Consider the following 229,299-nt stretch of genomic DNA (forward strand, 5'->3'; position numbering starts at 1 on the left):
CCCCCAGCGCGCCCCGCCCCCGCCCCCGTACGCCCCGGGCTTCCGGCGTCCGCTCCCACCGCGACGCCGTCCGCGGCCTCCGGAAGCGCGCCCGGTGAAGCGGCGGCCGGGACGGACGAGCCGGTCGGGGCCGTGCGGCCGGCCAGGCCGGTGGCGCGGCGGCCCGTCGTGCGGCCGGTGGCCGAGGACGAGACGCCGGACGGTCCGCCCTGCCCCGCATGCGGTACGCCGAACCTCGCCGGGCGGCGGTTCTGCCGCCGGTGCGCCGCTCCGCTCCAGGTCCGGGAGCAGGCCGCGGCCCTGCCGTGGTGGCGCACGGTGTGGCCGTTCCGCCGCCGGGTGCGCGGCAGCTCGGGCCGGATGCTGCGCCGGACGCTGTTGGTGCTGGCCGTGGCCGGGCTGGTGCTCGCGGGCTTCCTGTTCTTCCCGCTGGGGCGGTACGCCTACGAGGACGTCCGGGACAAGCTCGGCAAGACGTCCGAGATCAGCCCCACCGGAGCGGCCGCGAGCGGCGAGGCTCCCGGGCATCCGGCGGGGGCGGCGATCGACGGCGTGACCAACGAGTACTGGGGGGCGCCCGCGCTCGGCGCGTCGCTGACCTGCTCGTTCGGCACTCCGTTCCGGCTGGTCGGCGTGGTGGTGCACACCGGTGTGTCGACCGAGCCGCAGGAGTTCCGGCGGGGTGCGCGCCCGACCCGGGCGGATCTGCTCGTCACCACCGAGGACGGCAAGGTCCACAGGAAGTCCCTGTCCTTCAACGACAAGCCGGGCAAGCAGGAGTCGCGGATGGGCATCAGCGATGTCGTCTCCGTGGAGCTGGTGCTGCGGGAGGCGGCCGGCCAGGGGAAGGGACGGCCGATCGCGGTCGGGGAGATCGAGTTCTTCCGACGAGCCTGAGGACGCTCGACCACCCGGGGCTGGAGCACGGTCCGCCGTCCCGAGGCCCGGAGTGCGGTCCGCCGCCCCGAGGCCCGGGATGCGGTCCGCCGTCCCGAGGCAGGAGCTCGCCGGAGCACGGTCCGTCAACCCAAGGCCCCAGCTCGCCGAAGTAGCCGCTTTCAGCGATCGGGAACACGCCGGGACGACACCCCGGAAGACACAGACGACCCAGTACCGATCAGGAAAATATTGACGATCAAACATTTTCGGTCACACATGCTTCCCTCCGCACCCCCACTCGGGGTTGACTGGGCATCACCCATGGTGACGCGCTCGCCCACCGGCTCGCCTGCCGCGCCCGCCGTCCCGGGCTTCCGGCGGAGGAAGGAGGAGGACTGCGATGGCCCTCCCACCTCGCACGGTCGCCCCGTCGGCCGGTGTCCGGGCTCGCGGCCGCCGACTCCGGACGGGCCCGTCCCCTGCTCGGTCACCCGGAATGCGTCGTACATATCGTCCGCCCGTATTCATCAGATGAGGGGCAGCAATGAGCCATATCACGTTACCCGCGTTTCACATGCCGTTCGAGAGCGCCGGCTGTCATCCGGGTTTGGCCGCCACGCGTGAAGCCGCCTGGGAATGGGCCGAGTCCGAGGGTCTGGACCTTTCCGTCCCGGCCCGCCGGAAAATGATCCGGACCCGCCCGGAACTGTGGATCTCCCTCATCTTCCCGAACGCCACCCAGGAACATCTCGACCTGTTCTGTCAATGGCTGTTCTGGGCCTTCCTCGTGGACGACGAGTTCGACGACGGCCCGGCGGGACGCGATCCCCGGGTGTGCGAGGCGGCCATCGCCCGCCTGGTGGACGTCCTCGACGGGGCCGCGCCGAACGGGCCGATGGAACGGGCCCTGGCCGGACTGCGGGAGCGGACCTGTGCGGGCAGGTCACCGCAGTGGAACCGGCAGTTCCGGCGGGACACCGCCGCCTGGCTGTGGACGTACTACGCCGAGGCCGTCGAGCGGGTCTCCGGACAGGTGCCGAGCCGGGCCGAGTTCGTCAAGCACCGCCGTGATTCGGTCGCCATGCAGCCGTTTCTCTGCCTGCACGAGATCACCGCGGGAATCGATCTCACGGATTCCGCCCGGAGTCTGCCCGCCTATATCGCCCTGCGGAACGCGGTCACCGATCATTCGGGGCTCTGCAACGACATCTGCTCCTTCGAGAAGGAAGCGGCCCTCGGTTACGAGCACAACGCCGTCCGGCTGATTCAGCGCGACCGGGGGTGCACGCTCCAGGAAGCCGTCGACGAGGCCGGAATTCAACTGGCACGGGTGGCCGAACGCGTACTCCGGGCGGAAAGGGAGCTGATCGAGGAAATCGAGGCGGCGGGTATCGAGGGCCCGACCCGGGAGGCCCTGGAGCGCTGCGTCCAGGACTACCGGGGGCTCGTCCGGGGCGACTTCGACTACCATGCGCGTGCCGAGCGCTACACGCGTCCGGACCTGGTGGAGCGGGATCAACGGGACTCCCTGTCCCGCCACTTCGCCGCCTGAGCGAACGGGCCGGCCGGGTCCGCCGGGTGCGCGAAGCACTCCGGCGGACCCGGCCGGCCCCACCGCCGGTATCCGGACCGCCCGCCCCCGCACCACCCGCACGCACCGCCACCGGCACGCCTCCGCACCACCCGCACCACCTGCCCCGGCCCGGGGCCGCCGCACCGCGCCCCGGGCCCCATGGAAGACTGAGGGCCGCAGCATGTCCCGGGTCGCCCCCACCGGCCGGGCCGACGAGCGCGTCGTGCCCCCGGTCAGCGCCTGACCGGTCGGAATGCCCTGCCCTTCAGTCAGCGACGTCCCCGGGATGACACATATGAGAGTGCAGCGAAGAGTCTGGACCACGGCCGCCGTCACGACGGCGGCCGTGGCAGGTGTCCTGGTGTTCCAGGGCGTGACGGGCGCCTCGGACGCCGACCGCGACGGGCGGGCGGCGGACGCCAAGTCCGCCCCGGCCAAGTCCGATGTGCACCGGACCGCGCTCAAGACCTCCGCCGACGGCGACTCCGCCTCGCTCGCTCGCCGCGACACCGAGCCCTTCAGCCTGCTCGGCGTCACCTGGACCGACCCCGCCGCGAAGGTGGACGGCCGCGTCGAGGCCCGTACCCGCTCCGCCGCCACCGGCGAGTGGACCGGCTGGCTGCCGCTGGACACCGAGATCGACGGGCGCACCGAGGCCGGCCGGTCCGGCGTCCGCGGCACCACCGAACCCCGCTGGGTCGGCCCCTCCAACGGCGTCGAGGTCCGTGTCACCAGCGCCGACGGGGCCCGGTCCGGGCTGCCCGACGGGCTGCGCCTCGACACCGTGGACCCGGGCGGCGCCCCCGCCCCGCTCGCCGCCGAACCCGTCGCGTTCGCCGCCGACGGGTCGCCCGGCGAGGACGGCGCGCCCGGCGAGGACCCGTCGCCCACGCTGCCCGCCGAGGAGCCGGACGCGACCCCCACGGACGAGCCGGCGCCCACGCCGACCACCGAGTCCCCCGCGCCGCCGAGCCCCACCCCCACGCCCTCCGCGAGCACCGCGTCCCCCACGCCGTCCACGTCGCCGACGACGCCCAGCGCCTCCCCGACGCCGACGCCCGGACCGCCGTCCACCGTTCCGCAGCCGCCGATCGTCTCCCGGGCGGCCTGGAAGGCGGACGAGTCGCTGAACAGCGAGGCGCCCGACTACCTCGACCAGGTCAAGGCCGTCTTCGTCCACCACACGGCGCAGACGAACGCCTACTCCTGCGCCGACTCGGCGGCCATCGTGCGCGGCCTGCACACGTACCACGTGAGGTCGAACGGCTGGAAGGACCTCGGCTACAACTTCATCGTCGACAAGTGCGGCACGGTCTTCGAGGGCCGCAAGGGCGGCGTGGACCGGCCCGTGATGGGCGCGCACACCTACGGCTTCAACCGGGACACCGCCGGGATCGCCGTGATCGGCATGTACACCGACACCAAGGCCGCGACCGCCGCGACCACCGCGGTCGCCCGCGTCGCCGCGTGGAAGCTCGGCCAGTACAAGGCCGACCCGGCCGGCACGGTCCAGCTCACCGCCGGGGCCAACGGCAACAACATGGACCACAAGAAGTTCGTCGCCGGGAACCAGTACGCCTTCCAGCGGATCTCCGGACACCGCGACGGGTTCGCCACCGAGTGCCCCGGCCTCTCGCTCTACCAGCAGCTCCCTGCCATCCGCACGCTGGCCGCCGGGCCCGTCTCCGGGCTCACCATCTCCTCGGTGACCGGGGCGAACGCGTCGGGATCCACGTACTACACCCAGTCGAAGGTCACCGTCGGCTGGAAGGCGACCACGCCCGCCGCCTTCGTGAAGAGCTACGAACTCCTCGTCGGCGGGAAGCCCGTGGCGACCGTCAAGGGCGACGCGTCCTCGGCCTCCGCCACGCTCGCCGTGGGCAAGCACACCGTGCAGGTCCGGGCCACGCACCAGTCGGGGAAGACCTCCCTCTCCCCGGCGGCGACCGTGGTCGCCGACCGGACCGCGCCGGCCTTCTCCACCAAGCCGTCCCTCACCCTGCGCACCGGCACGGTGAACGCCACCGCCGTCCCGCTCACCCTGAAGTGGAAGGCCACCGACAGCGCCGCGCTCAAGGAGGTCCGCCTCACCGCGCCCGTCGCCAGGACGTACGGCCCGACCACGGGCAGCGCCTCGCACACCGCGAAGCCCGCCGCGGCCACCACGTGGAAAATGACGGCGTACGACCGGGCCGGGAACACGGCCGCCGCCTCGGTCTCCGGCACCCCGGTGATCCTCCAGGAGTCCGCCGCCAAGAAGAGCGGCACGTGGACCACCAAGTCCTCCAGCAGCTACCTGGGCGGCAAGTCGTACTCCAGCAGCACCAAGAACGCCAGTCTGACCTGGACGTTCACCGGCCGGTCGGCCGCGTGGGTGGTGTCGCGGGCCGCCACATCGGGGCAGGCACACGTCTACGTCGACGGCAAGAAGACCGCCACCGTGGACCTGAAGTCCTCCGCCACCAAGTACCGGGACGCGATCTGGGCGACCTCCTGGTCCTCCAGCGCCAAGCACACGGTCAAGATCGTCGTCGTCGGGACGAAGGGCCGCCCGGCCCTGACCACGGACGGGCTGGTCTACCTGAAGTAGCCGCGCGCCACCGCACCGCGAGAGGGGTTGGCACACACCATGTCCGACGTCGAGACGGGGAGCGCCCCGGAGGTGAGGACCGCGTACGGCACGGTGCGCGGTGCGGTGGAGCGGGGTGTCGCGGTCTTCCGCGGCATCCCGTACGCGGCGGCCCCGGTGGGCGCGCTGAGGTTCCGGGCGCCCGCTCCGCCGGAGCCGTGGACCGGGGTGCGGGAGGCCGTGGCGTACGGGCCGACCGCCCCGAAGCGGCCCTACGCCCCGCCGCTGGACCGGCTGCTGCCGGATCCGGCGGTGCCGGGGGACGGCTGGCTCAACCTCAATGTGTGGACGCCCTCCCCCGGGGCCGCCGCCCTGCCCGTCCTCGTGTGGATCCACGGCGGCTCGCTGGTGCACGGCTCCTCCGCGGTGCCGGTGTACGACGGGACCGCGTTCGCCCGGGACGGGGTGGTCCTCGTCTCCGTCAACTACCGGCTGGGTGTCGAGGGTTTCGGCGTCTTCCCGGACGCGCCCGCCAACCGGGGGCTGCTCGACCAGCTCGCCGCGCTGGAGTGGGTGCGCGACAACATCGCGGCGTTCGGCGGCGATCCGGACCGGGTGACGGTGGCCGGGGAGTCCGCGGGCGCGATCTCGATCGCCGCGCTGCTGGCCTCGCCCCGTTCGGCGGGGCTCCTGCGGCGGGCGGTGCTCCAGAGCGGGGCCCCGGCCGCGCTCCCCCCGGCCGCCGGGCGGCGGACGACCGAGCTGATCGCTCGCCGGCTCAGAGCGCCCGCCACGGCGGAAGCGCTGGCCGCCGTGGACCCGGAGGCGCTGCTGACCGCCCAGACGGAGGTGACCAGCGGCGGAAACCCGCTGACCGGCCGCACCTCCTTCCAGATCGTGGTGGACGGGGAACTGCTGCCGCACGATCCGGTGGCGGCGCTGCACGCGGGCGCGTCCGCCGGCATCGACCTGCTGACGGGGACGAACAGCGAGGAGTACCGGCTCTGGTTCGTGCCCGGCGGGCTGACCGAGCGGATCAGCCCGCTCCAACTGCGCCTGGCCCTGCTGAAGTTCCGGGTGCCGAACGCCACCGCGCGCACGTACCGGGCCAACCGTCCGGGCGCCACGCCCGGGGAGATCCTCGGCGCGCTCGCGACCGACCTGCTGCTGCGCGTCCCGCTGAACCGGCTGGCCGACGCCCGGACCACCGCGCCGGGTTCGACGTACGTCTACGAGTTCGGCTGGCCCACCCCCGTGCAGCGGCTCGGGGCCTGTCACGCGCTGGAGCTGGGCTTCGTCTTCGACACCCTCGACCACCCCGACACCCGGGCCCTGACCGGCCCGGACGCTCCCGGGGAGCTGGCGTCCGCGATGCACCGGGCGTGGGTGGACTTCGCGGCGCACGGGGACCCGGGGTGGCCGTCCTGGGACGCGCGGCGCCCGGTGACGGTCTTCGGGCCCACGGCGCCGTCGCTGGTCCTGGCCCCGCGCGACGACGAACTGCGCTGCTGGAAGCCGCGGCGGCGCTGAACGGCGCCGCCCAACGGGGAGCACGTGGGCGGTCGATAATGGCGAGCCGATGAACGCCACGAAACGCACCGGCAACGCCGGGATGGCCGATGGCTCCGGATCGGTGCGTGTCATCGTCAAGGGAAGCGGGCTGAAGGCGGACAGCGCCCACGTTTCCAAGAAGTCGAAAAACCGCACCTGGACGAATCACGCTCGCATCGAATTCTCCGAAGATTCGGGTAGCTATGTGTGTGGGTGGACCGTGAGCGCGGCCCGGACCGTCACGAAGGCGGCGGGCACCAACGGGAGCCTATATACCGCCGCCAAAATCAAAGTCTGCGATTGAAGAGAATGGCACTTTCCGGGGCCTTGGTCCTGGCTTTCGTAGGGTGGGTCACAGCCATCACCGCGGGAATCTCGAACGAACCGGATTCACCCGGCGGCGCACCGAGCCGGGGCGGGCTGGCCTCCTATGTCCAGTCTGCTCTTCACGACCAGGACGGCAAAGCGCTCGGAGAATGCTTTTCACCCGCTGCGGGCGATGACTATGGAAAGTCACTGGTCGACCGGTTCTGACCAGTAGGAACGCACCACTCGGGTAGACGCTCACTCTGATCCGCCACGCCGGATCCCAAGATTCCCGACAGCGTCGGCAATGAGCTTGCCCCCTCACTGGGGCAAGTTCTGCGCGCCGACCAGTACCAGCCGGAACTGCTGGTTCGGCGCACCGTGCCGGGCGTACTGTACAAGCGGCGTATGGTCACCGGTCCGGGACTCCAGAATGTCCAGCCTCTTCCCGGCAAACGTGCCGATCTCGAACAGCCCTTGGCCTACCGGGTGGAGAGAGAACCGCTGGTGCGGACCGCCATTGCGGGCGTGTTGAATGATATGGGCGAAGTCGTCGGAGCTGGCCCACTGCACGTCCAGGCACTTGCCCGCGAACGTTCTGATCTCGTACGTCCCGTCTCCGGCCGGATGAAAGGTGAACTGCTGGTTCGCCCCGCCGTGACAGCTGTACTGAACGATCCGCGTGTGGTCGTCCCGGCTGACACCCCATACATCCAGGCACCTACTGGCGAACGTCCAGATATGGAAAGGTCCCAGCGGCCCGCTCTCCAGACGTCGCAGCTCCCGCGCGAGGGCGGCGGCATCCGGGAAGCGCTGTGCGGGATCTTTGTGGAGCAGGGTCAGCACGAGGTCGTCCCACTCGGGCGGAACCCGCTCAGCTACCGAACTGGGAGCGGATGGCTCCTCGGTAGCGTGCGCCGTGATGTAACCCATGGCGTCGGGGGCGGAGAACGGCGTTTGACCGGTGAGGAGTTCGAAGAGCACACAGCCCAGCGCGTACAGGTCGCTGCTGGGTTCCGGGTAGCCGCGCGCCTGTTCCGGGGCCATGTACGCGGGAGTGCCCACGATGAAGCCGGTCCTGGTGACCCGGGTCGCGAGTGGATCGGCTGCCTTGGCGATGCCGAAGTCGAGGATCTTGGCAATGCCGGACGGCGTGACGAAGAGGTTCGACGGTTTGATGTCCCGGTGCATGATCCCGGCCCTGTGCGCGTCGTCGAGCGCGTCGCACATCTGGGCTCCCCACCGGGCCACGTCCGCCGGCGCGACCGCGCCCCGGCTCAACACCACGTCCAGGCCCTCACCACGAATCATCTCCATGACCAGGAACGGCACGCGGTCGGCCCCGAGCCCGGTCTCGCCAACGTCGTGGACGGTCACCAGGTTGGGGTGCTGCAATCCGGCGGTGATGCGGGCCTCACGCAGAAACCTGGAGCGCTCCTGGTCGCCGCGGTTCCCGCCTCCGGCGAACTGAAACACCAGCTTGACGGCGACGGTCCGCCCCAGCGTCTCGTCGGACGCCTCCCACACCTCGCCCATTCCTCCCTCGGCGAGCTTCCGTACCATCCGGTAGCGCCCCGCCAGCAACTCGTCCTGCACCGCTACGCCTCCCTGGTCCCGGCCCCGGCTGACTCCCCCGTGCGAGATGCTCAGTCTCGCGTACACACATTGCCCCGTCAGCCGCTTGGGGCCAAGGCGTCGCGCCGGTCAGCGACGCGCCGGGCCTACGACCATCCTCGAACCCGTCCCGGAGTGTTGGTGCCGGCGGACGGGGGGCCAGTGACGGCACGTCAGAACTGAGTGTTCCCGATAGTCGGGCGTTCAGGACAGTCAGGGGCGCTGCCGTGGGACTGTTTCGGCAGTTGGCGCGACTGTCGTGAGGCGGTACTCCCCGCTCCGTTCGGCAGTCTTGAGAACAGCACTTTGATCCTTCCGGGGGCCGCGACAGCACGGTAGTTCGTGCCGGTCCGCGCGGGCGGAAGGGGACGAGGAAGCCGGGTGCGTGGGGCGGGGTCACGGCGGGGTCGAGGGCGGCCAGACCGGTGATCACTGCGCGACCCGCCTCAGCAGCGGCGTCAGGGGGTGGTTGCCCTACCCTGTACGGGCTGGTGTTCCACTGATCCGCTGCTGGTCGGCAGGAAGTCGGTGCCTCCTTATCGCCGGGCCTGCTCCTCGATACGAAGCCCGTCGGCCGCCTCCGCCCGTCTTCCGGCGCGAGGCAAGGTCCTGGCGATCAGCAGCGCACACCGGGCAGGACCACGTTTCTTTCACGTCCAAGTCCGAACCATTAGCAGCATGCCCTGACGGCCGACAGTTGTCTTCCAGCCCTTGGATACTGAAGAGCTTCATGGTCGGCCGGACAGGTCCCAGTTGGTCGCCCCGCTGCCGTTCGCTGCTCGTCCGCAGGGCGGTGGAACCGCTCCGTGGGATCAGCTGAGCGACGCCGTTCTCAGCGGCCATGACAGCCCGTCCGATGACAGGCCGGGTTCCGGCCCGCCGGTACGCGCTCGGCTCCGGCCGGGCGGGCTGCGGGCCGTTCCTGACCCGGTACCGGTGGCCGCGCCGGGCGTTGTCAGTGCGCCGGGGCACACTGATGGCATGAGCGCCCCTCCGTCGCCCGAAGCCCCTGCCTCCCACACCTCCCCTGTCTGGGTGGAGTCGATGGGCGGGCCGCTGATCGTCGTCCCCGTCTCCTCGTCGGCCGCGTGGCGCGGGTGTACGGAGACCGGGGTCATGGCGGGGGACGCCACCGCTCCGGACGACTACGACCGGGCCTGCGCGGTGGACGGTCCGGCCGGCGTGATCACCGTCGGCGAGGACGGCGCACAGGCACTGGTGTTGGCGGACGAGCCGGCCACCACCTGCTTCCTGCCTGAGCACCGAACCTTCCTGCGGTGGCTGGCGGCCGACTCGGAGACGGGGCTGAAGACGGCGGCCGGGGCTGTTCTCTCCGACCCCGCCACCGCGTGGGAGGAGTGCGGCACGTGGTCGTCGGACGGACCGGCCGTCCTCATGGACTCAGCCGAAGCGGGTTCCGCGCCGGACACCGACCCTTCCGGAGACGCGATGCCCTCCCGGGCTCCGGTCGCGCTGCCCGCCGGTCGCTGGAGGGTGCGGGCCGCCCACACCGAAGCGGACGAGGAGACCGGGGTCGGACTGGTCCAGTTGCTGCCCGTCGCGTCCTGAACGTACAGCCGTGCTCCGGGCGGGCCCTCAGCCTCCCGGCGAGATCCGGTGCGGGTCGGGGACGGCGGTGAGGATCGCCGAGACCACCACGACCAGTCCCAACACCGCCTGTTCATGACGGGCCAGCCGGTGCGCGACAGATGGGTCGTGGTCCTGGAGCATGCGCCGCCGGGCCGCCAGCGCCAGCGCGCTGACCACGGCCATGAGCACCAGCTTGGCCAGCAGGGTGCGTCCGTAGGCGGAGGTGAACACCACGTCCAGCGGCAGCCGGCGCAGTGTCGAGACGGTGCCGGTGGCGGCGAGGGCCGCGTACAGCCAGGCCGCCAGGCGGGCGTAGCGGCCGAGCAGCGTGCGGGCCGCGACGGGCGAGCCGCGCCAGTGCCACATCGTGCGCAGGACGCACAGCAGCCCGCCGCACCAGAGCGAGGCCGCGGTCAGATGGACGACGGTGAGGGCGGCGCCGACCGCGGGGCTGTACGCCTCCGGGTGGGCGCGCAGGGCCTCCGCGCCGATGACCACCGCGAGCGGGATGAGCGCGAGGTCCGGGCGTTCGGTCGCGGCGCAGATCGCGGCGAGGACCAGGCCGTTGGCGACGACGAGGAGCAGTCCGCCCTCGCGGGTGCCGTACGTCTCGATGAGGCCGAGTCCGCCGACGACGGCGAGGCGGACGATCTGCCCGGCCGCCGCTGCGGCCCCGGCGAGCGAGGCGAGCACGGCCCAGCTCCGGACGGGGGTGCGGGGGCGGCCCCGGACGGGCCGGATCAGCTGCGGGGCGAGGAGTTCGCCCAGGTGGAGGGCGAGGGCGGTGAACAGGACGGTACGGAGCGCCGCGGTCAGCCCCGCACCGGGCATCTGAAGCTCTCCGGTGCCGCGCGCCGCGACGCCGGGGCCGAGCAGGGCGATGAGGAGCGCGAGGCCGCCCGCCGCGCAGACCAGCAGCGGGCCGGTCCGGGAGCGTGCGGCCGGCGGCCCGGGTATCGCACCCGTGCGGGGCGCGTGGCCGACGGGTCTCGGCGCGGCGGTCGTCAAGAACAGGCCGAGCCGGTTCTGAGCAGCCGGGTCGGCGGGAGGTCCGGAGAACGTCACGGCCCGATCCTCACCCGCGGCCGAAAAGGCGGCAAGCCGCGCATAACGGACGGTTAAGGCAGGCTCGGCGGACGGTTAAGGCGTGCTGGGAGATGGCTGAGGCGCGTCCGGCGGACGGTTTACGGCGGGTCCGGTGAACGGCCGAAGCGCACCCGGCGGACGGTTGACGGCGGGTCCGGTGAAGGCGGGCCGGCGGGTCAGGTCGTGCCGGGCGCCGCAGGCCGGGCGGGCTCCGGCCGGCCGCGCGGGGCGTGCCCCGGCGGGCCGGCCGGTCCCCGTCCGGGGTCAGCCCTTGTTCTGCGCGGCCCAGAACTCGTCGAAGGTGAGCAGGCCGTCACCGTTGGCGTCGTGGGAGTTGATGATCGCCTGCGCCACCGTCTCGGTGACGAAGGGGTCGCCCAGCTGGGCCATCGCGCTCTTGTACTCGCCGGCCGTGATGAGCCCGTCGCCGTTCGCGTCGAACTTCTCGAATACCGTCCGCGCCGACTCGATGTCCGCCACAGTTCCACCCCTTCGTGATGCCGAATGTTCAGGGGTCAGATTATCCGGCCGTCCGGGCGGCCCCGGTGGCTGGTCGGGCCATCAGCTCCGTGGCCGTCACCGCGTGCAGCCCGCGCCGGCCGATCTCGGCGAGGAGCAGCGGCAGCGCGGCCACGGTGACGGGGCGTCCGAGGCTCAGCTCCACCACCGACCCGTTGCGCAGTTCCCCGGCGACCTTGCGGGTGACGGTGGCGACGCGGGTGGCCGCGTGATCGAGCGACTCCACGTCGCAGGCGAGGACGTGGGGGTAGCCGGCCCGCCGCGCGAGCCGCTCCACCAGCGGGGAGGCGTACGCGGTGGGCGAGGGCCGGAACCAGGCGCCGGCGGACCCGGTGAGCCGGCGCAGCCGCCGGGCGCAGGCGGCGATCTCCTCGTACGCCGCACTCTCGTCGAGGGCCGCCAGGTCGAGGTGGTGCTCGGTGTGGTTGCCCAGCTCGTGGCCCCCGTCGAGAATCCGCCGGGCCAGCTCGGGGTGCCGGGCGAGCCAGGTGCCGACGGCGAGCACGGTGACGCGCGCACCGGCCCGTTCGCACCGGGCGAGGGCGGCGACGGCGAGGTCCGGGTCGCCGCGCCCGTCGAAGGTGAGGGCGACCCGGGGCCGGTCGCGCGGCCCGTGCGCGATCCGCACGGGCAGCCCGGGAAACCGGCGCGGGGCGGGGGCGGGAGCGGGAGCGGGTGCGCGAGCGGGGCCGGAAGCACCGGGCGCGGGCGGGGCGGATGCCCCGGACGTGGGCGCGGCCCGACCCGAGGCCCCGGACGTGGGCGCCGCCCGACCGGGGAGCCCTGCGGTCGGCTCCCGTCGGCCGGAGGGCTCCGCGCACCCGGCGAGGAGGGCGGCGGCCAGCGCTCCGGCCCCGGCGCCGAGCGCGCGGCGGCGGCCCGGCGGGTTCCCGTAACCGTGCATCCCCGACCACCTCACGCTCCACCGCCGCCACCGGTACCCCCGGATTCCGGGGACAGAGTAGAGGCGGTACGGGCGAAATGCGGCGATTGAGTAGTTCATCAAATGATCTATGAATCATTCAAGAGATGCCATAATGATGCATGGAATGCCAGGTTAGTGATGGAGCACACCTGCGATTCACGCGCCAAGCGCCCGATTGCACCTGGAATATCCCGACAAGTCGCTTTGGCACCGAGGTCGCCCGTCTGCCATAGTCGGAGCCACGACCTCCATTGACCCGGGCAAGGTCGCCAGAAGCGGCCGTGAACACACCCCCCATTTCACGGCCCCCGTCAGAAGCCCCCGCAGCGCCCCACCACGGCGAACCGGGGGCTTCTGCGTATCCGGCCGGAAGACCCGAGGGGGCGAGCCCCGGTCAGCGGTCGGCGATACGCATCTCGAACCAGGTGACCTTGCCGCGCGGCAGCAGGTCCACGCCCCACCGGTCGGACAGCTTGTCGACCAGGAAGAGGCCCCGGCCGCTGACGTCCATCTCGCGCACCGGCATGAGGCACGGCAGACCCCGCGAGGGGTCGCGCACCTCGATGCGGATCCAGCCCCGGCGGCGCACCATCCGCAGACCGAAGACCCGGGCCCCGGTGTGCCGTACGGCGTTGCCGACCAGCTCCGAGACGAGGAGCACCGCGAACTCGGCGGTCTGCGGCGAGAGGGACCACTGGCGGAGCACGACGCAGGAGGTGAGCCTGCGGGCCGTCGCCGCCGACTCCGGACGCGACGGCAGCCGGACCTCCCCCTCGGTCGGATCGCCGAACAACTTCAGCGCCTTGAACGCCTGTTCGTCATCCATGGTCGACGTCCACCGTGCCGCGGTCGCACTGCTGCGCGGTCGCGGCTCATTCACACCCTCCAGGCCCGCCATGCCCACCATCATGGCCGCAGACATCGCCCCCCGGGGTCGTTCCGGGGGAATCCGCGCCCGGCCAACAGGCCGCCCGAGGAAGGCTTTTGACATATGCCCCGGGCATGACAGCATCCTGAACGCCCGCACTGAGCTGCGGTGTTGCTCCGGTGTCCGCAGCCCGTCCGGGCGGAGAGCGCTCCGGGCCTTAAGGTTCTCTTAAGGCCCGGATAATCCGCCCTGACGGATGAACACCTCGCGCGGGACCGTCCGACCCGACTACCGGGGCACCCGTTCCGACTACGGGTCAGCCGAACGTGGCCTTGCCCGGGCCCTCCTCGACGAAGCTGCGCATGCCCCGCTCGCGGTCCTCCGTGGCGAACAGACCGGAGAACCAGTTCCGCTCGATCGTCAGCCCGGTGTCGATGTCCGTCTCCAGTCCGGCGTCGATCGACTCCTTGGCGGCGCGCAGCGCCAGCGCGGGGCCCTTGGCCAGCTTCGCGGCCCAGGCGTACGCCTGCTCGTAGACCTCGGCCGCCGGGACCACCCGGTCGACCAGGCCGAGCGCCAGGGCCTCCTCCGCCTTGACCATGCGGCCGGTGAAGATGAGGTCCTTGGCCCGGGAGGGGCCGATCAGCCGGGCCAGCCGCTGGGTGCCGCCCGCGCCCGGGATCAGCCCGAGGAGAATCTCCGGCTGGCCGAGCTTGGCGTTGTCGGCGGCGATGCGGAAGTCGGCGCAGAGGGCCAGTTCGCAGCCGCCGCCGAGCGCGTAGCCGGTGACGGCGGCGACGACCGGCTTCGGGATGCGGGCGACGGCGGTGAAGGCGTCCTGGAGCCCCTTGGACCGGAGCACCATCGCGGTGTGGTCCATCGCCTGCATCTCCTTGATGTCCGCGCCGGCCGCGAACACCTTCTCGCCGCCGTAGAGGATCACGGAGCGCACGTCCTCGCGCCGGGTCGCCTCCTCGGCCAGCTCGCGCAGCCGGTCCTGGATGGCGACGTCCAGGGCGTTCATGGGCGGCCGGTCGAGCCGGATGGTGCCGACGCCGTCGCGTACTTCGAAGGTCACAGTCATGGCTAGAGGTTAACCACCGCTAACGACGGCGGGCCCGGTGCCGTTGGTCACAGCACCGGGCCCGCCCGGGTCGTTCAGGAGCGGAGGCGGTCTACTTCTTCCACTCCGCCCAGTCCATGTTCCAGCCGTTGAGGCCGTTGTCCGGCTGGATCACCTTGTCGTGGGAGTTCTTCACGATGACCACGTCGCCGATCAGCGACTTGTTGTAGAACCAGGCCGCCGGCGTCTGGTTGTCGTAGCCGCCGCGCACATCGCGCAGACCGACGCAGCCGTGGCTGGTGTTGGTGTTGCCGAAGATCGAGGACGCGCCCCAGTAGTTGCCGTGCAGGAAGGTGCCCGACGTGGAGAGCCGCATGGCGTGCGGGACGTCCTTGATGTCGTACTCGCCGCCGAAGCCGACGGTGTCACCGTTCATACGGGTCACCTTGAGCTTCTCGCTGATGACCATCTGACCGTTGTACGTGGTCGTCGCCGGGGCACCCGCCGAGATCGGGATGTCCTTGATCTGCTTGCCGTCGCGGACCACCTTCATCCGCTTCGCGCTCGCGTCCACGGTGGAGACCTGGCTGCGGCCGATGGTGAACTTCACCGTCTTGGTCTGCTTGCCGTAGACGCCCGGCCGGCCTTCGACGCCGTCGAGGTTGAGCTCGACGGTCACCTTGGTGCCCGACGCCCAGTACTTCTCCGGGCGGAAGTCGAGGCGGTCGTTGCCGAACCAGTGGCCCTCGATCTCGACGGCCGGTTCGGCCGTCACCTTGATGGCGCGCTCGACCGCGTCCGGGTCGGTGATGCCCCGGGTGAAGTTGATGGAGACCGGCATGCCGACCCCGACGGTGGAGCCGTCCTCGGGCGTGTACTGCCCGATGAAGGTGTTCGCGGGGACGAGCGTGGTGAAGGTGGTGTCCTTCGCCGACTCACGGCCCTCGGAGTCCTTCGCGACCGCGTGCACCGTGTACTTGGTGGCCGCGGCGAGGTGCCGCTCCGGCGTCCAGCTCGCGCCGTCCGCCGCGATCTCGCCCTCGACCTCGTTGCCCTTGGGGTCCGCGACCTTGACCGTGGTCAGCTTGCCCTGCTCGGCGCCGATCTTCAGGGCGCCGCTGGTCGCCACCGCGTCCGCCCCGTCCTTCGGCGCGATGGTCACGACGGCCTGCGAGGCGGTCGTGTCGCCCTTCTTCGTCCCGCCCGCGGGGTCCTTCTTGTCCCCCGCGTCGGCGCTGCCGCCGCACGCCGTCACCAGCATCAGCAGTGCGCCCAGCATCAGGGCGGAAAGCCCCGTTCCCCCGCGCCGCTTCCCGCTCGCCCCGGCCGATGCCCCCGATATCGGCTGCCCGTTCACTGTGGTCTTCTCCCCTCGCACGGCCCCGGCTCCCGCCGTGGCCCGCACCCCCGCGCGCTACACCTGCACGCCCATCGAAAGATAATCACACCAACGTCGGGTGAACTCCCCCCGGGATGTCACCGTTCCGTCCCAACTGGTCCGGAGGGCTCCCCGGGAAGCCGCGCAGGTGGCGCGGGGTACAGGGACGAGCACGGGGAGCGCCGGCCCCCGGCGCGGGGCGCGCGGGGGCGGGGGCCGACGCGGGGCGGCCAACGGGGGCCGGGGTCAGGGCGTGGGGCCCGGAGCCGGGTTCAGGACGTGGGGCCAGAATCGGGGCCCGAGGCCGGGGGCCGGAGTCCGGGGCTCGGGGCCGGGGCCGGGGTCAGGGCCGAAGGGCCGAGCCCGCCTTCCACTTCTTCCAGCCCATGTTCCAGCCGCTGAGCCCGTTGTCCGGGGAGACCTTCTTGTCCTTCGAGTTGACCACCTCGACCACGTCGCCGATCAGGGTCCGGTCGAAGAACCAGCCGCCGGGCGCGGCGGCGTCGCCGCCCTTGGCGTCGCGCAGCCCGATGCAGCCGTGGCTGACGTTCTCCTCGCCGAAGACGGACGCGTCGGCCCAGTAGTTACCGTGCAGGAAGGTGCCGGACTCGGTGAGCCGGATCGCGTGCGGCACGTCCTTGATGTCGTACTCGCCCTTGCCCTCCTTGTCGGTGAAGCCGACGGTCGCCCCGTTCATCCGGGTCACCTCGTGCATCTCGGAGACCACCATGCGGCCGTTGTACGTGGTGGTCTTCGGGGCGCCCGCCGTGATCGGGACCGTTTCGAGGAGTTCACCGTCCCGGCGCACCTCCATCGTCTTGGCCTCCGCGTCGACCCGGGAGACCTGGGAGCGGCCGACCGTGAACACGACGGTCTTGTCCTGGCTGCCGTAGACCCCCTTCGCCCCCTCGACGTCCCGCAGCCCGATGTCCACGGTGACCTCGGTGCCGGGCTCCCAGTACGTCTCGGGGCGGAAGTCGAGCCGGTCCTTTCCGAACCAGTGGCCGGCGACCTCGACCACCGGATCGGACGTCACCCGGATGGCCTTCTCCACCGCCGCCCGGTCCTCGATCGGCCGGTTGAAGGAGAAGGAGACGATCATGCCGGTACCCACGGTGGACCGGTTCTCCGGCTTGAAGTAGCCGATGAAGCGGTGCTCGGGGACGAGCGTGGTGAAGGTGGAGTGCCGGGCGGAGCGGCGGCCCCGGTCGTCCACGGCGACCGCGTCGACGCTGTACTTCGCGGCGAGGGCGAGCCGGCCAGCCGTCGGCTCCGGGGCCCAGGAGCGTCCGTCGTCGGAGAACCGCCCGGCCACCGTCTGCTGCTGCGCGTCCTCGATCCGCGTGACCTTGACGCTCTCCAGCCGCCCGTCGGGGACCTTCACCGCGATGCGGGCCTCCTCGTCGACGCCCGTCGCGCCGTTCTCCGGGTAGACGCTGATCGCGTCGCCGGGGGCCCGCGCCTTGCCGTTGAGCAGGGCCTCCCGGGTCTCGGTGCAGCCGGTCAGGAGGGCCAGCACGGTCAGTAGTCCTGCCCATGTCAGCACGGCGGCCGAGCGGGGCCGTGCGCTCTTCGCTGAGTGGTTCACGCTCCCCCAACGACCAGGGCCGGTCGGGGGAAACGTGAGTGCGGGGCCGCCGATGGGCAGAACTGGGGGGAGGACTCCTACGACGAGGGGCCGCGGCCGGGACGCCGCGCCCCCTCCTCCGGTGCCCGTCCTACGAGCCGCGGGAGGCTACACGGTGTCGAGCGCAGCCGAGCAGGAGGCAGTACAGGACCCCGAGCGGGAGGCGGCGACGGCTTCGGACGCGGTGACCGGCCGGGGGCGGGCGGCTTCGGACCCGATGGCCGACCCGGGGCGGGTGACGGCTACGGACCCGATGGCCGGCCCGGGGCAGGCGGCGGCTACGGACCCGGTGGCCGCCCCGGGGCCGGTGACGGTGGATCCGGAGGCGGTGGCCGCCGTCCGGGCGGAGGTCGCGGAGGCCCACCGTACGGAGATGGCCGAGGCCCGGCGGGCGGCGGGCGGGGCGCCCGCCGTGTGGCCGGGGGCACCGATGCCGCTGGGGGCCCGCTTCCGGGTCGGCCCGGACGGGGTGGCGGGGACCAACTTCGCGCTCTGGGCGGGCGGGGCCGAGGCGGTCGAGGTGTGCCTGTTCGACGAGCGGGGCGTCGAGACGCGGTGCCCGCTGACCGAGCTGACCCACGAGATCTGGCACGGCTTCCTCCCCGGGGTGCGGCCCGGCCAGCGCTACGGCTACCGGGTGCACGGCCGCTGGGACCCGTGGACGGGGGCCCGCTGGAACGCGGCGAAGCTGCTGCTGGACCCGTACGCCCGTGCGGTCGACGGCGACTTCACGCTGCCGCCGGAGGTCTACGGTCACGTCCGGGACTGGCCGGACCAGCATGTCGCGGACACCGTGCGCGACGACCGGGACTCGGCGCCCCACGTCCCCAAGGGCGTCGTCGTCCACGATGACGACGACTGGGTGGAGGACCGCCGCCCGAAGACCCCGTGGGCCGACTCCGTCATCTACGAGCTGCACGTACGCGGCTTCACCCGGCTGCACCCGGACATCCCGCCCGAGCTGCGCGGCACCTACGCGGGACTGGCGCACCCGGCCGCGATCGGCCATCTGACCCGGCTCGGGGTGACGGCGGTGGAGCTGCTGCCGGTGCACCAGTTCGCCCACGAGGACCACCTGCTGCGGCGCGGGCTGCACAACTACTGGGGCTACAACTCCATCGGCTACTTCGCCCCGCACGCCGGCTACTCCGCCTCCGGCACCGCGGGAGGGCAGGTCGGGGAGTTCAAGCGGATGGTGCGCGCGCTGCACGACGCCGGGATCGAGGTCATCCTCGACGTCGTCTACAACCACACCGCCGAGGCGGGCGAGCGGGGCCCGACGCTCTCGCTGCGCGGTATCGACAACCGGGGCTACTACCGGCTCCAGCACGACACGCGCCGCTACGCCGACTACACCGGCTGCGGCAACACCCTCCACGTCGTGCAGCCCCAGGTGCTGCGGCTCATCACCGACTCGCTGCGCTACTGGGTCACCGAGATGGGCGTCGACGGCTTCCGCTTCGACCTGGCGGCGGCGCTGGCCCGCTCGATGCACGACGTGGACATGCTCTCCCCGTTCCTCGCGGTGATCGCCCAGGACCCGGTGCTGCGCCGGGTCAAGCTCATCGCCGAGCCCTGGGACGTCGGCAACGGCGGCTACCAGGTCGGGGCCTTCCCGCCGCTGTGGACGGAGTGGAACGACCACTACCGGGACGCCGTACGGGACTTCTGGCGCGGCGCCCTCCCCGACGTACGGGACCTCGGCTACCGGCTTACCGGCTCCAGCGACCTGTACGCCTGGGGCGGCCGACGCCCGTACGCCTCGGTCAACTTCGTCACCGCGCACGACGGGTTCACCCTGCGCGACCTGGTCAGCTACGAGCACAAGCACAACGAGGCCAACGGCGAGGACAACCGCGACGGGACGCACGACAACCGGTCCTGGAACTGCGGGGCCGAGGGCGAGAGCGACGATCCGGACGTCAACGCGCTGCGCCGCCGCCAGCTCCGCAACCTGCTGACCACCCTGCTGCTCTCCACCGGGGTGCCGATGCTGGTGGCGGGCGACGAGATGGGCCGTACGCAGGGCGGCAACAACAACGCCTACTGCCAGGACAACGCGACCGGCTGGCTCGACTGGTCACTGCTGGAGCAGCCCCGGTGGCGGGAGCTGACCGCGCTGACGGCCCGGGTGCTGACCCTGCGCCGGACCCATCCGGTGCTGCGCCGCCGCGCGTTCTTCTCCGGGCGGGCGCAGGCCCCGGACGGGCTGCGGGACCTGGCGTGGTTCACCCGGGACGGCCGGGAGATGGCGGAGGCCGACTGGTACGCCCCCGCCGCCACGCTCGGCCTCTACCTCTCGGGCCGGGACATCCCGGGGCGGGACGCGCGGGGCGAGCCGGTGACCGACGACAGCTTCCTCGCGGTGCTGCACGCGGGCGCGGAGCCGACGGTCTTCGCGCTGCCGGGGACGCCGTGGGCGGCCGCGTACGAACTGGTCCTGGACACCTCGCGGGAGGACCAGGCCGAGCCGCCCGGCACCGTCCTGGACGGCGGTACGGAGCTGGCGGTGCCGGCCCGCTCGGTGCTGCTGCTGCGGGTGCGCGAGTAGGGCGTCAGGCGTCAGGCGTCAGGCGTCAGGCGTCAGGCGTCAGGCGTCAGGCGTCAGGCGTCAGGCGTCAGGCGTCAGGCGTCAGGCGTCAGGCGTCAGCCCAGGATGCCGCGGTCGTAGCCGACGGCGACGGCGGCGGCCCGGTCCTTGGCGCCCAGCTTGGCGAAGACGTGGGTGAGGTGGGTCTTCACGGTGGCCTCGCTGATGAACAGCTCGGCGGCGATCTCCCGGTTGGTGGTGCCCCGCGCGACCAGGACCAGCACCTCGCGCTCACGGGCCGACAGCGCGGTGCCCGCGGGGTCGGCGGCCGGGGTGCGGACCCGCGTCATCAGCCGGGAGGCGACGGCGGGCGACAGGACGCTGCGCCCGTCGGCGGCGGCGCGGACGGCCGCGAACAGCTCGTCGCGCGGGGCGTCCTTGAGCAGATAGCCCGTCGCGCCCGCCTCGATCGCGGGGAGGGTGTCGGAGTCGGTGTCGTACGTGGTCAGCACCAGGACCCTGGAGCGCGCGCCGCGCCGGGTCAGCTCCGCGATGGCCGCCACTCCCCCGCCGCCGGGCATGCGCAGGTCCATCAGGACGACGTCGGGGTCGCACCGTTCGACGACGGCGAGGGCGTCCACCCCGTTCGCCGCCTCGCCGAGGACCTCGAAGCCGGGGGCGGCGGTGAACATGCCGCGCAGACCGTCCCGGACGACCGGGTGGTCGTCGACGACGACGAGGCTGACGGTGCGGGCGGCGGTCTCGCTCATGACGGCACCGTACGGGGGCCCGGGGGTGTCTGGCCAGGGGCCGTCCCCGTACGGTGCGCGGAAGCCGGGCGGGGCCCTCACCCCTGCCTGACCAGGGGGACCCGTGCGGAGACGGCCGTGCCGCCGCCCGGTTCCGACTCCACCTCGACCGCTCCCGCGACGCGTTCGGCGCGGGCCCGCATCCCGCCGAGCCCGAAGCCTCCGGCGCGGCTCGCCGGGGCGGTGGCCGCCGGGTCGAAGCCGCGCCCGTCGTCCCGTACGTCCAGGGCCAGTTCACCGTCCATGAAGGACAGCGTCACGCCGACCCGGGAGGCCCCGGCGTGCCGCCCGGTGTTGGCCAGCGCCTCGCCCGCGATGCGGAGCAGGGCGGCGGCGATCTCGTCGTGGACCGGTTCGGCGGAGCCGGTGACGGTGAAGTCGGCCCGGACGCGGTGCTGTTCGGCCCAGTCGGCGACGGTCTTCTCCAGCGCGCCGGTCAGCTCGTCGTGCTCCAGGGCGGCGGGGGCCAGGTTGTGCACGGAGCGGCGGGCCTCGCCGAGGCTGTGGCGGGCGAGCGCGGCGGCCCGCTCCAGATGGACGCGGGCGGTATCCGGGTCGCGGTCCGCGAGGGAGGTGACCACCTGGAGCTGGGCGATGATCCCGGTGAGTCCCTGGGCGAGGGTGTCGTGGATCTCGGCGGCGAGCCGGCGGCGCTCGTCGTCGATCCCGGCCTCGCGGGCCTGGACGAGGAGTTGGTCGTGCAGGGCCGCGTTCTCCGCCATGGCCTCCTCCAGCCGGAGGTTGGTGCGCTCCAGCTCGGCGATGGTCTCGGTCTGGACGCGGGCCTTCTCCTCCTCCCGCATGCCGACCTGCCAGAAGAAGAGGGCGAGGGTGACGTTGAGGACATACAGCGCGCCGAAGGCGACCCAGTTCATCAGGGAGGCGGGCGGCAGCCCCCCGCTCTGCGAACCGGCCAGGGTGAGGGCCGTGGCGAGGAGCCCGGCGCGGACGAAACGCTTCGGGAGCAGGGGTTCGACGTCGAAGTAGCCGAGGGCCGCGTAGATGGCGAAGAACGGGTTGAGCCAGGTCAGGACGGAGGCGAGGACGGTCCGGGTGACGTAGTAGGCCGCTCCGGCCGGGGCGCCCGCCGCCGTACGGGGACGGGTCCGGCCCCACCACGTCTGGAGCCCGTACGCCACCGCGACCAGGGGCCCGGCGAGGTACATCTCGGTGCGGGTCATGATCAGGTCGGCGGCGACGGCCGAGACGAGGGCGGCCAGGGTGAGGACGGCGTAGGGCCCGTACCGGTGGAACTGCTCCCAGCGGTGCTCGACCGTGCGGGAGTCCGCGGCGGTGGCCGGGCACGGGGAGTGGGACGGCTGCGTCATGCGCGCAGTCTGCCCCGGCCGCCGACGGGCCGTCACGTGCGGTGCGGCGGGACCGTTCGTCCCGCGCGGCCCGGCGGGAGCGGCCGCCGCGGCCGGGCCCGGCTGCGCGGACACCGTCACTGCCACCGGAAGAGGCGGCTCGCCGCGAGCCCCAGCAGCGCGGTCCACAGGGCGACGACGCCGAGGTACGCCCAGCTCGGCCAGGCCCCGGAGGCCGCCTGGTCCAGGGCCTGGGAGGCGGCGCCGAGCGGGGTGATCTGCACGATGCGGCGCAGGGTGTCGGGCATCGCCTGGACGGGCACCCAGACCCCGGCGGTGAACATCATCGCGAGGTAGGCGACCGAGCCGACGGCGGTGGCCGCCTTCGTCGTACGGGCCAGGGCGCAGATCGTGCCGCCCAGGGCGAGGACGGCGGAGACCGCGAGCAGCAGCGCCAGCGCGTATCCGGCGAACTGCCCCGGCAACGCGACCCCGTAGCCGATCCGGCCGACGGCGACGACCAGGGCCGCGGAGCCGAGGGCGGCGGCGCCGTGCAGCGCGATCTGGGCGGTGAGCAGGGCCGACGGGCGTACGGGGGTGGTGGACATCCGGCGCAGGATGCCGCGTTCGCGGTAGGCGGTGAGGACCGGGGGCATCGCCTGGAGCCCGGCCATGATCATGGCGAGCAGGACCGAGACGGGGACGTAGAGGTCGATGACGCGGCGGCCGCCGAGGTTGTCGTCGGCCTCCATGAAGGGCGGGACGAAGCCGAGGATCACCAGGAGGGCGGTCGGGAAGGCGAGGATCCAGAACAGGCTGCCCGGTTCGCGGAGGAAGAGCCGGGTCTCGGTGAGCAGGACGGCGGTCAGGGGGCCGCGCCGACGCGCGGGGGCGGCCGTCTCCGGCGTACGGGTCGAGGTCGGGGTCGGTGCGGAGGTCATGTCAGGCGTCCTGTCGGGTGAGGTCGTGCGCGGCGGTCGCGTGTCCGGTGGGGCCTTCGCCGGTGGGGCCGTGTCCGGTGGGGTCGTGGCCGGCGAGGTCCTCGCCGGTGGGTCCTTCGCCGGTGAGGTCGAGGAAGGCTTCGTCGAGGCTGGTCTCGGTGATCCGCAGCCGCTGGGCGGTGACGCCGACTTCGGCGAGCAGGGAGATCAGCGGGGTGACCGTGTCGTCGGTGGCGTGCAGGACGAGGACGCCGGCGGCGTCGGGCGGGGTCACCGTCGCGACGCCCGGGAGCGCGGCGAGCCGGTCCAGTTCGGGGGCGGTCGGGGGACGGGAGGGGACGAACGAGAGCACGGTGGAGCCGGTGGACCGCCGGATCAGTCCGGACGGGGTGTCCAGGGCGACGACCCTGCCCCGGTCGATGACGGCGATCCGGTCGCAGAGGCGCTGGGCCTCCTCCATGAAGTGGGTGACGAGCAGGACGGTCACCCCGCTGTCGCGGATCTCCTCGATGAGCTTCCAGGTGTCGCGGCGGGCGCGCGGGTCGAGGCCGGTGGTCAGCTCGTCGAGCACCACGATCTCGGGGTCGCCGATCAGCGCGAGGGCGATGAACAGCCGCTGCTTCTGGCCGCCGGAGAGCTTGGCGAAGCGGGTGGAGAGCCGGTCGGTGAGGCCGAGCCGGTCCGCGAGGGGCCGCCAGTCGACGGGGGCCGGATAGAGGGCGGCGTAGAGCTCCAGCGCCTCCCGTACGGTCAGTCTGGCCTGGAGCTCGCTCTCCTGGAGCTGCGCGCCGAGCAGCCGCGTCACCCGGTCGTGGTCGGCCACGGGGTCCAGCCCGGCGACCCGGACGGTGCCCGCGTCGGGGACCCGCAGGCCCTCGACGCACTCGACGGTGGTGGTCTTCCCGGCCCCGTTCGGGCCGAGGATGCCGAAGATCTCCCCCCGTTCGACCGAGAAGGAGACGCCGTCGACCACGTCGCGTCCCGCGTAGGTCTTGCGCACCCCGTTGACTTCGATGATTGCCATGGCCCCAGGGTTCCGGCGGGCGGCCGGGGCCGGTATCCGCCGTCACGCTCGACGCCGCGTCAGCCGATCGGTCGATGCCGGGGTACGACGTCGGGGGCGACGGGTACGACCGGGCGGGGCGGGACCGGGGGCTCTCGGGGCCGGGCGGTCCGGAGGGGCGGAAAGGACGGCCCGGCCGGTCCCGGCGGCGGAGGGAGCGGGTCCGCCGGCGGGGGCCGACGGCGGAGCGGCCGGTCCCGGCGGTGAGGTCCGGCCGAAATTGGCAGGACCGATGTCAGTGGTGAAACGTAAGGTCGGCCCTGATGCCCGAAAAGCCTGCAGAGCGCACGGACCGGTCCGCCGTGCGCTCCCTCCTGCGCCTGTGGCCCTATGTCCGACCCGTGCGGGTGCGCCTGTTCACGGCCGCCTTCGTGGCGATCCTGGCGTCCTGTCTGAGCCTGGTGATACCGCTGGTCCTGAAGTGGATGGTGGACGGCCCCGTGGCCGACCGCGACCCGGGCGGGGTCTGGCTCGGCGCGCTGTACCTGCTGCTCCTCGGCATCGCGGAGGCCCTGCTGTTCGGGTTCCGGCGGTGGCTGGTGGCCCGGCCGCTGGCCGGGGTCGAGGCGTCGATGCGGGCGGACCTCTACCGCCACCTCCAGCGGCTGCCCGTCGCGTTCCACGACCGGTGGGCCTCGGGCCAGTTGCTGTCGCGCGGGACGACGGACCTGATGCTGCTGCGGATGTTCCTGGCGTTCCCGCTGACGTTCCTGGTCGTCAACGCGACGACGATCCTCGTCGGGTTCGTCCTCCTGTTCGCCCAGGACTGGACGCTCGGCCTGGTCCTGCTGGCCCCCGCCGTGCCGCTGATGATCCTGTGCTCGCTGTTCGAGACGAAGTACTCGGTCGTCGCTCGGCGGGCCCAGGACCAGGTCGGCGATCTGACGACGGTCGTCGAGGAGAGCGTGCTCGGCATCCGTATCGTCAAGGGCTTCGGCCGCCACCGCAGCCAGGCGCGGGCGTTCCGGGCGCTCTCCGGCCGGCTGCGCACCACGGAGCTGGGCAAGGCGCGGCTGCTCGCCGGGATCTGGGGGCTGATCACCTCCATCCCGGAGCTGGCGATCGGCGCCGCTCTGGTCCTCGGCACGATCCAGGTCGCGGACGGCTCGCTGTCGGCGGGCACTCTGGTGGCGTTCCTCTCGACCGCGCTGGCGCTGCGCTGGCCGGTGGAGTCGATCGGCTTCCTGCTGGCGATGAGCCAGGAGTCCGCGACCGCCACCGACCGGTTCTTCGAGGTCATGGACGTGGCGGAGGAACCCGGCGCCGTGACGGGGCGCGAGGACGCGCCGGCCACCGCCGCCGGGATGGTGTTCGAGGGCGTCGAGTTCCGCTACCCGGACGCCGAGCCGGACACCCCGCCGGTCCTGGCCGGGATCGACCTGCACATCCGGCCCGGCGAGACGCTGGCCCTCGTCGGGGGCACGGGATCGGGCAAGACGACGCTGACCGCGCTGGTGCCCCGGCTGCACGAGGTGACCGGCGGGCGGATCACGCTGGACGGCGAGGACATCGCCACGATGGAGCGGTCCCGGCTGCGGGAGCTGGTGTCCGTGGCGTTCGAGGAGCCCACGCTGTTCTCCGCGACGGTCGGGGCCAACGTGACGATGGGCGCGGCCGACGCGGACGAGGGCCAGGTACGCCGGGCCCTGTCGGTGGCCCAGGCCGACTTCGTGCACGATCTGCCGCAGGGGCTGGAGACCGAGGTCGGCGAGCAGGGGCTGAGCCTGTCGGGCGGCCAGCGCCAGCGCCTGGCGCTGGCCCGCGCGGTGGTCGGCGAGCCGCGCTTCCTGGTGCTGGACGATCCGCTGTCCGCGCTGGACGTGCACACGGAGACGCTGGTGGAGGCCGCGCTGCGGCAGGTCCTGGCGAGGACGACGGCGGTGGTCGTGGCGCACCGCCCCTCCACGGTGATGCTGGCGGACCGGGTGGCGCTGCTGTCCGGCGGCCGGATCGCCGCGGTCGGCACCCATCAGGAACTGCTGCGGGACAGCGCCGAGTACGCCTGGCTGATGTCGGGCGCCGGGGGCGAGGACGGAGACGGCGGCCCGCGGCGTACGGAAGGGGCGCGGGCGGACGCGGGGGCCACCGGCCGGTCGCGTCACCGCGCCGACGAGGACGAGGGGCTCACCGCCCGGCGACCCGGCGAGGGCGACGACGAGGACGGGCGGAACGCCGTACGGCGGGTTCGCGCCGAGGACGTACCGCAGCAGGTTCCCGCCGAGGAAGGCAGCGCCCGATGACCACGACCACCGACGACGCCTCGCTCCCGGCCGCCGGCGACGGCCCGCTGCGCGAGAACCCGCCCGCGCCCGAACCGCGGGCCGCGGACGACCCGTTCGACCGGGACGAGCTGCCCGCCCCGCCCGGAGCCACCCTGGCGCTGCTGTTCTCGCTGCTGGCCCCGATGCGCGGCCGGGTCGCGGTGACGGCGCTGCTCCTGGTGGTGCAGCAGGCCGCGATGCAGGCGGGCCCGCTGCTGGTGGCGTACGCGATCGACCGCGGGGTCCCGGCGTTCCGGGACCACGACTACGGGCCGCTGATCGCGGTCGCGGTCGGTTACGCGCTCTGCTCCGTGGGCGCGGGAGCCCTCCAGTACGCGTTCATCCGGGCCGCCGCCCGGATCAACCAGGACGTGCTGCTCGACCTGCGCGGCCGGATCTTCCGGCATGCCCAGGCGCTCAGCGTCGACTTCCACGAGCGCTACACCTCGGGCCGGCTGATCTCGCGCTCCACGACGGACGTGGAGTCGCTGCGGGAGCTGCTGAACGAGGGGCTCCAGGAACTGATCGGCGTGGTCCTCTCGTTCGTGTCGATCGCCCTGGTGCTGCTCTGGCTGGACCTGGGGATCGGCGCGATCGCGACGCTCTCCTTCGTACCGCTGTACCTGATGGTGCGGCTGTACCGGCGGCGGGCCTCCATCGCGTTCGCGGCGCGGTCCACGGCGATCGCGGCGGTCATCGTGAAGTTCGCCGAGACGATGAACGGCATCCGCCCGGTCCAGGCGTTCCGCCGGGAACGGAGTAACGACGCGGCGTTCACCGTGCTGAACACCCGCCACGAGCGGGCCAACGGCGACGCCATCCTGGAGATGGCCCGCTACGTCATCGGCTCCCGCCTGATCGCGAACACGGCGGTGGCCGGCATGGTGCTGTGGGGCGCCTGGCGGGTGGCGGACGGCACGCTGGCGCTCGGTGTGCTGGCGGCGGCGGTGCTGTACATCAGGCGGCTGTACGACCCGATCGACCGGCTCGGGATGTTCCTCAACTCCTACGAGTCGGCGGCGGCCTCGCTGACGAAGATCGCCGGGCTGCTGGCCCAGACGCCGAACGTTCCGGAGACCGACCACCCGAAGGAGCTGCCGCCGCGCTCCGGCGACCTGCCGGGCCGGGAGGTCGTCTTCGACGGGGTGCGGTTCGCCTACCGCACGGGCGGCGAGGTGCTGCCCGCGTTCGACCTGCGCATCCCGGCGGGCCGTACGGTCGCGGTGGTCGGCTCGACGGGCGCGGGCAAGTCCACGCTGGCGAAGCTGCTGGCCCGGTTCTACGACCCGACCGAGGGCCGGGTCCTGCTGGACGGCACGGACCTGCGCGACCTGGACACGGCGGAGCTGCGCCGGGGCGTGGTGATGGTGACGCAGGAGGCGTTCCTGTTCTCCGGGACGGTCGCGGAGAACATCGCGATCGGCCGCCCGGACGCCACCCGTGAGGAGATCGAGCAGGCGGCGAAGGCGATCGGCGCGCACGACTTCATCGCGGCCCTGCCGGACGGCTACGACACCGACGTGCGCAAGCGCGGCGGCCGGATCTCGGCGGGCCAGCGCCAGTTGGTGGCGTTCGCCCGCGCGCTGCTGGCGGACCCGGCGGTGCTGATCCTGGACGAGGCGACCAGCTCCCTGGACATCCCGGGCGAGCGGGCGGTGCAGCGGGCGATGGACACGGTGCTGCACGGCCGCACGGCGGTGGTGATCGCCCACCGGCTCTCCACGGTGGAGATCGCGGACCGGGTGCTGGTGATGGAGCACGGCCGGATCGTGGAGGACGGCACGCCCGCCGAGCTGATCGCCGGGACGGGCCGGTTCGCCGGGCTGCACCGGACGTGGAGGGAGAGCCTGAGCTGAGGGGGCGCCACGTGGAGGTTCCGAGATTCCGTGAGCGTCCTCGCGTGATCATGAGCACCGATCGAGCATTCCCGCGTGCTCATGGGCAGCGGTCACGCTCGGTGGACGAACCGGCTTGACCTTCGACCCGGGTCGAAGGTCTACGTCGACGGTGTGAGCACGATGAGGATCTCCCGGCTCGCCGAGCGCTCCGGCGGGGCGGCCACCACCCTGCGCTCCTCCGAGGGCGCCGGACTCCTGCCCGCCGACCGGACCCCGGCCGGCTACAGGCTGTACGGCGAGGCCGCGGTCGAGCGGCTGGCGTTCATCGGCGCGGCCAAGCACCTCGGGCTGCCCCTGGAGGAGATCGGTGAGCTGCTCGGGGTGCGGGAATCGGGCGCCTGCCGGGACGTGAAGGCCGGCTTGCGGCCGCGGCTCGCTGCCCGCCTGGCCGAGGCCCGCGCCGCCGAGCCGGCCGCGTTCGCTGCTTCCCTGTATACGGCCTTGGAGCTGGATGCGCTGCCCGATCGCGCGAGCCCGTGCGATCCCGAGTGCGGCTTCCTCGCCGCGCTGTTCGAGATCGGGGGCGCCTGGCCGGTCTGGCAGGGCATCCGTGAGCACAAGGGCTGGATCTGGATCGGCGCCGGCGTCATCGCGCTCGGCCTGTACGGGGTCGTGGCCACCTTCCGGTCCGACGACGACGTCGGCCGGATCCTCGCCGCGTACGGCGGGATCTTCGTCGCCGGGTCGATCGCCTGGGGCGCGGTCGCCGACGGCTACCGGCCCGACCGCTTCGACGTCATCGGCGCGCTGGTCTGCCTCGCCGGGATGGCGGTCATCATGTGCGCACCGCGCGGCAACTGAGCCGGCCGCCGCGGGATCAGGCCAGCGCCTGCAGGGCGTACGCCGCGCCGAGGGCGGTGGCGAGGGCGCCGAGCAGGAGGCGGAGCGCGGTCTCGGGCAGATGGGGCTGAAGGCGTGCGCCAAGGTAGCCGCCGATCAGCCCGCCCGCACCGCAGGCCAGGCCCAGCGCCCAGTCGGGCGCGACCGGCCCCGGGCTCGCCAGGGCCAGCGCGGCGTACGCGGCGGCCCCGGCGACGGACGTGGTGAACGTCGCGGCGAGGGTGGCCGGGGCGATGCGGGCCATGGGCAGGCCGCGCGCGGCCAGAATGGGCCCGAGCAGGGAGCCGCCGCCGATCCCGTAGATCCCGCTGACCACCCCGACCATCAGGGCCGAGGCGGCGAGCACGCGCGCCGACGGCTCCGTCGCGTCCGGCGGGCGCCGGGCGGGGCGCAGGGTCCGCAGGCACAGCCAGATGCCGAGCGGCAGCAGGAAGGCCGCGACCAGAAGGCGGAAGACACCGGGGCCGGGGAGGGCGAAGACGCGGACGGCGGCACCGATCAGCACGCCGGGCAGCGTCCAGACGACGAGGCGCCGGGCCAGCGGGCCGCGCAGAGCGCCGTCGCGGCGGTAGCGCCACAGCGCCCCTGGCCCGGCCACCACATTGAACAGCAGGTTCGTCGGCGTGACCGCCGGACTCGGTACACCGAGGACGCTGAGCTGGACCGGCAGGAGGAAGACCGCCCCGGACACCCCGACCGGGGAGGTCACCGTCGAGATCAGCAGGCCGGCCGCGAAGCCGGCCCAGATCGTCCACTCCACCCTTGCCCCCCCGCCGTTCCTAGATCGCCCGGCCAGTATCGGCGAAGCAGGAGCCGGGCGGGCGCGGTGGCAAGCAGATGTTCACGAGCAGCAGGTGCGGCCCGGCTTCCAGCCGCACGCGTCCGCCCCGGCTGCGGCGGTCCCGGCGGGAGCCGCGGTGTGGGCCGCGGGGGCGCAGCAGCCCTTGCCCTGCCAGGCGTCGCGGCCTTCCTCGACCGCGATGGCGGCGATCGCCTCGATGACGTTGTAGACGATGGTCGCGGCGACCAGCGGCCGTATGCGGCGGGCGAGCGCGTCAGGGCGGGCCGGAGACGGCCCGGGGGATATCGCGGTCATCAGCAGCAGTCTTCGCGGCGGCGTCCGGGCAGGTCTGGTCCGACTCGACCGCGACCACGGCGGCCAGGAGGTGCTCCAGGGCGTGGCCCAGACGCTCGTCTGCGAACTCGTAGCGGGTGCGGTGCCCGTCGGGCACGCGGAACCACACCACCTTCCAGGTACGAGTGCTCACGGAATCGCGGAACCTACAGCCACGGTCGTCGGCGGTGGGCATACGGCCGGTGGCGTACGCCAGGCGGTCGGCGGCGGCATGTTGTCGGCGGTCGGCCGCCTCCGCCGTCCTCGTCGCCTGCGGCCGACGGCCGACCGACCGACCGACGGCCGGAGACGGCGGGGGCGAAGGATACGCCTGATCCGGCGGTGTGGGAACGATCACGATTCCGCCCGGCCGCATGATTTTGCTCGGAATTTGCGCTCGGTGCTGAGAGCGTGGGGGGCATGGCTACGACGAAACCCGGCCCCCTCACCAAAATAGGCACCACGGCGGTCCCCCTGCTCGCCCTGGTGGTCCTCGCCTTCACCTGGGGGCGGGAGGTACCCGGGGTGGTGGTGGCGCTCGTCGGGTTCTGCCTCGCGGGCGCCGTGCTCTCCGCCGTGCACCACGCGGAAGTGGTCGCGCACCGGGTCGGCGAGCCCTTCGGCTCCCTGGTGCTCGCCGTCGCCGTGACCGTCATCGAAGTCGCCCTGATCGTCACCTTGATGGCCGACGGCGGGGCCAAGACGTCCTCGCTCGCCCGCGACACCGTCTTCGCCGCCGTGATGATCACCTGCAACGGGATCGTGGGCCTCTCGCTGTTCGTCGGCGCCTGGAAGGGCGGTATCGCGCCCTTCAGTACAGAGGGGACCGTCGCCGCCGTGGCGACCGTGGCGACGCTCGCCACGCTCAGCCTGGTCCTGCCGACCTTCACCACCGGTGCCTCGGGCCCGGAGTTCACCGGCGCGCAACTCGCCTTCGCGGCCGTCGTCTCCCTGGCGGTGTATCTGCTGTTCGTCGCCATGCAGACGATCAGACACCGCGAGTACTTCCTGCCCGTCACCCGGGACGGCGAGGTGCTCGACGAGGAGGACCACGCCCACCCGCCGAGCAACCGCGAGACCTTCCTCAGCCTCGGCCTGCTGCTCGTCGCGCTCGTCGCGGTGGTCGGCAACACCAAGGGCCTCTCGCCCCTCATCGAGTCCGGCGTCGACGCCGCGGGCCTGCCGCAGGCTTTCGTCGGTGTGGTCATCGCCCTGCTGGTGCTGCTGCCCGAGACCCTGGCCGCGTCCCGGTCCGCCCGCCGCGACCGCACCCAGATCAGCCTCAACCTCGCGCACGGCTCCGCCATCGCGAGCATCGGTCTGACCATCCCCGCCATCGCGGTGGCGTCGATCTGGATGGACGGGCCGCTCCTGCTCGGCCTCGGCGCGACGCACATGGTGATGCTGGCCCTCACCGTGGTCGTCAGCGTCCTCACGGTCATCACCGGCCGCGCCACCCTGCTCCAGGGCGGTCTGCACCTGACCCTCTTCGCGTCCTTCGTCTTCCTCGCGATCAGCCCCTGACGCCCGCCCGCTTCCCGCCGTACGGCCCCGCCTCCTGAGGGGACGACCCCGCCACGGGGTCGTCCCCTCGACGCTTCCCGGGGCGGCCCGGCGCGCCGAACCGCGTACGGGCGCGGGCTCCCGGCCGCGCCGGGCCTCAGGCCGTCCGGCGCGGGCCGCTGCGGCGGTACCCCTCCCAGACGGGGCCGCCCGCCGCGTCCAGGACCTCGGTGGCCACGGCGACGAGGCTCTCCGGAGCGCCGGTCAGCGCGGCCCGCGCCGCCTCGTCCAGGCGGGCGGCCAGAGCGGGGGCGACGGGTTCGAGGCGCCGGGCCAGCCACTTGCCACCGCCGAGCCACGTGCCGTGGGTCAGCAGGGCCAGCTCGGCGGTCCGCCGGGCGATGTCGGTGACGACGAAGAGCCGCTCCCCCGCGTCCCCGCAGACGGCGACGTCGTCGAGCAGGTCCGTCAGCGCGTACCGGGCGTCTTCGAGCGCCGTCTCCGTGACCGGCGGCGGGCCCGCGGTCGCGAGGCGCTTCGCCGTCTCCGCGAGGCGCGCTCCGGTCCCGTCGGCGTCGAGCACCAGCGCCCCGTCGGCGCACATCCAGAGCAGGGCCGAGTTCCGCTGCGCGATCTCCGGGGTCACGAAGTCGTGCCAGGTGTCCTCGGTGTGCACGAACAGTTCCACGGGCCAGCCCCCGTACCGCAGGCTCTCGCGGTACGGGGCGGGCGGCCCGCCGAGCAGGACGACGACGTCCAGGTCGGACCGGGCGGTGCGCCGGTCCGTCAGGACACTGCCGCCGAGGAAGGCGGCGCGGGCGTCGGGGTGGCGCTCCAGGACAAGGGCACGGGTGATCTCGCGTACATCCATGCCCCTACTCTGCCGTGGCCGCGCGGGCGGTGGACCACGGGCCCCGTCCGAGGCCGGCCGTCGCGGGCCGTTGTCAGTGGCGGGTGGCAGCATCGGCCGTATGCCGCATGAAACGCCGTTCACCTGGGAGCCGTTCCTGCGCGACTGGAGCGGGGAGTGGGCGGATTCCCTGACCAACGACGCCACGCGCCCACCGGCGGACGAGTCCGCCCGGCGGGATCGGTTCGGGTGGTTCCCGAACTGACGGGCGCGGGCCGCCTCTTCGGCCCGTATGCCGACCGCGCGGACGGGACACGCGGACGGGACGACGGCCCGGGGCCGCCCGGTCCGGGGCGGCCCGGGGCCCCCGCCCCGACTCCGGTGAGCACCCCGCCCCCTGACGGACCGGCGCATTCCGGTGCGTGAATCTGGCCAGAACCCGTCGTCGTCTCAGCAGGCGGTCATCACGCCCCTTCCGGGTCGCGGCCCCGCGGTGGCCTTCGCGCACGAAACCTGTGACCACCCTGTGAATACCGGGCTCCACAACGCCCGGTAACACTGCGGCAATGATCGGCGAAACGTCCGCTTAACGAACATGACCTTTCCGGCAACGAACGAAAACCGGCCAACTTGTTGACGCGCTCCTGACAGGTGCGGTCATCTGCTGACACTCTTCACCCCGTTCTGCGCACCGCCTGCACCGTCCGGACAGCCCGTCCAGGCCGCCCGGTACCCCCCTCGCAGAAGGAGTCCGCGTGAGATCCACGCCCAGCCGTCGCGCCACCGCGACCGGCGCTCTGATCGCCGCAGCAGCCCTCATAGCCGTCGCCGTTCCCTCCGGCGCCGCGACCGCCACCTCCGCCCCCGCCTCGGCCCCGCTCGGCGGCATCACCGCCGGCACGAAGGCCGACCCGGGCGCCCTGCCCGCCAAGCTCTCCCCCGCCCAGCGCGCGGAGCTGCTCAGCGAGGCGAACGCCACCAAGGCGGCCACCGCCAAGGAGCTCGGCCTCGGCTCCACCGAGAAGCTCGTGGTCCGCGACGTGGTCCAGGATCGCGACGGCACCACGCACACCCGCTACGAGCGCACCCTGGGCGGCCTCCCCGTCCTCGGCGGCGACCTCGTGGTCAAGGAGTCCGCCGCCGGGAAGACCGAGGGCGTCAGCAAGGCGTCGAAGGCGACCAGCGCGCAGCTGAAGGCCGTCGGCCTCACCGCCGACGTGGCTCCGGCCGCCGCCGAGAAGCAGGCGCTCGGCGCGGCCAAGGCCGAGGGTTCGAAGGCGAAGAAGGCGGAGAACGCCCCGCGCAAGGTGGTCTGGCTGGGCAGCGGCTCCCCGCAGCTCGCGTACGAGACCGTGGTCGGCGGGCTCCAGCACGACGGCACCCCGAACGAGCTGCACGTGGTCACCGACGCCACCTCGGGCGAGAAGCTCTTCGAGTGGCAGGCCGTCCACAACGGCACGGGCAACACGCAGTACAACGGCCAGGTGACCCTGGGCACCGCGCCCTCGTACAGCCTGACCGACACCACGCGCGGCAACCACAAGACGTACAACCTGAACCGGGGCAGCTCCGGCACCGGCACCCTGTTCTCCGGCCCGGACGACATCTGGGGCGACGGCACGCCGCAGAACGCCGAGACGGCCGGCGCGGACGCCCACTACGGCGCGGCCGAGACCTGGGACTACTACAAGAACGTGCACGGCCGCACCGGCATCCGCGGTGACGGCGTCGGCGCGTACTCCCGCGTCCACTACGGCAACAACTACGTCAACGCGTTCTGGCAGGACAGCTGCTTCTGCATGACGTACGGCGACGGCAGCGGCAACGTCAAGCCGCTGACCTCCCTGGACGTGGCCGCCCACGAGATGACGCACGGTCTGACCTCGGTCACGGCCAAGCTCGTCTACAGCGGCGAGTCCGGCGGTCTCAACGAGGCCACCTCCGACATCTTCGCGGCGGGCGTGGAGTTCTACTCCAACACCAACCAGGACCCGGGCGACTACCTGGTCGGCGAGAAGATCGACATCAACGGCAACGGCACCCCGCTGCGCTACATGGACAAGCCCTCGAAGGACGGCTCGTCCAAGGACGCGTGGTACTCGGGCATCGGCAACGTCGACGTCCACTACTCCTCGGGCCCGGCGAACCACTGGTTCTACCTGCTCTCCGAGGGCAGCGGCGCCAAGACCGTCAACGGCGTGAACTACGACTCGCCGACCTCCGACGGGCTCCCGGTGACCGGCATCGGCCGGGACAAGGCGCTGCAGATCTGGTTCAAGGCGCTCACCACGAAGTTCACCTCGACGACCAACTACGCCGCCGCCCGCACCGGCACGCTCGCGGTCGCCAGTGAGCTGTACGGGGCGACCAGCCCCGAGTACGCGGCCGTGGCCCACGCCTGGGCCGGCATCAACGTGGGCGCCCGCCCCGGCGGCGGCAACCCGGACCCGGGCGGCAAGGTGTTCGAGAACAACACCGCCGTGAACATCCCGGACGCCGGTGCGGCCGTCACCAGCGCGGTCACCGTCTCCGGCGTCACCGGCAACGCGCCGAGCGCCCTCAAGGTGGACGTCAACATCAGCCACACCTGGCGCGGTGACCTGGTCGTCGACCTGGTGGCCCCGGACGGCACCGCCTACCGGCTGAAGAACTCCTCCTCCAGCGACTCCGCGGACAACGTGGTGGCGACCTACACGGTCAACGCCTCGTCCGAGGTGGCCAACGGGGTCTGGAAGCTGAAGGTCCAGGACGTCGCACGCCAGGACACCGGAAAGATCAACAGCTTCAAGCTCACCTTCTGATCCCGCCCCCGCCGGAGCCCCCGGGCTCCGGCGGGAAACCGCCCGCCCCTCGGGCCGGACGGGGAACGGCCCACCGGACCACGCGGCCCGGCGGGCATGGAGCGGAAGCACCGACGGAACGGCCCGGGAGGAGTCCACCCCCTCCCGGGCCGTTCGCCATGCCGCGCCCCGCGTACGCCGACCCGCATGGCGCACGCGGGGCGCGCGTTCAGCGCAGCAGTACGCCCGCACCCTCCCCCGCCGCCTCGGCCGGCAGGGCGACCAGGCCGAGTTCGGCGCTGGTGGCGAGGCGCGGATGGGCGGGCAGGACGCGCACGGTGTAGCCGTACGGCCCCGTACGGTCCAGCGCGAGCGGGCCCTCGAAGAGCCAGCGGTCCTCCAGGTCCTGGCCGCCCGCCGGCTTCAGCGGGAAGACCTGGGCGTCCGCGATGGCGTCGCCGGAGTCGACCCGGCCCGCGACCGCCTGAACCTCCACGTCGTCCGGGTCGAGCCCGCCGAGCGCGATCCGGGCCCGCAGCGCCAGGGTGGCCCCCAGCTCCGCCGAGCCGCACTCGGCGGTGTCGGACGCCGACTCCACGTGGTCGACCGAGACCCCCGGCCAGGCCGCGTGGACCTTGGCCTTCCAGGCGGCGAGGTCCCGTGCGGCGGCGGGCTCCAGGGCCCGGCGGGCCCGCGCGGCGGGGGCGTACAGCCGCTCCACGTACTCGCGCACCATCCGCCCCGCCAGCACCTTCGGCCCCAGGTTCACCAGGGTCGAGCGGACCATCGCGATCCAGCGGTCGGGCAGGCCCGCCGCGCCCCGGTCGTAGAAGTGCGGGGCGACCCGGTCCTCGATCAGGGCGTACAGCGCGTTCGACTCCAGCTCGTCCCGGCGGTCCTCGTCGACGGCCGATCCGTCGGCGGTGGGGATCTCCCAGCCGAAGTCCGGGTCGAACCACTCGTCCCACCAGCCGTCGCGCACCGACAGGTTGAGGCAGCCGTTGAGCGCCGCCTTCATCCCGCTCGTGCCGCACGCCTCCAGCGGGCGCAGCGGGTTGTTGAGCCAGACGTCGCAGCCCGGGTAGAGCTTCTGCGCCATGCCCATGCCGTAGTCCGGGAGGAAGACGATGCGGTGGCGCACGCGCGGGTCGTCCGCGAACCGCACCAGCTCCTGCACCAGCCGCTTCCCGCCGTCGTCGGCGGGGTGGGCCTTGCCCGCGACGACGATCTGGATCGGGTGCGTGGGGTGCAGCAGCAGCTCCCGCAGCCGGTCGCGGTCGCGCAGCATCAGCGTGAGCCGCTTGTAGGAGGGGACGCGCCGGGCGAAGCCGATGGTGAGGACGTCGGGGTCGAGGACGCCGTCGATCCAGCCCAGTTCGGCGGTGCCCGCGCCGCGCCTGCGCCAGGAGGCGTAGAGGCGGCGGCGGACCTCGGTGACCAGCTGGCCGCGCAGGTCGCGGCGCAGGTCCCAGATCTCCTGGTCGGCGATGCCGCTCACCGCGTCCCAGCGGCGGGGCGTGGCGCCGGGCTCGGCCTCCCCGCCGGTCACGGGCCCGCCGGCCAGCACCTGGTGGGCGCGGTCCTCGCCGATCCGGCCCGCGCCGAGCCGGAACACCTCGGGGGCGACCCAGGTCGGGGCGTGGACGCCGTTGGTGACGGAGGTGATCGGGACCTCCGCCGGGTCGAAGCCCGCCCAGAGCCCGGAGAACATCTCCCGGCTGACCGCCCCGTGGAGGGTGGAGACGCCGTTGGCGCGCTGGGCGAGCCTGAGGCCCATCACGGCCATGTTGAACAGCTCGGGCCGGCCGCCGGGGTAGGTCTCGGTGCCGAGCGCGAGGACCTTCTCGACGGGTACGCCGGGAAGTTCGCCGTCGTCGCCGAAGTGGCGGGCGACGAGCCCCCGGTCGAAACGGTCTATCCCGGCGGGCACCGGGGTGTGGGTGGTGAAGACGGCCCCGGCCCGGACGGTTTCGAGCGCGGGCTCGAAGCCGAGCCCTTCGGCGACCAGTTCGCGGATGCGCTCCAGGCCGAGGAAGCCGGCGTGGCCCTCGTTGGTGTGGAACACCTCCGGTTCGGGAGCGCCGGTGAGCCGGCACCAGGTGCGGACCGCCCGCACGCCGCCGATGCCGAGCAGCATCTCCTGGAGCAGGCGGTGGTCGCTGCCGCCTCCGTACAGCCGGTCGGTGACGTCGCGTTCGCCGGGGGCGTTCTCCTCGACGTCGGAGTCGAGGAGGAGGAGCGGCACCCGGCCGACCCGGGCCAGCCAGACGCAGGCGTGCAGCGAGCGCCCGCCCGGCAGGGCGAGGACGACGCGGGCCGGTGTCCCGTCGGCCTCGCGGACGAGGTCGAGCGGGAGTTCGTTGGGGTCGAGGACGGGATAGTGCTCCTGCTGCCAGCCGTCGCGCGAGAGGGTCTGGCGGAAGTAGCCGTGGCGGTAGAGGAGTCCGACGCCGATGAGCGGGACGCCGAGGTCGCTGGCGGCCTTGAGGTGGTCGCCGGCCAGGATGCCGAGCCCCCCGCTGTACTGGGGCAGTGCGGCGGTGACGCCGAACTCGGGCGAGAAGTAGGCGATTCCGGCGGGGAGTTCGGCGCCGGCGGCCTGCTGCTCCTGGTACCAGCGGGGGCCTTCCAGGTACTCCGCGAGGTCGGCGGAGGCCGCGGCGAGGCGGCCGAGGTACTCCGCGTCCCCGGCCAGTTCGGCGAGCCGTCCGGCGGACAGCGAGCCGAGCAGGCGTACGGGGTCGGCGTCGGCGGGCCGCCATGCCTCGGGGTCGGCGGACCGGAAGAGCTCGCGGGTCTCGGTGTGCCAGGACCAGCGCAGGTTGCGCGCGAGGTCGTGGAGGGGTCGGAGGGGTTCGGGGAGGACAGGACGCACGGTGAATCGACGAATGGCCTTCACGTACTCCACCTTTACAGGGGACTTGCGCATCCGAGGGGACGCACCACGGTGTGCGTCCCTTCCGTCACCCCTGACGGTAGCGGCCGTCCGCGGCGGCCCGCCACGGCGCGCGGACGGCTCACCGGGGCCGTCCCGGCCCGCCGCGCGCCGCCCCCGCGCACCCGCGACGACGGCGTAGGGGTCCCGCGCGGGCGCCCCGCGGCGCCTCTCCCTGCCGCCCCGTCCGCCTCGCCCGTTCACTCCCATCACTTCGCTCACCTGGAGGTTTGGCCGATTCACCCCCCATACGCAGCCTTGTGGACCACATCGGCACGGGGAAGGCTGCCGTGTGGCGCCGCAGAGCGGGTACCCGGAATCCGTGGGGGCGCTTCGGGCTCCCACCCCACCGGACGCGCGGTGGATCCCGAACTCGCATCTACTAACGAGTAGTTGACACGGTGCCGGATTTCCCGTCCGCGTACGCGGGGAAGGCTTCTCCGGTACGCGGCACGACCCGGCCCGCACGCGTTCTCCGCGCGTCCCGAAACATGCGCGAAACCCCCGCGACCCACCCATTCGACTGCCATTCGAGTGAATGCGGACAGGAGCGGCCATGCCCACAGCCCGTCAGCACCCGGCTGAACAGTTACAAAGGACAGATCCCCGTCTTCGCGGCACACGCGGTCGGTCCTCCGCCCGCGTGCCGTCCCCCGTGCACGCAGAGCTCCTCCAGCCCCCAGGTGATTCCATGATCGGTCGTATCCCCGTCCTGGACGTCCGTCCTCTCGTCGACTGCGGCAGACGGGCGGCGAAGGCCGTCGTCGGCGAGACCTTCCAGGTCAGCGCCACCGTCTTCCGCGAAGGGCATGACGCGGTGGCCGCCAACGTCGTGCTGCGCGATCCGGGCGGGCGGGTCGGCCCGTGGACCCCGATGCGCGAGCTGGCGCCGGGAACGGACCGGTGGGGTGCCGACATCACCCCGGACGCCGAGGGCCGCTGGACGTACACGGTGGAGGCGTGGAGCGATCCGGTCACCACCTGGCGCCACCACGCCGGCATCAAGATCCCGGCGGGCATCGACACGGAGCTGGTGCTGGCGGAGGGCGCGGCGCTGCTGGAGCGGGCCGCCGCGGGCGTGCCGAAGAAGCACGGCCGCGAGGCGGTGCTGGCGGCGGTGGACGCGCTGCGCGACACCGGCCACGGGGCCGAGGCCCGGCTGGCTGCGGCGCTGACGCCCGCCGCCGAGGCGGTCCTCGCCCGGTACCCGCTGCGCGAACTGGTCACCCGCGCCAAGCCGCTGGCTGTCCGGGTGGAGCGCGAGCGCGCGCTGTTCGGCTCCTGGTACGAGCTGTTCCCGCGCTCCGAGGGGGCGAAGCGGGTGCCGGTGGACCCGGCGGACACGTCGCCGGACGCGCCGGCCCGGCTGGTCAGCGGCACGTTCCGGACGGCCGCCGAGCGGCTGCCCGCGGTCGCCGCGATGGGGTTCGACGTGGTGTACCTGCCGCCGATCCATCCGATCGGGACGACCCACCGCAAGGGGCCGAACAACACCCTGACGCCCGGGGAGCACGATCCGGGGGTGCCGTGGGCGATCGGTTCGGCGGACGGCGGGCACGACGCGGTCCACCCGGAGCTGGGCACGCTGGAGGACTTCGACCACTTCGTGTCGGTGGCGCGCACCCTGCGCATGGAGGTCGCGCTGGACTTCGCGCTCCAGTGCTCGCCGGACCACCCGTGGGTCAAGGAGCACCCGGACTGGTTCCACCACCGCCTCGACGGGTCGATCGCCTACGCCGAGAACCCGCCGAAGAAGTACCAGGACATCTACCCGATCGCCTTCGACAAGGACATGCGCGGGCTGGTCGCGGAGACCGTACGGATCCTGCGCTTCTGGATGGACCGCGGGGTGCGCGTCTTCCGGGTCGACAACCCGCACACCAAGCCCGTGGTGTTCTGGGAGAAGGTCATCGAGGAGGTCAACGGCGCCGACCCCGACGTCATCTTCCTGGCGGAGGCGTTCACCCGCCCGGCGATGATGCGGGCCCTCGGCGCGGTCGGCTTCCAGCAGTCGTACACGTACTTCACCTGGCGCAACACCCGCCACGAGCTGACGGAGTACGTCACGGAGCTGGCCGGGGAGACCGCCTCCTTCATGCGGCCCAACTTCTTCGTGAACACCCCCGACATCCTTCCCGGCTACCTCCAGGAGGGCGGCCGCCCGGCCTTCGAGGCGCGGGCGGTGCTGGCCGCGACGCTGTCCCCCTCGTGGGGCGTGTACGCGGGGTTCGAGCTGTGCGAGAACACTCCGGCCAAGCCGGGGAGCGAGGAGTACCTGAACTCGGAGAAGTACGAACTGCGCCCGAGGGACTGGGAGTCGGCCGAGCGCGAGGGGCGCACGCTGACCCCCCTGATCACCTCGCTGAACCGGATCCGCCGGCGCAACCCCGCTCTGCGGCAGCTGCGCGACGTCCACTTCCACCACGCCGACAACGAAGCGCTGATCGTCTACAGCAAGCGCTCCGGACCGAACACCGTTCTGGTGGTCGTGAACCTCGACCCGCACCACACCCAGGAGGCCACGGTCTCGTTGGACATGGAGCGGCTCGGCCTTTCCCGGCACGAGCGCGTACCGGTGCGCGACGAGCTCACCGGCGACACCTACCACTGGGGCAGGTCCTTCTATGTGCGCCTCGAGCCGGGCGTCACGCCTGCGCACATCGCGGTCCTGCGACCGTCCCCGCCGACCGGAGGGTCACCCACATCATGATCGTCAATGAGCCCGTCCCCGACACGTTCGAGGACACACCCGCCAAGGACCGCGATCCCGACTGGTTCAAGCGCGCCGTCTTCTACGAGGTCCTCGTCCGGTCCTTCCAGGACTCCAACGGCGACGGAATCGGCGACCTCAAGGGCATCACCGCCAAACTGGACTACCTCCAGTGGCTCGGCGTCGACTGCCTCTGGCTGCCGCCGTTCTTCAAGTCGCCGCTGCGCGACGGGGGCTACGACGTCTCCGACTACACCGCCGTCCTGCCGGAGTTCGGCGATCTCGCCGACTTCGTGGAGTTCGTCGACGCCGCGCACCAGCGCGGCATGCGGGTCATCATCGACTTCGTCATGAACCACACGAGCGACCAGCACGAGTGGTTCCAGCAGTCCCGGACGGACCCCGACGGGCCGTACGGCGACTACTACGTCTGGGCCGACGACGACAAGCAGTTCCAGGACGCCCGGATCATCTTCGTGGACACGGAGACGTCCAACTGGACGTTCGACCCGGTGCGCAAGCAGTACTACTGGCATCGTTTCTTCTCCCACCAGCCGGACCTCAACTACGAGAACCCGGCGGTCCAGGAGGAGATCCTGGCGGCCCTGCGGTTCTGGCTGGACCTGGGCATCGACGGCTTCCGGGTCGACGCGGTGCCCTACCTCTACCAGCGCGAGGGCACCAACTGCGAGAACCTCCCCGAGACCCACAACTTCCTCAAGCGGGTCCGCAAGGAGATCGACGCCAACTACCCGGACACCGTGCTCCTCGCCGAGGCCAACCAGTGGCCCGAGGACGTCGTCGACTACTTCGGCGACTACGCATCCGGCGGCGACGAGTGCCACATGGCGTTCCACTTCCCCGTCATGCCGCGCATCTTCATGGCGGTGCGCCGGGAGAGCCGCTACCCGGTCTCCGAGATCCTGGCGAAGACCCCGGCGATCCCGAAGAACTGCCAGTGGGGCATCTTCCTGCGCAACCACGACGAGTTGACGCTCGAAATGGTCACGGACGAAGAGCGCGACTACATGTACGCGGAGTACGCCAAGGACCCGCGGATGCGGGCCAACATCGGCATCCGCCGCCGGCTCGCCCCGCTGCTGGACAACGACCGCAACCAGATCGAGCTGTTCACCGCGCTGCTGCTGTCGCTGCCCGGCTCCCCGATCCTCTACTACGGGGACGAGATCGGGATGGGCGACAACATCTGGCTGGGCGACCGCGACGCCGTGCGCACCCCGATGCAGTGGACGCCCGACCGCAACGCCGGGTTCTCCTCCAGCGATCCGGGGCGGCTCTACCTCCCCACGATCATGGACCCGGTCTACGGCTACCAGGTCACCAACGTCGAGGCGTCGATGGCGTCGCCGTCCTCGCTGCTGCACTGGACCCGCCGCATGATCGAGATCCGGAAGCAGAACCCGGCCTTCGGTCTCGGCGAGTACACCGAACTGCCCTCGTCCAACCCGGCGGTGCTGGCGTTCACCCGTGAGTACCAGGACGACCTCGTCCTGTGCGTGCACAACTTCTCGCGGTTCTCGCAGCCGACCGAGCTGGACCTGCGGTCGTTCGACGGACGCCACCCGGTGGAGCTGATCGGCGGGGTGCGCTTCCCGGCGATCGGGCAGCTGCCGTACCTGCTGACCCTTGCGGGACACGGCTTCTACTGGTTCCGGCTGCGCAAGGACGCGCCGCCGGCCTGATGTTCGCCCCGCCCCGTGCGGGACGGTTTCCTCCGTCCCGCACGGGGCACTCTGAGCGAAACGAAGAGCCTGCCGAAGGGCCTTCGAGTCGTCACGGTTCCGCCGTTCGAGTCCGTACGGACCATCCTCTCCCGACACGTCCCGCACAGCCGGACAGCCATTGCCGCAATCCGGGACACTCTTCGCATCCTGTGGTGTGCCCGGGGAAAGGACGCGATGCCATGTCGGAGGCTGCATCCAGTCACGTCGCCCTGGCGAAGAACACGAGGAACAGCGCAACGAACCGCGGGACGGTGGACGGGGAACTCCTCCCGTCCCTCGTCCCCCTGCTCCACTCCTGGCTGCCCCGGCAGCGGTGGTTCGCCGGAAAGGGACGGCCGGTCACCGGCTTCTCCCTGGTCTCGGCCACCGAGATGCTGCCGCTGGACGGCACGGCGGGCCCCGGCCTCCTGCACCTGCTGGTGCGGGCCGAGCAGCCCTCCGGGGACAGCGGCCCGGCCGAGGACTGCTACCAACTCCTCGTCGGCGTACGGGCGTCCATGCCGCCGACGCTCGCGAGCGCGCTGATCGGCCGGGTGGAGCGGGGCCCGCTCGCCGGCCGGACCGTCTACGACGCGCTGCACGATCCGCGGCTGGCCGATCTGCTGCTGGAACGTCTCCGCAGACCCGGCGCCCTCGGCTCGCTGCGGTTCGAGCGGACCGCCCCGGTTCCGGAGGGGCTCGCCCCCCGGGTGCTGGACGCCGAACAGTCCAACTCCTCGCTGGTCTACGGGGACGCGTACATCCTCAAGATCTTCCGACGCGTCTTCCCGGGCGCCAACCCGGACCTGGAACTGCCGCTCGCCCTGGCCCGCGAGGGGTGCGACCGGGTGCCGGCCCCCGTCGCCTGGTTCGAGGCGCCGGGCGCCGGACCGCTCACCCTGGGCGTGCTCCAGCCGTTCCTGCACGGGGCCCGCGACGGGTGGCGGCTCGCCCTGGCCGCGCTGGCGGCGGGGCGCGACTTCCTGCCCGAGGCGCTGGCGCTGGGCCGGGCCACCGCCGAGGTGCACACGGCGCTCGCCGCCGCGCTGCCCACCCCGGCGCTGCGCGGCACCCAGACCCGGCAGCTCGTCGCCGGGATGACCCGGCGGCTGGAGGAGGCGGCCCGCGCGGTCCCGGCCCTGGTGCCGTACGTCCCCGGACTGCGCGCCGCGTTCGACGCGGTGACCGATCTCGGCGTACGGGGCAGCGGCTGGGCCCAGCAGCGGGTGCACGGTGACCTCCACCTCGGACAGACGCTGCGCTCCCCCGACGGGTTCTGGTCGCTGATCGACTTCGAGGGCGAGCCGGCCCGCCCGCTGCCCGAGCGCCGCAGCCCCGCGCCCCCGGCGCGCGATGTGGCGGGCATGCTGCGGTCGTTCGACTACGCGGCCCGCTCGCACCGCCCCTGGAATCCGGAGTGGGCGGCCCGCTGCCGTGCCGCCTACTGCGAGGGCTACGCCCAGGCGTCGGGCTCCGATCCGCGCGGCGAACCGGAGCTGCTGCGCGCCCACGAGACGGACAAGGCCGTGTACGAGGTGCTGTACGAGGCCCGGCACCGGCCCGACTGGCTGCCGGTCCCGATGGCGGCCATCCAACGGCTGGCCCGGTCCGCCGCCGCCTGAGCGGCACCGCCCTCTTCCCCGATCCTCCCTCTCCACCCCCGCTCCCCCTCTCCACCCCCGCTTTCCCCTTCACCCTCCGAGGAGGCAGTCCCCGTGACCGCCCGCAAGCCGTCCCGCAAGGCATCCCGCAAGAGCGCCGAGATCCCGGTCGAGCTCCCCGTGGAGGCCCCGGCGGAGCCGTCCGCCGCGACGCCCGCCGCGCCCGCCGCCGCCCCGGCCGAGACCACGGCCGACGCGGCCGCCTCGGCGTCGGCGGCCCCGACGCCCTCGGCCACCACGACCGCCACCAAGCCCGCGCCCGCCAAGCGCGCCCGGACCACGCGGGCGGAGGCGGTGCCGCCGCGCCCCCGGCAGGCCGCCGAGGGGCAGGGGGCCCGCCCGGCGCCCGCCCTCGACACCGCCGACCGCGGCCGGCTGCTGGCCGGCGACCACCACGCCCCGCACGACGTGCTGGGCGCGCACCCGATCCCGGGCGGCGTGCTGGTGCGGGCGCTGCGCCCGTACGCCCGCTCCGTCACCGTGCTGGCGACCGGGTCGCGGACCGAGCTGCACGACGACGGCGACGGCTTCTTCTCCGGCGTGCTGCCCGTGCCGGAGGTCCCGGAGTACCGGCTGGAGGTGCGGTACGAGGACGACACCATCGAGATCGACGACCCGTACCGCTTCTGGCCCGCCATCGGCGAGCTGGACCTGCATCTGATCGGCGAGGGCCGACACGAGGAGCTGTGGCGGGCGCTCGGGGCGCAGCCGATGGTCCACCAGGGCGTGGCCGGGACCCGGTTCACCGTGTGGGCGCCGAACGCGCGCGGTGTGCGGGTCACCGGCGACTTCACGTACTGGGACGGCACGGGCACCCCGATGCGTTCGCTGGGCTCGACCGGGGTGTGGGAGCTGTTCCTGCCCGGGGTCGGCGAGGGCGCGCTGTACAAGTACGACATCTGCCGCCCGGACGGTTCGCACACGGTCCGCGCCGACCCGATGGCCCGCCGCACCGAGGTGCCGCCCTCGACCGCGTCGATCGTCACCGCCCCGCACCACGAGTGGCAGGACGCGGACTGGATGGCGCACCGGGGCGACCGCCCGGTCCACGAGGCCCCGTTCTCGGTGTACGAGATCCATCTCGCCTCGTGGCGCCCGGGGCTGACGTACCGTCAACTCGCTGAGCAGCTCCCGGCGTACGTCAAGGACCTGGGCTTCACGCACGTCGAGCTGATGCCGGTCGCCGAGCACCCCTTCGGTGGGTCGTGGGGCTACCAGGTCACCGGGTTCTACGCGCCGACCTCGCGGATGGGCACCCCGGACGACTTCCGCTTCCTGGTGGACGCGCTGCACCGGGCGGGGATCGGCGTCATCATGGACTGGGTTCCGGCCCATTTCCCGCGCGATGACTGGGCGTTGGCGGAGTTCGACGGACGCCCGCTGTACGAGCCGGCCGACCCCCGGCGGGCGGCGCACCCGGACTGGGGCACGCTGGAGTTCGACTACGGCCGCACCGAGGTCCGGAACTTCCTGGTCGCCAACGCCACCTACTGGTGCGAGGAGTTCCACATCGACGGGCTCCGGGTCGACGCGGTGGCCTCGATGCTCTACCTCGACTACTCGCGCGAGGACGGCCAATGGTCGCCCAACGAGTTCGGCGGGCGGGAGAACCTGGACGCGGTCGCCTTCCTCCAGGAGATGAACGCGACCGTCTACCGCCGCAATCCGGGCGTCGTCACCATCGCCGAGGAGTCCACCGCCTGGGACGGCGTCACCCGCCCCACCGACAGCGGGGGTCTCGGCTTCGGGCTGAAGTGGAACATGGGCTGGATGCACGACTCCCTCCAGTACATCGCGAAGGAGCCGGTCCACCGCAAGTACCACCACAACGAGATGACGTTCTCGATGGTGTACGCCTACAGCGAGAACTACGTGCTGCCGATCTCGCACGACGAGGTGGTGCACGGCAAGCAGGCGCTGGTGGCGAAGATGCCGGGCGACTGGTGGCAGCAGCGCGCCAACCACCGCGCCTACCTGGGCTTCATGTGGGCCCATCCCGGCAAGCAACTCCTCTTCATGGGACAGGAGTTCGCGCAGGGAGCGGAGTGGTCGGAGGGGCACGGCCCGGACTGGTGGCTGCTGGACCCGGCCTACGACGCCTCCGGCGACCACCGCGGGGTGCGGACCCTGGTGGGCGACCTGAACGCGGTGTACGGGGCGGTGCCCGCGCTGTGGCAGCGGGACACCTCGCCCGAGGGGTTCAGCTGGGTGGACGGCGGCGCGGCCGAGGACAACGTGTTCGCGTTCCTCCGCTACGACGCGGACGGCTCCCCGCTGCTCGCGGTCTCGCACTTCTCCCCGGCGGTCCGCACCGACTACCGCCTCGGCGTGCCGGAGACCGGCGCGGAGGGCTGGGTGGAGGTCCTGAACACCGACGCGGCCCGGTACGGCGGCGGTGACGTGCGCAACGAGGAGCCGGTGAAGGCGGAGGCGGCGCCCGCGCACGGCCGCCCGTCGAGCATCTCGCTGACCCTGCCGCCGCTGGCGACCGTGTGGCTGCGCCCGGCGTAGCACCCGTACGGAAGGGCCCGGGGCCCGTACCGCGTCGACGGCGACGTGGTGCGGGCCCCGGGCCGTCGTGGCGCGTCAGCGACCGGCGGCGATCACCTCGACGATGCTGGACCAGGACTCGGGGCCGTGGCCCCGGGCGATGGCCCGGTCGGTGACGGACTTGAGTCCCGCCAGCTGCGAGACGTCCAGGCCCCGGTCCTTCGCGGTGTGCAGGATGTGGTCGACGCTGGCCGCCATCATCGTGAGGTTCGCGCCCTCCCCCGTGTACGTACGGGAATCGATGTCGGTGGCGGTGTAGGCCGCGATCGGCGGCAGGATGTTCGCGATCGTGGTCAGGTACGGGGCGAGGGACGCGCCGTCGATGCCTTCGGCGCGGGCCAGGGCGAAGGCGTGGACCAGGCCGCCCATGGCCCCGTAGAAGAAGTCCAGCACCGCCATGTCGTAGGCGGCGGCGAGGCCGTGGTCCTCGCCGAGGTAGGTGGCCGGGGCGCCGAGCGCCTTGAGGACCGGCTCGTACGCCGCGAACGCGGCCCGGTCGCCGGCGTGGAAGACCAGGGCGTCCGCCGAGCCGACCACGTCGACCGGCACCATGATCGCACCGTCCAGGTAGGCGAGCGAGTGCTTCTCCGCCCAGGCGGCGGCCCGGCGCGCCCGCGCCGGGGTGTCGGAGGTGAGGTTGACCAGGACCCGCCCCTCCAGCGCTCCGGCCAGCGGTTCCAGGACCGCGTCGGACGCGTCGTAGTCGACGAGGCAGACCACCACGAGGCCGCTCGCCAGGACGGCCTCCTCGGCGGAGGCGGCCCGCACCCCGCCCAGCGCGACGACGTCCTCCCCCTTCTCGGGCGAGCGGTTCCAGACGGTGGTGGGGTGGCCGGCGGCCAGGAAGGCGCGGGCCAGGGAGCGGCCCATGTCACCGAGGCCGAGGACGGTGACGGGGGTGGGGGTGGCAGTGGCGGTGGATTCAGCGGTCGTGTTCACGTGCGTCATGGGCACCATGCTGTGCGGGCGAACCGGGCCTGACCAGAACCCACTTGACTGTCAGATACGCACTTTCGGGAAAGGATGCAGGTCGGCGGGGTGCACCGGCCGGAACGCGTCTGCGTGCCCCCGCCACCCCGGCCGGGACCGGGGCCGCCGCGGCCCGTCAGGTGCGGTCGAGGACGTCCGCGAGTTCCTGGAGCAGTTTGCGCTTCGGCCGTGCCCCGACGATCGACGCCACCGGCTCGCCCGCCCGGAAGACCATCAGGGTGGGCGTGGCCAGCACCCCGTACCGGACGGAGATCGGCGACTGGCGGTCCACGTCGACCTGGACGACCCTGAGCCGGCCGGCCTCCTCCTCGGCGATCTCCCGCAGGACAGGGGTGAGTTGGCGGCAGGGGGCGCACCAGTCGGCGGTGAACTTCACCAGGACGGGCAGCGCGGCTCCCAGGACCTCGGCGTCGAAGGTCTCCTCGGTGACATCGGTGACGGTCTCGGTCCGGATCATGTCGGTCCTCCCAGTTCGCAGCGGGGCGGCGGGCCACCGGGCAGGTCGGCCGACGCCTCCAGTTCGGCTCGGGCGAGCTGGGCGCCGACCTCGGCGCGTACGGACGCGAGCTGAGCGATCAGCGCGTCCAGCTCGTCGAGTTTGCGCCGGTAGACGGCGAGCGAGGCGGGGCAGGCGTCACCGGCCGGATGGCCCGCGCGCAGGCAGTCGACGAAGGGCCTGGTCTCCTCCAGGTCGAAGCCGAAGTCCTGCAGGGTCCGGATCTGCTGGAGGAGGCGCAGGTCGCCCTCGTCGTAGCTGCGGTAGCCGTTCTCCGCGCGCCGCGCGGGCAGCAGCCCGCGCGACTCGTAGTAGCGGAGCGTCCGCGTCGTCGTTCCGGCCCGGCGGGCCAGCTCCCCGATTCGCATGGGAGGAACGTATTCCTTGACGCCGACGTCAACGCAAGGGCGGCGACGCACGTGCGTTGACGCACGGGAGCTGACGTCGGCGTCAGGAGCGTGGTGTCAGCCCTGCCGGGTGGCGGAGCGGCGGCGGACCGCCCAGACGATGCCGCCGCCCGCGGCCACGGCGGCGGCCGCCATGCCCGCCAGGGGAAGGCCGGTGTCGGCGCCGGTCGCGGCGAGGCTCCCGCCGGTCCCCGTCTGCGGGGCCGCGCCGCCGGTGGACGAGGAGCCCGTGGTGCCGGAGGTGCCGGTGGTGCCGGAGCCGCCGGTGGTCGTGGAGCCGGTGGAGCCCGAGCCGCCGGTGGACGAGGAGCCGCCCGTACCGCCGGTCGAGCCGGTCGAGCCGGTCGAGCCGGAGGCGCTCTCGGCCTTGCCCGTCTCGATGACGATCTGCGCGGTGTCGTTGGCCGCGTTCCGGTCGAAGGGGCGTTCCTGGCCGGTGAAGGTGACCTCGCCGGTGGTGCGGCCGACCGCCTTGTCGACGCGCAGGACGAAGGGGTACGTCTCGCCGCCGTTCACGTCGACCCAGGACTGGGAGGTGCCGCAGCGGTAGTGGGTCTTGGTGACCTTGTCGCAGTAGCCGTGCGCCTTGACGACGGACGTGCCCTCGGGGATGCGGACGTCGACGGTGGTGACGCTCTCGTCGCGGTCGCCCTGTACCCGGGCGGGGCCCTTGTTGGCGAACGTGACCTCGGCGGTGACCTTGTCGCCCACCTTGCCCGTGGCCTCGGCGCCGGTCAGGGCGAAGTCGGCGGTGTTGGCGGCGTGCACCTCGGCCTCGGCGACCGGCTCCGGGTGGTTCTGGCGGTCCGCGTCGGTGGCCGGAGCCTTCTCGTCGAGGGTGAGCGGGTCGCCGGTCCCCGGCACGGGCTCGCCGGCGCCGCCGTCACCCGGGTCGGGCTCCTCGGTGCCGATCGTCACCCGCAGGTCGTCGCGGAACGCGGAGTCGAGCGCTTTGACGGAGACGGGCTTCGACGTGCCGTAGACGACGCCCGGCTTGAGGGGCTGTTCGATCTTGCAGGAGGCGACGTGCGACTCGGGCATCTCGTCGTGCGAGGGGACGGTGTAGTAGGCGCAGTTCTTGTGCGTCTCGTCCGCCTTGAGGCCGGGCGACACGGCGTACGTCACCCAGACCGCGGGCACCTCGGCCGTCCCCTTGTTGAGGAAGGTGAGCGGGGTCGAGAACGAACTGCCGGGCTGCACCCCCTCGACCGGGGCGATCTTTCCGACGCCGAGGTCCGGCTCCGTCTCGTCGGCGAGCGCCGGCACGGCGCCCAGCGCCACCAGCGCTGCGGCGGCCACGGCGGCGGTCCCACCGCGCACGGTACGGCTGCGGGAAGGGGGGATGCGCATGGAAGTCCTTCGGTCGTGGGGCTCGTGATCGGACTGCGGTCCTTCACCCCTCAAGACAGGAGCGGGTGAAGGAGGGTTGTGCGTTTCGATCCCGTCGTGACAGAACACGGACATGAACGACCGGAATCGGACACGACCGCCCGATGCCGGACACCACCGAACGCGGCGGCGTCTCCTCCGTACGCAAGGACACCCGTACCAGGAGGTACGGGTGTCCTTGGTGGGGGGTGCCGCGGCGGCCGGGGAGCCGCCGCGGCCGGGTCGGCGCCGTGGTCCGGGGAGACCGCGGCGGCCGGAGTTCGTCGCCCGGGAGCGGCCCGTGGCGCGATGGCGGTGCCGGTCAGACCTTGGCGGGCTGCCCGGCCGCGGCCTCCCGCTGCTCGGGGACCTCGTCGGCTTCGGCAGGGGACGGGCCGTGGCCGTCGTCCAGCAAAGTCTTCTCGTCGAACGGGATCCGGCCGGCCAGCACCTCGCCCACCCGCTCCTTGTCGATCTCCTTGGTCCAGTGGCCGACCAGGACCGTGGCGACCGCGTTGCCCGCGAAGTTGGTCAGGGCGCGGGCCTCGCTCATGAAGCGGTCGATGCCGACGATCAGGCCGACGCCGTCGACGAGTTCGGGGCGGTGCGACTGGAGGCCGCCGGCCAGCGTCGCCAGGCCCGCGCCGGTCACACCGGCCGCGCCCTTCGAGGCGATGACCATGAAGACCAGCAGCGAGATCTGCTCGCCCGCGCTCAGCGGGTCGCCCATCGCGTTGGCGATGAAGAGCGAGGACATCGTGAGGTAGATCGCGGTGCCGTCGAGGTTGAACGAGTAGCCGGTCGGCACGGTGATGCCGACGACGGGCTTGCTCACGCCCATGTGCTCCATCTTCGCGATGAGCCGGGGCAGCGCCGACTCGGACGAGGAGGTGGAGAGGATCAGCAGGAACTCGCGGCCCAGGTACTTCAGCAGCGCGAACAGGTTCACCCCGGCGACCAGGCGCAGGATCGCGCCGAGCACCACGAAGACGAACAGCGCGCAGGTGACGTAGAAGCCGATCATGATGATCGCCAGGGACTTCAGGGCGTCGAGGCCGGTCTCGCCCACCACCGCGGCGATCGCGCCGAACGCGCCGACCGGGGCGGCCCACATGATCATGGCGAGGATGCGGAACACCAGGCGCTGGATGTGGGTGATGCCCCGGAGGATCGGCTCGCCCGTCTTCCCCATCGCCTGGAGCGCGAAGCCCGCGAGGAGCGCCACGAGGAGGGTCTGGAGGACCTCGCCCTCGGTGAAGGCGGAGACGATCGTGGTCGGGATGATGCCCAGCAGGAAGTCCGCGGTGGACTCGCCGGCGTCTCCGGCCTGCTTCGCGCCCGCCTCGCGGGCGGCCTCGGTGATGTGGAGGGTGGAGCCGGGCTCCAGGAAGTTGCCGACGAGCAGGCCGATGGCGAGGGCAACGGTCGACATGACCAGGAAGTAGCCCAGCGCCAGACCGCCGACCGCGCCGACCTTGGCGGCCTTGCGGACCGAGCCGACGCCCAGCACGATCGTGCAGAAGATGATCGGCGAGATCATCATCTTGATCAGGTTCACGAAACCGGTGCCGATGGGCTTCAGCTCGACGGCCACCCCGGGGGCCACGAAGCCCACCAGGATGCCGAGCGCCACGGCGGCGATCACGGCGATGTACAGGTAGTGGGTGCGGTCCCGTCGTTTGGCTGTCACAGCCATGGTGGGGCTCCTCGGCTCGGTCACGGTCGCCCCCGTCCCTGGGGGCTTCGGTGACTATCCACCGCCCTGTGACCCCGGTCACCCTTGCGTTCATATCGTTCACGGTCGTTTTCCGGCCATTCGGAGAGGGTCCGGCCGGGCCAGGCAGACTGTGGGGTATGCGCCTCCCCCGTACCCGCCCCCGGAGCCTGGCGGGCCAGCTCTTCGCCATGCAGGTCGTGCTGATCGCCGCCGTGGTGGCCGGATGCGCCGTGTTCGCGTACGTCTCCGGCAGCGCGCAGGCCGAGGAGACGGCCGAGCGGCAGGTGCGGGTGGCCGCCCTGGCGGTGGCCGATTCCCCCTCCGTACGCGAGGCGATCCGTACCCCGGACCCGTCGGCCGTACTCCAGCCGTACGCGGAGCGGGTGCGCGAGGACACCGGGATCGCCTTCGTCACGATCATGGACCCGCGGCGGGTGCGCTGGACGCATCCGGACACCCGCCAGATCGGGGACACCTTCCTCGGCAACACCGCGAGGGCCCTGCGCGGGGAGACCTTCACCGAGACGTACACCGGCACGCTCGGCCCCTCGATACGGGTGGTGACCCCGATCCTCGACGAGGGGAGGATCGTCGGCCTGGTCAGCGCGGGCATCACGGTGGACCGGGTCTCCTCGCAGGTACGGGAGCAGCTCGGCGCCCTCGCCATGGCGGCGGGCGGGGCGCTGGCCCTCGGCGGGATCGGTACGTACGTGGTCAACGCCCGGCTGCGGCGGCACACCCACGGGATGAACGCGGCCGAGCTGAGCCGGCTGCACGACTACCACCAGGCGACGCTGCACGCGGTGCGCGAGGGGCTGCTGATGCTGGACGGGCGGCGGCGGATCGCGCTGATCAACGACGCCGGGCGGGAGCTGCTGGGGCTCGGGCCCGAGGCGGAGGCGGTCGGCCGCACGGTCGACGAGCTGGCGCTGCCCGCGCCGCTGACCGGGGCGCTGCTGGCGTCGGAGGCGCGGGTGGACGAGCTGCACCTGACGGCGGAGCGGGTGGTCGTGGTCAACACCCGTCCGGTGGTGGGCGGTGAGCGGCGGGGCACGGTGGTGACCCTGCGGGACCACACCGAGCTGCAGGCGCTCTCCGGCGAGCTGGACTCCGAGCGCGGGTTCACGCAGGCGCTGCGCTCGCAGGCGCACGAGGCGGCGAACCGGCTGCACACGGTGGTCTCGCTGATCGAGCTGGGCCGGGTGGAGGAGGCCGTGGAGTTCGCGACGGCGGAGCTTGAGCTGGCGCAGGTGCTGACCGACCGGGTGGTGGGGGCGGTGGAGGAGCCGGTGCTGGCGGCCCTGCTGCTCGGCAAGGCGGCCCAGGCCAACGAGCGGGGCGTGGAGCTGGTCCTGGCGGAGGACAGCCTGATCGACGACGGCGCGCTGCCGCCGTCGCTCGCCCACCGGGACCTGGTGACGATCCTGGGGAACCTGATCGACAACGCGGTGGACGCCGTGTCGGAGGGCTTCGAAGGGGACGAGGGGGCGGCGGTGCCCGCGCCCCGGGCGGCCGGGGGCGCGGCGGGCCGGGCGCGGGTGACGGTGACGGCGCTGGCGGACGAGCGGGAGCTGCTGCTGCGGGTGGCGGACAACGGCGCGGGCATCGGCCCGGAGGCGGCGGACGAGGTGTTCCGGCGCGGCTGGTCGACGCACGGGGCGGGGCGCGGCCTCGGCCTGGCGCTGGTGCGGCAGGCGGCGCACCGCAACGGGGGCACCGTGGAGCTGGACGCGGGTCCGGACGGCGGCGCGCGGTTCACCGTACGGCTGCCGCTCGGGGAGCGTACGGCGGGGATCCGGCCGGAGAGCGGGGCGGGGCCGGGAAGAGGGCCCGGGTCCGGGAGCGGGAAGACGTCCGAGGGGGTGACGGCATGATCCGGGTGCTGGTGGTGGAGGACGATCCGGTGGCGGCCGACGCCCACCAGATGTACGTGGAGCGGGTGGAGGGCTTCACGGTGACGGCGGTGGCGCACACCCGGGCGGCGGCGGTGCGGGCGCTGGAGCGGACCCCGGTCGACCTGCTGCTGCTCGACCTCTATCTGCCCGACGGGCACGGGCTCGGGCTGCTGCGCTCCCTGCGCGCCTCCGGCCACGGGGCCGACGTGATCGCGGTGACCTCGGCGCGGGATCTGACGGTGGTGCGCGAGGGGGTGTCGCTCGGCGTCGTGCAGTACGTGCTGAAGCCGTTCACGTACCCCACGCTGCGGGACCGGCTGGTGCGGTACGCGGAGTTCCGGGGGGTCGCCGGGGAGGCGAGCGGCCAGGAGGAGGTGGACCGGGCGCTGGGCGCGCTGCGGGTCGCGGAGCCGGCCGCGCTGCCCAAGGGGCTGAGCGCGCCGACGCTGGAGGCGGTGACCCGGGTGCTGAAGGAGGCCCCGGAAGGGGTGACGGCGGCGGCCGCCGGGGAGCTGCTGGGCATGTCGCGGATCACCGCCCGGCGGTATCTGGAGCATCTGGTGGCCGTCGGCAGCGCCGCGAGGCGTCCGCATTACGGACAGGTCGGCAGACCGGAACTGCATTACCGCTGGCTGGCCTCCGGGCGCTGACCGGAGGACGGCCGACGGGCCGACAAGCGCTTGCCGGTCGGTTTTCGCTGATCGGACACGCTCGTGAAGGTTCTGCGAAGGCGCGAAAGAAAGCGCTGGTGGGGCGGGGTTACCGTACCGGCCGCGCGGTTCGCGCTCAGAGGTTCCTACGAAGCGTGAACTGTGCGGAACGTACCGTAGCCAGGACGGAAATGGACTTCTACGGTGGGCGCGTGCACCCCACCCCGCCCTTCAACGCCCCCGCCGCGCGCCGTCTCCGCGAGGCACTGGGGATGGCTCCCGGCCATGTCGCCTACGGGCTCGCCGCCCAGTACGGACTCCGGATCAGCGCCGAGACGGTCATCGCCTGGGAGCGCGGCGCCGCGATCCCGGCCGAGCGCGAGCTGACGGCCCTGGCCGGTGTCCTGTGGTGCGCCCCGGGCGAACTGCTGGCCGCCGCCACCACGCTGCGCGAGCACCGGCTGGCCCGGGAGCTGACGGTGGACGACCTGGCCCGGCAGCTCGGGATGACCGGCGCCTCGTATCTGCGGATGGAGGAGTCGGGGCGCTGGCGGGGCAACGAGAAGCAGTCGGCGGCGCTGTGCCGGGCGCTGGGGCTGACGGCGGCGCAGTTCCTGACCGCGACCGGCCGGGACGCGGAGCTGGCGGACCTGCTGAACAGCGCGGTCACCACGCGCTGGCAGGCGTACGTCCGCCCGGTCGCCAAGGTCGTCCCGATGGACCGGGCCCGGGTCCAGGACGTGCTGGAGCAGTTGCACACCGACTACCAGGCCCTGATGGTCTCCACGCTGAGCTGGAGCAGCACGGGGCAGGAGCGCTCCGGATCGACGGGCGACGCGGGCCGGGCGTTCCTGTCCCGGGTGGTCGAGCAGTTCTGGCGGACCGCCGGGGTGTGACTCCGCACGGGCCGCCCGTGCGGCCCGTGCGGTCCCGGACCGGCCGCGCGTGCGAGTCCCGTCGTGCCCGGTCCTGTCCGCGCGGCCCCTAGCCGAGCCTGGCCGGTCGGCCGCCGGTCAGCCGACCGGTCAGCCGGTCAGCCGGTCGGTCAGCCGGCCGGTCAGTCGGCCCGGGGAACAGTCACTAGAAGACCGACTCGGCCTCGTACATCCGCTCGGCGGGCACCCGCTTCAGCTGGGTGACGGCCTCGGCGAGCGGGACCATGGCGATGTCGGTGCCGCGCAGGGCGGTCATCCGGCCGAAGTCGCCGCGGTGGACGGCCTCCACGGCGTGCCAGCCGAAGCGGGTGGCGAGCACCCGGTCGTACGCGGTCGGGGTGCCGCCGCGCTGAACGTGGCCGAGAATGACCGGTCGGGCCTCCTTGCCGAGCCGGGTCTCCAGCTCGATGGCGAGCCGGTTGCCGATGCCCTGGAAGCGCTCGTGGCCGTACTGGTCGATCTCGCCCTTGGCGTACGGCATGGAGCCCTCGGCCGGGTGCGCGCCCTCGGCGACGCAGATGACGGCGAACTTCTTGCCGCGCGAGAACCGCTCCTCGACCATCTTGACCAGGTCGTCGACCTGGAAGGGCCGCTCGGGAAGGCAGATTCCGTGGGCGCCGCCGGCCATCCCGGACTCCAGCGCGATCCATCCGGCGTGCCGGCCCATGACCTCGACGACCATCACGCGCTGGTGCGACTCGGCGGTGGTCTTCAGACGGTCTATGGCCTCGGTCGCGACGCCCACCGCCGTGTCGAATCCGAACGTGCGGTCGGTGGAGGAGATGTCGTTGTCGATGGTCTTCGGGACGCCGACGACCGGCATGCCCGCGTCGGAGAGCATTCGGGCCGCGGTCAGCGTGCCCTCGCCGCCGATCGGGATGAGCGCGTCGATGCCGTAGCGGCGGGACAGCTCCGCGCAGTTCTCCGCGGCCTCGCGCAGCCGGTCGCGCTCCAGCCGGGCCGAGCCGAGGATGGTGCCGCCGCGGGCGAGGATGCCGCTCACCGCGTTGAGGTCGAGGGGGCGGTAGTGGCCGTCGAGCAGCCCCTTGAAGCCGTCCTCGAAGCCGATGACCTCGTCGCCGTGACCCACGACGGCCCGGTGGACGACCGACCGGATCACTGCGTTCAGGCCGGGGCAGTCGCCGCCCGCGGTGAGAATTCCGATGCGCATCGAGGTGTGTCTCCTGCTCGCTAGTCGCGCTTTTCCGGGAGGCCGACCGTGGCGGCCCCCGTGCCCTGAACCAGGACGAGTGTCCCATGCCCGGCACGGGAGCCGCGCTTTCGGGCGGTCCGGGCCGTGACGGTGCAGGAGGGGTACGGGGCCGCTCAGCGGGTTTCCCGGGCGGGTGGGGGGCACCCTCTCCGGCGGGCGGTCTAGCGGCCCCCGCAGGTATCGTCAAGAGTCGATGCAGGCCAATGCCGTACCCGGCGGAGCACGGGCGGGCACGGGGGCTCCACCCCGTCCGGACGCCCGGCGTGCTGCGGGGTGCGGCGCCGAAACACGGACGGGAGAGCACGCGTGGCGCGGAGCGTGTACGTGACCGGGATCGAGCGGGGGGACGGCCGCCAGGTCGTCGAGCTGGGAGTCATGGAGCTTCTGACGCGTCAGGTGGACCGGGTCGGGGTCTTCCGCCCGCTGGTCCACGACGGGCCCGACCGGCTCTACGAACTGCTGCGGGCCCGCTACCGGCTCTCCCAGAGCCCCGCCTCCGTCTACGGCCTGGACTACCACGAGGCGTCCGCCGTACAGGCCGAGAAGGGCACCGACGAGCTGGTCTCGCAGCTCGTCGAACGCTTCCACCGGGTGGCCCGGGAGTACGAGGCGGTCCTCGTCCTCGGCAGCGACTTCGCCGCCACCCAGCTCCCCGACGAGCTTGCCCTGAACGCCCGGCTGGCCAACGAGCTCGGCGCCTCCGTGATCGGGGTGGTCGGCGGCAAGGGCCAGAACGCGGAGTCCGTCCGCGCCGAGACCCGCAACGCCTACCGCGCCTACGCCGGGCTCGGCTGCGACGTGCTCGCCATGGTGGTGAACCGGGTCGCCGCCGAGGACCGGGCGGCGATAGCGGAGCGGCTCGCGGCCCGGCTGCCGGTGCCCGTCTCCGTCCTGCCGGACGATCCGGCGCTCTCGGCCCCCACGGTCGCCCAGATCACCGCCGCGCTGGACGGCACGGTGCTGCTCGGCGACGACTCGGGGCTCGCGCGGGACGCGCTGGACTTCGTGTTCGGCGGGGCGATGCTGCCCAACCTGCTGAACGCGCTGACGCCCGGCTGTCTGGTGGTCACCCCCGGCGACCGGGCCGACCTGGTGGTGGGGTCGCTGGCCGCGCACAGCGCGGGCACCCCGCCCATCGCGGGCGTGCTGCTGACCCTGGACGAGCGGCCCGGCGAGGAGATACTCACCCTGGCCGCGCGGCTCGCACCGGGGACCCCGGTGGTGTCGGTGGCCGGCGGCTCCTTCCCCACGGCGGCCGAACTCTTCACCCTCGAAGGCAAGTTGAACGCGGCGACGCCCCGCAAGGCGGAGACCGCGCTCGGCCTGTTCGAACGCCATGTGGACACCGGGGCGCTGCTGGAGCGGATCTCGGTGGCCCGCAGCGCACGCGTGACGCCGATGATGTTCGAGCACGAGCTGCTGGAGCAGGCCCGGTCCGACCGCAAGCGCGTGGTGCTGCCGGAGGGCACGGAGGAGCGGGTGCTGCGCGCCGCCGACGTGCTGATGCGCCGGGACGTCTGCGACCTCACGCTCCTCGGCGACGTGGACGTGATCCGCAAGAAGGCCGCCGACCTCGGCGTGGACCTGACGCAGACCCAGCTGATCGACCCGCACACCTCGGAGCTGCGGCAGACGTTCGCTGAGCGGTACGCCGAGCTGCGCGCGCACCGCGGGGTGACGGTGGAGCTGGCGTACGACGTGGTGGCGGACGTGAACTACTTCGGCACGCTGATGGTGCAGGAGGGTCTCGCCGACGGGATGGTGTCCGGATCGGTGCACTCCACGGCCGCCACGATCCGCCCGGCCTTCGAGATCATCAAGACCAAGCCGGACGCGTCGATCGTCTCGTCGGTCTTCTTCATGTGCCTGGCCGACAAGGTCCTCGTGTACGGCGACTGCGCGGTCAACCCGGATCCGGACGCCGAGCAGCTCGCGGACATCGCGGTGCAGTCGGCGGCGACCGCGGCCCGCTTCGGCGTGGAGCCGCGGGTGGCGATGCTGTCGTACTCGACCGGCACCTCGGGCTCCGGCGCGGACGTCGACAAGGTGCGCGAGGCGACCGAGCGGGTGCGGGCCGAGCGGCCGGACCTGCGGGTGGAGGGGCCGATCCAGTACGACGCGGCGGTCGAGCCGACCGTCGCGGCGACGAAGCTGCCGGACTCGGAGGTCGCGGGCCGGGCGTCCGTGCTGATCTTCCCGGACCTGAACACCGGCAACAACACCTACAAGGCCGTGCAGCGCTCGGCCGGCGCGGTGGCGGTCGGCCCGGTCCTCCAGGGCCTGCGCAAGCCGGTCAACGACCTCTCGCGCGGCGCGCTCGTCCAGGACATCGTCAACACGGTGGCCATCACGGCGATCCAGGCCCAGGGCGAGGAGCGCCCCGCATGACGACGACCCCCTTCCCCGACCACGAAAGCACGGCTGCCCCTGTGGAACCGCACCGCGTCCTCGTCCTCAACTCCGGCTCCTCGTCGGTGAAGTACCAGCTCCTCGACATGCGGGACCGCTCCCGGCTGGCCTCGGGCCTGGTCGAGCGGATCGGCGAGGAGACCTCGCGGCTGGTGCACACGCCGCTGACCGGCGGTGGTGCGGAGCCCCGGGAGCGTACGGGGCGGATCGCCGACCACGAGGAGGCGCTGAGGGCCGCGGCCGAGGAGCTGGCGGCGGACGGGCTCGGCCTGGACTCCCCCGAACTCGCCGCGATCGGGCACCGGGTGGTCCACGGCGGGCTGCGGTTCAGCGAGCCAACCGTGATCACCGACGAGGTGCTGAAGGAGATCGAGCGGCTGGTCCCGGTCGCGCCGCTGCACAACCCGGCGAACATCACGGGCATCGTCACGGCGCGGGCGCTGCGGCCCGATCTGCCGCAGGTGGCGGTCTTCGACACGGCGTTCCACACGACGATGCCGGAGTCGGCCGCCCGGTACGCGATCGACGTGGAGACCGCCGACGCGCACCGCATCCGCCGCTACGGCTTCCACGGCACCTCGCACGCGTACGTCTCGCGGAAGACGGCCGAGCTGCTGGGCAAGGGCCCCGAGGAGGTGAACGTCATCGTGCTGCACCTGGGCAACGGGGCGTCGGCCTCGGCGGTCAGGGGCGGGCGGTGCGTGGACACCTCCATGGGGCTGACCCCCTTGGAGGGGCTCGTGATGGGTACGCGCTCCGGGGACGTCGATCCGGCGGTCACCTTCCACCTCAAGCGGGTGGCGGGCATGTCCGCCGACGAGATCGACGTCCTGCTGAACAAGAAGAGCGGGCTGGTCGGCCTCTGCGGCGACAACGACATGCGGGTGATCCGCCGCCGGATCGACGAGGGCGACGAGCGGGCGGCGCTGGCCTTCGACATCTACATCCACCGGCTGAAGAAGTACATCGGCGCCTACACGGCGGTGCTCGGCCGGGTGGACGCGGTGGCGTTCACGGCGGGGGTCGGCGAGAACGCGGCGCCGGTGCGGGAAGCTGCCATCGCGGGCCTGGAGGAGCTGGGCATGGCGGTGGACGCCGGGCTCAACGCCGTACGGTCCGGGGAGCCGCGGCTGATCTCGCCGGAGTACGCGCGGGTGGCGGTCGCCGTGGTGCCGACGGACGAGGAGCTGGAGATCGCCGACCAGACGTTCGCGCTCGTCGAGGGGGCGTGACGTACGCCTCGGACGGGTCGACAACTGAGCACCCCCGCGCCCTTTTGTATCTTCCACCAGACGGAATATTCCGCAGCGAAACAAACCGATAGGATCCGCCTCATGCGCCGTTCCAAAATCGTCTGCACCCTCGGTCCCGCCGTCGACTCCCACGAGCAGCTCGTCGCTCTGATCGAGGCGGGCATGAGCGTGGCCCGTTTCAACTTCAGCCACGGCTCCCACGAGGAACACCAGGGCCGTTACGACCGCGTCCGCGCGGCAGCCGCCGAGACCGGCCGGGCGGTGGGCGTGCTCGCCGACCTCCAGGGGCCGAAGATCCGGCTGGCCAAGTTCGCGGAGGGGCCGGTCGAGCTGGTCCGCGGCGACGAGTTCACCATCACCTCCGAGGACGTCGCCGGCGACAAGTCGATCTGCGGCACGACCTACAAGGGTCTGCCCGGCGACGTCGTCAAGGGCGACCCGATCCTCATCAACGACGGCAACGTCGAGCTGAAGGTCGTCGCGGTCGAGGGCCCGCGGGTGAAGACCATCGTCATCGAGGGCGGTGTCATCTCCGACCACAAGGGCATCAACCTGCCCGGCGCGGCGGTCAACGTCCCGGCCCTGTCCGAGAAGGACGTCGAGGACCTGCGCTTCGCGCTGCGGATGGGCTGCGACCTGGTCGCGCTCTCCTTCGTCCGCGACGCCGACGACGTCAAGGACGTGCACAAGGTGATGGACGAGGAGGGCCGCCGGGTCCCCGTCATCGCCAAGGTGGAGAAGCCGCAGGCGGTCGAGCACATGGAGGGCGTCGTCGCGGCGTTCGACGGTGTGATGGTGGCCCGCGGCGACCTGGCCGTGGAGTACCCGCTGGAGAAGGTCCCGATGGTGCAGAAGCGCCTGGTGGAGCTGTGCCGGCGCAACGCCAAGCCGGTGATCGTGGCGACCCAGATGATGGAGTCGATGATCACCAACTCGCGGCCCACCCGCGCCGAGGCGTCCGACGTCGCCAACGCGATCCTGGACGGCACGGACGCGGTCATGCTGTCGGCCGAGTCCTCGGTGGGCGCGTACCCGATCGAGACGGTCAAGACGATGGCGAAGATCGTCGCGGCCGCCGAGGAGGAGCTGCTCTCCAAGGGCCTCCAGCCGCTGGTCCCCGGCAAGAAGCCCCGTACGCAGGGCGGTTCGGTGGCCCGCGCGGCCTGCGAGATCGCGGACTTCCTGAACGGCAAGGCCCTGGTCGCCTTCACCCAGTCCGGTGACACGGCCCGCCGTCTCTCCCGCTACCGCACGGCCCAGCCGATCCTGGCGTTCACCACGGACGAGAACACTCGCAACCAGCTCGCGCTGAGCTGGGGCGTCGAGTCCTACGTAGTCCCGCACGTGGACAACACCGACGCGATGGTCGACCTGGTCGACGCGGAGTTGCTGAAGCTGAACCGCTACAACGACGGCGACACCATGGTCATCACCGCCGGTTCGCCCCCCGGCGTCCCCGGCACCACCAACATGGTCCGGGTCCACCACCTGGGCGGCGGCGAGCGGGACTGACCCGCCGGCCACGCACGAGGGGCGCCCCCGGACATCTCGTCCGGGGGCGCCCCTCGTCGGTGGGTGCGCCGGGTCAGCGGCCCGCGCCGCCCTCCAGGTAGTTCTTCAGCCCCGGCACGGTGAGCGTGCCGCCGAACTGGCCGGCCTGCTTCACCGTCACCTTGGTGAACACCGCGATGGGGACGTTCAGCGGCGGCGGGGTCTGCGGGCTGAACGTGACCGGGATGAGGCCGAAGAGGTTGCCCTTCAGCTCCTCCGTGTACATCGTGACCTCGCCGTTGCGGATCTCCGAGGTCGAGCCGGGGCGCGACGTGACGTGCCCGGTCGTGCCCGCCGGGCCCTCGGTGAGCTGGTGCAGGTCCTTGATGTCGATCGAGGAGGCGGTGAACTTCAGCACCTTCTTGATGCTGCCGTCCGCCTTCTTCACCTCGACGATGCCGTGGTAGTCCAGACCGCGCAGGGTGAGCCGCGTCGATTCCAGGATCCAGGGGTCGGTCGGCAGGAGCGGCATGCCGGGCTCCAGCTCGGCCGCGGCGAGCGCCTCCGGGTCCACCTCGGGGCACGGGAAGCGGGGCTTCGCGCCGTCCGGGATGTCCTCGTCCTTCTTGGCGTCGAGTCCCTTGGCGTCCTCGTCGAGCTCCTCGACCTTCTCGCCGGCCTTCTCGGCGGCCTCGCGGATGGCGTCGGCCGCCTTGTCGGACGTCTCCTTCGCCTTGTCGGCCGCGCCCTCCGCGGGGTCCTTCGCCGGGTCCTTCGGCTTCTCGGACTTCTCCGGGGCGTCGGCCGTGGGGCTCGGGGACGGGCTCGCCGGCTCGTCCGCCTTCCCCTCGCCCTTGTCCTTGTCGCCGTTCGGGCCGTCGAAGAGGTCCTTGAGCGCGTCGCCGATGCCGAGCGGGTCGAGCGGGTTCTTGGACTTGGTGGGCGTCGGGGTCGCGGAGGGCGTCTCGGCGGGCTTGTCGGCGGAGCGGGCGGCCTTGTCGTCGCCGGGCTTCTCGTCGGACTGCGCGCCGGGCTTCTCGTCGGCCGAGGGCTCTTTCTCCGTACCGGAAGCGGAACCGCTCGCCGAGGGCTTCGGGGTGGCGGCGTCGTCCTTGCCGGAGCCGTCGTCCTTGCCGTCCTTCTCCGTGGCCGACGGGGACGGGGTGGCCTCGGGCGACTCGGACGCGTCCGGCTCGTCGGACCGGGTGACGCAGGGGCCGGGCGCGAACGGGTTCTCGATGCGGTCCTCGGCCAGGGCCATCTTGGGCGTCAGCCCCATGCCCACGAAGACCGCCGTCGGCATGGCCGCGAGGGCCAGGGCCTTCTTGCCGCTCGGCAGGTGGAGCTTGGTGAGCAGCGACTTCCTGGGGGCCGCGTGGCGGGGCCCCTTGCGCTCGCGGATCTCGTCGCCGGGGTGGGCGTCCGTCCGCTGTCCGTCGTCACCCCGCACGATGCCCCCCCGCCTCGGAGCCGGCCACCGGGTCGAACCCGGGGCCCTGCTGCTGCGGGACGGCCGCGGGCTGGAGCTCGCCAGCGGGGCGCTCCTCGTACGGGAAGTCCTTGGCGAGCGGGTCCCGTTCGCCGGCCGGCGCCTCGCCGGTCTGCGGCTGCGCCTCGCCGTCCTGCTGCGGCACACCGGGCGCCCAGGAAACGGACAGGGCTCCGCCGATGAGGGAGAGCAGGAACCCGATCACGAAGCCGCCGATGTTGGCGACGGGTATGGAGATCAGCGCCAGCAGGATGGCCGCGACGCCCGCGAACACCCGGACGATGTGGTGGAACCACATGGTGAAGCCGAGCGTGATCAGCAGGATCCCGATGATCAGGGACCCGGCGCCGGCGGTCGTGGACATCGCCAGCGTCATGTTGCCGAGGTGCAGGTCGGCGTACGGGAAGTAGGCGATGGGAAGGCCACCGGCCATGGTGAACAGACCGGCCCAGAACGGGCGGTCGCCCCGCCAGGCGCGGAAGCGTCGCCGGTAGACGCTGATGTAGTGCTCGTTCTGCCCTGTGGACTCGGGGCTCATGGAAAACAGCTCCCTGGAACCGGTACTGCGGTGAGAAGGGAAGGAGGGGGGTGGCCGGAACGTCCCGGAAGGACGTTCCGGCCACCCGGGCCGAGTGCTAGTAGCACTCCTTGACGCCCGTGTGCAGCCTCAGCTTCAGGTCGCTGAGCTTGAAGGTGCCGGCGGTGGTCGCCCACGCCGTCTGCTTCACGCCGGTCAGCACGGCCTTGTCGGCCCGCTGCGCGAAGCCCGACTCGTTCGCCTGCGTACCGGGCTGGATACCGATGCTGCCCGGCTTGTTCTTCTTCGCCAGCGAACCGGCCGCGACACCGATGTCGATGTTCCGGAACTCGGCGTCGGCGTCCAGCTCGGAGACGTCCAGGTAGAGGTTGGTCGCCTCGACCGGCTTCTTCGGGTTGGTACCGGCGTTCAGCTCAAGGCTGATGCTCTTGTTGATGAACGGGACCTTCGGCGTGACCACCGACTGGCACATGTTGGTGATGGTCGCCTTGCTGAAGCCCGACACCGCGACCGCGTGCGCCGCTTCCTTGCCTTCGAGGTCCTTACCGACCGCGACGCTGCCGTACTGGACGAAGTCGTCGCCCTCGAGCCTGTCGGTGCTGACCTTGAAGCTCTGGCCGGAGACCGCGAAGGACGCGGCGAGCGCACCCTGCGCGAGGCCGACGCCCACCGCCGCCGTGGCGACGACGCTCGGCACCATGACCAGAGCGAAACGCTTCCATCTCGTCCCACCGCGAACCTGGGAACTCATACTTTTGCTCCTTCTTCTCGGACGTACATCTCCGGGCGGGCCTCTGGCCCGGCCTGGGATGGGAGAAGTGCTACGTCCTCGGGAAGGAGAGCGCCCGCGATCGGAGACCTTTCCCGTATCCGATCCACCGGCGTTCACCCCCGAGCGACAACCACGGGCCGCGCGCTCCGCACGGCCGGTCGGACAGGCCCCGCTGTCGGGCGGGAACCCCCCTGTCCACGGTCGGCGCCACTGCCGCCGACCCACTCGGTGGGGACCCAACAGGCCCTCGGGCACCGGCTGGAGACCGGGCGGAAGGTATTGGACCGAGCGTGGCCGATCGTGGTCCATTCACGCGCCCGACACAAGGGGGATCGTTACTCGCTAGTAACGCCCTGATAACCACAGGACGACAGCACGGCATCGCGCGGCGACGCAGGGTGGCACGAAAGGGACATCGGAATGGCGGGAAACTCCCTGGAAACCGGACAGAACCGCCAGCACGCTTTACTCCGAGTAACAGCTCGCATCTTTGTCAAGATTTGGTAAAGCGGGGGCTTCTCGGGCCGTTCTTTGGCGTCCGGACGGCAAAACGGCCGCATCGCCGGGCGGGCGATGCGGCCGTCTTGTCACATCGGGACAATCGGGTGCGTCCGGAGCGGACGGCGGACCGGTCTCAGAACAGGACGCGGGCGAGCGCGGTGCGCGCTGCGGTCACCCTGGGGTCCTCGGGGCCGATCACCTCGAACAGCTCCAGCAGCCGCAGCCGGGCGGTGTTCCGCTCGTCGCCCGCGGTACGGCGGACCGCCTCGACCAGCCGGCCGAAGGCGTCCTCGACGTGACCGCCGACCAGATCCAGGTCGGCGGCGGCGATCTGGGCGTCCACATCGGCCGGATTGTCCGCGGCCGCCGTGCGGACCGCCTGCGGGTCCATGCTCTGGACCCGTCCGAGCAGCTCCGCCTGGGCGAGGCCCAGCTTGGCCTCCGGGTTGGCCGGGTCGTCGGTGAGGACGTTCTTGTACGCCTGGATCGCGCCGCCGAAGTCGTTGGCGTCGAGCGCGGAGGCGGCGGCCTCCAGGAGGGCGTCGTACGGACCGGCCGGGACCTCGGCCGGTGCGGCGCCCGGCGCCCCGGCGTCCGGGTCGACCGTGATGCCGGTCAGCCCGAAGCGCTCCTCGCCGACCTGGATCAGCTGGTCCAGCGTCTCGCGGATCTGGGCCTCGGGGGCCGCGCCCTGGAAGAGCGGGAGGGCCTGCCCGGCGACGACGGCGAAAACGGCCGGAATGCTCTGGATGCCGAACTGCTGCATCAGCATCTGGTTGGCCTCGACGTCGATCTTAGCCAGCAGGAAGCGGCCGTTGTACTCGACGGCCAGACGCTCCAGCAGGGGGCCGAGCTGCTTGCACGGCTGGCACCATTCGGCCCAGAAGTCGAGGACGACGGGGACCTCGGTGGAGCGCTGGAGGACGTCGCGCTCGAAACCGGCTTCATCGACGTCGATCACCAGGGCGGCGGGCGCGACGGCGCCGGAGCCACCGGTGCGGGCGGCCTGTGCGCGGGCCTGCTCCGCCTTGGCCTTGGCCTCACCGGCCGCCTTGACGGCGGCGAGGTCGACAACGCCGCTCATGGACATGTTCCTAGGCTGCATACGTACATCCTCCCCCCTGGGTGCGCCGTTGCGGAAAGCGAGCGCGAGAACCGGCCCGGCCGAAGGCTCCCGCCGGCGTGCGGGAGCGGACGGGCCGGGACGGCCCCGGGCCCCCGAAGGGCCCGACGGGGCCCGCGAAAGCCCCGGTGGAACTGCCGGGGCATCCGGGAGGCTCCGGTCCTGACGGTGGGTCCGTGAAGACCCGGGTGGACCTTCCGGATCCCCGTCCGGCCGGTCCGTGCGGCTCCGGGTCCCCACCCGGCGCCTGGGGCCCGCTGGGGCCCCGGTGGCTGTCGTTCGTCGCGGCGTCCGGGGGCGGGCGGGCCGCCTTCCTTACGCTACGACCCGTAGCGTAACTGTCGATGTGCTCGTCGTACCAGGTGATCCCGGTGATCTGTCTCACGGTTACCGAGGAGTAGCGGTTTCCCTACCGGCCGGTATGGTCGCCGCATCATGAGCGACAGCGACCCCCGAACCAGCCGGACAGGGCGTCCTCGGAGCACCGAGGCCGACGCCGCGATCCTTGAGGCGACGCGGGCGTCCCTGGTCGACCTGGGCTGGTCGAAGCTGACGATGGGGGACGTGGCGACCCGGGCCGGGGTCGCCAAGACGACCCTCTACCGGCGCTGGGCCGGCAAGAACGAGCTGGTCGTGGACGCGGTCGCGGTCCTGTTCGACGAGCTGGAACTGCCGGACCGGGGCAGCCTGGCCGCCGATGTGCAGGGCGTGGTGCTCCAGTTCGCCGCCCTGCTGGAGCGCCCGGAGACCCGGACCGCGCTGATGGCGGTGGTCGCGGAGTCCACCCGGGACGAATCGCTGCGGATGCGGATCCGGGACTCGATCGTGGAGCGGCAGAAGCGGCTGGTGCTCGAAGGACGGCGGCGGGCACAGCAGCGGGGCGAACTGCCCGTCGAGACCGACGCGGTGGTGGCGAACCGGACCGCCGACCTGATCTTCGACGTGATCGCGGGCGCGGTGGTGCACCGCCTGCTGGTGAGCGCCGAGCCCGTCGACACCGACTGGGCCCGGCAGTTCACCCTGCTGCTGCTGTCGGGGCTGGGGCCGGGAGCGATGGAACGGCGCCCCGGGAGCTGATGCCCCGGGACGCCGTCCCCCCTGTTCGCACGGTGTGCGGCACCGGCTACCAGCGCGTCTGATGCTCCACGTCGGACACATGGAAGCGCCCGTAGCCGAATGCCTCGCCGAGAGCCTCGTACCGGGCGTACTGGGCATCGGAGATCGGCACCCAGCAGGTGCTCAGCACCCGCAGGAGGAGCCGGAAGCCGAGGTCGGGATCGACCTGGGCGGTGACCGATTCCAGGGCCCGGACCACCTCGCCCGGCGCATGGCCGAAGAGCGTCCCGTCCTTCGCCGCCGCCCTCGCCGCCAGGGCGGGCTCCACCTCCGCGACGGCCGCCAGGACGGCCCGGACCGATTCCTCGGACGCCGCGACCGGCTCGACCGCCGACGACTCTGCCGGGTCGGCCCGCCGCGCCGGTTCGGAGCAGACGGCCGCGACCTGGCGCAGCCAGTCCCGTCCGTCGACGCCGAAGAAGGCGAGGTTGTACCCGCCCTCCGAGGCGACCGCCCACACCGTCGTGATGACCTCGGTGGGCAGGGGGCTCTGTTCGAGGCGGACCGCGTCCGCCAGGATCGCCGAGGCCGCCTCTCCCGCAGGCTCGTCCAGGTGCCCCAGGGCGGCGTCCGCGATGGTCTCGTCGACGGTCCGCTCATGGGACCACGGCCCGGCGAAGAACTTGGTCAGCCGACTGAGACCGAAATCCCACTCGGTGTGGCGCGGTGTCATGGTTCCTCTCTCAGTTCGGGTAGGCCGTGTAGACGACGAAGCCGCCGCGACCCTTGTGGGACCACTTCTTGAGGAGGACCGTCACCCCGTTGCCGGCCGTCGTGATGGTGCTGCCGTCGGGATGGTACGCCTTGCCCAGTGAGGGATACGCGTCCCATTTCCCCGAGAGGGTGAAGTAGTCGCCCGGCCCCGCCGTACGCCGCCAGCTCTCCAGCCGGGCGAACGCGGCGTTGTTCCTGACCCCTCTGGGGTAGAAGTAGTCGGACACGACCCGGTCGACCGCCTGCTGGGCGATGTCCGCATTCGTCCATACGCTGTTGGGCTTTCCCTTCCTCCTGGCGAGACGGAACGCCTCGTTCGCGTCCACGTTCACATGCTCCTTGAGCGTGTGCGCCCCGCTGGCGGGCATCGCCGTCTCGTCGTTGAGGTTCATGCAGTTGTGGACCAGGACGTCCCTGCTGTCGGAGCCCCGCGTGCTCACGTAGAACGTGTGGAGGTTGTCCACGGTCAGGTCGTACACCAGGCGGGGCGTCAAACCTGAGCGGTCCCGCAAGCCGCTCACCGTGCGCTTCGCCCCGTCGGGGCCGCGCAGCCGGTCGCCCGTGCTCAGGTCCGCGACGAGCGTCCAGCCCTCTCCGATGACGTAGACCTTGTGTCCGGCGGTGCTGGTGAGGGTCTCCCCACCCCTGAACGAGACGGTGACGAGGCGGTCGGTGTCGTGGCGGAAGGTCGCCGTCACCGTCTGCGCCCGCCGGCCCCCGCCGGCGGGATCGGTCGCGAGGACACGGTCACCGACCCGGACGGAGCGGATCTCCTGGTGCGATCCGTCGGCCATCAGCACCCGGGTGTCACCGGGAAAGCTGTTCCTGGCGCAGGAGGTGAACAGGTCCTCCGCCGTGTTGGCCTGGCGCTCCAGATTGGCGAGGACCGCCGGATCGAGATCGAGGTTCTTCAGGGCCCGGTACGCGTCGGCGACGCCCACCCCGGTCTTCATCGCGGCGTCGAGGGCACGTACGGCGTCCACCGCGTCGGCGATCTTCTTGCCGGGGATGAAGTTGCTGGCGGCCCAGAGGCAACCGCTGACACTGCCCTTCGAGCACTGGACGAAGTCGTCGACGAGCACGTGCCACAGAGCCTGGAGCACCATCTTGTCGAAGATCAACGCGATCTCCAGACGGCTGAAGTACCTGTCGACGTACGCCGTCTGGTCCGTGTGCTTCTCGCTGCCGAGCCAGACGATCGAGTCCACCGGGCAGGTCGCGGCGCTGACGTCGTCCCCCGCGTCCTCGTCCGCGCACAGGTAGAAGTCGACGGTGATGTTGAAGCGGAGCTTGTACTTCACCGTGCAGCCGTCGAAGCCGATGTCCAGAACACAGTCGTTCTGCGGCGTGGGCTCCCCCAGCTGCTCGACCTTCTGCTTGGTGAACATCTGGCCGATGCCGGTGACGCCGCCCTTGGTGACGGTCTCCCTCTCCTTGGCGTTCTCCGTGCGGACGGCGGCTTCCTGGGCTTCCCTGGCCAGGTCCTGCGCCCGGGCGGCGGACGCCTCGGCGGCCGTGGCGTCGCGTTCGGCCTTGTCGGCCACTCCGCGCGCCGCCGCGGCGTCGTTCTCGGCCGCGGTGGCCGCTCCGCGTGCCGAGGCCGCGTCCAGTTCGGCGGCGTCGGCCGAGTTGCGGGCGTCGGTCGCGTATCCGGTGGCCGTGTTCGCCGCGTCGGCTGCCGCCGCCGCGTCGCCGATGGCCTGCCGGTTGTACTCGATGGTGTTGGCCTCGGCCTTGAGGGTCGCCTTGACGGCGGCTGCCGCCTCGGCCGCGGAGGCACGCGCCTTGGTGACGGAAGCGGCGGCCTTCACGGCGGAGTCCGCGGCCTGGGAGGCGGCGGTCGCGGCGGCCTTGTCGTCGGCGGATGCCTTCGCGGCGAGCGCCTTGGCGGTCGCCGCGGCCTTCGCCGCCTCGTCCGCCCGCGCCTTGGCGACCGCTGCCTGCTGCTCGGCCAGCGTCTTGGCGGTCTGCCCGAGGAGGACGGCCAGGGCCGCCGACGCGTCGGTCTCACGGAACGGGGTGCCCAGCGCAATGGCGGTCTTCGCCGCCGCCACGGCGACCACGGCCGCGTCACGGGCGGCGTCCGCCGCCTGCGAGGCGGCGTAGGCGTAGCCGGCGGTTCGTACCGCCGCGGCCGCGGTGGCGACGGCCTCGATGTGCGCCAGGTCGGCGTTCGCCTTGGCTTCGGCGGCCTTGGCCTTCGCCGTGTCGGCGAGGGCCTTGGCAGCGCGGACGTTCTGCGCCGCCGCTTCGGACGAGGCGATGGCGTCGGCCGCTGCCGAGTGGGCCTTCGCCACGGCGGCCGTGGTGATCGCCACATCGCGCTGGGCGGCGTCGGAGGCCGCCCGGGAGCGTGCGGCGGCGGCTTCCGCCTTCGTCGCGGCCTCGCGGGCGTTGGCCGCCGCCGTGGTCGCGGTGTCGGCGGCGGCACGGGCGTTGGACGCTGCCGTGGTGGCCTCGTTCGCCGCCGCCCGGGCCTGGGTCGCGGCGGCCCGGGACTCGGCCGCGGCGGCCGTGCCCTCGTCCGCATCCGCCTTGGCCTCCAGCGCCCACTGCTTCGCCAGGGCGACATCGCGGTCGCTCTCGGCCCGCAGCGCTCCGTCCCGGGCGTTCCTGGCCCGGCCCTCGGCTGCCAGGGCCTCGTTCTTCTTCGTCGCCGCGGTGGCCCCCGCCGTCTGGGCGGCGCTCAGGGCCCGGCCCGCGGCCTCCCGCTGGGTCCGCGCCTCCTGGTCGGCCGCGGCCGCCTTGCCGCGCTCGGTGGCGGCGATCTCCTTCTGGACCTTGGCCTTGTCCCGCTCGCTCTCGGCGACGGCCCGCTTGGCCTTGGCGTCGGCGGCGGCCAGTTTGGCGGTCTGCTCGGCCCCTTCGGCCTTGGCCTGGGCCGCCTTGGCCTTGGTGGCGTTCGCGGCTGCCTGGACCGCCTGCTGCTCGGCGCCGGCGGCGGCCGCCTTCGCCTGGGCGGCGGCCTCTTCCGCCGCGGCGCGTCGAAAGGCGGTCTGTGCCGCGTGGGACTGGGTGTCGCCCAGCGCGTAGAGGGCCTTGCTGTCGGCGGCGGTGGCCGACGCCGCGTTCAGCGTGGCCTCGATCGCCTTGGCCGAGGACTGCGCGGCGGAGGCCGATGCCTTGGTCACCTGGGCGGACTGCCGTGCGTAGGTGAGCCCGCGGCCGTACGGCGTGCCGTTGGCGAGGGCGATGGCTCCGGCGTCCGTCTGCGCGGTCGCCGCCTTGTCCGCCTGCGCCTGGGCCGAGGTCGCCGCGCTCTTCGCGATCGTCAGCTGTGCGGAGATCGCCTTCTTGGCGTTGCTGATCGCGGTCGTGGCGTTGGTGAACACCGCGGCCTTGGGGTACCCGGGCTCCGTCTTCGGCTTGCCCTGCCAGTACTTCTGGAAGACCAGCATCCGGCTGACGATGTACGCCTGGCCCTGCGCCTCGACCATGGCGTCCGAGGACTTGCGCAGATCCTTGTACGCCTGGATCTCGGCGGCCGCGAGGTCGCCGCGCTGCTTGGCCTGGCTGGCCTGCTCCGCCTGCCACTCGGCGTCCGCGGTCTCCACCACGTCGCCGAACTTCTTGAACGGGTCGTAGGGGTCGTCCGTCGCGCAGCCCGCCCACTGGGTCTTGAGCTCCTCGGCCTCCATCCGGAATTCGAGGGAGGAGGCGTCCGGGCTCACCGAGGGCAGTCCGCCCAGCCGGATGAAGCGGGCGATCTCGTAGGCCGACAGCTTCCGGAGGTCGCTCTCGGAGGTGAAGGCGTAGATCCCGCCGTACATTTCGTCCTTCGACTCCTCCTGCCGCTGCTTGAGGATGGCGATCGCGTTGTCGAGCGCCACCGTGGAGGGCTTGGTCGGCGGCGGCCCGTCGAAGCTCTCCGCGACCAGGAACTGTGACATCGTCCGCGCGTAGTCCGGCGCTTCCAGGAACGTCATGTAGTCGGCGCCGCTGACGGCGAACGGCTTCGTGATGCTGGCCCAGCCTGTCCGGCGGGTCTGCTCCGCGGCGTAGGCGGCCTGCCGATCCTCCGCGTCCGCGCGGCGGGCGTTGCCGAGCGTGCCGGCTCCCCAGGTGTAGACGGCCAGCCGGGCGTTGACGGCGGGGCCGGTGAGGCCCTGCGCGGCGGCTGCCTTCACCTTCGGCCCGCCGGCGTGCAGCCAGTTGCCGGTGGTGCAGTAGTCGGCGCGGGCGATGCGCTGCGGGATGGCCGCGCCCGATGCCTGGAGGTCGTTGAGCGCGCGGCTCCAGACCCGTACGTCATCCATCCGGCCGGGGAAGTGGTCGGCGGGCTTGCCGGCGGCCAGTCCCCGGCCGACCTCGATGTCGCCGGAGGCGCGCCAGCCCTCGGCATGGGCGGCGACGGCCACTCGGGCGCCGTTCACGTAGAGCCGGATCTGGCCGGCGGCCGCGTCGAAGACACCGGTGAGGTGGGTCCACTCGCCGGTGTTCGTCACGGGGACGGTGCCGGTGGCAGTGGACCAGGCCGTCGTGGCGGTGTCCTCCTTCGGCATGGCGAAGGAGGGTTTGCCGTCGGCATTGATCTTCAGCGCGAACCCGGACACCTGGCTGCCCGGCCGGGAGATGACCGTGTAGGGCTTTCCGGACTGCTCGGCCTCCAGCCACGCCGAGACGGTGAAGGACTGGTCCGTCGGCAACGGCACCGGGATGGTGAGGTAGTCGTCCACCCCGTCGAGCCGCAGCGTACGGCCACCGGACCCGCCGCCCCAGATGCTCTCGTTGTCGCTTCTCGGTCCGGCGTAGATGCCGTTGTGGTGAGTGGCCTGCGGCCCGCCTTCCAGATCCTGTCCGGTCGGGGTGTACTCCGGCTCGCTCCACTCGAAGTCGTAGTGGGCGACTTCGCCCTTGAGCGGGTAGACCGGCGTCGGCTGCTCGTCCCCCGCGGTCACGCTCCGCGATTCGGCGGGTGGTTGCGGCACCGCGTGCGCGAGCGTCGCCACTGTCGACAGTGCGGTGACGAACGCGGTGACGGCCATGAGCCGGGCCGCACTACGACGGCTGCGGCATCTTCGTATCGGGACTTTGACGCGCATGGTCTGCTGCTCCTGATCGCTGGAAGTGCTCCAGGATCGGGCAAGCGGGCAGAGCCCACCTGCGTTGACGCAGGTGGGCTCAACTCCCCCCCGGAGCTAGCGATCATGATGACATTGACGATGTCCCTTCATAAGGTCTTCACGGAGAATACTGATCGAACCACTGTGGTGACGGTGACTCAGAAGCCCGGCGGCTCCGTGTAGACGCCCCACTCGTCGCGCAGCACCCCGCAGATCTCGCCGAGCGTGGCCTCGGCCCGTACCGCGTCGAGCATGGGCGCGATCATGTTGGAGCCGTCGCGGGCGGCGGCGAGCATCGCGTCCAGCGCGGCGGTGACCCTGGCGTCGTCGCGGGCGGCCTTGCGGTCGGCGAGCTGGCTGACCTGGTCGCGCTCGACCTCGTGGCTGACGCGCAGGATCTCCAGGTCGCCGGTGACCGAGCCGTGGTGGACGTTGACGCCGACGACCCGCTTGTCGCCCTTCTCCAGGGCGCGCTGGTACTGGAACGCGGATTCGGCGATCTCGCCGGTGAACCAGCCGTCCTCGATGCCGCGCAGGATGCCGGAGGTGATCGGGCCGATGGGGTGCTGCCCGTCCGGGTGGGCGCGGGTGCCGCGCTCCTTGATCTGGTCGAAGATCTTCTCGGCCTCGGCCTCGATCCGGTCGGTGAGCTGCTCCACGTACCAGGAACCGCCCAGCGGGTCGGCCACGTTGGCGACGCCGGTCTCCTCCATCAGCACCTGCTGGGTGCGCAGGGCGATCTCGGCCGCCTGCTCGGAGGGGAGCGCGAGCGTCTCGTCGAGGGCGTTGGTGTGCAGCGAGTTGGTGCCGCCGAGGACGGCGGAGAGCGCCTCGACGGCGGTGCGGACGACGTTGTTGTACGGCTGCTGAGCGGTGAGCGAAACGCCGGCGGTCTGGGTGTGGAACCGCAGCCACTGCGCCTTGTCGGTCTTCGCGCCGTACGTCTCCCTCATCCAGCGGGCCCAGATGCGGCGGGCGGCGCGGAACTTCGCGATCTCCTCGAAGAAGTCGAGGTGGGCGTCGAAGAAGAAGGAGAGCCCGGGGGCGAAGGTGTCGACGTCCAGGCCGCGCGAGAGGCCCAGCTCCACGTAGCCGAAGCCGTCCGCGAGGGTGTACGCCAGCTCCTGCGCGGCCGTCGCCCCGGCCTCGCGGATGTGGTAGCCGGAGACGGAGAGCGGCTTGTACGCGGGGATGGAGGCGGCGCAGTGCTCCATCAGGTCGCCGATGAGGCGCAGATGGGGCTCGGGCTGGAACAGCCACTCCTTCTGCGCGATGTACTCCTTGAAGATGTCCGTCTGGAGGGTGCCGTTGAGGACGCCCGGGTCGACGCCCTGGCGCTCGGCGGCTACCAGGTACATGCAGAAGACGGGGACGGCCGGCCCGCTGATCGTCATCGAGGTGGTGACGTCCCCGAGCGGGATGTCGCCGAAGAGGATCTCCATGTCGGCGGCGGAGTCGATGGCGACCCCGCAGTGGCCGACCTCGCCGAGCGAGCGCGGGTCGTCGGAGTCGCGGCCCATCAGCGTCGGCATGTCGAAGGCGACGCTGAGCCCGCCGCCGCCCGCGGCGAGGATCATCTTGTAGCGCTCGTTGGTCTGCCGCGCGTTGCCGAAGCCGGCGAACTGGCGGATCGTCCAGGTGCGGCCCCGGTAGCCGGTGGGGTGCAGCCCGCGGGTGAAGGGGTACTCCCCCGGCCAGCCGATCCGCTCGAATCCCTCGTACGTGTCACCGGGGCGGGGCCCGTAGACCGGCTCGACCGGGTCACCGGAGAGCGTGGTGAAGTCCGCGTCGCGCTTGCGGGCCTTGTCGTAACGGGCCTGCCAGCGGAGGCGGCCTTCCTCGATCGCGTCAGCGTCCATACCCTCGAATTTACTAGGACGTCCTAGTAAATGTCGATGGCAAACCGCCCGGCGCTTCACGCGCGGGGCGGGTCGGGGGTGCCGGACGCGCCGGGGTCAGACCTTGGCCGGGGCCGGCGCGGGGTCGGTGACCAGGGCGCGGGCCTCGCGGCTGACCTTCGGCTCGACGAAGAACGAGGCGAAGGGGATGCAGCCGGCGGCCAGGACCCACAGCAGCTTGCCGAAGGGCCATTTCGCCTTGGAGCCCAGATCGAAGGCGAAGACGACGTAGACGATGAACAGCACGCCGTGGATCTGGGAGATCAGCATGGTGTCGCCGGTCTGGAAGCCGTACTTCGCGATGATCGCCACCGTGAAGACGAGCAGCCAGATGGCGGTGACGTAGGCCATCACCCGGTAGCGGGTGAGCACGTTCTGTTTCATGCCGTCGAGCGTAACGGGACGACCGGGGCGATCTTCGCGCGGCCCCCTGGCCGGACCGCCCCCGCGTACGACGTACGCACTCGTCCCCCGGGACGCACGCGCCCGCCACCGGACCGGCGTACGCGCGCTCCTCCGGACGTACGCGCCCACCACCGGACCGGTGTACGCCCCCGCCTCACCGGGGGCGCGCGGTCACTTCTCCTCGAAGTCCCGGGCCGCCACCCGCAGCGGGCGCAGCATGGCGAAGATCTCGCCGCATTCCTCGGCGTCGTAGACCCCGAGCCCGAAGTCGATCGCCACCAGGTCCCGGGTGGCCGCCTCGACGACGTCGCGGCCCTTGTCGGTGATGGACGCGAGCGTTCCGCGTCCGTCGTTCGGGTTGGGCCGCTTGCTGACGAGGCCGGATCGGACCAGCCGGTCCACCGTGTTGGTGACCGAGGTGGGATGCACCATCAGCCGCTCCCCGATCTTGGACATCGGCAGCTCACCGGCCTTGGAGAAGGTGAGCAGCACCAGCGCCTCGTACCGGGCGAAGGTCAGTCCGTACGGCTTGACGACGGCGTCGACCTCGGCGAGCAGGATCTGCTGGGCCCGCATGATCGAGGTGATCGCCCCCATCGAGGGGACGGGCCCCCAGCGCTGCTGCCAGAGCTCATCGGCGCGGGCGATGGGATCGAAGGGAAGGTTGAGCGGCTTCGGCACGGCACCGACCTTACCCACTGGTCACATGCCGGTCAGCCCTGTCTCGCCCTTCGGTATCGGACATCCGTCCGGGGGCTGTCGCGCGGACCTCGGCGACGAGCAGCAGAGTGCAGACGGTACCGAGGATTCCGGATCCGGCGACCACCTGGTGCACGGGGAAGAATTCGGCCGCGAGCCCCGCCAGCGCCATTCCGAGCCCCTGGACGGTCATCAGCCCGGCGGTGAGCAGGGTCATGGCCCGGCCGCGCAGCTCCTCGGGCACGGCGTCGACGAACCACTGGTCGAGCCCGATGACGTACGCGGCGCCCGCGCCGGCCAGCGCGAGGGCCGCGACGGCGAGCGGCAGCCCGGGGCGGACCGCGTACACGACGAGCGGGAGCAGGCCAAGGGCGGCGACGGGCAGGACGATCCGGGAGCGGTTGCGGGGGCTGAGCGCGGACCCCACGAACAGTTCGGCCCCGATGTGGCCGACGGCCATCGAGCAGAGCAGCAGCCCGAGCGCGGCGGACGGGACGCCGATCGCGTCGGCGTACGGGGCTGCCAGCGCCTCCGGGGCCACGACGAACATCGGGGGCACCCAGAACAGCAGCATCAGCGCGCGGACCCGGCGGTCGCCCAGGATGAGGCGGGCCCCGGCGAGCGACTCCTTCAGCAGGGTGCCGCCGCCGTCACCGGAGCGGGCGGGGCGGGCGCGGGTGCCGAAGCGGAGCAGGGCGGCCGAGGCGAGGAAGGTCACCGCGGTGACGGTGATCGCGCCGCGCGGGGAGAGCACGGTGAGCAGCACCCCGCCCGCGCCGAACCCGATGAGCATCGCGCTCTGCGAGACGATCCGCAGCAGGGAGCGGCCCAGCACGTAGAGGTCGCCCTCGCCGAGGATGTCGGTGAGCGCCGCCATCCGGGTCCCGGTGAAGACGGGGGCGATCGCGGCGACCAGGCAGCGCAGGGCGAGGAGCCCGGCGACCGGGGTGGCGGGCACCAGCATCACGGCGACGCAGGCGGCGCAGAGCAGGTCGCAGACCACCAGGACGCGGCGGGCCGGGTAGCGGTCGGCGACCCCGGCGAAGAGGGTCCCGCCGATCAGGTACGGGAGCAGTCCCAGCGCGAACGTCAGCGCGCTGAGCAGCGGGGAGCCGGTGAGGTCGTAGACGAGCACGGTGAGCGCGAGTTCGCTGACGACGACGCCGAGCAGCGAGAACAGGTGCGCGGCGAAGACGGCCCGGAACTCGGCGACGGCGAAGACGGCCCGGTAGCCGCGCGGGGCGGCGGGGGTGGGGGCGTCCGGGACGGCGGGCGCGACACCCTCCGGGACGGCGGCGACGCCTGGCGGGTGGACCGGGGCGGGCGTGACGGCGTCCGGGGCTGGTGCGCCGGGCACCACCGGGACGGCGGGTGCGACGGCGTCCGGGGCGGTCGGCGTACGAGAGGTGTCCGCCGGGGCGGAGCGGTCGTTCGGCATGGGAGGAGCCTGCGGCCGGGGCGCCCCTCGCCCGTAGACTTTCGGCTCAGGCCGAATCTTCGCGGAGACGGGAGGGCCGGGCGTGCCGTTCGAGCTGCACTTCGGCGAGAGCGACCTGCTGCGCTGCCGGTTCGCGCTCTCCCCGCTGTTCGAGACCCAGGAGGCGGTGCGCACGCTGTCCCGCCCCTCGCGGCACGGCTACCACCTGCCCTGGCTCCGCCGCATCCGGCAGGCCGCCGCGGGCCTGGACCTGGAGCCGCTGTGGCTGCTGATGCCGGACGCCGGCCACAACCCGGACTTCATCTGCCCGCCGCCGATCGGGCCGACGGCCACGTTCGAAGAGGAGCTGGCCGCCGTACGGGCGACCGATCCCGAGGTGGCGCGCACGGACATGGCGCTGGCCCTGGCGGACCGGCCGGGCGGGCGGGAGACCGCGGCCGGGCGACGGCTGCTGGCCGATCCGGCACGGGCCGTGCATGAGCTGGCCGATCTGCTGGAGCGGGCCTGGGAGGCGTTGGTCGAGCCCTACTGGCCCCGGCTGCGGGCGCTGCTGGAGGCCGACATCGCGTACCACTCCCGGCGGCTCGCGGACAGCGGTCTGGAGGGGGTGCTGAGCGAGGTGAGCCCCCGGCTGAGCTGGAACGGCACGACGCTCACCGTGGCGGGGACCCGGGGCGACCACCGGCGGGCACTGGGCGGCCAGGGGCTGGTGCTGATGCCGAGCGTCTTCGTCTGGCCGGAGGTGGTGGGCGGCCACGAGGCGCCGTGGCAGCCGGGGCTGATCTACCCGGCGCGCGGCATCGGCGGGCTCTGGACCGGGGCGGGCGGCCGTACGCCGGAGACACTCGGGCGGCTGCTGGGCCGGGTCCGGGCCGACGTGCTGTGCGCGCTGGACGAACCGGCCGGGACGAGCGCGCTGGCGCACCGGCTGGGCCTCGCCCCCTCCTCCGTCTCGGCCCATCTCACCGTGCTGCGCGGGGCGGGGCTGCTGACCTCGCGGCGCTACGGCCACCAGGTGCTGTACGAGCGCACCCCGCTGGGGATCGCCCTGGCCGGGTCGGAGTGAGGGCGGCGGGGAGCGCTTCCCGGCCGCCGCGGGCGTACGGGTCACGGACGGTGTCGCACCACCCCTCCCGGTGACCGTTGTGTCACGATTGCTGGCGTTTCACTGTGTTCCCCGTGCTGTCACGCACGACCTGTGCCTCCCCGCACTTCCCGCGCTCCCGCTCCCGCTCTCCCCGTGTTCCGAATCCGTGCGTCACCGCCGCCCGAGGGGTCTGGATGTCCGGCCGCAGTATCGTCTCCCGCGCTCTCCCCCGTACCGGCCCCGCCGCCCTGGCCGCCCTCTGCCTGGTGACCGCGCTCACCGCGGGCTGCTCGACGCCGGAGCCCCGTGTCACCCGGACCGCCGAGGAGGCGGGGCGCAACGTCCGGGGCGAATCCGCCCCGGGCGCGTCCTCCCCGTACTGGGTCGATCCGGACAGCGACGCCGCCCGCCAGGTCCGCGCCTGGGAGAAGGAGGGGCGCGAGGCGGAGGCGAAGATCCTGCGCCGGATCGCCGACCGCCCGGTGGCCGACTGGCCCGCCTGGGACGACCCCGCCCCGGGCATCCGGGCCGCCGCGAGGTCCGCCGCGCGGACGAAGAAGGCCGTCCTGCTCGTGGCATACAACATCCCGCACCGCGACTGCGGGCTCTACTCCGCCGGCGGCGCGCAGGACGCCGGGGCCTACCGGTCCTGGATCGGGGCGTTCGCCGACGCCATCGGGGACGCGCCCGCGACCGTGGTCCTGGAGCCGGACGCCCTCCCCCACATCGTGGACGGCTGCACCCCGCCCGAGCACCACGCCGAGCGCTACCAGCTCCTCTCCGAGGCGGTGGACACCCTCAAGGCCCGGCCGAACACCCGGGTGTACCTGGACGCGGGCAACCCGGACTGGATCGACGAGCCGTCCAAGATGGCGCAACCGCTGCGGCAGGCCGGCCTCGACCGGGCCGACGGCTTCTCGCTGAACGTCTCCAACTTCCAGTCGAACGAGCGGGTGAAGGGGTACGCGGGCCGCCTCTCCGACGCCGTCGGCGGCTCGCACTTCGTGATCGACACCAGCCGCAACGGCAAGGGCCCCCTCTCCGGGGGCCGCGAGGAAGCCTGGTGCAACCCGCCCGGCCGGGGGCTCGGCACCCCGCCGACCACCGACACCGGAGACGACCGGCTCGACGCCTATCTGTGGATCAAGCGGCCGGGCGACTCCGACGGCACCTGCCGGGGAGGCCCGCCGGCCGGTGACTGGTGGCCGGAGTACGCGCTCGGCCTGGCCCGCCGCGCCGCCTCCTGAGCCTGCCGGGCCGGGCACGCCGACCCGACCGGTCGAACCGACCGGACCGGGCACGTGAACCGGGCCGGGCACGTGAATCCGGACCGTGCGCGTGGACCGGGCCGGGCGCGCGAGCCCGGTGCGCCCGTGCGCGTCCTCAGGCGACCTTGACCCACTTCGCCTCGGAGGAGACGCCGTCCTCGTCGGTGACGAAGAGCATGTACCAGCCCGGCGGCACCAGCGTCGGATCGTCCGGCACCGTCACGTTCACCTTGCCCCGTCCCTTCTCCAGGTCCAGCGCGATGGAGCGCTGCTCCACGTCGGTGGTGTGGGTGACGGCGCTCGGCCGCATCAGCCGGGCGGTGGCGATCCGGTCCGCGTCGGCGCTCTCGTACGTGACCGTCGTCCCGCGCTCGGCGTCCTCGGGACCGTTCCCGATCACCGGGCGCCGGTCCTTGGCGCGGTGCAGGGCGGGCGGGGTGTAGACCTCCATCCGCTGTTCGAACTTGCCGAGCTTGGTGTTGTCCTTGTCGCCGTAGAGCGAGTCGGAGCCGAAGGTGGCCACCCGCCCGTCGGGCAGCAGCAGCGCCTCGGAGTGGTAGTTGCGGCCCACCGTCGGCTCGGCCGCCTCCTTGAAGGAGCCGGACTCGGGGTCGTAGAACTGCGCCTTCAGGATGTTGCTGGCGCCGCGCCCCCGGTAGTCCTCGGATCCGCCGCTGGTGAAGACGGTGTCGTCGGGCATGATCACGCTGTTCAGGTAGCGCGTGCCCTGCGGCAGGTCGGGGCCCGCCTCGAAGGCCGGGTTCTCCTTCTTGAGGTCGATGACGGCCGTGCGGGCCGTGGACTTCTTGGACTCGCCGACCCCGCCGCCGCCGAGCACCATCACCTTCTGGTCCTGCGCGGGCGGCAGCAGCAGCGAGGCCGCCGTCTCCAGTTGGTCGGTGTCGGCCAGCCCGGGGACCTTGGTGAAGGTGTTCTTCTCGATGTCCCACATCCCGGGGGCGCGGCCCTTGTCGGCCGGGCCGTAGCCGGCGTTGGCGCCCGGGTAGAAGAGCTTGCCGCCCTTGGTGAGGAACAGCGCCGGGTAGGTCGGGAAGTAGTGGAAGGGGCCCTTGGACCACTTCTTGGTCTTCGGGTCGTAGATCTCGTTGTCGCCCGGCAGGATCGCGCCGACGTCGTCGAGGCCGGAGACGGAGAGCACCCGGCCGTCCTCCAGGCCGACCAGCGTCGGGTACCAGCGGGCCTCCTTCATCGGGTCGACCTTGATGTACTTCTCCGCCGTCGGGTCGAACTCGTAGGCGGCCCGGATCCCCTGGAAGTCCTGCTTGTCCATGGTGATCTTCTCGGCGAGCCCGTAGGAGTTGTCGGCGTCCTTGCCCGTCAGCCCGACGATCTCGTACTGGGCGGCGTCGGTCGCCACCGCGTCGGCGCCGTCGTCCACCGCCTCGACGAAGACCCGCTGCTCGGCGGCGGTCACCTTCGTCTTCCACGGCTTCATCTGGCCGCTCTCGAAGTAGTCGACCTCGAACTCGCGCTTGGCCTTGGGGACGGTGACGTCGAACTTGGCGACGTACTCCTTGCCGGAGGCCGAGCGGAAGACCGTGCCCTTCTTCAGCTTCAGCGGCTTGTCCGGGTTCTCGTTCTTGACCCGCATGCCGCCGCCGGCCCGCTTCACCTTGTCGTCGAGCACCTCGTAGCGGGCGGTGCCGCCCGCGATCAGGAGGCGGCCGTCGGGGAGCTGGGCGTGGCCGCCGCAGAAGAAGTCCTCGGGGGTGGGGATCTTCTGGAAGGTGTTCTCCGCCGGGTCCCACAGGACGGTGTCGAAGGTGCCCTCGTCGAAGTGCTTCTGGTCGTTGCCCGAGCCCGCGACGATCAGGACCTTGCCGGTGTGCAGCAGCGCCGCGTGGATGGCGTTGGTGCGGTACTCCTTCGGGATGTTCACCCGCTCCCAGGAGCCGTACTCCGCCTTGTACTCCGGCTGGTCGATCTTGTACGCGTGGTACCTGTCCTGCGCGAAGGAGAGCGCGGCGGGTGCGTTCAGCCCGGCGAGCAGCACCACCGCGCCGCCGCCCAGGAGCGTCTTCTTCATCCTCTTCGAAGGCCGGTAGGCCATGGCTCAGTTCCCTCCTGCGGTGGTGGTGGCGGTGGTGCCCGCCGTCGCGGTGGTGGCGGACGGCGACGGGGTGGGGGCGGTGGGGACGTACGCCGTGTCGGCCGGCGGGGAGGCCGGGACGGGGACGGCGCGCGCGGCTGCGGAGCGCCGGTCCTGCCAGACGGTCCACGCCCAGACGGCGACCGGGGCGAGGGAGATCGCGAGCCCCAGCACCGCCCAGGTCCGCATCGCGACGTGGGTGTGGTCCAGGACGACGGAGGCGACGAGCGAGGAGAGCAGGACCGCCGCCCAGAAGAGGTGGATACGGAAGGTGAGCAGCCGGTCCGGGGACGCCTGGCCGCCCTTGGGCGTGACGATGAACCGGCCGTCGGTGCGCAGGACGGCGGAGCCCAGCGACTTCAGGTAGACCGGCGCGGAGAGGGCGGACATCGCCATGCCGGCGAGGCCGCCGGAGCCCTCGGGCTCGTGCGGCGAGACGTTGTGCCGGCGGTTCCAGAGGTAGAGCCCGATCTGGAGCGCGGCGGCGTCGCTGTACAGCATCAGCCAGATCGAGGCGGCGACCTGGGTGCCGGAGGCCCCGAGCCAGAGGAACAGCACGCAGCTGAGCACGCCGAGCAGCCAGTTGACGGCGGTCATCGGGTAGTAGACGAGCATCAGCGTGTAGCTGAGGAGGCGGCCCGGGGGCACCCGGAACAGCGCCTTGCCGTACTGCTGGAACAGCGTCTCGTACGTTCCCCGGGACCAGCGGAGCTGCTGGGTGAAGAAGTCCGTCCAGGAGGCGGGGCCCTCGCCCACGGCGAGCACGTCGGGGGTGTAGACGGACCGCCAGAAGCGGCCGGTGCGCGGGTTGCGGCGGCGGTGGATCTCGAAGCCGGTGGCCATGTCCTCGGTGATCGAGTCGTAGAGGCCGCCGGCCTGCCGCAGCGCGGCGACGCGGACGACGTTGTTGGTGCCGACGAACATCGGGGCGCCGTACCGGTTGCCCGCGCGCTGGATCAGGGCATGGAAGAGGAACTGCTGCGACTCGGCGGCCTTGGTGACGGCCGACGCGTAGTTGCCGTAGACCTGCGGGCCGACGACGAACGCGACGTCCGGGTCGCGGAAGTAGCCCATCATCCGCTCCAGGAAGTTGGGCATGGGCACGTGGTCGGTGTCGACGGAGGCGAAGAACTCGTAGTCGTCGCCGTGCAGCGCGATCCAGGCGTTGTAGTTGCCGTGCTTGGTCCTCGCCTTGTGGACGCCCTTGTCGCGGTTCCACTCGGGGACCCCGCGCCGGGTGAAGTGGTGGACGCCCAGTTCGGCGCAGAGCATCCGGGCGCCGGGGTCGTCGCCCTCGTCGAGCAGCCAGACGTCCAGCGGGCCGTCGTGCGCGAGCCGCACGGCCCCCTTGAGCGTGGCGCGGACCATGGAGAGCGGTTCCTTGCCGGGGACGTACGTGGTCAGGAACGCGACCCGGGTGCCGGGCTCGGGCGTCACCGGGACCGGGTCCCGCGCGACGAGCGTGGCGTGGGCGATGGAGACCACGTTGACCAGCATGAACAGCTCGATCAGCGCGATCGACACCAGCATCACGGTGTCGGCGGCGACCAGCCAGCGTTCCCCGTTCTCCCGCTCGGTCCAGTGCGTCGGCCAGACCAGGTACAGCAGGAGCGCGCCGGTGAGGAGCGGCGCGAGCGCCATCAGCAGGACGGCTCTCACCCGGTGCTTCTCCGTCGAGAGCAGACTCTTGTACCGCACCCGGTACCCGGTGGGGTCCGGCTCCGTGAGCGGTCCCGCGAGCCGGCTGTAGGTGTCGTAGTCGTAGCCCTCCGACCGCACCGTGCCTCCCACTGTCGAACGGGTTGATATCCCCACAGAAGGGGACACCTCACGGCGTGTCGACTCGGCAGGTCCGAGTGAGCGGTTTTGCGTCCGGAGCCGGAAAAGCCCCCGGCCGTGTGGCGCCGGGGGCTTTTCGGGTGAACGCGCGGGGAGCCGCGCGGACGGGTCGTCAGGGGGCGAGGTACCGCTCGACGGTCTCGACCTTGGAGGTCAGCCCGTCGGTGACGCCGGGCCGGATGTCGGCCTTGAGCACCAGCGACACGCGGCCGGCGCGGGCCTCGACGGCGGCCACGGCGCGCTTGACGACGTCCATGACCTCGTCCCACTCCCCCTCGACGGAGGTGAACATGGCGTCGGTGCGGTTGGGGAGCCCGGACTCGCGGACGACGCGGACGGCGTCGGCGACGTACTCCCCGACGTCCTCGCCGACACCGAGCGGCGAGACGGAGAACGCGACGATCATGCGCTGACCGTGCCCTCGCGGCGGGCCCGGGCGGCGATGACGCCGTCGGCCTCGTACTTCTTGAGGAGCTTGTCGCCGTAGAGCCCGCCGAAGGGGACGAGGGACAGGAGGAAGAAGAGCGCGACGCGCCCCAGCGGCCACTTCGCCTTCACCCAGACGTCCAGCAGGAACACCGCGTAGATCACGAACAGCGCGCCGTGGATCATGCCGAGCGGCATCATCAGGAAGTCGATGTCCGAGACCCGGCTGAGGACCGAGCCGAAGAGGATCAGGGCGGGGAAGGACAGCGCCTCGGGAATCGAGATGAGGCGCAGCCGGTGCAGGGCGGAAGCGGTCTTGATGTCCACGGGGGCACCTTCGGTGGGAGGGGTCGTGTGGGCTTGTGAACGCACGCACAAGCCGTCCCCATTGTGGCATCGCGCCGGGGCCCGCCCGGAAGCGGGTGCCGCCCGCCGGGCCGTCCGCCCGTATCGCCGCATATCAGGGCCGGTCCGGGTGCGCATCAGGGGAGCATCAGGGGCGTAACGGTTCCGCCGGATCCGGTCCGAGGGGCCCGGCGGAGGGCTACCGTCGGGGCGTGGCGATGTTCCGACTCCAAGGCAGCAAGACGCTCGCCGTCGACCTGACGGGCGATGCCGTCAAGGCGAAGAACGGCTCGATGGTCGCGTACGACGGCCGGATGACCTTCAAGAAGCTGTCCGGCGGCGGTGAGGGCCTGCGCGGCATGGTGACCCGCCGGCTGACCGGTGAGCAGATGACGGTGATGGAGGTGTCCGGGCAGGGCACCTGCTACTTCGCCGACCGGGCCAGCGAGATCAACCTGGTCGCTCTGCACGGCGACACCCTCCATGTGGAGGCGAGCAATCTGCTGGCCACCGACGCCGGGCTGCGCACCGGCACCACGTTCACCGGGCTGCGCGGCGGGGCGAGCGGCAACGGCCTGTTCACCACCACGGTGGAGGGCACCGGGCAGGCGGCGATCATGTCGGACGGGGCGGCGGTGCTGCTGCGGGTGTCGCCGCAGTATCCGCTGACGGTCGACCCCGGCGCCTACATCGCCCATCAGGGCCGGCTCCAGCAGCACTTCCAGGCGGGGGTGAACTTCCGGACGCTGATGGGCGAGGGTTCCGGCGAGGCGTTCCAGATCCGCTTCGAGGGCGACGGGCTCGTCTACGTCCAGCCCAGCGAGCGCAACACCGTCGGGGGCGATGTCTGATGCCGTTCCGGGAGATCAACTCCAAGATGGTCGAGGCCACCCTCGCTCCGGGCCAGAAGCTGTTCAGCCAGCGAGGCGCGATGCTGGCGTACCGGGGCGAGGTGTCCTTCACACCGAACATCCAGGGCGGCCAGGGCGGTATCGCGTCGATGATCGGCCGGCGGGTGGCGGGCGAGGCGACGCCGCTGATGACGGTCGAGGGGTCGGGCACGGTGATGTTCGGCCACGGCGGCCACCACATCCAGGTGATCAACCTGTCCGGCGACACCCTGTACGTGGAGGCGGACCGGCTCCTCGCCTTCGACGGGACGCTCCAGCAGGGCACGATGTTCATGGGCTCGCAGGGCGGGGTGATGGGCATGGTGCGCGGCCAGGTGACCGGCCAGGGCCTGTTCACCACGACGCTCAAGGGGTACGGCGCGGTCGCGGTGATGGCGCACGGAGGGGTGATCGAGCTGCCGATCACCCCGGGCCGGGACGTCCATGTGGACCCGCAGGCGTACGTGGCCCACCACGGCGAGGTCCGCAACAAGCTGTCCACGGCGGTCGGCTGGCGGGACATGGTGGGGCGGGGCTCCGGCGAGGCGTTCCAGCTGGAGCTGAGCGGGAGCGGCGCGGTGTACGTCCAGGCGTCGGAGGAGAAGCTGTGAGGGCCGGCCGCGGCCGAAAAGAAGCCGTGAGCCGGTCCGTGATCGAGGAGACGTCGTGAGCACCCCTGTGATCTTCGATCCGATGACGCTGCCGTCGGACGACAACGTCAACTCCTACACCTTCTGCGTGGAGCTCAAGGGGAGCCGGTGGTTCCTGCAGAAGGGGAAGATGATCGCCTACTACGGGCAGATCCGGTTCGACGGGATCGGGCACGGGCGGTTCGACCGGCTGGTGCGCTCCAGCTTCCACTCGCCGCTGCACGCGAGCGACTGGGTGGTGGCCGAGGGCAGCGGGAAGATGCTGCTGGCGGACCGGGCGTTCGACGTGAACTCCTTCGACCTGGAGGACGGCAACCTCACCATCCGGTCCGGGAACCTGCTGGCGTTCGACCCGTCGCTCGCGCTGAAGCAGTCGATCGTGCCGGGGTTCGTGACGCTGATCGGCACGGGGAAGTTCGTGGCCGCGTCGAACGGCCCGGTCGTCTTCATGGAGCCGCCGCTGCGGGTGGATCCGCAGGCGCTGGTGGGCTGGGCCGACTGCCCCTCCCCCTGCCACCACTACGACCACGGGTACATGACGGGCGTGATGGGCGGGATCCGGTCACTGACGGGCATCGGCGGATCGTCGGGCGAGGAGCACCAGTTCGAGTTCGTCGGGGCGGGGACGGTGCTGCTCCAGTCGTCGGAGGCGCTGATGGCGGAGCAGGCGGCGGGCGTCGTGCCGAACGAGCCGGGCGTACCGGGCGGCGGAGGTCAACACGGCGCCACCCCGCGCATGCCCGGCCAGCTGGGGGACCTCCAGCGTCGCTTCGGGTTGTGAGCGGTAGTCTGCGGAGTGTGACGTCGAACGTCTGCGCCCCGGCGTCGGTCCTTGCCGACCGGCCCGTCGCCACTCCGGTGGACCGGGAGGACCGGGCGTGCCGGGTGTCACACACCTATTTCGTCCGGCTTTCAACTTCTTAGGTAGAATCCACATATGGAGACCGAGACGGCCACCCGCTGGCTGAGCGACGCGGAGCAGTGCGCCTGGCGCACCCACCTGGACGTCAGCAGGCTGCTGACGCACCAGTTGGAGAAGGACCTCCAGCCGTTCGGCCTGACCATGAACGACTACGAGATCCTGGTCAACCTCTCCGAGTCGGACGAACAGCGGATGCGGATGAGCGACCTCGCCGCCGCCACCCTCCAGTCCAAGAGCCGGCTCTCGCACCAGATCACCCGCATGGAGACCGCCGGGCTGGTCCGCCGCACCCACTGCGAGTCGGACCGGCGCGGGCTGTTCGCGGTCCTCACCGAGCACGGCGCGGAGACCATGCGCAAGGTCGCCCCGCACCACGTCGCCTCGGTACGGCAGCACTTCATGGACCTGCTCTCGCCCGAGGCGCTGGCCGAGCTGCACGCGGCGCTGACCCCGATCGCGGACCACCTGCGCGGCAAGCGCGGCAAGCTGTAGGGGCGCCGGTCGCGGGGGCCCGGGGCTGCTTCAGGCCCAGGACCGCCTCGGCCCCGGAACCGCCTCACACCCAGGCCGGCCCGGCGGCCGGGCCCGTCGCACCCCCGGGCCCGGCCGCCTCACGTCGGCCGCAGTTGTACGTCAGGACCGGCGCGGCAGCCGGAGCAGGAAGGCCGCGCCGCCCCCGTCCGCCCGGTGCACCGTCAGCGTCCCGCCGTGGCGGGCGGCGACGTCCCGGGCGATGGCGAGGCCGAGGCCGGCTCCGCCGTCGTCCCGGCTGCGGGCGTCGTCGAGCCGGACGAACCGTTCGAAGATCCGCTCCCGCTCCTCCTCCGGCACGCCGTCCCCGTCGTCCCGGACCTCCACCCGTACGTCGCGCCCGTCGGCGGCCACCGACACCGCGACGCTCGTCCCGGCGTGCCGCTGGGCGTTGTCCAGCAGGTTGCCGACCACCCGGGCGAGCTGCCCGCGCGACCCGTTCACCTCGAACGCCTCGCCCTCCGGCGCCTCCACCGCCACCGCGATCCGGTCCCCGGTGCGCTGCGAGACCTCCTCCCGCACCAGCGCGCCCAGCTCCACCGTGCCGCCGCCGGGCCTCTCCCCCGCGTCCAGCCGGGCCAGCAGCAGGAGGTCCGCCGCCAGCGCCTGGAGCCGTACGGTGTCGGCCACCGCGCCCGGGAGGTCCAGCAGCTCCGGATGGGCCTCGGCCACCTCCAGCTGGGTGCGCAGCGAGGCGATCGGCGAGCGCAGTTCGTGCGACGCGTCCGCGACGAACCGCCGCTGCCGCTCCACGGACGCCTCCAGGGCGGTGAGCGTCTCGTTCGTCGTCCGGGCCAGGGCCGCGATCTCGTCCCGGGAGTCCGGCTCCGGCACCCGGCGGGTCAGATCCTCGGAGGCGGTGATCGCCGCCATCTCGCGCCGGATGCCCTCGACCGGGCGCAGCGCGCGACGGGTCACCAGCCAGGTCACCCCGGCGACGACCAGCAGGAGCACCGGCAGCCCGGTGAGCATGGCGCCGCGCACCGTGCCCACCGCCTCCTGCTCGGCGGCGAGGGGCGCGCCCGCGTGCACGGTGAGGGTGACCCCGTCGGGGGTGGTGGCCTCGACGGCGGCGAAGCGGTAGTCGGCGGTGGTGCGGTCGACGGTGGCGGTGCCGTCGGAGAAGTCCGGGTCGTCGTTGGAGACCTGGCCGCGGCCGGGGCGGGCCGTGTCGCCCCCGTCGTCGCCGTCGTCATCGTCGTCGCCGGGCGAGGGCGAGGCGGAGACGGAGGGGGCGGGCACCGGGGTCACGCCGCTCGTCGCGGTGCCGGTGACGGCCCGCAGGTCCTTCGAGACGAGGACGACCCGGTCCTCCTCGTCGGTCACCTGGACCGGGTGGTCCTCCTCGTCGTCCAGCTCCACCTCGCCGTACGGGGTGCCCGTGGCCAGCTCCCCGGCGACCTCGCGGGCCACCACCTCGGCCTGGAGGTCGGCCTGGCCGATCAGGTTGGCCCGCAGGACGAGGAGGACGGCGAGGCCGGCCCCGACGAGGGCGACGGCGACGACCAGGGTGGCCCCGAGGGCGGCCCTGGCCCGGACGGACCTCACCGCGCCTCCAGCCGGTAGCCCGCGCCGCGTACGGTGCGGATGGCGGCCGCGCCCAACTTGCGGCGCAGGGTGGAGATGTAGACCTCGACGATGTTGGGGTCGCCGTCGTAGGCGAAGTCCCAGACGTGCTCCAGGATCTCCGCCTTGCTCACCACCTGACCGGCGCGCAGGGCGAGTTGCTCCAGCACGGCGAACTCCTTGGCGGTGAGCGTCACTTCGCCCTCGTCACGGATCACCCGGCGGGCGGCGGTGTCGATGCGCAGGGCGCCGACGGTGAGGACGGGCGCGGGGGTTCCGGCGCCCCGGCGGCGCAGCAGGGCGCGGACCCGGGCGACGAGGACCACGTAGCTGAAGGGCTTGGTCAGGTAGTCGTCGGCGCCGGTGTCCAGCCCCTCGGCCTCGTCGTACTCGCCGTCCTTGGCGGTCAGCATGAGGATCGGCACCTCGTGCCCGGCGGCGCGCAGGGCGGCGCAGACCCGGTAGCCGTTCATGCCGGGCAGCATGATGTCGAGGATCACCAGGTCGTAGCCGCCCTCGCCCGCGCGGTGCAGCCCTTCGAGCCCGTCGTGCACGACGTCCACGGCGAAGCCCTCGGCGGTCAGTCCCCGGGCGAGGGACACCGCGAGCCGCTTCTCGTCCTCCACGATCAACAGGCGCATGCGCACAGCCTCGCAAACTCCGCCTGAAGACGCCTTCAGGTGGCTTCAGCCTGCGTTCAGCATCGGGTCGGCAGTGTGGAACCCGTCGAACAGCACAGCAGCTCCCGGGGAGGAACCTCATGAAGCGCAACGTCACCATCGCGGCGATCACCGCGGCCGTTCTGATCGGCGGCGCGACCGCCGGCACCGTGGCCTTCGCGGACAGCGACGGCGACCGTACGCCGGCCAGGAGCGCGAGCGTGAGCACGGCCGACGAGCGGAACGACGAGCGTACGGACGACGACCGTACGGAGGACGCCTCCGACGACCGGGGCGACGACCGTTCCCCGGCCGCCGCGAAGAACGCCCGGACCACCCTCGACCAGGCCGTCGCCGCCGCGCTCCGAAGCGTCCCGGGCACGGTCACGGAGGCCGAGCTGGACGCGGACGACGACGACCACGACGGCCGGGCCGTCTGGGAGCTGGACGTACGCGGCTCCGACAAGAAGTGGCACGACGTCACGGTGGACGCCACCACCGGCAAGGTCCTCAAGACCCGCCAGGACGACGACAACGACGACCGCGACCGCCACGCGCCCCGCTCCTCCGCCGTCACCCTGGACGAGGCGGCGGCGGCCGCCCTGAAGTCCGCGCCGGGCACGGTCACATCGATCGACCTGGACGACGACGATGACGACGACCGCCGGGGGAACGTCCTGCGCTGGGACGTCGACGTCGCGGGCAAGGACGGCAAGCACCACGAACTGAAGGTCGACGCCAAGACCGCCAAGGTCACGGTGGACCGGGACGACCACGACGACGCGGACGACCGCGACGACGACTGACACGGAAGGCCCGTGCCCGTACGGAGGGCCCTGGGCGCGGCGCTCACGCCGCTCCCAGGGCCCTCCGCACGCTCAGCCCTCCCCCGTCAGCCCCGCCACCAGTTCGTCCGCCGCCGCGTACGGGTCCAGGCTCCCCGCCACGATCCGCTCCGCGAGGGCGTGCAGACGGCGGTCGCCGCGCAGGTCCGCGATGCGTTCGCGGAGAGCCGTGACGGCGATGGTCTCGACCTCGCGGGCCGCGCGGGCGGTGCGGCGCTCGGCCAGGACGCCGTGCTCCTCCATCCAGGCCCGGTGCTTCTCCAGGGCCTCGACCACCTCGTCGGTGCCCTCGCCCCGGGCCGCGACCGTCTTCACGATCGGGGGGCGCCAGTCGCCGGGGCCCCGGGACTCGCCCAGGCCCAGCATGTGGTTGAGCTCGCGGGCGGTGGCGTCGGCGCCGTCGCGGTCGGCCTTGTTGACCACGTACACGTCGCCGATCTCCAGGATTCCGGCCTTGGCCGCCTGGATGCCGTCGCCCATGCCCGGCGCGAGCAGCACGACCGAGGTGTCGGCCTGCGAGGCGATCTCCACCTCGGACTGGCCGACGCCGACCGTCTCGACCAGGACCACGTCGCAGCCCGCCGCGTCCAGCACCCGGATCGCCTGCGGGGCCGACCAGGCGAGGCCGCCGAGGTGGCCCCGGGTCGCCATCGAGCGGATGTAGACGCCCGGGTCGGAGGCGTGGTCGGACATCCGGACCCGGTCGCCCAGCAGCGCCCCGCCGGAGAACGGCGAGGACGGGTCGACGGCGAGGACGCCGACCCGCTTGCCCGCCCGGCGGTACGCGGACACCAGCGCCGAGGTCGAGGTGGACTTGCCGACGCCCGGCGAGCCCGTCAGCCCGACGACGTACGCATGGCCCGCCAGCGGCGCCAGGGCCGCCATCACCTCGCGGAGCTGCGGGGAGGCCCCCTCCACCAGCGAGATCAGCCGGGCCACCGCACGCGGCCTGCCTGCTCGCGCCTGCTCGACCAGCGTGGGGACGTCCACGTCCACGTTCACCGCTCCGTTCGCCTTGCTCGTATCCGTACGGTGTCGCCCGCCCGGGACGTTACTTGCCCGGGACGCGGATGATCAGCGCGTCGCCCTGACCGCCGCCGCCGCACAGCGCCGCCGCGCCGGTGCCGCCGCCGCGCCGCTTCAGCTCCAGGGCCAGGTGCAGGACCACGCGGGCGCCGGACATCCCGATCGGGTGGCCGAGCGCGATCGCGCCGCCGTTGACGTTGACCTTCTCCGAGGTGACGCCCAGGTCCTTCATGGACTGGACGGCGACGGCCGCGAACGCCTCGTTGATCTCGATGAGGTCGAGGTCGTCGACGGTCAGGCCGTCCTTCTTCAGGGCGTGCCGGATGGCGTTGGAGGGCTGCGACTGGAGGGAGTTGTCGGGTCCGGCCACGTTGCCGTGGGCGCCGATCTCGGCGATCCACTCCAGGCCCAGCTCCTCGGCCTTCGCCTTGCTCATCACGACGACCGCGGCGGCGCCGTCGGAGATCTGCGAGGAGGTGCCGGCGGTGATCGTGCCGTCCTTGGCGAAGGCCGGGCGCAGCTTGCCGAGGCTCTCCACGGTGGTCTCGGGGCGGATCCCCTCGTCCTGGGAGAAGAGGACCGGCTCGCCCTTGCGCTGCGGGATCTCGACCGGGGTGATCTCGGCCTCGAACAGGCCGTTCTTCCGGGCGGCGGCGGCCCGCTGGTGGGAGAGCGCGCCGATCTCGTCCTGGGCGGCGCGGTCGAGGCCGAGGCGGCCGTTGTGCTTCTCGGTGGACTCGCCCATGGGGATGTTCTCGTACGCGTCGGTGAGACCGTCGTACGCCATCGAGTCCAGCATCTCGATCGCGCCGTACTTGTGGCCCTCGCGGGACTTGGGGAGCAGGTGCGGGGCGTTGGTCATGGACTCCTGGCCGCCCGCGACCACGACGTCGAACTCCCCCGCGCGGATGAGCTGGTCGGCCAGGGCGATGGCGTCGAGCCCGGACAGGCACACCTTGTTGACGGTGAGCGCCGGGACGTTCAGCGGGATGCCGGCCTTGACCGCGGCCTGCCGGGCGGGGATCTGGCCCGCGCCCGCCTGGAGCACCTGGCCCATGATCACGTACTGGACCTGGTCGCCGCCGATGCCCGCCCGCTCCAGCGCGGCCTTGATCGCGACGCCGCCGAGGTCGGCCGCGGAGAAGCTCTTGAGGGAGCCGAGGAGACGGCCCATGGGCGTCCGGGCGCCCGCGACGATCACTGAGGTGGTGGTACCGGTCGTTGCTGGCATGGGCACGGCCCCTTGGGATCGGATGTGAACGAGGGTTTACCTGAATGTACTGAGCGCTGTCGCGCCCGTCATCCGGCTGCCGGTGTGACGGCGCGCACGTTGCGTAACCATGGCGGGAGCGGCGCGGCCGATCCATGCTGAATCCATGCTGACGCGAATCGATCACATCGGGATCGCCTGTTTCGACCTGGACAAGACGGTCGAGTTCTACCGTGCCACGTACGGGTTCGAGGTGTTCCACTCCGAGGTCAACGAGGAGCAGGGCGTCCGGGAGGCCATGCTCAGGATCAACGGGACCTCGGACGGCGGCGCCTCCTACCTCCAACTGCTGGAGCCCACCCGCGAGGACTCGGCCGTGGGCAAGTGGCTGGCGAAGAACGGCGAGGGCGTGCACCACATCGCCTTCGGCACGGACGACGTGGACGGGGACGCGGCGGACATCCGCGAGAAGGGCGTCCGGGTGCTGTACGACGAGCCCAGGACGGGTTCGATGGGGTCCCGGATCACGTTCCTGCACCCCAAGGACTGCCACGGCGTCCTCACCGAACTGGTCACGAGCCGGGCGGACGACTGACCGCCGCATATCCGGCCCGGTAGAGTGGGCGGTTCCGGGCCGGGGCCGGGTCGGGGCCGTACCGCGTCCTCGTCGTTCGTCTGTCACCATTTCCCCGGGGGACCGCTCGTGCGAGCCCCCGTGTGCAGAGTCACGACCAGGGTTGGGGTCTCCCCTGCTCGAAGAAGTCGAAAGCTCGGGGAAGGATGGGACCGCGCAGTGCGGGGCTACGAAGGCCAGGAGAGCCACCGGGCTGAAGACGACCATCTCTCGCGGTTCGAAGCCGAGATGGACCGGCTGAAGACCGATCGGGAGAAGGCTGTCCAGCACGCCGAGGACCTGGGCTACCAGGTCGAGGTCTTGCGTGCCAAGCTGCACGAGGCCCGGCGCAATCTCGCGAACCGTCCCGCGTACGACAGCGCTGACATCGGCTACCAGGCCGAGCAGATGCTGCGGAACGCGCAGGTCCAGGCCGAGCAGATGCGCAGCGACGCCGAGCGCGAACTGCGCGAGGCCAGGGCGCAGACGCAGCGCATCCTCCAGGAGCACGCCGAGCACCAGGCGCGCCTCCAGGCCGAGTTGCACAACGAGGCGGTCCAGCGCAGGCAGCGGCTCGACCAGGAGCTGGCGGAGCGCCGCCAGACCGTCGAGTCCCACGTCAACGAGAACGTCGCCTGGGCCGAACAGCTGCGCGCCCGCACCGAGTCGCAGGCCCGCCGCCTGCTGGAGGAGTCCCGCGCCGAGGCCGAACAGGCGCTGGCCGCCGCCCGGGACGAGGCCGCCCGGCTCGCGGAGGAGACCCGCCGGCGCACCGGCTCGGAGGCCGAGGCCGCCCGCGCCGAGGCGGAGGCGGTCCTGCTGCGCGCCCGCAAGGACGCCGAGCGGCTGCTGGTCAACGCCTCAGCCCAGGCGCAGGAGGCCACCAGCCACGCGGAGCGGCTGCGCTCCACCACGACGGCGGAGACCGACCAGGCCCGCCAGCAGACCGCCGAGCTGAACCGCACCGCCGAGCAGCGGCTGTCGGAGGCCGAGACCCGGCTGCGCGAGGCCCGTCTGGAGGCGGAGAAGCTCCTCTCCGAGGCGAAGGAGACGGCAGCCAAGCAGCTCGCCGCCGCCGAGTCGCAGAACGAGCAGCGCACCCGTACGGCCAAGTCGGAGATCGCCCGGCTGGTCGGCGAGGCGACCAAGAGCACCGAGACGCTGAAGGAAGAGGCCGAGCAGGCGCTCGTCGACGCCCGCGCCGAGGCGGAGCGGCTGGTCGCGGAGGCGGCCGAGAAGGCCGACACGGCCGCGGCGGAGGAGGCGGCCGCCCAGCTCGCCAAGGCGGCCCGCGGCGCCGAGGAGGTCCTCACCAAGGCGTCCGAGGACGCGAAGTCGACCACGAAGGCCGCCCGCGAGGAGGCCGAGCGCATCCGGCGCGAGGCCGAGGCCGAGGCGGACCGGCTGCGCGGCGAGGCCGAGGAGCAGGCCGACGAGCTCAAGGGCGCGGCCAAGGACGACACCAAGGAGTACCGGGCCAAGACGGTCGAGCTCCAGGAGGAGGCCCGCCGGTTGCGCGGCGAGGCCGAGGAGCTGCGCTCCGAGGCGGTCGCCGAGGGCGAGCGCATCCGGGGCGAGGCCCGCCGCGAGGCGGTCCAGCAGCTGGAGGAGGGCGCCCGTACCGCCGAGGAGCTGCTGGCCAAGGCCCGCTCCGACGCGGACGAGCTGCGCACCAAGGCGAACGGCGAGAGCGAGCGCGTCCGCGCCGAGGCCGCCGAGCGCGCGGCGACCCTGCGCAAGCAGGCCGAGGAGACGCTGGAGCGCACCCGCGCCGAGGCCGACCGGATGCGGGCGGAGGCCGAGGAGCAGGCGGCGGCCGTCACGGAGGCGGCCGAGGCGGCCGCGGCCGAGCTGCGCGAGGAGACCGAGCGGGGCGTCGCCGCCCGGCAGGCCGAGGCCGCCGACGAGCTGGCCCGGCTGCACTCCGAGGCGGAGTCCCGGCTCGCCGCGGCCGAGGAGGCGCTGAGCGAGGCCCGGACCGAGGCGGAGCGGCTGCGCCGCGAGACGGCCGAGGAGACCGAGCGGCTGCGCGCCGAGTCGGCCGAGCGGTTGCGGACGCTGGCCGAGCAGGCCGATGCGGAGGCCGAGCGGCTGCGCGACGAGGCCGCGGCGGACGCCGCCCAGTCGCGCGCCGAGGGCGAGAACGTCGCCGTACGGCTGCGGAGCGAGGCGGCCGCCGAGGCGGAGCGGCTCAAGTCGGAGGCGCAGGAGAGCGCCGACCGGGTGCGGGCGGAGGCCGCGGCCGCCGCCGAGCGGGTCGGCGCCGAGGCCGCCGAGGCGCTGGAGGCCGCCCAGGAGGAGGCCACGCGCCGCCGCCGGGAGGCCGAGGAGATCCTCGGCGGGGCGCGGTCCGAGGCGGAGCAGGAGCGCGAGCGGGCCCGCGAACAGAGCGAGGAGCTGCTCGCCGCCGCCCGCAAGCGGGTCGAGGAGGCCGAGGCCGAGGCGGCCCGGCTGGTCGAGGAGGCGGACACGCGGGCGGCCGAGCTGGTCGCGGCGGCCGAGCAGACCGCCCAGCAGGTACGGGACTCCGTCGCGGGCCTGCAGGAGCAGGCCGAGGAGGAGATCACCGGGCTGCGGTCGGCGGCGGAGCACGCCGCGGAGCGCACCCGCACCGAGGCGCAGCAGGAGGCGGACCGGGTCCGCGCCGACGCGCACGCGGAGCGGGAGCGGGCCTCGGAGGACGCCGTACGGCTGCGGAGCGAGGCCAACGAGGAGGCGGCCCGGCTGCGCCGCGAGGCGGCCGAGGGGACCGAGGCGGCGAAGGCGCTGGCCGAGCGGGCCGTCTCCGAGGCGACCGCGGAGTCGGAGCGGCTGCGTTCGGACGCCTCCGAGTACAGCCAGCGGATGCGTACCGAGGCGTCCGACGCCCTGGCGTCGGCGGAGGAGGCCGCCTCGCGCGCCCGCGCCGAGGCCCGGCAGGACGCCAACCGGATCCGTTCCGAGGCGGCGGCCCAGTCGGACCGGCTGGTCGGCGAGGCCAGCAGCGAGAGCGAGCGCATCCGCACCGAGGCCGCCCAGGCGTCCGAGCAACTGGTCGGCGAGGCCACCACCGAGAGCGAGCGCATCCGCACCGAAGCGGCCCAGGCGTCCGAGCAGTTGGTCGTCGAGGCCACCACGGAGGCCAACCGGCGCCGGGCGGACTCCACCGAGCGGGCGGACCGGATGCTGGCCGAGGCCACGGCCGAGTCCGAGCGGCTGCGCGCCGAGGCGGCCGAGCGGCTGGGCGCGGCGCAGGAGCACGCGGCCCGCACCCACGAGGAGGCCGAACGGCTGCGCGCGGACGCGGAGTCGGCGGCGGAGGAGCTGCGCTCCGAGGCCCGCCAGGAGGCGGACCGGGTGCTGGACGAGGCGCGCGAGGCGGCGGCCAAGCGCCGGGCGGACGCGGCCGAGCAGGCGGACCAGCTCATCAACAAGGCGCGCGAGGAGGCGCTGCGTACGGCCACCGAGGCGGAGGGCCAGGCCGACACGATGGTCGGCGCGGCCCGCAAGGAGGCCGTGCGCATCACCTCCGAGGCGACCGTCGAGGGCAACACGCTGGTGGAGCGCGCCCGTACGGACGCCGACGAACTGCTGGTCGGCGCGCGGCGCGACGCGACGCAGATCCGGGAGCGGGCCGAGGCCCAGCGGGCCCGGCTGGAGAGCGAGATCGAGGAGCTGCACGAGCGGGCCCGCCGGGAGACGTCCGAGCAGATGAAGACCGCCGGGGAGCGGGTCGACCATCTGATGAAGGCGGCGACCGAGCAGCGCGACGAGGCCGAGGCGAAGGCCAAGGAGCTGCTGGCGGAGGCCAACGCGGAGGCGAGCAAGGTCCGTATCGCCGCGGTGAAGCGGGCCGAGTCGCTGCTGAAGGAGGCCGAGACCAAGAAGGCCGGGCTGGTCCGCGAGGCGGAGAAGCTGCGTGCCGACGCCGAGGCCGAGGCGAAGGCGACGGTCGAGGAGGGCAAGCGCGAACTGGACGTCCTGGTGCGCAGGCGCAAGGACATCAATGCGGAGATCTCCCGTGTCCAGGACGTGCTGGAAGCGTTGGAGTCTTTCGAGACTCCGACCGGGGGAGGAAAGCCGGCGGCCGGTTCCTCGGGGGGCTCCAAGTCCCCCGCGGCGGCGGGTTCGCGATCGGGGGGCAAACAGTCCGAGCGGTAGGCGGGCCGCGGCGCGCCCGGCTCGTCATGGACATTCAACCCTGGCAGTGGCAAGCACTCCGGGGGTCAGCCACTCAAAAGGGGTGTCATTCTCCAGATCAAACCGGCATCTTCACGCTGACACGCCGCAATGGCCCCTAGGATTCCCTCTATCACCTCACCGGTCTCATTCGACAGGAACCCCATGAGTGACCCTTCCTCCCCCTTCGGCTTCGAGCTCGTGCGACGAGGCTACGACCGCGGTCAGGTGGCCGACCGCATCAACAAGCTCGTCGCCGACCGTGACAGCGCTCTGGCCCGAATCACCTCTCTGGAAAAGCGCATCGAGGAGCTGCACCTCGAAACGCAGAACGCCCAGGCCCAGGTAACCGACGCCGAGCCGTCGTACGCCGGGCTCGGCGCCCGTGTCGAGAAGATTCTCCGCCTCGCCGAGGAGGAGGCCAAGGACCTGCGCGAGGAGGCCCGTCGCGCGGCCGAGCAGCACCGCGAGCTCGCCGAGTCGGCGGCCCAGCAGGTGCGCAACGACGCCGAGACCTTCGCCGCCGAGCGCAAGGCGAAGGCCGAGGACGAGGGCGTCCGCATCGTCGAGAAGGCGCAGGGCGAGGCGAACACGCTGCGCTCCGACGCCCAGAAGGACGCCCAGCAGAAGCGGGAGGAGGCCGACGCCCTCTTCGAGGAGACCCGCGCCAAGGCCGCCCAGGCCGCGGCCGACTTCGAGACCAACCTCGCCAAGCGCCGCGAGCAGTCGGAGCGCGATCTCGCGTCCCGCCAGGCCAAGGCCGAGAAGCGTCTCGCCGAGATCGAGCACCGTGCCGAGCAGCTCCGCCTGGAGGCCGAGAAGCTCCGCACCGACGCCGAGCGCCGGGCCCGTCAGACGGTGGAGACCGCCCAGCGGCAGGCCGAGGACATCGTCGCCGACGCCAACGCCAAGGCCGACCGCATCCGCAGCGAATCGGAGCGCGAGCTGGCGGCGCTCACCAACCGCCGCGACTCGATCAACGCGCAGCTGACGAACGTCCGCGAGATGCTGGCGACGCTGACCGGCGCCGCCGTGGCCGCCGCCGGCTCCCCGGTGGAGGACGAGCCGGCCAACCGCGGCGTCCCGGCCCAGCAGACCCGCTGAGTTCCGCCGCGCGGAGTACCCCCGTGTGCGCCCGGTTCCGCCTTTGTGGTGGCGCCGGGCGCTCCGGCGTTCTAGCGTGAGCGCATGATCGAGGTCGAGCGACTCACCAAACGGTTCGGCAGGAAGGTCGCCGTCGACCAACTGTCGTTTCAGGTCAGGCCGGGCATCGTGACGGGCTTCCTCGGCCCGAACGGGGCGGGCAAGTCCACCACGATGCGGATGATGCTCGATCTCGACAACCCGACCAGCGGTTCGGTGCGCATCGACGGCAGGCACTACCGCGAGCTGAGCGAACCGCTGAAGTACATCGGGGCGCTCCTCGACGCCAAGGCGATGCACGGCGGCCGCAGCGCGTACAACAACCTGCTGTGCCTGGCGCAGAGCAACCGCATCCCGCGCGGCCGGGTCGACGAGGTGCTCGACATGGTCGGCCTGGCAGCGGTGGCGAAGAAGAAGTCCAAGGGGTTCTCGCTCGGCATGGGCCAGCGGCTCGGCATCGCCTCCGCGCTCCTGGGCGACCCCGAGATCCTGATGTTCGACGAGCCGGTCAACGGGCTGGACCCCGAGGGCATCCACTGGATCCGCAATCTGATGAAGGCGCTCGCCTCGGAGGGCCGCACGATCTTCGTCTCCTCGCACCTGATGAGCGAAATGGCGCTCACCGCCGACCACTTGATCGTGATCGGGCAGGGCAGGCTGCTCGCCGACACCTCGATGGCCGCCTTCATCCAGGAGAACTCCCGCAGCTACACCCGGTTGCGCTCCCCCCAGTGGGAGCGGCTGCGCGACGTGCTGCACCAGGAGGGGTACACGGCCGTCGAGACGGCGGGCGGCGTGCTGGAGATCGACGGCGCCTCCACGGAGGAGCTGGGCGAGCTGGCGGCCCGTCACCAACTCGTGCTGCACGAGCTGAGTTCCCAGCGGGCCTCGCTGGAGGAGGCGTTCATGCAGATGACGGCCGGTTCGGTGGAGTACCACGCCCACTCCGAACGGGACCCGGGAGCCGAACCTCCGCCGCCGCCGGGCGCCGGCTGGGGCGAGAACTGGAACGCTCCCGGCTCCACCGACGGCAAGGGGGCGTGACCATGGCTTCGGTACCCGCGGTCCTCACCTCGGAATGGACCAAGATCCGGTCGGTCTCCTCGACCACCTGGACCCTCATCTCGGCGTTCGTCGTCACGGTGGCGATGGGCACGGCGCTGAGCGCGCTGCTCAACGCGCAGTTCAACGACCTCTCCGAGGCGGAGCAGGCCACCTTCGACCCGACCTTCGTCAGCTTCTCCGGTACGGTCCTCGGCCAGCTCGCCATGGTCGTGTTCGGGGTGCTGGTGGTCGGCACGGAGTACAGCTCCGGCATGATCCGCACCTCCCTTGCGGCCGTGCCCCAGCGCGCCACCTTCCTGTTCGGCAAGATCACGGTCGCCGGTGCGCTGGCGCTGATCGTGGGGCTGCTCACCAGCTTCGTGTCGTTCTTCCTGAGCCAGGCCGTGCTGGGCGACCGGGGCACCGACCTCGGGGCGGAGAACGTCCTGCGCGCGGTGGTCGGCGGCGGCCTCTACATGGGGCTGATCGCGATCTTCTCCATGGGGGTGGCGGCGATGCTGCGCAGCTCCATGCTGTCGCTGGGCATCCTGATGCCGTTCTTCTTCCTGGTGTCGCAGATCCTCGCGGCGGTGCCGGTGGCCAAGACCGTCGCCCGGTACTTCCCCGACCAGGCCGGGTCGAAGATCATGCAGGTCGTCCCGGACGCGATGAACAGCGATCCGGCTCCGTACGGCCCGTGGGGCGGGCTCGGCATCATGGCGCTCTGGGTGGTGGCCGCCGTCCTCGGCGGCTTCCTGGTCCTCAAGAACCGGGACGCCTGAGCCACGCTCCGTACCACCCCCGGAGGCGGGTGACGGGCCGGTCGCGGGCTGTGCACGACGTGCCGGAACCGTCAGCGCCTGGTTATCCTCCTAACTCTTACGGGGGTGTGCGGCCGGGCGGCCCGGGCCCCGAACGACAGAGTGAGTCGATGGGGCTGGAGCATGATCGAGGCAGTCGGCCTGACCAAGCGCTTCGGCGCGAAGACGGCCGTGGACGACCTTTCCTTCCAGGTGAGGCCGGGTGCCGTCACCGGCTTCCTCGGACCCAACGGGTCGGGGAAGTCCACGACCATGCGCATGATCCTCGGTCTGGACCGCCCCACCGCGGGCCACGTCACGATCAACGGCCACCCCTACCGCAGCCTCCCGAACGCCCCGCGCCTGGTGGGCGCGCTGCTGGACGCCAAGGGCGTGCACGGCGGCCGCACCGCCCGCAACCACCTGCTCTCCCTGGCCCAGCTGGCCGGCATCCCGGCGCCCCGGGTGGACGAGGTGCTGGGCGTCGTGGGGCTGAGGGACGTCGCCAAGCGGCGTACCAGCGGTTTCTCGCTCGGTATGGGGCAGCGGCTCGGGATCGCGGCGGCGCTGCTCGGCGACCCCCAGGTGCTGCTGTTCGACGAGCCGGTCAACGGTCTCGACCCGGAGGGCATCCACTGGGTCCGCAACCTGATGAAGATGCTCGCGGCCGAGGGCCGTACCGTCTTCGTCTCGTCCCATCTGATGAGCGAGATGGCGCTGACCGCCGACCATCTGATCGTGATCGGGCGCGGCCGGCTGCTCTCCGACATGAGCGTCAAGGACTTCATTTCGGCCAATTCCGCGGACTTCGCCCGGGTCCGGGTCCCGGAGGACGGGCCCGAGGACCGGCAGAAGCTGACGGCCACGCTGATCGAGGCGGGCGGCCGGGTGCTCTCCGAGCCGGGCGGCGCGCTGCGGGTGACCGGGCTGCCGCTGCCGAGGATCAGCGAGCTGGCCCACGGCTGCGACGTACGGCTCTGGGAGCTGTCGCCGCACCAGGCGTCGCTGGAGGAGGCGTACATGCGGCTGACGCAGGGGCTGGTGGACTACCGCTCGACGGAGGACGCCAAGGAGGCCCTGGCGGAGCCGCCGCCGCTGGACGCGTACGGGTATCCCCTCGGCTCGGCCGGCCCGGCGCCGGCCGAGCCGGTGGAGGTGCCGCAGGAGGGCTGGTTCGCCCCGCCGCCGCCCGGTGGTCCGGGCCCGGCAGGGTTCGCGCCGCCGCCCGGTGGTCCGGGCCCGGCCGCCGTGCCGGGTAGCCCGTCCCCGGTGGGGGCTCCGGCGGCCTCCTCCCTCGCCGCTCCCGCAGCCGCTCCGGCCGCCGGGGCCCCCGCTGTGGAGACCCCCGCCGCTTCGTCCGCGGAGCCCGCCGCCGCTCCCGCAGCCGGGACCTCCGCGGCCGCCGGGGCCCCCGTCTCCCGGACGCCCGCCGTAGAGACCTCTTCCGCCGTCGCGGCCGGAGAGCAGACCAGCAAGGACCCCCGATGAGCGCCCCGGCAGCCGCCCCGCCGGCCCCCTACGAGTCGCCGATCCCGATCCGGGCCGCCACGCTCGGCGACGCGATCGCCTCCGAGTGGACCAAGATCCGTTCCGTACGGGCCACGGTCTGGACGCTCGGCGTGATGGTCGTGCTGATGCTGACGGTCGGACCGGGCGTCGCCCTGCTGCTGGCGACGGACCGCAACGGCGGCATCCCGAACGAGCCGGTCCTGACGCTCGGTCTCTTCGGGGTGCTGCTGGGCTCGCTCTGCGTGATCACGCTCGGGGTGCTGACGATCGGCTCCGAGTTCAGCACCGGCATGATCCGTACGACGCTGACCGCCTGCCCGAGCCGGGGCCGGGTGCTCGCGGCGAAGGCGGCCGTCTTCGCGTCGCTGACCTTCGTCGTCACCGCGGTGACGGCCGGCGTGGTGGCGCTGGCGCAGACGGCGATCCTCGACGGCCCCCCGGCGTCGGCCGGCGAGTGGACGCTCGCCACGGTCGGCGTCGGGCTCTACGTCGCCGCCATCGGCCTGCTGTCGCTCGGGGTCGGCGCGGTCGTGCGGCACTCGGCCGGTGCGATCACCATCATGATCGGCGTGGTGCTGCTGCCGCTGGTCCTTGCGCTGTTCATGTTCGCCGACGACCTGCGCGGCCTCCAGCGGTTCCTGATCGACTACTCGATCCCGAACCAGATCGGCGGGCTGTACGGCACGACGATGACCTCGACGGGGCCGACCGGCTGGGAACCGGTGCTGCTGATGCTGGCCGTGGCCGCGGTGGTCCTCGGCGGGGCGGTCGCCCTGCTGAACCGGCGCGACGTCTGAGAGCGGGTCCGCGCCCTCAGTGGCGCGGGGCGTTCCGGGACCGCTGCACCTTGGTGGTGCGGCGGTCCTTCGCGTTCCAGCACGCCTTGTGCCAGTGGCGGCGGTCGTCGATGCCGCCGTACTCGGGCCAGGTCACCAGGTGCGGGACGCCGGAGGGGATCTCCTGGTCGCAGCCGGGACAGCGGTACCGCTTGCCCTGGGCGCTCGCCCCGCTGACCGGGCGGACCGACCACTCCTCGCCCTGCCAGCTCTCGGTGGCCCCTCCGCCGCCGTACCGGCCGGGCGCCGTGCCGGGGTGCTCGTCGGGCTTCTCTCCGCCGCGGGGGCGGTTACGGCGCGGGGACACGGGACACCTCACGGGGCGGTTCGGGCAGGGGGGCTCCCAGCTTAGGGCGTGTCCGGCCCCTCCCGGGCGTCGGATGCTCCGGCCCGGCAGCGGAGTGAGTTAGCGGAAAATCGCAACAACTTCGCGCTGGACCGTGCCTTTGGCACGTGTCAGACGTTGGTGCCAGTGGGGGAAACGCGTCGGCCGCGAGGAGGCAATAGGCGATGCGCATCGGAACGTTCGTTCTGGCAGCCCAGTTCCCGGGACAGGGGCCCGCCGAGGCCCTGCACCGGGCCGTACGGTCCACGGAGGCCGCGGAGGAGAGCGGGCTCGACTCGGCCTGGCTGGCCGAGCACCATTTCGTGCCGTACGGGGTCTGCCCGTCCGCCACGACGCTGGCCGCGCTGCTGCTGGGCCGCACCCGCAGAATCCGGGTCGGCACGGCGGTCAGCGTGCTGCCAAGCCACCACCCGGTCGCCCTCGCCGAGCAGGCGGCGCTGCTGCACCTGACCAGTGGCGGGCGGTTCTCGCTCGGGGTGGGCCGGGGCGGTCCGTGGGTGGACCTGGAGGTGTTCGGCGGCGGTCTCGACGCGTACGAGAACGGCTTCCCCGAGGCACTGGGGCTGGTGCTCGACTGGCTGCGGAAGCCGCGCGTCGCGGGGCGCGGCGAGCGGTTCGGCTTCCGTGAGGTGGCGGTCGTGCCACGCGCGGACGAGCTGCTGGAGGGCCCGGGGAGCGCCCCGGCGCCGGGTACGGCCGGCCTCGGCTCCACGGTGCCGCCCGGGCCCGAGGTGGTGGTGGCGTGCACCTCTCCGAAGACCGTGCGGCTTGCGGCCGAGCAGGCGCTCCCGATGCTGCTGGGGATGCACTGCGGGGACGAGGAGAAGGCGGAGATGGTCGCGTTGTGGCGTACGGCGGCGCGCGAGGCGGGCCACGCGCCCGAGGTGGTGGCGGGCGCCGCCCATGTGTCCGCCGGGGTGGCCCAGATCGCGGACGACACGGGGGCCGCCACGGAGACGCTGGTGAAGGCGATGCCCGGCTGGCTGCGGCAGGGGCTGGACGCCCATGTCACGGTGGACGGCAGGCGCCGCGTGATGCGGGACCCGGTCGCGTACACGGAGCTGCTGTGCGGTCTGCACCCGGTGGGCCCGCCACGGCTGGCAGCCGACCGGCTCGCGGCGACGGCGGAGCGGACCGGGATCACGCGCTTCGCCCTCCTGATGGAGGGGTCGGGCGATCTCGCGGCGACCGAGGAGAACGTCCGGCGGCTGGGCGCGGACGTGCTGCCGCTGCTCACCTGACCCGTGCGGGCCGGGGTGTGTTCGCGGACGCCCGTGGGCGCCGGTGGGACAGGTGGTGCGGTGGTACAGGGGCTGCCGCCCCGGAGCCAGTTGCACCTCCCGCGGCCCGGGACGGCAGCGAGAGCGTTCAGCAGTCCCGTAGTTCGGGCGACTGGTTGAGCAACTGGCCCCTCACCGAGGTGAACTTGGCCAGTCGGTCGTCGACCGAGGCGTCCAGCGGGAACACCGCGACGCGGTGGCAGTTCTGGAATGCGAGGCGCACTCCGAAGTGCCGCTGCAGCGCGCCGCGTATCGCGTCACTCGCGAGCGCGCGCAGCAGCTGACCACGAGCCTGCTCGTTCGGCGGCGGCGTCTGGTTGTCGGCGAACTCCCCGCCGTCGACCTTCAGCTGAGCCACCAACGAGCTGATCATCTCCCATGCGAAGGGCAGGGAGGTCCGGACGCAGTCGACGAAGTCGGCTTCGTCGACCTCGCCTCGCTCGGCCTGTTCCAACAGAGCCGGTGAGACGTCGAGCGACATGGGTTCTCCTCTCGCGACCCCGGACGGTGACCGGGGCCTTACGGGCAGGGAAGGGGGCGACGACGCAGCGTGCACGGGCGGCGACCTCCAGCTTCCACGGTAAGCGCGCAGTCGGGGCCGCACCAGGAGAACGGGAACACAACCGGCCAAAAACGAAGGGGCGCAAAGAGGGGCAAGCCCGCTCCGCCGACGCGCGCCGGGGGCCGAGTGACGGGGGCGACGGATGGGGAAATCGCGTCCGGCCCCCGGAGTCGAGTAGCGTTGCCGACCATGCGTCTCGTCATCGCCCGTTGCTCCGTGGACTACGCGGGCCGGCTCACAGCACACCTGCCCTCCGCGCCCCGCCTGATCCTGGTGAAGGCGGACGGAAGCGTCTCCATCCACGCCGACGACCGGGCGTACAAACCGCTCAACTGGATGTCCCCGCCGTGCACCCTCAAGGAGGGCGTCGACGGCGAGGAGGGCGTCTGGACCGTGGTGAACAAGGCGGGCGAAAAACTGATCATCACGATGGAGGAAGTCCTCCACGACTCCTCGTACGAGCTGGGCGTCGACCCCGGGCTCATCAAGGACGGCGTGGAAGCGCACCTCCAGGAGCTGCTCGCGGACCGGATCGAGATCCTGGGCGAGGGCCACACCCTGATCCGCCGCGAATACCCCACCGCGATCGGGCCGGTGGACATCCTGTGCCGGGACGCCGAGGGGAGGACCGTGGCCGTGGAGTTGAAGCGGCGCGGCGACATCGACGGCGTGGAGCAGCTGACGCGCTATCTGGAGCTGCTGAACCGCGACCCGCACCTCGCGCCGGTGCGGGGCGTCTTCGCCGCGCAGGAGATCAAGCCGCAGGCCCGGGTGCTGGCGACGGACCGCGGGATCGGCTGCCTGGTCCTGGACTACGACGCGATGCGCGGCATCGAGGACGACAAGCTGCGGCTGTTCTGACCGCCCGTCCGGCGCGGAAGGCACATCCGGCGCCGGACGCACGGAAGCCGGGTACCCCGCGGGGTACCCGGCTTCCGTGTGTCAGACCGCGGTCTCGGTGGGGTCGCCGCTCTCCGCGGGGGCGTCGGCGCTCGCGCTCGTACCGGCCGACTCCACGGGCGCGCCGGTCTGCTCCACGGGCCCACTGGCCGAGGAGGAGTTCTGGGGCGGCGGCGGGGCCGGGGTGTCGTCGGTGGGCGTCGGGTCGGGCGACTCGCCGTCCGAGTCGGTCGGCGAGGGGCTCGGGCTCTCGCTCTCGGTCTCGGTGGGACGGGGCGAGGTCCTGGTCGGCGTGGGCTCTCCCGGGGAGCTGCTTCCGCCGTCCGTCGGCTCGTCCGTCCCCGGGGTGGTCCCGTCCGACGCGGACGCGCTCGGGGAGGGCGAGCCGGAGGTGGTGGGGCTCGCGGACTCCGAGGCGCTCGGGGTCGCGGACGTCTCGCCTCCGGTGGTCTCCCCGGCCGGGGCCGAGCCCTCGTCCGGCTCCTCCGCGGGCTGCCCGTCGTCGGTGGGGTCGTCGGTGGTGGTCTGCTCGGTGGTGGCGTTGCGGCTGTCGGGTTCGTCGCCGTCGCCCGCGGTGACGCCGAGCGTGACGACCGTGCCGAGCACCGCGATCAGCAGCGCGCCCGCGCCCGCGGCGGCCAGGTTGCGCCGGGCGCCGCCCAGGAGGGCTCCGCCGGAGCGCTTGCGCGCGGCGGGCCGGGCCGGCTGCGGGGCGATGACGGTGGGCTGCTGCTCCGTGGTGTCGCGGAGGAACAGCGGCGGGCCCGCGATCCCGGCGGGCGGGGTGGCGGGTCCGTCCTGGCGTACGACGGGCACCTCGTCGCCCGGGGCGGTGCGGACCGGCGGGCCGAAGTCGCCGGAGCGGTCCGCGACCAGGGCGAGCGCTCGGCGCCCGGCCACGGCCCCGGACTTGTCGGCGAGCACGCCGCGCATCCCGATCGAGGTCTCCAGCTCGGTCCGGGCCCGGTCGGGGTTGCCCGTGCAGAGGGCGAGGACGCCCAACTCGTGGTGGAAGTACGCCTCCTCGGCGACCTCACCGGCGATCCTGGCGGCCTCCTGGCCCATCCTGAGGGCCCGTTCCCAGGCCCCCCAGCCCAGTCCCGCGGCGAAGGCCGGGGAGGCGCTGCGGGCCAGCAGGACGGCCGCGCTGACCGCTCCGGCCTCCTCCCCCGGGACCAGCCGGGCGAGCGCGGCCACGATGGCGTCCGCCTCGGCGACGGCCCGCTGCGGGGTGACCGAGGGGTGCGAGGTCCACCAGGCGTAGTGCTGCGCGGCGGTACGGGCGTGGGCGGCGGCGTCGTCCTCGTAGCCGCCCGCCACCAGTTGGGCGAGGGTTCCGGCGGCGAGGCGGTAGCGGGGGCCGGCCGGGGAGAGCAGACCGCAGTTCGCGAGCTCGCCGAGCGCGGCGTCCGCGTGGGTGTCGCCCACGAGGGCCGGCAGATGGGCCTGGTGGGGCACCTCGCCGCCGAGGGCGACCGCGAAGCGCAGGGTGGCGCGGGCCGCCTCGCTGAGCCGGGAGGCGAGCAGCAGGGCGGGCGCGGCGCCTTCGCCGAGGCTCGGCAGGGGGACGTCGGCGCCGTCCGCGGCGGGCATCGCGGCGGCCGGCGGAGCGTCGTCCGGGCGTGGCTGGAAGTAGTCGGTGTCGTCGAAGGCGTCGGGGCCCGCGTTCAGCCGGTCGCGCTGGACGAGGAGGGAACCGGCCTGGACGAAGCGGAGCGGCAGGCCCTCGGACTCGAACCAGAGGTCGCCCGCCCAGTTCCGCTCCTCCTCGGTGAGGGGGCGCTCGACGACCTGTTCCAGCAGGGACAGCGAGGCGCCGCGGCCGAGCCCGGCGAGGAGCACCTCCTCCAGGTGGGCGTCGACGCCGGGGGCCGCCGCGTCGGAGGCGGCGGCGAGGAGGAAGGCGCACTCGGGGGTGGCGGTGAGGAGTTCGTCGAGGGCGGCCCCGCCGATCTCCAGGTCGTCGACGGTGACGACGGCGCCGATCGACCGGACGTGCGCGAGGAGTTCGTCGCGGTCGGGGCGGTGGCCCGGGGCCTTGTACACGGTGTCGAAGAGGGCGTGCAGCAGGTCGGTGGCGGTGCGGCCGCGGCCGTTGAGGCGGACCACCCCGTCGGGGGCCAGGTCCGCGCAGTCGGCTGCGACGGCGTCCAGCAGGGCGGTGCGGCCGGAGCCGGGCTGCCCGGTGAGGCGGACGCTGCGGCCGCGCGCCAGCATTCGGACCAGGCGCTCGCGCTCCTCCTCGCGCTCCAGGAGGGGCGGCTGGGGGGCGGGCGGGCCGGCGGGGACGGGGGGTGCGCCGGCGCGTTCGTGGTCGGCGCGCTCGGCGGGGGTGCGGCGGACGGGGGCGGCGGGCCCGGAGCCCGGCGGCACGGCCTCGACCTCGCTGCCGTCCACGGGGTTGACCGTGAGCAGCAGGTCGCCGACGGTCAGCTGGACGACGCGGACCTGCTGCGGCGTCACCGGCCCGAAGGCGGGGCCGTCGGCGTCGCGGCCCGGCCTGCGCCGGCCGCTCTCGCCGCCCGGGCCCTCATGGCCCTGCCCGTACTCCTCGGCATCCCGGTGTGTCGGGTCCATAGCAAAGTCCCCCAGACGCGTCGTGCGTGGTCGCCCCTCCCGGCCTCTCACGCGCCCCGCTGTCGCTTCCGGTCCGGTGTCCGGCCATGGGTTCGGTGCATACAGGCGGACGGCCGAACCCTAGACCTTGGCACAGTATCCCTGAGCCGCCGGGGTGCCATGCCGTCCGGGACGTCACGTTCCGGTGAGGATTGCGTGACTTCTCACGCCGCGTACGGTCCGCCCGGCGGGAAGTGCGGGACAGCCCTTGGGCCCCGGCAGGGCGCCTCGTCCTCAGACGCGCGGCAGCGAATCGGCGGCGATACCGCCCTCGATGGCCAGGATGCGGTGCAGCCGCGTGGCCACCAGGAGGCGCTGCATCTGCGGCGGCACACCGCGCAGCACGAGACGGCGGCCGGCCCGCCCGGCCCTGCGGTGGGCCCCCATGATGACGCCCAGGCCGGTGGCGTCCCAGGAATCCAGCTCGGTCAGGTCCAGCACGAGATCGCCGACGCCGTCGTCCACGGCCGAGTGCAGGACCGTACGGGCGTCCGCCGCGCTTCGGACGTCGAGGCGGCCCCCGACGACCAGCTCGGCGTGGTCGCCCCTGATGTGCATATGCGCTCCCCGGTGATGCTCCGTAGGTGGTCCGTCTGTCGAATGGGTCCGCACGGGCGTGCGGTCCGTGATGCGGTCCGCACAGGCGTGCGGTGGTGCGGTGGTGCGGTCCGCCCGGCCGTCCGGTCCGCGCGGTGGTGCGGCCCGCTCGGCTGTTCGATCCGCGCGGTTGTTCGGTCGCCCGGCTTTTCCTCTTCCCCCACTGACTGCCGCAACGACAGGGAAGTTGCCGTCTGTAAGCGAACCGATACCGAATTCACTCGGTGGGGTGACGTCGACTGGTCGGTGACCGGTCGACGCGGGATAGGATGCCCGGCTCCCCCGGCCCGGCCCCGGGACGGAGCGGCGGGCCCGAAGGACGGTCCGGTCAGTACGTGTAGAAGCCCTGCCCGCTCTTGCGTCCGATGTCACCTGCGTCGACCATCCGGCGCATCAGCTCCGGAGCGGCGAACTTCTCGTCCTGCGACTCCGTGTAGATGTTGCCCGTGGCGTGCAGCAGGATGTCGACGCCGGTGAGGTCCGCGGTGGCGAGCGGCCCCATGGCGTGGCCGAACCCCAGCTTGCAGGCGGTGTCGATGTCCTCGGCGGTCGCGACGCCCGACTCGTACAGCTTGGCGGCCTCGACGACGAGCGCGGAGATCAGGCGGGTGGTGACGAAGCCCGCGACGTCACGGTTGACGACGATGCAGGTCTTGCCGACCGACTCGGCGAACTCCCGTGCGGTGGCGAGGGTTTCGTCGCTCGTCTTGTAGCCGCGCACCAGCTCGCAGAGCTGCATCATCGGGACCGGCGAGAAGAAGTGCACGCCGACGACGCGCTCCGGGCGCTCCGTCACGGCCGCGATCTTGGTGATCGGGATGGCGGAGGTGTTGGAGGCCAGGACGGTGTTCTCGCCGACGACCTTGTCGAGGGCGCGGAAGATCTCGTGCTTCACCTCCAGCTTCTCGAACACGGCCTCCACGACGACGTCCGCGTCGGCCACGGCGTCGAGGTCGGTGGTCGTGGTGATGCGGCCGAGCGCGGCCTCGGCGTCGGCCGCCTCCAGCTTGCCCTTGGAGACGAACTTGTCGTACGAGGCCCTGATGCCGTCGCGGCCCCGGGTCAGCGCGGCGTCGGTGACGTCCCGCAGCACCACGTCCCAGCCCGCCTGGGCGGAGACCTGCGCGATCCCGGATCCCATGAGTCCGGCTCCGATGACGGCGAGCTTCCTGGCCACGTTCGCACCCCTTTGGTTTTCTGTCCGCCCGTGCGCTTGGGTTCACGGCGGTTCACACGACTCTCCGGCGGAGGTTAGTACCCGTCGGGCGCGCTGGGGCGGTGAAGAGATGCGCGTCACGTCTCAGATGACGGACATCACACCGGGACGCGTCACACGGCCGCACGCCGCGCGTAGTTGAGGACCTGTCGGCCCAGCAGCCCCTCGATCTCGTCGAGGACGCCCAGGGCGTCGTGGGAGACGTCGACGGCCTTGCGGCCCTTCATCATCTCCTGGCTCACGTAGCCGACGAGCGCGCTCTCGATCCACGCGATCTGGCCGCCGACGAGGAGCGGCAGCGGGTCGTCCTCGCCCGCTCCGGTGTCCTCGCGCAGGGTGGCCACGACGCTCTGGAGGACCTCCTGCTGGAGGTACCAGAGGCGGGCCTTGAGGGTGGGGGCGTCCTCGATGACCCGCATGAAGTCGGCGAAGCCGTCCATGAGTCCGAACTCCGGGGAGACGGAGACGACGGCGGCGCGGATCTCGCGCAGGACGGCCTCGGCGGCGGACTCGCCCGGGTCGCGGGCGCGTACGTACCGGGCGACGCGCTGGGTGACGTCCTTCATCCGGTCGAGGAAGAGGTCCTCCTTGGCCGGGAAGTAGTTGTAGACGGTGTTGACGGAGACGTCGGCCAGTTCCGCGACGTCGGCCACGGTCACCGTCACGAAGCCGTGTTCGAGGAAGAGCCCGGTCGCCATGTCGGAGATGCGCTGCTTGACCTGGCGCTTCTTGCGTTCCCTCAGTCCCTCGGCCATGCCTCCATCGTAGGACCCGCCCCGCGATCATGGAGTCTCACGAATTTTGGATTCATTGCATTTTTGCGCTCACCCTGTTTTTCTGGGTTCATGACCGTCATCAGCACCTCCGGCCTGGCCCGGACCTTCACCACGCCGAGCGGCCCGGTGGAAGCCGTCCGCTCCGTCGACCTGTCCATCCGGGCGGGCGAGATCGTCGGCCTCCTCGGCCCCAACGGCGCGGGCAAGACGACCACCCTGCGCATGCTCACCACGCTGCTCGCCCCGACCGGCGGCGCCGCCACCGTGGCCGGCCACGACCTGGTCGCCGACCCCGCCGCCGTCCGCGCCGTCTGCGGTTACGTCGCCCAGTCCGGCGGCGTCGACCCGTTCCTGACGGTCCGGGAGGAGCTGGTCACCCAGGGCAGGCTGTACCGGCTGAGCCGGGCGGACGCGGCCGCGCGCGCCGAGGAGCTGGCCGGCGCGCTCGGCCTCGACGGGCTGCTCGACCGCAAGGCCGTGAGCCTCTCGGGGGGCCAACGGCGTCGGCTCGACATCGCCATGGGCCTCACCCACCGGCCCACCGTGCTCTTCCTCGACGAACCCACCACGGGCCTCGACCCCGGCAGCCGTACCGACCTGTGGGAGCTGGTGCGGAGCCTGCGCGACGACCACGGCACCACCGTCGTCCTGACCACGCACCACCTCGACGAGGCCGACGCCCTCGCGGACCGGCTGGTCCTGATCGACGGCGGCACCGTGGTCGCGGAGGGCACCCCCGCCGAACTGAAGACCCGGTACGCGGACTCCCCCGACGCCTCCCTCCAGGACGCGTTCCTCGCCGCCACCGGACGCCCCGCCACCCCCGCCGAACCCGCCCCCGCAGCCGTATAGGACCCCGACCGTGCTCTTCCACGGCACCGCGATCATCTTCGAGCGGTATGCCCGGCAGACCCTGCGCTCCCGCTTCCAGATCTTCTTCGGGATGCTGATGCCACTGCTCTACCTGCTCTTCTTCGGGCCGCTGCTCCGCGACCTGCCGCTCGGCTCCCCCGCCGACTCCTGGCAGATCCTGGTGCCCGGCCTGCTCCTCCAACTCAGCCTGTTCGGCGCGTCCTTCGCCGGCTTCGCGATCATCGTCGAGAAGTCGACCGGCGTCGTGGAGCGGATGCGGGTGACCCCCGTCAGCCGGCCGGCCCTGCTGCTGGGGCGGGTGCTGCGGGACGCCCTGCTCCTCACCTTCCAGGCCGTCCTGCTGGTGCTCGCCGCGCTGCTCATGGGGTTGCGCGCCCCGCTGGCCGGCATCCTCATCGGCTTCGCCTTCACCGCGGTGCTGGCGCTCTCGCTGGCCTCGCTGTCGTACGCCCTGGCCATGCGGGTCGCCACGCCGCAGGAGTTCGGGCCGGTGATCAACGCGGTGACCATGCCGGCCATGCTGCTCTCCGGGCTGATGCTGCCCATCACGCTCGGCCCGGGGTGGCTGGACGTGGTCTCGCACCTCACCCCGTTCCGCTATCTGGTGGACGCCGTACGGGACGCCTACACGGGCTCGTACGCCACCGCGCACATGCTGTACGGGGTCCTGGTCGCCGCCGGTTTCGCCGCCGCGGCCGTGACGGTGGGCACACGGGTCTTCCGGCGGGCCGGAGCGTAACTACGCTGGGCCCATGGTCAATCTGACGCGCATCTACACCCGGACCGGCGACCGGGGCACCACGGCCCTCGGCGACATGAGCCGCACCGCCAAGACCGATCTGCGGATCTCGGCGTACGCGGACGCCAACGAGGCCAACGCGGTGATCGGGACCGCCATCGCGCTGGGGCGGCTCCCCGACGAACTGGTGAAGGTCCTCGTCCGCGTCCAGAACGACCTCTTCGACGTGGGCGCCGACCTGTCCACCCCCGTGGTCGAGGACCCGAAGTACCCGCCGCTGCGGGTCGAGCAGTCCTACGTCGACAAGCTGGAGGCCGACTGCGACCGCTTTCTGGAGGAGCTGGAGAAGCTCCGCAGCTTCATCCTTCCGGGCGGTACGCCGGGCGCTGCCCTGCTGCACCAGGCGTGCACGGTGGTGCGGCGCGCCGAGCGGTCCACCTGGGCGGCGCTGGAGGTGCACGGGGAGTCGATGAACGCCCTGACGGCCACCTACCTCAACCGCCTCTCCGACCTCCTGTTCATCCTGGCGCGGAGCGCGAACAAGGAGGTCGGGGACGTGCTGTGGGTGCCGGGCGGCGAGCGGTAGCGGACCGGACACGCGACGCGCCGCCCACCGCCGGAGCGTCGTGGGCCGGGGCCACCGGGGCGGCTACGGGCGGTCGGCCGGCTCGCGCTCCGTCACCGCGCCCTCGGGGGCCTTCTTCGGGAACAGGGTGTAGCTCCCGGCGATGATCAGGTTGATCCCGATCACCAGGCCCATCTTCTGCTGCCAGGACCGCAGCGAGCCGACCGCCCCGTCCGGGCCCACGTACCAGATCGCTGCCTGGAGCAGGCCCAGGGCGATCACCGAGGCGAGGATCCAGCGGGCGGCGGTGCGCCACTCGTGGATCGCGCGGGCCGTGCCGTACGTGGGCGGCTTCACCGGCGGCGGGCCGCCGAACCAGCGGTGGGCGACCCAGGCGTCCACCTTCTTGATGGTGTGGTGGCCGAGGCCGACCGTGAAACCGATGTAGACGGCGGCCAGACCGTGCTTCCAGTCCGGCTCGGCGCCGTTCTTCAGGTCGACGGCCGTCACCACCAGCAGGACGACCTCCAGCACCGGCTCGCACAGCAGCACGGCCGCGCCGATCCTCGGCTTCCTCGCGACGTACCGCAGGGCCAGTCCGGCGGCCAGCAGAACCCAGAACGCGACCTCGCAGGCCACGACCAACAGGGCGATCACGACTCTCTCCTCCCGTTGACTCCAGCCTCCCTGCCGCCGGGCGCGGATACGTCGTCGGCAGTGACGAAACGGGACTGCATCCTTCGATGTAGTCGGACCTCGGCCCGCGTGGGGAGGTCCGGGGACGACGGCCCGTGTTGGATGGAGGGGTGCTCACCTCGATCCGCCCCGACCGCGACGCGGTGGCCCTCGCCGTCTCCGGGCTGCTCGGGGGGCTGCTCCTGTGGCGGCTGGGCCTCCACACCCAGGGCGGCCACCCCTTCTCCCCGCCCTGGGCCACCCTCGTACCGCTGACCGTCATGGCCTCGGCCGAGCTGCTGCGCCGCGAGGCCCCGCGCACGGCGCTGGCCGTCGGCACGCTCGCGCTGGTGGCGGACCAGTTCACCCGGGGCAGCCTCGCCACCGTCCTGATGTTCACGGACGTCATGTACGCGGCCGTGCTGTACGGGCCGCCGGCCGCCGCCCGCCGCCTCCCGGTGGCCACGCTCCTGGTCACCGTGGCGTCCACCATCGGCTTCCTGGCCTGGTTCCAGAAGCCCGAGGCGCTGCTGATCGGCCTGGTCATCGGGCTGGTCTCGTTCATCCCCGCCCTGACCGGGGTCAGTGTGCGCAGCCACCGGACAGCGGCCGACGCCGCCCGGCTGGCCGCCGCCCAGACCGCCCGGCTCGCCGAGATGGACCGGACGCAGGCGGTGGCCGCCGAGCGGGCCCGCATGGCGCGGGAGTTGCACGACATGGTGGCCGGCCACCTCTCCGCCGTGGCGATCCACTCCACGGCGGCCCTGTCCATCGACGACCCGGAGACCTCGCGCGGCGCGCTGAAGGTGATCCGGGAGAACAGCGTCGAGGGGCTGGCGGAGATGCGGCGGCTGATCGGGCTGCTGCGCGAGGGCGGTGAGGACGGCGCCCCGGTCGCGGCCCCGACGCTGGCGGCGCTGGACGCCCTGATCGAGCAGACGAACGCCAACGGGGCGTCCGGCGGGCTCGTCTGCGTCCTGGAGGACCGCCGGGCCCCGGACGCCGGGGCGCTGCCGACGCCGGTCGAACTGGCCGCGTACCGGATCGTCCAGGAGTCCCTGACCAACGCCCTCAAGCACGCGGCGCCGGGCCCGGTCGTGGTGCGGCTCGGCCGGTCCGGCGAGCTGCTGACGGTCGAAGTGACCAGTGCGGTCGGCAGCCGGACCGGGCCCACGGCGCCCGGCTCGGGGGCGGGCCTGGTGGGCATGCGGGAGCGGGCGGCGCTGCTGGGCGGGACGTTCGGGGCGGGGGCCGAACCGGGCGGCGGCGGCGCGAAGATCTGGCGGGTACGGGCCCAGCTGCCCGTACGGGAGAAGGAGACGCGGGAATGACGATCCGGGTACTGGTGGCCGAGGACCAGGCGGCCGTGCGCGCGGGGCTCGTACTGATCCTCTCCAGCGCGCCGGACATCAAGGTCGTCGGGGAGGCCGGGGACGGGGAGACGGCGGTGCGCCTGGCTCGGGAGATCCGGCCGGATCTCGTCCTGATGGATGTGCAGATGCCCCGGCTGGACGGGGTGTCGGCGACCCGGCAGGTGGTCGCGGAGCGGCTGGCGGACGTCCTCGTGCTGACGACGTTCGACCTGGACGCGTACGTGTTCGGCGCGCTGCGGGCGGGCGCCTCCGGTTTCCTGCTGAAGAACACCGACGCGCGCGACCTGCTGGAGGCGGTACGGACGGTGGCGCGCGGCGAGGGGCTGATCGCCCCGGCGGTGACCCGCCGCCTGATCGCGGAGTTCGCCGGAAGCGGGGACGGTGACGGAAGCGGATCGGGGGCGGGTTCGGGGCCGGGGGCCGTACGGGGGCGGAGCGCGCCCGATCCGGCGGTGCTGGAGGCACTGGAGGCGCTCACCCGGCGCGAGCGCGAGGTGCTGGGCTGCCTGGGCGAGGGGCTGTCGAACGCGGAGATCGCGGTGCGGCTCTCGATGGCGGAGGCCACGGTGAAGACCCACGTCAGCAGGCTGCTGGGCAAGCTGGAGCTGCGCAGCCGGGTCCAGGCGGCCGTTCTGGCGCAGGAGTTGGGGATCTGAGGGGAGGTCGATCTTTGGTCCAGACCTCTTGACGATTGGTCCAGACCTTCCTACTGTCCTCGTCACACACTGCGGTGAGTACGAGCAACCGTACTCAGGGCGGCGCAGGGTTTGCAGTCCACGAATCACCCCCGTTTGCTGGACCTCACCCGAGGAGCACCGTTGAGCACTGAAACCCCCCGACGCCGTTCCAGACTCAGATGGATACCCGTCCGCAGCGGCAGGTCCAAGGTCGTCGCCGGCCTGACCGCGCTGGTCGTGCCGCTGGCCGCGATGGTGGGCCTGGCCTCCCCCGCGGCGGCCGCCGCGACGGCCACCGCCACGTACACCAAGAAGTCCGACTGGGGCAGCGGGTTCGAGGGCCAGTGGACGGTGAAGAACACCGGCACCACCGCGCTCTCCTCCTGGACCATCGAGTGGGACTTCCCCTCCGGCACCGCCGCAGGCTCCGCCTGGGACGCCAACCTCACCAAGAGCGGCAACCACTACACCGCCAAGAACCTGTCCTGGAACGGGACCGTGGCGCCCGGCGCCAGCATCAGCTTCGGGTTCAACGGCACCGGCTCCGGCTCCCCCACGGGCTGCAAGCTGAACGGCGCCTCCTGTGACGGCGGCCCCAACGTCCCCGGTGACAACCCGCCCTCCGCCCCCGGCACCCCGACCACCAGCGACGTCACCAACACCTCGGTGAAGCTCAGCTGGAGCGCTGCCACCGACGACAAGGGCGTCAAGAACTACGACGTGCTGCGCGACGGCGCGAAGGTCGCCACGGTCACCGGCACCACGTACACCAACACCGGTCTGACCGCCGGCACCGACTACTCCTACGCCGTGCAGGCCCGGGACACCGCCGACCAGACCGGCCCGGCCTCCGGCTCCGTCTCCGTGCGCACCACCGGCGGTGGCGGCGGCGAGCAGCCCGGCGGCGACAAGGTCAACCTGGGCTACTTCACCAACTGGGGCGTCTACGGGCGCAACTACCACGTGAAGAACCTGGTGACGTCCGGCTCGGCCGCGAAGATCACGCACATCAACTACGCCTTCGGCAACGTGCAGAACGGCAAGTGCACCATCGGCGACTCCTACGCCGACTACGACAAGGCGTACACCGCCGACCAGTCCGTCGACGGCGTCGCCGACACCTGGGACCAGCCCCTGCGCGGCAACTTCAACCAGCTGCGCAAGCTGAAGGCCAAGTACCCGCACATCAAGGTCCTCTGGTCCTTCGGCGGCTGGACCTGGTCCGGCGGCTTCCCCCAGGCCGCGCAGAACCCCGCCGCGTTCGCCCAGTCCTGCTACGACCTGGTCGAGGACCCCCGCTGGGCCGATGTCTTCGACGGCATCGACCTCGACTGGGAGTACCCCAACGCCTGCGGTCTCACCTGCGACACCAGTGGTCCGGGCGCGCTGAAGAAGCTCTCCGACGCCACCCGCGCCAAGTTCGGCTCGAAGAACCTGGTCACCGCCGCCATCACCGCGGACGGCTCGGACGGCGGCAAGATCGACGCCACCGACTACGCGGGCGCCGCCCAGTCCATGGACTGGTACAACGTGATGACGTACGACTTCTTCGGCGCCTGGGCCGCCAAGGGCCCGACGGCCCCCCACTCGCCGCTGACCTCGTACGCCGGCATCCCGCAGCAGGGCTTCACCTCCGCCGACGCCATCGCCAAGCTCAAGGCCCAGGGCGTCCCGGCCAAGAAGCTCCTCCTCGGCATCGGCTTCTACGGCCGCGGCTGGACCGGCGTCACCCAGGCCGCCCCCGGCGGCACGGCGACCGGCGCGGCCCCGGGTACGTACGAGGCGGGCATCGAGGACTACAAGGTCCTGAAGAACTCCTGCCCGACGACCGGCACCATCGCCGGCACGGCCTACGCCCACTGCGGCAGCAACTGGTGGAGCTACGACACCCCGGCGACCATCGGCACCAAGATGACCTGGGCGAAGAACCAGGGCCTCGGTGGCGCGTTCTTCTGGGAGTTCTCCGGCGACACCGCCAACGGCGAACTGGTGACCGCGATGGACAGCGGTCTCAAGTAATCCCCACGCCGTAGCAGCAGTACCGCACCACCCCGGAAAAGCGCCGGGGAGACGGGTCCGCCCCCCGTCTCCCCGGCTTTTCGCTGTGTGTACGGAGAAGTCGGTGACCGCGCCGCGTCGTGAGGGCGCGGACCTGGTCCGCCGCGGCCGCGCCCTGGCCCCGGGCCCTCCGAAGGGCCTCGCCGGGAGCGGTCCCTCAGGCCACGTTCACCCGCTGGCCGGGCGGGGCCGCCTCCAGCCAGGCCAGGAAGCCGGTGAGGGCGTCCTCGCTCATCGCCAGCTCCAGGCGGGTCCCCCGGTGGAGGCAGCCGAGCACGACGGAGTCGGACAGGAGCGCCAGTTCCTCCTCGCCCTCGGGCAGCCGTCGGCCGACCACCTCGATAGCAGAACGCTCCAGGCCCCGGCGGGGGCGAGGAGCGTAGGAGAAGACGCGGAACCAGTCGACGCGGTCACCGCTGTAGCGCGCGACCCCGTACACCCAGCCTTTGCCGAGGGAGTCCGGTTCCTCGGACACGTCCCAGCGCAGACTGCAGTCGAAGGTCCCTCCGGAGCGCTGGATCAGCCGCCGGCGCAGGCCGAAGACGAACAGCCCCAGCAGGACCAGGACCACGACGGACAAGCCCACCCACAACGCGAGGACCATCTCCACCGACCTCCTCGCATCGTCGAGTAACGAACACCGAAACCGTATTGCACCTGCATCGCCTCAGCCGCGACCCGGCTGGATCGCTCCAGCTCGGGCCGCGGCTGAGTAAAAACATCACTCCGTGGGGGTGCTAGTGCACCGCCACCGCGCGCAGACGGATCTCGGCGCGCCGCTCGGCGGCGGCGTCCGCGTCCGACTTCGCGAGCTCGAGCGCCCGCTGGGCACGCTCGACATCGATCTCGTCGGCCAGCTCGGCGATCTCGGCCAGCAGCGACAGCTTGTCGTCCGCGAACGAGATGAATCCGCCGTGCACAGCGGCGATCACGGTGCCGCCCTCGCTCGTGCGGATCGTCACCGGGCCCGATTCCAGCACACCCAGAAGCGGCTGGTGACCGGGCATGACGCCGATGTCGCCGGACGTGGTGCGCGCGACGACCAGGGTGGCCTCGCCGGACCAGACACTTCGGTCCGCGGCGACCAGCTCGACATGCAGCTCAGCAGCCAAGGGTGGCTCCTCGGGTCACCACCCGGCCGACCGGCCGGGTGTTGGGTCAATTCTACGGGGCGTGGTGAGGGGGGCGGGACACACCCACCCCCCTCGGTGAGCCGGAGGCTCAGGAGACGCCGAGCTCCTTGGCCTTGGCCTTGAGGTCGTCCAGGCCACCGCACATGAAGAACGCCTGCTCGGGGAAGTGGTCGTAGTCCCCGTCGCAGATCGCGTTGAACGCGGCGATCGACTCGTCGAGCGGGACGTCCGAACCGTCCAGGCCGGTGAACTGCTTGGCGGCGTGGGTGTTCTGCGACAGGAAGCGCTCGACGCGGCGGGCACGGTGGACGACGAGCTTGTCCTCCTCGCCCAGTTCGTCGATGCCGAGGATCGCGATGATGTCCTGGAGGTCCTTGTACTTCTGCAGGATCCCCTTGACGCGGCTGGCCGCGTTGTAGTGGTCCTGGGAGATGTAACGCGGGTCCAGGATGCGGGACGTGGAGTCCAGCGGGTCCACGGCCGGGTAGATGCCCTTCTCCGAGATCGGACGGGAGAGCACCGTCGTCGCGTCGAGGTGGGCGAACGTGGTGGCCGGGGCCGGGTCGGTCAGGTCGTCCGCGGGGACGTAGATCGCCTGCATCGAGGTGATCGAGTGACCACGCGTCGAGGTGATGCGCTCCTGGAGCACACCCATCTCGTCGGCCAGGGTCGGCTGGTAGCCCACCGCGGACGGCATGCGGCCGAGCAGCGTGGAGACCTCGGAGCCGGCCTGCGTGAAGCGGAAGATGTTGTCGATGAAGAGCAGCACGTCCTGCTTCTGCACATCGCGGAAGTACTCCGCCATGGTCAGGGCGGACAGGGCCACGCGCAGACGCGTCCCCGGCGGCTCGTCCATCTGGCCGAAAACGAGCGCGGTCTTGTCCAGAACGCCCGAGTCGGTCATCTCGTCGATGAGGTCGTTGCCCTCACGGGTGCGCTCACCGACGCCGGCGAACACCGACACACCGTCGTGCAGCTTCGCCACACGCATGATCATTTCCTGGATGAGGACCGTCTTGCCGACGCCCGCACCACCGAAGAGACCGATCTTTCCACCCTTGACGTACGGGGTGAGGAGGTCGACGACCTTCAGGCCGGTCTCGAACATCTCGGTCTTCGACTCGAGCTGGTCGAAGGCCGGGGCCTTGCGGTGGATCGGCCAGCGCTCGGTGATCTGCGCCTCGGCCTCCGGCTCGTTCAGGATCTGGCCGAGGGTGTTGAAGACCTTGCCCTTGGTCACGTCACCGACGGGGACGGTGATGCCCGTGCCCGTGTCGGTCACCGGGGCCTGGCGGACCAGACCGTCGGTGGGCTGCATCGAGATCGCGCGGACCACGCCGTCGCCCAGGTGCTGGGCCACTTCCAGGGTCAGCGTCTTGCGAGCGCCGTCCTCGGCCGGGTCGGCGACCTCGACGTGGAGGGCGTTGTAGATGTCCGGCATCGCGTCGACGGGGAACTCCACGTCGACGACCGGGCCGATGACCCGGGCGACGCGGCCCGTGGCAGCGGCCGTCTCAACTGTCGTCGTCATTACTTGTCACTCCCCGCGGTCGCGTCGGCCAGAGCACTGGCGCCGCCGACGATCTCGCTGATTTCCTGGGTGATTTCGGCCTGGCGGGCCGCGTTGGCAAGCCGGGACAGGCTCTTGATGAGGTCCCCGGCGTTGTCGGTGGCCGACTTCATCGCACGGCGGCGGGCGGCGTGCTCGGAAGCGGCCGCCTGCAGCAGGGCGTTGTAGATACGGCTCTCGACGTAGCGCGGCAGAAGGGCGTCGAGGACGTCCTCGGCCGACGGCTCGAACTCGAAGAGCGGGAGGATCTCACCCTTGCGGGTGCTCTCCCCGGCCACCTCGTCGAGCGAGAGCGGCAGCATCCGGGCGTCGACCGCGTTCTGCGTCATCATCGACACGAACTCCGTGAAGACGATGTGCAGCTCGTCGACGCCGCCCTCGGCCGTCTCGCTCTGGATGGCCTCGATCAACGGGGCGGCGATGCGCTTGGCATCGGAGTACGCCGGGTTGTCGGTGAAGCCGGTCCAGGACTCGGCGACCTTGCGCTCGCGGAAGCCGTAGTACGCGACACCCTTGCGGCCGACGATGTACGTGTCGACCTCCTTGCCCTCGGAGGCAAGGCGCTCCCGCAGTCGCTCCGCGGCCTTGATGGCGTTGGAGGAGTAGCCGCCGGCCAGACCGCGGTCGCTCGTGATGAGCAGGACCGCGGCCCGGGTCGGCGTCTCGACCTCGGTGGTGAGCGGGTGGTTGGCGTCGGATCCGGTCGCGACCGCGGTCACCGCGCGGGTGAGCTCGGTCGCGTACGGCTGGGACGCCGCCACCTTGCGCTGCGCCTTGACGATGCGCGAGGCGGCGATCATCTCCATCGCCTTGGTGATCTTCTTGGTCGCGGTGACGGCTTGGATGCGGCGCTTGTAAACGCGAAGCTGAGCGCCCATCGATCAGCCCTCGCCCAGGAGCTTGCCGTCCGAGGTCTCGAACTGCTGCTTGAAGGCGGCGATCGCGTCGGCGATCGACTGCAGCGTGTCGTCGGACATCTTGCCGCCCTCGGCGATGCTGGTCAGCAGGTCCTTGCGCTCACGGCGCAGGTACTCCAGCAGTTCGCTCTCGAAGCGACGGATGTCCTCGACCGGGACGTCGTCCATCTTGCCCGTGGTGCCGGCCCAGACCGAGACGACCTGCTCCTCCATCGGGAACGGGGCGTACTGCGGCTGCTTCAGCAGCTCGACCATGCGCTTACCGCGCTCCAGCGACGCCTTCGAGGCCGCGTCCAGGTCGGAACCGAAGGCGGCGAACGCCTCCAGCTCGCGGTACTGGGCGAGGTCCACGCGAAGCCGGCCGGAGACCTGCTTCATGGCCTTGTGCTGGGCGGAGCCACCGACACGGGAGACCGAGATACCGACGTTGAGCGCCGGACGCTGACCCGCGTTGAACAGGTCGGACTCCAGGAAGCACTGGCCGTCGGTGATGGAGATGACGTTGGTCGGGATGAACGCCGACACGTCGTTCGCCTTGGTCTCGACGATGGGGAGACCCGTCATCGAACCGGCGCCCATGTCGTCGGAGAGCTTGGCGCAGCGCTCCAGCAGACGCGAGTGCAGGTAGAAGACGTCACCCGGGTAGGCCTCACGGCCCGGCGGGCGGCGCAGCAGCAGGGACACGGCGCGGTAGGCGTCGGCCTGCTTCGAGAGGTCGTCGAAGATGATCAGGACGTGCTTGCCCTGGTACATCCAGTGCTGGCCGATGGCCGAACCGGTGTACGGCGCCAGGTACTTGAAGCCGGCCGGGTCGGACGCCGGGGCGGCGACGATGGTCGTGTACTCCAGCGCACCGGCCTCTTCGAGCGCACCACGCACGGAGGCGATGGTGGAACCCTTCTGACCGACGGCGACGTAGATGCAGCGCACCTGCTTGTTCACGTCGCCCGAGCGCCAGTTGTCGCGCTGGTTGATGATCGTGTCGACGGCCAGGGCGGTCTTGCCCGTCTGGCGGTCGCCGATGATCAGCTGACGCTGGCCGCGGCCGATCGGCACCATGGCGTCGACGGCCTTGTAGCCGGTCTGCATCGGCTCGTGCACCGACTTGCGGACCATGACGCCAGGGGCCTGCAGCTCGAGGGCGCGACGGCTGTCGGTCTCGATCTCGCCGAGACCGTCGATCGGGTTGCCGAGCGGGTCGACGACGCGGCCGAGGTAACCCTCGCCGACGCCGACGGAGAGCACCTCGCCGGTGCGCTGCACCGGCTGGCCCTCCTCGATGCCGCTGAACTCGCCGAGGACGATCGCACCGATCTCGCGCTCCTCGAGGTTGAGGGCGAGACCGAGGGTGCCGTCCTCGAACTTCAGCAGCTCGTTCGCCATGGCGGAGGGGAGACCCTCCACCTTCGCGATGCCGTCGCCGGCAACGCTGACCGTACCGACCTCCTCGCGCGAGGCCGCGTCCGGCTGGTACGACTGGACAAAGTTATCCAGTGCGTCCCGGATCTCCTCCGGCCGGATCGTGAGCTCCGCCATCTGGGTTCCCTGCTCTCCTTGTTGGGCCCGAAGTTTCTTAAGGGGGTCTGGGGGCCGACCCCCAGGAATCTTCTGCAGTTTCTGCACGGCCCAACCGGGCCGCTGGTCTTGCGTGTTCTTCTGCGCTGCGCTGTGTCAGCCGGCCATGCGGCGGGTCGCCTCGTCGAGACGCTCCGCGACGGTGCCGTTGATGATCTCGTCACCGACGCGCACCGAGACCCCGCCGAGGACCGAGGGGTCCACGTCCAGGTTCAGGTGCATCTCCCGGCCGTACAGCTTCGCCAGAGCGGCGCCGAGGCGCTGCTTCTGCCGGTCGCTGAGCGGCACCGCCGAGGTGACGACGGCGACCGTGCGGTTCCGGCGCTCCGCGGCGAGCTTGGACAGCGAGTCCAGCCCTGCCTCCAGGCTACGTCCACGCGGCTGGGTCACGAGGCGGACGATGATCCGCTCGGTGACCGGCTGCGCCTTGCCGCCGAGCAGGCTGCGCAGCAGCTGGCTCTTGGCGGTGGTCGTGGCCGTACGGCTGGTCAGCGCGGAGCGCAGCTCCGTGTCGGAGCCGACGATCCGGCTGAACCGGAACAGCTCGTCCTCGACGTCGTCGAGGCGTCCGCCGCGCTGGGCCGCGGTGAGGTCGGCGGTGTTCGCCAGCTCCTCGACCGAGTCCACCAGGTCGCGCGAGCGCGACCAGCGGGATCGGACGAGTCCGGAGACCAGGTCGACGGTCTCGCCGCCGACCTGTCCGCCGAGCAGCCGCGCGGCCAGTTCGGCCTTGCTCTCGCCGCTCTGGGCCGGGTCGGTGAGAACCCGGCGCAGGGATACTTCGCGGTCGAGCAGTGCGGTGACCGACGCCAGCTCCTCGGCGAGCTTCGCCGCGTCGACCGACGTGTTGTCGGTCAGCGCGTCGAGACGCTCGCGTGCGGCGGCCAGCGCTTCGCGGCTCGCGCCGTTCATCGGGCCGCCTCGGCCTTCGCCTCGAGCTCGTCGAGGAACCGGTCGACGGTGCCGCTCTGCCGGGCGTGGTCCTGGAGGGACTCGCCGACGAGCTTGCCGGCCAGGTCGGTGGCGAGCTTGCCCACGTCCTGACGCAGCGCCGAGGCGGCGGCCTTGCGGTCGGCCTCGATCTGGGTGTGGCCCGCGGCGATGATCTCCTCGCGCTGGCGCTGACCCTCCGCCTTCATCTCCTGGATGATGACGGCACCCTGCTCCTGCGCCTCCTGGCGCAGACGGGCGGCCTCGTGACGGGCCTCCGCCAGCTGGGCCTTGTACTGCTCAAGAACGCTCTGCGCCTCGGTCTGAGCCGCCTCGGCCTTCTCGATACCACCTTCGATCGCCTCGCGACGCTCGTCCAGGGCCTTGTTGATGGCCGGGAGGAGCTTCTTGTAGAAGACGAAGAAGACAATGCTGAAGCAGATCAGGCCGATGACAATCTCGGGCCAGACCGGCCACAGCGGTGACTGCGGCTCCTCTGCTGCCAAGTGCAACATGGTGGACCTTTCGTCGAAAACGTATCGTCAGGTCGCCTGGACTACTTCGGGTAGATGAAGGGGGCGACGAAGCCGATCAGGGCCAGGGCCTCGATGACCGCGAAGCCGAGCAGCATGTTCTGGCGGATCAGGCCGGCCGCCTCGGGCTGACGGGCGATGGCCTGCACGCCGTTACCGAAGATGATGCCGATGCCGACGCCGGGGCCGATCGCCGCGAGGCCGTAACCGATGGTGCCGATGTTGCCCGTGACGGCTGCGAGAGTCTCAGACATGGATCTGTGATTCCTTCTCTTGATTGGCCGGTGGAGATTGCATCCACCGGACGTCTAGGGGTGTCCGGGTGGTGACCCGGGTGTCCTCAGTGCGCTTCTTCGAGCGCCTGGGACAAGTACGTGGCGGTCAGCACGGTGAACACGTAGGCCTGGAGCGCCTGGATGAACATCTCGAAGACGGTCAGGGCCAGGGTCACGGCGAACGACGCGGTGGCGTAGACGGTGCCGAGCACGGTGCCGAGCATGTACCAGGTCGCGATCGTGAAGACCAGGATCAGGATGTGGCCGGCGAACATGTTCGCGAAGAGTCGGACCGCCAGCGTGAAGGGGCGCACGAAGATGTTCGAGACGAACTCGATCGGCGTCAGGATCACGTAGATCGGCTTGGGCAGGCCGCTGGGTACGCACAGGTTGCGGATGCCGCCGACGAAGCCGTTGCTGCGGAAGGTCACCGTCATGTAGACGACCCAGACCAGCAGGGCCAGTCCGACCGGGTACGCGATGAGCGAGCTGACCGGGAACTGCGCGATCGGGATGATCGCCCAGAGGTTCAGCATCCAGACGAAGAAGAACAGCGACACCAGCAGCGGGACGAAGGGCTCGCCCTTCTTGCCGATGATCTCCTTGGCGATGCCCCGGTGGACGAAGTCGTAGAGCGTCTCGGCGATCATCTGGAGCTTGCCGGGAACGACCTTGGGCTTGGAGAAGCCGGCCCAGAACAGCGCCAGGATGGCGAACGTCCCGATGATCGCGAGCAGCATCGGCTTGTTGAACTCGACGGGACCGATCGAGAAGATCGGGTCGAAGATGAACGACCACGCGCTCGGGGCTGGGAATCCGCACGAGCCCTGGAACAGGTGGCAGTCAACCTCGAAGGCGAGCGTCTGGGCGTCAGCAGTCACCAGGAGCTCCTTCTGCATGGCGCATGGATACGGCTACCTCGTTGTATCGGAGCGGCTGGCAGCCGCAGGTCGGCACCGGACTGGTTCTTACGGGGAGGAGGCGGCGGCCGGGCCCGAAGCCTCGCGATGTATCAGGCGACAGCCGTGTTGTCCGCGCCCGCAGTACCGCAACCGAGACCGGACGATAGCAGCATGTCGAACAGGGCTTTATCCCGGCCCTACTGGTCATGCTTCCCCTCGGTTCCGCCCGGGGTCTTCCGGCCGTCCGCCTCCGGATCGACGTACGGGGTCTTGCTCCTGGCGTGCAGCACGGTCTGCGTGACGATCCACGCGATCACCGAGACGACCAACGTGAGGGCGAAGACCTGGAGGTCGAAGAGAGTGGTGTCCCTGATGGCCATGATCAGGCCGAGCAGGACCACCAGCTGGACCGAGTAGACCAGCAGCCCCATGCCCTGGAAGAGGTGCGGCATCGACTTGGCGACCCACTGCAGCGCGAGCTGTCCGAGGGCCATGAAGAGAATGACCACCACGCAGCCTACGACGGCGCCGATCGCCCCCTTGCCGCCGACGACGAGCCCGCCGACAAGCGTGGCGACGGCTCCCACCGCGGCGGGGGGTGTGGCGATGCGCAGTACTTCGCGCATGTCGGACTGCATGGCGGCAGCTCCACTGGTCTTGGGGAGGAATGGGGCGTCGTCATGGACGAGCGTAGGCCCGGTCCGCGAGGCGGTTTCCGGGCCAATGGACCGTCCTACCAGGGTCCTTCGGCTCCGTCACCGGGTCTCGTGAACGGTATCACAAACTATTTGATGAGGTCTTTACCTCAAAGGTGTGCCAACTGTCACACATGAGAGTTAATCCGCGCGTGTGTGCACGACAAGCGGTCGCAATGTCTGGTAATGCACCAGGACTTCCGAAACGTCAACGCGACGAATCGGCGGAACGGCGATCGGAGAGACGCGAACGGGGGCCGATCGCGGTAGCGCCGTTGACGCCGGAGACGCCGACCGCCACCGGGGCCCGTTCGGCGCTCTCCTCGCCCATCCGAGCGTCCCGCGCGCCCTGTTGGTCCCCGGAGGTCGCGGCCGCCGTCTCCCCCTCGTACGCGGGAGCGGGGGCCTCCTCCTCCGGCCGGCGGTAGCGCGGCGGCACGAAGCGGTTGGCCCAGTGCGGGGCGCGCGGGGTGAACCGGGGCATCAGCAGCAGGACCAGGCCCGCCGCGCTCGCCGCCACGATGACGAACACGATCCACGAGGAGGCGGCGTGGACCGAGTAGCCGACGGTGCCGAAGGCGATCAGCGCCGACCAGAAGTACATGATCAGCACGGCCCGGCTGTGCGAGTGGCCGATCTCCAGCAGCCGGTGGTGCAGGTGGCCCCGGTCGGCGGCGAACGGCGACTGGCCGTTCCAGGTGCGCCGGACGATGGCCAGCACCAGGTCGGCGGCCGGGATGGCGATGATCGTCAGCGGCAGCACCAGCGGGATGAAGACCGGGAACATCGCGTGGGTCGCCCCGCGCTCGCTGCCCTCGAAGAAGATCTGCAGGTTGTCCGGGTCGACCTGGCCGGTGATCGAGATCGCGCCCGCCGCCAGCACCAGGCCGATCAGCATCGACCCCGAGTCGCCCATGAAGATCCGCGCCGGATGCATGTTGTGCGGCAGGAACCCCAGGCACATGCCCATCAGGATCGCCGCGAAGAGCGTCGCGGGGGCCGCCGCCTCGATGCCGTACCCCATCCAGAGGCGGTAGGCGTACAGGAAGAACGCCGCCGACGCGATGCACACCATGCCCGCCGCGAGCCCGTCCAGGCCGTCGACGAAGTTGACCGCGTTGATCGTGATGACGACCAGCGCCACCGTGAGCAGGGTGCCCTGCCACTGGGTGAGGGCGACCGTGCCGACGCCGGGGATCGGCAGCCACAGGATCGTCAGGCCCTGGATGACCATGACGGCGGCGGCGATCATCTGGCCGCCGAGCTTGATCAGGGCGTCGATCTCGAACTTGTCGTCGAGGACGCCGATCAGCCAGATCAGCGCGGCCCCCGAGAGCAACGCCCGTGGTTCGTCGGAGAGTTGGAAAACGCTCTGCAGGTTGAAGAGGTGGTCCGCGACGATCAGCCCCGCGCACAGTCCGCCGAACATCGCGATGCCGCCGAGCCGGGGAGTCGGTTCCCGGTGGACGTCGCGGGCGCGGATCGCGGGCATCGCCCCGACCGCGATGGCGAACTTCCGCACCGGTCCCGTCAGCAGATAGGTCACCGCCGCCGTGACGCAGAGCGTCAGCAGGTAATCACGCACAGGCTGCCCCACAGAACTCGCCGACTGTCCAAAGCCCTCACCCTAGTCTCTGGAAAGGACTCCACGTCACGGGTGATGGTTGCACAGCCCCGGTACTCCCCGGAGGCGGCGGAGTCCTCCGCTCCGGGGAGCGCCGGGGCCGCTACGCCGGGTAGGGAGGATGGCGGGCGGCCAGTTCCCGGACCTCCGCCGCGATCGCCCGCGGGTCGCCCGACCGCCGTACGGCCGCCCCGGCCAGGGCCGCGATCCGGGCCATGTCCCCGTCGTCCATCCCCCGGGTCGTGACGGCCGCCGTGCCCAGCCGGATGCCCCTCCCCTCCCCGTACGGCAGGGCGCAGGTGTCCAGGACCAGGCCGGCCGCCGCCAGCCGCTCCCGCGCGGTGCGGCCGTCGACGCCGAGCGGGGCCGGGTCCGCGACGACGAGGTGGGTGTCCGTGCCGCCGGTGACCACCTCGAACCCCTCGGCCTCCAGTCCGGCGGCGAGCACCCGGGCGTGCGCGACGACCTGGTGGGCGTAGTAGGTGTACGCGGGGGTCGCGGCCTCCCCGAACGCGACGGCCTTCGCCGCCACCGTGTGCATCTGCGCGCCGCCCTGGGTGAAGGGGAACACCGCCCGGTCGATCCGCCCGGCCAGCTCCGCGCCGCACAGGATCATGCCGCCGCGCGGTCCGCGCAGCACCTTGTGCGTGGTGGCGCAGACGACGTCGGCGTACGGCACCGGGTTCGGCGCCGCTCCCCCGGCGATCAGCCCCATCGGGTGCGCGGCGTCGACGACGAGGTACGCGCCGACCTCGTCGGCGATCTCCCGGAACAGCGCGTAGTCCGGGTGGCGGGGAGCGGAGATGGAGCCGCAGACGATGGCCTTGGGGCGGCGGGCGCGGGCCAGGGCGCGGAGCCGGGGGTAGTCGATGAGCCCCGTTTCGGGGTCGGTCCCGTAGCCGGTGAAGTCGAACCAGCGGCCGGAGAAGTTGCCCGGCGCCCCGTGCGTGAGGTGTCCCCCGTGGGCCAGGTCCATCGCGAGCACGGTGTCGCCGGGGCGCAGCAGCGCGGCGTAGGCGGCGAGGACGGCGGAGGAGCCGGAGTGCGGCTGGACGTTGGCGTGTTCGGCGCCGAAGAGGGCGGTGGCCCGGGTGACGGCGATGCGCTCGGCGGCGTCCGCGTACGCGCAGCCGCCGTGGTGGCGGGCGCCCGGGTACCCCTCGGCGTACTTGTTGGCGAGCGGGGAGCCGAGGGCGGCGAGGACGGCGGGCGAGGCGAAGTTCTCGGCGGCGACGAGTTGGAGCGTGCCCGCCTGCCGGTCCCGCTCCGCGAGCAGCACCGCGGCGATCTCCGGGTCCTGGCGGAGCAGGGCGCCGGCGTCCTGGGGCAGGGTGTCGGGGCGGTCGGGCGCGGACGGCGCGGCCAGGGGGGCGGCGGGCGTGGTGACCGGCATGGTGCGGCTCCGGGCCTGGGGGCGGGTGCGCCGGGAAGGGGTACCGGCTCAGCTCCAATGTAGGCCGGGGCGGGGCGGCGTGCCCGTTGGTGCGGGGCCCGTACGCCGGTCGGCGCACCGGGGCGCGCGGGCCGGGCGCGTACGCCGGTGGGCGCGGCGCGTACCCCGGTCGCGGGGCAGCGCGTGCGGCGGGCGTACGCCGGCTCGGTGCGCCGCGTGGACCCCGGGCGCGGGAGAGCGCGTGCGGCGGGCGTACGCCGGTCAGTGCGGCGCGTACAACCCGGTCAGCACGCCGCGTGTACGCCGGTCAGTGCGGCGCGTGGACCCCGGTGAGCGCCGTGACGACGGGGTCGAGCGCCTGGTTGATCTCGTCGCCGATGGAGCGGAAGAAGGTGATGGGGGCGCCGTACGGGTCGTAGACCTCGTCCGCCTCGGCGGTCGGGGCGAGCAGCCAGCCGCGCAGTGCGGCGGCGGCGCGCACCAGGGCGCGGGCGCGCTCGACGACGCCCTCGTCGAGCGGGTCGGGCAGGGTGGCCGGGTCGATCGCCCGGACCAGCCGGGTGAACTCCTTGAGCGTGAAGGTTCGCAGCCCCGCGGAATGGCCCATGGAGATGACCTGGGCGCGGTGGTCGCGGGTGGCGGTGAGCACGAGGTCGGCGCGGATGACGTGCTCGTCCAGCAGCTCCCGGCCGACGAAGCCGGTGGCGTCCGCGCCGAAGTCGGCGAGGACGACCTCGGCGTTGGCCTCCATGGGGGCGCCCTCGTGGCCCCAGGTGCCCGCGCTCTCCACGATGAGGCCGCCGCTGAGCGGGTCGCCGAGGCGGTCCACCAGGGCGTGGCGGGTCAGCCGCTCGGTGATGGGCGAGCGGCAGACGTTGCCGGTGCTGACGTGGAGGATGCGGAAGGTGTCGGTCCGCCCCGCTATGCCACGCCCCTCGGGGGCGGTCAATTGGCCACCTCGAGGTCGGGGACCACCTTGCGCAGCTCCTCCGCGGAGAGGGCGCCGGCGCGCAGCAGGACCGGGGTGGCGCCGGTGACGTCGACGATGGAGGACGGCACGATGCCGGGCGTCGGCCCGCCGTCGAGGTAGACGGAGACGGAGTCGCCGAGCATGCCCTGGGCGGCGTCGCAGTCCTCGGGGGCGGGGTGCCCGGTGAGGTTGGCGCTGGAGACGGCCATCGGGCCGACCTCGGTGAGCAGTTCGATGGCGACCGGGTGCAGCGGCATCCGGATGGCGACCGTGCCCCGGGTGTCCCCGAGGTCCCACTGGAGGGAGGGCTGGTGCCGGGCGACGAGGGTGAGGGCGCCGGGCCAGAAGGCGTCGACGAGCTCCCACGCCTCCTCGGAGAAGTCGGTGACCAGCCCGTGCAGGGTGTTCGGGGAGCCGATCAGGACGGGGGTGGGCATGTTGCGGCCCCGCCCCTTGGCGTCCAGCAGGTCCGCGACGGCCTCCGGGGTGAAGGCGTCCGCACCGATCCCGTACACGGTGTCGGTGGGCAGCACGACCAGTTCGCCCCGGCGGACGGCCGATGCGGCCTCGCGCAGGCCGGTGGCCCGGTCGGTGGCGTCGTTGCAGTCGTATCGCCGAGCCATCAGCCGGCCTCCTGGAGCGGGTGCGGGTACGGGTGGTGGTGCCGGGGGCCGGTCACGGCATGGCCTTGCGGGCGGTGGCGAACCGGGGTCGCTTGTTGAGGTCGGGGTGGTCGGCGGCGTCCGCCCAGCCCCGCTCCTCGGTGAAGATCCACGGGACCTGGCCGCCCTGGGTGTCGGCGTGCTCGATGACGACGAGGCCGCCGGGGCGGAGCAGGCGGTGGGCGGTGCGCTCGATGCCGCGGATCGTGTCGAGGCCGTCCTCGCCGGAGAAGAGGGCCATCTCCGGGTCGTGGTCGCGGGCCTCGGGGGCGACGTACTCCCATTCGGTGAGCGGGATGTACGGCGGGTTGGAGATGACCAGGTCGACCTGGCCGTCGAGCTCCGGGAGGGCGCTCAGGGCGTCTCCCTTGTGGACGGTGACCCTGGACCCCTCGGCGTTCTTCCGCGTCCACCTGAGGGCGTCCTCGGAGAGCTCCACGGCGTGCACTCGGGAGCGGGGGACCTCCTGGGCCATGGCGAGCGCGATGGCGCCCGATCCGGTGCACAGGTCGACGACGACGGGCTCGACGACGTCCATCGCGCGCACCGCGTCTATGGCCCAGCCGACGACCGACTCGGTCTCGGGCCGGGGCACGAAGACGCCGGGTCCGACCTGGAGTTCCAGGTAGCGGAAGAAGGCGCGGCCGGTGATGTGCTGGAGGGGTTCGCGGGCCTCGCGGCGGGCGATCGTCTCCCAGTACCGGGCGTCGAAGTCGCTGTCGGGGACCGTGTGCAGCGCGCCCCGCTTCACCCCGTGGACGAAGGCCGCGAGCTCCTCGGCGTCGAATCGCGGTGAGGGGACACCGGCGTCGGCCAGCCGCTGGGTGGCCTGGGCCACCTCGGCGAGCAGCAGGTTCATCGCGGTTCTCCGTACGGGTTACGGGTGTGCGGGGCGGTCGGTGACGGGTGTGCGGGGTCGGCGGGCGGCTACGCGTTGGCGAGCTTGGCCGCGGAGTCCGCGTCGACGCACGCCTGGATGACCGCGTCGAGCTCGCCGTCGAGCACCTGGTCCAAGTTGTACGCCTTGAAGCCGACGCGGTGGTCCGAGATGCGGTTCTCCGGGAAGTTGTACGTCCGGATCTTCTCGGAGCGGTCGACGGTGCGGACCTGGCTGCGGCGTACGTCGGAGGCTTCCTGCTCCGCGGCCTCCTGGGCGGCGGCGAGCAGCCGGGAGCGCAGGATGCGCATGGCCTGCTCCTTGTTCTGGAGCTGGCTCTTCTCGTTCTGGCAGGAGGCGACGACGCCGGTCGGCAGGTGCGTGATGCGGACGGCGGAGTCGGTCGTGTTGACGGACTGGCCGCCGGGCCCGGAGGAGCGGTAGACGTCGATACGCAGGTCGTTGGCGTGGATCTCGACGTCGACCTCCTCGGCCTCGGGGGTGACGAGGACACCGGCCGCGGAGGTGTGGATGCGGCCCTGGGACTCGGTGGAGGGCACGCGCTGCACGCGGTGCACGCCGCCCTCGTACTTCAGCCGGGCCCAGACGCCCTGGCCGGGCTCGGTGGCGCCGTTGCCGCCCTTGGTCTTCACGGCGACCTGGACGTCCTTGTAGCCGCCGAGCTCGGACTCGGTGGAGTCGATGATCTCGGTCTTCCAGCCGACGCGCTCGGCGTAGCGCAGGTACATGCGCAGCAGGTCGCCGGCGAACAGGGCGGACTCGTCGCCCCCGGCGCCCGCCTTGATCTCCAGGAGCACGTCCTTGTCGTCGCTGGGGTCGCGCGGGACGAGGAGGAGCCGGAGCTTCTCCGTGATCTCCTCGCGCTGCTTCTCCAGCACCTTGACCTCGGCGGCGAAGTCGGGGTCGTCCGCGGCGAACTCGCGGGCGGTCTCGATGTCCTCGCCGGTCTGCTTCCAGGACCGGTACGTGGAGACGATCGGGGTCAGCTCCGCGTAGCGCTTGTTCAGCTTGCGCGCGTTGGCCTGGTCGGCGTGGACCGACGGGTCGGCGAGCTTCTTCTCGAGATCGGCGTGCTCGCCGATCAGTTCCTCGACCGCCTCGAACATGCGGGGGCTCCTGGTTGGTCTCGCGGCTGCGGGCCTGCTGGGGGTCGTACGGCCCGGTGGGGCGTTCCTGCGGGGTTCCGCTGGGCGTCCGACCGGCAAAAACGCCGGTTCCGACGCCCCCGGGAAGAGGGCGCCAGGAACCGGCGCAGTGGCTCGCTACTTGCTGGCGGAGCCGGCAGCCTTGCCGAAGCGGGCCTCGAAGCGGGCCACGCGGCCGCCGGTGTCGAGGATCTTCTGCTTGCCCGTGTAGAACGGGTGGCACTCGGAGCAGACGTCGGCACGGATGGTGCCGTTGTCGATGGTGCTCCGGGTGGTGAACGACGCACCGCAGGTGCAGCTGACCTGGGTCTCGACGTACTCGGGGTGAATGTCGCGCTTCAAGGTGTCTCCTAGTTTCGGGAGGGCGCCGGGTCGTCCACGCGGGTGTGCGGGGCCGTGAACCGGGGCCGACGTACCAGTCTGCCAGGACTGGCCGTATCTCCCAAAACCGGGGGCGGGCGTCAGGTATTCCCGCCCCCGGGGCGGGCACCGGGGGTGACCGGTGCGCTACCGCACGACCTGGGAGGCGTCGCCCTTGTCGCCCGCGGAGTCCTCGGTGGCGGAGGCGGGGATGGGCCGGTCCTGCCGGAGGGCGGCCCAGACCTGACGGCCCGCCTTCTCCTGCGGCAGCACCCGGTTCGGGTCGGCCGGGTCGTACTCGACGGGCAGGGTCACCATGTGGACGTCGTCGGCGCCGAGCCCCTTGAGGCCGTTCGCGAAGCCGGTGAGCTTCTTGACCGAGCCGAGCCCGGAGTCGGTGGTGACGGCCTTGGTGGCGGCGTCCGCGAGGCCGTAGAGCTTCTTGGGGCTGGAGAACACCCCGACGCTCCTGGTCTGGTCGATCAGCGCCTTGATGAACGCCTGCTGGAGCTGGATGCGGCCCAGGTCGCTCCCGTCGCCGACGCTCTTGCGGGTCCGCACGAGGCCGAGGGACTCCTCGCCGTTCAGGGTGTGGGTGCCGGGCTCCAGGTCCAGGTGGCTCTTGGAGTCGTCGATCGCGGTCTTCGTGGTGACCTCGACGCCGCCGAGTTCGTCGATGAGCTTCTTGAAGCCGGTGAAGTCGACTTCGAGGTAGTGGTCCATGCGGATGCCGGACATCGACTCGACGGTCTTCACGGCGCAGGCGGGCCCGCCGACCTCGTAGGCGGTGTTGAACATCGCCCGGTGCTCGGCGGGGACCTCGTCGCCGGTGGTGTCGCTCTCGCAGGCCGGGCGCTCGATCAGGGTGTCGCGCGGTATCGAGACGACGCTCGCGGACTTGTGGCCCTTGTCGACGTGCAGGACCATCGCCGTGTCCGAGCGGGCCGCGCCCTCGTCCCGGCCGTACTTCCCGTTGTCGCCGGAGCGCGAGTCGGAGCCCAGGACGAGGATGTCCTGCGAGCCGTCGTCCACGTCGTCGGGGCGGTCCGCGCCGAGCTTGGCGTCGATGTCGACGCTGGAGAGGTTGCCGTCGAGCGCGACGTACGCGCAGGCGAGACCGGCTCCGCCGACGACCACGACTCCGGCCACCGACCAGGCCGCGACGGCCTTGGCGCGGTGCCGGCGGGACGGCTTCCTGCGTCGGCTGCCGGTGCCGCGTATGCGGCCGGCGCCCTTGTTCTGCTCGCTCACGCGTCTCCCTCGTCGCTCCTGATGTGCCCGTCTGCCCCCTGCCGTGGTGGTCCACGCGCGGTCGGCCTCTTATGGAGGGACGGCCGAAGCAGCAAGAAGGGTTGCACAGGGGCCTGGGCACCCGGTGTGGGCCGCGGACGACGCCGCGTGCCGGGGCAGGGGCCGGGAGGCGGCGCTCACCTGGGGTTTCGTGTGCCGTACACCCATCGCGCGGGCCGCTCCCCCGGCGTACGGGATGTGGCCAAGGTCTCGGGGCGGCGGCACGGTACGGGAACGGGCTCGGCCCCCGCACCGGAGTGCGGGGGCCGAGCCCGTGGTGAACCAACTGCCCCTGGCGGGCGGGCGGTTGGCCCGTCAGTCGTTGCCGTTGCCGCTGCCCGGCGTCGTCTTCTGGATCTGGAGCAGGAACTCCGCGTTGGACTGGGTCTTCTTCATCCGGTCCAGGAGGAGCTCGATCGCCTGCTGCTGGTCGAGCGCGTGCAGCACCCGGCGCAGCTTCCACACGACCGCCAGCTCGTCGGTGCCGAGCAGGATCTCCTCCTTGCGGGTGGAGGACGCGTCGACGTCCACCGCCGGGAAGATGCGCTTGTCCGAGAGCTTCCGGTCGAGCTTGAGCTCCATGTTGCCGGTGCCCTTGAACTCCTCGAAGATCACCTCGTCCATGCGCGAGCCGGTCTCGACGAGCGCGGTGGCCAGGATGGTCAGCGAGCCGCCGTCCTCGATGTTGCGCGCGGCGCCGAAGAAGCGCTTCGGGGGGTAGAGCGCGGTCGAGTCGACACCACCGGAGAGGATGCGGCCGGAGGCCGGCGCCGCGAGGTTGTACGCGCGGCCCAGGCGGGTGATCGAGTCGAGCAGGACGACCACGTCGTGACCCAGCTCGACGAGGCGCTTGGCGCGCTCGATGGCCAGCTCGGCGACGGTGGTGTGGTCCTCGGCGGGACGGTCGAAGGTCGAGGAGATGACCTCGCCCTTCACCGACCGCTGCATGTCGGTGACCTCTTCCGGACGCTCGTCGACGAGGACGACCATCAGGTGGCACTCGGGGCTGTTGACCGTGATCGCGTTGGCGATCGACTGCAGGATCATCGTCTTGCCGGTCTTCGGCGGGGCCACGATGAGCCCGCGCTGGCCCTTGCCGATCGGGGCGACCAGGTCGATGATCCGGGTGGTCAGGACGTTGGAGTCGGTCTCCAGGCGGAGCCGGTCCTGCGGGTAGAGCGGGGTCAGCTTCTGGAACTCGGGGCGGCCGCGGCCGGACTCGGGGGCCATGCCGTTGACCGAGTCGAGGCGGACCAGCGCGTTGAACTTCTCGCGCCGCTCGCCGTCCTTGGGCTGGCGCACCGCGCCGGTGACGTGGTCGCCCTTGCGCAGGCCGTTCTTGCGGACCTGGGCGAGCGAGACGTACACGTCGTTCGGGCCCGGCAGGTAGCCGGAGGTCCGGATGAACGCGTAGTTGTCGAGGATGTCCAGGATGCCCGCGACGGGGATCAGGACGTCGTCGTCGGCCACCTGCACGTCGCCGGCGAAGTCGTCGCGCCCGCGACGGCCCCGGCGGTCGCGGTAGCGGCCGCGACGGCCGCGACGGCCGCCCGCCTCGTCGTCGAAGTCGTCCTGCGGGCCGTTGTCCCGGTTGTTCTGCTGGCCCTGGCGCTGCTGGCGCTGTCCGCCGCCACCGCCGCCGCCCTGCTGGCCGCCCTGGTCGTCGCCCTTGCCGCGACGGTCGCGCTGGCGCTCCCGGCGGCCCTCGCGGTCGCGGCCCTGGCGGTCGCCGCGACGGCCCTCGGCCGTGTCGGCGGCGGCTTCGGCCTTGGCGTCGCCCTTCGGCTCGGCGCGCTCCTCGGTCTTCTGCTCGGCCTGGGGCTCCGCCTTCGCCTTGACCTCGGTCTTCGCCTCGGTCTTGGTGTCGGGGCTGCCCGCCTGGGCCGTCGCGCGGCGGCGACGGCGCTCGCCCGCGGGCTGGTCGTCGCTGGCCGGCTGGCCGGGGATGTCGATCTGCTGCTGGCTGCCCGCGTCCTTCTCGGCGGCGGGCGCCTCTTCCCCGGTGCGCGCCTTCGAGGTCGCGCGGCGCTTGGGCTTGGACTCCGCGTCGGCGGGGGCGTCGGCAGCCTTGGCGGACGCCTTGGGGGCGGCGGATCCGCCGCCCGCCTGCGCCTCCTTGATGACCTCGATCAGCTGGCTCTTGCGCATTCGCGCGGTGCCCCTGATGCCGAGGCCGGACGCGACCTGCTGCAGCTCGGCCAGGACCATGCCGTCGAGGCCGGTGCCGGAGCGGCGGCGCCGTGCGGTGGTGCCAGAGGCAGCACCTTCGGCGGGCGCGGCGCTGTCGACGTTCTTGTCGGCAGTCACGCCCATCAGATCGGTGGTGTCGCTCACGAAGGGTCCTTCCCTGGAGCGGACGTCGGCCTTCTGGCTCGGCGACCGGTTGTGCTGTCCGACTGCGGTCTGTCGATCTTGCTGGATCGCGGACCTTGCCGGGGCGGTGGTCCGCCGGGTACGGCGGAGAGATGAACGTGCGGGGTCCGGCGCGAGATCCCCCTGCTCGGCCCACTCCTGGACGAGCGAGGGGTGTCGTGCCGGTTCCGGAGCGTGCTCGAAACTGCTCAGGCAGGCTGCTCAGGCAGTTGGGGAGGCTCCCGGAAGAAAGGCGGTCCCGGAAGGGGACACGAAGCAACGCGCCATGAAGACGTCGATTGCAGACTTGAGGTTAACACTACCGGCTCCAACAAACATTCCCCCTCTCGTTCACCGGTAATCACATGCGTTTACGCGGTCAGCGGCAGCACACTGGCGCCCGTGGCGTCGAGGGCCAGCCGGTTCGCCGCCCAGCCCTCCCCCGCCAGTCGGGCGACCTTGTCGGCCGCGCCGTCCTCCGTCAGCGCGAGGACCGTGGGCCCGGCGCCGGAGATGACGGCGGGCACGCCCTCGGCGCGCAGCCGGTGCACCAGCTCCACGCTCTCGGGCATCGCCGGGCCCCGGTACTCCTGGTGGAGGCGGTCCTCGGTGGCCGCGAGCAGCAGTTCGGGGCGGCGGGTCAGGGCCTCGACGAGGAGGGCCGCGCGGCCGGCGTTGAGGGCCGCGTCGACGTGCGGGACGGTGCGCGGGAGCAGGCCGCGCGCCGTCTCGGTGAGCACCGGGCGCCCGGGGACGAAGACGACGGGGACGACCGAGGAGGCGGGGTCCATCCGGATGGCGCGGGCCGCGCCGCCCTCCGTCCAGGCGAGGGTGAATCCGCCGAGCAGGCAGGCCGCGACGTTGTCGGGGTGCCCCTCGATCTCGGTCGCCAGCTCCAGCAGGGCCGCGTCGTCGAGGCGGGCCTCGCCGCCGGTCGTCACGGCGCGGGCGGCGACGATCCCGGCGCAGATGGCGGCGGAGGAGGAGCCGAGACCCCGGCCGTGCGGGATGCGGTTGGCGCAGACGATCTCCAGGCCGCGGGGCTGGCCGCCGAGCAGGTCGAACGCGGTGCGCAGCGAGCGTACGAGCAGGTGGCTCTCGTCGCGGGGCAGCGTGTCGCCGCCCTCGCCCGCGATGTCGATGTGCAGCCCGGAGTCGGCGACCCGGACGACGACGTCGTCGTACAGACCGAGCGAGAGGCCGAGGGCGTCGAAGCCCGGGCCCAGATTGGCGCTGGTGGCGGGGACGCGCACCCTGACGGCGGCGGCTCGGAACGCGGGACCGGCCATCGGTCGGACCACTCCTTGTAAGGCGGCGGGGATGCAGTGCGGTGGATCTGCGGCGGTGTCTGCTGGGGGCGGGGCGATGCAGGGTGCGCACCGGGACGGACAGGGGATCCGGTGGCCCGCCCCGTGTTCGCCCACGACGGCTGCCGTACCGCAGCGGGCCGTCGGGCGGGTGTCGGGCGGATGGGGTACAGCTTATCGAAGGAAGGTTCTGTCGCGACATAGGGCGCACAGGAGGCGCACGATGCGTGTCGCCCGCCTCCTATGCGCTCTCCGCCCCGGAAAGAGGGTGGTTGAGCTGGGTTGTCGCGGTTGACCCGGGTGGGGCGCGGCGATTGCCGCCGCGCCCTCCCCGGGCGGTTCGGACCCGTCCGAACCGCCCGGCCGGGTCGGGTCAGACGAGTCCGAGCCGCTCGGCCGCGGTGGCCGCGTCGACCGGGACGGTGACCGGCTGCGGGGCGCCCGCGACGGCCCAGTCGGGGTCCTTGAGGCCGTTGCCGGTGACCGTGCAGACGATCTTCTGGCCGGGGTCGACCTTGCCCTCCTCGGCGGCCTTGAGCAGACCGGCGACGGACGCGGCCGACGCGGGCTCCACGAAGACGCCCTCCTGGGAGGCCAACAGGCGGTACGCGGACAGGATCTGCCGGTCCGTCACCTCGTCGATGAAGCCGCCCGACTCGTCGCGCGCGGCGAGCGCGTAGTTCCAGGAGGCCGGGTTCCCGATACGGATCGCGGTGGCGATCGTGGACGGGTCCTTGACGACCTCGCCGCGCACGATCGGCGCCGAACCGGACGCCTGGAAGCCCCACATGCGCGGGGATCGGGTGGCGACGCCGTCGCCGGCGTACTCGGTGTACCCCTTCCAGTACGCGGTGATGTTGCCCGCGTTGCCGACCGGCAGCACATGGATGTCGGGGGCGTCGCCGAGCGCGTCCACGATCTCGAACGCGGCGGTCTTCTGGCCCTCGATGCGGACCGGGTTGACCGAATTGACCAGCGCCACCGGGTAGTTGTCCGAGAGGGCGCGGGCCAGGGTCAGGCAGTCGTCGAAGTTGCCGTCGACCTGGAGGATCTTCGCGCCGTGCACGAGGGCCTGGCCCATCTTGCCGAGCGCGATCTTGCCCTGGGGTACGAGGACGGCGCAGACCATGCCCGCGCGCACCGCGTACGCGGCGGCGGAGGCCGAGGTGTTGCCGGTGGAGGCGCAGATGACGGCCTTCGCGCCCTCCTCCTTGGCCCGGGTGATGGCCATGGTCATGCCGCGGTCCTTGAACGAACCGGTGGGGTTGGCGCCCTCGACCTTGAGGTGCACCTCGCAGCCCGTGCGCTCGGAGAGGACCTGCGCCGGTACGAGCGGCGTGCCGCCCTCACGAAGCGTGACGACCGGCGTCGTCGCCGTGACCGGAAGCCGGTCCCGGTACTCCTCGATGATGCCGCGCCACTGGTGGGTGCCCTTGCTGGTCATGGGTCCTTTACTCCCCTTCAACACGCATGATGCTGGCGACACCGCGCACGGTGTCGAGCTTGCGCAGCGCCTCGACGGTCCCGGAGAGGGCGGCGTCGGGCGCGCGGTGGGTGACGACGACGAGCGATGCCTCGCCGTCCTTTCCCTGCTGGCGGACGGTATCGATCGATACCCCCTGCTCGGCGAAGACCGTCGCGACCTGGGCGAGCACGCCCGGCTTGTCGGCCACGTCGAGGCTGATGTGGTAGCGCGTGACGACCTCGCCCATGGGGCTGACCGGCAGGCGCGTGTAGGCGGACTCACCGGGCCCGGTGGCCTCGCCCAGTTTGTTGCGGCAGACCGCGACGAGGTCGCCGAGGACGGCGGAGGCGGTCGGGGAGCCGCCGGCGCCGGGGCCGTAGAACATGAGCTGTCCGGCGGCCTCGGCCTCGACGAACACCGCGTTGTACGCCTCGCGGACGGAGGCCAGCGGGTGGCTGAGCGGGATCATCGCGGGGTGGACGCGGGCGGTGACGGAGGCCCCGTCGGCGGCGCGCTCGCAGATGGCCAGCAGCTTGACGGTGCAGCCCATGCGGCGGGCGGAGGCGATGTCGGCGGCGGTGACCTCGGTGATGCCCTCGCGGTGCACGTCGCCGATCTTCACGCGGGTGTGGAAGGCGATCCCGGCGAGGATCGCGGCCTTCGCGGCGGCGTCGAAGCCCTCGACGTCGGCGGTCGGGTCGGCCTCGGCGTACCCGAGGGCGGTGGCCTCGTCGAGCGCCTCGGAGTAGCCGGCGCCGCTGGTGTCCATCTTGTCGAGGATGAAGTTGGTCGTGCCGTTGACGATGCCGAGCACCCGGTTGACCTTGTCGCCCGCGAGCGACTCGCGCAGCGGACGCACCAGCGGGATGGCCCCGGCGACGGCGGCCTCGTAGTAGAGGTCGCGGCCGTACTTCTCGGCGGCGGCGTGCAGGGCCGCGCCGTCCTCGGCGAGCAGCGCCTTGTTGGCGGAGACGACGCTCGCGCCGTTCTCGAACGCGGTGGTGATGAGCGTACGGGCGGGCTCGATGCCGCCGATGACCTCGACGACGACGTCGATGTCGCCGCGCTCCACGAGCGCGGTGGCGTCGGTGGTGATCAGTGCGGGGTCGATGCCCTCGCGCACCTTCGAGGGCCGGCGGACGGCCACGCCGGCGAGCTCGACGGGCGCGCCGATGCGCGCCGCGAGGTCGTCGGCGTGCGTCGTCATGATGCGCGCCACCTCTGAGCCGACCACACCACAGCCCAGCAGCGCCACCTTCAGCGGACGCGTACGCATCATCCGACCCTCGTTTCTGTACATGCTCATTGGGGACCAGTCTCACTCACCGGACGGGGGTTTCTGACCCTCGTCCGGATCCTGAGATGACTATTTCATCAGCCGACATCGAGGCGCAGGAGATCTTCCTCCGTCTCGCGCCGGACGATGACGCGCGCCTCGCCGTCGCGGACCGCGACGACCGGCGGGCGCAGCGCGTGGTTGTAGTTGCTCGCCATGGAACGGCAGTACGCGCCGGTGGCGGGGACGGCGATCAGGTCGCCGGGGGCGAGGTCGGCGGGGAGGAACGCGTCCTTGACCACGATGTCGCCGCTCTCGCAGTGCTTGCCGACGACGCGGACGAGCATCGGCTCGGCGTCGGAGGTGCGGGAGACGAGGGCGACGCTGTACTCGGCGTCGTACAGCGCGGTGCGGATGTTGTCGGACATACCGCCGTCGACGCTGACGTACGTCCGCAGCCCTTCCAGGGGCTTGATCGTGCCCACCTCGTAGAGCGTGAACGCGGTGGGTCCGACGATGGCGCGGCCCGGCTCGACGGAGATGCGCGGGGTGCGCAGCTTCGCGGCCTCGCACTCGCGGGTGACGATGTCGCTGAGCGCCTTGGCGATCTCGTGCGGCTCGCGGGGGTCGTCGTCGGAGGTGTAGGCGATGCCGAGGCCGCCGCCGAGGTCGATCTCGGGGAGTTCCACGCCGTGCTCGTCGCGGATCTCGGCGAGGAGCTGGACCACGCGCCGGGCGGAGACCTCGAAACCGGCCATGTCGAAGATCTGCGAGCCGATGTGCGAGTGGACGCCGATGAGGTCGAGCCCGTCGAGGGAGAGGGCCCGGCGGACGGCTTCGGCGGCCTGCCCGTCGGCGAGCGCGATGCCGAACTTCTGGTCCTCGTGCGCGGTGGCGATGAACTCGTGGGTGTGGGCCTCGACGCCGACGGTGACCCGGATCTGGACCCGCTGGCGGACGCCGTGGCGCTGGGCGATGTGGGCGACGCGGACGATCTCCTGGAAGGAGTCGAGCACGATCCGCCCGACGCCGGCCGTGACGGCCCGCTCGATCTCGGCGACCGTCTTGTTGTTGCCGTGGAAGGCGATGCGCTCGGCGGGCATACCCGCGTCGAGAGCGGTGGTCAGCTCCCCGCCGGAGCACACGTCGAGGTTGAGCCCCTCCTCGGTGAGCCAGCGCACGACGGCGCGGGAGAGGAACGCCTTGCCGGCGTAGAAGACGTCGGCGTCCGGGCCGAAGGCGTCCGCCCAGGCGCGGCAGCGGGCCCGGAAGTCGCTCTCGTCGAGGAAGTAGGCGGGGGTGCCGAACTCCTCGGCGAGGCGGGCGACGGTGATCCCGCCGACGGTGAGGGCGCCGTCCGCGTCGCGGGTGACGGTGCGGGACCAGACCTTCTCGTCGAGGGCGTTCAGGTCGGCGGCGGGCGCGGAGTAGTGGCCCTCGGGGAGGACGTCGGCGTGACGGGGGCCTGCGGGGTGTGCGGAGCGGCTCATCGTGTTCGTTCTCTCGGGTCTCTTCTGATCTCGTCAGAGATGTTCGGGCGCGCGGATGCCGAGCAGGGACAGGCCGCCTGCCAGCACCGTCCCGGCGGCTTCGGCGAGGGCCAGCCGGGAGCGGTGGGCGGCCGAGGGTTTCTCGTCACCGGCGGGCAGGGGCGGGCAGGCGTCGTGGAAGTCGAAGAAGGCGTGCGCGACGGCTTCCAGCTGCCGGGCGACCCGGTCGGGCGCGCGGTGACGGGCCCCGGCGAGCAGGACACCGGGGTGATCGGCGATGAGGTCGAGAAGGGGGCGCGCGGCGGGGTGGTGCGCGAGGTGCGCGGCGGGGTCCTCACCCCGCGCGGGCGTCTCCGCGGTGAAGCCGAGGGCGGCGGCCCCGCGGGTGAGGGCACGGGCCCGGGCGTGGGCGTAGCGGACTCGGAAGAGCGGGTTGGCCTCGCCCTGGACGAGCAGGTCGGGGCCGAGGGCGGCGCGGTCGTGCCCGGCGGCCCTCAGGAGCCCCCAGCGGGCCGCGTCGGGCCCGAGCCGCTCCAGCAGCTCCGCCGCGGTGGCCCCGGCGGGCACGGGCCGGATCCCGGTGAGCGGTGCGGGAGGCGTGCCGTACGCGTCGACGGTGACGCCGAGGCGGGCCCAGTCCGGGTCGGGCTCCGCCTCGCAGCTGGTCCGGACCCGGGCGCCCTGGGCGAGGACGAGCCGGCGCACGGCATGCGCGGTGACGGCGGCGCGGACCTCCCGCGCGTGGTGGAACTGGAGGATCCGGTCCCGCAGCGCGTCCCCGTGTCCGTACGCGAGCCCCTGTTCCCGTACGGCGGTGAGCACGGCCCGGTCGCTCTCGGCCGGGGCGGCCAGGGTGAAGCTCAGGAACCCGGGCCCGGTGATCTCGACCCGCCCGACGCCCGGTTCGGCGGCGACGCGGTCGCGCAGGATGCGGGCGACCTCCAGGGCGGGCAGCGCGGCGGGCCCGGCGAGCTGGAGCGCGACGGCGCAGGCGTAGTCGCCGCTGCCGCCGGGCCGGGTCCGCTCCACCCGCACGCGCGGGGGCACGGGTGCGTGCAGCGCGTCCTCGTCGACCGCGCGGCGCACGGCGTGCAGCACGGTCCGGGAGAGGTCGGCGGGGGTCACGGGTCAAGCGTAGGTGAGAGTGGGGGGCACTCCGCGACCCGGTTTCGCCATGCGGGCAGCCGGACCGGTCCGGGTCCGGCCGTCGGCGTCCGGTGGGTTGTGCCGTGCGGTCGCCGGTGGGTTGTGCCGTGCCGGCGTCCGGTAGCCCATGCCGCGCCGTCGTCCGGTGGGTTGTGCCGTGCCGGCGTCCGGTGGCCCGTGCCCTACGGTCGTCCGCGCATCAGCCGGTGGCGCTGCCCGCGCGTCCGGCGCCCTGCCGCCCGCCCGTCGCGGGCGCGTCCGCTCCGCCCGCCAGCCGGCGCACGATCCGCACCAGCTCGCTCGGCTCGAACGGCTTCGCCAGGAACGCGTCCACCCCGGCCGCGACGCCCGCTTCGACCTCGTGGGGCGTGCAGGCGCTGATGACGGCCAGCGGCAGACGACTGGTGCGGGGGTCGGCGCGCAGCCGGTTGGCGGTCGCCAGACCGTCCAGCCGGGGCATCACGACGTCGAGGGTGATCACGTCGGGGCGGACTCTTCCGACCAGGTCCAGGCATTCGACACCATCGGCCGCGGTCACGACCTCGAAGCCCTCCAGCTCGAGATTGACCCTGATCAGCTGCCGGATGACCTTGTTGTCGTCGACAACAAGCACGCGGCCGTACGCCCCTGACACCCTTCGAGGGTAGGACCGCCGGCGGGGCGGCGTCCGGGTTTTGTCCACTTCCGCCCCGGACGGGTCTCCCACGCCGCCACGGGCCGTCCCGGCGTGGCGGAACCCGGCGGCGTCCGGCACGCGGACGGCTGCGGAATACCTGTTCACAGGCACCCCGTGGGAGCTGGTAGTGTTCCACCCGTCGCAGAGCAACACCGCGATTCGCCCCCGTAGCTCAGGGGATAGAGCATCGGCCTCCGGAGCCGGGTGCGCAGGTTCGAATCCTGCCGGGGGCACTTCCGGATCGAAGAACCGGACCAGCAGAGGCTGGTCCGGTTCTTTCGTGTTGCGCACGCCACAGCCCGCGTGGGCGGGCCGGGAGTGGTCCGGCTCGCCCGCGCGGGCTGTGCGGTCAGTACTTCCCGTCGACCGGGATCCAGCCCGACCAGGACTCGGGCTGGTAGAACTTGCCGGTGTCGCCGTCGTACCGCAGGACCCGCAGACGGACGTTGCCGCTCTCCCGGTAGTCCTTGTTGCAGGTCGCCCAGGTGTTGACGCCGAGCTTGTTGACGCAGACCTCCGCGGCGCGCCCGTAGTCGGTGTAGACGCCGACCGCCGAGGACATGCCGTCCTTCTTCGTGTCGCCGGACCAGACGATGTCGCCGTTGTGCTGGAAGCACCCCTGCACCCCGTAGGCGGCGACGCCGCCGAGGCAGGTGTTCGACGGGCCCGCCTTGGCGGACGCCACCGGGTTCGCCTTTCCGGCCGCCACGGCCTCGTCCTCGTCCGCCGGGAAGAGGAGGTCGCCCGGTTCGGCGCCGGGCGCCGTCGCGGTGCCCTCGATGACACTGGTGCCCGTCGGCAGCTGGACCTCGACGAGGGTCTCGGGAGCCTCGTCGGCCAGGGCCGGCGTCGCGGTGACGACCGACACGGCCAGCGCCGACGCTCCGGCGAGAACGCTCAACTTCGAGCGCCAGTTGTTACGCATGCTTCGCTACCCCCGCGCCTGATCCCGGTATCGAGATCATCGAACAATCAGATGTGAACAAGGTGTGAGACTAAGAGATCGCTGTGACGGATGGAAGGGGCTTCTGTGACGCATGTGGCTCACGGTGCTGGTGATGGGCTTTCAGCGTCGCCCGGCAGCCCCCGGCGCCGTGCCGGAGGACTTCGGTGAGCAGGCGCCGTACACACGAACGGGAGGGCGGGCACACGGTGGTGTGCCCGCCCTCCCGTTTCTTCCGCCGCCGCTCTCCCTAGGGCAGCGTCGGCGGCGCCTCGGCCCGCTCCCCCTCCGTGAACTCGGCGAACGTGAGGTCGAGCGCGCAGTCCTCCGGGATGTCGGCGGCGGACGTGGCGCACTTCGCGGGCCCGGCCACGCTCTGCTCGTTCAACTCGGGCTCCCCGGCGGCCCGTTTGCCCGTCTCGATCTTCCCCTCCAGCCCATCCAGCCCCTCGGCGGGAGCCGGGGCGGTGGGGGCCGGCGGCCGTTCGGCGTCAGCGGTCGGCGACGACGAGCAGGCCGCCGCCCCCATCACCGTGGCCAGGACGAGCGCGGCCGAGGCCGTGGCGGTACGAAGTCGCATCAAGGTCCCCCCTCAGCGGATGCCCGGACGTCCGGATCATCAGTCGATCCACGGTGCCACAAAGGGCGGTGGGGAAGGCGGAGAAGATGTGAAGGGCGCGGGACCGGCTTCGGCCACGCTCAGAGCGGCGCCCGCCCCGGCAGACGCGCGGTCCGGTCCGACGGCCGGGTCGACGGCGCCCGCGGGGAACCGTCCCGCGAGCGGGCGGTACGACGCGGCCCCACGTCCGGTCGGCCATCGAACCGTCCGTGACTCCGCCGCCCGCGGGCCGGGCGTCCTGACCCGCGGCGACACCGCCTCACGACACCGGCAGCCCCGGTGCCGGGTGGGCGTCCATGAGGTCCTTCACCTCGCCCCGTACCTTCGTGATCGCCGCCTCGTCGCCCGTGCGGGCCGCCTCGACCACTGCGGTGATCCAGGTGGCGACCGTGGACATCGCCGAGGCGGGGACCCCCCGGGAGGTGAGGGCGGGGGTGCCGATCCGGATGCCGGAGGGGTCGAAGGGCTTACGGGGGTCGTAGGGGACGGTGTTGTAGTTGACGACGATGCCCGCGCGGTCGAGCGCCTTGGCCGCCACCTTGCCGGAGACGTCCTTGTCGGTGAGGTCGATCAGCAGGAGGTGGTTGTCGGTGCCGCCGGAGACCAGGTCGAAGCCGTGGGCGGTCAACTCCTCCCCCAGCGTACGGGCGTTGGCCACGACCTGGTGGGCGTAGGAGCAGAAGCCGGCGGTGGCGGCTTCGCCGAGGGCCGCCGCGATGGCCGCCGTGGTCTGGTTGTGCGGGCCGCCCTGGAGGCCGGGGAAGACCGCGCGGTCGATGGCGCGGGCGTGTTCGGCGGTGGAGAGGAGCATCGCGCCGCGCGGGCCGCGCAGGGTCTTGTGCGTCGTGGTGGAGACGACGTCGGCGTGACCGGCGGGCGAGGGGTGCGCGCCGCCCGCGATCAGGCCGGCGATGTGCGCGATGTCGGCGACCAGCACGGCGCCGGTCTCACGGGCGATCTCCGCGAAGCCCGCGAAGTCGATCGTGCGGGGAACGGCCGTACCGCCGCAGAAGATGAGCCTGGGCCGTTCGGCGCGGGCCAGGTCGCGGACCTCGTCCAGGTCGATCCGGCCCGTGTCGCGGCGCACCCCGTACCGGACGCCGCGGAACCAGCGGCCGGTGGCGGAGACGTCCCAGCCGTGCGTGAGGTGGCCGCCCATCGGGAGGGACATGCCGAGGACGGTGTCACCGGGCTGGAGGAAGGCCAGGTAGGCGGCGAGGTTGGCCGGGGAGCCGGAGTACGGCTGGACGTTGGCGTGGTCCATGCCGAAGAGGGCCTGGGCGCGGCGGATCGCCAGTGTCTCGACCCGGTCGATGACCTGCTGGCCCTCGTAGTACCGCTTGCCGGGGTAGCCCTCGGAGTACTTGTTCTGGAGCACGGAGCCCGAGGCTTCGAGCACGGCGGCGGAGACGTAGTTCTCGCTCGGGATCAGGCGCAGGGTGTCGGCCTGGAGCCGCTCCTCGGCGCCGATCAGGCCGGCCAGCTCGGGGTCGGACGCGGTGAGCGCCGGATGGCGTGGCGCGGCCGTGTCCGTGGTGGCGGCGGTCGGGGTGCTGGTGCGGGTGGTCATGGAAGACGCCTTCCGGGTCGGCCGCGCGGGGCGGCGTGGACCCGGATGCCCAGGCGGACGGCTCTCCGGAGATGACGCCCCGGGCGGGCCCGGGGTGCGCCGCTTCCTCGTGGTCGGTTCCACGGAGCGCCCCTGCCGGGGCACGCGCCAGTCGCGGCATTCGGCAGTGTAGGGGGTGGGCGGGGGCAATGGTGGGCCGACGTCCGAAGAGGGCGACGTGACCGTGCGTGGCGGGCGGTGGAAACGGGCAGATTCCCGGTGACTTTTCGGCTCGGCGGTGGGGGGACCGTATGGAGTCCGGTGATCGGGGCGCGGCTGCGGGGCGGGGAGCCGGGTTCGGTGGGGGCGTGCCGCCGACGGGCGGGCCGCCCGGTGCGGGAGGCGGGGACGCCGGGTTCGGGGCGCCGCCGCCGCCTTCCCGTGCGCCGTCCGTGGGGCCGCCGCCGGACGGGGCCGCTCTGCGGTCGACCGGGGCGGCGTTGCTCAATCTGAGCGGGCTCGGGCTCGGGTACGCCCTGGTGGGGCGCTGGGGGCGGGCGGTGGTGTGCTGGGCCGCCACCGGGTCGCTGGTGTGGGCGGCGTTGCCCGCCGATCCGGACGGGGTGCCCAAGAGCGTGCTCGTCGGGTATCTGCTGGTGCTGGTGGCCGCCGCCGTCGACGGGGCCCGGATCGCCCGGCGTTCGGCGCTGGGCGGAGCGTGGCGGCCGGTGGTGGCGGTCGGGCTCGGGGTGGTGCTGCTGACCGTGCCGGCGGGCGGGGCGGCGGTGTACGGCTCCGCGCGGGACGAGGCGCGGGAGCGGATGCTGCTGGAGAGGCTGGCAGACGGGGACGAGCGGGTCGAGGCGGCCGGGCGGCAGCCGTACGACGCGGCGAAGGGCACGTACGCGCAGGCGCTCCGCGTCTACCGCGCGCTCGCGGAGGACCACCCGGGCTCCCGGGCCGCGAAGCTCGTGCCGGACCGGCTGGAGGCGTACTACAGAAGCGTCTCCGCCCCGTACGAGCAGAAGCGGCACTGCGAGGCCGTCGCGCCCCTGACCCATCTGCGGACGCTGCCGGAATCGGTGGACCGGAAGCTGCTGGGCGAGCTGGCCTCCTGGCCCGACGAGCCGCTCGCCGAGTCCCTGTACGCGTGCGGGGTGTCGCGCCTGGGCGGGGTGGGCGGCGGCGGCGCGGAGCTGGGCGAGCTGTTGCGTACGTTCCCCGATTCCGCCTCCGCGCGGCAGGTCGGGCCCGCCGTCGAGGAGCGGATCACGGCCCAGGTCGCGGCGTTGAAGGGCGACGAGCCCTGCGCGGCCACCGAGGTCCTGCGGGGCCTCGGCACCACCGCCGCCCAGCTTCCCGACGAGCGGGTGAAGAAGCTGGGGGCCGAGGCCGGCAAGCGTGTCGTGGACGGCGTGTACGCCTGCGGGGTCGATCAGTTCGAGGACGGGAAGTTCGCGGAGGCCCGCACGACGCTGACCGGTTTCTCGCGGGCGTACCGGGACGACGGACGGGTGCGGCGGGCGCGGGACATCGCGACAGCCGCCGAGATAGCCGCCGACCGCCCGGCCGCGGGCAAGCGGCTGCCGCCCGCGAAGCGGCCCGGAGGGCCCCGGATGGAACTCGTCATCAGCAACGACGCGCCCAACACGGTCGAGGTGCTCTACACCGGCCCGGTCACCGGCACCGTCAGCCTGAAGGCGTGCGCCGGCTGCGAGCGGTACAGGGCGTCGGAGGGCTCGCGCCGGGCGTGCCGGGCGAGCGGCAGGGACTACCCGAAGGCGCGGCTCCGGCTCCCCGCCGGCGAGTACCACTTCCTCTACAAGCACGGCACGGGCGCGACCGCCCGGGTGGACAGCTACTCCTCGGGGACGAAGGTCCAGCCGGGCTACACGTACACCAGTTGCACGTACGTCATCGAGCGCAGCCCGTTCGACCTCGACCTGCCGCAACTGCCGGATCCGATCCAGCCGGTCCTCAGCCCTTGGGGCGCGGGTTCCTATCGATGACCCGGCCGTCGAGGCCGGCGGTGAGGAAGGCGCCGCCGTGCGAGTCGGAGACGTACACGCGCAGCACCGGACGGTCGTCGTGGAAGGGCGAGGCGGGGTCCACGATCACGTAACGGCTCTCCGGCGCTTCGACGTTGAGCGTCTTCTCGGCCGTCTTGAGCAGGGCGGGCAGCACGTCCCAGTCGACGCTGTCGAGGTCGATCGTCGTGGTGCCGGAGGTCAGCGTGCCGCCCATGTCGTCGTTCTTCGCCTGCCCGTCGCGGTAGCTGAAGCGGTCGTAGAGCGCGGAGTTGGACTTCAACGGCGCCTCGGCGTAGGCGTGTTCGCCGTAGAGGGTGAAGTCGGTGACCTTCGCCCCTCCCATGAGCGGCTTCATCGCCGCGATCGCGGTGCGCGCCCCGTCCGGGGTCAGCAGGTCCACGGGCGCGGGCGCCTCCTCCGACGCCTCGGCGCCGCCGGTGTCGCCGGGCCCGTCGGACGCGTCGGTCACCGGGGCCGGGGCGGGGGCGGAGACCTGCGGGGCGCTCGCCCGGTCGCGGGGGCGGTCGTCGCTGCCGGAGTCCTTGGAGAACGGGTCGGCCGTCCAGAGGATCGCGCCCGCGATCACCACGGCCGAGACGACGGACGAGGCCGCGCTGATCCTCCACGCCCGGCGCTCGACGCGACGGCCGCGTTCCTGCGGGGCCGCGGCGTAGGGGTTGCCGGGGAAGGGGGCCGAAGCGGGGGCGGAGGGCGGGGAGTTGTAGCCCGTGGGGATGCGGTCCTGGGGGCCTTCGGGGGGCGTGGAGGGACCGGCGGACCCGGAGGGCTTGGAGGACGCGGAAGGCCCGGAGGTCGGGGTGGCGGAGTTTCCGGACGCGGGTGACGGTCCGGTGGGTGGGGTGGCGGCCGACTCGGTGGGCGCGTCGTGCACGGAGCCGGTGTGCGCCGGGCCGGGGTGTACGGAACCGGAGCCTGCCGAGCCCGGGGGTACGGAACCGGGGTGCGCGGAACCGGGGCCTGCCGAGCGCGGGGGTACGGCACCGGCGGACGCGGGCCGCTCCCGTACGGGCTCCGTGGGCGTCGGGGTCGTCCGCGCGCCTCCCGTGGCCGCCTCGGCCAGCAGCCGGTCGAGGGCTTCGGCGTCGGGGCGGGCCGGGATGTCCCGGGTGAGCAGGGCGTTCAGCACCGGGGTGAGCGCCCCGGCCCGTACCGGCGGCGGGATCTCCTCGTCGAGCACGGCGGCCAGGGTGGCCAGGGTGGTGGCCCGGCGCAGCGGGTGGCGGCCCTCGACCGCGACGTACAGCAGCATGCCGAGCGACCAGAGGTCGGACGACGGGTCGCCCTCGGTGCCCCGGATGCGCTCGGGGGCTATGTAGTCGGGCGAGCCGATGAGGGCGCCCGTCATGGTGAGGCTGGTCGATTCGCGGATGGCGGCGATGCCGAAGTCGGTGAGGACGGGGCGGCCGTCGCGGCGCAGCAGGACGTTGGCCGGTTTGACGTCACGGTGCTGGATGCCGCAGGCGTGGGCGGCACGGAGGGCGGAGAGGACGCCGCGTCCCAGTTCGGCGGCGTCGGCGGGCTCCAGGGGGCCGGCGGCGAGCCGGTCGTGCAGGGAGGAGCCGGCCACCAGCTCCATGACGATCCACGGGTAGCCGTCCTCGCCGGGGTCGACGATGTGGTGGACGGTGACCACGTTGGGGTGGTCGACCCGGGCCAGGGCGCGGGCCTCGCGCAGCACCCGGGCGCGCAGGGTCCGGGCGCCCTCGGGGTCGTACTCCGCGAGGGCCGGGTCCGGGGGCCGTACCTCCTTGAGCGCGACATCGCGGTGGAGGGCCTCGTCACGGGCCCGCCAGACCATGCCCATGCCGCCACTGCCGAGCCGCTCCACCAGCGTGAAGCGGCCGTCGATCACCCGTCCCGTGGGAGCCTCTTCGCTCATGGGCCGTAGCGTACGGGGGGCGTACGACTGCGCGTCGGCGGGGCGTTACGGGCGGAAGCGACGGGACGGCGAGCGGAGGCTGCGGGGCGCTGCGGGCAGAAGCGGCGGGGAGTTACGGGCGGAAGCTGCGGGGCGCTGCGGGCGGGGCCGGCCGGTGCGCGACGAAGCCGAGGAGGCCCCCGCCCCCGGGGCCGGGAGGCGTCCGAGGCGTCCCGCTGTCAGGCCGAGGCCCGCTTGCGGGAGGACGCGGTCTTCTTCGCCGTCCCTCCGCTCGACGCGCTCTTCTTCGCCGTCGTCTTCTTCGCGGCCGACCGGCCCCCGCTCGCGCCGCTCCCTCCACGCCCTCCACTCCCGGAGGACTTCTTCGCCGTGGACGTGGACTTCTTCGTCCCCGTCGACTTGGGTGCGGACTTCTTCGCGGCGGAGCCCCCGGAGCGGGTGACCGTCTTGCCGGTCGGGGTCCGGTGCGTGGCCTTCTTCGCGGTCTTCGCGGCGCTCCCGGACGTCTTCGCCGAAGACTTCCCTGACGCGCCCGACGAGGTCTTCCTGATCGGGTGGACCTCCGCCATGTCCCCCTCGTCCGCGCCGCCGTCGCCCTCGCCGTCCGCGGCGGCGTCCTCCTCGCCCCGGGACTTCTTCGCCGCCCGTACGCTGCTCTCCAGGGCCGCGATCAGGTCGATGACCTTGCCGCCGCCGCCCTCCCCCGACTCCGCCGGGCGCACCTCCTCGCCGGACGCCTTCGCGGCGATGAGCTCCTCCACCGCCTCCCGGTAGTCGTCGTGGAGGCTGTCCATGTCGACCTCGCCGAGGGTGTCCATCAGGGCGTCCGCCAGGTCGAGTTCGGCGTCGCGGACGGTGACGTCGCCCTCCGGGGCCACCCCCTCGGGGGCGCGGATCTCGTCCGGCCACAGGAGGCCGTGCATGGCGATCACGTCGTCCACCACGCGCAGCATGCCGAGCCGTTCACGGCCGCGCAGGGCGTACTTGGCGACGGCGACCTTGTTGCTCCGCTTGAGGGCCTCGCGGAGCAGCGTGTACGGCTTGGCGGCGGGGACGCCGTTGGCGGACAGGTAGTACGCCGCGTCCATCTGGAGCGGGTCGATCTGGTCGGCGGGCACGAACGCGACGATCTCGATCGTCTTCGCCGTGGGCAGCGGGAGCTGGGCGAGGTCCTCGTCGGTGATCGGGATCATCGTGCCGTCGGCGTCCTCGTACGCCTTGCCGATCTCGCCGCCGGAGACCTCCTCCTCGTCCAGTTCGCAGACCTTGCGGTACCGGATCCGGCCACCGTCGGCGAGGTGGATCTGCCGGAAGTGGATCGCGTGGTTCTCGGTGGCGTTGACCAGCTTGATCGGGATGCTGACCAGCCCGAACGAGATCGCGCCGTTCCAGATGGACCTCACCGTTCACCCCTTTGTCTGCGAAAGACGCTTTGGGAGGGTTTCGTGTGACTCTTATCGTATGACGCCGATGACCGAGGTGGAGGGGCGACGGATCCCGCTCAGCAATCTCGACAAGGTTCTGTATCCGGCCACCGGGACGACCAAGGGCGAGGTGCTGCACTATTACGCGGCCACGGCGGGCGACGTGATCCTGCCCCACCTGCGCGACCGCCCGGTCTCCTTCCTGCGGTACCCGGACGGGCCCGGCGGCCAGCTCTTCTTCACCAAGAATCCGCCGCCCGGTACGCCCGCCTGGGTGGCCACGGCCCCCGTCCCCCACAGCGAGGACCGGTCCGCCCGGCAGCCGGTCGTGGGCGATCTGGCCTCGCTGATGTGGGCGGCCAACCTGGTGGTGGAGTTCCACACCCCGCAGTGGCGCACCGGCGCACCGGGGCTCGCCGACCGGCTGGTCCTCGACCTGGACCCCGGCGCGCCCGCGACCGTCGTGGAGTGCTGCGCGGTGGCGCTCTGGCTGCGGGAACGCCTCGCGGCCGACGGGCTGACGGCGTACGGGAAGACGTCCGGGTCCAAGGGGCTGCACCTGCTCGTCCCGCTGGAGCCCACCCCGAGCGAGGCGGCGTCCGCGTACGCGAAACGGCTCGCCCAGGAGGCGGAGGCCGCCCTTCCGGAGCTGGCCCTGCACCGGATGAAGCGCGCCCTGCGGCCCGGCAAGGTCTTCGTGGACTTCAGCCAGAACGCCGCGTCGAAGACGACCGCCGCGCCGTACACGCTGCGCGCCCGCCCCGAGCCGACCGTCTCCGCCCCGGTCACCTGGGACGAGATCGCCGGGTGCCGGGAGCCCGGGGCGCTGGTGTTCCGGGCCGGGGACATGGCCGGCCGGCTGGAGCGGTACGGCGATCCGCTCGCCCCGCTGAACGACCCGGAGCAGACGCGTCCGCTGCCGGGATGACCCTCGCCCGGCCCGGCCCGGACGACAGCCCTCGTACGGGAAGGCCCCGTACCTCACAGGAGTCTCACAGCCGAATGGTCTTGACAAGGTCATGACCTCGTTACGGCCCGAGGAAAGGCCACAAGTGGCGGGTGGATTGTCGGATCGGTGGTGCACACTCTGCGCAGGCGCTTTCTCCAAAGCGCGCCAGGACGGGGTGGGAAGGACAGGACGCCGCCGTGGGGCGCGCCGGTCCGGGCGCTGCCGTGATCGTGGGGAGGGGATGGCGTGTTCTCAGGAATCGACGAGGTCGACTGGGCGTCGATGGAGCATGCCTACGGGCCTGCCGACGATGTGCCCCATCTGCTGCGCGGGCTGGCGTCCGACGACCCGGCCGAGCGCGAGGCGGCGCTCGACGGCATGTACGGCGCGGTCCACCACCAGGGCGACGTGTACGCGTGCACGCTCGCGTGCATCCCGTTCCTGTTCGAGCTGGTCGTGGATCCCGGCGTACGGGACCGGGGCGGTGTGGTCGAACTGCTCACCAGCATCGGCGGTTTCGACCTCGACGAGGACGACGAGGCGGAGATCGACGAGGACGAGATCGAGGGCGCCGCGAACTACGCGATGGCGGCCGCCGCCGTCACGGCGGGCGCGGAGGTGTTCGTCGGGCTGATCTCCGATGAGGACCCCGGGGTGCGGCTCGCGGCGCCCCTGGCGCTCGCGACGCTGCACCGGCATCCGGTGCGGGTGCTGGCGCTGCTGCGGGAGCGGCTGCCGGTGGAGCCCGACGAGGAGGTGCGGCTCGCCCTCGTGGAGGCGGCGGGCCGGGTCGCTCTGCGGCACCGGCCGCTGGCGGAGCGGGTCGGCCAGTGGCTGGGCCGGCTGGCGGACCGGGCGGATTCGCCGGGGCTGCGGCTCGCGGCCCTGGCCCAGCTCGCGCGCTGTTCGCCCGACGGGCTGCCCGGCGACGTGGTGCCGGTGGTCTCGGGGCTGCTGCGTGAGATGCGCGCCGCGACGGGCGGCGGGACCGATCCCGGGCGGGACGGCGCGGACGGGGCGGCCACCGGTCCGGAGAGGACCGCGATGAACGCCCGGGCGATGGGCCCGGAGCCGTCCGGCCCCGCGCCCGCCGACGCCGAGGCGGCCGGAACCACCGCAGTCGACACCGGCGCCCCGGACTCCACCACCACCGGCACCACCCCCGCCGGCACCGATGCCCTGGACCTCACCACCGACACCGGCACCATCGGCACCGGCGCCTTGGACTCCACCACCGACACCGGCGCCGCCGGCACCGAGCCCGGAGCGGCGCACCGGGCCGAGCAGACCGCGGCGCCGACGCTCCTGGGGCAGCTCCGCGCCCTGTTCGCCGAGGAGAACGCCGGGCACGCCACGCCCTGGGCGGCCGATCTGCTGCGCACCCTCCACGTCGGCCTGGACGACCGGGTGGCCGACCGCACCGCGCTCCTCGCCGAGCAGTTGCGCAGCCCGGACCGCCATCAGCGGATCGACGCCGTCCGGATGAGCGGCGGGCTGATACGGGCCTGGCGCGGCTCCTACGAGGAGCTGGTGGCGCTCGTCGGCGAGCAGGTGGCCGACCCGGAGCCCCGGCTGGCCGATGCCGCGTCGCACGTGCTGGAGGAGCTGTTCTCCCTCGCCGCGCCCGCGGCCGACGCCCTGGCCGCCCGGCTGGCCGCCGATCCCGGGAGCTGGGTGAAGACGTGGGCGGCCGGCCCGCCCGGCCTCGGCTCCCCCGTCAAGGCCCTGGCCCGCCTCGGCGACCCCCGGGTGCTGCCCGCCCTCGCGGCGGCCCTGGAGCTCCCTCAGGTGCCGCACGACGTGGGGGCCGCGATCGTCCACCTCGGGGAGGCGGCCCGCCCGCTCGCCGGGGCCCTGCGGCACCGGCTCGCGGAGGTGGCGCTGGACGAGGAGGCGTACGACCGGGCGAGTCCGCTGCTGGCCGGGCTGGCCGGGCTGCGGGCGGGCGAGGCGGCCCCCGAGGTGCTGCGGGTGCTGCGCGGGGCGCCGGAGTACCGGGGCGAGTGGCTGCGTACGGCGGCGCTGCGCGCGCTGGGGTCGTTCGGGCCCGCCGCCCGGGAGGCCGTACCGGAGCTGCGGACGCTGCTCCGGAGCCCGGTCGCGGCGGCCCGGACCGAGGCCGCCGAGGCGCTGTGGGCCGTCTCCGGGGACGCCGAGACGGTACTGCCCGTCCTGTCCGAGGGGCTGCGGGCGGACCAGGCGCACGACCGGCGGACGGCCGCGGCGGCCCTGGGGGCGCTCGGCCCGCGCGCCGAGGCGGTCGCGCCCCGGCTGCGCGCGCTGCTCACGCACGGGGAGCTGTGGCTGAGGGTGGACGCGGCGATCGCGCTGTGGCGGGTCACCGGCCGGTCCGGGGAGGCCACCGAGGCCCTGCTCGCCGACTGGGAACGCAGCCGTCACGTCCGGGTCCGGGTGGCAGAATGCCTGGCAGGGACGGGGCCGGTGCCCGAGGGGTCGGCCGCCGCACACGTCCTGCGGAGCGAACTCGCCTCCGTACGCCGTCACAACGCGATGGACGGCGGGTACGGCAGTCATGACATCCACGAGGACGAAAAGCTCCTGGCGCTCTGCCGAACGGCGCTCCGGGGGCCGGGGAAAGGGACCACGACATGATCATCTTCGGTACCAAGGGCTACCTCTACCAGCTGGCCGTCCTGACCATGGTGTGCGGCTGGTGCGGCAATCCGGCGGCGCACACCCTGCGCAAGCGGGTCACGAAGTTCACGCTGTTCTTCGTGCCGCTGTTCCCGTTCTCCACGAAGTACGCCACCCAGTGCACGTTCTGCGGCGGGGAGCGGCAGATACCGAAGGAGGAGGCGGACCGGCTGCTCGCCCAGGCATCGGCCGGGCAGGACGGCGCCGCCTACGGCCAGGCCCCGCAGCAGCCCGGCTTCACGCCGCCCGGCCAGAACCCGTACCAGCGCTGACCCGCGGCCTCCTCCGGTGACCTCCGATCCCGTCGCCGGCGCCGTCCGGGGGCGCGAAGTCGGCCTTGTGGGCGATCGTCCGTTTAGGGTGTGAGACCGCTGCCGCCGTAGAGGAGACGAGGAAACGAGCTGTGCGCCGTCCCCACCGTGTCCCGGCGGCGACCCGTACCGCCGTGTCCGCCGTCGCCGCGCTCGCCCTGCTGACCACCGGTTGCGGCGCGGCCGGCGAGCTGAAGAGCGCGGGGGACGCGCCCTCGGCCGTGGAGCCCCAGGGCCTCTGGCCCGACCTGCCGCCCGCCTCCGCCGCCCCGTACGACTACGGCGAGGGCGAGACGGCCCGTATCCCCGGGGTCCGGGTGACCGGCGGCGACGTACGGCGGCTGGACCCGGTGGCCGTGGCGCAGGCGGGGCTCAAGGCGCGGACGAACCGGGACAGCGGCCTCGACGAGCTGCCGGACTCCACGGTCCGCGCGATCGAGGCGTGCCGGACCGCGCCGGACGACTGCCCGGTCCTGGCCCCGTACTACCGCGACCTCACCGGCGACGGCCGGGACGAGCTGGTGCTCGGCATCCGGATGCCCGACCGGCAGCTCGCCGTACGCGTCTACATGCCGGACGGCGAACGGCTGATCCGGATCATGTCCACCTACGACGCGGTCATCAGCGTGGAGCTGGCGGGCCACGACGTGATCATGCGGGCCCCTTCGGTGATCCCGGGGTACGAGTACCGCACCGCCTGGTCCTGGGACGACCGGCAGCGCGCGATGCTGCCCACCCGGGACGAGATCCTGCGGACGCCGGACCACCGCAAGGCCCCGAAGCCGACGACCGGCCCCTCGTCGCCCGCCGCCCCCTCCGGCTCCCCCTCGGGTGCGCGATGAGGCGGCGCCGGTTCCGCTCGCCCTCCTGGACCGCGAGCCTGACCTGGAAGTCGGCGGTCTTCCTGACCGCCATGTGCTGCACCCTGGCCGCCCTCCTCGGCTTCCTGGTGCACACGGCGGTCACCCGGCAGGTGGTCGAGCAGGCCCGCGAGAAGACGCTGAGCAAGCTGGAGGCGACCACCGACGCCTACGAGGCGGGGGAGCCGCTGCCTCCGGGGTCGGGCGTCGACCCGCCGGGGCTGCCCGGCTCGCTGCGCGCGCTGGCGGCGGGCGGTGAGCGGGGCACCCTCGTCGCGGACGCCCCGCATCCGCGCCACGGGCGGCCGGGGCCCGCCATGTGGGCGGCGGGCCCGGCGGACGGCCGGGCGCTCGCCGCCTGGACGGACTACGGCCACAGCGCCCGCACCATCGCCGGACTCGACCGGGCGATCATCGGCTCCTCCCTGCTGGCCATCGCCGCGACGCTGCTGGCCGGGCTGTTCGCGGTCGGCCGGGTGACCCGCAGACTCCACCAGAGCGCCCGGGTCGCCCGCCGGATCAGCGCGGGCGACCTCGACGCCCGGGTGGCCGACCCCCGGACCGCGCGCCCGGTCCGCGCGCAGGACGAGGTGGCGATCGTGGCGGGCGCGCTCGACACGATGGCCTCCACCCTCCAGCGCAAGCTCCAGACCGAGCAGCGGTTCACCGCCGATGTGGCGCACGAACTGCGCACCCCGCTGACCGGTCTGACGGCCGCCACCGAACTGCTGCCGCCGGGCCGCCCGACGGAGCTGGTGCGCGACCGGGTGCGGGCCATGCGGGCGCTGACGGAGGACCTGCTGGAGATCTCCCGGCTCGACGCGCGGACCGAACAGGTCGACCTCGCCGTGCACGACCTCGGCCCGGTCGCGGAGCGGGTGGTCCGGGCGTCGGGCGCCCCGACCGAGGTGCGGCTCGGCCGCGCGGCCCGGGTGGAGACGGACCGGCGGCGGCTGGAGCGGGTGATCGGCAACCTGGTCGCCAACGCCCACCGGCACGGGGCCCCTCCGGTGGTGCTGGAGGCGGACGGTCCCGTGGTCTCCGTACGCGACCACGGGCCGGGCTTCCCGGCGTATCTGCTGGAGGGCGGTCCGCAGCGGTTCCGTACGGAGGGGGCGGGCAAGGGGCACGGTCTCGGCCTGACCATCGCCCTCGGCCAGGCCGAGGTCATCGGCGCCCGGCTGGAGTTCGCCGAGGCCCCTGACGGCGGGGCGCTCGCCCGGTTGACCCTGCCGGAGTACGTGGCGTTCGACGACGGCGACGGGGACGGAAATCCCGGTGGCGACCGGGGTCCGGACGGCGGGGACGACCCGGACGGCTCAACGCGGGGCTCCCCTCACGGATCGTGACGCGTTGCGGACCGTGTGTGCCGAACCTAGCGTGACGATCACGAGCCCCGCTCGTAACCCCCCACGGTCCCTCTCCTCATCGCATGGAGGCAGCATGTCCCCCCTGTCCCGCCCCTCGCGGCTCCGCCGGCTCGGTCTCTGCGTCGCCACCGGCGCCATCGCGGCGCTGACCGCCGCCGCCCCCGCCGCGGTGGCGGCCGACCCCCAGCCCGTCGGCCAGCGCGCGGAGGCGTCCGCTCCGGACCCGGCGTCCGACGAGCTGTCCGCCTCGGCGATGCAGCGCGAGCACGAGGCGCGGCAGCAGAAGGCCCGCGAGGAGGCGCAGAAGCAGGGGCAGTCGCAGGCACAGCCCGCCGCCCCCAAGCGGACCTACAAGGGCCGCGTCATCGCCAAGCCGTACCTGCTGCTCCGCGACAAGCCGACCCGCAGCAGCCGCGTCGTCGGCTCGGTCGACTACGGCACGGTCGTCAGCATCTTCTGCAAGACCACGGGCGACAACGTCGACGGCAACAACCGTTGGTACCTCCTGAGCGACGGCACCTGGGCCTGGGGTTCGGCGCGCTACATCGAGAACATCGGCTCCGCCCCGCAGACGTGCTGACCCCGCGTCACTCGTAGCGCCGCGTCACTCGCAACGCCGCGTGACCCGCGAGCTTCGCGTCTCTCGCGACGCCGCGTGACGCGCGCGGTCCGCGTCACGCGTGACGCGCGCGGTCCGCGTCACGCGTGGCGCCGCGTGACGCGCCCGCTCCGTTTCCACCCGCCCGCCCGTGCGGCCCGGCTCCCGCAGCCGCGTGCTCCACGGGCGGGCGCACGTGGGCGCCCGCCCGCGCGTGGGCCCTTCGCGCGTGGGCCCTTCGCGCGTGCGGGCACCCGATCCCCCGGCCGTACGCGATCCGACCGTGGACGCGGGGCGGGCACACGGTCCGGCCGTACACGCCGCCCCGGACGCCGCATCCCCCGGGCGCACCGGCGGGGCGCCCGCGACATCGGCAATGGTGTGACATAAGGGAAATACCGCACACCTCTTGCTACGTTGCGGGGCATGACCGCAACGACGGCGGACGCTCCCCCGCCCGAGCTCCGCCTGCCCAAGCGGCGCGGGGTGGAGCTGACCCTCCTCGTCGGGGCCGTGCTCATCTCCGTCTACGGCTACGCGGCGGTCGGCCTGGCCCACGACGGGGCGGTGCCGCCCGACGTCGCCGGATACGGGAGCGGGCTCGGGGCCCTCGCGCTGCTCGCCCACGTCGCGGTCCGCTTCCGGGCCCCGTACGCCGATCCGCTGCTGCTGCCGATCGCCGTACTGCTCAACGGGCTCGGGCTGGTGCTGATCTACCGCCTCGACCTGGAGACGCCGAGGGACCAGGCCGCGCCGACCCAGCTCGTCTGGTCAACGCTCGGCGTCGCGCTGTTCACGGCGGTCGTCCTGCTGCTGCGCGACCACCGCGTGCTCCAGCGGTACGCGTACCTCGCGGTGGCCGCCGCGCTCGTGCTCATGACCGTGCCGATCTTCTTCCCGGCGGTGAACGGGGCCAAGATCTGGATCCGGATCGGCGGACTCTCCTTCCAGCCCGGCGAGTTCGCGAAGATCCTGCTCGCGGTGTTCTTCGCCGCCTACCTGGCCGCCAACCGCAACGCGCTCGCGTACACCGGCCGCCGGGTGTGGCGGCTGCAACTGCCCTCGGGGCGGGTGCTCGGGCCGATCGTGGCGATCTGGCTGCTGAGCGTCGGGGTGCTGGTGCTGGAACGCGACCTCGGCACCTCGCTGCTCTTCTTCGGACTGTTCGTCATCATGCTGTACGTGGCGACGGGCCGGACCGGTTGGATCGCGGTCGGGCTGCTGCTGGCCGCCGTCGGGGCGTTCGTCGTCGGCTCCTTCGAACCGCATGTGCACAGCCGGGTGCAGGACTGGCTCGACCCGTTCGCCTCGATCGACGCGGGGCGGGGGCCCGGCCAGCTCGCCCAGTCGCTGTTCGCGTTCGCGGCGGGCGGGATGCTGGGGACCGGGCTCGGGGCCGGCCACTCCATCCTCATCGGCTTCGCCGCCAAGTCCGACTTCATCCTGGCGACGGCGGGCGAGGAGCTGGGGCTCGCCGGACTGTCCGCGATCTTCCTGCTGTACGCGCTGCTCGTGGCACGCGGCTACCGGGCCGGGCTCGCCCTGCGCGACCCGTTCGGGCAGCTGCTCGCGATCGGCCTGGCGTCGATCCTGGCCCTCCAGGTGTTCGTCATCGCGGGCGGGGTGATGGGACTGATCCCGCTGACCGGGATGGCGATGCCGTTCCTGGCGCAGGGCGGCTCGTCCGTCGTCACCAACTGGATCATCGTGGCACTGCTGATCCGGGTCAGCGACTTCGCCCGGCGGCCCCCTCCGGAGCAGGTGGAGACCGGGACCGTCGCGGCGGCCGGGGAGGCGGACCGGTGATCCGCCACATCCGGCGGGCCGCCGCCTTCTGTCTGCTGCTGCTGGTGGCGCTCCTGGTGAACGCGGCCCGGGTGCAGGTCTTCGAGGCCGACGAGCTGGATGCGAATCCGGCCAACCGCCGTGCCACGATCGCCCGTTACGACCAGCCGCGCGGGAACATCCTGGTCGACGGCCGGCCCGTGACCGGGAACAGGGAGACCGGCGAGCGGCTCAGCTTCGAACGCACCTATCCGCACGGCCCGCTGTACGCGCCGGTGACCGGTTACGCCTCGCAGACGTACGGCACCACGCTGCTGGAGAACGCCGAGGACGAGGTGCTCTCGGGGACGGACCCGCTGCTGGCGCCGCTGCCCTTCTGGAACGAGTTCACCCGCGGCCGCCAGCCCGGCGGCGACGTCGTCACCACGGTCAGGGCGTCGATGCAGCGGGCCGCGTACGAGGGACTGCGGGGGCGGCGGGGCGCGGTCGCCGCCCTGGACCCGTCGACGGGCGCGATCCTGGCGCTGGTCTCGACCCCGTCGTACGACCCCGAGCGGCTGTCCGGGACCGGGCCGGCGGTGGCCGACGCCTGGCGGCGGCTGAACGCGTCCACGACCATGCCGATGCTGAACCGCGCGATCCGGCAGACCTATCCGCCGGGCTCCACCTTCAAGATCGTGACGGCGGCGGCCGCCCTGGACTCCCGGACGGTGACGGACCCCTCAGCCGCCACGGACACCCCGTCGCCGTATGTCCTGCCGGGGACGCGGACGACGCTGCCCAACGAGGCGCGGGGCTGCGAGGAGGCGTCCCTGGCGGACGCGATCCGGGTCTCCTGCAACACCGTCATGGCCCACCTGGGTGTCGAGGTGGGCCTGGACGGGATGGTGGAGGCGGCGCGGAAGTTCGGGTTCAACGACGACGGGCTGCGCGTCCCCTCCGGGGTGGCGCGGAGCAACTTCGACACGGACATGAGCGACGACCAGCTCGCGCTGTCCTCGATCGGGCAGTTCAACACGACGGCGACCCCGCTCCAGATGGCGATGGTCGCCTCGGCGGTCGCCAACGGCGGGGACCTGCGCCGCCCCCATCTGGTGGACCGGGTGACGACCGACGACGGGGACACGGTCCGGCAGGAGGGGGCGGGCGCGTCCCAGTGGGCGATGAACCCGTCGACGGCGGTGCAGCTCCAGCGGATGATGGTGGAGGTGGTGGAGAACGGCACCGGGTCCAACGCGGCGATCGACGGGGTGCGGGTCGGCGGCAAGACCGGCACCGCCCAGCACGGCGTGGACAACTCCGGCCTGCCGTACGCCTGGTTCATCTCCTGGGCCCAGGCCCCCGGCTCCGGACGCCCGTCCGTGGCGGTGGCGGTGGTCGTGGAGGACGCGTCCGCCGACCGGGCCGACATCAGCGGCGGCGGCAGCGCGGCCCCGATCGCGCGGGCGGTGATGGAGGCGGCGCTGGACGAGGAGGAGGACGCGGGGCGCTGATACGCCGGGGGCTACCCGGGGGCCGCCCCTGGGGCGCGTGCGGCGGGTCCGGGCAGACTGGGCGCATGACACGGACGACCTCCCCGGTGGCTCGGGCCCTGGAGCGTATCGAGCGGCTCGATCCGGCGCTGCACGCGTTCATCGAGGTCTGGCCGCGGGAGGCGCTCGACCGGGAGCGGGAGGCGGTGGCGCGCGGACTCCCCCTCGGCGGGCGGCCGTTCGCGGTGAAGGGCCCCACCGGCATCCGGTCGTACGCGGCCCGCCGGCTCCTCGCGGCGGGCGGCGTCCCGGTCGGCGCTACCTCGGTGCCCGGTCCCGGTACGCACTGGCAGACGTGGGGGCGGGGTGCGGGCGGCCGTACGGTCAACCCGTGGCGGGCGGACCGTACGCCGGGCGGTTCGTCGGCCGGGGCGGCGGTCGCGGTGGCGGCGGGCATGGCGGACGTGGCGACGGGCAGCGACGGGGCCGGTTCGGTCCGCATTCCGGCCGCCTGGTGCGGGGTGTTCGGGCTGAAGACGACGAACGGGCTGCTGCCCTCCCCCGACCGGTCCGGGCTGGCCTCGGCGGGGGTGCTGGCCCGGTCGGCCGCGGAGGCGGAACGGTGGCTGCGGCACGTACTGGAGGACGGCGGGGAGCCCGCCGCCCCGGAGAGCGTTCCGTCGCGCCCGGCCGGGGCCCGGCCGGGGCCGGCCGGGTCGTGGCCGGGCTCGCCCGCGCTGCCGCTGCCCGTCGTGTACAGCGACGACCTGGGGTTCGCCGCGGTGGACCCGGAGGTGGCCGCGGTCGTCCGGGCGGCGGTGGACCGGCTCGTCGCGGCGGGGACCGTACGCCTGCTGGAGCGGGACGCCGGGCTGCTGGACCCGGTGGACGCCTGGACGGCGGTACGGGGCGGGGCGCCGGACGACCCGGCGGCGGTGCGGGTGCGGCGGGCGAACGACGAGCGGCTGGCGGCGCTCCTCGGCGGCGGGGTCCTGCTGCTGACCCCGGCCACCCCGAACCGGCCGCACGGCCACGAGGGCCCGGGGGACCTCTACTCCACGGCGCTCACCTGGGCGTTCAACCTGAGCGGGCACCCGGCGGCGAGCCTGCCCGCCGGCTTCACCGCGGACGGCTGCCCGGTGGGGCTCCAGGTGGTCGCCCCGCACGGCGGGGACCTGCGGCTGGTCGCCGCGGCCCGCACGCTGGAGGACGCCCTGCCCGCCGCGCGGAGACCGCCGGGCGCCGGGGAGCAGTGACCGTCAGCGGCCCTCGGTCCCGGCGGAAGCGGAGGAGGCCGGGGTGGGCGGCGGTGCGCGTCCGGCCGAGCGTCGGGCCCGGCCGGGCGGGCGGCAGGCGGCTGACCACCGGCGGTGGCGGCCGGCGGCCGGCCGAGCGTCGGGCCCGGCCGAGTGTGGGCCCGGCCAGGTGGGCCGAACCCGGCGTCCGGGCTCAGCCGAGCGGCTTGCGGGCCTCCTCGCGAACCTTGGCGGTCTCCTCCGCGGCCGCCGCCAGGTCGAGGGACTTCGCGTCCTTGGTCACGTCCCCGGCGCGGATGAGCGCGATCATCGCGGCGGTGTTGCCGTCGGCCCAGGCGCACATGGGGACGTTGGCGACGACGCCTGCCTTCTTCGACTGGACGACCTGGCACTCGATCACGATGTCGTACCCCCGGGGCTTGAACTCCTTGGGGGGTACGACGAGCTTGCCGTCCTCGGCGTCCGCCGCGCCTTCCATGATCGTGCCGCGCATGAGGTCGGGGCTGGCCAGACGCCCGTACATCCCCGAGAGGATCAGCGCCCCGCCCTCCCCGGACGTGTAGTGGGCGACGACCGCCTCGGCGTCCCGGATGCTGACGTCGGGGGTCTCCTCGATCTCCTTGCCCTCGGTCTCCGACAGGTCGTCGCCGAGAGTGAACTCGCCGTCCAAGAGCTGCTTCTGCACGACGAGGCGGTACTCCGCCTTCGGGTACACGAGGTCGCTGCCCTTGTCGGCGAGCTGGGCGACGCCGAAGGCGATGCCGCCCGCCACCACCATCGCGCCGAGCGCTATCCCGACGATCAGCCCGGTCCGCTTCCTGCGCGGCGGCGGGTTCTGGGGAGGCCAGCCACCGGCCCCGGGCTGCGGGCCCGGCTGCCCCCAGGCACCGTCGGCACCGGGCGGGTCCGGCCGGCTCCAGTCGCTCGCGGGTTCGGCCGGCGGACCCGGCTGATCCCAGCCGCTTCCGGGCTGGGCCTGCGGGCCCGGCTCGCCCCAGCCGCCGCCCTCCTGGCTCTGCGGCCCGGGGTGGCCCCAGCCGTCCTGCGGGGGCGGGGCGGGCTGCGACGGAGGCTGCGGGTAGCCGTAGGGCTGCTGGTGCGGCACGGGCCCCGGGGCCGCGGTCGGCGGGCCGTACGGGTCCTGCGGGTTCTGCGGCCCGTACGGGCCCTGCGGCGGGTGCGGCGGGGTGGTCATGGGCTCACGGTACGACACGGCGGCGAACGGAGTTTCGACGCGGACCGGATCGGTACCAGGTCGAGAGCACCGCCGGGCGCGGTCCGGGATCCCTTGCGGCCTCTCCCCACCGCCCGCTCCCCGCGCACCGCCACCCGCCTGCCGCACCCTGCCCCGCGCACCGCCACCCGCCTGCCGCGCCCTGCCCCGCTCCCGGCCGCGCCCCGCCCCCGGCCGCCGACGCCCCTCACCCCAGCGGCTCGCACCTGCGCAGCCAGTCCTCCGGCGCCCCGGCCGTCCCGGTCGCCGCTCCGACCACGCCGCCGGTGATCGCGCACGTGGTGTCCACGTCCCCGAGCCCCTCCGCGGTCGCCCAGAGCGCCGCCTCCAGGTCGTCCGGGTGCCGGGCCGCGGTCCACAGCGCGAAGGGCACGGTGTCGTCGGCCCGGATGCGCTGCCCGTTGCCGAGCAGGTCCGCGGCCTGCCACGGCCGCGTGGTGAAGGGGGTCGCCGCCGCGCGCCGGACCCCGTCCCGTACCGGCCCCTCGGGCGTACGGTCCGCGACCGCGCCCAGGTCGAGTCCGCCGCGGGCCGAGAGCGCCGCCGCCACCGCGACGGCCACCGCGCCCGCGATGCCGTCCGGGTGCGCGTGGGTGACCTCCGCCGAGAGCACGGCCTGCGCCGCGACGAGGTCCAGGTCCGCGTGGAACCGGGCGCCCAGCGGCGCGACCCGCATGGCGGCGCCGTTGCCGAGGCTGCCGCCGTCGAAGAGTTCGGGGGCCAGGGTCCGCCAGGCGGCCGGGTCGTCCAGCAACCGGGGCAGCAGGAGGTGCATGCCGTGGCCGTAGCCGCGCGCCCGGTCCGCGTCGAAGGCGAGGGCGTAGCAGAGCGCCAGATGGTCCTGGTCGACGTGTCCGTGCTCGTCGAGGGAGCGGTTCAGGGCCAGCGCCAGGGCCGTGTCGTCGGTCCAGTGCCAGCGGGGCTCGGCCGGGGTGCGGCGGTCCCGGATCTCGTTCGCGGCCCGCCGGGGCTCGCGGAAGAGCGGGAACCACCGCTCCCCGAACGAGTCGCCCAGCGCGAGCGCTTCGAGACTGCGGCGGGCGGCGGCGCGGCCGGCGGCGGACGGGTTCGTCGTCATCCCGCCATCCTGGCCGCCGGACCCGGCGGCGTACATCCGTTATCGGTCGGCCTGTCAGGCGGCGTCCGCCGCGCCCTGCTCGATCGCCTCCGCGACCTCCGCCACCCGGGACTCCTCCTCGGCGGCGAAGCGTTCGCGGTCGAGCGCCTCGGCTATCTCCTCGTCCTGCGACATCAGCAGGTCGAGGTTGGAGTCGCCGAGTTCGAGGACGCCCATGTCGACGTACGCCTGCTGGAGGCGCGGGCCCCACAGGCCGATGTCCTTGACGCACGGGACGATCCGGCTGAACAGGAGCTTGCGGAAGAGCTGGAGGAACTCGGAGTGCTCCGAGAGGTCCTTCGCCTCCTGCTTGCCGATGCCGAAGTTCTCCAGGACCTCGACGCCGCTGAGCCGGTCGCGCATCAGGTAGCAGCCCTCGATGACGAACTCCTCGCGCTCCCGGAGTTCGGCGTCGCTCAACTGCCGGTAGTAGTCGCGCAGCGCCATCCGTCCGAAGGCGACGTGCCGGGCCTCGTCCTGCATGACGTACGCGAGGATCTGCTTGGGCAGGGGCTTGGTCGTGGTGTCGCGGATCATCCCGAACGCGGCCAGCGCCAGCCCCTCGATGAGGACCTGCATCCCGAGGTAGGGCATGTCCCAGCGGGAGTCGCGCAGGGTGTCGCCCAGCAGCCCCTGGAGGTTGTCGTTGACCGGGTAGAGCATGCCGACCTTCTCGTGCAGGAAGCGCCCGTAGATCTCGGCGTGCCGGGCCTCGTCCATGGTCTGCGTGGCCGAGTAGAACTTGGCGTCCAGGTCGGGTACGGACTCCACGATGCGCGCCGCGCACACCATCGCGCCCTGCTCGCCGTGGAGGAACTGGCTGAACTGCCAGGAGGTGTAGTGCTTGCGCAGCTCGCCCTTGTCCTTCTCGGTCATCTTCGCCCAGTGCGGGGTGCCGTACAGCGTGAGGGCTTCGTCGGGGGTGCCGAGCGGGTCGGTGGGGTCCACCTCCAGCGACCAGTCGATCCGCTTGTTGCCGTCCCACTGCTTGTCCTTGCCCTTCTGGTAGAGGGCGAGGAGGCGTTCGCGCCCGTCGTCGTAGTCCCAGCTGAAGCGGGCGGCTCCGGTGGCGGGGACCTGCCAGATCGGTTCGACGGGCGGGCTGGTGTACAGGTCGTGTGTGGACACGGACGGCTCCTTCGCCTCGAACAGCTCGACGTGATCAGCGGGGTCGGGAAGATCGGAGAGAGCGGGAAGATCAGAGAGACCGGAGAGATCGGGAAGACCGGGAAGATCGGAGAGATCAGAGGGATCGGCAGGATCACCGGGATCGACAAGTTCCTTGGCGCAGCAGCCAGTTGAACGGGCACACCGGCCGCCTCCCCGGCAGGTTCACACGCTGGTAGACGCCGGGTCAACAAGTCGCACACAGTTGTGCACAGGGGATTGACGCCCATTGCTGACAGGCAGTCTCATAAAGAGTGACCGCCGGTAACACCCAGGCCCGGCAACCCACTGTGTGAGGTGCTCCCGCCATGACGCCGCCCGCCACCGCTCGCGATGTGACCCTGCTCCGCGACGCGCTCGGCCCGCTCCGCGACCGCGAACAGGTCGCCCTGCGGCTGCTCGAATCGTCGGCCAAGCACTCCTTCGACCCCGACACCGAGATCGCCTGGGACTCCGCGGTCGAGGAGGGCAAGTGGTTCTGGCCGCCGGAGCTGCTGTCGCTGTACGGGACCCCGATGTGGGACCGCATGTCCGAGGAGCAGCGCCTCGACCTCTCCCGCCACGAGGGCGCCGCGCTCGCCTCGCTCGGCATCTGGTTCGAGATCATCCTCATGCAGCTGCTGGTGCGGCACGTCTACGACAAGCCCGTCACCAGCAACCACGTCCGCTACGCGCTCACCGAGATAGCCGACGAGTGCCGCCACTCGATGATGTTCGGCCGCATGATCGACTGGGGCGGCGCCCCGACGTATCCGGTGCCGCGCGTCTACCACAATCTGGCGCGGGTCCTGAAGACCGTCTCCACCACGCCCGGTTCGTTCGCCTCGACCCTGCTCGGCGAGGAGATCCTCGATTGGATGCAGCGCCTGACCTTCCCGGACGAGCGGGTGCAGACCGTGGTGCGCGGGGTGACCCGTATCCATGTGATCGAGGAGGCCCGCCACGTCCGGTACGCCCGGGAGGAGCTGCGCCGCCAGATGGTGACCGCCCCGCGCTGGGAACGCGAACTGACCAAGGTCAGCTGCGCCGAGGCGGCCCGCGTCTTCTCGGTCTGCTTCGTGAACCCGCAGGTGTACGCGAACGTCGGCCTGGACCGCCGCGAGGCCGTCGCCCAGGTGAAGGCCAGCGGCCACCGCGCCGAGATCATGCAGACCGGGGCCAAGCGGCTCACCGACTTCTTCGAGGACATCGGGCTGCTGAACGGCGTGAGCCGGCGGCTGTGGCGGGCCTCCGGGCTGCTGGCCTGAAACCCGTGCTGCCGACCGGCGCGGGACCCCGGGGCCTTAGGGTCGAAGGCATGACCTCCACCGCCGCAGTCCCGCCGCCCCGGGCGACGTACCGCAGGCTGAGCGTCGAGGAGCGCCGCGCGCAGCTGCTCCTCGCCGCCCTCGGCCTCTTCGCCCACCGGGCGCCCGACGAGGTCTCGCTCGACGAGGTGGCGGTGGCGGCCGGGGTGTCGCGGCCGCTGGTCTACCGCTACTTCCCGGGCGGACGCCAGCAGTTGTACGAGGCGGCGCTCGGCTCGGCCGCCGACGAGCTGACGCAGTGCTTCACCGAACCCGAGACCGGTCCGCCGACCGAGCGGGTCGCCCGGGTCCTCGACCGCTATCTGCGTTTCGTGGACGAGCACGACACCGGCTTCAGCGCGCTGCTGCGCGGCGGCAGCGTGGTGGAGACCTCCCGGACCACGACCATCGTCGACGGGGTGCGCCGGGCGGCGGCCGACGAGATCCTGCGCCACCTCGGCCGCATGGGCGGGACCGGGGAGAAGCCGGCCGGGCCGCGGCTGCGGATGATGGTCCGCAGCTGGATCGCGGCCGTCGAGGCGGCCTCGCTGATCTGGCTGGACGACGGGAAGCAGCCGGCCGCGGCGGAACTGCGCGGCTGGCTTGTCGACCATCTGATCGCCCTGCTCACCGCGACGGCGGCCACCGACCCGGAGACCGCGACGGTGGTCCACGACCTGCTGGCCCTGGAACGGTCCGCCGGGCCGGCCGGACAGCTCGCGGAACGAGTGATTCCGGTCGTGGTGGAGGCGGCACACCTGCTGCCCGCCGCCCCTGCGTCAGACTGACCGGGTGAAGAGCGAGAACACCCCTTTCCGCGGCGGTCCCCTGGACGGCCGGGTCCTGCCGATCCTGCTGGGCCCGACCGGCCACCCGCCGAAGTGGTACGAGGTCCCGGTGCCCTCCCCCGACGGCGGACCGGCCACCGTGTACGCCTACCAGCGGGTCCCGGCCGGCTACACCCGGCGGCTCGGCCTGCAGCGCGGCTGGGTGTACGAGTACGCCCCCGGCGGCCGTGAGCGCCGCCCCCTCAAGTGGCCCTGGTCGAAACCTTCGCGCGAGGACTGAGCGGTGGGCGGACCGCCTCCGTGGCGCACCCCCTCGGGCCTGTCTGACCATTCCCGTCTGCCTCACGACGCCATGCACGCACTCTCGCCGGCACGCCGAGAGCACGCACCTGACGCCGCGCGGCCGCCCTACGGGCGACGACGGGAATGGTCAGACAGGCCCTAAGATCGACGGTCAGGTGCCGGAGGACGGGCCGTCCGGTCGCCGCGAACGGTCACAAGGGGGTGCGCCATGGAGGCGCTGCGTCAGGACGATCCACGCCGCTTCGGCCGCTTCACCGCGCTGGCCCGTTTCGACGAACAGGCGAGCGCCGTACGGTATGTGGCCCGGGACACCGCGAGCGGCGAGACGGCCCTCGTCACCGCCGCCCGGCCCGAGTTGGCGGCCGTCCCCGTCTTCAGCCGCCGCTTCCGGGCCGAGGCCCGCACCGCCGAACGCCTCGCGGGCGGCTGGGTGAGCCCGCCGCTGGAGACCGGCAAGGCGGCCGGGACGCCCGGGGACGGCCCTGAGCCGCTGTGGACGGCGGCGGGCTACGTCCCCGCGCTGCCGCTGGACGAGGCGGTCGGGATCGCCGGGCCGCTGCCCGAGAGGGTCGTACGGGTCCTGGGCGCGGGCATCGCCGAGACGCTCTCCCGGGTGCACGCCACCGGGGCCGCCCTCCAGGGACTGGCCCCGGGCACGGTCCTGCTGGCCGCCGACGGGCCCCGGCTCACCGCGTTCGGCCCGCTGGGCGCGGCCGCCTCGGCGGAAGCGGGCCCGGAGGACCGGCTGTCCGTGCGGCTGGGCTATCTGACGCCCGAGCAGATCGCGGGCGAGGAGGTCTCCGCCGCGTCCGACCTGTTCGTCCTGGGGCTGCTGCTGGCGTACGCGGCGACGGGGGCGACCCCGTTCACGGAGGGGCCGGCCGAGGGGGCGAGCCGCCGCATCGCGGAGGACGAGCCCGAACTGGACGGCGTACCGCAGGAGTTGCGCGAGCTGATCGCGAGCTGCCTGGCGAAGGACCCGGCCGAGCGCCCGAGCGCCGGCACGGTCGCCGCCGAGCTGGCGTTGGAGGGCGCGGCGGGGCTGGCCCGGGGTGGCTGGCTCCCCGAACCGCTCGCGGCGGCGGTCGCGGACCAGGAGGCGCGGGTACGGGCGCTGGAGGTCCCGGCGGCGGGGGGCGTGGAGACGCCCGGTGCGTACAGGGTGCCCGGTGCGGATGGGACGCCTGGTACGGACGGGGCGCCCGGTGCGGACAGGACGCCTGGTACGGACGGGACGCCTGGTACGGACGGGGCGCCCGGTGCGGCTGGGACGTTCGATGCGGAGGAGGCGCCCGGTGCGGAGACCGCCGGGCCCGGGGGCATCGGGGAGGACCGGGGCACCACTCGGTTCCTGAACACCGGGCCGCGCCCGCCCCGCAACGACACTCCGACGACCCAGCTCGCGCTCCCACAGGGGGCCGTCGCTCCCCCGCCGCCCGCCCTCGCCCCGACCGCACAGCAAGCGCCCGCCGCGCCCGGCACCCCCGCCGCGCACAGTGCCCCCGCCGCGCCCGGTGGCGCACCGCAGCCCGGTCACCCGTACGCCGCGCCCGCCGCCCCGTACGCCGCGCCCGGCTCCGTACCGCCGGCCGGCCCGCCGCACGGCGGGCCCACCCCGTACCCGGCCGCCGCGCTGCCGACGGGGGCCGGTGGGACCGGGGCGGGCGGCGGGGGACCGATGGTCTCCCTGCCGCTGCCGCCCGCGCCGGCCCCCGCGCCCGATCCCGGCGCGAGCCGCCGGACGCTGCTCACGATCGCCGCGGCGGCCGTCGGCGGCCTGGTCGTGGGCGGTGGCGCGATGGCCGCGCTCGGGTCCGGGGAGACGGCGGCGGCGACCGACGACAAGCCCGCCCCGAAGCCCCGCCGAACGCTCCCCGGCCAGGCGCCCGAGCCGCGCTGGACCTACACGCACCCGGCCTCCGAGGCGCCTCCGCTGACCGCCGCCGTCTGGCAGGACGAGCTCCTCGTGCTGACCGGTGAGAGCCAGGCCGCCGCCGTCGACCTGCGGACCGGGAAGCGGCGGTGGCAGCGCGCGGACGCCGCGAAGGGGCAGGCCGCGCTGGCCGCCGGAACCGACCTGGTCTTCGTGTCGAGCCCGACGGAGTTCCTGTGGCTGGCGCCGAAGGACGGCAAGGTCGTGCACCGCGTGCGCTACACCGAAGCCTTCGACGACCTGGCCGTGGGTCCGCTGGCCGGCTCCTCCGGACCGGTCATCTGGTTCACCGCGTCGCACACGGTCACCGTGAAGGCCCCGAAGCCGAAGAAGGGCAAGAAGAAGGGGAAGGACAAGCAGGTCCCCGAGGCGTTCTTCCTCGCGTACGACATCGTGCGGCGCAAGGAGCTGTGGCGGACCCCGGTCCCGGCGGGCCGGGCGCCCGGCACCCCCTCCTACCGGGTGGCCGCGGAGCGCTCCGCCGACATCCTCGTACGGCAGCGCTCGGCCAGTCTGACACCAGCGGAGGTCAGGGCGGCGAAGCGGAAGGGCTCGGTCCGCTCGTTCGACCAGAAGACCGGCAAGCTGCTGTGGACCAAGCAGTACGGCGCGGCCACCCCCGAGGCGGCCACCGCGGGCGACGAGGACGGAACGCTGTACGCGGCGGTCGGCACGGACCTGGAGGCGTTCGAGGCGGACACCGCGAAGCCGCTGTGGCGCGTCGAGGGCACCGAGGGCTCGGTGTACGGCACCCCGCTGATCGCCGGACCCCTGGTCCACACCACGGAGAGCAGCCAGTCGGTCGGCGCGGTCGAGCGGGAGAGCGGCCGGCTCGTGTGGCGTCGCTCGACGGAGGTCCCGGCCCCCGGGAACGCTCCGGCCATCACGCTGAGCAGCAGCGAGAAGACGCTGATCGCCGCCGACGCGGTCCAGGTCACGGCGTTCGCGGCGGACAGCGGCGAACGCCTGTGGAAGTTCCAGGACATCGGGGCCGCCGAACCCAAGGGGGCGACGGTGAGCGCGCCGTACCGGGTGCTGACCGTGGGGAAGACCGCGATCGTTCAGCGCGAACGGAGCTTCTACGCCTTCCCGGTGGCCTGACGGGCTCCCGCCCCATGGTCTGACGGGTCTCCTTGCCGGTGGCCCGCAACACCCCCTCAGCGCCTGACCGGTCCCCGTTCCTCCTGGCTTGACCCGTCTCCTTCCCGGTGGCCCGAAGCCCGCTCCATGGCCGGACGCATGCCTCCGGGGCCTGACACACCCTCCCCGCCGCCGTCCGGGCGTTCCCCGGGCGGCACGCCGCGCGGTGCTTGCGTCGCCCGGCGTCGGATGACCGGATGATCGGATTCGCCGATCGATGGACGGGGCCGTTGCCGGGCCGCGTCTCCGTCCTGGAGGTGTTGTCGTGTCAGGCAGGCTCCTGCGCGCGGTCTGCACGGCCGCGCTGGCCGCGGCGCTCACGGTCTCCCCCGCCATCGCCGTCCCCGCCGTACCGGACCCCGTACCGCCCGGGGACTCCGCGCCATCGGCCGACGCCCCCGACCCCGGGCCCGCCGACACACAGGACGCCGACGATTCCGGTACGCCGGAGTCCGACGCCGACGAAACCGACCCCGAGGAGCCCGGCGCGGACCCCGACGAAACCGACCCCGACGAGCCGGGCTCCAACGCCGACGAGGCCGACGCCGCGGAGGTGGACGCCGGGACCGCGCTCGCCGCGCCCGAGGCGCCGAGGAGCGTCGCCGCCCTCCTGCGCGAACTGCAGACCCGCTACCGGACGGCGGAGGAGGCGAGCGAGACGTACAACGCCACCGCCGAGAAGCTGAAGCAGCGGACCGCGCGGCTCAAGAAGGTCGACGCGGACCTGGCGAAGGCGCGGGCGGCGCTGGAGTCGAGCCGGGCCGACGCGGGCCGGCTGGCCCGGCAGCAGTACCGGGGGCACACCGAGTTCTCCGCCTACCTCCGGCTGCTGCTGACCCGCGATCCCCGGCGCGCCCTGGACCAGAGCCACGTCGTGGGGCGGCTCGCCGCCAACCGGGTCGCCACGGTGGACCGGCTGACCGGCGCCGCCCGGCGGGCCGACCGGCTGGCCGCCGCCGCCCGCAAGGCGCTGGACCAGCAGAAGAAGCTGGCCGCCCGGCAGAAGAGGGAGCGCGACGCGGTGAACGTGCGGCTGCGCGAGGTCGAGGGGCTGCTCGCCACGCTCTCCGAGGAGCAGATCGCCCAGCTCGCCGGCCTCGAACAGAAGGGCGTGGACCGGGCCCAGCGCGAGCTGGTGGCCTCCGGCGCGCTCTCCGCCACCCGGCCGGCCACCCGGCAGGGCGGGGACGCCGTGGCGTACGCGATCCGGCAGATCGGGAAGCCGTACGTGTGGGGCGCCGAGGGCCCCGACTCCTTCGACTGCTCCGGGCTCACCTCCCAGGCGTGGTCGGCGGCGGGACGGACGATTCCGCGCACCTCGCAGGAGCAGTGGAAGCGCCTGCCGAGGGTGCCGCTCTCCGCGCTGCGCCCCGGGGACCTGGTGGTCTACTTCCCGAAGGCGACCCATGTGGCGCTGTACATCGGCGACGGCCTGGTGGTGCAGGCGCCCCGCCCCGGCACGAAGGTCAAGGTCTCGCCCCTGGCGGCGAACCCGCTGCTGGGGGCCGTCCGCCCCGACCCGGGCGCCGCCCCGCTCGCCACGTACACCCGCCCGGACCTCCCCGAGGGCGCCCGCGCCGGCACGGACACCGGCTACAGCGCGGACACCGCCCCGGCCGCCCCGTAACACCGGCCGGCCCCGGCCTGAGGCCGGGCCCGGCCGCCTCCGTAGCACCGCCGGTCCGGCCTCTGCCCCGGCCCCGGCCCCGAAACGGCCTCGGCGGCCGGACCGGCGGTGCGGGTCCGGCCGCCGAGGCGGGTGGTGGGGCGGCGCGGGGTCCGGCCGCCGGAGCGGTGCCGGGCGGTCAGCCGCCGGAGACCGAGGCCAGGTAGGCGTTCGTCCTCTCGGGGTCGTAGAAGAAGTTCTCGAAGTCCGCCGGGTTGTTGAAGCCGTTGGCGAAGCGGTCCGCGACCGGCTGGAGCTGACCGGCCGCGCCGATCAGGTTCAGCACGTGCTCCGGCGGGGCGCCGAGCATCGCGTTGGTCCACTTCGTGACGTGCTGCGCGGTGTCCCAGTACCGGTCGAACGTGGACTGCATCCACGCCGCGTCGAACTCCTTCTCGCCGTGCCCGACGATCGAGTCCAGGTAGGAGTTGGCGCACTTGGACGCCGAGTTGGAGCCCTGGCCGGTGATCGGGTCGTTGGCCACGACGACGTCCGCGACGCCCAGGACCAGGCCGCCGCCGGGCAGCCGCCCGATCGGCTTGCGGACCGTGGGGGCGTAGCGTCCGGCGAGGGTGCCGTTGGCGTCGGTCAGCTCGACCTTGGTGGCGCGGGCGTACTCCCACGGCGTGAACCGCTCCATGAGCTCCAGCGTCTTCGCCAGGTGCTCGGAGGGGTCCTTGATGCCCTGGAAGGCGTCGAGCGGTCCGCCCGGGACGCCCTCCCAGAAGAGGATGTCGGCCCGGCCGGAGGTGGTGAGCGTCGGCATCACGAACAGCTCGCCGACGCCCGGCACCAGGTTGCAGCGGACCGCGTCGAACTCCGGGTGCTCCGGGCGCGGGCCCATGCCGTGGACGTAGGCGACGGCCAGCGCGCGCTGGGGGGCGTCGAACGGCGAACGGGACGCGTCCCGGCCGAACATGGAGACCAGCTCGCCCTTGCCCGCCGAGACCATCACCAGGTCGTAGGTGCGGGAGAAGTAGTCCAGGTCGGAGACGGCCGCCCCGTGGATGACGAGCTGCCCGCCGCGCTGGGCGAAGGTCTCCATCCAGCCGGCCATCTTCACGCGCTGGTCGACGGACTGGGCGAACCCGTCCAGCTTGCCGACCCAGTCGATGACACGGGAGGAGTCGGGACCGGCGACGGAGACGCCGAGGCCCTCGATCTTCGGCGCCTGGGACTCCCAGAAGTTCAGCTGGTAGTCCCGCTCGTGCTGGAGCGCGGTGTGGAACATGCACTGCGTGGACATGACCCGGCCGGTGCGGATCTCGTCGGCGGTGCGGTTGGACATCAGGGTGACTTCGTAGCCCTTGGACTGCAGCCCGAGGGCGAGCTGGAGCCCGGACTGGCCGGCTCCGACTATGAGTATCTTCCGCATCGCGGCTCTCCGTTGTATGTGATCGGTGCGGTGTACGCGTTCTCAGGCGGGGGTGACGTCGAGAGCATGGCCCACCAGGGCCAGCAGCGACTCGACGACCGTGATCCTGTTACGCGCGTCCATGATCACTATCGGCACCCGCGAGGGTACGGTCAGGGCCTCCCTGACGTCCTCCGCCTCGTAGCCGGGCGTGCCCTCGAAGTGGTTGACGGCCACGATGTACGGCAGTCCGCAGCTCTCGAAGTAGTCGAGCGCGGGGAAGCAGTCCTCCAGCCGCCGGGTGTCGGCGAGGACGACCGCGCCGATCGCCCCGCGCACCAGGTCGTCCCACATGAACCAGAAGCGCTGCTGGCCGGGGGTGCCGAAGACGTACAGGACGAGGTCGTCCTCCAGCGTGAGCCGCCCGAAGTCCATGGCCACCGTGGTGGTGGTCTTCTCGGGCGTCGCGGAGAGGTCGTCGGTCTCCTCGCTGGCCTGGGTCATCAGCGCTTCGGTCTGCAGCGGCGTGATCTCGGAGACGGAGCCGACGAACGTCGTCTTGCCGACGCCGAATCCGCCCGCCACCACGATCTTGGTGGCGACGGGCGCGCGGGTGTGGTCGAGCTGCCATGCCTGCGGGGACTCGTCGGCCTGTACCCGGGGCCCCGGCTGACGCGGGGCGAAGAGCGGCGCCTCAGAGACGGCGGAGTCCATTGAGCACCCTTTCGAGCAGTGCGCGGTCGGGCTGGCCGGTGCCGTGACCGGACCCGTACACGCGGATCTTTCCTTGGTCGGCCAGGTCGCTGAGCAGCACCCGGACGACTCCGAGCGGCATCTTCAGCAGGGCCGAGATCTCCGCGACCGTACGCATGCGGCGGCAGAGTTCGACGATGGCGCGCAGCTCCGGCATGACCCGGGTGGCGAGGTTGCCGTTGGTGAGCTCGCGGCGCTCGTCGGGTGCTTCGAGGGCGGCGACGAACGTCTCGACCAGCAGGACGTGCCCGAACCGGGTGCGTCCGCCGGTGAGGGAGTACGGGCGGACCCGGGCGGGCCGTTTGCCGGCTCCTCGGACGGGGAGGCGGGGGGCGGGTTCTGCGGCGGCGGTCGTCACTGGGCGCTCTCCATCGATGTGCGCAGCTCGCTGCGGAGTTCGGGGGTGAGGACGTGTCCGGCCCGGCCGACGAAGAGGGCCATGTGGTACGCGACGACGCTCATGTCGCAGTCCGGTGCGGCGTGGACGCCGAGGAGCGAGCCGTCGCTGATCGACATGACGAAGAGGCTGCCCTCGTCCATGGCGACCATCGTCTGTTTGACGCCGCCGCCGTCCATCAGCTTGGCCGCGCCGACCGTCAGCGAGCCGACGCCCGAGACGATCGTGGCCAGGTCGGCGCTGGAGCCCTTGGGCCCGTTCGCCGTTCCTGCCGCCGCCGGGGCGTGGTGGCCGGGGTCGGAGGAGAGCAGCATCAGGCCGTCGGACGAGACGACGGTGACCGAGTGGACCCCTGGCACCTCCTCCACGAGATTGCTCAGCAACCAGTGAAGGTTACGGGCCTCGGTACTCAGCCCGAATGTGCTGGGCGCAGTCAACTGCGTGCCTCCTCGACTGTGTCCCCCGTCTCATCGTTCCGGCCGTCCGCCCGTCCGCCGGTCGCGGCGTTCGGTGCGGTGCGCGCGTCCGGTGCGCCGTGTGGGGCGCCCGTGGCGTGTGCGGTGGTCTCGTTCCCCGTACGTCCGGCGGGTACGCCCCCGGGCTCGGCGACGGTGATGCCGCCGGTCGCGGCGATCTCCGCCTCGACGTCGCGCCGGCCCTCCTGCGCCGCCCGGTGGAAGCTGCCGAGCCGGCGGCGCAGGGCGTCGCGGTCGAGGCTTCCGGTGCGCCCGGGGGCGGGCGTCGTGTCCGGCCGGACCACGTTGGGCGTGCGCTTGGGCAGCCCCTTGTCGGTGACCGGGCGGCGGGGGGCGGGAACGGTCTCGCCGGGCGCGGGGCCGGGCTCCGCCTGCGGGGACGGGGCTCCGGTGGTCTCCGCGTACGGGGCGGGGGCGCCGGCCGCCTCCGCGTGCGGGGCGGGACGGAAGGTGAGGTCGTCGTCCGGGTCCTGGCCGCCGGGGGCGGTGTCGGCGGGCCGCTCGTGGCGGTCGGGGCCGATCGCGTACGGGTCGGAGGGCGCCGGGGCGGCGGGGGCGGCACCGGACGTTCCGGGCTGCCCGGACGGTGCGGCCCGGTCGCCGGACGGCGCGGTCACGTCGGGCGCCGCCGCCTCGTCGGGGTGGGCCGTCTCGTCGGCCGGGGGCGCGGGGGGCTTCGGCAGGCGGACCTGCATCGTGACCTCGGAGTCCCGCTCGGGGGCCGCGTCGGTCTCCGGTTCGGCGCCGGACTGCTCCCGCTCCCGTACGGCGGTGGCTTCCGGGCGCTCCTCGGCCGGGTCCGCGGCCGAGGCGTCCGTGGCCGCCGGGTCCGCGTCGTCCGCGTCCGCGTCGGCCGCCTTCTCGCGCAGCGTCCGCTCGGCCGCGGCGATCATGGGGTCGACGGCGGGTTCGGGGGCGTTCTCCTCGGCGGGGTCCTGGGCGGGCTCGGCCGTCGCTGCGTTCTCCGGCGTCGCGGTGTCCGCTTCCGTACCGGGCGGCACGGGCGCGGGCGCCGCCGACGAGGCCGCCGAACGGCTCGGCAGGGCATTGGAGTTGGCCTCGGCCACCGAGCCCGGGAGGTTGAGCGCGGGCGCCTCGCCCGGCAGCTGGACGGCGGGCGGCGGACCGGCGGGCAGGGTGTTGGGCAGCAGGGCCTCGGGCAGGACGACGACGGCCGTCACACCACTCCCCTTCTGCTCGCGCAGCTGCACCCGTACGCCGTGCCGGGCGGCCAGCAACGACGTGACCTGGAGGCCGAGGCCGGAGCCGGTCACGTCGACGTGCCGCTCCCCCGGCTCGAACGAGGCCGGGTCCGCCAGCCTGGCATTCAGCTCGCCCATCCGGACCGCCGACATGCCGATGCCCTCGTCCGACACGGAGAGCATCACCTCACCGCTCTCCAGCAGCCAGCCGGACAGCTCGACCGGGGAGTCCGGGGGCGAGAAGGCGGTGGCGTTCTCCAGGAGTTCGGCCAGCAGGTGGCTGAGGTCGTCGGCGGCGAACCCGGCGATCTGGGCGTGCGGCGGCAGCGACTGGATGGTGACGCGCTCGTACCGCTCGATCTCGCTGACGGCGGCCCGCGCCACGTCGACCAGCGGGATCGGCCCGGCGTGGCCGGTGCCGTGCTCCGCGCCGGCGAGGACGAGCATGTTCTCGCTGTACCGGCGCATGACCGTGGCCATGTGGTCCAGCTTGAACAGGGTGGCCAGCCGCTCCGGGTCCTGCTCGCGCTCCTCCAGGCTCTCGATGACGCCGAGTTGGCGCTCGACCAGGCCGAGGGTGCGCAGGGAGAGGTTGACGAAGGTGTGGTTGACCGTGCTGCGCAGCTGCTCCAGCTCGGTGGCCAGTTCGCTGACGTGCGCCTGGAGTTCGGTCCGCTGGGCGGCCAGGGTCTGGCGGCCCTCGATCAGCTTGGCGCGTTCGCCGGTGAGGGTCTCGACCCGGCCGGTGACGTCCCGGTGCAGGGTGACGAACCGGTCGTGCAGGCTGTTCATCGACCGGACGACCTGGGCGAACTCGTCGTTGCGGCCGGTGTAGCGGACCGGTTCGGCGCTCGCGGGGTCCTCGGCGAGCCGGGCGGACCCGATGCGCAGGACGGCGAGCGGCCGGGTGAGGCTGCGGGCGACGGCGGTGGAGATGCCGACCGCGAGCAGGAAGCAGCCGCCGAGCAGGGCGATGGACAGTTCGAGGGCGGTGACGTCGTCGTCGCGCAGTCCCTCCAGGTCGCTGACCTGGCCGGCGGTCAGGGCGGACTCGACGCCGCGCATCCGGTCGACGCGGGCGGAGAGCGCGGCCTCCAGCTTCTTCGGGTTGGTCCGGCGCTCCGCCTGCGACAGCTCGGGGCGGTCGGTGAGGCGGGTGAGGTACTTCTCCGCGCTGTTGACCTCGGAGCCGGTGACGGTGGCGGAGAGCTTGTCGCGGGCCTCCGGGTCCGCCGCCTGGTCGAAGTCGGCGAGCGCGGCCAGCTCCCGTACGCGGGCCTGCTGGGCGGCGGCGCTCAGCTCGTCGCGTTCGCGGCCGGCCCGGGTGTCGTCCTCGTCCTGGGTCTGGACGGGCAGCCCGGTGAACGGGTCGGTCTGCGGGGCCGTCGGCTCCGGGCTCGGGACGGCGAGCGCGGCGAGGAGGAGGCCGCGGGTGGCGGCGGCCTGTTCGGAGGCGCTGCCGAGGGTGAGCGGGGCGCGGTCGGCGCCGGCGCGCGGCGGGGTCTTCCCGGCCAGCTCGGCGGCGATGCCGTGCAGTTTGGCGATGACGTCGGAGTACGCCTGGTGCGCCTCCAGGGCCGATCCCTTCCCGGTGAGGGCGTCACGGCGCAGGGAGGCGACCGTGGAGAGGTCACGGCGCAGGGAGGCGGAGGCGGCCTCGTGGATCTCGTCGATCTGCTGGTCGACGCGGGTGGCGCGGGCGGCCCTGCTCTTCGCGGCGTCGCCGTCCTCGGCCTTCTCGTCGCGGCCGCCGGCGATGTAGGCGGTGACCGCGTCACGCTCGTCGGCGAGGGAGTGCCCGAGGGTGACGGCCTGCTGGTTCAGCCCGGCCAGGGTGGCGAGCCGCTGGGACTCGGTCAGGTCGGCGGAGGCCGCGAACACGGCGGGGGCGCCCGCCCCCACGACGATGACGCCGACGGCGGCCACCCCGGCGACCAGTCGGCTGCGCACCCGCACGGCCCGCTTGTCCGCGCCGGGCGCCGGAGGCGTCGCCCCGGAACCGTCGCGCGTCGTGCCCTTGCTCCGCGGCCGCTTCTTCTGCACCGGTGCTCGCAATCTTGACTCGTCCACCCTTGAAGCAGAGGTGACGCACGGTCACATGGAAGGGGGCCCCGCTCCTGGTACGGCTTCCGACCATTCCAGTGCTGTTGAGAGGGGGGCGCGCATCAACCGCTCCGCCACTCGAAGGAGTGAACATCACTCCTGAGCGGGCGAACAAGTCTCCCCAGCCGCGCCCCTGACCATGCGTGGACCGCCGGGTGGAAGTTCCGCCCCGCCTTTGGCAGGATGCCCGCCCGCATCCGGTCCGAGGCCCTTCCCGCCCGTCCGGCGCGCCGCTTTGACCTGCTGCTACAGGCCATATTCGGCCGCGTGCGGGGATGGTGAAGGGCTCGTGCAGACTGGCGGCATGCGCATCGAACTCGCCTCCGCGCCCGGCAGCCCCGAACGCCCCAACGAGGACTGGGTCTGCGGGGCCCTTCCAGCCTCCGGCCAGGGTGGTGTGCTGGTCCTGCTCGACGGGGTCACCCCGCCGACGGGGGACGACGGTTGTGTGCACTCGGTTCCCTGGTTCACCGCGCGACTGGGCGGCGCACTGGTGGAACTGTCCGGTTCCCGACCCGATCTGACGCTGACGGAGGTTCTGGCGGAGGCCATCTCCCGTACAGCCGACGCCCATCGGGTCACCTGTGAGCTTTCTCACGCGCGTACGCCTCAGGCGACGGTGGTCCTGGCGCGTTGGGGCGCGGAGACCGTCGAGCACCTGGTGCTGTCCGATTCGGCCCTGCTGGTGGAGGCGTACGACGGCACGGTCCGGGCGGTCCTCGACGACCGGCTGGACCGGCTGCCGCCGGGCTCCCTGGCCTCGAACGAGATCGCCGACGCCACGGTGCGCAACAAGGAGGGCGGCTTCTTCACGGCCGCCGCCGATCCGTCGGTGGCGTCACGCGCGGTGACCGGCAGCACCCCGGTGTCCGGTGTACGGGCCCTCGCCGCGCTCTCGGACGGGGCGACCCGCTGGACCGAGGTCTTCGGCGAGGGCGACTGGGCGGACGCGCTGGGGCTGCTGCGGAAGGCGGGGCCGCGGGGGCTGATCGACCGGGTACGGGAGCTGGAGTCGGCCGACGCCGCCTCGGGGCGCGTACGGCTGCGGCGCGCCAAGACCCACGACGACGCGACGGCGCTGCTGGTGGAGCTGGGCTGACGGCCCTCCGGAGGCCGTGCGCCGCGAAGGCCGGCGACTGCGGCCCGGGGCCGGGCGCCGGCCTCTTCCGGTGCCCGGCGGTGGCCGGGCCGACCGCCTCAGCCCTCCGCGTGGCTGTTCAGCTGGTGCAGGAGCCGGGCCAGCTCGGCGACCTCCGTCTGGTCCCAGCCGGCCAGCCGGCGCACGTAACTCTCCCGGCGGGCGTCCCGGACGCCGCGGAAGCGGTCCAGGCCCTCCGCGGTGAGATGGACGAGCCAGGCGCGGCCGTCGGCCGGGTCCGGTTCGCGGGCCACCAGGCCGAGCTTCTCCAGGGAGTGCAGCTGGCGGCTCATGGTGGCCTTGCCGACGCCGAAGTAGGCGGCCAGCTCGGTGGCCCGCTGCCGGCCCGCCTCCTCCAGCCGGACGAGCAGGCCGTAGGCGGCGGGCTCCAGTTCGGGGTGGACCTCGCGGGCCATCTCGCCCGAGGTGGCCCGTGCCCGGCGCAGGAACACCGCCAGCTCCCGTTCCAGCGCCAGGAACTCCTGGTCCACACCACGTCCGTGCGCCGTGTCCGGCTCCGGCCCGCTGTCGCTCCCGCGCACGTCAGCACCCCTCGTACGGTTTCCTGCCGATGAAAGTTTCTTCCGCGAACGGCCAACGCCGCAGCTCGGCCAGTATTTCGCAGGAGTAGACCAACGGCGGCGTCCCGGCCCTCTTCCGCGCCCCGGGTCTACGTGCGTAGCGTCTGGCTCACAGACATGACATGGACACGCCGTAACCGCTCCGGACAGGCGCGTCCCGCACCTCCCCGCGCACCGACCACCCCACCTCGGAGGCACGCCCATGCCCGCGCACAGATCCGGCACGCCCCGCACGTCCCGTCGCCCGCGTCTCGCCGCCGCCGGAACGCTCCTGACCTCACTCGCCCTCCTCCTCGCCCTGCCCGGCGCGGCCACCGCCGCCCCCGCCGGGAAGGACGTCCCCTCGCGCGGCACCGCCAGGATGGGCCAGGGCGTCATCGAGCACGACGGCCAGGGCGGGCTGCCCCGCGACTCCCGGGTCGTCCAGACCGAGGGCGTGGACGTCAGCAGCCACCAGGGGAACGTGGCGTGGGGCACCCTGTGGAACAGCGGGGTGAAGTGGGCCTACGTGAAGGCCACCGAGGGGACGTACTACAAGAACACCTCCTTCGCCCAGCAGTACAACGGCTCGTACAACATCGGCATGATCCGCGGGGCGTACCACTTCGCCACCCCCAACACCACGAGCGGCGCCGCCCAGGCGAACTACTTCGTGGACAACGGGGGCGGCTGGTCGCGGGACGGGAAGACCCTGCCGGGCGTGCTGGACATCGAGTGGAACCCGTACGGCGCCCAGTGCTACGGGCTGAGCCAGGCGGGGATGGTCAACTGGATCCGCGACTTCACCACCACCTACCGGGCCCGCACCGGGCGCGACGCGGTCATCTACACGGCGACGAGCTGGTGGAAGGACTGCACGGGCAACAACGCGGGCTTCGGCGCCACCAACCCGCTCTGGGTGGCGCGGTACAACACGACGGTCGGCGAACTGCCCGCGGGCTGGCCCGTCCAGACGATCTGGCAGTACACCTCCACCGGCCCCGTCGTCGGCGACCACAACCGCTTCAACGGCGCGATCGACCGCGTGCGGGCCCTGGCCAACGGCTGACCCCGCATCGGCAGCTCACCCCGCCCGCCTTGCCGCCCCCGGCGACCGCTCCCCAGGTCACCGGGGGTCCCGCGTGGCCGGGACCCCGCTATGAACCAGGCGTATACACCCTAGGTATAGTCATCGAACTACCGCACACCTGTGCGAAATACCTGCCCGCAGAGGAGTGGTGCGCCGTGCCGAGCATGAAGATGCCGTCGTTCGGAACCGGGTTGACCGCCGCGCTGGTGACAGCGCTCACACTGACGCTGAGCGGCTGCTCGATGGAGACGACGGCCCCGGGCTCGGCACGCGCGGAGGCGGCGTCGGACGCCAAGGGGACGTTCGGGCCGGTGGACTGCCGCAAGGCCAAGTGCATCGCCCTGACCTTCGACGCCGGGCCGGGAAAGGACACTCCCCGGCTGCTGGACATCCTCAAGGAGAAGAAGGTCCACGCCACCTTCTTCCTGCTCGGCAAGCACCACGTCCTCAAGTACCCCGACGTGGTGCGGCGCATCGAGGACGAGGGCCACGAGGTCGCCAACCACACCTGGACGCACAAGATCCTCACCGACCAGGACCCGGCCGCGATACGGACCGAGCTGGAGAGGACCCAGGTCGCCATCGAGAAGATCACCGGCAGGAAGCCCCGGCTGATGCGCCCGCCGCAGGGCCGCACCGACGACACGGTCTCCGAGATCAGCAAGGACCTCGGGCTCTCCCAGGTGCTGTGGAGCGCCACCGCCAAGGACTACGCGACGAACGACTCCGCGCTGATCCGCGAGCGCATCGTGGACCAGGCGAGCAAGGACGGCGTCATCCTGCTCCACGACATCTATAAGGGCACGGTGCCGGCCGTGCCCGGGATCATCGACGCGCTCCAGAAGGACGGCTACACCTTCGTGACCGTCCCCGAGCTGATGGCCCCCGCCGAGCCGCAGCCGGGCACGATCTACCGCCCCTGAGCCACGGCCGGGGCACGATCCACCGCCCCTGAGCGTCGTACCGGGCGCGATCCACCGCGCGTGGGCCGCGCCCGGGGCACGATCCACCGCCCGTGGGCCGCACCCGGGGCACGCGGAACGGCCCGCCCCCGCCGCAGCGGGAGGCGGGCCGTCCGCACCGGTCGCGCGCCCGGGGCCGCGCCCGTCACCGCGCGGCGGTCAGGCGGCGGCCGGAACCCTCTCCTCCGCCCGGGCCGAGGCCGGGGCGAGGGCGATCTCCAGCACCTGGCGGACATCGGTCACCGGGTGGACGTCCAGCTTCTCCAGCACCTCGGCCGGGACGTCGTCCAGGTCGGCCTCGTTGCGCTGCGGGATCACCACGGTGGTGATGCCCGCCCGGTGCGCGGCCAGCAGCTTCTGCTTGACGCCGCCGATCGGCAGCACCCGTCCGGTCAGCGACACCTCGCCCGTCATCGCCACGTCCGTACGGACCAGCCGCCCGGAGAGCAGCGAGGCCAGGGCCGTGGTCAGGGTGACGCCGGCGCTGGGGCCGTCCTTGGGGACCGCCCCGGCCGGGAAGTGCACGTGCACGCCCCGGTCCTTGAGGTCCGCGACCGGCAGCTCCAGCTCCGCGCCGTGGGACCGCAGGAAGCTCAGCGCGATCTGCGCCGACTCCTTCATGACGTCCCCGAGCTGCCCGGTCAGCGTCAGTCCGGACGCCCCGGTCTCCGGGTCGGCGAGCGACGCCTCGACGAAGAGGACGTCACCGCCCGCCCCGGTCACCGCGAGCCCGGTGGCCACGCCCGGCACCGCCGTACGGCGCTCGGCCGGGTCCTGGGCGGACTCGGGCACGTGGTGCGGCCGGCCGATCAGCCCGCGCAGCTCCGCGTCGGTCACCGTGAACGGCAGCTCGCGGTCGCCCAGTTCGTGCTGGGCCGCGACCTTGCGAAGCAGCCGTGCGACGGACCGCTCCAGGTTCCGTACGCCCGCCTCGCGGGTGTACTCGCCGGCCAGCTTGCGCAGCGCCGACTCCTCCAGGACGACCTCCTCGGCCTCCAGGCCGGCCCGCTCCAGCTGGCGCGGCACCAGGTGGTCGCGGGCGATGACGACCTTCTCGTCCTCGGTGTAGCCGTCGAGGCGGACCAGCTCCATACGGTCGAGCAGGGCCTCCGGGATGGCTTCGAGCACGTTGGCCGTGGCCAGGAAGACCACGTCGCTGAGGTCGAGCTCGACCTCCAGGTAGTGGTCGCGGAAGGTGTGGTTCTGCGCCGGGTCGAGGACTTCGAGGAGGGCGGCGGCCGGGTCGCCCCGGAAGTCGGAGCCGACCTTGTCGATCTCGTCGAGCAGGACGACCGGGTTCATCGAACCGGCCTCCTTGATCGCCCGCACGATCCGGCCGGGGAGCGCGCCGACGTACGTACGCCGGTGGCCGCGGATCTCCGCCTCGTCCCGGACACCGCCGAGCGCGACGCGGACGAACGAACGGCCCATGGCGTGCGCGACGGACTCGCCGAGCGAGGTCTTGCCGACGCCGGGCGGGCCGACGAGGGCGAGGACCGCGCCGCCGCGCCGTCCGCCGACGACGCCGAGGCCCCGGTCGGCGCGGCGCTTGCGCACCGCGAGGTATTCGGTGATGCGCTCCTTCACGTCCTTGAGCCCGGCGTGCTCGGCGTCCAGCACCTCGCGGGCGCCGCAGATGTCGTAGGCGTCCTCGGTCCGCTCGGTCCAGGGCAGTTCGAGGACGGTGTCCAGCCAGGTGCGGATCCAGGAGCCCTCGGGCGACTGGTCGCTGGAGCGCTCCAGCTTCTCGACCTCCTTGAGCGCGGCCTCGCGGACGTGCTCAGGCAGGTCGGCGGCCTCGACGCGGGCCCGGTAGTCGTCGGTCTCGCCTTCCGGGTCGCCGTTGAGCTCGGACAGCTCCTTGCGTACGGCGTCGAGCTGGCGGCGCAGCAGGAACTCCCGCTGCTGCTTGTCCACGCCGTCCTGGACGTCCTTGGCGATGGACTCGGCCACGTCCTGCTCGGCGAGGTGTTCGCCCAGCCACTGGATGGCGAGCCGCAGCCGGGCGACCGGGTCCACGGTCTCCAGGAGCTGGACCTTCTGGGCGGTGGTGAGGAACGGCGAGTATCCGGAGTTGTCGGCGAGGGCGGAGACGTCGTCGATCTGCTGGACGCGGTCCACGACCTGCCAGGCGCCGCGCTTCTTCAGCCACGAGGTGGCGAGCGCCTTGTACTCCTTGACCAGCTCGGCGGCGGCGCCGGGCAGCGGATCGGGCGCGGCGGTGCGGAGCACGGTCCCCTCGACCCACAGCGCACGGCCGGGGCCGCTGGTCCCCGCGCCGATGCGGACGCGGTCGCGGGCCCGGATGAGGGCGCCCGGGTCACCGTCCGAGAGGCGTCCGACCTGCTCGACGGTGCCGAGGACACCGGTCCCCGTGTACGTCCCGTCGATCCGCGGGACCAGCAGCACCTCGGGCTTCCCGCCCTCGGGGCGGGCGGCGGCCTGCGCGGCCTCGACGGCGGCGCGCACCTCGGTGTCGGACAGGTCGAGCGGTACCACCATGCCGGGCAGGACGACTTCGTCGTCGAGCGGCAGCACGGGCAGGTCGATCGGTGTGAACGCCTCGGACTCGTTAGTCATGATCTCCCCTTCGGCAGGCAAGTTGAGCTATGTGGACTCAATGCTTGTGAGCCGCCGAATGTTCCCCTGCCCGTGTTCGCTCTGAGCGATCAGCCGCTCCCGCGTACGCGGACGGCCTCCGCGGGCTTTCGCTCCCCCGCCGTACGCGGACGCCCTCGGGTGCGGTGCCCCGCCGCGTACAGGAGCGCTCCCCGGCGGACGGTTGTTCCCCTCGCCGATACCGGAAACGCGCTGGCCCCGGTGTGCGCGGCGGGCCAGGATGAGCGGACGCCGACCGTCATGACCGGAGACCGGAGAGCCCAGCATGTCCGCGACGACCGCCCCCGAGCCGACGGCAACGCTGCCGACCCGTTCCGACGAGCACCCCGTCACCCTGGACCGTCGCGAGGGCCCCTACGGCGAGGTCGTCCTGCGGGAGCGCGGGGAGCACTTCGAGATCATCGCCAACGGGTGCTTCCTGATGGACACCTCCGACGGCCGCTCCGAGCGGCTGCTGATCGACGCGGCGCTGACCGCCCTGCCCGCCGGGCGCACCGCCCCCTCGGTGCTGATCGGCGGCCTGGGTGTCGGGTTCTCCCTGGTGCGGGCCGCCGAGGAGGAGCGCTGGGGCCGGATCACGGTCGTGGAGCGCGAGGTGGCGATCGTGGACTGGCACCGGGACGGGCCGCTGGACCGGATCTCCGGCGCCGCGCTGGCCGACCCCCGGACCGCGATCCTGCGCGCGGATCTCGTCGAGCACGTCCGTACGAGCACGGAGCGTTACGACGCGCTCTGCCTGGACATCGACAACGGGCCCGACTGGACCGTCACGGAGGACAACGGAAGCCTCTACTCCCCCGCCGGTCTCGCACACTGCCACGACCGGCTGGCCCCGGGCGGCGTGCTCGCGGTCTGGTCCGCGCAGCCGTCGCCGGCCTTCGAGCGGGCGTTGCGGAATGCCGGGTTCAGCGGGGTTAGGACCGAAGAAGTGGCCGTTGCCCGAGGTGTGCCCGACGTGGTCCATCTCGCACTCCGGGCGGGGTGACCCCTCTCTCCGTACGCACACCCCGGGCGGCGCCGGGGGTCAACCGGCACAAGGACCGCGATCCGGCCACCGAGGGTTCGGACCCGCGCCCGTGGGGCAACACCCTGCGTAGCCGGGAAGCCTCCGCTGCCTTTACGCTGCTGACCGGTACACGGGATCACCCACGAAAACCACGAGCGAAAACCGTGCCTTGCGGGGAATGGTCCCCGCGAGAACGGGCAGGGGCGGGGCGATGGAACAGACACACACCACCCACAACGGCGTCGCGGCCACCCCGGGGGCTCAGCGCCGGGTGCTGGTGGTCGAGGACGACGCGACGATCGTCGACGCCATTTCCGCCCGGCTGCGGGCGGAGGGCTTCCTCGTGCAGACCGCGCTGGACGGCCCCGCGGCCGTGGACGCGGCCGAGGCATGGCAGCCCGACCTGATGGTGCTCGACATCATGCTTCCCGGCTTCGACGGCCTGGAGGTCTGCCGCCGGGTGCAGGCGTCGCGCCCCGTTCCGGTGCTGATGCTCACCGCGCGCGACGACGAGACCGACATGCTGGTCGGGCTCGGGGTCGGCGCCGACGACTACATGACCAAGCCGTTCTCGATGCGCGAGCTCGCCGCCCGGGTGCACGTGCTGCTGCGCCGCGTCGAGCGGGCCGCGCTGGCGGCCGTCACCCCGCGCAGCGGGATACTGCGCCTCGGCGAGCTGGAGATCGACCACGCCCAGCGCCGGGTCCGGGTCCGCGCCGAGGACGTCCACCTCACACCGACCGAGTTCGACCTGCTGGTCTGCCTCGCCAACACCCCGCGCGCGGTGCTCTCCCGCGAGCAGCTGCTGGCCGAGGTGTGGGACTGGGCGGACGCCTCGGGCACCCGCACGGTCGACAGCCACATCAAGGCGCTGCGCCGGAAGATCGGCGCGGAGCGCATCCGCACCGTGCACGGCGTGGGCTACGCCCTGGAGACCCCCGCTCCATGAGCCGGCCAGGGTCCGGACTGCGGCCCTTCTCCATCAAGGCCAAGCTCGGCACCCTCGTGGTGGTCTCGGTCTTCATCACCACGGGGCTCCTGATCGTCGCGCTGCGGACCCGTACGGAGTTCCGCTTCATCACGGTCTTCTCCGTGATCGCCACCCTGCTGATCACCCAGTTCGTGGCGCACGGCCTGACCGCGCCGCTGGACGAGATGAGAGCGGTGGCCCGGTCCATCTCGCACGGCGACTACACGCGCCGGGTGAGCGGGGCCGGGCGGCGGGACGAGCTGGGCGACCTGGCGCAGACGATCAACCGCATGGCGGACGACCTGGAGGCGGAGGACCGGCACCGCAAGGAGCTGGTCGCCAACGTCAGCCATGAGCTGCGCACCCCCATCGCGGCACTGAGAGCCGTGCTGGAGAACGTGGTGGACGGGGTGTCCGCCGCCGATCCCGAGACGATGCGCACGGCGCTGAAGCAGACGGAGCGGCTGGGCCGGCTGGTGGAGACGCTGCTGGACCTGTCCCGGCTGGACAACGGGGTGGTGGAGCTCAGGGCCCGGCGTTTCGAGGTGTGGCCGTACCTCTCGGGCGTACTGAAAGAGGCCAATCTCGCCGCCTCGCAGCGACGCCTGTCCTCGGGTTCGGGCAACCACTCCCGTACGGACGTCCACCTGCACCTGGACGTCTCGCCGTCGGACCTCACCGCCCACGCGGACGCGGAGCGCCTGCACCAGGTGGTCGCCAACCTCATCGACAACGCGGTCAAGCACAGCCCGCCGCACGGCCGGGTGACGGTGAAGGCCCGGCGCGGGCCCCAGCCGGAGTCGCTGGAGCTGGAGGTCGTCGACGAGGGGCCGGGCATCCCGGAGGCCGAGCGCCACCGGGTCTTCGAGCGCTTCAACCGGGGCCAGGCGCCCTCCCCTCACGGCCCGGGCAGCGACGGCGGCACCGGGCTGGGCCTGGCCATCGCGCGGTGGGCGGTCGATCTGCACGGCGGCCGGATCGGAGTGGCCGAATCCGCTCGGGGCTGCCGCATCCAGGTCACCCTCCCGGGAATCCCCGACCCGCGCGATTGACGACTCCGTTGACATAGGGTCGAACCGGAGGGGCACGTTCATCCGTGTCCAGCCAGTAGCGGATCGCCAGGGGATACGGTCGCAGGGCCGTTACCCACGGTCCTGCGTACCCGAAGTGCAGTGGAACCTCGCTTGTTTCCCGCCATTTCCTGCGCCGAAACCCGCCCTTCGATGTGATGTGCACGACGAAGCACCGGCCCGGTCTGCAAGGAACGGTTTGGGGGGCGTAGCCTTGATTTCCGCTGTCCATCACCTTGTGAAGCGGAAGAGGGCGGTTGCCGCCGTGTCGTCTCAGTCCCCCAGTAACTCGAGCATCTCGACCGACCAAGCCGGTCCGGGCATCAACCCGGCCGCCGCGTTCGGCGCCAATGAATGGCTCGTCGACGAGATCTACCAGCAGTACCTCCAGGATCCCACTTCGGTCGATCGCGCCTGGTGGGACTTCTTCGCCGACTACAAGCCGGGTGGGTCCGGCACGGCGGACAAGCCCGCTCCCGGCGCCGGGGCCTCGGGGGCCCCGGTGGCCGAGGCCGCGTCCGCCCCGGCCGCCGCCCCGGCGAAGGCCGCGCCCGCCGCCGCCCCGGCCGCCCCCGCGCAGCCGGCCCCCGCCAAGGCCGCCCCGGCCCCGGCGAAGGCCGCTCCCGCCCCGGCGAAGCCCGCCGCGGAGAAGAAGCCCGCCGCGGCGCCGGCCAAGCCGAAGGCCAAGGCCGACGAGTCCACCGAGGCCTCGGGCGGCCCGGAGTACGTGACGCTGCGCGGCCCCTCCGCCGCCGTCGCGAAGAACATGAACGCCTCCCTGGAGCTGCCGACGGCCACGTCCGTCCGCGCGGTCCCGGTGAAGCTGCTCTTCGACAACCGCATCGTCATCAACAACCACCTCAAGCGCGCCCGCGGCGGGAAGATCTCCTTCACCCACCTCATCGGGTACGCGATGGTGCAGGCCCTCAAGGCCATGCCGTCGATGAACTACTCCTTCGCGGAGAAGGACGGCAAGCCGACCCTGGTCAAGCCGGAGCACGTCAACCTGGGTCTGGCCATCGACCTGGTGAAGCCGAACGGCGACCGCCAGCTGGTCGTGGCGGCCATCAAGAAGGCCGAGACGCTCAACTTCTTCGAGTTCTGGCAGGCGTACGAGGACATCGTCCGGCGCGCCCGTATCGGCAAGCTCGGCATGGACGACTTCACCGGCGTCACCGCCTCGCTGACCAACCCCGGCGGCATCGGCACCGTCCACTCGGTGCCCCGCCTGATGCCCGGTCAGGGCCTCATCATGGGCGTCGGCGCGATGGACTACCCGGCGGAGTTCCAGGGCACCTCGCAGGACACCCTCAACAAGCTCGGCATCTCGAAGGTCATGACGCTCACGTCGACCTACGACCACCGGGTCATCCAGGGCGCCGCCTCCGGCGAGTTCCTGCGCGTGCTGTCCCAGCTGCTGCTCGGCGAGAACGAGTTCTACGACGAGATCTTCAAGGCGCTGCGCATCCCCTACGAGCCGGTCCGCTGGCTCAAGGACATCGACGCCTCGCACGACGACGACGTCACCAAGGCCGCGCGGGTCTTCGAGCTGATCCACTCCTACCGGGTCCGCGGCCACGTCATGGCCGACACCGACCCGCTGGAGTACCACCAGCGCAAGCACCCCGACCTGGACATCACCGAGCACGGCCTCACCCTGTGGGACCTGGAGCGCGAGTTCGCGGTCGGCGGGTTCGCCGGCAAGACGATGATGAAGCTCCGCGACATCCTCGGCGTGCTGCGCGAGTCGTACTGCCGCACCACCGGCATCGAGTTCATGCACATCCAGGACCCGAAGCAGCGCAAGTGGCTCCAGGACCGGGTCGAGCGCCCGCGTCCCAAGCCCGAGCGCGAGGAGCAGCTGCGCATCCTGCGCCGGCTGAACGCGGCCGAGGCGTTCGAGACCTTCCTGCAGACGAAGTACGTCGGCCAGAAGCGGTTCTCCCTGGAGGGCGGCGAGTCCGTCATCCCGCTGCTCGACGCCGTTCTCGACTCCGCCGCCGAGGCCCGCCTCGACGAGGTCGTCATCGGCATGGCCCACCGCGGCCGCCTGAACGTCCTGGCGAACATCGTCGGCAAGTCGTACGCGCAGATCTTCCGCGAGTTCGAGGGCAACCTGGACCCGCGCTCGATGCACGGCTCCGGCGACGTCAAGTACCACCTGGGCGCCGAGGGCACCTTCACCGGTCTGGACGGCGAGCAGATCAAGGTCTCGCTGGCCGCCAACCCCTCGCACCTGGAGGCGGTCGACCCGGTCCTGGAGGGCATCGCCCGCGCCAAGCAGGACATCATCAACAAGGGCGGCACGGACTTCACGGTCCTGCCGGTCGCGCTCCACGGCGACGCGGCCTTCGCGGGCCAGGGCGTCGTCGCCGAGACGCTCAACATGTCGCAGCTGCGCGGCTACCGCACCGGCGGCACCGTGCACGTGGTGATCAACAACCAGGTCGGCTTCACCGCCGCCCCGGAGTCCTCGCGCTCCTCGATGTACGCCACCGATGTGGCGCGCATGATCGAGGCGCCGATCATCCACGTCAACGGCGACGACCCGGAGGCCGTGGTCCGCGTCGCGCGGCTCGCCTTCGAGTTCCGGCAGGCGTTCAACAAGGACGTCGTGATCGACCTCATCTGCTACCGCCGCCGCGGTCACAACGAGGGCGACAACCCGGAGTTCACCAACCCGCAGATGTACACCCTGATCGACAAGAAGCGCTCGGTGCGCAAGCTCTACACCGAGTCCCTCATCGGTCGCGGCGACATCACCCTGGAAGAGGCGGAGCAGGCGCTCCAGGACTTCCAGGGCCAGCTGGAGAAGGTGTTCGCCGAGGTCCGCGAGGCCACCTCGCAGCCGGCCGCCCCGCACGTGCCGGAGCCGCAGGCCGCGTTCCCGGTGCCGGTGGAGACGGCCGTCTCGGCCGAGGTCGTCAAGCGGATCGCCGAGTCCCAGGTCAACATCCCCGAGTCGATCACCGTCCACCCCCGCCTGATGCCGCAGATGCAGCGCCGCGCGGCCTCGGTGGAGAACGGCACGATCGACTGGGGCATGGGCGAGACCCTGGCCATCGGTTCGCTGCTGATGGAGGGCACTCCGGTCCGGCTCGCCGGCCAGGACAGCCGCCGCGGCACGTTCGGCCAGCGCCACGCGGTCCTGGTCGACCAGGTCACCGGCGAGGACTACACCCCGCTGCTGTACCTGGCGGACGACCAGGCCCGGTACAACGTCTACGACTCGCTGCTCTCGGAGTACGCGGCGATGGGCTTCGAGTACGGCTACTCGCTGGCGCGTCCGGAGTCGCTGGTCATCTGGGAGGCCCAGTTCGGTGACTTCGTCAACGGCGCGCAGACCGTCGTGGACGAGTTCATCTCCTCGGCCGAGCAGAAGTGGGGCCAGACCTCCGGCGTCACGCTGCTGCTGCCGCACGGCTACGAGGGCCAGGGCCCGGACCACAGCTCCGCGCGTCCCGAGCGCTTCCTCCAGATGTGCGCGCAGGACAACATGACGGTCGCGATGCCGACCCTGCCGTCGAACTACTTCCACCTGCTGCGCTGGCAGGTGCACAACCCGCACCACAAGCCGCTCATCGTCTTCACCCCGAAGTCGATGCTGCGTCTGAAGGCGGCGGCGTCCTCGATGGAGGAGTTCACCTCCGGCGGCTTCCGCCCGGTGATCGGCGACTCCACGGTCAAGGCCGAGAACGTCCGCAAGGTCGTCTTCGTCTCGGGCAAGCTGTTCTACGACCTGGACGCCGAGCGGGAGAAGCGCGGCGACACGGAGACCGCGATCATCCGGCTGGAGCGGCTGTACCCGCTGCCCGGCGCGGAGATCCAGGCCGAGATCGCGAAGTACCCGAACGCCGAGAAGTACCTGTGGGCCCAGGAGGAGCCGGCGAACCAGGGTGCGTGGCCGTTCATCGCGCTCAACCTGATCGACCACCTGGACCTCGCGGTCGGCGCGGACGTGCCGCACGGCGAGCGGCTGCGCCGCATCTCGCGGCCGCGCGGCTCGTCCCCCGCGGTCGGTTCGGCCAAGCGCCACCAGGCCGAGCAGACGCAGCTGGTCAACGAGGTCTTCGAAGCCTGAGGACCGTAACGCCGCACATCCGGAGGCCCGGTTCCGCGCTCGTCGCGGAGCCGGGCCTCCGGCGTTCTGCCGACACCCGGGGCCTCGATATCCTTCTCCCATGTACTTCACGGACCGTGGCATCGAGGAACTGGAGAAGCGGCGCGGCGAGGAGGAGGTCACCTTCGAATGGCTCGCCGAGCAGCTGCGGACGTTCGTCGACCTCAACCCCGACTTCGAGGTGCCCGTCGAGCGCCTGGCGACCTGGCTGGCCCGGCTGGACGACGAGGACGACGAGGACGCCTAGGGCCTGTCTGACAATTCCCGTCTGCCTCACGACGCCATGCACGCACTCTCGCCGCACCGCCCCCAGACCCAAGTACGTCCAGTACGAGGGCCTGGAGCCGGCACGCCGAGAGCACGCACCTGACGCCGCGCGGCCGCCCTACGGGCGACGACGGGAATCGTCAGACAGGCCCTAGGGGTTCCGGCCGCGCGCTGTCCACCCGGGCCCGAACCCTCTGAACAGGGCTGTACGTGCTGTGAACAGGGCTTTGCGTGCTGCACGGAAGCGTGCTCAGGAGCTGCCTGCCCTGGCCCGCTCGTAGGCGAGCCCCAGGACGCCCTGCGCCAGCAGCACCGCCCCGGCCGCCGCCCAGCCGCCGCTGCGCCGGCGTGCGCCCCACAGCAGCAGCGGAAGTCCGGCGGCGAGCTGGACGGCGGCGACCGCCCGCGCGCGGGGGCCGCGTACCCAGGGGCCGATCGGGCCGTTCTCGACCGCGTCCAGCTCCACCCGTACGGCGTCGCGCCAGCCGCCCCACTCGACGCGTTCCACCCCGCGCTGCACCGCCGCCACCGCGCGCAGCCGGTCGGCGCTCTCGCCCGGTGAGAGCCCGGCGGGCAGGGTGAGGCCGGTACGGGTGAGGACGGCGAGCAGCCCGCGCAGCCGGGCCGCCGCGTCCGCGTCCGGGTCGGGGCGGGTCAGCTCCTCCAGCGCCTGGAGGTCGAGCACGGGGTCGAGGCCGAGCCGGGCCGCGAAGGTGCGCATGGCCTCGTCCTCGCCCGCCGGGGTTCCGTCCTTCAGCCAGACGTACCCCACGGGCCTGCGGAATCCGGCGGCGAGGGTGTAACCGGCCCGGTCGGCGTCCCACCACAGGGCGAGCACCGGCCAGGGGGAGCCGACGGCGAGGGCCGTCGCCCAGCCGCCCAGCACCCGGTCCACCGGCTCCGCCTCCTGCCCCCGCTCCGCACTCCGCCAGGGCTTCCCCTCCGGGACGAGCACGCTCCACTCCTCGCCCGCGCGGGCGAGGAACATCCGCTCGCGCAGCAGGTGGGCGAGCGGCCGTACGGTCTCCTGGTCGGCCCGGCACAGCAGGAGGGCCCCGGTGGATGTCGCGTTCATGGCTCACACGCTAGGGCAATTCGTCCGCATGTGATCGGTTTGGAGCCGTTCGGCTCCCTCCCGGGACCCCACCGCGCCGCAACCGGCCACTCCCCTCCCCCCTTGGCTCCTCCGGGCTTCCCTTGACTTCCCCCATCCGCGATATATCGTGTTGAAGACGAGACGCGATATGTTGCGTCGCCATGCGTTTCCGGGAGGTCTCATCCATGCCTGTGTCGACATGGACCATCGCCGAGCCGAGGAAGCTCGCCTTCGACGATCCGGTGGAGGCGCTCCACGTACGCGTCGTCGACGGCACGGTGAACGTGGTCGGGTCCGACGATCCGCACGCCCGGCTGGAGATCTCCGCGATCGAGGGCCCGCCACTGATCGTGACCCAGGAGGACGGCCGGCTCACCGTCGCCTACCAGGACCTGCCCTGGCAGGACTTCCTGCGCTGGTTCGACCCCGAGAGCCGCCGCCGCAGCGCGGTCGTCTCGCTGGTCGTGCCGACGGCGGCCTCGGTCGAGGTCGGGGTGGTCGGCGCGGCGGCCGTCGTCTCCGGCGTCGCGGGCCGCACCGAGGTCCGGGGCGTCCACGGGGACGCGACGCTCGTCGGCCTCACCGGCGCGGTGCGCGGGGAGTCCGTGTCGGGCAGCCTGGAGGCCCAGAGCGTCACGGGGGACCTGCGCTTCCACTCCGTATCCGGCGATCTGACGGTGGTCGACGGGGCGGGGGCCTCGGTGCGGGCCGAGTCGGTCAGCGGTGACATGGTGCTGGACGTCGACCCGGCCGGGCAGCCCACGGACATCCGGCTGACCTCGGTGTCCGGCGAGATCGCGATCCGGCTGCCGCACCCGGCGGACGCGAAGGTCGAGGCGAACACCGCGAGCGGCCGCATCTCCAACGCCTTCGAGGACCTGCGGGTCTCCGGTCAGTGGGGGACGAAGAAGATCACCGGCACGCTGGGCGCCGGGACCGGGACCCTGCGGGCGACCACCCTGACCGGTTCGATCGCCCTGCTGCGCAGGCCCCCCGCCGACGATGACGTGTACGCCGCCGAGCCGACCGGAAAGGTTCTCTGACATGCCCCCCGTCTTCGCCCACGGCCGTCTGCGGCTGTATCTCCTCAAGCTCCTGGACGAGGCCCCCCGCCACGGCTACGAGATCATCCGGCTGCTGGAGGAGCGTTTCCAGGGCCTGTACGCCCCGTCCGCCGGCACGGTCTACCCGCGCCTGGCCAAGCTGGAGGCCGAGGGCCTGGTCACCCACGCCACCGAGGGCGGCCGCAAGGTCTACTCGATCACCGACGCCGGCCGCGAGGAGTTGGCGGGCCGCGGCGGCGAACTGGCCGATCTGGAGCTGGAGATCCGCGACTCGCTCTCCGAACTGGCCGCCGAGATCCGCGACGACGTACGGGGCGCGGCGGGGCGGCTGCGCAGCGACATGCGGGCGGCGGCGTCGGAGTCCCGGCACGGCGCGAAGGCCGGGGCGGGGCAGGGGGCCGGCTACGGGGCGGGTTCCGGCTCCGCTGCTGACGCCGGCTCCGGCACGGAGAAGGAGAAGGGCGGCCAGAAGGGCGATCCCTCCTCCCCCTTCGGCGACTTCGGCGGATTCGGTGACTTCGGGCCCTTGGGCGATCTCGGCGACAGCGAGGCGTGGCGTACGGCGAAGGAGGAGCTGCGCCGGGCCCGGCAGGAGTGGAAGGAACAGGCCCGTCGGGCGAAGGACGAGTCCCGGCGCGCCCGCGAGGACGCCCAGCAGGCCCGCCGCCAGGCCAAGGAGGCCCAGGACAAGGCGCGTGAGCAGATGCAGGCCGCGGCCCGCCAGGTGCAGGAGCACTTCGCGCGCGGCGACTGGCCCGCCGGCGTACGGGAGGGGCTCGCGGAGATCACCGGCCAGCTCGGCGGCTTCGCCCGGTCCGGAGCCTGGCCCCCGTTCGGCAAGCCCGGGCCGGAGAGCGCCCCGCCCGTACCGGACCCGGCTCCCGGCGCGGACTGGGGGCAGGACGTGCCCACGACCGGCGATCCGGCGCGCGATCTGGACCGCCTGCTGGACCGTTTCCGCGACGGCGTACGGGACGCCGCCCGCGACCACGGGGTGACGGAGGACCAGCTCGGCGAAGCGCGCCGCCACCTGGGCGCGGCGGCGGCCCGGATCGAGGCGCTGCTGTCGCCGGAGGTCGGGGACGGCGGCGAGGGCGGGAAGAAGGGCTGAGAGCCTCGGGGGGCGGGGCCCCGACCCGCGCGGTCCCTCGGCGGTACGGGGCCATCCGGGGGGGGCGGGGGCCTCGGCGATGGGGGGTTCTCGGCAGCCCGGGGCCCTGCCCCGCGCGGGTCCTCGGCGGCCCGGGGGCTCGGCGGTGCGTGGCCCCTCGCCGGCCCTCAGCCCTCCAGCCCCCGCCCCTCAGCAGGCCCGGGGCCCGGCCCCGCCCGTCATCCCGCCTGCGCTCGGCCCTCGTCCGCTTCGGGGCCGTACATCGCCCGGCGTACGGCCCCGTACGTCGCACCGTGCTCGGTGAGGACGTCGGCGACGACGCCGGGCTTCGCGGCGAGGGCCAGCAGCAGGTGCTCCCCGCCGATGAACCGGTCGCCGCGGCCGAGGGCGACCCGGAGCGCGTTCTCCAGCACGGCCTTCGCGCCCGGGGTGAAGGGGCGGTGCCCCGACCACCACCACCGTCGCCCGCCGCGGCCGGTGGCCAGCGCCCCCTCCCCGTGGGCGCCCTCGACGCGCGAGACGATCGCGCCGACGTCGATGCCGAGACCGGCGAGGGCGTCCGTGTCGGCCCTGGTCAGGCCGCCCCGGCGGCGAGCCTCGGTGAAGGCGGCGTCCAGGGAGGCGCGGCGGTCGCGGAGGCCGAGGGCGGCGAGGGCGAAGGAGGCCCGGCCGCCCTCCTGGTCCAGCAGGGCGAGCAGCAGGTGTTCCTCGGTGACCGCGTCGGCGCCGGCGCTCTCGGCCCGGACGACGGCGCCCTTCACGGTCGCGCGGGCGTCCCGGGTGAATCGCTCGAACATCAACGCCTCCCGTACTTCTTGTGCACGGCCTGCCGGCTGACGCCCAGCTCGGCGGCGATCTCCTGCCACGACCAGCCCTGAACCCGGGCACTGCGCACCTGCACGGCTTCGAGCTGCTCCAGCAGCCGCCGCAGCGCGGCCACCGCCCGCAGTCCGACGCGCGGGTCGCGGTCACCGGCACGGGCGGCCAGATCCGTTGCTTCGGTCATGATGTCAATCTACGTTGACATGACCCTCGCGTCAATCGACGTTGACATCATCGTCGGCGAGGCGTGCGTGGCGCTCCACGTCGTAGCGGACGTCGCCGTACCGCAGCTTGCCCCGCTCGACGCCCTCGGTCGCGAAGCCGGACCGCTGGGCGACCCGGCAGGATGCGGGGTTGTCGGTGCGGTGCCCCAGCTCCAGCCGGTACAGGCCGAGTTCGCCGAACGCCCAGCGCGCCACCACCCGCACCCCGGCCGGGGCGATGCCCCGGCCGCGGGCCGACTCGGTGGTCCAGTAGGAGACCCAGCCGATCTGGTGGACCGGGTTGACGAGGTTGAGCTCCACGCAGCCGAGCGCCTCGCCCTCCTCCGCCGTGACGGCCCAGGAGTAGGTGGTGCGCGCCCCCCGGTCGCGTACGCGCTCCGCGATCCACGCCAGTGCCCCGAGCCGGTCGTCCACGGGGTGGCTCGTCTGGCGGTCCATCTCCTCCGGTGCGAAGGCCCTGAGCACCGCCGACGCGTCGTCGGGGTGCCAGGGCCGCAGCAGAAAGCCTTCAGGGGCGGTCAGTTCGTCCATAGGGGCCAGCTTCCCGCACGGTGACGACCACCTGCGACCCGGGCCACGCGAGGACGAGGGGCCGCGCCCCGGGTCCGGTCCTGCCCAGCACCCGGGCCGGCCCGCTGACGGCGACCCGCCAGCCCTTGGCGGACTGCGGGAGCGACAGCTCCGTCACACCGGGCCGCGCGGACGCACGGTAGGCGAGGCGGTAGGTGCGGGTGCCCGCGTCGTACGTGTCGGAGCGGACGGTCCCCGCGACCGCCGGAGCGTACGGAGTGGCCGTCTGCTCCTTGTTCGTGCGGAAGCGGCCGCGCTCGTCCACCGCGCAGTAGCCGCCGCCGTAGCACCAGACGTATCCGGCCCAGCCGGAGCTGTAGCGGTTCAGGGAGTCGACGGCCTCACGGTAGAAACGGCCCATGTTCGGCAGGGAGTTGTTCAGCGGGCCCCATTCGCCGACGACGACGGGCATCCGGTGGCGGGCCGGGTAGACGGTGACGGCCGCCTCGTACGCCTCGATCCAGCCGGCGTCGGGGTCGTAGTCCGCGCCCGCCTCCATGGCGGTGTCGTAGAAGTGCGGGGCGTACACGGTCCGCCGGTCCTCGATGCGGCCCAGCCCCGTCGGCACGCCCTCGCCGACGATGGGCGTGGGCTCGACGAAGATCCAGGTGTCGCGGTCCTTCACGCGGACGGCGCGGGCCAGCCGGTTGTACATCGGGGTGAGGTGCTGGGCCTCGATGCGGCGGGCCGCGGTCGGCAGGTCCTCGCCCTCGCGCAGCTCCCCCATCGGCTCGTTGATCAGGTCGTAGCCGATGACGGCCGGGTGGTCGCCGAAGCGCTGGGCGAGGAGCTGCCACATGGCGGCCTGGGCGCGCTGGAGGTCGGGGTCCTCGTAGAGGTGGGTGAAGGCCCGCTGCACGGCCGGTTCGAAGTACTCGGAGAACCAGTCGTCGGGGTTCGGGGTGAACGGCAGCCCGTCCGTACGGGTGGCCCACTCCGGGATGCCCCGGTGCCCGAACGCGGGCCCGAAGACGTCCTGGTGGGCGTCGATGAGGACGTGGACGCGGTGCTTGCGGGCCCAGTCCAGGATGGACTCGATCTTCCGGAGGTAGCGCTCGCTGTACTGGCCGCGCCGTGGCTCCAGGTCGTCCCAGAAGACCAGGAGCCGGGCGAAGTTGAAGCCGTTCGCCCGCAGATCGCGGAAGTGCCGTTCGGTGATGGCGCTGAGGGCGGCCTCACCCCGGTTCGCCTTGTCCTCGACGTTCCAGCCGCGCAGGGTGAGCGTGCGCCCCTGGTCGTCGGTGAGCGGCGGGATGGAACGATACGACGACGGGGCCGGGGACGCGGCCGGTGCCGGGCCGGCGGGGACGGGGCGCGCCGAGGCGGCGGGGGCGAGGGCCCCCGCCGCGAGCACGGACGCGACGACAACTGCCATGACTGCTCTGCCCATTCGCATGGGGCAGATCTCACCAGCAAAGGTGAGCATCCCTCAAGTCTTCGGACGCGACCAGTTCCGGAACCGGTTCGAGGCCGGGCCGGGGCTCAGGAGGTCGGCGTGAGCACGATCTTCCCGAAGAGATCGCCCGACTCCAGCCGCCGGAACCCTTCGCGCGCCCGGTCCAGCGGGAGGACCTCGTCGACGACCGGCCGCACCCCGGTGGTCGCGCAGAACGCGAGCAGGTCCTCCAGCTCGTCCTTGGACCCCATGGTGGAGCCGACGACCTTCAGCTCCAGGAAGAAGATCCGGGTCAGTTCGGCGTGCGAGGGGCGGTCGCCGCTGGTGGCGCCGGAGATGACGAGGGTGCCGCCGGGGCGCAGCGACTTCACGGAGTGCGACCAGGTGGCGGCTCCCACGGTCTCGATGACGGCGTCCACCCGCTGGGGCAGCCGGGCGCCGGGCTCGTACGCCTCCAGCGCGCCCAGTTCGACCGCCCGCTCCCGCTTGGCCTTGTCCCGGCTGGTGGCGAAGACCCGCAGTCCGGCGGCCTTGCCGAGGACGATGGCGGCGGTGGCGACCCCGCCGCCCGCCCCCTGGACGAGCACCGAATCACCGGGCCGCACCCCGGCGTTGGTGAAGAGCATGCGGTACGCGGTGAGCCAGGCGGTCGGCAGGCAGGCGGCCTCGGCGAAGGAGAGCTCCTTCGGCTTGGGCAGCACGTTCCAGGTGGGGACGGTGACCTGCTCGGCGAAGGTGCCCTGGTAGCGCTCGGTGAGGATGGAACGCGGCTCCTTCGGCCCGATGCCGTGCCCGGACTGCCCGATCACGGAGTGCAGGACGACCTCGTTGCCGTCCTCGTCGACGCCTGCGGCGTCACAGCCGAGGATCATCGGCAGCCGGTCCTGCGAGAGGCCCACGCCCCGCAGGGACCAGAGGTCGTGGTGGTTGAGGGAGGCGGCCCTGACGGTGACGGTGGTCCACCCCGGGCGCGTCTCCGGGGCGGGACGGTCACCCAGCTCCAGGCCGTCGAGGGGCTGGTCGGGATCGATGCGGGCTGCGTAGGCGGCGAACATGGCTCGACGATAGGCGGGGCGGGGCGACCGCGTAACCGCCTGCCTGTGTGACGCGCGCCAACCGGGTACCACGCGCGGCGGCCGAACTCCGGGCCCGGCACGGAGCCCGGACGCCGCGCAGGGCTCGTACCTGCCCCGGGGCCCGAACGCCCGCGGCGCGGGGGCCCGAACGCCCGGCCCGGCACGCGGGCCCGAACGCCGGGCGGGGCCCGTACCTCCCCGGTACGGGCCCCGCCCCATCACGCACACCGCCGCGCGCGGCCTCAGCGACGGGCCACGCCCTCCGCCCGCGCCGCCGCGGCCACGGCGGCCGTGACCGCCGGCGCGACCCGCTCGTCGAACGGCGACGGGATCACGTAGTCGGCCGCCAGCTCGTCGCCGACCACGTCGGCCAGCGCGTTCGCCGCGGCGATCTTCATGCCCTCGGTGATCCGGGAGGCCCGGACCTGGAGCGCGCCGGCGAAGATGCCCGGGAACGCCAGCACGTTGTTGATCTGGTTCGGGAAGTCGGACCGCCCGGTCGCCACGACGGCCGCGTACTTGTGCGCGACCTCCGGGTGGACCTCCGGGTTCGGGTTGGCCATGGCGAAGACGTACGCGCCGGGGGCCATCGAGGCCACCGCCGCCTCCGGGACCGTACCGCCGGAGACGCCGATGAAGACGTCGGCGCCCGCGAGCGCCTGCTCCAGCGAGCCGGACAGGCCCGCGCGGTTGGTCAGCTCGGCCAGCTCGCGCTTGACCTCGGTGAGGTCGTCGCGGTCGCGGCTGACGATGCCCTTGCGGTCGGCCACCGCGATGTCGCCGATCCCCGCCTCCAGCAGGAACTTGGCGATGGCCACGCCGGCCGCGCCCGCGCCGGAGATGACGCCGCGCAGGTCGCCCAGGGTCCGCCCGGAGAGCTTCGCGGCGTTGCGCAGGGCGGCCAGCGTGACGACGGCGGTGCCGTGCTGGTCGTCGTGGAAGACCGGGATGTCCAGCCGCTCCTGGAGCTTGCGCTCGATCTCGAAGCAGCGGGGGGCCGAGATGTCCTCCAGGTTGACCCCGCCGAAGGAGGGGGCGAGCCGGACGACGGTGTCGACGATCTCGTCGGCGTCGGTGGTCGCGAGCGCGATCGGCACCGCGTCGACGCCGCCGAACTGCTTGAAGAGGATGGCCTTGCCCTCCATCACGGGGAGGGACGCCTCGGGCCCGATGTCGCCCAGGCCGAGCACAGCGGTGCCGTCCGTCACGACGGCCACGACCTGGGACTTCCAGGTGTAGTCGTGGACGAGCTCGGGCTGCTCCGCGATGGCGCTGCACACCTTCGCCACTCCCGGCGTGTACGCCAGGGAGAGGTCGTCCTTGTCCCGGATCGGGACGGTGGCCTGCACGGCCATCTTCCCGCCCCGGTGGAGGGCGAAGGCCGGGTCGAAGGGCTCCTCGGCCCCCGCGTCCCCGGTGCTCGTGCGCTGGACGCCACGGGCGGTGGCGCTGTCGATGGTGCTGTCGCTGCGAGGATTGACGATCTCCGCTGCCATGGTGTTGACCCCTTAAGTCTTCATCGTTTGAGGGTGGCCACTCCTGGTTGAGGAGGGGTGGGCGGGCACCGCGTACGTGCCCCGCACCGGACGGTTGGCCCGTCCCGGCGGGGAGAGGTACGTACGCGCGGGCGCGCCGCACACGCGCCCTGAGCCCCGGATGAGGGGTGTAAACGTCTTTCTTACCGGACGAACGGGGTTACGGACGAGTCCATATCGACGCGGTGACGTGACTCATAGTCGAATATCTGGACAAGTCGGCAAACCGTCATAAATGCCGCTCACCGGCCGAGACATGCCGAAGATTCTCCGGCGGGGGTCATCGGTCCCCGCAGATGGTCCGGTCTTCGCGTACCGGCCATTGATGTTCGGGGGTCTCCCGTTATCCGATTTTGACATGGCCAGACCCCTGAACAGGCCAGTCCGAATGGCAGGATGCCGTCATCACACAAGGTGGCGACACTCGAAGGTGCGTGCCAAGCCGCCCACCAGCACCTCACCCTCACCTGCCGGAGGTTCCCGTCATGACCGCAAGCACCAAGCGCTGTACGACCGCCAGGGCCCGGATCGCGGCGGTCGGCGCCATCGCGGTCGCCGGCTCCCTGCTGCTGACCGCCTGTGGAGACCAGACGGACAGCGCTTCCCAGGAGAGCGGCAACGTGAAGGAGACCAAGAGCGGTGCGCCGCTGTTCTCCAAGCTGCCGGAGAAGTACCAGAAGTCCGGTGTGATCAAGGTCGGCACGAATGCCGAATACGCCCCGATGGAGTCCGTGGAGAACGGAAAGATCGTGGGTGTCGACCCCGACATCGCGGAGGCCCTCGGCAAGCAGCTCGGGGTGAGGTTCGAGTTCACCTCGGGCTCCTTCGACGGTCTGATCACGGCCCTGAACTCCGGCCGCCACGACATCGCGATGTCGTCCATCACGGACAACAAGCAGCGCCAGGAGGGCCTGGACGACAAGGGCAAGAAGCTGGGCGAGGGCGTCGACTTCGTCGACTACTTCCTCGCCGGCACGGCCGTCTACACGAAGAAGGGCAACCCGCAGAACATCAAGTCCATCGAGGACCTGTGCGGGAAGCCGGCGGCGGTGCAGCGCGGCACCACGTACGAGGAGGCCCTCAAGAAGCAGTCGAAGGCCTGCACGGACGGCGGCAAGAAGGCCATCAAGATCGAGTCGTTCGAGAACGACACCGAGGCCCAGACCCGCGTGAAGTCCGGCGGTTCGGTGGCCGGCGTCAACGACTACCCGGTCGCGGTGGACCTGGCCCGCAAGGCGGACGGCGGCAACGCGTTCGAGGTCGTGGGCGAGCAGGTCGACGCCGGCCCGTTCGGCATCGCCGTCAAGAAGACCAACACCGGCCTGCGCGACGCCCTGAAGGAGGCCGTCGACGCGATCATCGCCGACGGTTCGTACCAGAAGGTGCTCGACAAGTGGGGCGCCGGCACGGGAGCGATCGACAAGGCCGCCGTCAACGGCGGCAAGTGACCGGACGCTCCACTGAAGGGCAGTCACCATGACTGACAAGTTCGACAAGGCGCCCGCCGGTTCACCGGCCGGCCAGGCGCCGGTCTCCAAGGGCGCCACCCCGGCCCCGGAGAACATCAAGGCCATCCCGGTCCCCCACGTCGGCCGCTGGATCAGCGGCATCGTGGTCATCGGCCTCCTCGCCGCACTCGGGTACGCCTTCTCGCAGGGCAACATCCAGTGGCACGCCGTCGGCGACAAGCTGTTCGACAGCTCCGTCGTCGCGGGCGCGGGCCGCACCCTGCTGATCAGCGTCCTGGCCATGGTGCTCGGCGTGATCCTCGGCGTGGTCCTGGCCGTGATGCGGCTGTCGAAGAACCCGGTCACCAGCTGGGTGGCCTGGCTGTACATCTGGTTCTTCCGGGGCACCCCGGTCTACGTACAGCTGCTGCTCTGGTTCAACCTGGCGCTGATCTTCCCGGTCCTGAACATCCCGTTCATCTACAAGGACGAGATGACGGACGTGATGACCCCGTTCATGTGCGCCCTGCTGGGGCTCGCCCTGAACGAGGCCGCCTACATGGCGGAGATCTGCCGCGCCGGCATCCAGTCGGTCGACGAGGGCCAGACCGAGGCGTCGCACGCGCTCGGCATGACCCAGGCGAAGACCATGCGCCGCGTGGTCCTCCCGCAGGCGCTGCGGGTGATCATCCCGCCGACCGGCAACGAGTTCATCAACATGCTCAAGACCTCCTCGCTGGTCTACGCGGTCACGTACAACGAACTGCTCCGCTCCACCTCGCAGATCGGCTCCACGTCGTACGCGGTGATGGAGATGCTGTTCGTCGCGTCGATCTGGTACATCGTGATGACGAGCGTGTTCAGCGTCGGCCAGTACTACCTGGAGCGCCGCTTCGCCCGGGGCTCGCTGCGCTCGCTGCCGCTCACGCCGCTGCAGCGCATCAAGGTCAACCTCGCCGCGTTCAGCAACCGGCCCTCCGGAGGTGTCTCCGCATGACCACCCCCATGGTGAAGGCCGAGGGCGTCCACAAGTCCTTCGGCGCCGCCCACATCCTCAAGGGCATCGACCTGGAGGTCGCCCCGCGCGAGGTGTTCTGCCTCATCGGCCCGTCGGGCTCCGGCAAGTCCACCTTCCTGCGGTGCATCAACCACCTGGAGAAGATCAACGCCGGCCGGCTCTCGGTCGACGGCGAGCTGGTCGGCTACCGGCAGAAGGGCGACAAGCTCTACGAGCTGCGGGACAGCGAGGTCGCCCGCCAGCGCCGCGACATCGGCATGGTCTTCCAGCGCTTCAACCTGTTCCCGCACATGACGGCCCTGGAGAACGTCATGGAGGCCCCGGTCCAGGTCAAGGGCGAGGCCAAGGCGGTGGCCCGGGCCCGCGCCGAGAAGCTGCTGGACCGGGTGGGCCTCGCCGACAAGGCGAAGAACTTCCCCTCGCAGCTCTCCGGCGGCCAGCAGCAGCGTGTGGCCATCGCCCGCGCGCTGGCGATGGAGCCCAAGCTGATGCTCTTCGACGAGCCGACCTCGGCCCTCGACCCGGAGCTGGTGGGCGACGTCCTGGACGTCATGCGCGGCCTGGCCGAGGACGGCATGACCATGATCGTCGTCACCCATGAGATGGGCTTCGCCCGCGAGGTCGGCGACGCGCTGGTCTTCATGGACGACGGTGTGGTGGTCGAGTCCGGGCACCCGCGCGACGTCCTGACCGACCCGCAGCACGACCGGACGAAGTCGTTCCTGTCCAAGGTGCTGTAGCCCGCCGCACGACGGAGGGCGGTACGGACCAAGGTCCGTACCGCCCTTTCGCGCGTCCGGGGCATCAGCCCTTCGGCTGCACCTCCGGGCCGGTGAGCAGCTCCTTCAGCTGCGCCCGGGAGAGCGGCGGCTCCAGGAGCAGGGGCCCCTGGGTGCCGGTGCCCTCGAAGCCGGTGCTGGAGCGCACGAGGAACTGCGAGCCGTCCGGCTGGACGAGCCGGCCGGCCAGTTCGGGCCCCCAGCCGACGCCGTCGTCACCCCCGACGTCCATCGTGTCGCGCCACGTCGTCAGCGCCCGGCCGCCGGGAAGCGCCTCGCGCTCACAGTCGGTACGGGACGGCTCCTGGCCCACCCGGACGCAGAGGTCCTCGTCCGGATCGGCCGGGCGGCCCGTCTTCCTCTCCACCGCCTCCCGGTCCTCCAGGGTCAGCACCAGATAGCCGACTCCGCCGTCCCTGCGGAACGCGTACTGCCCGTCCAGCGGTCCGAGACGGTCGGTCCGCGCCTGTTCGGGTGTCGCCCCCTTGATGAGGGCGAGGAGCGAGACCTCTTCGATCTCCCCCACGTCCGGCGGCAGCAGCGCGGCCAGCCGCCCGGCCCGGTCGGCCGCGGCAGCGGACGGGGACGCGGACGGCCCGGCCGACGCCACCGAGGCGGGTGCGGGGTCCTCGTCGCCGCCCGTGCGGGGCAGGGTGAACGCGCCGGCGGCGACCACCGCGAGGACGGCCGCCGAGGCGGCGGCCCGGCGGCGCCTGCGGATCCGGGCGGCCTTCGCGTACACCGCCCCGGCGGAGAACGCGGGCTGCCCCGCTCCCCCGGCCGCGCGGTCGAGCAGTTCACGGACGTCGTTCATACCAGTTCCTCCGCCATCCCGGCGCGCAGCGCCGCCAACCCCCGAGCCGTATGGCTCTTGACCGTGTTCGTCCGCATGCCGAGCGCCTCGGCCGTGGCCTCCACGCTCAGGTCCTCCCAGTAGCGGAGCACCAGCACCGCCCGCTGCCTGGCGGTGAGCCGGGCGAGCGCCTGTCTGACGACCAGACCGGTGTCCGTGTCGGCCGTGTTCCCCGGGCGGTCGGGCAGTTCGCCGTACGCCCGTTCCCGTCGCCAGAACCGCCGCCGGCCGGCGATGAACGTGTTGACCAGCGTCTTGCGGGCGTACGCCTCGATGTTGTCGAGCCGGCCGTGGCGGCGTCCGCCGAGGACGACCTTGACCAGGGCACTCTGGACGAGGTCCTCGGCCTCGTGCCGGTCGCCGCAGAGCAGATACGCGCTGCGGAACAGCGCGGTCCGTCTGCTCTCCACGAAGGCGCGCAGCGCCTCGGCGTCATCGGCCCGCATGGCGGCCCCTCCCCGGAACGGACACGTCCCCACCCCCTTCTCTCACCGCTGTCCGGCCCGCGGAGGCGGACCGTCTCACCCTTCCAGTGCGCCGGGGCCCGGCGGAGGTTGCGGGTGGCGGCGGAGAAAGGAGAAAGGGGCGGCACGGGCCCGAAGCCCGTGCCGCCCCTTCTCTCGCCCTGCGGCCTGGGCGGGCGGCTACTTCACCGCGAGGACCAGGGAGTCCGAGGGGGACGCCCAGACCGCGCGGGCCTCGCCGAAGCCGGCGGCCAGCAGGGTGCGGGCGTGCCAGTCGGCGGAGGGCATGTCGCCGTCCGCGTGCTCGCCGTAGAGCGCGAAGCGCTCGGCGGTCGGCCCGGCGAGGACCGGGTCCTTCGCGGCGAGCGCCCACCACTCGGCCCAGTCCAGCGCCCCGGCGGCCTTGGCGCGGTCCATGGCGGCGTGCCGGTGGGCGCGTTCGGCGGCGTTGATGCGGGGGGTGGCGGTGTCGATCGTGCGGTCGGCGTTCATGAAGACCCCGCCGTCCCGGACGAGGCCGCCGAGCTGACCGTAGAGCGTGGCGAGCGGATCCCGGTGCAGCCAGTGCAGGGCGGTGGCGGTGAGGACGGCGTCGTACGAGGAGTGGGGCAGCCGGGCCGTCCAGTCGGAGTCCTTGAGGTCGGCGGTGACGAAGGAGACCCGGTCGTCGCCGTCGAACGTGCCCCGGGCGATGGCCAGGAGCGCGGGGTCGAGGTCGACGCCGGTGCTCGTGGCGTTCGGGAACCGCTTGAGGAGCCGGTCCGTAATACTTCCCGTACCGCACGCGAGGTCCAGCACGCGCGGCTCCGGCCCGACCACCGCCTCGACCATGTCCAGCATCACCCGGAACCGCTCCTCGCGGTCGGGCATGTACCACTCCTGCTGCCGGTCCCAGCTCTCCTGCCAGGACTGCCAGTCGGTGCTCGCAACCGTCTCCGTCATCCCAACCTCCAGGTAAGACCCATATCCGCAAACCGACCATTACACTGGCCGGTGCCCCGACTCTAGACCGACACCGTAAGGACTACAAGTGGAACTGGCCTATTACTCGGACTACGCCGTGCGCCTGGTCAACACCGAGGAGCCGGCCCGCACCAAGGACGCCCTCACCTCTGTCGAGGCGGTACGGGAGCTGTTCGGCGCGAACCAGCAGGCGGCGCGCCGGACGACCGAGGCGGACGTGACGCGTTTCCGCGCGGTACGGGCCCGGCTGCGCGCGGTCTTCGAGGCGGCGGACGGCGGCGACGAGACACTCGCGGTCGACCTGCTGAACTCGCTGCTGCTGGAGTTCCCGGTGAGCCCGCAGATCTCGGGGCACGACGTACGGGACGAGGACGGCAGGCCGGACTGGCACATGCACCTGGCCGACCACCCGTCGAACGCGACCGCCGGCTACGCGGCCATCGCGGCGATGGGCCTGGCCTTCCACCTCACCGAGCACGGCGTGGACCGGCTCGGCCTGTGCGAGGCGTCGCCGTGCCGCAACGCCTACCTGGACACGTCCACCAACCGCTCCCGGCGCTACTGCTCGGACCGCTGCGCGACACGCGCGAACGTGGCCGCCTACCGGGCCCGCAAGCGCGAGGAGGCCGAACGCACCGGCCGCAGCGCGGAGGCAGCCCAGCCGGCCACGGCCGACACCGAGCGCTGACCCTGCGCCAGGGGCCGGTAGCGGGCCAGCACCCGGGCGAGCACGAGTTCCTCGGGCACGACCCCGTAGTCCGTGCTGTCCCCGCCCGCGAAGGTGTTGTCGCCGCGCACCCACCAGCCGCCGGGCCGCCGCTCGACGGCCCGCTTGACCACCAGCAGGTCCTGCTGGAAGGGGTGACGCAGGATCACCACGTCGCCGGGGTGCACGGACGCCCCGTACCGCACGAGCAGCAGGTCGCCGTGGTACAGCGTGGGCACCATCGAGGGCCCGGTCACCTCCACGACCCGCAACGCCCGCCGCGCCGCCCGCCCGTCTCCGGACACCTCTCGTCGCCCCGGCATCTTGGGCACCTCCCGCTCCTTCTCCTCCGGTACGTCCGCCAGTACACCGCCCCGCGCACGGCCCCGTACATTCGGCCGACGGCCCGATTCCCACCCCGGACTTTTGACCTAAGCCCCAGGGGCAGCCACGGAAAGCGGCGCTCCACGGAGTAATGTCCCACCTGAGAAGACGATCACGAGGAGGACAGCTCCATGCTTTCCCGCCTGTTTGCCCCCAAGGTGAAGGTCAGCGCCCACTGCGACCTGCCCTGCGGCGTGTACGACCCGGCCCAGGCCCGCATCGAGGCCGAGTCGGTCAAGGCCGTCCAGGAGAAGTACCAGGCCAACGAGGACGCGGACTTCCGCACCCGCGCGATCCTGATCAAGGAGCAGCGCGCCGAGCTCGCGAAGCACCACGTCTCGGTGCTCTGGAGCGACTACTTCAAGCCCCCGCACTTCGAGAAGTACCCGGAGCTGCACCAGCTGATCAACGACACCCTGAAGGCGCTCTCCGCGGCCAAGGGCTCGAACGACCCGAAGACGGGCCAGAAGGCGCTGGACCTCATCGCCGAGGTCGACCGGATCTTCTGGGAGACCAAGAAGGCCTGACCTCTGGTTGGGCCGTCTGACCTGCGGTTTCGCTGGTCAGACTCCCTACCGGTCCGCACCCGGTCCGCAGGCCGCCGAGCACGGCGCCCATGACGGCCCGGGTGCGGTCTTCTTTTCCCGGCCACAGGCGCGCGTAGATCCGCAGCGTCATGACGACGGACGCGTGGCCGAGGAGCATCTGGACCTGCTGACGCTCGCTCCGCCAGCGATGAGGGCGGAGGCGAAGAAGTGGCGCAGGTCGTGGGTCACCATGTGCGGTAGCTCGACAGGCTCGCGACCCTCGCGCTCGGCGGCCTCGTTCTCCGTCGCCTGGAGCGCCCTGCGGGCCTCGATGACCGCCGAAGCCTCCCCGCTGCCGACCCCGCCCGTCCGCAGCGACCACGGCGAGCTACGGCAATTCACGTGGATCACGGCCACAGCCGCTCTGCACGCTCGGTACCGTCTTGAGTGACGGTTCCGGGCACGGCCTGAACACGAGACGGCTCAAGGGGAGTTCAGGTGATTGACGTGCGGCCAAGCCAGCAGATGCGAGACCTCGGAGTCGTCCAGCACGGCGCCAGCATCCTCGCCCAACCGGCCCGCGCCTTCGCCCTGCCCGCCGAGCGCGACGAGGCCGAGCGCATCACCGACGAGCTGTTCGCCGCCATGGAGCGGATCGGCCAGGTCCACCCCTTCGCCAAGGGCATGGGCATCGCCGCCCTGCAGATCGGCATCGGCCGGGCGGCGGCTGTCATCCAGCCGCCCGGCGACGGCCCCTCGGTCATCCTGCTCAACCCGAAGATCACCGACCGCTCCAGCGAGATGGACGAGCAGTACGAGGGCTGCCTCAGCTTCTTCGACGTCCGGCGCCTTGTCCCCCGGCCCCTGAAGATCACCGTCGAGACCACCTCCTTGGCCGGCGAGGCCGTGACGACCGTGTACGAACGCGGCCTGGCTCGTCTGAACCACCATGAGGTCGACCACCTCGACGGCCTGCTGTACAACGCCCGCATGAGGACCGGCGTCGAGCCTATCCCCGTAGAGGAGTACCGGCAGACGGGCCGAGCCTGGGCCTACGAGTAGGCCACTGCCATCAACCCGGCCCGCGAAGGGATCACCGTGGCTCAGCCGCCGACCGATGACCAGCCCAAGACGCCCAAGCCTGCCCTGGAATCCATGACCCTGATGGTCGCCACTGTCATCGCCCACGACAAGGCCACCAACCGCGTGGTCCTCCTCCAGCGCAGCGACCAGGCCAAATTCGCCAAGGGCATGTGGGACATCCCGGTCGGCAAGAGCGAACCCGGCGAGCCGATCACTGCGACGGCCGTCCGTGAGCTGTACGAAGAGATCGGTCTGACCGTTGGGCTGGAAGCGTTCAAGGCCGCCCACATCATCCACGGCGCCTGGGGCGTGAAGGCCTCAAACGGTTTCTGCACGGTCGTGTTCGTCGCCCATGAGTGGTCCGGCGAGCCAGAGAACAGCGAACCGCGCGAGCACGCCCAAGTCCGCTGGGTCGACACCAAGGCCATCCCCAAGGAATTCGTGGAGACCACTGCCAGTGCTCTCCATCGCTACCTGGCCGGCGGGCCCCAAGTGTCCCTGGGTGGCTGGGAGTGAAGACCTGTCCGGACAGATCGCTGGGGGCTGGAGCTACTGCCTGAGCGGCCGAGCACAGCTGCACCCGATGGGTAACCGACGCCGCGATTCGGACATCTTCCCCGTCCCGCAACTCCATGCTGGCGTGATTGGCGCTTTCGTTGCGGTGATCAACCCCATACCGTGAGTCACGCTTTTCGCCTTGGCTGCGCTCGTGTGTCACGCCAAGGTGTGGTGGGGTAACGGGGAGGGATACAACGTGGATCCGCTGGCGTTTCCGGTGCTTGCCGGAACGATGCTGACCGAAGCTGTCAGGTTCCTGTTTGATCGCGCGAGTGCCGTGCTCGACAGGCGGGCCGGGCGTGTCCCGGTCGAAGAGCCGGAAAGCGTGGCAGGACGGCCGAGCGCCCTGCAGGTGCGAGCTGGAGAACTTACAGACGCGCGTGTCGAGCGCGTCAGCCAGGCCCAAGGCGCCCTTCGGGTCTATCTGTCCCGCCCAGATCTATTGCAGGGGGAGGACGAGGGGCTTCGTGACCTCCTCGGCCAGTTGCGTCGAGACCTCGAAGAGGTCTACGGATGCAGCCTCCCGTTCGGGGACGAGCAGCGCCCTCAGCCCGGCGCGGAAGTCTCTCAGCACGCAGACGAGATCTCGGGTCAGCAGGTCGGCATCCGTGCGCAGGGAATGACCGCCAAGGGCCGGGCCCGGGTTGTGCAGACCAGCGGGACCATCACTGAGACGGGCGAGCAGGTCGGCATGCACTTCGACGGACCAATCGGCTAAGGCTGACGCATCCATGAGCTTCGAGAACGACGACGCCCGGCACGGCGCACAAGAGCCCGATCCGTATGGGCGATTCGATGGGCAACCGCCATCGCCATCTGGAGCCGGAGATTCGCTCCCTCCCTCACCAAGCGATCCGACAGCAGATGCTGCGGATCATCACTGGCGTCCAGCGACGAACCCGCCGACCAGCGCAGAGCAACTCGTGGCCTCCGGTGACGGTGCCTCGGCCCTCGAAAAGCCCCAGCCGCCCTCCGATGACGCTATCGCGTCAGTCCAGGACGGGGCAGCCCTTGCGTCTGAGGGAACGCACACAGTCTCGCGTACGGATGGCTTCGCGCCGCATGAGGGCCCAGCGAAGGAGGCGGAGACGCCACCAGGGACGTCCTCCCCGAGCGGTGAGACAGAGACAGCCGAGGGCTCGGAGATACAGCACCGAGTCTTGTACGAAGGGCACCGCGCCAACCACGACGAAAGGCGTGATGGAGCAGCGGCGGGCGGGGGATCGGGCTACACGCCTTCGGTAGACGACGCCCAATCACAAGACACGCCGGCCGTTGTCAACGGTGCTGCTCCTCGTGACACGCCCTCTGCCACGAGCACGCCGCCGCAGGACCCCCCGGGCTCCGCGTCTCAGCGACATACGCCGGATCCAGCCACGGTAGAAGCCTTCCACCAGGCGGCACTCCTTCAGCGCGCTGTGGTCAACAACGGCGAGATGATCGCCGTGAAAAATGTATTCGAGCAGACGCTCGACACTCACGCACCGATCTCTGCTGGGTACCTCGACGTCGTCAGCGAAGTGTACGCCGAACTGTATGTGAAGCAGGACGGCGACTACTTCGCAAAGACCGAGCGCAGCACCTTCACCGATGCCTACTCTCTGCTCGAAACAGATGGGTCCGTTCTGGTAATCAGTCGGCCCCCCGGAACGAGTCGCAACATCACTGCATACGCCCTCATGGCCCGCCTCATGGAGAGCGGCCTCATCAAGGAGGTCTGGCCGCTCTCGTTCGGAAGCGCTTCGGTCTTTCCAGTCAAGCGTCTCCCACGCGAGCACCACCGTGGCTACGTACTCGAACTTCCCCCCGATGAGGATGGTTTCGAGGTCCACGACTCGTTCGGCGCGAATCTAGAAAAGGTCTGGGAGTACCTCAGTCCGCGCCATAGTCGTCTCATCGTGATCACTACTCCCGAGCAGTGGCGACGCATTGGTCGCGGCGCTCCGGAGGGTGCAGACCCTAACCTCGGTACGGCACGGCCGGCCGATGTCGCGGAGCGATGGCTGCGGGCTGAAGAGCCAGACTTTCCAGTGACCTCCTGGCTCAGGCATCGGAAGATGAAAGCCCTCCTGGATGGGCAGAGTCCGACCGAGGTTCTGCGCATTGTGGAACTCATGCGGGAGGCTCGGCGGACCGCCTTGCGTACCATCGCTGAAGCCTCCGTTGGCCTGGATGCATTGCAGCTTCGTCGCGCGGAAGCGGTGGCGGATACCGATGCGGCCATTGACGAGCAAGTCAACGAGGTGGCGGCCGCCCGCGACAACTGGGAGGACGACCTCCACGACTGGCATGAGAAGTCGGAAAGAACCAGTTTCCAGCGCAACTTCCTGGTAACCGCAGCCGTATTACGCGGGGCGCCTGTCGGTCACATTTACGCCAAAGCTGCCGACCTCACTAAATCTCTTGAAGGGGACAACATCGAGGTCACAGGACAGAAAGCACCAGGCGTAATCGCCATGACCCGGGCCATCCATGCGGAGCGCACAAAGGAAGGCGTACTCAGCTTCCGGCGTCCGCACTGGGACGACGCCGCTCTGGAATACTTCTGGACTGACCGACCGCTCGCGCGCGTACCGTTCCTGCAGTGGCTGGCGCACGCCCCCCTGGATGAACCGAAGCTGGCCATGGAAAGTGTCGACCTAGATTATAGGCGAGCCCTAGCCGAGAGAATTGGAGATTTCGCCGTCCGCTGGGCAGTTCGCCACCGCCGGCAGGAGCCGCTGGAGGAGATTGTCACAACATGGCACAAGAATCCCAAAAAGGGACTGTGGCCTATGGCCACAACCCTCCTAGATGACGCGGCCGTTCACCCAGCCAGCGCGCCGTACGTCCACACGATGTTGCTGGCCTGGTCGAGCCGCAAGACAGAGGCCGCTCTACCCTTGGCAGTCGTATCTGTCTGCGCTGGAAAGTTCGGCCGGGCCCACACCGGAAAGGCGCTGCGGCGCCTTCGACATGCCGCCGAGTCGGAACATGCCGAAGTGGCCGAGGCATTGCAGGACGCCGTGCGCACCCTCTGGGCAGATGCTTCCGTACGGCCATTGCTGTTCAAGGACATCGTCGACTGGTGTGGAAACGACAAGATCAAGGACACCGTCGGCCGCCAGACATTCGCCGCATTAGCGACAGCCACAGGGCCAAGCAACCTCGACATTCCACTCATCCTCGACAATGCTAGCCACGGAGACGACGAGGAATTCCACCCATCGCCAGAGGATCTGGTTAAGGGCTGGCGAACCCTGTTGAGGGAAGGCCCTGGGCCGACCGGGACTAGGCAGGTAGACAAGGCGGTATTCCTTTGGCTGGACGCCGGCTTGCGGCACCTCCCTTTGAAAGACCTCATCCTGCATTCCCTGCGGAAGGCCGTTGACATACGAGGCACAGAGGAAGGGCGAGTCCTGCGAGAGACGCTTCGCGCCTGCGCACACGGCTGGGTGCAAGGCAAGGACCGCCCCTTCTCCAAGGAAAGGGAGGCAGTCCGGCAGGAGCTGAGCGCTCTCCTCGACGAAGACCTGCACGCCGCGGTGCAGGAGCAAGAGCAGAAGGAGGCCACCGGGGCCAGCACCAGGGGGACCGACACCGCGTGAGGCGCTTCATTCCCTGGCCACGACGAAGCACGCCCGCAGAAGAACCGCCAGCCCCACCTCCCACTTGGACTTATACGTTCGTCGACCGGCTCGCCAGCAGTGAGCCGACGCTGCGGTTCACCGCGCAAGTTCATGTGACATGGAGGGCGGGACAAGGCGGTGGCACCGGTAGCCCAGATGACGCAGCCCGTCTCGTCCGGGAGATTGTGGACGACGCCGCAGCGTCATGCGATGTCCTGCGGCGCGACGCTGCCGAGCACGACATCAACGCTGCCTTGCGGGCGCAACTGCCGCTGAGTGGAGTCGGGGTCGAAGTTCTTCATTGTTATGTCCGCCTCACGATCGATGACTCTACTCAGAAGGCAGCCCTCCTGGCGGAGCGAATGCGCCAGGGCTACGCCCTCGAAGAGGCTCGTCGGCGACGAGAGCAGGAGCGAGAAGATGCCCAACGACGCGTCGAGCACTCTCGTGAGGAGGACCAGCTCCGCCGCGAGTACGAGCTGGACGCGTTAGCCCGCAGGCAAGCGCGAGCGCGCGCGGAATTCCTCCGCACGGAGATCCTTGCCGACCCTGCTTCAGCTCGTCTGTACACGCTGCTGGAACGCAACACGGAGCACTGGCCGCGACTGGGTGCGCCTCCTGCCGGGACGAGTCTTCCGGACTTGGTGCGCGAAGTTCAGCAGTGGCAACCGCAGGCACGGTGGGTGGTGGTAGCCCAACTGCTCCATGACTTCGTGGCTGGGCTCTCGGAGGAAGGTCGCAAGGAGTTGCTGACCATCCTGGCGAAGACCGTCAAAGTGCACGGCGATGAAAAAACAGCCCAAGCCCTGATCAATGCCGCAGGGAAGCAGGAATGAGATTGATCCTGTGGCGATGCGTCCTGGACCCGGCCACAAGTCTTCTGGCTCGCCGCATCCGCGCTCAGTTCCACGGCCGCTTGTCGTACGACGCTGCCTGGCGGCTCGCCCGTGTTAGCCGTTCCCCCGACGAGATGGTCTACCGACTCCACGGCCGCAGACTTGAAGCAGAGCCGTGGGCCAGCCCGGATGGGTTATCAGCCGATGGACCCTAACAGCTTCGGTGCCATGCGCCATCCGGCTCGGCGCATGGCACCCCCTTGCTGCAGGCCGGCCACTCCTCAAGCCGTGACAACCAGGACGCCACGGCGGTGCGGCAGCGCCGTTCGCCTTCCTTCAACCTGATCGGCTACACCATCACACCGAGGGCCCCTCCCAGGTGTTGCAGCAGGGCAGTCCGCACACAGTCCGCAGGACACCCGATCAGGACCGTCGTACCCCATCATCGGGCGTTTCATGGGCGGACCGGCGGTCAGGCCGGTGCGTGGTGTGCCGGGCGCCCGACCGCGGCGTGCCAGACCAGGGCCGCACAGACGAAGGCCGTCGCCGCGGAGACCAGGGAGCCGGTGAGGGTGTCGTTCCGTGCGGCGGAGGCGAGGGCGACGGCCGATGCCAGCGTCAGGGTGATGGCGGGCAGCGCCCGGGGACTCCGCGTGGCGTCCGGCGCGGGGGCCGGCGACAGCCAGGTCGCGAGGCTGTAGCAGGCGCAGGCCAGCAGTGCGGCCCCCAGCACCTCGCTGGGCCGGTGGCCGCCCATGGTCGCGCTGTACGCGGCGATGCAGGCGAGCCACAGCACACCGGCCGTGACGGCGTAGGGGCGGACGCGGGGCGACGCCACGAGGACGGCGGCGAGGGTCAGTGCGGCGGGGATGGCCGTGTGCCCGCTGGGAAAGCCCTGATCAAGGAGGTTCTCGGGTGCGCCCACCAGATCGGGGCGGGGCAGCGTCGAGTTGAGCACGACCTTGCCCCCGGTGGTCAGGATGACGACCCCGAGCGCCGCGCACCCCTGCCACCAGCACCGCCGCACCAGCGTGATGACCACGATGACGGCCAGGCCCACCATCAGAGTGGGCTTGGCGCTCAACTCCATCGGCGGCAGGGGCGTCGAGCCGTAGGCCGCTCCTGAGAGCGGGTAGATCCATGCCTCTTCGCGGTTGTCCGTACCGAGATCGAACAGGGCGTTCTCGACTCGTTGCCCCCATGGGGTGCAGATGGCGAGCAGGTAGACCGCCAGGAACCCCAGGCTGTACAGCAGAGTCGGCATCCACGGCCGCCTCGTTCGCGACGGGCCCGACGTGTCGGGGTCTGCGGGGGTCTGCCCTGAGGCCCCCGGACGGTGCGTGGGCAGGGACGGGGCATCGTGCTGGGTCATCGCTCTGTTTCTTCTGTCGTTCTTCTGTCGGGGGTGGTTCGGCCACGCGCGTCCGGTGGCGCGACGCGGGCCGCCGGGATCGGGCGGCCCGGCGGGGGCCGCGCCTATTCGGCGAGTGCCCGCCCCTGTCGGCGCTGGGCGGTCACCGCCAGGGCGGGGAGAGGGGCGATCAGCAGGAGGAGGACGACCAACTCCGGGAAGGACCGCATGAAGCTTTCCGGCTGGACGACGATCGCCTGCGTGCGGACGACCGCGACCACCGCGACGGGGATCAGCCATCGGTGGTCGCCGGTGGCCGCCGTCGCGACCCACGCGCCGAGCAGCGCGGTGGCTTCGAGGACGAACAGGCCGCGCTGGAAAGCCGGACTGACGGAGATGATGTGCAGGCTCCCGGCCATGAACATGGCCAGCACAACGGGAGCCAGCCAGCCGTAGGAGCGGCGTCGCAGCCGGCTGGAACGGCTGAGGGCCAGCACGGCGCACGCGGCGCACAGTGTCCCCGAGAGCACCAGGTCACGGGCCGTGATCGGGGCCCCCAGCCCGTAGTAGCTCAGACCCGCCTTGCCCTCGTCGCCGAAGAGGATGCGGCCGTGGGACGTGGCGCCGGCCCAGATCATGGCCGCCGCGGCCGGCAGCGCGATCCACGGTCTGCCGCGCAGCAGAGCGATCAGGCAGGCAAGCGGGAGCAGCCCGTAGGGCAGCAGCCGCGTCTGGGTGGGGCCTTCGGCCCACGGGTACCAGCCGGAGAAGCGGAAGGCGATGGCGTGCTGTCCGGGGTCGATGCGCAGCGCCCAGTGCCAGACGTCCTGCAGATACGGAACCAGCGCCAGGGCGGCGAGGGCCAGGGCGGCCAGGTGGATGCCGTCCAGCCACCACGGCCGGCCCGTGTCGTCGGCGACAGCACGGGCACGGGCCTGCACCCCGGCACGCACCAGGGCCGCGGCCTCCCGCGGCGGGGGCCAGGAGCGGCCGGGATACGCCTCGGCCAGGCAGGCCAGCAACTCGTCTCCCTGCCGGGAACGGTAGGGCTCGGGGTAGGCCGCGAGCAGCAAACGGTTCATGCCGGGGCCGCTCCGGCGTTCCGGGAGTGTGCGGTGACGACGGCCGCCGCCTGCTGCATCCGCAGCGCCTCCCGACTCAGCGCCGCGGCGCCGTCCTCGGTGAGCCGGTAGTAGCGCCGCGCCCGTCCGTCCACGATCTCCTCGTGACCGGCCTCCGTCAGACCGGCCCGCTCCAGCCGTTCCAGCGCGCCGTAGAGAGTGCCGACGGCGATCCGGAGCCGCCCGTCGGTGGCCTGCTCGGCGGCCTTGATGATGCCGTAGCCGTGCAACGGCCCGTCCATGAGGGCGGCGAGGATGAAGTACTGCGGTTCCGTCAAGGACGAGTTCCGACGTGTCATACAGCGAGCATATATCGATCTCCGATACATATTCGCCGACCCAGGACATCCACCGGCACCCACCGACGACGACCGCACGCCCGCCTGAGCGGCACCTTCTCCCGGAAGCGCGAACCGGGGCCGCCCGCGCACCCCTGGTGCCGACCCCGGCGATGCGCTACTCTCGGAACGAGACGAGCCGTCTCGTCTCGTATTTTCTCTGAATCTGTGAGGTCTTCCTTGGAACGCTTTGTCGATGTCGCCCCCGGTGTCCGTCTCTGGGCCGAGGAGCTCGGTTCTCCGGACGCGCCCGCTCTGCTTCTGGTCATGGGCGCTCAGGCGTCCGGGCTCGGCTGGCCCGACGAGCTGGTCGAGCTGCTGGCCGTACGGCACCGGGTGATCCGGTACGACCACCGGGACACCGGCCGCTCCACCGCCTGCTTCGAGGAGCAGCCCTATCCGCTCACCGCGCTGGCCGAGGACGCCGTCGCCGTCCTGGACGCGTTCGAGGTGGAGCGGGCGCACGTCGTGGGGATGTCGCTGGGCGGCATGCTCACGCAACTGCTCATCGCCGACCACCCTGACCGACTGCTCAGCGCCACCGTCATCGGGACGAACGCGCTCAGCTCCACCCCGTACGCCGCGCCGGACGGCAGCCGTGTTCCGCCGGAGGAACTGCCTGGCGTGTCGGCGGAGTTGATGGAGCTGTGGTCGCGGCCCGTCGAGGACCGGGGGCCCGAGGCCGAGCTGGACCGCCGGGTCGAGCACTGGCGGGTGCTCGGCGGCGGTGCGATCCCGTTCGACGCCGCGTACGCCCGCGAGCTGGAGCGCCGGATCATCGCCCACACCGGGCACCACCACGCCGGCACCGCGCACGCCCGCGCCGACTACTCCGGCATGGAGCGGACCGAGCGGCTCGCCGCCACCGACGTGCCCACGCTGATCACCTCGGCCCCCGCCGAACCGGTGGCACCCGCCCCGCACGCCGAGCACCTCGCCCAGGTGATCCGCGGCGCGCGGCTCGTCGAGATCCCCGGCATGGGCCACGCCCTCCCCCGCGAGGTCCACGTCCCGCTGGCCGCCGCGATCCTGGACCACACCGGGCGGAGCTGAGCCGCGCCCGCGCGCGTCACCGGGCCCACGGCAGGCCGCACCCGTCACCAGGCCCCGGCAGCCCGCACACGTCACCGGGCCCGCGGCAGCCCGTGCCGCGTCACCAGGCACCCGGCAGCCCGTGCGCGCCGCACCGGGCCCCAGCAGCCCGCGCGCGCCTCCGGCCGGCCGCTGTGCCCCTCGGCCCGCCGCCCCGACGCGTACCCCGTGTCATACCTGAGAGCCACCCCGCAGGTGCACTCCGCGGAGGGACGCCAACTACCGGCCCCGGTCCATAGCTTCTGTACCGAACGCTCGCAACACCCCCGGTACGGAAGGAACTCGCCCCATGACGGACCGCTCCCGCAGACGTCGTATCCGTCGTGCCCTGCTCGCCGCGCTCGTCGCCTTCGCCGTGGCCGTGCCGGTCTCCGGTGCGGCCCGGCCCGCCGCCGTGCCCGCTCCCGCGCCGACCGTCCTCGGGCCGCTGCGCGATGCAAGCCCGGCGGCGCTCGCCCAGCGGTACGGGGTGAGCCGGCAGGACATCAGGGCGGCCGGGCGGGCGGCGACGGACCACGGGGATCTGAAGCGGGCGGCCTCGCTGCGGGCGATGGCCGCTCCCGGGCGGCAGTTCCTGTCCTTCGACGGGCGGGACGGCGGCCGGAGCGTGGAGGTCGTGGGTGAGCTGTCCTCGGCCCGGCGGATCGCGGTGCTGGTGCCGGGGGCCGGTGTCGGACTGGACGCGTACGGGCGGCTGCGGCGCGACGCGACCGCCCTGCAAAGGGAGTTGGGCCCGGGCGGAGCCGTGGTGGTCTGGCTGGGCTACCGTTCGCCCGCCACCGTCAGCACCACCGTGCTCACGGCCGAGCGGGCCGCCGAGGCCGCGCCGGGGCTGCGCGCCCTCGTGGACGGGGTGCGCGCGGTGCGGCCCGCCGCCCGGATCAGCCTGCTCTGCCACTCGTACGGTTCGGTGATCTGCGCCCGGTCCGCGCCGGGGACGGCGGCCGACGCCCTCGTGTTCTACGGCAGCCCCGGGGTCGGCGTGGAGGACGTGAGCGGACTGCGTACCGGTGCGCGGGTTTGGGCGGGTCGCGGGGGCGAGGACTGGATCGCCCACGTGCCGCATCTCCGGGTGCGGGTGCCGTTCGTCGCGACGGTGGGGTTCGGGGCCGATCCGGTGGCGGAGAGGTTCGGGGCCGAGGTGTTCGACGCGGGCGACGGCGGTCACAGCGACTATCTGCTGCGCGGTTCGCGTTCGCTGACGAGCCTCGCCCGGATCGTCGACGGCGCCGAGCCGCTGGAGGTCTCCCGGTGACCGGGTTCGCGGTGCGGATCGACGCGGCCACCCCGCCCGGCCGCGACCGGGGCATCGACGCCCTGCGGGCCCTGGCGATCCTGGGCGTGGTGGGCGGGCACTGGCTGGTCACGGCGCTGGTCGCCGACAGCGGCACGGTGCGCGGGGCGAGCCCGCTGACCGCCATGCCGCACCTCGCCCCCGTCTCCTGGGTCTTCCAGACGCTCGCCGTGTTCTTCCTGGTGGGCGGGGTGGTGGCGGCCGGGAGCTGGGCCTCGGCGAGGAAGCGGGGCGTGCCGTACGGGCGGTGGGTGGGCGGCCGGCTGGCGCGGCTGTTCCGGCCGGTGGCGGCGGTGCTGACGGTGTGGACGCTCGCGGCCGCGGTGATGCTGGCGGCCGGGGTGGGCGAGCCGACCGTCCGGGCGCTGGTCAAGCTGGTCTGGTCCCCGCTGTGGTTCCTGCTGGTCTTCGCGGCGCTGACCGCGCTGACTCCGCTGGTGGCGCGGATGCACCCGCTGTGGCCGCTCGTGGTGGTGCTCCACGTCGACCTCGTACGCCTGGGTCTCGGCGGTCCGCGCGAGCTGGGGTGGGTCAACGTGGTCGCGGGGTGGCTGGTGCCCTACTGCCTGGGCGCGTTGGTGGCCCGGGGCGGGCTGCGCGGCCGGGCGGGCCGCTGGGGGCTGCTGCTCGGCGGGGCCTCGGCGACGGCCGGGCTCGTGCTGTGGGCGGGGTATCCGGCCGCCATGGTCGGCGTTCCGGGCGGCCGTGTCTCCAATCTGGACCCGCCGTCCCTGGCCGCCGTGGCGTTCGGGCTCGCCCAGTGCGGGGCGGCGCTGCTGCTTCTCGGGCCGCTGCGGCGGGTGCTGCGCAGGCCCGTCGCATGGGCGGCGGTGGCCGTGGTGAACCTGGCGGCGATGACCGTCTTCCTCTGGCACCAGACCGCGATGATCATCGTCACGGCGGCGGCGCTGGCGCTGGCGGACAGCCCGCTGCCGGGGGTGCACACCGTGCCCGACGACGCCGACTGGGTGACGGCCCGGCTGCTCTGGCTGCCGGTGTTCGCCCTGGCGCTGCTGGGGTGCTGGGCGGTGTTCCGGGGCTATGAGCAGGGCGGACGGCGTACGGGCGGGGGCTCCCTCGTCGTACGGGAGTCCGCCCCCACGCGGAAGGGGTGGGCGCGTCGTGCCTAGGGTGTGGGCTGGTCGAACCGGGGGCGGTGGGGGGCGATGAAGTCGACGGGCGCTGTACGGCTGCGGGCTGCGGTGCGCCGTGCTCCGCGTGCGCTGTACGAGGAGTTGTGGGCGGCTCCGGCGGACCGGGTGCCGCGCATGGGCGAGCCGGACGCTCCGGCGTGGCGGCCGGTGTTCCTGGTGGCGCTGGTGTTCGTGGCGGTCGGCATCGCGACGGCCCGTACCGTCGAACTCACGCCGTACGGGGCCGCGGTCAGCGGTCTGGCGGTCCTGGTGGCGATCGCGCAGGCGGCGGCGCTGGTGGCCGGGATGTTCCGGCCGGTGGGGGCGTGGTGGGCGGCGACGGCGCTGGCGGTCGTGGCGATCCTGGCCACCGCGGCCGCGGTCCCCCGGCACCCCGCTTCCGGGTGGACCGGCGGGCTCCCGGTGAGTCCCGAGACCCTGTTCCCCAACCCCTTCGGAGGAGTGGCGCTGCAGGGCGGCGCCCTGTTCCTGCTGGCGCTGCGGGTCAGGCGCCGCCGCGCGGTGGCCGCACTGCTGCTGTCGCTGTTGCCGTCGGTGTTCCTGGCCCTGCGCACGCCTCCGCTGCCTCATGCCGGCCTCGCCGCGTCCGTGCTCGTGTTCGCCACCGCGACCGTGCTCGGTTCCGCGCTGCGCAGCCTGCGCGTCGCCCGTAAGGATCTCGTCGTCCAGGCCGAGTTGACCGCCGAGGAGCGGGCGCGGCGCACTCTGCTGGAGGAGCGGAACCGGATCGCGCGCGAGCTGCACGACGTGGTCGCCCACCACATGTCGGTGATCTCCATCCAGGCGCAGGTGGCCCCGCATCTGGTGGAGCACCCCACCGACGCGCTGCGGGAGAATCTGACCGGCATCCGCGAGAACGCCCTGGAAGCCCTCGCCGAGTTGCGCAGGGTGCTCGGCGTCCTGCGTTCGGAAGAGGCTCCCGCGCGGAGCGACGACACCCGGCACGCGCCGCAGCCCGGACTGGACGGGCTCGACGGGCTGGTCGCCACCGTGCGCTCGACCGGCCTCTCCGTCGCCCTCCGCACGACCGGCGAACCCCGCCCCCTCCCGCCGGGCGTCGAGCTGTCCGCGTACCGCATCGTGCAGGAGGCCCTGAGCAACGTGATGCGCCACGCCCCCGGGGCGAGCGCCGAGGTGGTGATCGGCCACCGGCCCACCGGGCTGGCCGTCCGGATCGTCAACTCCCCGCCGGACCGCCACCGCCCGGCCGCCCCCTCCCCCGGCGTGCGCCACGGGCTGCTCGGGATGAGCGAACGCGCGGCGATGCTCGGCGGCGAGCTGGCCACCGGCCGCACACCCGACGGCGGCTGGGAAGTCACCGCACTTCTCCCCACCAGCACGCAGACACCCCGAACCACCGAGGAAGCCCGATGACTCCGCCCATCCGAGCTGTGATCGCCGACGACCAGATGATGGTCCGCCAGGGCTTCTCCTTCCTGCTGAACGCCGAGCCGGACATCGAGGTGGTCGGCCAGGCCGTCAACGGACTGGACGCCGTCGACAAGGTCGCCGAACTCGCTCCGGACGTCGTACTGATGGACATCCGCATGCCCGAGCTGGGCGGTATCGAGGCGACCCGGCGGATCACCGCCCCCGAGGAGTCGACGGCGAAGGTGCTGATCCTGACCACCTTCGATCTCGACGAGTACGTGTACGAGGCGCTGCGCGCGGGCGCCTCCGGCTTCCTGCTCAAGGACGCGTCCGCCGATGAACTCGCGCATGCGGTACGGGTGGTGGCGGCGGGCGACGCGCTGCTCTCGCCGAACATCACCAAGCGGCTGATCATGGAGTTCTCCCGCACGGCCGGGGCGCCCCGCGCGCCGCTCAAGGCGCGGATCGGAGATCTGACCGAGCGTGAGACGGAGGTGCTGACACTGGTCGCGGGGGGCCTGTCGAACGCGGAGATCGCCCGGCAGCTGATCGTCGCCGAACAGACGGTGAAGACCCATGTGGGGCGCATTCTGGTCAAGTTGGGCGTCCGCGACCGGACCCAGGCGGCGGTGTTCGCGTACGAGTCGGGGCTGGTGCGGCCGGGCGGCCTCTGACCGCCCGGTGCGGCGCGGGACCCGTTCCGTAGGATCGGCCCGTGACGACGGGGATGACGGGGGCGACATCGGGGATGCCGCCGGGACACGACGGATACGGGGCCGGGCCGGGCACACCGGCGCACGACGGGCACGGGCCGGGCACGGGCACACCGGCGCACGGCTGGCACGGGGCCGGGCCGGGCACGGCTGGCGGCGTTCTCGGCGTGGCGGCGCAGAAGGTCGTGGGCGCGCCCCAGGGGCACTTCGCGCCCACCGAGGTCGAACGCGAGCTGGCGGCGGCCTCGGCGGGCGGCGACCAGGACGCGGTGCTCGACGTGCTCGCCCGCACCCGGCTGTACGTGCTCGTCCCCCGGATGCACGCGGACGTCCCGGACTGGACGGCTCCGCTGCCCACGTTCCGGGACCCGGCGAGCCGGCGGACCTGTGTGCCGGTGCTGACGCCGGGCCTGTTGCCGCCCTGGCACCCCGAGTGGGTGTTCCGGGCGGTGGACCTCGGCGAGCTCGCCCGGTCCTGGCCGTACGACGCCCGCCGCCTCGCCGTGAACCACGGCACCGCCTTCGCCGTCCTGCTGGACGCCGGGCCCCGCCGGTCGAAGGCGTGGCAGCGCGCCGACGCCCGCTCCGGCGCGGCGCGCGAGGGCCGGCTGCTCACCGACGCCGCCGGGCCGCTGCACGGGCCGCTCGCCCACGGGCTGGCGCTCGGCGCGCATCTCGCGGTCAACAACGGCATCGTCTGGAACCGGCTCGGCGCGGTCTACCAGGACTACGCGACGGACCGGGCCCGGCTGCGCAGCCCCTGGGGCGTCCAGCACCGGGCCGATCTGCGCGACCGGCTGGGCTCCCTGATGCAGTACCGGTTGGTGGGGCGGGTCAAGGAGGGCGTCCTGCGGGCCCGCCACACCCTGGCCCTCCGGCTGGAGCGCCCACCCACGCGCGCGGAGTGGACCGAGGCCGTGGAGCGCGCGTTCGCCGCGCGCGACGCCGGGGACCGGGCGGAGGCGCACCGGGCGCTGCACCGCTTCGTCCGGTACGAGGACCGGTTCCGGGCCGACGGGGTGCTGGCCCCGGACCGGCGGATCGACACGCTCGCCGCGTTCGACCTGGGCCGGGCGGTCAACGTCTTACGGCTCGCGCTCAGCGCCCGCCTGTCCGATCCGCTCGGGGCCGAGCAGGACGTGCTGCGTTTGAGCGAGCCGGCCCGCCGCGCCTACTCCTCCTGGGCCGACTTCTCCCTCGGTTACGCCCTCGCCCGCCTGGTCCACGGGGACGACGCGGACGGGACGCCCGGCGAGGAGTCGCTGTACCAGCAGTCGCTGGCGCAGCACCGCATCCTCACCCAGGACCCCGCCAGCCCCTACCGGAACATCCCCTGGTCATGAATCCGCACCAGCACTTCCCCGCCTTCCCGCCCGCCGGCGGCCCGGCTCCGTGGGTGCCCGCCCCCTGGGTTCCGCCGTCCGAGACCGAGCAGCTCCTCCACGAGGCCGGGTCGCGCGGCGACGTCCGGGGTCAACTGGCCGCGCTGGCCGGTGCCGAGCTGTACATCCCGGCTCCGCGGGCCGAGGCGGACGCGAACCCGGACACCGTGGTCTGGCGCCGGCACGTCGGCCCGGCGGGGTTCGTCTGCCGCCCGCTCCTGACCCGGGGCATGCTGCCCGCCTGGCACCCGGACTGGGTGTTCCGCGGGGTGACGCTGCGGTGGGTCGCCGAGTTCGGCTGGCCCGATCCGCAGGTGTGGCTGGGCGTGAACGTGGGGACGCCCGCTCAGCTGCTGCTGCCCGCCTCCCCTCCCGACCTGGCGCTGTGGCAACGGGCCTACGCGGAGAACGACCGCCCGTCAGGCAACCGCCTCGTCGCGCTGCGGCACGGCGCGCTGCACGGACCGCTGGCGTACGGACTGGCATGCGGGGTGCATCTGGCGATCGGGAACGGCGTGCCGTGGAACGAGGTCGGCACCGTCTACCGCGAGTACGGCGAGGAGCGCGAGACGCTCCGCGACTCCTGGGGCATCACCGGCCACGAGGGGTGGCGCAGGCAGTTGGACTTCCTGCTGGACGCGGAGAACAGCCCGCCGGAGCCGGACTTCGTCCTGCGCACCAGGGAGCAGTTGGCGGCGGCGATCGGCGAGCTGCCCTCGGCGGACCTGTGGCGGGAGACGGCCGCCGGCCACGCCCAGGACCTCGGGGCCGACCCCGAAACGGTGAAGGGCATCGAGGAGTTGGTGCGCCGGGTCATGCGCTACGAGGCCCGGTTCCGCGCGGACGGGCTGCTGCCGCCGGACGGCCGGGTGCGCACGACGGTCGCGTACGACTACGGGCGGGCGGTGAACCTGGCGCGCTGGGGTCTCTCGGCGCGGTTCTGCGGACCGGCGGACGCGGAGGCGGCGATCGTGTACGCCGGGGCCCTGAGCAAGTCGGCCCACCGCTCCTGGGAGGAGTTCTCGGCGGGGTACGCGCTGGGGCGGGTCCTGCGGTTCGACGACGAGGAGTACGGGACGTTCTACGAGCAGTGCCTCGTCGCCCACCGGCTGCTGACGGAGAGCGGGGGCAGCCCGTGGAAGCACATCCCGTGGCGGTGAACAGGGCGGCCCCGGCCGTTTCACGGTGAACAGGGCGGCTCCGTCGGCCTGCGTTCGCACCGCACCGGGGGCCCGGACAGGGAGCAGCGCCGTACCGGACGGTCCCGGGAGACGAGCGGGGCCGTACCGGACGGCCCCGGGTGCACGCGGGGCGGCCCGGGGCGGTCCGGTCGTCAGCCGGCGGGGAGCAGGTGGCGGTAGCTGTCCGGGTTGGCGGCGAGGAAGTCCGCGAAGCTCGTCGCCGGCCGTCCGGTGAGCGTGGGCACCGCGTCGGAAACGGCGGCCAGCTCCCCATTGGCGATGGCCTCGTACGAGGTGACCCAGCCGGCCACCTCCCACTCCGGGGCTCCGTAGCCGGCCCGGGACGCGTACGCCTCCTCGCGGGTCTCGGGGACGTAGACGACGGGGCGCCCGGTGACCCGGCTCAGCTCCTCGGCCGCCTCGGCGAGGGTGAACGCCTCGGGCCCGGTGAGGTCGTGGGCCCGCCCGTCGTGGTCCGTGCCCTCGTCGAGCAGCACGGCCGCCGCCGCGTCGGCGATGTCCTCATGGGTGACGGCCGCCACCCGCCCCTCGCCGCCCGGCCCCCGCAGCACGCCGTCGGTCCCGGTCATCGCGGGCAGCCCCGCCTGGTACCAGTTGTCCCGCAGGAAGGTGTAGCGGACCCCGGCCGTGCGGAGGTGGGCCTCGGTCTCCCAGTGGTCGCGGGCGAAGGTGAACGTGGCGTCCGGCGCGGCCCCCTGGAAGGACACGTACACGATGCGCTCGACGCCCACCGCGACGGCCGCGTCGATCGCCGTGGCGTGCTCGCGTACCCGGTCGGGGCTCTCGTGGGCGGAGACCAG

191 protein-coding genes, 1 tRNA gene and 3 pseudogenes (1 of these 195 only partly in view) are annotated in these 229,299 nt (G+C 72.5%); 91 read left to right on the forward strand and 104 right to left on the reverse strand.

The genetic code is table 11. The annotated features are described in order from the left end of the window. From IF19_RS0104995 to IF19_RS1000000137365, 5 genes are all read left to right on the forward strand, one after another. On the forward strand, nt 1–897 hold an 897-nt coding region (locus IF19_RS0104995; protein ID WP_248782504.1), incomplete at its 5' end, for a zinc ribbon domain-containing protein. Between the two features lie 589 nt (nt 898–1,486). Continuing rightward, nucleotides 1,487–2,431, forward strand: a complete 945-nt coding sequence (locus tag IF19_RS0105000; protein ID WP_411096682.1) for a terpene synthase family protein — start codon at nt 1,487–1,489, stop codon at nt 2,429–2,431. 316 nt (nt 2,432–2,747) lie between these two features. Next, entirely contained in the window at nt 2,748–5,042 is a 2,295-nt protein-coding gene (locus IF19_RS0105005; RefSeq protein ID WP_030276065.1) for an N-acetylmuramoyl-L-alanine amidase, read from the forward strand. Between the two features lie 39 nt (nt 5,043–5,081). Then, nucleotides 5,082–6,551, forward strand: coding sequence for a carboxylesterase/lipase family protein (locus IF19_RS0105010; RefSeq protein ID WP_030276064.1), 1,470 nt, complete (start codon nt 5,082–5,084; stop codon nt 6,549–6,551). Nucleotides 6,552–6,600: 49 nt separating this feature from the next. Then, complete coding sequence (locus tag IF19_RS1000000137365) at nt 6,601–6,876, forward strand: hypothetical protein (protein ID WP_128647766.1); 276 nt, start codon at nt 6,601–6,603, stop codon at nt 6,874–6,876. 323 nt (nt 6,877–7,199) lie between these two features. Here the strand turns inward: IF19_RS1000000137365 and IF19_RS0105015 are convergent, their stop codons facing one another. Beyond that, the gene (locus IF19_RS0105015; protein WP_050493700.1) at nt 7,200–8,474 is read right to left on the reverse strand and encodes a serine/threonine protein kinase; all 1,275 of its coding nucleotides are present in this window, start codon (nt 8,472–8,474) and stop codon (nt 7,200–7,202) included. Nucleotides 8,475–9,473: 999 nt separating this feature from the next. Here IF19_RS0105015 and IF19_RS0105020 point away from each other — a divergent pair. Further along, nucleotides 9,474–10,061 carry an Imm21 family immunity protein gene (locus IF19_RS0105020; protein WP_030118727.1) on the forward strand — a complete coding sequence of 196 codons (588 nt, stop codon included), beginning with the start codon at nt 9,474–9,476 and terminating at the stop codon, nt 10,059–10,061. A gap of 27 nt (nt 10,062–10,088) precedes the next feature. Here the strand turns inward: IF19_RS0105020 and IF19_RS0105025 are convergent, their stop codons facing one another. The 7 genes from IF19_RS0105025 to IF19_RS0105055 all read right to left on the reverse strand — a co-directional run bounded on the left by IF19_RS0105025 (nt 10,089) and on the right by IF19_RS0105055 (nt 17,509). Then, entirely contained in the window at nt 10,089–11,039 is a 951-nt protein-coding gene (locus IF19_RS0105025) for a CopD family protein (protein WP_234313163.1), read from the reverse strand. Between the two features lie 393 nt (nt 11,040–11,432). Further along, complete coding sequence (locus IF19_RS0105030; RefSeq protein WP_030118725.1) at nt 11,433–11,648, reverse strand: EF-hand domain-containing protein; 216 nt, start codon at nt 11,646–11,648, stop codon at nt 11,433–11,435. Between the two features lie 40 nt (nt 11,649–11,688). Further along, entirely contained in the window at nt 11,689–12,591 is a 903-nt protein-coding gene (locus IF19_RS0105035) for a polysaccharide deacetylase family protein (protein ID WP_030118724.1), read from the reverse strand. A gap of 415 nt (nt 12,592–13,006) precedes the next feature. Continuing rightward, nucleotides 13,007–13,522: an ATP-binding protein gene (locus IF19_RS0105040; RefSeq protein WP_030118723.1), complete on the reverse strand. Its 516-nt coding sequence runs from the start codon at nt 13,520–13,522 to the stop codon at nt 13,007–13,009. 274 nt (nt 13,523–13,796) lie between these two features. Beyond that, nucleotides 13,797–14,564, reverse strand: a complete 768-nt coding sequence (locus IF19_RS0105045) for an enoyl-CoA hydratase/isomerase family protein (protein ID WP_030196940.1) — start codon at nt 14,562–14,564, stop codon at nt 13,797–13,799. A 91-nt stretch (nt 14,565–14,655) separates the two neighbouring features. Then, nucleotides 14,656–15,900, reverse strand: a complete 1,245-nt coding sequence (locus IF19_RS0105050) for a L,D-transpeptidase (protein WP_030118720.1) — start codon at nt 15,898–15,900, stop codon at nt 14,656–14,658. Between the two features lie 364 nt (nt 15,901–16,264). Further along, the gene (locus IF19_RS0105055; RefSeq protein WP_030118719.1) at nt 16,265–17,509 is read right to left on the reverse strand and encodes a L,D-transpeptidase; all 1,245 of its coding nucleotides are present in this window, start codon (nt 17,507–17,509) and stop codon (nt 16,265–16,267) included. A gap of 412 nt (nt 17,510–17,921) precedes the next feature. Here IF19_RS0105055 and glgX point away from each other — a divergent pair, with 412 nt between their 5' ends. Beyond that, nucleotides 17,922–20,099 carry a glycogen debranching protein GlgX gene (glgX, locus tag IF19_RS0105060; protein WP_050490948.1) on the forward strand — a complete coding sequence of 726 codons (2,178 nt, stop codon included), beginning with the start codon at nt 17,922–17,924 and terminating at the stop codon, nt 20,097–20,099. A 95-nt stretch (nt 20,100–20,194) separates the two neighbouring features. On the opposite strand, the gene IF19_RS0105065 is transcribed toward glgX, so the two are convergent. The 4 genes from IF19_RS0105065 to IF19_RS0105080 all read right to left on the reverse strand — a co-directional run bounded on the left by IF19_RS0105065 (nt 20,195) and on the right by IF19_RS0105080 (nt 24,159). Then, entirely contained in the window at nt 20,195–20,848 is a 654-nt protein-coding gene (locus IF19_RS0105065) for a response regulator (protein ID WP_030118714.1), read from the reverse strand. A 77-nt stretch (nt 20,849–20,925) separates the two neighbouring features. After that, nucleotides 20,926–22,215, reverse strand: coding sequence for a sensor histidine kinase (locus IF19_RS0105070; protein ID WP_030118713.1), 1,290 nt, complete (start codon nt 22,213–22,215; stop codon nt 20,926–20,928). 116 nt (nt 22,216–22,331) lie between these two features. Next, nucleotides 22,332–23,135: an ABC transporter permease gene (locus IF19_RS0105075; protein ID WP_030122052.1), complete on the reverse strand. Its 804-nt coding sequence runs from the start codon at nt 23,133–23,135 to the stop codon at nt 22,332–22,334. A gap of 1 nt (nt 23,136) precedes the next feature. Beyond that, entirely contained in the window at nt 23,137–24,159 is a 1,023-nt protein-coding gene (locus IF19_RS0105080) for an ABC transporter ATP-binding protein (RefSeq protein WP_078580412.1), read from the reverse strand. A gap of 302 nt (nt 24,160–24,461) precedes the next feature. Here IF19_RS0105080 and IF19_RS0105085 point away from each other — a divergent pair, with 302 nt between their 5' ends. From IF19_RS0105085 to IF19_RS1000000138100, 4 genes and pseudogenes are all read left to right on the forward strand, one after another. After that, nucleotides 24,462–26,438, forward strand: coding sequence for an ABC transporter ATP-binding protein (locus IF19_RS0105085; RefSeq protein ID WP_234313154.1), 1,977 nt, complete (start codon nt 24,462–24,464; stop codon nt 26,436–26,438). After that, nucleotides 26,435–28,315, forward strand: coding sequence for an ABC transporter ATP-binding protein (locus tag IF19_RS0105090; RefSeq protein ID WP_030118709.1), 1,881 nt, complete (start codon nt 26,435–26,437; stop codon nt 28,313–28,315). The genes IF19_RS0105085 and IF19_RS0105090 overlap by 4 nt, the downstream gene beginning before the upstream one ends. Nucleotides 28,316–28,477: 162 nt before the next feature. Then, a pseudogene (locus IF19_RS1000000138095) lies at nt 28,478–28,675 on the forward strand (MerR family transcriptional regulator); the annotation flags it as partial. Nucleotides 28,676–28,813: 138 nt separating this feature from the next. Beyond that, on the forward strand, nt 28,814–29,158 hold the full coding sequence (locus IF19_RS1000000138100) for a YnfA family protein (RefSeq protein ID WP_050493705.1): 345 nt from the start codon (nt 28,814–28,816) through the stop codon (nt 29,156–29,158). 16 nt (nt 29,159–29,174) lie between these two features. Here IF19_RS1000000138100 and IF19_RS0105105 read toward each other — a convergent pair whose 3' ends face one another. The 3 genes and pseudogenes from IF19_RS0105105 to IF19_RS1000000137370 form a co-directional block, all read right to left on the reverse strand. Further along, nucleotides 29,175–29,957 carry a sulfite exporter TauE/SafE family protein gene (locus tag IF19_RS0105105; protein ID WP_030118706.1) on the reverse strand — a complete coding sequence of 261 codons (783 nt, stop codon included), beginning with the start codon at nt 29,955–29,957 and terminating at the stop codon, nt 29,175–29,177. Nucleotides 29,958–30,176: 219 nt separating this feature from the next. Further along, nucleotides 30,177–30,293 (reverse strand): annotated as a pseudogene (locus IF19_RS1000000138880) (cation transporter); the annotation flags it as partial. Further along, nucleotides 30,253–30,465 (reverse strand): hypothetical protein, encoded by a 213-nt coding sequence (locus tag IF19_RS1000000137370; RefSeq protein ID WP_128647768.1) that lies wholly within the window; start codon nt 30,463–30,465, stop codon nt 30,253–30,255. The pseudogene IF19_RS1000000138880 and the gene IF19_RS1000000137370, both read right to left, overlap by 41 nt. Nucleotides 30,466–30,731: 266 nt before the next feature. On the opposite strand from IF19_RS1000000137370, the gene IF19_RS0105120 reads away from it, so the two are divergent. Further along, entirely contained in the window at nt 30,732–31,835 is a 1,104-nt protein-coding gene (locus tag IF19_RS0105120) for a calcium:cation antiporter (protein ID WP_050490938.1), read from the forward strand. Between the two features lie 136 nt (nt 31,836–31,971). Here the strand turns inward: IF19_RS0105120 and IF19_RS0105125 are convergent, their stop codons facing one another. Next, a complete protein-coding gene (locus IF19_RS0105125; RefSeq protein WP_030122057.1) occupies nt 31,972–32,685 on the reverse strand; it encodes a nucleotidyltransferase domain-containing protein in 714 nt (237 codons plus the stop codon). A gap of 100 nt (nt 32,686–32,785) precedes the next feature. Between IF19_RS0105125 and IF19_RS1000000137575 the strand changes: the two genes are divergently transcribed. Then, nucleotides 32,786–32,929 carry a hypothetical protein gene (locus tag IF19_RS1000000137575; protein ID WP_156095450.1) on the forward strand — a complete coding sequence of 48 codons (144 nt, stop codon included), beginning with the start codon at nt 32,786–32,788 and terminating at the stop codon, nt 32,927–32,929. Between the two features lie 490 nt (nt 32,930–33,419). Beyond that, nucleotides 33,420–35,465, forward strand: a complete 2,046-nt coding sequence (locus IF19_RS0105130; RefSeq protein WP_030276057.1) for a M4 family metallopeptidase — start codon at nt 33,420–33,422, stop codon at nt 35,463–35,465. A 208-nt stretch (nt 35,466–35,673) separates the two neighbouring features. Here the strand turns inward: IF19_RS0105130 and glgP are convergent, their stop codons facing one another. Next, nucleotides 35,674–38,343 (reverse strand): alpha-glucan family phosphorylase, encoded by a 2,670-nt coding sequence (glgP, locus tag IF19_RS0105135; protein ID WP_030276055.1) that lies wholly within the window; start codon nt 38,341–38,343, stop codon nt 35,674–35,676. Nucleotides 38,344–39,070: 727 nt separating this feature from the next. On the opposite strand from glgP, the gene IF19_RS0105140 reads away from it, so the two are divergent. The 4 genes from IF19_RS0105140 (at nt 39,071) to glgB (ending at nt 46,985) form a co-directional block, all read left to right on the forward strand. Beyond that, nucleotides 39,071–41,089 carry an alpha-1,4-glucan--maltose-1-phosphate maltosyltransferase gene (locus IF19_RS0105140; protein ID WP_030118698.1) on the forward strand — a complete coding sequence of 673 codons (2,019 nt, stop codon included), beginning with the start codon at nt 39,071–39,073 and terminating at the stop codon, nt 41,087–41,089. After that, complete coding sequence (treS, locus tag IF19_RS0105145) at nt 41,086–42,792, forward strand: maltose alpha-D-glucosyltransferase (RefSeq protein ID WP_030196906.1); 1,707 nt, start codon at nt 41,086–41,088, stop codon at nt 42,790–42,792. The genes IF19_RS0105140 and treS overlap by 4 nt, the downstream gene beginning before the upstream one ends. A gap of 221 nt (nt 42,793–43,013) precedes the next feature. Then, complete coding sequence (locus IF19_RS0105150; protein WP_030122062.1) at nt 43,014–44,435, forward strand: maltokinase N-terminal cap-like domain-containing protein; 1,422 nt, start codon at nt 43,014–43,016, stop codon at nt 44,433–44,435. A 93-nt stretch (nt 44,436–44,528) separates the two neighbouring features. Then, complete coding sequence (gene glgB / locus IF19_RS0105155; protein WP_078580414.1) at nt 44,529–46,985, forward strand: 1,4-alpha-glucan branching enzyme; 2,457 nt, start codon at nt 44,529–44,531, stop codon at nt 46,983–46,985. 75 nt (nt 46,986–47,060) lie between these two features. Here glgB and IF19_RS0105160 read toward each other — a convergent pair whose 3' ends face one another. The 5 genes from IF19_RS0105160 to IF19_RS0105180 form a co-directional block, all read right to left on the reverse strand. Continuing rightward, on the reverse strand, nt 47,061–47,972 hold the full coding sequence (locus tag IF19_RS0105160) for an NAD(P)-dependent oxidoreductase (protein WP_030118693.1): 912 nt from the start codon (nt 47,970–47,972) through the stop codon (nt 47,061–47,063). A 157-nt stretch (nt 47,973–48,129) separates the two neighbouring features. Beyond that, nucleotides 48,130–48,471: a thioredoxin family protein gene (locus IF19_RS0105165; RefSeq protein WP_030118692.1), complete on the reverse strand. Its 342-nt coding sequence runs from the start codon at nt 48,469–48,471 to the stop codon at nt 48,130–48,132. Continuing rightward, nucleotides 48,468–48,878 (reverse strand): MerR family transcriptional regulator, encoded by a 411-nt coding sequence (locus IF19_RS0105170; RefSeq protein WP_030118691.1) that lies wholly within the window; start codon nt 48,876–48,878, stop codon nt 48,468–48,470. Before IF19_RS0105170 ends, IF19_RS0105165 begins: the two co-directional genes overlap by 4 nt. 96 nt (nt 48,879–48,974) lie before the next feature. After that, the gene (locus tag IF19_RS0105175) at nt 48,975–50,267 is read right to left on the reverse strand and encodes a DUF11 domain-containing protein (protein WP_030276053.1); all 1,293 of its coding nucleotides are present in this window, start codon (nt 50,265–50,267) and stop codon (nt 48,975–48,977) included. Between the two features lie 340 nt (nt 50,268–50,607). After that, nucleotides 50,608–51,981, reverse strand: a complete 1,374-nt coding sequence (locus IF19_RS0105180) for a cation:dicarboxylate symporter family transporter (protein WP_030118689.1) — start codon at nt 51,979–51,981, stop codon at nt 50,608–50,610. Between the two features lie 158 nt (nt 51,982–52,139). Here IF19_RS0105180 and IF19_RS0105185 point away from each other — a divergent pair, with 158 nt between their 5' ends. The 3 genes from IF19_RS0105185 to IF19_RS0105195 all read left to right on the forward strand — a co-directional run bounded on the left by IF19_RS0105185 (nt 52,140) and on the right by IF19_RS0105195 (nt 55,443). Continuing rightward, nucleotides 52,140–53,876: a sensor histidine kinase gene (locus IF19_RS0105185; RefSeq protein WP_030122066.1), complete on the forward strand. Its 1,737-nt coding sequence runs from the start codon at nt 52,140–52,142 to the stop codon at nt 53,874–53,876. Next, the gene (locus tag IF19_RS0105190) at nt 53,873–54,547 is read left to right on the forward strand and encodes a response regulator (protein ID WP_030118687.1); all 675 of its coding nucleotides are present in this window, start codon (nt 53,873–53,875) and stop codon (nt 54,545–54,547) included. Before IF19_RS0105185 ends, IF19_RS0105190 begins: the two co-directional genes overlap by 4 nt. A 191-nt stretch (nt 54,548–54,738) precedes the next feature. Next, the gene (locus tag IF19_RS0105195) at nt 54,739–55,443 is read left to right on the forward strand and encodes a helix-turn-helix domain-containing protein (RefSeq protein ID WP_030118686.1); all 705 of its coding nucleotides are present in this window, start codon (nt 54,739–54,741) and stop codon (nt 55,441–55,443) included. A gap of 184 nt (nt 55,444–55,627) precedes the next feature. Here the strand turns inward: IF19_RS0105195 and IF19_RS0105200 are convergent, their stop codons facing one another. Further along, nucleotides 55,628–56,653 carry an ATP-dependent 6-phosphofructokinase gene (locus tag IF19_RS0105200; RefSeq protein WP_030118685.1) on the reverse strand — a complete coding sequence of 342 codons (1,026 nt, stop codon included), beginning with the start codon at nt 56,651–56,653 and terminating at the stop codon, nt 55,628–55,630. A gap of 348 nt (nt 56,654–57,001) precedes the next feature. Here IF19_RS0105200 and pta point away from each other — a divergent pair, with 348 nt between their 5' ends. The 3 genes from pta to pyk all read left to right on the forward strand — a co-directional run bounded on the left by pta (nt 57,002) and on the right by pyk (nt 61,869). Beyond that, on the forward strand, nt 57,002–59,083 hold the full coding sequence (pta, locus tag IF19_RS0105205) for a phosphate acetyltransferase (protein ID WP_030276050.1): 2,082 nt from the start codon (nt 57,002–57,004) through the stop codon (nt 59,081–59,083). A 41-nt stretch (nt 59,084–59,124) separates the two neighbouring features. Further along, nucleotides 59,125–60,336, forward strand: coding sequence for an acetate kinase (locus IF19_RS0105210; protein ID WP_030118682.1), 1,212 nt, complete (start codon nt 59,125–59,127; stop codon nt 60,334–60,336). Nucleotides 60,337–60,438: 102 nt separating this feature from the next. Continuing rightward, the gene (gene pyk / locus IF19_RS0105215) at nt 60,439–61,869 is read left to right on the forward strand and encodes a pyruvate kinase (protein ID WP_030118681.1); all 1,431 of its coding nucleotides are present in this window, start codon (nt 60,439–60,441) and stop codon (nt 61,867–61,869) included. Nucleotides 61,870–61,942: 73 nt separating this feature from the next. On the opposite strand, the gene IF19_RS0105220 is transcribed toward pyk, so the two are convergent. The 4 genes from IF19_RS0105220 to IF19_RS0105235 form a co-directional block, all read right to left on the reverse strand. After that, nucleotides 61,943–63,298 (reverse strand): hypothetical protein, encoded by a 1,356-nt coding sequence (locus IF19_RS0105220; protein WP_030118680.1) that lies wholly within the window; start codon nt 63,296–63,298, stop codon nt 61,943–61,945. Continuing rightward, complete coding sequence (locus tag IF19_RS0105225; RefSeq protein ID WP_030118679.1) at nt 63,288–63,875, reverse strand: DUF6114 domain-containing protein; 588 nt, start codon at nt 63,873–63,875, stop codon at nt 63,288–63,290. The genes IF19_RS0105220 and IF19_RS0105225 overlap by 11 nt, the downstream gene beginning before the upstream one ends. A gap of 97 nt (nt 63,876–63,972) precedes the next feature. After that, on the reverse strand, nt 63,973–64,626 hold the full coding sequence (locus IF19_RS0105230; RefSeq protein ID WP_030118678.1) for a DUF6230 family protein: 654 nt from the start codon (nt 64,624–64,626) through the stop codon (nt 63,973–63,975). 655 nt (nt 64,627–65,281) lie between these two features. Continuing rightward, nucleotides 65,282–66,253 (reverse strand): tetratricopeptide repeat protein, encoded by a 972-nt coding sequence (locus IF19_RS0105235; RefSeq protein ID WP_030736214.1) that lies wholly within the window; start codon nt 66,251–66,253, stop codon nt 65,282–65,284. A gap of 453 nt (nt 66,254–66,706) precedes the next feature. On the opposite strand from IF19_RS0105235, the gene IF19_RS0105240 reads away from it, so the two are divergent. Beyond that, entirely contained in the window at nt 66,707–67,348 is a 642-nt protein-coding gene (locus IF19_RS0105240) for a TetR/AcrR family transcriptional regulator (RefSeq protein ID WP_030118676.1), read from the forward strand. Between the two features lie 46 nt (nt 67,349–67,394). Here the strand turns inward: IF19_RS0105240 and IF19_RS0105245 are convergent, their stop codons facing one another. The 6 genes from IF19_RS0105245 to IF19_RS0105270 all read right to left on the reverse strand — a co-directional run bounded on the left by IF19_RS0105245 (nt 67,395) and on the right by IF19_RS0105270 (nt 77,604). Continuing rightward, complete coding sequence (locus IF19_RS0105245; RefSeq protein ID WP_050493701.1) at nt 67,395–68,060, reverse strand: hypothetical protein; 666 nt, start codon at nt 68,058–68,060, stop codon at nt 67,395–67,397. A 10-nt stretch (nt 68,061–68,070) separates the two neighbouring features. Beyond that, entirely contained in the window at nt 68,071–73,086 is a 5,016-nt protein-coding gene (locus tag IF19_RS0105250; RefSeq protein ID WP_050493702.1) for a LamG-like jellyroll fold domain-containing protein, read from the reverse strand. 236 nt (nt 73,087–73,322) lie between these two features. After that, on the reverse strand, nt 73,323–75,023 hold the full coding sequence (gene icmA, locus IF19_RS0105255) for a coenzyme B12-dependent isobutyryl-CoA mutase large subunit (RefSeq protein ID WP_030118671.1): 1,701 nt from the start codon (nt 75,021–75,023) through the stop codon (nt 73,323–73,325). Nucleotides 75,024–75,119: 96 nt separating this feature from the next. Continuing rightward, nucleotides 75,120–75,446, reverse strand: coding sequence for a DUF3817 domain-containing protein (locus tag IF19_RS0105260; protein WP_030118670.1), 327 nt, complete (start codon nt 75,444–75,446; stop codon nt 75,120–75,122). Between the two features lie 192 nt (nt 75,447–75,638). Continuing rightward, nucleotides 75,639–76,148, reverse strand: coding sequence for a MarR family winged helix-turn-helix transcriptional regulator (locus IF19_RS0105265; RefSeq protein ID WP_030118669.1), 510 nt, complete (start codon nt 76,146–76,148; stop codon nt 75,639–75,641). A gap of 10 nt (nt 76,149–76,158) precedes the next feature. Further along, nucleotides 76,159–77,604: an MFS transporter gene (locus IF19_RS0105270; protein WP_030118668.1), complete on the reverse strand. Its 1,446-nt coding sequence runs from the start codon at nt 77,602–77,604 to the stop codon at nt 76,159–76,161. Between the two features lie 82 nt (nt 77,605–77,686). Here IF19_RS0105270 and IF19_RS0105275 point away from each other — a divergent pair, with 82 nt between their 5' ends. Continuing rightward, the gene (locus IF19_RS0105275) at nt 77,687–78,670 is read left to right on the forward strand and encodes an ArsR/SmtB family transcription factor (RefSeq protein WP_030118667.1); all 984 of its coding nucleotides are present in this window, start codon (nt 77,687–77,689) and stop codon (nt 78,668–78,670) included. A gap of 215 nt (nt 78,671–78,885) precedes the next feature. After that, entirely contained in the window at nt 78,886–79,938 is a 1,053-nt protein-coding gene (locus tag IF19_RS0105280) for a glycoside hydrolase family 6 protein (RefSeq protein WP_030118666.1), read from the forward strand. A gap of 136 nt (nt 79,939–80,074) precedes the next feature. On the opposite strand, the gene glxA is transcribed toward IF19_RS0105280, so the two are convergent. The 4 genes from glxA to IF19_RS0105300 all read right to left on the reverse strand — a co-directional run bounded on the left by glxA (nt 80,075) and on the right by IF19_RS0105300 (nt 84,661). Continuing rightward, nucleotides 80,075–82,030, reverse strand: a complete 1,956-nt coding sequence (gene glxA / locus IF19_RS0105285; RefSeq protein ID WP_030118665.1) for a radical copper oxidase GlxA — start codon at nt 82,028–82,030, stop codon at nt 80,075–80,077. A gap of 3 nt (nt 82,031–82,033) precedes the next feature. Continuing rightward, nucleotides 82,034–83,884, reverse strand: a complete 1,851-nt coding sequence (locus IF19_RS0105290; RefSeq protein WP_032747310.1) for a glycosyltransferase family 2 protein — start codon at nt 83,882–83,884, stop codon at nt 82,034–82,036. 136 nt (nt 83,885–84,020) lie between these two features. Continuing rightward, entirely contained in the window at nt 84,021–84,314 is a 294-nt protein-coding gene (locus IF19_RS0105295) for an MTH1187 family thiamine-binding protein (RefSeq protein WP_018492224.1), read from the reverse strand. Then, nucleotides 84,311–84,661: a DUF3817 domain-containing protein gene (locus tag IF19_RS0105300; protein WP_030118662.1), complete on the reverse strand. Its 351-nt coding sequence runs from the start codon at nt 84,659–84,661 to the stop codon at nt 84,311–84,313. The genes IF19_RS0105295 and IF19_RS0105300 overlap by 4 nt, the downstream gene beginning before the upstream one ends. 236 nt (nt 84,662–84,897) lie before the next feature. On the opposite strand from IF19_RS0105300, the gene IF19_RS0105305 reads away from it, so the two are divergent. The 4 genes from IF19_RS0105305 (at nt 84,898) to IF19_RS0105320 (ending at nt 87,633) form a co-directional block, all read left to right on the forward strand. Then, the gene (locus IF19_RS0105305; protein WP_030118661.1) at nt 84,898–85,530 is read left to right on the forward strand and encodes an AIM24 family protein; all 633 of its coding nucleotides are present in this window, start codon (nt 84,898–84,900) and stop codon (nt 85,528–85,530) included. Beyond that, nucleotides 85,530–86,180 (forward strand): AIM24 family protein, encoded by a 651-nt coding sequence (locus tag IF19_RS0105310; protein ID WP_030118660.1) that lies wholly within the window; start codon nt 85,530–85,532, stop codon nt 86,178–86,180. Before IF19_RS0105305 ends, IF19_RS0105310 begins: the two co-directional genes overlap by 1 nt. Nucleotides 86,181–86,235: 55 nt before the next feature. Beyond that, complete coding sequence (locus tag IF19_RS0105315) at nt 86,236–87,000, forward strand: AIM24 family protein (RefSeq protein WP_030118659.1); 765 nt, start codon at nt 86,236–86,238, stop codon at nt 86,998–87,000. A 156-nt stretch (nt 87,001–87,156) separates the two neighbouring features. Then, a complete protein-coding gene (locus tag IF19_RS0105320) occupies nt 87,157–87,633 on the forward strand; it encodes a MarR family winged helix-turn-helix transcriptional regulator (RefSeq protein ID WP_030118658.1) in 477 nt (158 codons plus the stop codon). A gap of 141 nt (nt 87,634–87,774) precedes the next feature. On the opposite strand, the gene IF19_RS0105325 is transcribed toward IF19_RS0105320, so the two are convergent. Together IF19_RS0105325 and IF19_RS0105330 are read right to left on the reverse strand one after the other, a co-directional pair. After that, complete coding sequence (locus tag IF19_RS0105325; protein WP_030118657.1) at nt 87,775–89,220, reverse strand: sensor histidine kinase; 1,446 nt, start codon at nt 89,218–89,220, stop codon at nt 87,775–87,777. Then, nucleotides 89,217–89,879: a response regulator transcription factor gene (locus IF19_RS0105330; RefSeq protein ID WP_030118656.1), complete on the reverse strand. Its 663-nt coding sequence runs from the start codon at nt 89,877–89,879 to the stop codon at nt 89,217–89,219. The genes IF19_RS0105325 and IF19_RS0105330 overlap by 4 nt, the downstream gene beginning before the upstream one ends. Nucleotides 89,880–89,998: 119 nt before the next feature. Here IF19_RS0105330 and IF19_RS0105335 point away from each other — a divergent pair, with 119 nt between their 5' ends. After that, the gene (locus IF19_RS0105335; protein ID WP_030122253.1) at nt 89,999–90,703 is read left to right on the forward strand and encodes a PepSY domain-containing protein; all 705 of its coding nucleotides are present in this window, start codon (nt 89,999–90,001) and stop codon (nt 90,701–90,703) included. A 72-nt stretch (nt 90,704–90,775) separates the two neighbouring features. On the opposite strand, the gene meaB is transcribed toward IF19_RS0105335, so the two are convergent. Continuing rightward, complete coding sequence (gene meaB, locus IF19_RS0105340) at nt 90,776–91,744, reverse strand: methylmalonyl Co-A mutase-associated GTPase MeaB (RefSeq protein WP_170757488.1); 969 nt, start codon at nt 91,742–91,744, stop codon at nt 90,776–90,778. A gap of 49 nt (nt 91,745–91,793) precedes the next feature. After that, the gene (locus IF19_RS0105345) at nt 91,794–92,999 is read right to left on the reverse strand and encodes an acetyl-CoA C-acetyltransferase (RefSeq protein ID WP_030118653.1); all 1,206 of its coding nucleotides are present in this window, start codon (nt 92,997–92,999) and stop codon (nt 91,794–91,796) included. A 145-nt stretch (nt 93,000–93,144) separates the two neighbouring features. On the opposite strand from IF19_RS0105345, the gene mce reads away from it, so the two are divergent. The 7 genes from mce (at nt 93,145) to IF19_RS0105380 (ending at nt 103,042) form a co-directional block, all read left to right on the forward strand. Continuing rightward, nucleotides 93,145–93,573: a methylmalonyl-CoA epimerase gene (gene mce, locus IF19_RS0105350; protein ID WP_030118652.1), complete on the forward strand. Its 429-nt coding sequence runs from the start codon at nt 93,145–93,147 to the stop codon at nt 93,571–93,573. A gap of 198 nt (nt 93,574–93,771) precedes the next feature. Beyond that, on the forward strand, nt 93,772–97,731 hold the full coding sequence (gene scy / locus IF19_RS0105355) for a polarized growth protein Scy (protein WP_030276045.1): 3,960 nt from the start codon (nt 93,772–93,774) through the stop codon (nt 97,729–97,731). A 183-nt stretch (nt 97,732–97,914) separates the two neighbouring features. Then, nucleotides 97,915–98,853 (forward strand): coiled-coil domain-containing protein, encoded by a 939-nt coding sequence (locus IF19_RS0105360; RefSeq protein ID WP_030117675.1) that lies wholly within the window; start codon nt 97,915–97,917, stop codon nt 98,851–98,853. Nucleotides 98,854–98,937: 84 nt separating this feature from the next. After that, on the forward strand, nt 98,938–99,936 hold the full coding sequence (locus IF19_RS0105365) for an ABC transporter ATP-binding protein (protein WP_030117674.1): 999 nt from the start codon (nt 98,938–98,940) through the stop codon (nt 99,934–99,936). A 2-nt stretch (nt 99,937–99,938) separates the two neighbouring features. Continuing rightward, nucleotides 99,939–100,718, forward strand: a complete 780-nt coding sequence (locus IF19_RS0105370) for an ABC transporter permease (RefSeq protein WP_030117673.1) — start codon at nt 99,939–99,941, stop codon at nt 100,716–100,718. A 162-nt stretch (nt 100,719–100,880) separates the two neighbouring features. Continuing rightward, nucleotides 100,881–102,224 (forward strand): ABC transporter ATP-binding protein, encoded by a 1,344-nt coding sequence (locus tag IF19_RS0105375; protein WP_078580416.1) that lies wholly within the window; start codon nt 100,881–100,883, stop codon nt 102,222–102,224. Beyond that, nucleotides 102,221–103,042: an ABC transporter permease subunit gene (locus IF19_RS0105380; protein WP_030117670.1), complete on the forward strand. Its 822-nt coding sequence runs from the start codon at nt 102,221–102,223 to the stop codon at nt 103,040–103,042. The genes IF19_RS0105375 and IF19_RS0105380 overlap by 4 nt, the downstream gene beginning before the upstream one ends. 16 nt (nt 103,043–103,058) lie before the next feature. Here the strand turns inward: IF19_RS0105380 and IF19_RS0105385 are convergent, their stop codons facing one another. Further along, nucleotides 103,059–103,388, reverse strand: coding sequence for a hypothetical protein (locus IF19_RS0105385; RefSeq protein WP_030117669.1), 330 nt, complete (start codon nt 103,386–103,388; stop codon nt 103,059–103,061). Nucleotides 103,389–103,591: 203 nt separating this feature from the next. Between IF19_RS0105385 and IF19_RS0105390 the strand changes: the two genes are divergently transcribed. Beyond that, entirely contained in the window at nt 103,592–104,668 is a 1,077-nt protein-coding gene (locus tag IF19_RS0105390; protein ID WP_030117668.1) for an LLM class flavin-dependent oxidoreductase, read from the forward strand. 127 nt (nt 104,669–104,795) lie between these two features. Here IF19_RS0105390 and IF19_RS0105395 read toward each other — a convergent pair whose 3' ends face one another. Further along, complete coding sequence (locus IF19_RS0105395) at nt 104,796–105,188, reverse strand: SCO5389 family protein (RefSeq protein WP_018550059.1); 393 nt, start codon at nt 105,186–105,188, stop codon at nt 104,796–104,798. Between the two features lie 270 nt (nt 105,189–105,458). Between IF19_RS0105395 and nucS the strand changes: the two genes are divergently transcribed. Continuing rightward, nucleotides 105,459–106,130 carry an endonuclease NucS gene (nucS, locus tag IF19_RS0105400; RefSeq protein ID WP_030122236.1) on the forward strand — a complete coding sequence of 224 codons (672 nt, stop codon included), beginning with the start codon at nt 105,459–105,461 and terminating at the stop codon, nt 106,128–106,130. Between the two features lie 81 nt (nt 106,131–106,211). Here the strand turns inward: nucS and IF19_RS0105405 are convergent, their stop codons facing one another. From IF19_RS0105405 to IF19_RS0105420, 4 genes are all read right to left on the reverse strand, one after another. Continuing rightward, nucleotides 106,212–108,746, reverse strand: coding sequence for an ATPase AAA (locus tag IF19_RS0105405; protein WP_030117667.1), 2,535 nt, complete (start codon nt 108,744–108,746; stop codon nt 106,212–106,214). 273 nt (nt 108,747–109,019) lie between these two features. Continuing rightward, complete coding sequence (locus tag IF19_RS0105410; protein ID WP_030117666.1) at nt 109,020–109,343, reverse strand: STAS domain-containing protein; 324 nt, start codon at nt 109,341–109,343, stop codon at nt 109,020–109,022. A 367-nt stretch (nt 109,344–109,710) separates the two neighbouring features. Next, on the reverse strand, nt 109,711–110,559 hold the full coding sequence (locus IF19_RS0105415) for a 3-hydroxyacyl-CoA dehydrogenase family protein (RefSeq protein ID WP_030117665.1): 849 nt from the start codon (nt 110,557–110,559) through the stop codon (nt 109,711–109,713). Nucleotides 110,560–110,711: 152 nt separating this feature from the next. Next, a complete protein-coding gene (locus IF19_RS0105420; protein ID WP_030117664.1) occupies nt 110,712–111,353 on the reverse strand; it encodes a TetR/AcrR family transcriptional regulator in 642 nt (213 codons plus the stop codon). 90 nt (nt 111,354–111,443) lie between these two features. Between IF19_RS0105420 and IF19_RS0105425 the strand changes: the two genes are divergently transcribed. Genes IF19_RS0105425 through IF19_RS0105435 form a run of 3 tightly spaced genes read left to right on the forward strand, consistent with a single transcriptional unit; the run spans nt 111,444 to nt 113,572 of the window. Beyond that, nucleotides 111,444–112,226, forward strand: a complete 783-nt coding sequence (locus IF19_RS0105425) for an ABC transporter ATP-binding protein (protein ID WP_030117663.1) — start codon at nt 111,444–111,446, stop codon at nt 112,224–112,226. A 10-nt stretch (nt 112,227–112,236) separates the two neighbouring features. After that, nucleotides 112,237–112,986, forward strand: coding sequence for an ABC transporter permease (locus IF19_RS0105430; protein ID WP_030117662.1), 750 nt, complete (start codon nt 112,237–112,239; stop codon nt 112,984–112,986). A gap of 13 nt (nt 112,987–112,999) precedes the next feature. Continuing rightward, nucleotides 113,000–113,572, forward strand: a complete 573-nt coding sequence (locus tag IF19_RS0105435; protein ID WP_030117661.1) for a cob(I)yrinic acid a,c-diamide adenosyltransferase — start codon at nt 113,000–113,002, stop codon at nt 113,570–113,572. 63 nt (nt 113,573–113,635) lie between these two features. Here the strand turns inward: IF19_RS0105435 and IF19_RS0105440 are convergent, their stop codons facing one another. Further along, nucleotides 113,636–114,208 carry a hypothetical protein gene (locus tag IF19_RS0105440; RefSeq protein ID WP_030117660.1) on the reverse strand — a complete coding sequence of 191 codons (573 nt, stop codon included), beginning with the start codon at nt 114,206–114,208 and terminating at the stop codon, nt 113,636–113,638. Between the two features lie 149 nt (nt 114,209–114,357). Between IF19_RS0105440 and IF19_RS0105445 the strand changes: the two genes are divergently transcribed. The 3 genes from IF19_RS0105445 to IF19_RS0105455 all read left to right on the forward strand — a co-directional run bounded on the left by IF19_RS0105445 (nt 114,358) and on the right by IF19_RS0105455 (nt 118,295). Beyond that, nucleotides 114,358–115,557 (forward strand): sensor histidine kinase, encoded by a 1,200-nt coding sequence (locus IF19_RS0105445; RefSeq protein ID WP_030117659.1) that lies wholly within the window; start codon nt 114,358–114,360, stop codon nt 115,555–115,557. Further along, entirely contained in the window at nt 115,554–116,255 is a 702-nt protein-coding gene (locus IF19_RS0105450; RefSeq protein ID WP_030117658.1) for a response regulator, read from the forward strand. Before IF19_RS0105445 ends, IF19_RS0105450 begins: the two co-directional genes overlap by 4 nt. A gap of 162 nt (nt 116,256–116,417) precedes the next feature. Next, entirely contained in the window at nt 116,418–118,295 is a 1,878-nt protein-coding gene (locus IF19_RS0105455; protein ID WP_030276040.1) for a glycoside hydrolase family 18 chitinase, read from the forward strand. 196 nt (nt 118,296–118,491) lie between these two features. Here IF19_RS0105455 and IF19_RS0105460 read toward each other — a convergent pair whose 3' ends face one another. From IF19_RS0105460 to IF19_RS0105580, 25 genes are all read right to left on the reverse strand, one after another. Next, complete coding sequence (locus IF19_RS0105460) at nt 118,492–118,938, reverse strand: DUF2550 domain-containing protein (protein WP_030113485.1); 447 nt, start codon at nt 118,936–118,938, stop codon at nt 118,492–118,494. A gap of 133 nt (nt 118,939–119,071) precedes the next feature. After that, nucleotides 119,072–119,446, reverse strand: coding sequence for a F0F1 ATP synthase subunit epsilon (locus IF19_RS0105465; RefSeq protein ID WP_030113486.1), 375 nt, complete (start codon nt 119,444–119,446; stop codon nt 119,072–119,074). Between the two features lie 109 nt (nt 119,447–119,555). Beyond that, nucleotides 119,556–120,998, reverse strand: coding sequence for a F0F1 ATP synthase subunit beta (atpD, locus tag IF19_RS0105470; RefSeq protein WP_030113487.1), 1,443 nt, complete (start codon nt 120,996–120,998; stop codon nt 119,556–119,558). Further along, the gene (locus IF19_RS0105475; protein ID WP_030113488.1) at nt 120,998–121,915 is read right to left on the reverse strand and encodes a F0F1 ATP synthase subunit gamma; all 918 of its coding nucleotides are present in this window, start codon (nt 121,913–121,915) and stop codon (nt 120,998–121,000) included. The genes atpD and IF19_RS0105475 overlap by 1 nt, the downstream gene beginning before the upstream one ends. Nucleotides 121,916–121,918: 3 nt before the next feature. Beyond that, on the reverse strand, nt 121,919–123,490 hold the full coding sequence (atpA, locus tag IF19_RS0105480; protein WP_030120947.1) for a F0F1 ATP synthase subunit alpha: 1,572 nt from the start codon (nt 123,488–123,490) through the stop codon (nt 121,919–121,921). Nucleotides 123,491–123,625: 135 nt separating this feature from the next. Next, nucleotides 123,626–124,441: a F0F1 ATP synthase subunit delta gene (locus IF19_RS0105485; protein ID WP_030113491.1), complete on the reverse strand. Its 816-nt coding sequence runs from the start codon at nt 124,439–124,441 to the stop codon at nt 123,626–123,628. Further along, nucleotides 124,438–124,974, reverse strand: a complete 537-nt coding sequence (locus tag IF19_RS0105490) for a F0F1 ATP synthase subunit B (protein ID WP_030113492.1) — start codon at nt 124,972–124,974, stop codon at nt 124,438–124,440. The genes IF19_RS0105485 and IF19_RS0105490 overlap by 4 nt, the downstream gene beginning before the upstream one ends. Before the next feature lie 41 nt (nt 124,975–125,015). Further along, entirely contained in the window at nt 125,016–125,246 is a 231-nt protein-coding gene (atpE, locus tag IF19_RS0105495; protein ID WP_007447723.1) for an ATP synthase F0 subunit C, read from the reverse strand. A gap of 86 nt (nt 125,247–125,332) precedes the next feature. Next, nucleotides 125,333–126,166, reverse strand: coding sequence for a F0F1 ATP synthase subunit A (gene atpB / locus IF19_RS0105500; RefSeq protein ID WP_010060171.1), 834 nt, complete (start codon nt 126,164–126,166; stop codon nt 125,333–125,335). 200 nt (nt 126,167–126,366) lie between these two features. Next, nucleotides 126,367–126,807, reverse strand: coding sequence for a Cg1360 family ATP-synthase-associated protein (locus IF19_RS0105505; RefSeq protein WP_030113495.1), 441 nt, complete (start codon nt 126,805–126,807; stop codon nt 126,367–126,369). 265 nt (nt 126,808–127,072) lie between these two features. After that, complete coding sequence (locus IF19_RS0105510; RefSeq protein ID WP_030113496.1) at nt 127,073–128,461, reverse strand: MraY family glycosyltransferase; 1,389 nt, start codon at nt 128,459–128,461, stop codon at nt 127,073–127,075. Between the two features lie 130 nt (nt 128,462–128,591). Further along, nucleotides 128,592–129,881: a serine hydroxymethyltransferase gene (locus tag IF19_RS0105515; RefSeq protein ID WP_030120944.1), complete on the reverse strand. Its 1,290-nt coding sequence runs from the start codon at nt 129,879–129,881 to the stop codon at nt 128,592–128,594. Between the two features lie 307 nt (nt 129,882–130,188). Next, nucleotides 130,189–130,830, reverse strand: a complete 642-nt coding sequence (locus tag IF19_RS0105520; protein ID WP_030276038.1) for an arsenate reductase/protein-tyrosine-phosphatase family protein — start codon at nt 130,828–130,830, stop codon at nt 130,189–130,191. Further along, a complete protein-coding gene (locus tag IF19_RS0105525) occupies nt 130,827–131,474 on the reverse strand; it encodes an L-threonylcarbamoyladenylate synthase (protein WP_030113498.1) in 648 nt (215 codons plus the stop codon). The genes IF19_RS0105520 and IF19_RS0105525 overlap by 4 nt, the downstream gene beginning before the upstream one ends. A 52-nt stretch (nt 131,475–131,526) precedes the next feature. After that, a complete protein-coding gene (gene prmC / locus IF19_RS0105530) occupies nt 131,527–132,372 on the reverse strand; it encodes a peptide chain release factor N(5)-glutamine methyltransferase (protein ID WP_030113499.1) in 846 nt (281 codons plus the stop codon). Nucleotides 132,373–132,440: 68 nt separating this feature from the next. Then, on the reverse strand, nt 132,441–133,517 hold the full coding sequence (gene prfA, locus IF19_RS0105535) for a peptide chain release factor 1 (protein ID WP_030113500.1): 1,077 nt from the start codon (nt 133,515–133,517) through the stop codon (nt 132,441–132,443). A 156-nt stretch (nt 133,518–133,673) separates the two neighbouring features. After that, nucleotides 133,674–133,898, reverse strand: coding sequence for a 50S ribosomal protein L31 (gene rpmE / locus IF19_RS0105540; RefSeq protein ID WP_003966263.1), 225 nt, complete (start codon nt 133,896–133,898; stop codon nt 133,674–133,676). Nucleotides 133,899–134,063: 165 nt separating this feature from the next. Further along, a complete protein-coding gene (locus IF19_RS0105545) occupies nt 134,064–135,167 on the reverse strand; it encodes an LCP family protein (RefSeq protein WP_030113501.1) in 1,104 nt (367 codons plus the stop codon). A 354-nt stretch (nt 135,168–135,521) separates the two neighbouring features. Continuing rightward, nucleotides 135,522–137,540 (reverse strand): transcription termination factor Rho, encoded by a 2,019-nt coding sequence (rho, locus tag IF19_RS0105550; protein WP_030276035.1) that lies wholly within the window; start codon nt 137,538–137,540, stop codon nt 135,522–135,524. 389 nt (nt 137,541–137,929) lie between these two features. Next, on the reverse strand, nt 137,930–138,847 hold the full coding sequence (gene thrB / locus IF19_RS0105555; protein ID WP_030196780.1) for a homoserine kinase: 918 nt from the start codon (nt 138,845–138,847) through the stop codon (nt 137,930–137,932). Between the two features lie 391 nt (nt 138,848–139,238). Continuing rightward, on the reverse strand, nt 139,239–140,309 hold the full coding sequence (thrC, locus tag IF19_RS0105560; RefSeq protein WP_030113506.1) for a threonine synthase: 1,071 nt from the start codon (nt 140,307–140,309) through the stop codon (nt 139,239–139,241). 7 nt (nt 140,310–140,316) lie between these two features. Then, a complete protein-coding gene (locus IF19_RS0105565; protein ID WP_030113507.1) occupies nt 140,317–141,606 on the reverse strand; it encodes a homoserine dehydrogenase in 1,290 nt (429 codons plus the stop codon). Nucleotides 141,607–141,704: 98 nt separating this feature from the next. Next, nucleotides 141,705–143,096, reverse strand: a complete 1,392-nt coding sequence (gene lysA, locus IF19_RS0105570; RefSeq protein WP_030113508.1) for a diaminopimelate decarboxylase — start codon at nt 143,094–143,096, stop codon at nt 141,705–141,707. 33 nt (nt 143,097–143,129) lie between these two features. Next, complete coding sequence (nrtL, locus tag IF19_RS0105575) at nt 143,130–144,221, reverse strand: ArgS-related anticodon-binding protein NrtL (protein WP_030113509.1); 1,092 nt, start codon at nt 144,219–144,221, stop codon at nt 143,130–143,132. A 220-nt stretch (nt 144,222–144,441) separates the two neighbouring features. Further along, the gene (locus tag IF19_RS0105580; RefSeq protein ID WP_317992272.1) at nt 144,442–144,876 is read right to left on the reverse strand and encodes a response regulator; all 435 of its coding nucleotides are present in this window, start codon (nt 144,874–144,876) and stop codon (nt 144,442–144,444) included. A 203-nt stretch (nt 144,877–145,079) separates the two neighbouring features. Between IF19_RS0105580 and IF19_RS0105585 the strand changes: the two genes are divergently transcribed. Then, a tRNA-Arg gene (locus IF19_RS0105585) sits at nt 145,080–145,151 on the forward strand. Nucleotides 145,152–145,267: 116 nt separating this feature from the next. On the opposite strand, the gene IF19_RS0105590 is transcribed toward IF19_RS0105585, so the two are convergent. The 3 genes from IF19_RS0105590 to IF19_RS0105600 form a co-directional block, all read right to left on the reverse strand. Then, nucleotides 145,268–145,843, reverse strand: a complete 576-nt coding sequence (locus tag IF19_RS0105590) for a hypothetical protein (protein ID WP_030113511.1) — start codon at nt 145,841–145,843, stop codon at nt 145,268–145,270. Between the two features lie 268 nt (nt 145,844–146,111). Continuing rightward, the gene (locus IF19_RS0105595) at nt 146,112–146,441 is read right to left on the reverse strand and encodes a hypothetical protein (RefSeq protein ID WP_030113512.1); all 330 of its coding nucleotides are present in this window, start codon (nt 146,439–146,441) and stop codon (nt 146,112–146,114) included. A gap of 298 nt (nt 146,442–146,739) precedes the next feature. Continuing rightward, nucleotides 146,740–148,050, reverse strand: coding sequence for a serine hydroxymethyltransferase (locus IF19_RS0105600; RefSeq protein ID WP_030113513.1), 1,311 nt, complete (start codon nt 148,048–148,050; stop codon nt 146,740–146,742). 290 nt (nt 148,051–148,340) lie between these two features. Between IF19_RS0105600 and IF19_RS0105605 the strand changes: the two genes are divergently transcribed. Continuing rightward, on the forward strand, nt 148,341–150,038 hold the full coding sequence (locus IF19_RS0105605; protein ID WP_234313155.1) for a hypothetical protein: 1,698 nt from the start codon (nt 148,341–148,343) through the stop codon (nt 150,036–150,038). On the opposite strand, the gene IF19_RS0105610 is transcribed toward IF19_RS0105605, so the two are convergent. Together IF19_RS0105610 and ku are read right to left on the reverse strand one after the other, a co-directional pair. Beyond that, a complete protein-coding gene (locus IF19_RS0105610) occupies nt 150,007–151,959 on the reverse strand; it encodes a serine/threonine-protein kinase (RefSeq protein WP_030113516.1) in 1,953 nt (650 codons plus the stop codon). The genes IF19_RS0105605 and IF19_RS0105610 overlap by 32 nt on opposite strands. A 218-nt stretch (nt 151,960–152,177) precedes the next feature. Then, nucleotides 152,178–153,362 (reverse strand): non-homologous end joining protein Ku, encoded by a 1,185-nt coding sequence (gene ku, locus IF19_RS0105615; protein WP_030113517.1) that lies wholly within the window; start codon nt 153,360–153,362, stop codon nt 152,178–152,180. A gap of 58 nt (nt 153,363–153,420) precedes the next feature. Here ku and ligD point away from each other — a divergent pair, with 58 nt between their 5' ends. The 9 genes from ligD (at nt 153,421) to IF19_RS0105660 (ending at nt 164,639) form a co-directional block, all read left to right on the forward strand. Further along, nucleotides 153,421–154,311, forward strand: coding sequence for a non-homologous end-joining DNA ligase (gene ligD / locus IF19_RS0105620; protein WP_030113518.1), 891 nt, complete (start codon nt 153,421–153,423; stop codon nt 154,309–154,311). Between the two features lie 267 nt (nt 154,312–154,578). Next, nucleotides 154,579–156,945: a HEAT repeat domain-containing protein gene (locus tag IF19_RS0105625; RefSeq protein ID WP_030276031.1), complete on the forward strand. Its 2,367-nt coding sequence runs from the start codon at nt 154,579–154,581 to the stop codon at nt 156,943–156,945. Further along, nucleotides 156,942–157,259, forward strand: coding sequence for a zinc ribbon domain-containing protein (locus IF19_RS0105630; protein ID WP_030113521.1), 318 nt, complete (start codon nt 156,942–156,944; stop codon nt 157,257–157,259). The genes IF19_RS0105625 and IF19_RS0105630 overlap by 4 nt, the downstream gene beginning before the upstream one ends. 131 nt (nt 157,260–157,390) lie before the next feature. Further along, the gene (locus IF19_RS0105635) at nt 157,391–158,140 is read left to right on the forward strand and encodes a hypothetical protein (protein ID WP_030113522.1); all 750 of its coding nucleotides are present in this window, start codon (nt 157,391–157,393) and stop codon (nt 158,138–158,140) included. Next, nucleotides 158,137–159,507, forward strand: coding sequence for a sensor histidine kinase (locus tag IF19_RS0105640; protein ID WP_030113523.1), 1,371 nt, complete (start codon nt 158,137–158,139; stop codon nt 159,505–159,507). The genes IF19_RS0105635 and IF19_RS0105640 overlap by 4 nt, the downstream gene beginning before the upstream one ends. A gap of 94 nt (nt 159,508–159,601) precedes the next feature. Then, on the forward strand, nt 159,602–160,108 hold the full coding sequence (locus tag IF19_RS0105645) for an SH3 domain-containing protein (protein WP_030122158.1): 507 nt from the start codon (nt 159,602–159,604) through the stop codon (nt 160,106–160,108). A 444-nt stretch (nt 160,109–160,552) separates the two neighbouring features. Further along, entirely contained in the window at nt 160,553–161,932 is a 1,380-nt protein-coding gene (locus IF19_RS0105650; RefSeq protein ID WP_030113525.1) for an FtsW/RodA/SpoVE family cell cycle protein, read from the forward strand. Further along, nucleotides 161,929–163,404 (forward strand): peptidoglycan D,D-transpeptidase FtsI family protein, encoded by a 1,476-nt coding sequence (locus IF19_RS0105655; protein WP_030113526.1) that lies wholly within the window; start codon nt 161,929–161,931, stop codon nt 163,402–163,404. Before IF19_RS0105650 ends, IF19_RS0105655 begins: the two co-directional genes overlap by 4 nt. A 65-nt stretch (nt 163,405–163,469) precedes the next feature. Then, nucleotides 163,470–164,639, forward strand: coding sequence for an amidase family protein (locus tag IF19_RS0105660; RefSeq protein ID WP_030113527.1), 1,170 nt, complete (start codon nt 163,470–163,472; stop codon nt 164,637–164,639). 193 nt (nt 164,640–164,832) lie between these two features. On the opposite strand, the gene IF19_RS0105665 is transcribed toward IF19_RS0105660, so the two are convergent. The 3 genes from IF19_RS0105665 to IF19_RS0105675 all read right to left on the reverse strand — a co-directional run bounded on the left by IF19_RS0105665 (nt 164,833) and on the right by IF19_RS0105675 (nt 168,118). Then, nucleotides 164,833–165,834 carry a hypothetical protein gene (locus IF19_RS0105665; protein ID WP_030113528.1) on the reverse strand — a complete coding sequence of 334 codons (1,002 nt, stop codon included), beginning with the start codon at nt 165,832–165,834 and terminating at the stop codon, nt 164,833–164,835. Between the two features lie 226 nt (nt 165,835–166,060). Continuing rightward, the gene (locus tag IF19_RS0105670; RefSeq protein WP_030276029.1) at nt 166,061–166,951 is read right to left on the reverse strand and encodes an ADP-ribosylglycohydrolase family protein; all 891 of its coding nucleotides are present in this window, start codon (nt 166,949–166,951) and stop codon (nt 166,061–166,063) included. Between the two features lie 54 nt (nt 166,952–167,005). After that, entirely contained in the window at nt 167,006–168,118 is a 1,113-nt protein-coding gene (locus IF19_RS0105675; RefSeq protein ID WP_030113530.1) for a ferritin-like domain-containing protein, read from the reverse strand. A 30-nt stretch (nt 168,119–168,148) separates the two neighbouring features. On the opposite strand from IF19_RS0105675, the gene IF19_RS1000000137580 reads away from it, so the two are divergent. The 6 genes from IF19_RS1000000137580 to IF19_RS0105705 all read left to right on the forward strand — a co-directional run bounded on the left by IF19_RS1000000137580 (nt 168,149) and on the right by IF19_RS0105705 (nt 175,234). Then, nucleotides 168,149–168,292, forward strand: coding sequence for a hypothetical protein (locus IF19_RS1000000137580; protein ID WP_156095451.1), 144 nt, complete (start codon nt 168,149–168,151; stop codon nt 168,290–168,292). 173 nt (nt 168,293–168,465) lie between these two features. Then, complete coding sequence (locus tag IF19_RS0105685) at nt 168,466–169,404, forward strand: AurF N-oxygenase family protein (protein WP_030113531.1); 939 nt, start codon at nt 168,466–168,468, stop codon at nt 169,402–169,404. 50 nt (nt 169,405–169,454) lie between these two features. Beyond that, the gene (locus tag IF19_RS0105690) at nt 169,455–170,231 is read left to right on the forward strand and encodes a TetR/AcrR family transcriptional regulator (protein ID WP_030113532.1); all 777 of its coding nucleotides are present in this window, start codon (nt 169,455–169,457) and stop codon (nt 170,229–170,231) included. A 4-nt stretch (nt 170,232–170,235) separates the two neighbouring features. After that, the gene (locus IF19_RS0105695) at nt 170,236–170,511 is read left to right on the forward strand and encodes a hypothetical protein (RefSeq protein ID WP_030113533.1); all 276 of its coding nucleotides are present in this window, start codon (nt 170,236–170,238) and stop codon (nt 170,509–170,511) included. Nucleotides 170,512–170,742: 231 nt separating this feature from the next. Further along, the gene (locus IF19_RS0105700; protein WP_030276027.1) at nt 170,743–173,568 is read left to right on the forward strand and encodes an outer membrane protein assembly factor BamB family protein; all 2,826 of its coding nucleotides are present in this window, start codon (nt 170,743–170,745) and stop codon (nt 173,566–173,568) included. A 304-nt stretch (nt 173,569–173,872) separates the two neighbouring features. Next, nucleotides 173,873–175,234, forward strand: a complete 1,362-nt coding sequence (locus IF19_RS0105705; RefSeq protein WP_030121292.1) for a C40 family peptidase — start codon at nt 173,873–173,875, stop codon at nt 175,232–175,234. Between the two features lie 178 nt (nt 175,235–175,412). Here IF19_RS0105705 and IF19_RS0105710 read toward each other — a convergent pair whose 3' ends face one another. Genes IF19_RS0105710 through IF19_RS0105730 form a run of 5 tightly spaced genes read right to left on the reverse strand, consistent with a single transcriptional unit; the run spans nt 175,413 to nt 181,498 of the window. Then, nucleotides 175,413–176,648: a styrene monooxygenase/indole monooxygenase family protein gene (locus IF19_RS0105710; protein ID WP_030113537.1), complete on the reverse strand. Its 1,236-nt coding sequence runs from the start codon at nt 176,646–176,648 to the stop codon at nt 175,413–175,415. A gap of 42 nt (nt 176,649–176,690) precedes the next feature. Next, nucleotides 176,691–177,341 (reverse strand): GTP-binding protein, encoded by a 651-nt coding sequence (locus tag IF19_RS0105715; RefSeq protein WP_030113538.1) that lies wholly within the window; start codon nt 177,339–177,341, stop codon nt 176,691–176,693. Then, nucleotides 177,322–177,738 (reverse strand): DUF742 domain-containing protein, encoded by a 417-nt coding sequence (locus IF19_RS0105720; protein ID WP_030113539.1) that lies wholly within the window; start codon nt 177,736–177,738, stop codon nt 177,322–177,324. The genes IF19_RS0105715 and IF19_RS0105720 overlap by 20 nt, the downstream gene beginning before the upstream one ends. Continuing rightward, nucleotides 177,735–178,214, reverse strand: coding sequence for a roadblock/LC7 domain-containing protein (locus tag IF19_RS0105725; RefSeq protein WP_050490945.1), 480 nt, complete (start codon nt 178,212–178,214; stop codon nt 177,735–177,737). The genes IF19_RS0105720 and IF19_RS0105725 overlap by 4 nt, the downstream gene beginning before the upstream one ends. Then, entirely contained in the window at nt 178,211–181,498 is a 3,288-nt protein-coding gene (locus tag IF19_RS0105730) for a sensor histidine kinase (protein ID WP_030276025.1), read from the reverse strand. Before IF19_RS0105730 ends, IF19_RS0105725 begins: the two co-directional genes overlap by 4 nt. A gap of 364 nt (nt 181,499–181,862) precedes the next feature. Between IF19_RS0105730 and IF19_RS0105735 the strand changes: the two genes are divergently transcribed. Further along, nucleotides 181,863–182,657, forward strand: a complete 795-nt coding sequence (locus IF19_RS0105735) for a hypothetical protein (RefSeq protein WP_030113542.1) — start codon at nt 181,863–181,865, stop codon at nt 182,655–182,657. A 98-nt stretch (nt 182,658–182,755) separates the two neighbouring features. Here IF19_RS0105735 and IF19_RS0105740 read toward each other — a convergent pair whose 3' ends face one another. Continuing rightward, nucleotides 182,756–183,238 carry a MarR family winged helix-turn-helix transcriptional regulator gene (locus IF19_RS0105740; protein ID WP_030113543.1) on the reverse strand — a complete coding sequence of 161 codons (483 nt, stop codon included), beginning with the start codon at nt 183,236–183,238 and terminating at the stop codon, nt 182,756–182,758. Between the two features lie 241 nt (nt 183,239–183,479). Between IF19_RS0105740 and IF19_RS0105745 the strand changes: the two genes are divergently transcribed. Together IF19_RS0105745 and IF19_RS0105750 are read left to right on the forward strand one after the other, a co-directional pair. Then, nucleotides 183,480–184,325 (forward strand): lysozyme, encoded by an 846-nt coding sequence (locus IF19_RS0105745; protein ID WP_030113544.1) that lies wholly within the window; start codon nt 183,480–183,482, stop codon nt 184,323–184,325. 191 nt (nt 184,326–184,516) lie between these two features. Then, on the forward strand, nt 184,517–185,269 hold the full coding sequence (locus IF19_RS0105750) for a polysaccharide deacetylase family protein (RefSeq protein WP_030113545.1): 753 nt from the start codon (nt 184,517–184,519) through the stop codon (nt 185,267–185,269). Between the two features lie 198 nt (nt 185,270–185,467). Here IF19_RS0105750 and lon read toward each other — a convergent pair whose 3' ends face one another. Continuing rightward, the gene (lon, locus tag IF19_RS0105755) at nt 185,468–187,888 is read right to left on the reverse strand and encodes an endopeptidase La (RefSeq protein ID WP_030113546.1); all 2,421 of its coding nucleotides are present in this window, start codon (nt 187,886–187,888) and stop codon (nt 185,468–185,470) included. Nucleotides 187,889–188,192: 304 nt separating this feature from the next. Here lon and IF19_RS0105760 point away from each other — a divergent pair, with 304 nt between their 5' ends. The 5 genes from IF19_RS0105760 to IF19_RS0105780 all read left to right on the forward strand — a co-directional run bounded on the left by IF19_RS0105760 (nt 188,193) and on the right by IF19_RS0105780 (nt 195,340). After that, a complete protein-coding gene (locus IF19_RS0105760) occupies nt 188,193–188,912 on the forward strand; it encodes a spermidine synthase family protein (RefSeq protein WP_050493703.1) in 720 nt (239 codons plus the stop codon). 232 nt (nt 188,913–189,144) lie between these two features. Then, a complete protein-coding gene (locus IF19_RS0105765) occupies nt 189,145–189,882 on the forward strand; it encodes a response regulator transcription factor (protein WP_010061462.1) in 738 nt (245 codons plus the stop codon). Next, nucleotides 189,879–190,955, forward strand: coding sequence for a HAMP domain-containing sensor histidine kinase (locus IF19_RS0105770; protein WP_030113548.1), 1,077 nt, complete (start codon nt 189,879–189,881; stop codon nt 190,953–190,955). The genes IF19_RS0105765 and IF19_RS0105770 overlap by 4 nt, the downstream gene beginning before the upstream one ends. 283 nt (nt 190,956–191,238) lie before the next feature. Then, nucleotides 191,239–195,054, forward strand: coding sequence for a multifunctional oxoglutarate decarboxylase/oxoglutarate dehydrogenase thiamine pyrophosphate-binding subunit/dihydrolipoyllysine-residue succinyltransferase subunit (locus IF19_RS0105775; protein WP_030113549.1), 3,816 nt, complete (start codon nt 191,239–191,241; stop codon nt 195,052–195,054). 100 nt (nt 195,055–195,154) lie between these two features. Beyond that, nucleotides 195,155–195,340 carry a DUF6104 family protein gene (locus IF19_RS0105780; RefSeq protein ID WP_003966321.1) on the forward strand — a complete coding sequence of 62 codons (186 nt, stop codon included), beginning with the start codon at nt 195,155–195,157 and terminating at the stop codon, nt 195,338–195,340. Between the two features lie 270 nt (nt 195,341–195,610). Here IF19_RS0105780 and IF19_RS0105785 read toward each other — a convergent pair whose 3' ends face one another. After that, a complete protein-coding gene (locus IF19_RS0105785; protein ID WP_030113550.1) occupies nt 195,611–196,435 on the reverse strand; it encodes a hypothetical protein in 825 nt (274 codons plus the stop codon). A 206-nt stretch (nt 196,436–196,641) separates the two neighbouring features. On the opposite strand from IF19_RS0105785, the gene IF19_RS0105790 reads away from it, so the two are divergent. Together IF19_RS0105790 and IF19_RS0105795 are read left to right on the forward strand one after the other, a co-directional pair. Continuing rightward, nucleotides 196,642–197,499, forward strand: a complete 858-nt coding sequence (locus IF19_RS0105790; RefSeq protein WP_030113551.1) for a DUF4097 family beta strand repeat-containing protein — start codon at nt 196,642–196,644, stop codon at nt 197,497–197,499. Nucleotide 197,500: 1 nt separating this feature from the next. Further along, nucleotides 197,501–198,631, forward strand: a complete 1,131-nt coding sequence (locus IF19_RS0105795) for a PadR family transcriptional regulator (protein ID WP_030113552.1) — start codon at nt 197,501–197,503, stop codon at nt 198,629–198,631. Nucleotides 198,632–198,849: 218 nt separating this feature from the next. Here the strand turns inward: IF19_RS0105795 and IF19_RS0105800 are convergent, their stop codons facing one another. The 6 genes from IF19_RS0105800 to IF19_RS0105825 all read right to left on the reverse strand — a co-directional run bounded on the left by IF19_RS0105800 (nt 198,850) and on the right by IF19_RS0105825 (nt 204,215). Beyond that, the gene (locus IF19_RS0105800) at nt 198,850–199,428 is read right to left on the reverse strand and encodes a Clp protease N-terminal domain-containing protein (RefSeq protein ID WP_030113553.1); all 579 of its coding nucleotides are present in this window, start codon (nt 199,426–199,428) and stop codon (nt 198,850–198,852) included. Beyond that, on the reverse strand, nt 199,428–199,637 hold the full coding sequence (locus IF19_RS0105805) for a sigma factor-like helix-turn-helix DNA-binding protein (protein ID WP_006127526.1): 210 nt from the start codon (nt 199,635–199,637) through the stop codon (nt 199,428–199,430). Before IF19_RS0105805 ends, IF19_RS0105800 begins: the two co-directional genes overlap by 1 nt. 31 nt (nt 199,638–199,668) lie before the next feature. Continuing rightward, nucleotides 199,669–200,208, reverse strand: a complete 540-nt coding sequence (locus IF19_RS0105810) for a GNAT family N-acetyltransferase (RefSeq protein WP_030113554.1) — start codon at nt 200,206–200,208, stop codon at nt 199,669–199,671. Continuing rightward, nucleotides 200,186–201,622: a cellulase family glycosylhydrolase gene (locus tag IF19_RS0105815; protein WP_030276023.1), complete on the reverse strand. Its 1,437-nt coding sequence runs from the start codon at nt 201,620–201,622 to the stop codon at nt 200,186–200,188. Before IF19_RS0105815 ends, IF19_RS0105810 begins: the two co-directional genes overlap by 23 nt. Before the next feature lie 107 nt (nt 201,623–201,729). Next, complete coding sequence (locus IF19_RS0105820; protein ID WP_030113557.1) at nt 201,730–202,698, reverse strand: zinc-binding dehydrogenase; 969 nt, start codon at nt 202,696–202,698, stop codon at nt 201,730–201,732. A gap of 263 nt (nt 202,699–202,961) precedes the next feature. Then, the gene (locus tag IF19_RS0105825) at nt 202,962–204,215 is read right to left on the reverse strand and encodes an NAD(P)-dependent malic enzyme (RefSeq protein ID WP_030120721.1); all 1,254 of its coding nucleotides are present in this window, start codon (nt 204,213–204,215) and stop codon (nt 202,962–202,964) included. A gap of 524 nt (nt 204,216–204,739) precedes the next feature. Between IF19_RS0105825 and IF19_RS0105830 the strand changes: the two genes are divergently transcribed. Genes IF19_RS0105830 through IF19_RS0105840 form a run of 3 tightly spaced genes read left to right on the forward strand, consistent with a single transcriptional unit; the run spans nt 204,740 to nt 207,460 of the window. Further along, the gene (locus tag IF19_RS0105830; RefSeq protein WP_030113559.1) at nt 204,740–205,702 is read left to right on the forward strand and encodes an ABC transporter substrate-binding protein; all 963 of its coding nucleotides are present in this window, start codon (nt 204,740–204,742) and stop codon (nt 205,700–205,702) included. Nucleotides 205,703–205,730: 28 nt separating this feature from the next. Then, nucleotides 205,731–206,699, forward strand: coding sequence for an amino acid ABC transporter permease (locus IF19_RS0105835; protein ID WP_030113560.1), 969 nt, complete (start codon nt 205,731–205,733; stop codon nt 206,697–206,699). Beyond that, nucleotides 206,696–207,460: an amino acid ABC transporter ATP-binding protein gene (locus IF19_RS0105840; protein ID WP_030113561.1), complete on the forward strand. Its 765-nt coding sequence runs from the start codon at nt 206,696–206,698 to the stop codon at nt 207,458–207,460. Before IF19_RS0105835 ends, IF19_RS0105840 begins: the two co-directional genes overlap by 4 nt. A gap of 64 nt (nt 207,461–207,524) precedes the next feature. Here the strand turns inward: IF19_RS0105840 and IF19_RS0105845 are convergent, their stop codons facing one another. The 3 genes from IF19_RS0105845 to IF19_RS0105855 form a co-directional block, all read right to left on the reverse strand. Further along, the gene (locus IF19_RS0105845; RefSeq protein ID WP_030113562.1) at nt 207,525–208,313 is read right to left on the reverse strand and encodes a hypothetical protein; all 789 of its coding nucleotides are present in this window, start codon (nt 208,311–208,313) and stop codon (nt 207,525–207,527) included. Continuing rightward, a complete protein-coding gene (locus IF19_RS0105850; RefSeq protein ID WP_030113563.1) occupies nt 208,310–208,798 on the reverse strand; it encodes a SigE family RNA polymerase sigma factor in 489 nt (162 codons plus the stop codon). Before IF19_RS0105850 ends, IF19_RS0105845 begins: the two co-directional genes overlap by 4 nt. Before the next feature lie 198 nt (nt 208,799–208,996). Then, nucleotides 208,997–209,758: a class I SAM-dependent methyltransferase gene (locus tag IF19_RS0105855; protein ID WP_030113564.1), complete on the reverse strand. Its 762-nt coding sequence runs from the start codon at nt 209,756–209,758 to the stop codon at nt 208,997–208,999. A gap of 88 nt (nt 209,759–209,846) precedes the next feature. On the opposite strand from IF19_RS0105855, the gene IF19_RS0105860 reads away from it, so the two are divergent. Beyond that, on the forward strand, nt 209,847–210,467 hold the full coding sequence (locus IF19_RS0105860; protein ID WP_030113565.1) for a CGNR zinc finger domain-containing protein: 621 nt from the start codon (nt 209,847–209,849) through the stop codon (nt 210,465–210,467). Here the strand turns inward: IF19_RS0105860 and sodX are convergent. Continuing rightward, nucleotides 210,380–210,808 (reverse strand): nickel-type superoxide dismutase maturation protease, encoded by a 429-nt coding sequence (sodX, locus tag IF19_RS0105865; protein WP_030113566.1) that lies wholly within the window; start codon nt 210,806–210,808, stop codon nt 210,380–210,382. The genes IF19_RS0105860 and sodX overlap by 88 nt on opposite strands. Before the next feature lie 192 nt (nt 210,809–211,000). On the opposite strand from sodX, the gene sodN reads away from it, so the two are divergent. Then, entirely contained in the window at nt 211,001–211,396 is a 396-nt protein-coding gene (gene sodN, locus IF19_RS0105870) for a superoxide dismutase, Ni (protein ID WP_015611295.1), read from the forward strand. Here sodN and IF19_RS1000000138795 read toward each other — a convergent pair. After that, nucleotides 211,350–211,723, reverse strand: a pseudogene (locus IF19_RS1000000138795) (tyrosine-type recombinase/integrase); the annotation flags it as partial. The gene sodN and the pseudogene IF19_RS1000000138795 overlap by 47 nt on opposite strands. 180 nt (nt 211,724–211,903) lie before the next feature. Between IF19_RS1000000138795 and IF19_RS0105880 the strand changes: the two are divergent. The 5 genes from IF19_RS0105880 to IF19_RS1000000137375 all read left to right on the forward strand — a co-directional run bounded on the left by IF19_RS0105880 (nt 211,904) and on the right by IF19_RS1000000137375 (nt 217,481). Then, nucleotides 211,904–212,458 carry a peptide deformylase gene (locus IF19_RS0105880; RefSeq protein WP_234313157.1) on the forward strand — a complete coding sequence of 185 codons (555 nt, stop codon included), beginning with the start codon at nt 211,904–211,906 and terminating at the stop codon, nt 212,456–212,458. A 36-nt stretch (nt 212,459–212,494) separates the two neighbouring features. After that, complete coding sequence (locus IF19_RS0105885) at nt 212,495–212,995, forward strand: NUDIX domain-containing protein (RefSeq protein ID WP_031012268.1); 501 nt, start codon at nt 212,495–212,497, stop codon at nt 212,993–212,995. Between the two features lie 181 nt (nt 212,996–213,176). Next, entirely contained in the window at nt 213,177–213,755 is a 579-nt protein-coding gene (locus IF19_RS0105890) for a hypothetical protein (RefSeq protein ID WP_234313158.1), read from the forward strand. A gap of 718 nt (nt 213,756–214,473) precedes the next feature. Next, on the forward strand, nt 214,474–216,624 hold the full coding sequence (locus IF19_RS1000000135355) for a hypothetical protein (protein ID WP_234313159.1): 2,151 nt from the start codon (nt 214,474–214,476) through the stop codon (nt 216,622–216,624). Nucleotides 216,625–216,830: 206 nt separating this feature from the next. Then, nucleotides 216,831–217,481: a hypothetical protein gene (locus IF19_RS1000000137375; RefSeq protein ID WP_128647635.1), complete on the forward strand. Its 651-nt coding sequence runs from the start codon at nt 216,831–216,833 to the stop codon at nt 217,479–217,481. A 472-nt stretch (nt 217,482–217,953) separates the two neighbouring features. On the opposite strand, the gene IF19_RS0105905 is transcribed toward IF19_RS1000000137375, so the two are convergent. The 3 genes from IF19_RS0105905 to IF19_RS0105915 form a co-directional block, all read right to left on the reverse strand. Then, on the reverse strand, nt 217,954–218,745 hold the full coding sequence (locus IF19_RS0105905) for a phosphatase PAP2 family protein (protein WP_418952707.1): 792 nt from the start codon (nt 218,743–218,745) through the stop codon (nt 217,954–217,956). Between the two features lie 212 nt (nt 218,746–218,957). Further along, a complete protein-coding gene (locus IF19_RS0105910; RefSeq protein WP_030113575.1) occupies nt 218,958–219,914 on the reverse strand; it encodes a hypothetical protein in 957 nt (318 codons plus the stop codon). Further along, entirely contained in the window at nt 219,911–220,252 is a 342-nt protein-coding gene (locus IF19_RS0105915; protein ID WP_030113576.1) for a PadR family transcriptional regulator, read from the reverse strand. The genes IF19_RS0105910 and IF19_RS0105915 overlap by 4 nt, the downstream gene beginning before the upstream one ends. Nucleotides 220,253–220,471: 219 nt before the next feature. On the opposite strand from IF19_RS0105915, the gene IF19_RS0105920 reads away from it, so the two are divergent. The 7 genes from IF19_RS0105920 (at nt 220,472) to IF19_RS0105950 (ending at nt 228,457) form a co-directional block, all read left to right on the forward strand. After that, nucleotides 220,472–221,344, forward strand: coding sequence for an alpha/beta fold hydrolase (locus IF19_RS0105920; RefSeq protein ID WP_030113577.1), 873 nt, complete (start codon nt 220,472–220,474; stop codon nt 221,342–221,344). Nucleotides 221,345–221,672: 328 nt separating this feature from the next. Continuing rightward, entirely contained in the window at nt 221,673–222,638 is a 966-nt protein-coding gene (locus IF19_RS0105925) for an alpha/beta hydrolase (protein WP_030113578.1), read from the forward strand. Next, nucleotides 222,635–223,807: an acyltransferase family protein gene (locus tag IF19_RS0105930; protein ID WP_030113579.1), complete on the forward strand. Its 1,173-nt coding sequence runs from the start codon at nt 222,635–222,637 to the stop codon at nt 223,805–223,807. The genes IF19_RS0105925 and IF19_RS0105930 overlap by 4 nt, the downstream gene beginning before the upstream one ends. Nucleotides 223,808–223,843: 36 nt before the next feature. Further along, complete coding sequence (locus tag IF19_RS0105935; protein WP_030113580.1) at nt 223,844–225,205, forward strand: sensor histidine kinase; 1,362 nt, start codon at nt 223,844–223,846, stop codon at nt 225,203–225,205. Further along, nucleotides 225,202–225,876, forward strand: a complete 675-nt coding sequence (locus IF19_RS0105940) for a response regulator (protein ID WP_030113581.1) — start codon at nt 225,202–225,204, stop codon at nt 225,874–225,876. The genes IF19_RS0105935 and IF19_RS0105940 overlap by 4 nt, the downstream gene beginning before the upstream one ends. A gap of 41 nt (nt 225,877–225,917) precedes the next feature. Next, the gene (locus IF19_RS0105945; RefSeq protein ID WP_234313160.1) at nt 225,918–227,258 is read left to right on the forward strand and encodes a DUF1266 domain-containing protein; all 1,341 of its coding nucleotides are present in this window, start codon (nt 225,918–225,920) and stop codon (nt 227,256–227,258) included. After that, a complete protein-coding gene (locus tag IF19_RS0105950; protein WP_030113584.1) occupies nt 227,255–228,457 on the forward strand; it encodes a DUF1266 domain-containing protein in 1,203 nt (400 codons plus the stop codon). Before IF19_RS0105945 ends, IF19_RS0105950 begins: the two co-directional genes overlap by 4 nt. Nucleotides 228,458–228,630: 173 nt before the next feature. Here the strand turns inward: IF19_RS0105950 and IF19_RS0105955 are convergent, their stop codons facing one another. After that, on the reverse strand, nt 228,631–229,299 hold the 3' portion of the coding sequence (locus tag IF19_RS0105955) for an SDR family oxidoreductase (RefSeq protein WP_030120712.1). 213 nt of this gene lie beyond the right edge of the window; 669 of the gene's 882 nt are visible here — the last part of the coding sequence; its start codon lies beyond the right edge, outside the window — the gene reads right to left on this strand; it ends in the stop codon at nt 228,631–228,633.

Source organism: Streptomyces californicus, from assembly GCF_000717645.1.
GTDB lineage: Bacteria > Actinomycetota > Actinomycetes > Streptomycetales > Streptomycetaceae > Streptomyces > Streptomyces californicus.

Excerpts from the sequence above, each read along its gene's own strand:
- ligD (WP_030113518.1), top strand. The coding sequence starts at position 153,421 with ATGACGCCGATGACCGAGGTGGAGGGGCGACGGATCCCGCTCAGCAAT.
- IF19_RS0105425 (WP_030117663.1), top strand. The coding sequence starts at position 111,444 with ATGACCGTCATCAGCACCTCCGGCCTGGCCCGGACCTTCACCACGCCG.
- IF19_RS0105450 (WP_030117658.1), top strand. The coding sequence starts at position 115,554 with ATGACGATCCGGGTACTGGTGGCCGAGGACCAGGCGGCCGTGCGCGCG.
- IF19_RS0105405 (WP_030117667.1), bottom strand. The coding sequence starts at position 108,746 with ATGGACCCGACACACCGGGATGCCGAGGAGTACGGGCAGGGCCATGAG.
- IF19_RS0105735 (WP_030113542.1), top strand. The coding sequence starts at position 181,863 with ATGCGCATCGAACTCGCCTCCGCGCCCGGCAGCCCCGAACGCCCCAAC.
- IF19_RS0105685 (WP_030113531.1), top strand. The coding sequence starts at position 168,466 with ATGACGCCGCCCGCCACCGCTCGCGATGTGACCCTGCTCCGCGACGCG.
- IF19_RS0105590 (WP_030113511.1), bottom strand. The coding sequence starts at position 145,843 with ATGCGTAACAACTGGCGCTCGAAGTTGAGCGTTCTCGCCGGAGCGTCG.
- prfA (WP_030113500.1), bottom strand. The coding sequence starts at position 133,517 with ATGTTCGAGGCGGTCGAGGAACTGATCGGCGAGCACGCCGATCTCGAG.
- IF19_RS0105125 (WP_030122057.1), bottom strand. The coding sequence starts at position 32,685 with ATGGATGTACGCGAGATCACCCGTGCCCTTGTCCTGGAGCGCCACCCC.
- IF19_RS0105665 (WP_030113528.1), bottom strand. The coding sequence starts at position 165,834 with ATGACCACCCCGCCGCACCCGCCGCAGGGCCCGTACGGGCCGCAGAAC.
- IF19_RS0105140 (WP_030118698.1), top strand. The coding sequence starts at position 39,071 with ATGATCGGTCGTATCCCCGTCCTGGACGTCCGTCCTCTCGTCGACTGC.
- IF19_RS0105195 (WP_030118686.1), top strand. The coding sequence starts at position 54,739 with ATGGACTTCTACGGTGGGCGCGTGCACCCCACCCCGCCCTTCAACGCC.
- IF19_RS0105910 (WP_030113575.1), bottom strand. The coding sequence starts at position 219,914 with ATGAACCGTTTGCTGCTCGCGGCCTACCCCGAGCCCTACCGTTCCCGG.
- IF19_RS0105250 (WP_050493702.1), bottom strand. The coding sequence starts at position 73,086 with ATGGCCGTCACCGCGTTCGTCACCGCACTGTCGACAGTGGCGACGCTC.
- IF19_RS0105240 (WP_030118676.1), top strand. The coding sequence starts at position 66,707 with ATGAGCGACAGCGACCCCCGAACCAGCCGGACAGGGCGTCCTCGGAGC.
- IF19_RS0105065 (WP_030118714.1), bottom strand. The coding sequence starts at position 20,848 with ATGAGCGAGACCGCCGCCCGCACCGTCAGCCTCGTCGTCGTCGACGAC.
- IF19_RS0105035 (WP_030118724.1), bottom strand. The coding sequence starts at position 12,591 with ATGCACGGTTACGGGAACCCGCCGGGCCGCCGCCGCGCGCTCGGCGCC.
- IF19_RS0105715 (WP_030113538.1), bottom strand. The coding sequence starts at position 177,341 with ATGGACTCCGCCGTCTCTGAGGCGCCGCTCTTCGCCCCGCGTCAGCCG.
- IF19_RS0105790 (WP_030113551.1), top strand. The coding sequence starts at position 196,642 with ATGCCTGTGTCGACATGGACCATCGCCGAGCCGAGGAAGCTCGCCTTC.
- IF19_RS0105610 (WP_030113516.1), bottom strand. The coding sequence starts at position 151,959 with ATGAGCGAAGAGGCTCCCACGGGACGGGTGATCGACGGCCGCTTCACG.
- IF19_RS0105640 (WP_030113523.1), top strand. The coding sequence starts at position 158,137 with ATGAGGCGGCGCCGGTTCCGCTCGCCCTCCTGGACCGCGAGCCTGACC.
- IF19_RS0105345 (WP_030118653.1), bottom strand. The coding sequence starts at position 92,999 with ATGCCAGCAACGACCGGTACCACCACCTCAGTGATCGTCGCGGGCGCC.
- IF19_RS0105370 (WP_030117673.1), top strand. The coding sequence starts at position 99,939 with ATGGCTTCGGTACCCGCGGTCCTCACCTCGGAATGGACCAAGATCCGG.
- IF19_RS0105375 (WP_078580416.1), top strand. The coding sequence starts at position 100,881 with ATGATCGAGGCAGTCGGCCTGACCAAGCGCTTCGGCGCGAAGACGGCC.
- IF19_RS0105600 (WP_030113513.1), bottom strand. The coding sequence starts at position 148,050 with ATGACCACCCGCACCAGCACCCCGACCGCCGCCACCACGGACACGGCC.
- IF19_RS0105270 (WP_030118668.1), bottom strand. The coding sequence starts at position 77,604 with ATGCCGAACGACCGCTCCGCCCCGGCGGACACCTCTCGTACGCCGACC.
- IF19_RS0105150 (WP_030122062.1), top strand. The coding sequence starts at position 43,014 with ATGTCGGAGGCTGCATCCAGTCACGTCGCCCTGGCGAAGAACACGAGG.
- pyk (WP_030118681.1), top strand. The coding sequence starts at position 60,439 with ATGCGCCGTTCCAAAATCGTCTGCACCCTCGGTCCCGCCGTCGACTCC.
- IF19_RS0105230 (WP_030118678.1), bottom strand. The coding sequence starts at position 64,626 with ATGAGTTCCCAGGTTCGCGGTGGGACGAGATGGAAGCGTTTCGCTCTG.
- IF19_RS0105855 (WP_030113564.1), bottom strand. The coding sequence starts at position 209,758 with ATGACGGAGACGGTTGCGAGCACCGACTGGCAGTCCTGGCAGGAGAGC.
- IF19_RS0105410 (WP_030117666.1), bottom strand. The coding sequence starts at position 109,343 with ATGCACATCAGGGGCGACCACGCCGAGCTGGTCGTCGGGGGCCGCCTC.
- atpA (WP_030120947.1), bottom strand. The coding sequence starts at position 123,490 with ATGGCGGAGCTCACGATCCGGCCGGAGGAGATCCGGGACGCACTGGAT.
- IF19_RS0105185 (WP_030122066.1), top strand. The coding sequence starts at position 52,140 with ATGCGCCTCCCCCGTACCCGCCCCCGGAGCCTGGCGGGCCAGCTCTTC.
- IF19_RS0105200 (WP_030118685.1), bottom strand. The coding sequence starts at position 56,653 with ATGCGCATCGGAATTCTCACCGCGGGCGGCGACTGCCCCGGCCTGAAC.
- IF19_RS0105420 (WP_030117664.1), bottom strand. The coding sequence starts at position 111,353 with ATGGCCGAGGGACTGAGGGAACGCAAGAAGCGCCAGGTCAAGCAGCGC.
- IF19_RS0105335 (WP_030122253.1), top strand. The coding sequence starts at position 89,999 with ATGAAGCGCAACGTCACCATCGCGGCGATCACCGCGGCCGTTCTGATC.
- IF19_RS0105645 (WP_030122158.1), top strand. The coding sequence starts at position 159,602 with ATGTCCCCCCTGTCCCGCCCCTCGCGGCTCCGCCGGCTCGGTCTCTGC.
- IF19_RS0105460 (WP_030113485.1), bottom strand. The coding sequence starts at position 118,938 with ATGGTCCTCGCGTTGTGGGTGGGCTTGTCCGTCGTGGTCCTGGTCCTG.
- IF19_RS0105490 (WP_030113492.1), bottom strand. The coding sequence starts at position 124,974 with ATGTTGCACTTGGCAGCAGAGGAGCCGCAGTCACCGCTGTGGCCGGTC.
- IF19_RS0105810 (WP_030113554.1), bottom strand. The coding sequence starts at position 200,208 with ATGGACGAACTGACCGCCCCTGAAGGCTTTCTGCTGCGGCCCTGGCAC.
- IF19_RS0105475 (WP_030113488.1), bottom strand. The coding sequence starts at position 121,915 with ATGGGCGCTCAGCTTCGCGTTTACAAGCGCCGCATCCAAGCCGTCACC.
- sodN (WP_015611295.1), top strand. The coding sequence starts at position 211,001 with ATGCTTTCCCGCCTGTTTGCCCCCAAGGTGAAGGTCAGCGCCCACTGC.
- IF19_RS0105180 (WP_030118689.1), bottom strand. The coding sequence starts at position 51,981 with ATGGCTGTGACAGCCAAACGACGGGACCGCACCCACTACCTGTACATC.
- atpD (WP_030113487.1), bottom strand. The coding sequence starts at position 120,998 with ATGACGACGACAGTTGAGACGGCCGCTGCCACGGGCCGCGTCGCCCGG.
- IF19_RS0105700 (WP_030276027.1), top strand. The coding sequence starts at position 170,743 with ATGGAGGCGCTGCGTCAGGACGATCCACGCCGCTTCGGCCGCTTCACC.
- IF19_RS0105080 (WP_078580412.1), bottom strand. The coding sequence starts at position 24,159 with ATGGCAATCATCGAAGTCAACGGGGTGCGCAAGACCTACGCGGGACGC.
- IF19_RS0105435 (WP_030117661.1), top strand. The coding sequence starts at position 113,000 with ATGGTCAATCTGACGCGCATCTACACCCGGACCGGCGACCGGGGCACC.
- IF19_RS0105090 (WP_030118709.1), top strand. The coding sequence starts at position 26,435 with ATGACCACGACCACCGACGACGCCTCGCTCCCGGCCGCCGGCGACGGC.
- lon (WP_030113546.1), bottom strand. The coding sequence starts at position 187,888 with ATGACTAACGAGTCCGAGGCGTTCACACCGATCGACCTGCCCGTGCTG.
- IF19_RS0105830 (WP_030113559.1), top strand. The coding sequence starts at position 204,740 with ATGACCGCAAGCACCAAGCGCTGTACGACCGCCAGGGCCCGGATCGCG.
- IF19_RS0105660 (WP_030113527.1), top strand. The coding sequence starts at position 163,470 with ATGACACGGACGACCTCCCCGGTGGCTCGGGCCCTGGAGCGTATCGAG.
- IF19_RS0105390 (WP_030117668.1), top strand. The coding sequence starts at position 103,592 with ATGCGCATCGGAACGTTCGTTCTGGCAGCCCAGTTCCCGGGACAGGGG.
- IF19_RS0105045 (WP_030196940.1), bottom strand. The coding sequence starts at position 14,564 with ATGACTGTGACCTTCGAAGTACGCGACGGCGTCGGCACCATCCGGCTC.
- IF19_RS0105170 (WP_030118691.1), bottom strand. The coding sequence starts at position 48,878 with ATGCGAATCGGGGAGCTGGCCCGCCGGGCCGGAACGACGACGCGGACG.
- IF19_RS0105005 (WP_030276065.1), top strand. The coding sequence starts at position 2,748 with ATGAGAGTGCAGCGAAGAGTCTGGACCACGGCCGCCGTCACGACGGCG.
- IF19_RS0105745 (WP_030113544.1), top strand. The coding sequence starts at position 183,480 with ATGCCCGCGCACAGATCCGGCACGCCCCGCACGTCCCGTCGCCCGCGT.
- IF19_RS0105070 (WP_030118713.1), bottom strand. The coding sequence starts at position 22,215 with ATGACGCAGCCGTCCCACTCCCCGTGCCCGGCCACCGCCGCGGACTCC.
- IF19_RS0105515 (WP_030120944.1), bottom strand. The coding sequence starts at position 129,881 with ATGCCGGTCACCACGCCCGCCGCCCCCCTGGCCGCGCCGTCCGCGCCC.
- IF19_RS0105365 (WP_030117674.1), top strand. The coding sequence starts at position 98,938 with ATGATCGAGGTCGAGCGACTCACCAAACGGTTCGGCAGGAAGGTCGCC.
- IF19_RS0105395 (WP_018550059.1), bottom strand. The coding sequence starts at position 105,188 with ATGTCGCTCGACGTCTCACCGGCTCTGTTGGAACAGGCCGAGCGAGGC.
- IF19_RS0105690 (WP_030113532.1), top strand. The coding sequence starts at position 169,455 with ATGACCTCCACCGCCGCAGTCCCGCCGCCCCGGGCGACGTACCGCAGG.
- IF19_RS0105835 (WP_030113560.1), top strand. The coding sequence starts at position 205,731 with ATGACTGACAAGTTCGACAAGGCGCCCGCCGGTTCACCGGCCGGCCAG.
- icmA (WP_030118671.1), bottom strand. The coding sequence starts at position 75,023 with ATGGACGCTGACGCGATCGAGGAAGGCCGCCTCCGCTGGCAGGCCCGT.
- IF19_RS0105770 (WP_030113548.1), top strand. The coding sequence starts at position 189,879 with ATGAGCCGGCCAGGGTCCGGACTGCGGCCCTTCTCCATCAAGGCCAAG.
- IF19_RS0105235 (WP_030736214.1), bottom strand. The coding sequence starts at position 66,253 with ATGCAGCCTAGGAACATGTCCATGAGCGGCGTTGTCGACCTCGCCGCC.
- thrC (WP_030113506.1), bottom strand. The coding sequence starts at position 140,309 with ATGACCAGCAAGGGCACCCACCAGTGGCGCGGCATCATCGAGGAGTAC.
- IF19_RS0105805 (WP_006127526.1), bottom strand. The coding sequence starts at position 199,637 with ATGACCGAAGCAACGGATCTGGCCGCCCGTGCCGGTGACCGCGACCCG.
- IF19_RS0105760 (WP_050493703.1), top strand. The coding sequence starts at position 188,193 with ATGTCCGCGACGACCGCCCCCGAGCCGACGGCAACGCTGCCGACCCGT.
- lysA (WP_030113508.1), bottom strand. The coding sequence starts at position 143,096 with ATGAGCCGCTCCGCACACCCCGCAGGCCCCCGTCACGCCGACGTCCTC.
- IF19_RS0105565 (WP_030113507.1), bottom strand. The coding sequence starts at position 141,606 with ATGCGTACGCGTCCGCTGAAGGTGGCGCTGCTGGGCTGTGGTGTGGTC.
- sodX (WP_030113566.1), bottom strand. The coding sequence starts at position 210,808 with ATGCCGGGGCGACGAGAGGTGTCCGGAGACGGGCGGGCGGCGCGGCGG.
- IF19_RS0105020 (WP_030118727.1), top strand. The coding sequence starts at position 9,474 with ATGAGCGCCCCTCCGTCGCCCGAAGCCCCTGCCTCCCACACCTCCCCT.
- IF19_RS0105330 (WP_030118656.1), bottom strand. The coding sequence starts at position 89,879 with ATGCGCCTGTTGATCGTGGAGGACGAGAAGCGGCTCGCGGTGTCCCTC.
- IF19_RS1000000137575 (WP_156095450.1), top strand. The coding sequence starts at position 32,786 with ATGCCGCATGAAACGCCGTTCACCTGGGAGCCGTTCCTGCGCGACTGG.
- IF19_RS0105075 (WP_030122052.1), bottom strand. The coding sequence starts at position 23,135 with ATGACCTCCGCACCGACCCCGACCTCGACCCGTACGCCGGAGACGGCC.
- IF19_RS0105710 (WP_030113537.1), bottom strand. The coding sequence starts at position 176,648 with ATGCGGAAGATACTCATAGTCGGAGCCGGCCAGTCCGGGCTCCAGCTC.
- IF19_RS0105310 (WP_030118660.1), top strand. The coding sequence starts at position 85,530 with ATGCCGTTCCGGGAGATCAACTCCAAGATGGTCGAGGCCACCCTCGCT.
- IF19_RS0105915 (WP_030113576.1), bottom strand. The coding sequence starts at position 220,252 with ATGACACGTCGGAACTCGTCCTTGACGGAACCGCAGTACTTCATCCTC.
- glxA (WP_030118665.1), bottom strand. The coding sequence starts at position 82,030 with ATGGCCTACCGGCCTTCGAAGAGGATGAAGAAGACGCTCCTGGGCGGC.
- IF19_RS0105380 (WP_030117670.1), top strand. The coding sequence starts at position 102,221 with ATGAGCGCCCCGGCAGCCGCCCCGCCGGCCCCCTACGAGTCGCCGATC.
- IF19_RS0105840 (WP_030113561.1), top strand. The coding sequence starts at position 206,696 with ATGACCACCCCCATGGTGAAGGCCGAGGGCGTCCACAAGTCCTTCGGC.
- IF19_RS0105925 (WP_030113578.1), top strand. The coding sequence starts at position 221,673 with ATGACGGACCGCTCCCGCAGACGTCGTATCCGTCGTGCCCTGCTCGCC.
- IF19_RS0105525 (WP_030113498.1), bottom strand. The coding sequence starts at position 131,474 with ATGGCTCGGCGATACGACTGCAACGACGCCACCGACCGGGCCACCGGC.
- IF19_RS0105225 (WP_030118679.1), bottom strand. The coding sequence starts at position 63,875 with ATGAGCCCCGAGTCCACAGGGCAGAACGAGCACTACATCAGCGTCTAC.
- IF19_RS0105320 (WP_030118658.1), top strand. The coding sequence starts at position 87,157 with ATGGAGACCGAGACGGCCACCCGCTGGCTGAGCGACGCGGAGCAGTGC.
- nucS (WP_030122236.1), top strand. The coding sequence starts at position 105,459 with ATGCGTCTCGTCATCGCCCGTTGCTCCGTGGACTACGCGGGCCGGCTC.
- IF19_RS0105160 (WP_030118693.1), bottom strand. The coding sequence starts at position 47,972 with ATGACGCACGTGAACACGACCGCTGAATCCACCGCCACTGCCACCCCC.
- IF19_RS0105595 (WP_030113512.1), bottom strand. The coding sequence starts at position 146,441 with ATGCGACTTCGTACCGCCACGGCCTCGGCCGCGCTCGTCCTGGCCACG.
- IF19_RS1000000135355 (WP_234313159.1), top strand. The coding sequence starts at position 214,474 with ATGATCGCCGTGAAAAATGTATTCGAGCAGACGCTCGACACTCACGCA.
- IF19_RS0105780 (WP_003966321.1), top strand. The coding sequence starts at position 195,155 with ATGTACTTCACGGACCGTGGCATCGAGGAACTGGAGAAGCGGCGCGGC.
- IF19_RS0105820 (WP_030113557.1), bottom strand. The coding sequence starts at position 202,698 with ATGTTCGCCGCCTACGCAGCCCGCATCGATCCCGACCAGCCCCTCGAC.
- IF19_RS0105630 (WP_030113521.1), top strand. The coding sequence starts at position 156,942 with ATGATCATCTTCGGTACCAAGGGCTACCTCTACCAGCTGGCCGTCCTG.
- IF19_RS0105165 (WP_030118692.1), bottom strand. The coding sequence starts at position 48,471 with ATGATCCGGACCGAGACCGTCACCGATGTCACCGAGGAGACCTTCGAC.
- prmC (WP_030113499.1), bottom strand. The coding sequence starts at position 132,372 with ATGAACCTGCTGCTCGCCGAGGTGGCCCAGGCCACCCAGCGGCTGGCC.
- IF19_RS0105190 (WP_030118687.1), top strand. The coding sequence starts at position 53,873 with ATGATCCGGGTGCTGGTGGTGGAGGACGATCCGGTGGCGGCCGACGCC.
- atpB (WP_010060171.1), bottom strand. The coding sequence starts at position 126,166 with ATGCAGAAGGAGCTCCTGGTGACTGCTGACGCCCAGACGCTCGCCTTC.
- IF19_RS0105650 (WP_030113525.1), top strand. The coding sequence starts at position 160,553 with ATGACCGCAACGACGGCGGACGCTCCCCCGCCCGAGCTCCGCCTGCCC.
- IF19_RS0105815 (WP_030276023.1), bottom strand. The coding sequence starts at position 201,622 with ATGGCAGTTGTCGTCGCGTCCGTGCTCGCGGCGGGGGCCCTCGCCCCC.
- IF19_RS0105605 (WP_234313155.1), top strand. The coding sequence starts at position 148,341 with ATGGAGTCCGGTGATCGGGGCGCGGCTGCGGGGCGGGGAGCCGGGTTC.
- IF19_RS0105085 (WP_234313154.1), top strand. The coding sequence starts at position 24,462 with ATGCCCGAAAAGCCTGCAGAGCGCACGGACCGGTCCGCCGTGCGCTCC.
- IF19_RS0105010 (WP_030276064.1), top strand. The coding sequence starts at position 5,082 with ATGTCCGACGTCGAGACGGGGAGCGCCCCGGAGGTGAGGACCGCGTAC.
- IF19_RS0105765 (WP_010061462.1), top strand. The coding sequence starts at position 189,145 with ATGGAACAGACACACACCACCCACAACGGCGTCGCGGCCACCCCGGGG.
- thrB (WP_030196780.1), bottom strand. The coding sequence starts at position 138,847 with ATGGCCGGTCCCGCGTTCCGAGCCGCCGCCGTCAGGGTGCGCGTCCCC.
- IF19_RS0105305 (WP_030118661.1), top strand. The coding sequence starts at position 84,898 with ATGTTCCGACTCCAAGGCAGCAAGACGCTCGCCGTCGACCTGACGGGC.
- IF19_RS0105260 (WP_030118670.1), bottom strand. The coding sequence starts at position 75,446 with ATGAAACAGAACGTGCTCACCCGCTACCGGGTGATGGCCTACGTCACC.
- IF19_RS0105940 (WP_030113581.1), top strand. The coding sequence starts at position 225,202 with ATGACTCCGCCCATCCGAGCTGTGATCGCCGACGACCAGATGATGGTC.
- mce (WP_030118652.1), top strand. The coding sequence starts at position 93,145 with ATGCTGACGCGAATCGATCACATCGGGATCGCCTGTTTCGACCTGGAC.
- IF19_RS0105245 (WP_050493701.1), bottom strand. The coding sequence starts at position 68,060 with ATGACACCGCGCCACACCGAGTGGGATTTCGGTCTCAGTCGGCTGACC.
- treS (WP_030196906.1), top strand. The coding sequence starts at position 41,086 with ATGATCGTCAATGAGCCCGTCCCCGACACGTTCGAGGACACACCCGCC.
- atpE (WP_007447723.1), bottom strand. The coding sequence starts at position 125,246 with ATGTCTGAGACTCTCGCAGCCGTCACGGGCAACATCGGCACCATCGGT.
- IF19_RS0105670 (WP_030276029.1), bottom strand. The coding sequence starts at position 166,951 with ATGACGACGAACCCGTCCGCCGCCGGCCGCGCCGCCGCCCGCCGCAGT.
- glgX (WP_050490948.1), top strand. The coding sequence starts at position 17,922 with ATGGCCGAGGCCCGGCGGGCGGCGGGCGGGGCGCCCGCCGTGTGGCCG.
- IF19_RS0105825 (WP_030120721.1), bottom strand. The coding sequence starts at position 204,215 with ATGGCAGCGGAGATCGTCAATCCTCGCAGCGACAGCACCATCGACAGC.
- IF19_RS0105485 (WP_030113491.1), bottom strand. The coding sequence starts at position 124,441 with ATGAACGGCGCGAGCCGCGAAGCGCTGGCCGCCGCACGCGAGCGTCTC.
- IF19_RS0105785 (WP_030113550.1), bottom strand. The coding sequence starts at position 196,435 with ATGAACGCGACATCCACCGGGGCCCTCCTGCTGTGCCGGGCCGACCAG.
- IF19_RS0105950 (WP_030113584.1), top strand. The coding sequence starts at position 227,255 with ATGAATCCGCACCAGCACTTCCCCGCCTTCCCGCCCGCCGGCGGCCCG.
- IF19_RS0105845 (WP_030113562.1), bottom strand. The coding sequence starts at position 208,313 with ATGAACGACGTCCGTGAACTGCTCGACCGCGCGGCCGGGGGAGCGGGG.
- IF19_RS0105935 (WP_030113580.1), top strand. The coding sequence starts at position 223,844 with ATGAAGTCGACGGGCGCTGTACGGCTGCGGGCTGCGGTGCGCCGTGCT.
- IF19_RS0105040 (WP_030118723.1), bottom strand. The coding sequence starts at position 13,522 with ATGATGGTGGGCATGGCGGGCCTGGAGGGTGTGAATGAGCCGCGACCG.
- IF19_RS0105800 (WP_030113553.1), bottom strand. The coding sequence starts at position 199,428 with ATGTTCGAGCGATTCACCCGGGACGCCCGCGCGACCGTGAAGGGCGCC.
- IF19_RS0105795 (WP_030113552.1), top strand. The coding sequence starts at position 197,501 with ATGCCCCCCGTCTTCGCCCACGGCCGTCTGCGGCTGTATCTCCTCAAG.
- IF19_RS1000000137365 (WP_128647766.1), top strand. The coding sequence starts at position 6,601 with ATGAACGCCACGAAACGCACCGGCAACGCCGGGATGGCCGATGGCTCC.
- IF19_RS0105120 (WP_050490938.1), top strand. The coding sequence starts at position 30,732 with ATGGCTACGACGAAACCCGGCCCCCTCACCAAAATAGGCACCACGGCG.
- IF19_RS0105750 (WP_030113545.1), top strand. The coding sequence starts at position 184,517 with ATGCCGTCGTTCGGAACCGGGTTGACCGCCGCGCTGGTGACAGCGCTC.
- IF19_RS0105905 (WP_418952707.1), bottom strand. The coding sequence starts at position 218,745 with ATGCCGACTCTGCTGTACAGCCTGGGGTTCCTGGCGGTCTACCTGCTC.
- IF19_RS0105505 (WP_030113495.1), bottom strand. The coding sequence starts at position 126,807 with ATGCAGTCCGACATGCGCGAAGTACTGCGCATCGCCACACCCCCCGCC.
- IF19_RS0105360 (WP_030117675.1), top strand. The coding sequence starts at position 97,915 with ATGAGTGACCCTTCCTCCCCCTTCGGCTTCGAGCTCGTGCGACGAGGC.
- IF19_RS0105850 (WP_030113563.1), bottom strand. The coding sequence starts at position 208,798 with ATGCGGGCCGATGACGCCGAGGCGCTGCGCGCCTTCGTGGAGAGCAGA.
- IF19_RS0105175 (WP_030276053.1), bottom strand. The coding sequence starts at position 50,267 with ATGCGCATCCCCCCTTCCCGCAGCCGTACCGTGCGCGGTGGGACCGCC.
- IF19_RS0105280 (WP_030118666.1), top strand. The coding sequence starts at position 78,886 with ATGTCCGGCCGCAGTATCGTCTCCCGCGCTCTCCCCCGTACCGGCCCC.
- IF19_RS0105295 (WP_018492224.1), bottom strand. The coding sequence starts at position 84,314 with ATGATCGTCGCGTTCTCCGTCTCGCCGCTCGGTGTCGGCGAGGACGTC.